224 protein-coding genes, 1 tRNA gene, 1 other RNA gene and 1 pseudogene (2 of these 227 running past the window's edge) are annotated in these 230,686 nt (G+C 25.7%); 94 read left to right on the top strand and 133 right to left on the bottom strand.

Translation table 11 applies throughout. The annotated features are described in order from the left end of the window. Positions 1-1,031, top strand: the 3' portion of a protein-coding gene (locus ALANTH_RS05450; RefSeq protein ID WP_026807666.1) for a tetratricopeptide repeat protein. 1,225 nt of this gene lie to the left of the window's left edge; only the last 1,031 of its 2,256 coding nucleotides appear in the window; its start codon lies off the left edge, out of view; its stop codon occupies positions 1,029-1,031. A 445-nt stretch (positions 1,032-1,476) separates the two neighbouring features. Here the strand turns inward: ALANTH_RS05450 and ALANTH_RS05445 are convergent, their stop codons facing one another. Together ALANTH_RS05445 and ALANTH_RS05440 are read right to left on the bottom strand one after the other, a co-directional pair. Next, the gene (locus tag ALANTH_RS05445; RefSeq protein ID WP_026807665.1) at positions 1,477-1,752 is read right to left on the bottom strand and encodes an HU family DNA-binding protein; all 276 of its coding nucleotides are present in this window, start codon (positions 1,750-1,752) and stop codon (positions 1,477-1,479) included. An 89-nt stretch (positions 1,753-1,841) separates the two neighbouring features. After that, a complete protein-coding gene (locus tag ALANTH_RS05440; protein ID WP_148299445.1) occupies positions 1,842-2,951 on the bottom strand; it encodes a tyrosine-type recombinase/integrase in 1,110 nt (369 codons plus the stop codon). A gap of 154 nt (positions 2,952-3,105) precedes the next feature. Here ALANTH_RS05440 and ALANTH_RS05435 point away from each other — a divergent pair, with 154 nt between their 5' ends. Continuing rightward, a complete protein-coding gene (locus ALANTH_RS05435; protein WP_228133189.1) occupies positions 3,106-3,213 on the top strand; it encodes a hypothetical protein in 108 nt (35 codons plus the stop codon). Positions 3,214-3,221: 8 nt separating this feature from the next. Here ALANTH_RS05435 and ALANTH_RS05430 read toward each other — a convergent pair whose 3' ends face one another. From ALANTH_RS05430 to ALANTH_RS05410, 5 genes are all read right to left on the bottom strand, one after another. Continuing rightward, positions 3,222-3,830: a response regulator transcription factor gene (locus ALANTH_RS05430; RefSeq protein ID WP_172658502.1), complete on the bottom strand. Its 609-nt coding sequence runs from the start codon at positions 3,828-3,830 to the stop codon at positions 3,222-3,224. Positions 3,831-3,909: 79 nt separating this feature from the next. After that, positions 3,910-4,872, bottom strand: coding sequence for an SEL1-like repeat protein (locus ALANTH_RS05425; protein ID WP_051583604.1), 963 nt, complete (start codon positions 4,870-4,872; stop codon positions 3,910-3,912). 25 nt (positions 4,873-4,897) lie between these two features. Beyond that, on the bottom strand, positions 4,898-6,304 hold the full coding sequence (locus ALANTH_RS05420) for an HlyD family type I secretion periplasmic adaptor subunit (protein ID WP_051583602.1): 1,407 nt from the start codon (positions 6,302-6,304) through the stop codon (positions 4,898-4,900). Beyond that, positions 6,301-8,457 (bottom strand): type I secretion system permease/ATPase, encoded by a 2,157-nt coding sequence (locus ALANTH_RS05415; RefSeq protein WP_026804299.1) that lies wholly within the window; start codon positions 8,455-8,457, stop codon positions 6,301-6,303. Before ALANTH_RS05415 ends, ALANTH_RS05420 begins: the two co-directional genes overlap by 4 nt. A 12-nt stretch (positions 8,458-8,469) precedes the next feature. Further along, positions 8,470-11,049, bottom strand: coding sequence for a TolC family outer membrane protein (locus tag ALANTH_RS05410; protein WP_026807662.1), 2,580 nt, complete (start codon positions 11,047-11,049; stop codon positions 8,470-8,472). A gap of 177 nt (positions 11,050-11,226) precedes the next feature. Between ALANTH_RS05410 and ALANTH_RS05405 the strand changes: the two genes are divergently transcribed. Then, on the top strand, positions 11,227-12,558 hold the full coding sequence (locus ALANTH_RS05405) for a DEAD/DEAH box helicase (RefSeq protein WP_322839794.1): 1,332 nt from the start codon (positions 11,227-11,229) through the stop codon (positions 12,556-12,558). Here the strand turns inward: ALANTH_RS05405 and brnQ are convergent, their stop codons facing one another. Continuing rightward, positions 12,559-13,860, bottom strand: coding sequence for a branched-chain amino acid transport system II carrier protein (brnQ, locus tag ALANTH_RS05400; RefSeq protein WP_026807660.1), 1,302 nt, complete (start codon positions 13,858-13,860; stop codon positions 12,559-12,561). It abuts the gene before it with no gap. A gap of 52 nt (positions 13,861-13,912) precedes the next feature. Then, the gene (locus tag ALANTH_RS05395) at positions 13,913-14,767 is read right to left on the bottom strand and encodes a hypothetical protein (RefSeq protein ID WP_026804295.1); all 855 of its coding nucleotides are present in this window, start codon (positions 14,765-14,767) and stop codon (positions 13,913-13,915) included. A gap of 110 nt (positions 14,768-14,877) precedes the next feature. Here ALANTH_RS05395 and ALANTH_RS05390 point away from each other — a divergent pair, with 110 nt between their 5' ends. The 4 genes from ALANTH_RS05390 (at position 14,878) to ALANTH_RS05375 (ending at position 19,259) form a co-directional block, all read left to right on the top strand. Further along, the gene (locus ALANTH_RS05390; RefSeq protein ID WP_026804294.1) at positions 14,878-15,510 is read left to right on the top strand and encodes a UPF0323 family lipoprotein; all 633 of its coding nucleotides are present in this window, start codon (positions 14,878-14,880) and stop codon (positions 15,508-15,510) included. A gap of 2 nt (positions 15,511-15,512) precedes the next feature. Then, complete coding sequence (locus ALANTH_RS05385; protein WP_029888315.1) at positions 15,513-16,691, top strand: glutathionylspermidine synthase family protein; 1,179 nt, start codon at positions 15,513-15,515, stop codon at positions 16,689-16,691. 20 nt (positions 16,692-16,711) lie between these two features. Beyond that, on the top strand, positions 16,712-18,664 hold the full coding sequence (ligA, locus tag ALANTH_RS05380; protein WP_026807658.1) for an NAD-dependent DNA ligase LigA: 1,953 nt from the start codon (positions 16,712-16,714) through the stop codon (positions 18,662-18,664). A gap of 121 nt (positions 18,665-18,785) precedes the next feature. Next, positions 18,786-19,259, top strand: a complete 474-nt coding sequence (locus ALANTH_RS05375; protein WP_026804291.1) for an acyl-CoA thioesterase — start codon at positions 18,786-18,788, stop codon at positions 19,257-19,259. A 21-nt stretch (positions 19,260-19,280) separates the two neighbouring features. Here ALANTH_RS05375 and ALANTH_RS05370 read toward each other — a convergent pair whose 3' ends face one another. From ALANTH_RS05370 to ALANTH_RS05355, 4 genes are all read right to left on the bottom strand, one after another. Further along, on the bottom strand, positions 19,281-20,876 hold the full coding sequence (locus ALANTH_RS05370; RefSeq protein ID WP_026807657.1) for an ABC-F family ATP-binding cassette domain-containing protein: 1,596 nt from the start codon (positions 20,874-20,876) through the stop codon (positions 19,281-19,283). An 89-nt stretch (positions 20,877-20,965) separates the two neighbouring features. Next, positions 20,966-22,459, bottom strand: a complete 1,494-nt coding sequence (locus tag ALANTH_RS05365) for a hypothetical protein (RefSeq protein WP_026807656.1) — start codon at positions 22,457-22,459, stop codon at positions 20,966-20,968. A 102-nt stretch (positions 22,460-22,561) separates the two neighbouring features. After that, positions 22,562-23,197: an NAD(P)H-dependent oxidoreductase gene (locus ALANTH_RS05360; RefSeq protein WP_026807655.1), complete on the bottom strand. Its 636-nt coding sequence runs from the start codon at positions 23,195-23,197 to the stop codon at positions 22,562-22,564. A gap of 18 nt (positions 23,198-23,215) precedes the next feature. Beyond that, positions 23,216-23,794, bottom strand: coding sequence for an NAD(P)H-dependent oxidoreductase (locus ALANTH_RS05355; RefSeq protein ID WP_026804287.1), 579 nt, complete (start codon positions 23,792-23,794; stop codon positions 23,216-23,218). Positions 23,795-23,925: 131 nt separating this feature from the next. Here ALANTH_RS05355 and ALANTH_RS05350 point away from each other — a divergent pair, with 131 nt between their 5' ends. From ALANTH_RS05350 to ALANTH_RS05325, 6 genes are all read left to right on the top strand, one after another. Beyond that, the gene (locus ALANTH_RS05350) at positions 23,926-24,297 is read left to right on the top strand and encodes a winged helix-turn-helix transcriptional regulator (protein ID WP_026804286.1); all 372 of its coding nucleotides are present in this window, start codon (positions 23,926-23,928) and stop codon (positions 24,295-24,297) included. Between the two features lie 106 nt (positions 24,298-24,403). Then, positions 24,404-25,306 (top strand): AEC family transporter, encoded by a 903-nt coding sequence (locus tag ALANTH_RS05345; RefSeq protein ID WP_026807654.1) that lies wholly within the window; start codon positions 24,404-24,406, stop codon positions 25,304-25,306. Between the two features lie 69 nt (positions 25,307-25,375). Then, positions 25,376-26,104, top strand: coding sequence for a DsbC family protein (locus ALANTH_RS05340; protein ID WP_026807653.1), 729 nt, complete (start codon positions 25,376-25,378; stop codon positions 26,102-26,104). 135 nt (positions 26,105-26,239) lie between these two features. Continuing rightward, positions 26,240-27,490, top strand: a complete 1,251-nt coding sequence (locus ALANTH_RS05335; protein ID WP_026807652.1) for a ferritin-like domain-containing protein — start codon at positions 26,240-26,242, stop codon at positions 27,488-27,490. A gap of 12 nt (positions 27,491-27,502) precedes the next feature. Then, complete coding sequence (locus ALANTH_RS05330) at positions 27,503-28,630, top strand: acyl-CoA dehydrogenase family protein (protein ID WP_026807651.1); 1,128 nt, start codon at positions 27,503-27,505, stop codon at positions 28,628-28,630. A 9-nt stretch (positions 28,631-28,639) separates the two neighbouring features. Continuing rightward, positions 28,640-29,473, top strand: a complete 834-nt coding sequence (locus tag ALANTH_RS05325) for a phosphate/phosphite/phosphonate ABC transporter substrate-binding protein (protein ID WP_026807650.1) — start codon at positions 28,640-28,642, stop codon at positions 29,471-29,473. Positions 29,474-29,508: 35 nt separating this feature from the next. Here the strand turns inward: ALANTH_RS05325 and ALANTH_RS05320 are convergent, their stop codons facing one another. Both ALANTH_RS05320 and ALANTH_RS05315 read right to left on the bottom strand, forming a co-directional pair. Further along, on the bottom strand, positions 29,509-30,210 hold the full coding sequence (locus ALANTH_RS05320) for a DUF6796 family protein (protein ID WP_051583598.1): 702 nt from the start codon (positions 30,208-30,210) through the stop codon (positions 29,509-29,511). A 69-nt stretch (positions 30,211-30,279) separates the two neighbouring features. Next, positions 30,280-31,299, bottom strand: a complete 1,020-nt coding sequence (locus ALANTH_RS05315; protein WP_026807649.1) for a YeiH family protein — start codon at positions 31,297-31,299, stop codon at positions 30,280-30,282. A gap of 97 nt (positions 31,300-31,396) precedes the next feature. Here ALANTH_RS05315 and ALANTH_RS05310 point away from each other — a divergent pair, with 97 nt between their 5' ends. Both ALANTH_RS05310 and ALANTH_RS05305 read left to right on the top strand, forming a co-directional pair. Next, entirely contained in the window at positions 31,397-32,266 is an 870-nt protein-coding gene (locus ALANTH_RS05310) for a LysR substrate-binding domain-containing protein (RefSeq protein WP_026804279.1), read from the top strand. An 82-nt stretch (positions 32,267-32,348) separates the two neighbouring features. Continuing rightward, a complete protein-coding gene (locus tag ALANTH_RS05305; RefSeq protein ID WP_026804278.1) occupies positions 32,349-32,765 on the top strand; it encodes a DoxX family protein in 417 nt (138 codons plus the stop codon). Between the two features lie 29 nt (positions 32,766-32,794). On the opposite strand, the gene ALANTH_RS05300 is transcribed toward ALANTH_RS05305, so the two are convergent. Continuing rightward, positions 32,795-33,574, bottom strand: a complete 780-nt coding sequence (locus tag ALANTH_RS05300; protein ID WP_026804277.1) for a TIGR02757 family protein — start codon at positions 33,572-33,574, stop codon at positions 32,795-32,797. Positions 33,575-33,629: 55 nt separating this feature from the next. Between ALANTH_RS05300 and ALANTH_RS05295 the strand changes: the two genes are divergently transcribed. Further along, entirely contained in the window at positions 33,630-34,451 is an 822-nt protein-coding gene (locus tag ALANTH_RS05295; RefSeq protein ID WP_034236759.1) for an SDR family NAD(P)-dependent oxidoreductase, read from the top strand. Positions 34,452-34,463: 12 nt separating this feature from the next. On the opposite strand, the gene ALANTH_RS05290 is transcribed toward ALANTH_RS05295, so the two are convergent. Continuing rightward, positions 34,464-35,441 carry a helix-turn-helix domain-containing protein gene (locus ALANTH_RS05290; RefSeq protein WP_026807648.1) on the bottom strand — a complete coding sequence of 326 codons (978 nt, stop codon included), beginning with the start codon at positions 35,439-35,441 and terminating at the stop codon, positions 34,464-34,466. A gap of 112 nt (positions 35,442-35,553) precedes the next feature. On the opposite strand from ALANTH_RS05290, the gene ALANTH_RS05285 reads away from it, so the two are divergent. Next, positions 35,554-37,650 carry a TonB-dependent receptor gene (locus ALANTH_RS05285; RefSeq protein WP_026807647.1) on the top strand — a complete coding sequence of 699 codons (2,097 nt, stop codon included), beginning with the start codon at positions 35,554-35,556 and terminating at the stop codon, positions 37,648-37,650. 36 nt (positions 37,651-37,686) lie between these two features. On the opposite strand, the gene ALANTH_RS05280 is transcribed toward ALANTH_RS05285, so the two are convergent. Next, positions 37,687-38,508: a LysR family transcriptional regulator gene (locus ALANTH_RS05280; protein ID WP_026807646.1), complete on the bottom strand. Its 822-nt coding sequence runs from the start codon at positions 38,506-38,508 to the stop codon at positions 37,687-37,689. A gap of 91 nt (positions 38,509-38,599) precedes the next feature. On the opposite strand from ALANTH_RS05280, the gene ALANTH_RS05275 reads away from it, so the two are divergent. After that, the gene (locus ALANTH_RS05275) at positions 38,600-38,995 is read left to right on the top strand and encodes a thioesterase family protein (RefSeq protein ID WP_034236757.1); all 396 of its coding nucleotides are present in this window, start codon (positions 38,600-38,602) and stop codon (positions 38,993-38,995) included. Between the two features lie 35 nt (positions 38,996-39,030). Here the strand turns inward: ALANTH_RS05275 and ALANTH_RS05270 are convergent, their stop codons facing one another. Genes ALANTH_RS05270 through ALANTH_RS05255 form a run of 4 tightly spaced genes read right to left on the bottom strand, consistent with a single transcriptional unit; the run spans position 39,031 to position 42,525 of the window. Beyond that, positions 39,031-39,828: an ABC transporter permease gene (locus ALANTH_RS05270; RefSeq protein ID WP_026807644.1), complete on the bottom strand. Its 798-nt coding sequence runs from the start codon at positions 39,826-39,828 to the stop codon at positions 39,031-39,033. A gap of 1 nt (position 39,829) precedes the next feature. Beyond that, complete coding sequence (gene rsmD / locus ALANTH_RS05265; RefSeq protein ID WP_026804270.1) at positions 39,830-40,426, bottom strand: 16S rRNA (guanine(966)-N(2))-methyltransferase RsmD; 597 nt, start codon at positions 40,424-40,426, stop codon at positions 39,830-39,832. Between the two features lie 10 nt (positions 40,427-40,436). Beyond that, positions 40,437-41,981, bottom strand: a complete 1,545-nt coding sequence (gene rny, locus ALANTH_RS05260) for a ribonuclease Y (RefSeq protein ID WP_026804269.1) — start codon at positions 41,979-41,981, stop codon at positions 40,437-40,439. Between the two features lie 7 nt (positions 41,982-41,988). Continuing rightward, a complete protein-coding gene (locus ALANTH_RS05255; protein WP_026807643.1) occupies positions 41,989-42,525 on the bottom strand; it encodes a 5-formyltetrahydrofolate cyclo-ligase in 537 nt (178 codons plus the stop codon). A 59-nt stretch (positions 42,526-42,584) separates the two neighbouring features. Here ALANTH_RS05255 and ALANTH_RS05250 point away from each other — a divergent pair, with 59 nt between their 5' ends. Genes ALANTH_RS05250 through ALANTH_RS05240 form a run of 3 tightly spaced genes read left to right on the top strand, consistent with a single transcriptional unit; the run spans position 42,585 to position 44,955 of the window. Then, entirely contained in the window at positions 42,585-43,133 is a 549-nt protein-coding gene (locus ALANTH_RS05250; RefSeq protein ID WP_026807642.1) for a TlpA family protein disulfide reductase, read from the top strand. An 8-nt stretch (positions 43,134-43,141) separates the two neighbouring features. After that, entirely contained in the window at positions 43,142-44,074 is a 933-nt protein-coding gene (gene ftsY / locus ALANTH_RS05245) for a signal recognition particle-docking protein FtsY (protein WP_026804266.1), read from the top strand. 14 nt (positions 44,075-44,088) lie between these two features. Beyond that, positions 44,089-44,955: a hypothetical protein gene (locus ALANTH_RS05240; RefSeq protein ID WP_026807641.1), complete on the top strand. Its 867-nt coding sequence runs from the start codon at positions 44,089-44,091 to the stop codon at positions 44,953-44,955. A gap of 8 nt (positions 44,956-44,963) precedes the next feature. On the opposite strand, the gene ALANTH_RS05235 is transcribed toward ALANTH_RS05240, so the two are convergent. The 3 genes from ALANTH_RS05235 to ALANTH_RS05225 all read right to left on the bottom strand — a co-directional run bounded on the left by ALANTH_RS05235 (position 44,964) and on the right by ALANTH_RS05225 (position 48,191). Further along, positions 44,964-46,670: a diguanylate cyclase domain-containing protein gene (locus ALANTH_RS05235; protein ID WP_034236782.1), complete on the bottom strand. Its 1,707-nt coding sequence runs from the start codon at positions 46,668-46,670 to the stop codon at positions 44,964-44,966. Beyond that, a complete protein-coding gene (locus ALANTH_RS05230; protein ID WP_026804264.1) occupies positions 46,654-47,568 on the bottom strand; it encodes a cytochrome-c peroxidase in 915 nt (304 codons plus the stop codon). Before ALANTH_RS05230 ends, ALANTH_RS05235 begins: the two co-directional genes overlap by 17 nt. Before the next feature lie 62 nt (positions 47,569-47,630). Then, complete coding sequence (locus ALANTH_RS05225) at positions 47,631-48,191, bottom strand: YqiA/YcfP family alpha/beta fold hydrolase (protein WP_026807640.1); 561 nt, start codon at positions 48,189-48,191, stop codon at positions 47,631-47,633. Between the two features lie 116 nt (positions 48,192-48,307). On the opposite strand from ALANTH_RS05225, the gene radA reads away from it, so the two are divergent. Both radA and ybeY read left to right on the top strand, forming a co-directional pair. Then, positions 48,308-49,657, top strand: a complete 1,350-nt coding sequence (radA, locus tag ALANTH_RS05220) for a DNA repair protein RadA (RefSeq protein WP_026804262.1) — start codon at positions 48,308-48,310, stop codon at positions 49,655-49,657. A gap of 55 nt (positions 49,658-49,712) precedes the next feature. Then, positions 49,713-50,132, top strand: a complete 420-nt coding sequence (gene ybeY / locus ALANTH_RS05215; protein ID WP_026807639.1) for an rRNA maturation RNase YbeY — start codon at positions 49,713-49,715, stop codon at positions 50,130-50,132. A 17-nt stretch (positions 50,133-50,149) separates the two neighbouring features. Here ybeY and ALANTH_RS05210 read toward each other — a convergent pair whose 3' ends face one another. Continuing rightward, complete coding sequence (locus tag ALANTH_RS05210; RefSeq protein WP_026804260.1) at positions 50,150-50,554, bottom strand: Fur family transcriptional regulator; 405 nt, start codon at positions 50,552-50,554, stop codon at positions 50,150-50,152. Positions 50,555-50,744: 190 nt separating this feature from the next. Between ALANTH_RS05210 and ALANTH_RS05205 the strand changes: the two genes are divergently transcribed. The 10 genes from ALANTH_RS05205 (at position 50,745) to ALANTH_RS05160 (ending at position 62,543) form a co-directional block, all read left to right on the top strand. Then, on the top strand, positions 50,745-52,316 hold the full coding sequence (locus ALANTH_RS05205; RefSeq protein WP_026807638.1) for an endonuclease/exonuclease/phosphatase family protein: 1,572 nt from the start codon (positions 50,745-50,747) through the stop codon (positions 52,314-52,316). Next, a complete protein-coding gene (gene murJ, locus ALANTH_RS05200; RefSeq protein WP_029888311.1) occupies positions 52,313-53,635 on the top strand; it encodes a murein biosynthesis integral membrane protein MurJ in 1,323 nt (440 codons plus the stop codon). The genes ALANTH_RS05205 and murJ overlap by 4 nt, the downstream gene beginning before the upstream one ends. Before the next feature lie 56 nt (positions 53,636-53,691). Further along, positions 53,692-55,401, top strand: coding sequence for an ABC transporter ATP-binding protein (locus tag ALANTH_RS05195; RefSeq protein WP_026807636.1), 1,710 nt, complete (start codon positions 53,692-53,694; stop codon positions 55,399-55,401). Between the two features lie 33 nt (positions 55,402-55,434). Then, on the top strand, positions 55,435-56,493 hold the full coding sequence (locus tag ALANTH_RS05190; RefSeq protein WP_026807635.1) for a quinone-dependent dihydroorotate dehydrogenase: 1,059 nt from the start codon (positions 55,435-55,437) through the stop codon (positions 56,491-56,493). A 50-nt stretch (positions 56,494-56,543) separates the two neighbouring features. Beyond that, positions 56,544-57,809, top strand: coding sequence for a M16 family metallopeptidase (locus ALANTH_RS05185; RefSeq protein ID WP_371317626.1), 1,266 nt, complete (start codon positions 56,544-56,546; stop codon positions 57,807-57,809). A gap of 9 nt (positions 57,810-57,818) precedes the next feature. Next, positions 57,819-58,706: a 4-hydroxy-tetrahydrodipicolinate synthase gene (dapA, locus tag ALANTH_RS05180; RefSeq protein ID WP_026804254.1), complete on the top strand. Its 888-nt coding sequence runs from the start codon at positions 57,819-57,821 to the stop codon at positions 58,704-58,706. After that, the gene (locus ALANTH_RS05175) at positions 58,706-59,488 is read left to right on the top strand and encodes an enoyl-ACP reductase (protein WP_034236755.1); all 783 of its coding nucleotides are present in this window, start codon (positions 58,706-58,708) and stop codon (positions 59,486-59,488) included. Before dapA ends, ALANTH_RS05175 begins: the two co-directional genes overlap by 1 nt. Continuing rightward, positions 59,488-60,030, top strand: coding sequence for a CDP-diacylglycerol--glycerol-3-phosphate 3-phosphatidyltransferase (gene pgsA / locus ALANTH_RS05170; RefSeq protein WP_026804252.1), 543 nt, complete (start codon positions 59,488-59,490; stop codon positions 60,028-60,030). Before ALANTH_RS05175 ends, pgsA begins: the two co-directional genes overlap by 1 nt. Positions 60,031-60,039: 9 nt before the next feature. After that, positions 60,040-61,098, top strand: coding sequence for an RIP metalloprotease RseP (gene rseP, locus ALANTH_RS05165; RefSeq protein ID WP_026804251.1), 1,059 nt, complete (start codon positions 60,040-60,042; stop codon positions 61,096-61,098). A 158-nt stretch (positions 61,099-61,256) separates the two neighbouring features. Beyond that, on the top strand, positions 61,257-62,543 hold the full coding sequence (locus ALANTH_RS05160; RefSeq protein WP_026807633.1) for a tyrosine-type recombinase/integrase: 1,287 nt from the start codon (positions 61,257-61,259) through the stop codon (positions 62,541-62,543). Here the strand turns inward: ALANTH_RS05160 and ALANTH_RS05155 are convergent. The 6 genes from ALANTH_RS05155 to ALANTH_RS05130 all read right to left on the bottom strand — a co-directional run bounded on the left by ALANTH_RS05155 (position 62,536) and on the right by ALANTH_RS05130 (position 67,260). Then, the gene (locus tag ALANTH_RS05155; protein WP_026807632.1) at positions 62,536-63,678 is read right to left on the bottom strand and encodes a type II toxin-antitoxin system HipA family toxin; all 1,143 of its coding nucleotides are present in this window, start codon (positions 63,676-63,678) and stop codon (positions 62,536-62,538) included. The two genes, ALANTH_RS05160 and ALANTH_RS05155, sit on opposite strands and share 8 nt — an antisense overlap. Further along, entirely contained in the window at positions 63,671-63,910 is a 240-nt protein-coding gene (locus tag ALANTH_RS05150) for a helix-turn-helix domain-containing protein (RefSeq protein WP_026807631.1), read from the bottom strand. Before ALANTH_RS05150 ends, ALANTH_RS05155 begins: the two co-directional genes overlap by 8 nt. A 426-nt stretch (positions 63,911-64,336) precedes the next feature. Further along, positions 64,337-64,975, bottom strand: coding sequence for a hypothetical protein (locus ALANTH_RS05145; RefSeq protein ID WP_026807630.1), 639 nt, complete (start codon positions 64,973-64,975; stop codon positions 64,337-64,339). Positions 64,976-64,988: 13 nt separating this feature from the next. Then, on the bottom strand, positions 64,989-65,423 hold the full coding sequence (locus ALANTH_RS05140; protein ID WP_026807629.1) for a hypothetical protein: 435 nt from the start codon (positions 65,421-65,423) through the stop codon (positions 64,989-64,991). A 36-nt stretch (positions 65,424-65,459) separates the two neighbouring features. Then, positions 65,460-66,254 carry a hypothetical protein gene (locus tag ALANTH_RS05135; protein WP_026807628.1) on the bottom strand — a complete coding sequence of 265 codons (795 nt, stop codon included), beginning with the start codon at positions 66,252-66,254 and terminating at the stop codon, positions 65,460-65,462. A 16-nt stretch (positions 66,255-66,270) separates the two neighbouring features. Continuing rightward, positions 66,271-67,260 (bottom strand): hypothetical protein, encoded by a 990-nt coding sequence (locus ALANTH_RS05130; RefSeq protein WP_026807627.1) that lies wholly within the window; start codon positions 67,258-67,260, stop codon positions 66,271-66,273. A 102-nt stretch (positions 67,261-67,362) separates the two neighbouring features. Between ALANTH_RS05130 and ALANTH_RS05125 the strand changes: the two genes are divergently transcribed. Beyond that, complete coding sequence (locus ALANTH_RS05125) at positions 67,363-67,620, top strand: helix-turn-helix domain-containing protein (protein ID WP_306458772.1); 258 nt, start codon at positions 67,363-67,365, stop codon at positions 67,618-67,620. A 141-nt stretch (positions 67,621-67,761) separates the two neighbouring features. Here the strand turns inward: ALANTH_RS05125 and ALANTH_RS05120 are convergent, their stop codons facing one another. The 18 genes from ALANTH_RS05120 to ALANTH_RS05035 form a co-directional block, all read right to left on the bottom strand. Then, positions 67,762-68,475, bottom strand: a complete 714-nt coding sequence (locus ALANTH_RS05120; protein WP_026807625.1) for a M48 family metallopeptidase — start codon at positions 68,473-68,475, stop codon at positions 67,762-67,764. Continuing rightward, positions 68,462-71,620: a type I restriction endonuclease subunit R gene (locus tag ALANTH_RS05115; RefSeq protein WP_026807624.1), complete on the bottom strand. Its 3,159-nt coding sequence runs from the start codon at positions 71,618-71,620 to the stop codon at positions 68,462-68,464. The genes ALANTH_RS05120 and ALANTH_RS05115 overlap by 14 nt, the downstream gene beginning before the upstream one ends. Further along, the gene (locus tag ALANTH_RS05110; RefSeq protein ID WP_026807623.1) at positions 71,613-73,517 is read right to left on the bottom strand and encodes a DUF262 domain-containing protein; all 1,905 of its coding nucleotides are present in this window, start codon (positions 73,515-73,517) and stop codon (positions 71,613-71,615) included. The genes ALANTH_RS05115 and ALANTH_RS05110 overlap by 8 nt, the downstream gene beginning before the upstream one ends. Beyond that, positions 73,510-74,985, bottom strand: a complete 1,476-nt coding sequence (locus tag ALANTH_RS05105; protein WP_026807622.1) for a DUF262 domain-containing protein — start codon at positions 74,983-74,985, stop codon at positions 73,510-73,512. Before ALANTH_RS05105 ends, ALANTH_RS05110 begins: the two co-directional genes overlap by 8 nt. Further along, the gene (locus ALANTH_RS05100; protein ID WP_026807621.1) at positions 74,982-75,593 is read right to left on the bottom strand and encodes a Fic/DOC family protein; all 612 of its coding nucleotides are present in this window, start codon (positions 75,591-75,593) and stop codon (positions 74,982-74,984) included. The genes ALANTH_RS05105 and ALANTH_RS05100 overlap by 4 nt, the downstream gene beginning before the upstream one ends. Further along, positions 75,565-75,717: a hypothetical protein gene (locus ALANTH_RS05095; protein ID WP_026807620.1), complete on the bottom strand. Its 153-nt coding sequence runs from the start codon at positions 75,715-75,717 to the stop codon at positions 75,565-75,567. Before ALANTH_RS05095 ends, ALANTH_RS05100 begins: the two co-directional genes overlap by 29 nt. Next, a complete protein-coding gene (locus ALANTH_RS05090; RefSeq protein ID WP_026807619.1) occupies positions 75,710-76,936 on the bottom strand; it encodes a restriction endonuclease subunit S in 1,227 nt (408 codons plus the stop codon). Before ALANTH_RS05090 ends, ALANTH_RS05095 begins: the two co-directional genes overlap by 8 nt. Next, positions 76,930-79,365: a type I restriction-modification system subunit M gene (locus ALANTH_RS05085; RefSeq protein ID WP_026807618.1), complete on the bottom strand. Its 2,436-nt coding sequence runs from the start codon at positions 79,363-79,365 to the stop codon at positions 76,930-76,932. Before ALANTH_RS05085 ends, ALANTH_RS05090 begins: the two co-directional genes overlap by 7 nt. Before the next feature lie 153 nt (positions 79,366-79,518). Continuing rightward, positions 79,519-79,683 (bottom strand): hypothetical protein, encoded by a 165-nt coding sequence (locus ALANTH_RS05080; RefSeq protein WP_157833593.1) that lies wholly within the window; start codon positions 79,681-79,683, stop codon positions 79,519-79,521. A gap of 90 nt (positions 79,684-79,773) precedes the next feature. Beyond that, positions 79,774-80,370, bottom strand: a complete 597-nt coding sequence (locus ALANTH_RS05075; RefSeq protein WP_026807617.1) for a YagK/YfjJ domain-containing protein — start codon at positions 80,368-80,370, stop codon at positions 79,774-79,776. 363 nt (positions 80,371-80,733) lie between these two features. After that, a complete protein-coding gene (locus ALANTH_RS05070) occupies positions 80,734-80,943 on the bottom strand; it encodes a MerR family transcriptional regulator (RefSeq protein ID WP_026807616.1) in 210 nt (69 codons plus the stop codon). 10 nt (positions 80,944-80,953) lie between these two features. Beyond that, positions 80,954-81,115 (bottom strand): hypothetical protein, encoded by a 162-nt coding sequence (locus ALANTH_RS05065; RefSeq protein ID WP_157833592.1) that lies wholly within the window; start codon positions 81,113-81,115, stop codon positions 80,954-80,956. Position 81,116: 1 nt separating this feature from the next. Then, a complete protein-coding gene (locus tag ALANTH_RS05060) occupies positions 81,117-81,446 on the bottom strand; it encodes a DUF2958 domain-containing protein (protein ID WP_026807615.1) in 330 nt (109 codons plus the stop codon). Beyond that, the gene (locus tag ALANTH_RS05055) at positions 81,447-81,674 is read right to left on the bottom strand and encodes a hypothetical protein (RefSeq protein ID WP_026807614.1); all 228 of its coding nucleotides are present in this window, start codon (positions 81,672-81,674) and stop codon (positions 81,447-81,449) included. A gap of 12 nt (positions 81,675-81,686) precedes the next feature. Next, positions 81,687-82,409: a Rad52/Rad22 family DNA repair protein gene (locus ALANTH_RS05050; RefSeq protein WP_026807613.1), complete on the bottom strand. Its 723-nt coding sequence runs from the start codon at positions 82,407-82,409 to the stop codon at positions 81,687-81,689. Positions 82,410-82,507: 98 nt separating this feature from the next. Continuing rightward, complete coding sequence (locus ALANTH_RS05045) at positions 82,508-83,119, bottom strand: siphovirus Gp157 family protein (RefSeq protein ID WP_026807612.1); 612 nt, start codon at positions 83,117-83,119, stop codon at positions 82,508-82,510. A gap of 10 nt (positions 83,120-83,129) precedes the next feature. Beyond that, on the bottom strand, positions 83,130-83,951 hold the full coding sequence (locus ALANTH_RS05040; protein ID WP_026807611.1) for a DUF932 domain-containing protein: 822 nt from the start codon (positions 83,949-83,951) through the stop codon (positions 83,130-83,132). Between the two features lie 186 nt (positions 83,952-84,137). Further along, positions 84,138-84,398 (bottom strand): hypothetical protein, encoded by a 261-nt coding sequence (locus ALANTH_RS05035; protein WP_026807610.1) that lies wholly within the window; start codon positions 84,396-84,398, stop codon positions 84,138-84,140. A gap of 146 nt (positions 84,399-84,544) precedes the next feature. Here ALANTH_RS05035 and ALANTH_RS05030 point away from each other — a divergent pair, with 146 nt between their 5' ends. Beyond that, positions 84,545-84,772 (top strand): hypothetical protein, encoded by a 228-nt coding sequence (locus ALANTH_RS05030; protein ID WP_026807609.1) that lies wholly within the window; start codon positions 84,545-84,547, stop codon positions 84,770-84,772. Between the two features lie 43 nt (positions 84,773-84,815). On the opposite strand, the gene ALANTH_RS05025 is transcribed toward ALANTH_RS05030, so the two are convergent. The 3 genes from ALANTH_RS05025 to ALANTH_RS05015 all read right to left on the bottom strand — a co-directional run bounded on the left by ALANTH_RS05025 (position 84,816) and on the right by ALANTH_RS05015 (position 86,522). After that, positions 84,816-85,460, bottom strand: coding sequence for a hypothetical protein (locus tag ALANTH_RS05025; RefSeq protein WP_026807608.1), 645 nt, complete (start codon positions 85,458-85,460; stop codon positions 84,816-84,818). A 20-nt stretch (positions 85,461-85,480) separates the two neighbouring features. Next, the gene (locus tag ALANTH_RS05020) at positions 85,481-85,702 is read right to left on the bottom strand and encodes a hypothetical protein (protein WP_026807607.1); all 222 of its coding nucleotides are present in this window, start codon (positions 85,700-85,702) and stop codon (positions 85,481-85,483) included. Positions 85,703-86,090: 388 nt separating this feature from the next. Next, the gene (locus ALANTH_RS05015; protein ID WP_257119480.1) at positions 86,091-86,522 is read right to left on the bottom strand and encodes a Fic family protein; all 432 of its coding nucleotides are present in this window, start codon (positions 86,520-86,522) and stop codon (positions 86,091-86,093) included. Positions 86,523-87,065: 543 nt separating this feature from the next. Between ALANTH_RS05015 and ALANTH_RS05010 the strand changes: the two genes are divergently transcribed. The 3 genes from ALANTH_RS05010 (at position 87,066) to ALANTH_RS05000 (ending at position 89,633) form a co-directional block, all read left to right on the top strand. After that, a complete protein-coding gene (locus ALANTH_RS05010) occupies positions 87,066-87,743 on the top strand; it encodes a YggS family pyridoxal phosphate-dependent enzyme (protein ID WP_026807605.1) in 678 nt (225 codons plus the stop codon). A 124-nt stretch (positions 87,744-87,867) separates the two neighbouring features. Further along, positions 87,868-89,226 carry a methyl-accepting chemotaxis protein gene (locus tag ALANTH_RS05005; RefSeq protein WP_306458793.1) on the top strand — a complete coding sequence of 453 codons (1,359 nt, stop codon included), beginning with the start codon at positions 87,868-87,870 and terminating at the stop codon, positions 89,224-89,226. 11 nt (positions 89,227-89,237) lie between these two features. After that, a complete protein-coding gene (locus tag ALANTH_RS05000; RefSeq protein WP_026804248.1) occupies positions 89,238-89,633 on the top strand; it encodes a PAS domain-containing protein in 396 nt (131 codons plus the stop codon). 25 nt (positions 89,634-89,658) lie between these two features. Here the strand turns inward: ALANTH_RS05000 and ALANTH_RS04995 are convergent, their stop codons facing one another. The 4 genes from ALANTH_RS04995 to ALANTH_RS04980 form a co-directional block, all read right to left on the bottom strand. After that, positions 89,659-89,997, bottom strand: a complete 339-nt coding sequence (locus ALANTH_RS04995) for a hypothetical protein (RefSeq protein WP_026807604.1) — start codon at positions 89,995-89,997, stop codon at positions 89,659-89,661. Next, positions 89,991-91,034 carry a sensor histidine kinase gene (locus tag ALANTH_RS04990; RefSeq protein WP_051488747.1) on the bottom strand — a complete coding sequence of 348 codons (1,044 nt, stop codon included), beginning with the start codon at positions 91,032-91,034 and terminating at the stop codon, positions 89,991-89,993. Before ALANTH_RS04990 ends, ALANTH_RS04995 begins: the two co-directional genes overlap by 7 nt. A 100-nt stretch (positions 91,035-91,134) precedes the next feature. Then, positions 91,135-91,803: a response regulator transcription factor gene (locus ALANTH_RS04985; RefSeq protein WP_026804245.1), complete on the bottom strand. Its 669-nt coding sequence runs from the start codon at positions 91,801-91,803 to the stop codon at positions 91,135-91,137. Beyond that, positions 91,793-92,035, bottom strand: coding sequence for a DUF1104 domain-containing protein (locus ALANTH_RS04980; protein WP_026804244.1), 243 nt, complete (start codon positions 92,033-92,035; stop codon positions 91,793-91,795). Before ALANTH_RS04980 ends, ALANTH_RS04985 begins: the two co-directional genes overlap by 11 nt. Positions 92,036-92,120: 85 nt before the next feature. Here ALANTH_RS04980 and ALANTH_RS04975 point away from each other — a divergent pair, with 85 nt between their 5' ends. Then, positions 92,121-93,890 (top strand): ABC transporter ATP-binding protein, encoded by a 1,770-nt coding sequence (locus ALANTH_RS04975; protein WP_026804243.1) that lies wholly within the window; start codon positions 92,121-92,123, stop codon positions 93,888-93,890. A gap of 11 nt (positions 93,891-93,901) precedes the next feature. Here ALANTH_RS04975 and ALANTH_RS04970 read toward each other — a convergent pair whose 3' ends face one another. Both ALANTH_RS04970 and ALANTH_RS04965 read right to left on the bottom strand, forming a co-directional pair. Next, positions 93,902-94,984: a glycoside hydrolase family 3 N-terminal domain-containing protein gene (locus ALANTH_RS04970; protein ID WP_026807602.1), complete on the bottom strand. Its 1,083-nt coding sequence runs from the start codon at positions 94,982-94,984 to the stop codon at positions 93,902-93,904. A gap of 8 nt (positions 94,985-94,992) precedes the next feature. Beyond that, positions 94,993-95,259: a DnaJ domain-containing protein gene (locus tag ALANTH_RS04965; protein WP_026804241.1), complete on the bottom strand. Its 267-nt coding sequence runs from the start codon at positions 95,257-95,259 to the stop codon at positions 94,993-94,995. A gap of 76 nt (positions 95,260-95,335) precedes the next feature. Here ALANTH_RS04965 and ALANTH_RS04960 point away from each other — a divergent pair, with 76 nt between their 5' ends. Together ALANTH_RS04960 and ALANTH_RS04955 are read left to right on the top strand one after the other, a co-directional pair. After that, on the top strand, positions 95,336-95,806 hold the full coding sequence (locus ALANTH_RS04960) for a J domain-containing protein (RefSeq protein ID WP_029888309.1): 471 nt from the start codon (positions 95,336-95,338) through the stop codon (positions 95,804-95,806). A gap of 9 nt (positions 95,807-95,815) precedes the next feature. Then, positions 95,816-96,307, top strand: a complete 492-nt coding sequence (locus ALANTH_RS04955) for a Panacea domain-containing protein (protein WP_029888308.1) — start codon at positions 95,816-95,818, stop codon at positions 96,305-96,307. A 27-nt stretch (positions 96,308-96,334) separates the two neighbouring features. Here the strand turns inward: ALANTH_RS04955 and ALANTH_RS04950 are convergent, their stop codons facing one another. Next, positions 96,335-97,399 carry a GIY-YIG nuclease family protein gene (locus tag ALANTH_RS04950; protein WP_172658500.1) on the bottom strand — a complete coding sequence of 355 codons (1,065 nt, stop codon included), beginning with the start codon at positions 97,397-97,399 and terminating at the stop codon, positions 96,335-96,337. A gap of 169 nt (positions 97,400-97,568) precedes the next feature. Here ALANTH_RS04950 and ALANTH_RS04945 point away from each other — a divergent pair, with 169 nt between their 5' ends. After that, positions 97,569-99,563, top strand: coding sequence for a methyl-accepting chemotaxis protein (locus ALANTH_RS04945; RefSeq protein ID WP_266096392.1), 1,995 nt, complete (start codon positions 97,569-97,571; stop codon positions 99,561-99,563). Between the two features lie 209 nt (positions 99,564-99,772). Continuing rightward, positions 99,773-101,788: a methyl-accepting chemotaxis protein gene (locus ALANTH_RS04940; RefSeq protein ID WP_172658498.1), complete on the top strand. Its 2,016-nt coding sequence runs from the start codon at positions 99,773-99,775 to the stop codon at positions 101,786-101,788. A 62-nt stretch (positions 101,789-101,850) separates the two neighbouring features. On the opposite strand, the gene ALANTH_RS04935 is transcribed toward ALANTH_RS04940, so the two are convergent. From ALANTH_RS04935 to lolA, 3 genes are all read right to left on the bottom strand, one after another. Further along, positions 101,851-104,310, bottom strand: coding sequence for a methyl-accepting chemotaxis protein (locus ALANTH_RS04935; RefSeq protein WP_172658497.1), 2,460 nt, complete (start codon positions 104,308-104,310; stop codon positions 101,851-101,853). A gap of 76 nt (positions 104,311-104,386) precedes the next feature. Then, positions 104,387-104,707: RNase P RNA component class A (gene rnpB, locus ALANTH_RS04930), an RNA gene on the bottom strand. 14 nt (positions 104,708-104,721) lie between these two features. Then, positions 104,722-105,249, bottom strand: a complete 528-nt coding sequence (lolA, locus tag ALANTH_RS04925) for a LolA-like outer membrane lipoprotein chaperone (RefSeq protein ID WP_026807913.1) — start codon at positions 105,247-105,249, stop codon at positions 104,722-104,724. Between the two features lie 57 nt (positions 105,250-105,306). On the opposite strand from lolA, the gene secA reads away from it, so the two are divergent. Together secA and ALANTH_RS04915 are read left to right on the top strand one after the other, a co-directional pair. Further along, the gene (gene secA, locus ALANTH_RS04920) at positions 105,307-107,925 is read left to right on the top strand and encodes a preprotein translocase subunit SecA (protein ID WP_026807914.1); all 2,619 of its coding nucleotides are present in this window, start codon (positions 105,307-105,309) and stop codon (positions 107,923-107,925) included. Between the two features lies 1 nt (position 107,926). Further along, a complete protein-coding gene (locus tag ALANTH_RS04915) occupies positions 107,927-109,132 on the top strand; it encodes an ABC transporter permease (protein WP_026807915.1) in 1,206 nt (401 codons plus the stop codon). Between the two features lie 10 nt (positions 109,133-109,142). Here ALANTH_RS04915 and ALANTH_RS04910 read toward each other — a convergent pair whose 3' ends face one another. Next, positions 109,143-111,890, bottom strand: a complete 2,748-nt coding sequence (locus ALANTH_RS04910) for a YhdP family protein (RefSeq protein ID WP_051583651.1) — start codon at positions 111,888-111,890, stop codon at positions 109,143-109,145. 52 nt (positions 111,891-111,942) lie between these two features. Here ALANTH_RS04910 and mltG point away from each other — a divergent pair, with 52 nt between their 5' ends. From mltG to ALANTH_RS04890, 4 genes are all read left to right on the top strand, one after another. Further along, positions 111,943-113,070, top strand: coding sequence for an endolytic transglycosylase MltG (gene mltG, locus ALANTH_RS04905; protein WP_228133196.1), 1,128 nt, complete (start codon positions 111,943-111,945; stop codon positions 113,068-113,070). Positions 113,071-113,187: 117 nt separating this feature from the next. Next, complete coding sequence (locus ALANTH_RS04900; RefSeq protein WP_026807918.1) at positions 113,188-115,380, top strand: NADP-dependent isocitrate dehydrogenase; 2,193 nt, start codon at positions 113,188-113,190, stop codon at positions 115,378-115,380. A gap of 104 nt (positions 115,381-115,484) precedes the next feature. Further along, positions 115,485-116,411: a malate dehydrogenase gene (locus ALANTH_RS04895; RefSeq protein ID WP_026807919.1), complete on the top strand. Its 927-nt coding sequence runs from the start codon at positions 115,485-115,487 to the stop codon at positions 116,409-116,411. A 74-nt stretch (positions 116,412-116,485) separates the two neighbouring features. Then, a complete protein-coding gene (locus tag ALANTH_RS04890; protein ID WP_026803762.1) occupies positions 116,486-116,764 on the top strand; it encodes a c-type cytochrome in 279 nt (92 codons plus the stop codon). An 18-nt stretch (positions 116,765-116,782) separates the two neighbouring features. Here the strand turns inward: ALANTH_RS04890 and ALANTH_RS04885 are convergent, their stop codons facing one another. Next, positions 116,783-117,172 carry a hypothetical protein gene (locus ALANTH_RS04885; RefSeq protein WP_026803761.1) on the bottom strand — a complete coding sequence of 130 codons (390 nt, stop codon included), beginning with the start codon at positions 117,170-117,172 and terminating at the stop codon, positions 116,783-116,785. An 83-nt stretch (positions 117,173-117,255) separates the two neighbouring features. On the opposite strand from ALANTH_RS04885, the gene ALANTH_RS04880 reads away from it, so the two are divergent. Next, on the top strand, positions 117,256-118,542 hold the full coding sequence (locus ALANTH_RS04880; RefSeq protein ID WP_026807920.1) for a C40 family peptidase: 1,287 nt from the start codon (positions 117,256-117,258) through the stop codon (positions 118,540-118,542). Positions 118,543-118,549: 7 nt separating this feature from the next. Here the strand turns inward: ALANTH_RS04880 and ALANTH_RS04875 are convergent, their stop codons facing one another. Beyond that, positions 118,550-118,810 (bottom strand): hypothetical protein, encoded by a 261-nt coding sequence (locus ALANTH_RS04875; RefSeq protein ID WP_026803759.1) that lies wholly within the window; start codon positions 118,808-118,810, stop codon positions 118,550-118,552. Beyond that, positions 118,803-119,705 carry a 16S rRNA (cytosine(1402)-N(4))-methyltransferase RsmH gene (gene rsmH / locus ALANTH_RS04870; RefSeq protein WP_026807921.1) on the bottom strand — a complete coding sequence of 301 codons (903 nt, stop codon included), beginning with the start codon at positions 119,703-119,705 and terminating at the stop codon, positions 118,803-118,805. The genes ALANTH_RS04875 and rsmH overlap by 8 nt, the downstream gene beginning before the upstream one ends. A 57-nt stretch (positions 119,706-119,762) precedes the next feature. Here rsmH and ALANTH_RS04865 point away from each other — a divergent pair, with 57 nt between their 5' ends. The 3 genes from ALANTH_RS04865 to ALANTH_RS04855 all read left to right on the top strand — a co-directional run bounded on the left by ALANTH_RS04865 (position 119,763) and on the right by ALANTH_RS04855 (position 121,011). Continuing rightward, positions 119,763-120,341 carry a class II aldolase and adducin N-terminal domain-containing protein gene (locus tag ALANTH_RS04865; protein WP_026803757.1) on the top strand — a complete coding sequence of 193 codons (579 nt, stop codon included), beginning with the start codon at positions 119,763-119,765 and terminating at the stop codon, positions 120,339-120,341. A gap of 101 nt (positions 120,342-120,442) precedes the next feature. Continuing rightward, complete coding sequence (locus tag ALANTH_RS04860; protein ID WP_026803756.1) at positions 120,443-120,718, top strand: HU family DNA-binding protein; 276 nt, start codon at positions 120,443-120,445, stop codon at positions 120,716-120,718. Positions 120,719-120,927: 209 nt separating this feature from the next. Beyond that, a tRNA-Leu gene (locus ALANTH_RS04855) sits at positions 120,928-121,011 on the top strand. A 94-nt stretch (positions 121,012-121,105) separates the two neighbouring features. On the opposite strand, the gene ALANTH_RS04850 is transcribed toward ALANTH_RS04855, so the two are convergent. The 22 genes from ALANTH_RS04850 to hypB form a co-directional block, all read right to left on the bottom strand. Beyond that, on the bottom strand, positions 121,106-122,002 hold the full coding sequence (locus tag ALANTH_RS04850; RefSeq protein WP_202961207.1) for a nucleotidyl transferase AbiEii/AbiGii toxin family protein: 897 nt from the start codon (positions 122,000-122,002) through the stop codon (positions 121,106-121,108). Continuing rightward, complete coding sequence (locus tag ALANTH_RS04845) at positions 121,999-122,610, bottom strand: DUF6088 family protein (protein WP_026807922.1); 612 nt, start codon at positions 122,608-122,610, stop codon at positions 121,999-122,001. Before ALANTH_RS04845 ends, ALANTH_RS04850 begins: the two co-directional genes overlap by 4 nt. A gap of 53 nt (positions 122,611-122,663) precedes the next feature. Further along, the gene (locus ALANTH_RS04840) at positions 122,664-124,139 is read right to left on the bottom strand and encodes a DUF2779 domain-containing protein (RefSeq protein ID WP_026807923.1); all 1,476 of its coding nucleotides are present in this window, start codon (positions 124,137-124,139) and stop codon (positions 122,664-122,666) included. Between the two features lie 7 nt (positions 124,140-124,146). Then, positions 124,147-125,346, bottom strand: a complete 1,200-nt coding sequence (locus ALANTH_RS04835; protein WP_026807924.1) for an HNH endonuclease signature motif containing protein — start codon at positions 125,344-125,346, stop codon at positions 124,147-124,149. 16 nt (positions 125,347-125,362) lie between these two features. Further along, the gene (locus tag ALANTH_RS04830) at positions 125,363-126,439 is read right to left on the bottom strand and encodes a hypothetical protein (protein WP_026807925.1); all 1,077 of its coding nucleotides are present in this window, start codon (positions 126,437-126,439) and stop codon (positions 125,363-125,365) included. A 9-nt stretch (positions 126,440-126,448) separates the two neighbouring features. After that, the gene (locus tag ALANTH_RS04825; protein WP_034236831.1) at positions 126,449-128,563 is read right to left on the bottom strand and encodes an ATP-dependent nuclease; all 2,115 of its coding nucleotides are present in this window, start codon (positions 128,561-128,563) and stop codon (positions 126,449-126,451) included. A gap of 10 nt (positions 128,564-128,573) precedes the next feature. Next, complete coding sequence (locus ALANTH_RS04820) at positions 128,574-132,155, bottom strand: AAA family ATPase (protein WP_026807926.1); 3,582 nt, start codon at positions 132,153-132,155, stop codon at positions 128,574-128,576. Then, positions 132,152-133,345: an exonuclease SbcCD subunit D C-terminal domain-containing protein gene (locus ALANTH_RS04815; protein ID WP_026807927.1), complete on the bottom strand. Its 1,194-nt coding sequence runs from the start codon at positions 133,343-133,345 to the stop codon at positions 132,152-132,154. Before ALANTH_RS04815 ends, ALANTH_RS04820 begins: the two co-directional genes overlap by 4 nt. A gap of 556 nt (positions 133,346-133,901) precedes the next feature. Then, positions 133,902-134,552 carry an energy-coupling factor ABC transporter ATP-binding protein gene (locus tag ALANTH_RS04810; protein ID WP_026807928.1) on the bottom strand — a complete coding sequence of 217 codons (651 nt, stop codon included), beginning with the start codon at positions 134,550-134,552 and terminating at the stop codon, positions 133,902-133,904. Beyond that, positions 134,549-135,193: a CbiQ family ECF transporter T component gene (locus ALANTH_RS04805; protein ID WP_034236833.1), complete on the bottom strand. Its 645-nt coding sequence runs from the start codon at positions 135,191-135,193 to the stop codon at positions 134,549-134,551. The genes ALANTH_RS04810 and ALANTH_RS04805 overlap by 4 nt, the downstream gene beginning before the upstream one ends. After that, positions 135,190-135,672: a hypothetical protein gene (locus ALANTH_RS04800; protein ID WP_026807930.1), complete on the bottom strand. Its 483-nt coding sequence runs from the start codon at positions 135,670-135,672 to the stop codon at positions 135,190-135,192. The genes ALANTH_RS04805 and ALANTH_RS04800 overlap by 4 nt, the downstream gene beginning before the upstream one ends. Continuing rightward, on the bottom strand, positions 135,666-136,271 hold the full coding sequence (gene cbiM, locus ALANTH_RS04795; RefSeq protein WP_026807931.1) for a cobalt transporter CbiM: 606 nt from the start codon (positions 136,269-136,271) through the stop codon (positions 135,666-135,668). Before cbiM ends, ALANTH_RS04800 begins: the two co-directional genes overlap by 7 nt. A 7-nt stretch (positions 136,272-136,278) precedes the next feature. Further along, on the bottom strand, positions 136,279-137,001 hold the full coding sequence (locus ALANTH_RS04790) for a DUF4198 domain-containing protein (protein WP_026807932.1): 723 nt from the start codon (positions 136,999-137,001) through the stop codon (positions 136,279-136,281). Between the two features lie 91 nt (positions 137,002-137,092). Continuing rightward, complete coding sequence (hypA, locus tag ALANTH_RS04785; protein ID WP_026803719.1) at positions 137,093-137,434, bottom strand: hydrogenase/urease nickel incorporation protein HypA; 342 nt, start codon at positions 137,432-137,434, stop codon at positions 137,093-137,095. Beyond that, positions 137,434-138,432 (bottom strand): hydrogenase expression/formation protein HypE, encoded by a 999-nt coding sequence (hypE, locus tag ALANTH_RS04780; protein WP_026807933.1) that lies wholly within the window; start codon positions 138,430-138,432, stop codon positions 137,434-137,436. Before hypE ends, hypA begins: the two co-directional genes overlap by 1 nt. Next, positions 138,433-138,789 carry a nucleotide pyrophosphohydrolase gene (locus ALANTH_RS04775; protein ID WP_026807934.1) on the bottom strand — a complete coding sequence of 119 codons (357 nt, stop codon included), beginning with the start codon at positions 138,787-138,789 and terminating at the stop codon, positions 138,433-138,435. Between the two features lie 9 nt (positions 138,790-138,798). Beyond that, positions 138,799-139,647, bottom strand: a complete 849-nt coding sequence (locus ALANTH_RS04770) for an NAD(P)-dependent oxidoreductase (RefSeq protein ID WP_026807935.1) — start codon at positions 139,645-139,647, stop codon at positions 138,799-138,801. Next, complete coding sequence (locus ALANTH_RS04765) at positions 139,644-141,119, bottom strand: McrB family protein (protein WP_026807936.1); 1,476 nt, start codon at positions 141,117-141,119, stop codon at positions 139,644-139,646. Before ALANTH_RS04765 ends, ALANTH_RS04770 begins: the two co-directional genes overlap by 4 nt. Further along, positions 141,116-142,264, bottom strand: coding sequence for an McrC family protein (locus ALANTH_RS04760; protein WP_026807937.1), 1,149 nt, complete (start codon positions 142,262-142,264; stop codon positions 141,116-141,118). Before ALANTH_RS04760 ends, ALANTH_RS04765 begins: the two co-directional genes overlap by 4 nt. A 19-nt stretch (positions 142,265-142,283) precedes the next feature. Beyond that, positions 142,284-143,408: a hydrogenase formation protein HypD gene (hypD, locus tag ALANTH_RS04755; RefSeq protein ID WP_026807938.1), complete on the bottom strand. Its 1,125-nt coding sequence runs from the start codon at positions 143,406-143,408 to the stop codon at positions 142,284-142,286. Further along, positions 143,401-143,661: a HypC/HybG/HupF family hydrogenase formation chaperone gene (locus ALANTH_RS04750; RefSeq protein ID WP_026807939.1), complete on the bottom strand. Its 261-nt coding sequence runs from the start codon at positions 143,659-143,661 to the stop codon at positions 143,401-143,403. Before ALANTH_RS04750 ends, hypD begins: the two co-directional genes overlap by 8 nt. Before the next feature lie 4 nt (positions 143,662-143,665). Beyond that, positions 143,666-144,475 carry a hydrogenase nickel incorporation protein HypB gene (gene hypB, locus ALANTH_RS04745; RefSeq protein ID WP_026807940.1) on the bottom strand — a complete coding sequence of 270 codons (810 nt, stop codon included), beginning with the start codon at positions 144,473-144,475 and terminating at the stop codon, positions 143,666-143,668. A 95-nt stretch (positions 144,476-144,570) separates the two neighbouring features. On the opposite strand from hypB, the gene ALANTH_RS04740 reads away from it, so the two are divergent. Further along, positions 144,571-145,221, top strand: a complete 651-nt coding sequence (locus tag ALANTH_RS04740) for a hypothetical protein (RefSeq protein WP_228131113.1) — start codon at positions 144,571-144,573, stop codon at positions 145,219-145,221. Here the strand turns inward: ALANTH_RS04740 and hypF are convergent. The 8 genes from hypF to ALANTH_RS04700 form a co-directional block, all read right to left on the bottom strand. Continuing rightward, positions 145,204-147,429, bottom strand: coding sequence for a carbamoyltransferase HypF (hypF, locus tag ALANTH_RS04735; protein ID WP_338081395.1), 2,226 nt, complete (start codon positions 147,427-147,429; stop codon positions 145,204-145,206). The genes ALANTH_RS04740 and hypF overlap by 18 nt on opposite strands. A 14-nt stretch (positions 147,430-147,443) precedes the next feature. After that, a complete protein-coding gene (locus ALANTH_RS04730; RefSeq protein WP_026807943.1) occupies positions 147,444-148,946 on the bottom strand; it encodes a Kae1-like domain-containing protein in 1,503 nt (500 codons plus the stop codon). Beyond that, the gene (locus ALANTH_RS04725) at positions 148,930-149,517 is read right to left on the bottom strand and encodes a HyaD/HybD family hydrogenase maturation endopeptidase (RefSeq protein WP_026807944.1); all 588 of its coding nucleotides are present in this window, start codon (positions 149,515-149,517) and stop codon (positions 148,930-148,932) included. The genes ALANTH_RS04730 and ALANTH_RS04725 overlap by 17 nt, the downstream gene beginning before the upstream one ends. A 33-nt stretch (positions 149,518-149,550) precedes the next feature. Continuing rightward, positions 149,551-150,252, bottom strand: coding sequence for a cytochrome b/b6 domain-containing protein (locus ALANTH_RS04720; RefSeq protein ID WP_026803706.1), 702 nt, complete (start codon positions 150,250-150,252; stop codon positions 149,551-149,553). Positions 150,253-150,262: 10 nt separating this feature from the next. Next, positions 150,263-151,987, bottom strand: a complete 1,725-nt coding sequence (locus ALANTH_RS04715; protein ID WP_026803705.1) for a nickel-dependent hydrogenase large subunit — start codon at positions 151,985-151,987, stop codon at positions 150,263-150,265. Then, the gene (locus tag ALANTH_RS04710) at positions 151,987-153,222 is read right to left on the bottom strand and encodes a hydrogenase small subunit (RefSeq protein WP_026807945.1); all 1,236 of its coding nucleotides are present in this window, start codon (positions 153,220-153,222) and stop codon (positions 151,987-151,989) included. The genes ALANTH_RS04715 and ALANTH_RS04710 overlap by 1 nt, the downstream gene beginning before the upstream one ends. A gap of 229 nt (positions 153,223-153,451) precedes the next feature. Beyond that, the gene (locus ALANTH_RS04705; RefSeq protein ID WP_026807946.1) at positions 153,452-154,024 is read right to left on the bottom strand and encodes a hypothetical protein; all 573 of its coding nucleotides are present in this window, start codon (positions 154,022-154,024) and stop codon (positions 153,452-153,454) included. A 1-nt stretch (position 154,025) separates the two neighbouring features. Next, positions 154,026-155,186: an FAD-dependent oxidoreductase gene (locus tag ALANTH_RS04700; protein WP_026807947.1), complete on the bottom strand. Its 1,161-nt coding sequence runs from the start codon at positions 155,184-155,186 to the stop codon at positions 154,026-154,028. Positions 155,187-155,267: 81 nt separating this feature from the next. On the opposite strand from ALANTH_RS04700, the gene ALANTH_RS04695 reads away from it, so the two are divergent. The 5 genes from ALANTH_RS04695 (at position 155,268) to ALANTH_RS04675 (ending at position 159,078) form a co-directional block, all read left to right on the top strand. Further along, a complete protein-coding gene (locus tag ALANTH_RS04695) occupies positions 155,268-155,630 on the top strand; it encodes a response regulator (RefSeq protein ID WP_026803701.1) in 363 nt (120 codons plus the stop codon). A gap of 9 nt (positions 155,631-155,639) precedes the next feature. Further along, entirely contained in the window at positions 155,640-156,257 is a 618-nt protein-coding gene (locus ALANTH_RS04690; protein ID WP_026803700.1) for a chemotaxis protein CheC, read from the top strand. Positions 156,258-156,259: 2 nt separating this feature from the next. Continuing rightward, a complete protein-coding gene (locus ALANTH_RS04685; protein ID WP_172658496.1) occupies positions 156,260-157,750 on the top strand; it encodes a PAS domain-containing sensor histidine kinase in 1,491 nt (496 codons plus the stop codon). Positions 157,751-157,820: 70 nt separating this feature from the next. Beyond that, positions 157,821-158,684, top strand: coding sequence for a DnaJ family protein (locus ALANTH_RS04680; protein ID WP_026807948.1), 864 nt, complete (start codon positions 157,821-157,823; stop codon positions 158,682-158,684). A 13-nt stretch (positions 158,685-158,697) separates the two neighbouring features. Next, on the top strand, positions 158,698-159,078 hold the full coding sequence (locus ALANTH_RS04675) for a heat shock protein transcriptional repressor HspR (protein WP_026803697.1): 381 nt from the start codon (positions 158,698-158,700) through the stop codon (positions 159,076-159,078). Positions 159,079-159,088: 10 nt separating this feature from the next. Here the strand turns inward: ALANTH_RS04675 and ALANTH_RS04670 are convergent, their stop codons facing one another. Further along, positions 159,089-160,162 (bottom strand): DUF475 domain-containing protein, encoded by a 1,074-nt coding sequence (locus tag ALANTH_RS04670; RefSeq protein WP_026803696.1) that lies wholly within the window; start codon positions 160,160-160,162, stop codon positions 159,089-159,091. Positions 160,163-160,350: 188 nt separating this feature from the next. On the opposite strand from ALANTH_RS04670, the gene abc-f reads away from it, so the two are divergent. The 5 genes from abc-f (at position 160,351) to ALANTH_RS04645 (ending at position 165,343) form a co-directional block, all read left to right on the top strand. Continuing rightward, complete coding sequence (gene abc-f, locus ALANTH_RS04665) at positions 160,351-162,297, top strand: ribosomal protection-like ABC-F family protein (protein ID WP_026807949.1); 1,947 nt, start codon at positions 160,351-160,353, stop codon at positions 162,295-162,297. 37 nt (positions 162,298-162,334) lie between these two features. Continuing rightward, positions 162,335-162,778, top strand: a complete 444-nt coding sequence (locus ALANTH_RS04660) for a GatB/YqeY domain-containing protein (protein ID WP_026803694.1) — start codon at positions 162,335-162,337, stop codon at positions 162,776-162,778. Positions 162,779-162,809: 31 nt separating this feature from the next. Next, positions 162,810-163,751 (top strand): M23 family metallopeptidase, encoded by a 942-nt coding sequence (locus ALANTH_RS04655; protein WP_026807950.1) that lies wholly within the window; start codon positions 162,810-162,812, stop codon positions 163,749-163,751. Continuing rightward, positions 163,664-164,119: a bactofilin family protein gene (locus tag ALANTH_RS04650; RefSeq protein ID WP_081801330.1), complete on the top strand. Its 456-nt coding sequence runs from the start codon at positions 163,664-163,666 to the stop codon at positions 164,117-164,119. Before ALANTH_RS04655 ends, ALANTH_RS04650 begins: the two co-directional genes overlap by 88 nt. Before the next feature lie 108 nt (positions 164,120-164,227). Further along, the gene (locus ALANTH_RS04645) at positions 164,228-165,343 is read left to right on the top strand and encodes a GGDEF domain-containing protein (protein WP_026803691.1); all 1,116 of its coding nucleotides are present in this window, start codon (positions 164,228-164,230) and stop codon (positions 165,341-165,343) included. Here the strand turns inward: ALANTH_RS04645 and ALANTH_RS04640 are convergent. Together ALANTH_RS04640 and ALANTH_RS04635 are read right to left on the bottom strand one after the other, a co-directional pair. Beyond that, positions 165,340-165,852 (bottom strand): 3'-5' exonuclease, encoded by a 513-nt coding sequence (locus tag ALANTH_RS04640; protein ID WP_026803690.1) that lies wholly within the window; start codon positions 165,850-165,852, stop codon positions 165,340-165,342. The genes ALANTH_RS04645 and ALANTH_RS04640 overlap by 4 nt on opposite strands. Next, positions 165,849-166,064 (bottom strand): tautomerase family protein, encoded by a 216-nt coding sequence (locus ALANTH_RS04635; RefSeq protein WP_026807951.1) that lies wholly within the window; start codon positions 166,062-166,064, stop codon positions 165,849-165,851. Before ALANTH_RS04635 ends, ALANTH_RS04640 begins: the two co-directional genes overlap by 4 nt. Before the next feature lie 91 nt (positions 166,065-166,155). On the opposite strand from ALANTH_RS04635, the gene ALANTH_RS04630 reads away from it, so the two are divergent. Then, on the top strand, positions 166,156-166,983 hold the full coding sequence (locus tag ALANTH_RS04630; protein WP_026803688.1) for a LysR family transcriptional regulator: 828 nt from the start codon (positions 166,156-166,158) through the stop codon (positions 166,981-166,983). 9 nt (positions 166,984-166,992) lie between these two features. On the opposite strand, the gene trpC is transcribed toward ALANTH_RS04630, so the two are convergent. From trpC to ALANTH_RS04610, 4 genes are read right to left on the bottom strand one after another with little or no spacing between them, the layout of a single operon-like run. Continuing rightward, positions 166,993-167,784, bottom strand: coding sequence for an indole-3-glycerol phosphate synthase TrpC (gene trpC / locus ALANTH_RS04625; protein WP_026803687.1), 792 nt, complete (start codon positions 167,782-167,784; stop codon positions 166,993-166,995). After that, positions 167,784-169,088, bottom strand: coding sequence for a tetratricopeptide repeat protein (locus tag ALANTH_RS04620; protein WP_026807952.1), 1,305 nt, complete (start codon positions 169,086-169,088; stop codon positions 167,784-167,786). The genes trpC and ALANTH_RS04620 overlap by 1 nt, the downstream gene beginning before the upstream one ends. Beyond that, a complete protein-coding gene (locus ALANTH_RS04615; RefSeq protein ID WP_026803771.1) occupies positions 169,064-169,447 on the bottom strand; it encodes a YkgJ family cysteine cluster protein in 384 nt (127 codons plus the stop codon). Before ALANTH_RS04615 ends, ALANTH_RS04620 begins: the two co-directional genes overlap by 25 nt. Beyond that, positions 169,440-170,156, bottom strand: a complete 717-nt coding sequence (locus ALANTH_RS04610) for a tRNA1(Val) (adenine(37)-N6)-methyltransferase (protein WP_026807953.1) — start codon at positions 170,154-170,156, stop codon at positions 169,440-169,442. The genes ALANTH_RS04615 and ALANTH_RS04610 overlap by 8 nt, the downstream gene beginning before the upstream one ends. Positions 170,157-170,297: 141 nt before the next feature. On the opposite strand from ALANTH_RS04610, the gene ALANTH_RS04605 reads away from it, so the two are divergent. From ALANTH_RS04605 to ALANTH_RS04585, 5 genes are all read left to right on the top strand, one after another. Next, entirely contained in the window at positions 170,298-170,627 is a 330-nt protein-coding gene (locus tag ALANTH_RS04605) for a 4Fe-4S binding protein (protein WP_026803684.1), read from the top strand. Between the two features lie 2 nt (positions 170,628-170,629). Beyond that, positions 170,630-171,760, top strand: coding sequence for a 2-oxoglutarate synthase subunit alpha (locus ALANTH_RS04600; protein WP_026803683.1), 1,131 nt, complete (start codon positions 170,630-170,632; stop codon positions 171,758-171,760). A 1-nt stretch (position 171,761) separates the two neighbouring features. Next, positions 171,762-172,595 (top strand): 2-oxoglutarate ferredoxin oxidoreductase subunit beta, encoded by an 834-nt coding sequence (locus ALANTH_RS04595; protein WP_026803682.1) that lies wholly within the window; start codon positions 171,762-171,764, stop codon positions 172,593-172,595. 10 nt (positions 172,596-172,605) lie between these two features. Beyond that, complete coding sequence (locus tag ALANTH_RS04590) at positions 172,606-173,169, top strand: 2-oxoacid:acceptor oxidoreductase family protein (RefSeq protein ID WP_026803681.1); 564 nt, start codon at positions 172,606-172,608, stop codon at positions 173,167-173,169. A 176-nt stretch (positions 173,170-173,345) separates the two neighbouring features. Then, positions 173,346-175,352, top strand: a complete 2,007-nt coding sequence (locus tag ALANTH_RS04585) for a HAMP domain-containing methyl-accepting chemotaxis protein (RefSeq protein WP_172658495.1) — start codon at positions 173,346-173,348, stop codon at positions 175,350-175,352. Between the two features lie 59 nt (positions 175,353-175,411). On the opposite strand, the gene ALANTH_RS04580 is transcribed toward ALANTH_RS04585, so the two are convergent. From ALANTH_RS04580 to rpe, 3 genes are read right to left on the bottom strand one after another with little or no spacing between them, the layout of a single operon-like run. Then, a complete protein-coding gene (locus ALANTH_RS04580) occupies positions 175,412-176,224 on the bottom strand; it encodes a 3'-5' exonuclease (protein WP_026803679.1) in 813 nt (270 codons plus the stop codon). Continuing rightward, positions 176,211-176,804 carry a phosphoribosylanthranilate isomerase gene (locus ALANTH_RS04575; RefSeq protein ID WP_026803678.1) on the bottom strand — a complete coding sequence of 198 codons (594 nt, stop codon included), beginning with the start codon at positions 176,802-176,804 and terminating at the stop codon, positions 176,211-176,213. Before ALANTH_RS04575 ends, ALANTH_RS04580 begins: the two co-directional genes overlap by 14 nt. Further along, positions 176,801-177,442: a ribulose-phosphate 3-epimerase gene (gene rpe, locus ALANTH_RS04570; RefSeq protein ID WP_026807955.1), complete on the bottom strand. Its 642-nt coding sequence runs from the start codon at positions 177,440-177,442 to the stop codon at positions 176,801-176,803. The genes ALANTH_RS04575 and rpe overlap by 4 nt, the downstream gene beginning before the upstream one ends. 104 nt (positions 177,443-177,546) lie before the next feature. Between rpe and ALANTH_RS04565 the strand changes: the two genes are divergently transcribed. Beyond that, entirely contained in the window at positions 177,547-178,533 is a 987-nt protein-coding gene (locus tag ALANTH_RS04565) for a phospholipase A (protein ID WP_026807956.1), read from the top strand. 16 nt (positions 178,534-178,549) lie between these two features. Here the strand turns inward: ALANTH_RS04565 and ALANTH_RS04560 are convergent, their stop codons facing one another. The 6 genes from ALANTH_RS04560 to ALANTH_RS04535 form a co-directional block, all read right to left on the bottom strand. Then, complete coding sequence (locus ALANTH_RS04560) at positions 178,550-178,984, bottom strand: c-type cytochrome (protein ID WP_026807957.1); 435 nt, start codon at positions 178,982-178,984, stop codon at positions 178,550-178,552. Continuing rightward, positions 178,985-179,566, bottom strand: coding sequence for an NUDIX domain-containing protein (locus ALANTH_RS04555; protein ID WP_026803674.1), 582 nt, complete (start codon positions 179,564-179,566; stop codon positions 178,985-178,987). Between the two features lie 7 nt (positions 179,567-179,573). Then, on the bottom strand, positions 179,574-180,074 hold the full coding sequence (locus ALANTH_RS04550) for a YajQ family cyclic di-GMP-binding protein (RefSeq protein WP_026807958.1): 501 nt from the start codon (positions 180,072-180,074) through the stop codon (positions 179,574-179,576). A 30-nt stretch (positions 180,075-180,104) separates the two neighbouring features. Continuing rightward, positions 180,105-180,494, bottom strand: a complete 390-nt coding sequence (locus ALANTH_RS04545) for a DUF423 domain-containing protein (RefSeq protein ID WP_026803672.1) — start codon at positions 180,492-180,494, stop codon at positions 180,105-180,107. Between the two features lie 11 nt (positions 180,495-180,505). Beyond that, positions 180,506-180,952 (bottom strand): phosphoribosyltransferase, encoded by a 447-nt coding sequence (locus ALANTH_RS04540; RefSeq protein ID WP_026803671.1) that lies wholly within the window; start codon positions 180,950-180,952, stop codon positions 180,506-180,508. 103 nt (positions 180,953-181,055) lie between these two features. Next, complete coding sequence (locus ALANTH_RS04535; protein WP_026807959.1) at positions 181,056-183,632, bottom strand: bifunctional aconitate hydratase 2/2-methylisocitrate dehydratase; 2,577 nt, start codon at positions 183,630-183,632, stop codon at positions 181,056-181,058. 309 nt (positions 183,633-183,941) lie between these two features. Here ALANTH_RS04535 and ALANTH_RS11465 point away from each other — a divergent pair, with 309 nt between their 5' ends. Continuing rightward, positions 183,942-184,469 (top strand): M48 family metallopeptidase, encoded by a 528-nt coding sequence (locus ALANTH_RS11465; protein WP_257119469.1) that lies wholly within the window; start codon positions 183,942-183,944, stop codon positions 184,467-184,469. A 35-nt stretch (positions 184,470-184,504) separates the two neighbouring features. Beyond that, the gene (locus ALANTH_RS11460; protein WP_266096391.1) at positions 184,505-184,705 is read left to right on the top strand and encodes a M48 family metalloprotease; all 201 of its coding nucleotides are present in this window, start codon (positions 184,505-184,507) and stop codon (positions 184,703-184,705) included. A 17-nt stretch (positions 184,706-184,722) separates the two neighbouring features. Here ALANTH_RS11460 and ALANTH_RS04525 read toward each other — a convergent pair whose 3' ends face one another. From ALANTH_RS04525 to ALANTH_RS04505, 5 genes are read right to left on the bottom strand one after another with little or no spacing between them, the layout of a single operon-like run. Beyond that, on the bottom strand, positions 184,723-185,925 hold the full coding sequence (locus ALANTH_RS04525) for a GGDEF domain-containing protein (RefSeq protein WP_051583660.1): 1,203 nt from the start codon (positions 185,923-185,925) through the stop codon (positions 184,723-184,725). Beyond that, the gene (locus ALANTH_RS04520) at positions 185,925-186,440 is read right to left on the bottom strand and encodes a Rab family GTPase (protein WP_026803669.1); all 516 of its coding nucleotides are present in this window, start codon (positions 186,438-186,440) and stop codon (positions 185,925-185,927) included. Before ALANTH_RS04520 ends, ALANTH_RS04525 begins: the two co-directional genes overlap by 1 nt. 9 nt (positions 186,441-186,449) lie before the next feature. Further along, positions 186,450-188,219: an OmpA family protein gene (locus ALANTH_RS04515; protein ID WP_026807960.1), complete on the bottom strand. Its 1,770-nt coding sequence runs from the start codon at positions 188,217-188,219 to the stop codon at positions 186,450-186,452. A gap of 11 nt (positions 188,220-188,230) precedes the next feature. Next, positions 188,231-188,806, bottom strand: a complete 576-nt coding sequence (locus ALANTH_RS04510; protein ID WP_026803667.1) for a hypothetical protein — start codon at positions 188,804-188,806, stop codon at positions 188,231-188,233. 20 nt (positions 188,807-188,826) lie between these two features. After that, positions 188,827-189,537: a YebC/PmpR family DNA-binding transcriptional regulator gene (locus ALANTH_RS04505; protein ID WP_026803666.1), complete on the bottom strand. Its 711-nt coding sequence runs from the start codon at positions 189,535-189,537 to the stop codon at positions 188,827-188,829. A gap of 149 nt (positions 189,538-189,686) precedes the next feature. Between ALANTH_RS04505 and ALANTH_RS04500 the strand changes: the two genes are divergently transcribed. From ALANTH_RS04500 to ALANTH_RS04480, 5 genes are all read left to right on the top strand, one after another. Beyond that, entirely contained in the window at positions 189,687-190,430 is a 744-nt protein-coding gene (locus ALANTH_RS04500) for an MlaA family lipoprotein (protein ID WP_026807961.1), read from the top strand. 4 nt (positions 190,431-190,434) lie between these two features. Continuing rightward, a complete protein-coding gene (locus ALANTH_RS04495) occupies positions 190,435-191,013 on the top strand; it encodes a Tgt2/MlaC family protein (protein ID WP_228133197.1) in 579 nt (192 codons plus the stop codon). Positions 191,014-191,018: 5 nt separating this feature from the next. Further along, positions 191,019-193,502 carry an efflux RND transporter permease subunit gene (locus ALANTH_RS04490; protein ID WP_026807963.1) on the top strand — a complete coding sequence of 828 codons (2,484 nt, stop codon included), beginning with the start codon at positions 191,019-191,021 and terminating at the stop codon, positions 193,500-193,502. Next, positions 193,502-194,065: an LOG family protein gene (locus tag ALANTH_RS04485; protein WP_026803662.1), complete on the top strand. Its 564-nt coding sequence runs from the start codon at positions 193,502-193,504 to the stop codon at positions 194,063-194,065. Before ALANTH_RS04490 ends, ALANTH_RS04485 begins: the two co-directional genes overlap by 1 nt. A 173-nt stretch (positions 194,066-194,238) precedes the next feature. Continuing rightward, positions 194,239-194,868, top strand: coding sequence for an HAD family hydrolase (locus tag ALANTH_RS04480; protein ID WP_026807964.1), 630 nt, complete (start codon positions 194,239-194,241; stop codon positions 194,866-194,868). Here ALANTH_RS04480 and ALANTH_RS04475 read toward each other — a convergent pair whose 3' ends face one another. The 5 genes from ALANTH_RS04475 to ALANTH_RS04455 all read right to left on the bottom strand — a co-directional run bounded on the left by ALANTH_RS04475 (position 194,869) and on the right by ALANTH_RS04455 (position 197,563). After that, positions 194,869-195,447, bottom strand: a complete 579-nt coding sequence (locus ALANTH_RS04475) for an NUDIX domain-containing protein (protein WP_026807965.1) — start codon at positions 195,445-195,447, stop codon at positions 194,869-194,871. Between the two features lie 148 nt (positions 195,448-195,595). Then, positions 195,596-196,165, bottom strand: coding sequence for a TlpA family protein disulfide reductase (locus tag ALANTH_RS04470; protein ID WP_026803659.1), 570 nt, complete (start codon positions 196,163-196,165; stop codon positions 195,596-195,598). Next, positions 196,162-196,452: a hypothetical protein gene (locus ALANTH_RS04465; RefSeq protein WP_026803658.1), complete on the bottom strand. Its 291-nt coding sequence runs from the start codon at positions 196,450-196,452 to the stop codon at positions 196,162-196,164. The genes ALANTH_RS04470 and ALANTH_RS04465 overlap by 4 nt, the downstream gene beginning before the upstream one ends. After that, the gene (locus ALANTH_RS04460; RefSeq protein WP_026803657.1) at positions 196,452-197,105 is read right to left on the bottom strand and encodes a DsbA family protein; all 654 of its coding nucleotides are present in this window, start codon (positions 197,103-197,105) and stop codon (positions 196,452-196,454) included. The genes ALANTH_RS04465 and ALANTH_RS04460 overlap by 1 nt, the downstream gene beginning before the upstream one ends. Positions 197,106-197,161: 56 nt before the next feature. Next, positions 197,162-197,563 carry a disulfide oxidoreductase gene (locus ALANTH_RS04455; RefSeq protein ID WP_026807966.1) on the bottom strand — a complete coding sequence of 134 codons (402 nt, stop codon included), beginning with the start codon at positions 197,561-197,563 and terminating at the stop codon, positions 197,162-197,164. An 85-nt stretch (positions 197,564-197,648) separates the two neighbouring features. Here ALANTH_RS04455 and ALANTH_RS04450 point away from each other — a divergent pair, with 85 nt between their 5' ends. The 5 genes from ALANTH_RS04450 to ALANTH_RS04430 all read left to right on the top strand — a co-directional run bounded on the left by ALANTH_RS04450 (position 197,649) and on the right by ALANTH_RS04430 (position 205,072). Continuing rightward, positions 197,649-200,174 (top strand): glycosyltransferase family 2 protein, encoded by a 2,526-nt coding sequence (locus ALANTH_RS04450; protein ID WP_026807967.1) that lies wholly within the window; start codon positions 197,649-197,651, stop codon positions 200,172-200,174. A 24-nt stretch (positions 200,175-200,198) separates the two neighbouring features. Further along, positions 200,199-200,672: an RNA polymerase sigma factor gene (locus ALANTH_RS04445; protein WP_026807968.1), complete on the top strand. Its 474-nt coding sequence runs from the start codon at positions 200,199-200,201 to the stop codon at positions 200,670-200,672. Then, positions 200,672-201,514: a FecR family protein gene (locus ALANTH_RS04440; RefSeq protein WP_026803653.1), complete on the top strand. Its 843-nt coding sequence runs from the start codon at positions 200,672-200,674 to the stop codon at positions 201,512-201,514. Before ALANTH_RS04445 ends, ALANTH_RS04440 begins: the two co-directional genes overlap by 1 nt. A gap of 108 nt (positions 201,515-201,622) precedes the next feature. Beyond that, positions 201,623-203,986, top strand: a complete 2,364-nt coding sequence (locus ALANTH_RS04435) for a TonB-dependent siderophore receptor (protein ID WP_026807969.1) — start codon at positions 201,623-201,625, stop codon at positions 203,984-203,986. A 204-nt stretch (positions 203,987-204,190) separates the two neighbouring features. Beyond that, positions 204,191-205,072, top strand: a complete 882-nt coding sequence (locus ALANTH_RS04430) for a VIT1/CCC1 transporter family protein (protein WP_026803651.1) — start codon at positions 204,191-204,193, stop codon at positions 205,070-205,072. An 18-nt stretch (positions 205,073-205,090) separates the two neighbouring features. On the opposite strand, the gene ALANTH_RS04425 is transcribed toward ALANTH_RS04430, so the two are convergent. From ALANTH_RS04425 to ALANTH_RS04410, 4 genes are all read right to left on the bottom strand, one after another. After that, positions 205,091-207,076 (bottom strand): BCCT family transporter, encoded by a 1,986-nt coding sequence (locus ALANTH_RS04425; protein WP_026807970.1) that lies wholly within the window; start codon positions 207,074-207,076, stop codon positions 205,091-205,093. Positions 207,077-207,227: 151 nt separating this feature from the next. Next, positions 207,228-207,947 (bottom strand): hypothetical protein, encoded by a 720-nt coding sequence (locus tag ALANTH_RS04420; protein ID WP_026803649.1) that lies wholly within the window; start codon positions 207,945-207,947, stop codon positions 207,228-207,230. Positions 207,948-207,966: 19 nt separating this feature from the next. Next, entirely contained in the window at positions 207,967-209,592 is a 1,626-nt protein-coding gene (locus ALANTH_RS04415) for a cation:proton antiporter (protein ID WP_026803648.1), read from the bottom strand. 32 nt (positions 209,593-209,624) lie between these two features. Further along, positions 209,625-210,533: a class I SAM-dependent methyltransferase gene (locus ALANTH_RS04410; RefSeq protein WP_029888355.1), complete on the bottom strand. Its 909-nt coding sequence runs from the start codon at positions 210,531-210,533 to the stop codon at positions 209,625-209,627. Between the two features lie 89 nt (positions 210,534-210,622). On the opposite strand from ALANTH_RS04410, the gene ALANTH_RS04405 reads away from it, so the two are divergent. Together ALANTH_RS04405 and ALANTH_RS04400 are read left to right on the top strand one after the other, a co-directional pair. Further along, on the top strand, positions 210,623-212,005 hold the full coding sequence (locus ALANTH_RS04405) for an MBOAT family O-acyltransferase (RefSeq protein ID WP_026807972.1): 1,383 nt from the start codon (positions 210,623-210,625) through the stop codon (positions 212,003-212,005). Between the two features lie 8 nt (positions 212,006-212,013). Continuing rightward, positions 212,014-213,000 (top strand): hypothetical protein, encoded by a 987-nt coding sequence (locus ALANTH_RS04400; RefSeq protein WP_026807973.1) that lies wholly within the window; start codon positions 212,014-212,016, stop codon positions 212,998-213,000. 20 nt (positions 213,001-213,020) lie between these two features. Here ALANTH_RS04400 and ALANTH_RS04395 read toward each other — a convergent pair whose 3' ends face one another. Next, positions 213,021-214,190 (bottom strand): acyltransferase family protein, encoded by a 1,170-nt coding sequence (locus ALANTH_RS04395; RefSeq protein ID WP_228133199.1) that lies wholly within the window; start codon positions 214,188-214,190, stop codon positions 213,021-213,023. Positions 214,191-214,341: 151 nt separating this feature from the next. Here ALANTH_RS04395 and ALANTH_RS04390 point away from each other — a divergent pair, with 151 nt between their 5' ends. Both ALANTH_RS04390 and ALANTH_RS04385 read left to right on the top strand, forming a co-directional pair. Next, positions 214,342-215,610 (top strand): FecR family protein, encoded by a 1,269-nt coding sequence (locus tag ALANTH_RS04390; RefSeq protein ID WP_051678405.1) that lies wholly within the window; start codon positions 214,342-214,344, stop codon positions 215,608-215,610. A gap of 14 nt (positions 215,611-215,624) precedes the next feature. Then, entirely contained in the window at positions 215,625-216,938 is a 1,314-nt protein-coding gene (locus ALANTH_RS04385; RefSeq protein ID WP_029888357.1) for a tetratricopeptide repeat protein, read from the top strand. Between the two features lie 4 nt (positions 216,939-216,942). Here the strand turns inward: ALANTH_RS04385 and ALANTH_RS04380 are convergent, their stop codons facing one another. Genes ALANTH_RS04380 through ALANTH_RS04370 form a run of 3 tightly spaced genes read right to left on the bottom strand, consistent with a single transcriptional unit; the run spans position 216,943 to position 222,646 of the window. Further along, positions 216,943-219,102, bottom strand: coding sequence for a CHASE2 domain-containing protein (locus tag ALANTH_RS04380; protein WP_029888358.1), 2,160 nt, complete (start codon positions 219,100-219,102; stop codon positions 216,943-216,945). Then, on the bottom strand, positions 219,095-221,422 hold the full coding sequence (locus tag ALANTH_RS04375; RefSeq protein WP_026807977.1) for an HD domain-containing phosphohydrolase: 2,328 nt from the start codon (positions 221,420-221,422) through the stop codon (positions 219,095-219,097). Before ALANTH_RS04375 ends, ALANTH_RS04380 begins: the two co-directional genes overlap by 8 nt. A 57-nt stretch (positions 221,423-221,479) precedes the next feature. Then, a complete protein-coding gene (locus tag ALANTH_RS04370) occupies positions 221,480-222,646 on the bottom strand; it encodes a pyridoxal phosphate-dependent aminotransferase (RefSeq protein WP_026803596.1) in 1,167 nt (388 codons plus the stop codon). Between the two features lie 81 nt (positions 222,647-222,727). Here ALANTH_RS04370 and ALANTH_RS04365 point away from each other — a divergent pair, with 81 nt between their 5' ends. Beyond that, on the top strand, positions 222,728-223,321 hold the full coding sequence (locus ALANTH_RS04365; protein ID WP_026803595.1) for a M48 family metallopeptidase: 594 nt from the start codon (positions 222,728-222,730) through the stop codon (positions 223,319-223,321). Here the strand turns inward: ALANTH_RS04365 and ALANTH_RS04360 are convergent. Beyond that, entirely contained in the window at positions 223,305-223,724 is a 420-nt protein-coding gene (locus ALANTH_RS04360) for a hypothetical protein (RefSeq protein ID WP_026807978.1), read from the bottom strand. The genes ALANTH_RS04365 and ALANTH_RS04360 overlap by 17 nt on opposite strands. Before the next feature lie 98 nt (positions 223,725-223,822). On the opposite strand from ALANTH_RS04360, the gene nadB reads away from it, so the two are divergent. The 5 genes and pseudogenes from nadB to ALANTH_RS04340 all read left to right on the top strand — a co-directional run bounded on the left by nadB (position 223,823) and on the right by ALANTH_RS04340 (position 228,558). Continuing rightward, a complete protein-coding gene (nadB, locus tag ALANTH_RS04355; protein WP_026807979.1) occupies positions 223,823-225,271 on the top strand; it encodes an L-aspartate oxidase in 1,449 nt (482 codons plus the stop codon). Positions 225,272-225,328: 57 nt separating this feature from the next. Continuing rightward, a complete protein-coding gene (gene guaA / locus ALANTH_RS04350; RefSeq protein WP_026807980.1) occupies positions 225,329-226,864 on the top strand; it encodes a glutamine-hydrolyzing GMP synthase in 1,536 nt (511 codons plus the stop codon). Between the two features lie 521 nt (positions 226,865-227,385). After that, positions 227,386-227,649 (top strand): annotated as a pseudogene (locus ALANTH_RS11535) (lysozyme inhibitor LprI family protein); the annotation flags it as partial. Between the two features lie 147 nt (positions 227,650-227,796). Further along, positions 227,797-228,126 (top strand): hypothetical protein, encoded by a 330-nt coding sequence (locus tag ALANTH_RS11415; protein WP_026807982.1) that lies wholly within the window; start codon positions 227,797-227,799, stop codon positions 228,124-228,126. 24 nt (positions 228,127-228,150) lie between these two features. Then, entirely contained in the window at positions 228,151-228,558 is a 408-nt protein-coding gene (locus tag ALANTH_RS04340) for a DUF5412 family protein (RefSeq protein WP_051583665.1), read from the top strand. Between the two features lie 41 nt (positions 228,559-228,599). Here the strand turns inward: ALANTH_RS04340 and ALANTH_RS04335 are convergent, their stop codons facing one another. Further along, positions 228,600-230,300 carry a protein adenylyltransferase SelO gene (locus ALANTH_RS04335; RefSeq protein ID WP_029888360.1) on the bottom strand — a complete coding sequence of 567 codons (1,701 nt, stop codon included), beginning with the start codon at positions 230,298-230,300 and terminating at the stop codon, positions 228,600-228,602. 161 nt (positions 230,301-230,461) lie between these two features. Here ALANTH_RS04335 and ALANTH_RS04330 point away from each other — a divergent pair, with 161 nt between their 5' ends. Beyond that, positions 230,462-230,686 carry the 5' portion of a M99 family carboxypeptidase catalytic domain-containing protein gene (locus ALANTH_RS04330; protein ID WP_026807984.1) on the top strand. It continues 1,074 nt past the right edge of the window, so the window shows 225 of its 1,299 coding nt (coding positions 1-225); the start codon lies at positions 230,462-230,464; its stop codon lies off the right edge, out of view.

The following is a 230,686-nucleotide window of genomic DNA, read 5'->3' as shown; positions in this document are numbered from 1 at the left end:
TTCGATTATCTTTAAAAAGAATACATGTTTTAGAAAATAACATTGATAGTACAGATTTAGAAAACTTATTAATATGGAAATCATCCATTTACAACAACTTATCACAAACTTATTATTATTTAGCTAATTATAAAAAAACACTTGTTTTAGATAAAAAAGTTTTAGTATTAAGAGAACAAATTTTAGGTAAAAATCACATATATACAATTCAATCTTATACTAATTTAGCACAATTATATTTTAGTTGTGGAAATATAGATAATGCAAAAAAACTGTTCATAAAATCTCTATATAATATAACCAAAGTAAATGTTAATGAAAAAAATTCAGAAATAACAATTTTAAATGAGAAGTCAACTTTATACTCTAACTATGGATCATTTTTAATTAAAATAGAATATAAAAATAAAAATAGAGTTTTAAAATATTTAAAAAAAGCGGTTGATTTATATATACAAGATAAGGATTATTCTAATCCAGCCTTTATAACATGCAAATTTAATTTAGCAAAGGGATATGAATATTGCGGAGAATATGATAGAGCAGAAGAACTATATATTGATGTTTTAGAATCTAAAATTAGTACATTTGGAAAATGTCATAATGATGTTGCAACTGCATATATGGGTATTTCTTTATTTTATTCGGAATATAAAAAGGACTGTAAATTAAGTATAGAATATACTAATAAAGCGATAGATATCTACAAAACTGTATATTTAACAGAGTTACATCCTGATATTGCACTTGCTTATGATAATTTAGGAACTATTTATAATAAATGTGGAGACTATAAACAAGCAAATACTTTTACACTAAAAGCCTTAGAACTTCATGAAAAACTATTGGGTGAATCTCACTATAGCACCGTGATGAATTATTACAATGTAGGTGTATCATATTATATGTTAGAAAATTTTAAAGAAGCAAGAAATTATCTACTTAAAGCTATCTATTATAATAAGTCATTTCTTGAAAATGATACTGTAAAGAAAATGCTTATAGATATAGAAAAAAGAAAACAAACCTAGCAATGAACACTACCGTGTCACTGAAGTCAACCGTTCAACAACCTCTAAGTTATGGAACATATGACATATTAATGTATTTACCATGTTCAAAAAAGTGTTCAAAAAATAAGAAATGCAAAGTTCCACAAACATTAAGGGATTATGGAATAAATAAGTAAGCTTATAAATATAATTAAAATAAAAAGTTTGTTTTATCTAATTAAATATTTCTTTAAATCTTCATCTGTTAGTCGAAATATATCTCATAATATTTTTTATATCACTATGTCTGATAAACTTTTTAATAAATTTATGATTAATAGATTTTGGCATGTCACTTTCTTTAACACATATTATCTTTGATTAGATTTCTTGTATCATTTTTAATTGTAAAGTAGCACTTTTAATTATAAATTACACCATTCTTTCTTTGTAAAAAGATTGAATGGTTTAGTTATATGAAAAACTACTTAGCAACAACTTCTTTTAAAGATTTTCCAACTTTAAATTTGGCAACAGTTGTAGCAGGAACATTAACAGTCTTATCTGTACCTGGAACTTTTGCAACTCTAGCAGCTCTTTCAGCTGTAGCAAATGTACCAAACCCTATAAAACTTACAGAATCTTTTTTAACTAAAGCTTCAGTAATAACTTCTAATACAGCATCAACTGCACCTTTTGCATCTTTTTTAGATAAACCTGCTTTTACAGCAACTGCATCGATAAACTCTGTTTTATTCATATATATCCTTCATTTAAAAATTATAATGAATATTAGCATATTTAATATCAAAATAAATATTAGTCACATAGAATATTTAAACTAAAAATTTACATAAAACTATTAATAAAACTATTTACATGATTTTCTCCACTACTCTTACTTAATTTTGCATATCTCATAGTGGCATTTATGTCATTATGGTTCATAAGTTTTTTTATTGTCAGAATTGGTGTTTCATTAATGGCTAATTGACTTGCAAAAGTGTGCCTTAGAGTATGAATTGTTACTTTATTTAATGCTTCAGTTCCATCTGGATTAAATAGTATATTAAAAATTGGTTGTAATTTTCTATAATAATATTGATTTGAATAACTTTGTTTACCAGTATTCTTAAAAATATACCCATCTTTATCTATATTTGAATTTTTTATAAATTGTTCTATTTCATCTTTTAACTTATTATTCAAAAAACCAAAATATTCACTTTCATTTTTAAAGTCATATAGCCTTATTGATCCATTTGATTTAATATCAGATACTTTTATATTACAAATAGTTTGCAATCTTCCACCTGTAGATAAACTAATCATAACAAAATAATACAGTGAAATATCATTTCTAATAGTATCGAGTAATTTTTTTATTTCATCTAATTCCAAATATCTTAGTCTTGAATTATTAACTTTTAAATTTTTAATTGTTTTACAAGGGTTTTTATCTAAAATCTCATTTTCAATAGCCCAATTAAAAACTGAACTAACTTGTTGCATAATAAAATTAACAGTAGCTGGCATTATATCCTTTTGTATTTCTACTTGAAAATTCTCAATATCTGATTTTATTATTGTTTTTATAGATTTAGAACCTATAAAATGTGCTTTTAATCTATTTTCGACTCTTGATCTAGTTTTTTTATTTTGTTTATTATGTAACTCTTTATAATTATAGAATTCTGAAGAAAGTTCTAAAAGTGTCTTAGAAGTTTTTTTAGTAGCAATAAATGGTAAATCTTCACCTAGTCTTTGTTTTGTTACAATTTCACTTCTTTTTTGATGACAATATGCTTCTCTAATTCCTTCACTATGCAAACCAATTTTTAACCATATCTTCTTTTGACTATTATCCTTATATGTAATATAATAAGCACGATCTCCACTAAGGAGAGTGCAATAATAAACTCCGACATATTTATTAGATTTTATATACCTTTTTGCCAAAAAAACCTACCTTATAACTACCCATATAATGTAGATAGTTGTATTTTAATGTAAATAAATGTAATATGATAACTAAAATAAACTTTCTCTAGAGCTTTATTTGTAGCTATTTGAATAAAATTGTAATTATATGTAAATTTGAGATATAAAAGATATGCTTTTGTATCAAGGTGTTTTAGCATTTGAATTATTCACAAATACAAAGACTAATTCATCACTAATTGAAGCGATGAGGAAAGGTTTAAAGAGTAATAAAAACTAGAGACTTTTCTAGTTTTTATTAGTAAATAGATTTATAAAAGATATTCTATCATTAACATCTAATTTTAAATAAATATTTTTAATATGAGTTTTTACTGTATTTATAGAGATATTCAAATCTGTACTAATTTCAGAATTTGAATATCCATCTTTTAATAATAATGCTATTTGATATTCTGATTTTGTCAAATCAATCAAAATTGTATCATCATTATTAACTTCTATTTTAGAGAAATCTTTTATAAGCTGCAGAGTAACTTCAGGAACTATCCAAATCAATCCATTAAATATAGATTCAACAGCTGAATTTAGGTAAACACTACTCATAAAACTATTTCCATAACCATTTACACCAAAAGATAGCCATTTTTGAGCATTTTCTAGTTTAGGAGAACTATCCAAAACCAAAATTTTATTTTTATTTTTTAGTAAGTTTTCTATAACTAGATATTCATTTTTTAATTTAACACACGTACTAAAGACAACTAAACTATCTTTAATATTTAATAAATCATTTTGGTTATTAATAATTGATAAATCATAATTAACAAGATAATTTTCCCATCTATTTAAAATATTTTTTGAACCTGTAAATAGTGCTACTTTTTTCATAAACATACCCTACCTTACACTAGTTTATTTGCATATATTATAAAGTAATTTATGTAAATACTTTATAAAATAGTCACAAATTATTTTATTTTTTACAAACTGTTGGTACTTCTTTACAAAGAATATCTAAATTCTTTTTAGCTGATTCATTTCCTTGATATGATGACTTTGTCCAATATTCAAATGCCTGCTGATTACTCTGATTTACTCCATCACCTTTTAAATACATCAAACCAACATTATATTGAGCATTTGAATTATTTGCTGTATCAGCAACTTCTTTATATAATTTAAAAGCTTCTATTGAATCTTTTTTAACACCTAAACCATTATGATACATACTAGCAAGATTTAAAACTCCTAAACTATTTTTAGAGTTTGCAGACTTTTCAAACCATTTTAAAGCTTTAGTATAATCTTTAGGAACTGTTATACCATTTTTATACATAAGTCCCAAATTAACTTGAGCATATGTATTTCCTTTTTCAGAAGCTATTTCATACCATTTAAAAGCTTCACTATCATTTTTTGTAGTACCTTCACCTAATCTATACATTTTGCCAATTTTATATGCTGAATTTATATGTTCTTGCTTTGCAGCTTTATAAAAATAATTAAAAGCTTCTTTTAAATTTTTTTTTACACCATCACCTTTTTCTAACATTAATCCAACCGTATATAGTGCTTCAGAAAATCCTTGTTTCGCTGATAAATCGTAATATCTAAAAGCTTCTTGCTTATTTTCTTTTACATCTAGACCTTTATAATAAATAACTCCTAAGTTATATAAAGACATAGCATCATTATCTTTAGCAGCCAGTTCAAACCATTTTTTAGCTTGTGAATAGTTTTGATTAACCCCATTTCCACTTAAATAAAGAAGCCCTAAGTTAAACATAGCTTCTGTATTTCCATTATTCGCTAAATTATCAAATATTATTATGGCTTGGCTATAATTTCCTCTATCCATTGCAAGTTTTGCTTCATCTATATTAGAAGCAAAAAGTATTGTACTTGCCATTAATGTTGATAAAAATATTTTTCTCATAAAAAACTCTCCTCTTTTTTATTAATTATCTCTCTGTCATTGCATAAGTTTTTGTTTTTAATATAGGTTTTAAAATATAATCCAGTACAGTTTTTTTACTTGTTAAAATATCTACATCTGCTATCATACCAGGTATTATATGCTTTTGTTTTTCACCTTCACCTATATAGTTTTTATCTGTTTCTATTCTTACAATATAAAATGTTTTTTCATCTTTTTCCACTATTGTATCTGGGCTAATATTTATAACATGTCCATCTAATCCACCAAATATAGAAAAATCAAAAGCTGAAAATTTAACTATAGCTTTTTGACCTTGATAAATAAAAGCAATATCTTTTGGTAAAATTTTTACTTCAACTATTAATTTATGATCAGTTGGAACTATTTCTAATAAATCTTGTGCTGGTTTTATACTTCCACCTATAGTATTCACATGAAGTTTTTGAACAATACCATTTGATGGTGACTTAACAACTGTTCTTGCTACTTGATCACTTGATGCTAATTTATTTGCTTCAACATCTTTTAATTGAGTAAAAGCTTCATTTAATTTGCCTCTAATCTCTGCATCATGAATTTCATTTGTTTCATCAATTTTTTTATTTAATTCAGTAATTTCAGAACTGATTTTATCAACAGATAAAGTAACACTTTGAAGTTTATTTTTAGCATCACTTTCTTCTCTTTGAAGTTTTAAGAAATCTACTTGAGATCTTATCCCTCTATCAACCATAGGTTTAGTCATAGATACTTCTTTTGAAATAGCATTTACTGAAAACTTCATATGTTCAATAGTTTGTTTTGCATCTTTTAAATCATTCTCTTTTTGTTTTATCTGCTCTTTTAAAATAGAAACTTTTGATTCTAATTGCTTTTGATTTGTTAGGTATAATTCATTTTCATTATCTAAAAACTCATTATATTCTTGAATATCACTTTTTTCATACTCAAAAGGAATACGAGCTAACTCTGCACTTAATCTTTGTATTTGAGCTTGTAAATAGTAAGATTTTAACTCATTTGACATAGCTGTTGAAGTACCTTTTTCATTTGAAATTCTAATAAGAATTTGGTCTTTTTCAACAGTATCACCTTCTGTAACTAATATCTCTTGTACTATTCCACCTTCTAAATTTTGTACAATCTGATTCTGACCACTTGGAACTACTTTTCCACTTCCTCTTGCTATTTCATCAATCTCTGCAAATGCAGCCCAAAAGATAAATAAGAAAATAGTTATTAAAAAAGATATTAAAACCCAATGTAATTTTTTTGAAGAGTTAAATACTACAGCAGCACTTAAACTCTTCATATATTCATAATCATTTGGATTTAGTGGAGTTTTTGGAACTTTTATATTATCTTTATCCATAAAAGTATTATAAATTTCTTTATATTTTTGAAGTTGTGGACTATTAAAAAAACTCATCTTTCACCACCTAATTGTTTTATAACCTCTTCTTTTGAACCATCTAATACTTTCTCTCCAAAATTCATTACTATAATTCTATCAACTAAATCTATCATATTCATCTTTTGAGTAACTAAAAGTAATGTCTTACCATTTATTTTTTCACCTAAATTTTTTAGAACAATAGACTCACTTGTTTGATCCATGGCATTTGTTGGTTCATCAAACATCCAAATATCAGCATTATTTATTAAAGCTCTAGCTATCCCAACACTTTGTCTTTGCCCTCCACTTAATCCTTGTCCTCTTTCACCTATTGGCATATCATATCCTGCAGGATGAAGTCTTATAAATTCATCTGTTCCACTTGTTTTTGAACATTCTAACATCCATTGGTCATCAATAAATTTATGAATTCCTAGTATATTTTGTTTTATACTTCCTCTAAATAAATGAATATCTTGAGGAACATAACTTATACCTTTTCTTAAATCGGCAGGATCAATTTGAGCTATATCTATTCCATCAATTAAAATAGAACCTTCATCTGGTTCATAAAGTTTTAATATAAGCTTTGCAATAGTTGACTTTCCACTTCCTATTCTTCCAATAAATGCAACTTTATCCCCTTCTTTTATTTTAAAACTAACATCTTTTAAAGCATAAGCATCACTTTGTGGATATTTAAAACTTACATTTCTAAACTCAATATTTCCACTAATAGATGGCATTTTTACAAATTCTTTTGCAAATGGTCTTTCTTGTGGTTTATTTACAATTTCATCTAACATTTTAAAAGATTGTTTTGTATCCTCATAGTTTGTAATAAGTGAAACAATTTGTCCCATAGGCGCAATAGCTCTACCTGAAAGTATCATAGTTGCTATTAACCCTCCCATTGTAAGTTTAAAATCTTGTATTAAATACACTCCAAAAACTACTATTAAAACTGTATTTAAACCAACTAAAAGTCCAGTTACAGTTGGTATTGAAGCAGAAATAAGTTTAGATTTTAATCCTTTATTTGCTATCTCACCTGTTGATTCTTCCCAAGAATATTGTATATTTCCAGCCATTCCTTGTGCTTTTATAGTTTCAATATTGTGTAAAGATTCAATTAAAATACCATTTTTCTTAGCACTTGCTTCATAAGTTGCTTCTATACTTTGTTTAAGTGGGTCTTTTATCATTTTTGCATAAATTATAATTAAAATAATGATAAAAATAGGGACTATTACTAAAAATCCACCAAGATAAGTAATTACCATTAAAAATAGTATTGCAAAAGGGAAATCTATCAATACACTTAAAGTTGCACTTGTTAAAAAACCTCTAATACTATCAAAGCTTTTTAGATTATTTGCAAAAGAACCAACAGATTTTGGATGTTCACTCATTTGCATATCTAATACTCTTTCAAATATAATAGAAGACATTATAATATCACTTTTTTTAGCAGCCATTTCTAAAAAATATGTTCTAACAAATTTTAAAGTTGCATCAAGTAAAAATACAACTACAATCCCTATAGTAAAAACTAATAAAGTTTCTTGAGCATTATTTGGAATAACTCTATCATAAACATTCATTGTAAAAAGTGGTGTTGCTAAAACAAATAAATTTATTAAAATTGAAGCTATAATACAATCCATATAAATTTTTTTTGAAAAACCTAAAGTACTCCAAAACCAATGTTTTTGATTATCAATTGATAGTGTTTTTTTCCCATTATCATGTTCATATTCATAAACTTTCTTAAGCATAAAAGAATAACCTAAATACTCTTTTTCTAATTCCTCAATATCTACCCATTCTTCTAAAGGATCATTAATACCAGAAAATATAATTTTTGCTTTTGTCCTATCTTCATTAAAAGAGTCTAAAATACAACTATTTTCATTTGATAAAAGTAATATTACAGGAAGTTGAAGATTTAAAATATCTTTAATAGGTTTTTCAATAATTGTTGTTTTAAGCCCTGCTCTAGCAGCCGCTCTACTAAACATTGATTTTGAACTATTTTTGGAAAAAAGAAGCTGGTCTGCTTCATTGTCTCCTAAAGGAAGACCTTGAAGTAAAGACTCAGCTGAAAAAGGTTTGTGAAAAAGTCTTGTATAAAGAACTAATGAATCAAGTAATGTATCATTCTTTCTTAAACTTTTATTTATCATTATGTGTCCTTATTATTTTTTTATAAGAACAGCTTCTATCCTTCTGTTTTTTGCTCTTCCTTCTGCTGTTTCATTACTTACAATCGGTTCAGAAAAACCTTTCCCATCAGTTGTAAGTCTTGAAGCATCCACACCATTATTCACTAAAACATCTTTTATAGAATTTGCTCTTTTTTGAGATAAATCAATATTGTATTCTGCCGAATTTTTGCTTGTATGAGCTTTAACACCACTTGCAGAGTTACTTGCATGTCCAATAATTTTAGCATCAAACTGTGGATTATCTTTTAAATATTGTGCAAATTCCATAACTTTATCTAAACTACCTGATAAAATTTTAGCTGAATCATTTTCAAATAAAACTTCAAGATTAATATTTCTTGAACAACCTTTTTCATCTACCATTTGACCAGCAGGTGTATTTGGACATTCATCTAAATCATTAATTACACCATCATTGTCATCATCTTTTCCTAAAGTTGTAGATTTAGGAACATATAAAGCAACATAAACAACATTATTTAGTGTAGAATCGCTGCTTACAGTTTCTAAAAATGTTTTATCATAATCAACTCTTGATTGAGTAACTAAAATTTTTTCATCAACTCCTCTATCAATTAAAGAAGATTTAATATTATTTGCATACTCTTGAGCTTTATTAAAACTCTCTTCTTTATCTTTTGTTCCTTGAGTATTTCCAATTACAGTTACAACAACATTTGTATTATTATATTCTTTTAAAACTCTAGCCATATCATCTAATTGATTAGTATTAATATTATCCATATTTACATAATCAAATCTTTTAATCATTGCAAAATCATCATACATTAAATGTTTATCTAATGAAGTTGATGCAATATTTTTATTAGCTGCAGCATTAAATTCATAATCATAAAGCCCTAATTTTTCTGATTTTTTTGGACTATTTTCATTATAAGCTAAAATATTATTAATAAATTCACCACTTGTCATATTAAATTTATTTTGACCTTCAATAGGACAACCAAATTCATCAACAATAGCACCAAATGGTGTATCTGGACATCTATCTTTACTATCAGGAATTCCATCAAAATCGCTATCTTTTTCATACTGATTACATCCATAAGGAGTTATATCATCATTTCCAACAACAGAGTTATCACAAATATCTAAATGATCAACAATACCATCTTTATCAACATCAAGCTCTACTGGTAATTCATCTTTTAATACGTCAAATGGGTTTGTAGTTACTTTAATAACATTTGCATAATCTTTTTCATCTAAAACAGAGCTTACTAACATTCCCATTGCATCTAAAATTCTATATTGTGCAAAAAGCTTATCCATTTGTGCATTTATAATTTGTGCTTTAGAGCTTATTAAATCATTTTGAGCTGATAATAAGTCAAGAAGTGTTCTTCTTCCCATTTCATACTCACTTTGATAACTTGAAAGTGTCTCTTCTGAATATTCATAATATTTGTATAAATCTTCTAATTGTTTACCAAGCATTTCATAAGCTGACCAAGAAAGTTCTAAACTCTCAATAGTTTGTCTTTTTAAATCTCTTTGAATTTCTATTTCTTTATTAATAGAACTTCTACTTTTTTGTAAATCAGCAGTATGTGCACCACCTTTAAATAGATTCCAGTTAATTACAGCATAGATTTTTTGTCTATCATCTGGATTATCATATCCATTGTTATTTTTAGAAACATCATTAAATAATTGTTCTGCTTCAATATCTAATGTTGGATAAAATTTACTTTTTTTCTCTCTATATAAAGCTTGTGCACCTTTAATGTTAAAGTTACTTACGATCATAGAAGGATTGTTTGAAATTGCAACCATGCTAGCTCGTTGAATACTCTCAGGCATTGGTAAATTAAGTTTTGGTACTTCTAAAGTTCCAACATTTACACTTCTACCAAATATTCTTTTAAATTTGAACTCTTTATCCATAGTATTATTTTGTTGAACTGTTAAATTTGAGTTTGCTAAAGATAAAGATGCATATATTTTTGTCATTTCAGATTTTGTTGTTAGTCCTTGATCATAAAGTGATTGTACATCTTCATAAATTTTTTTATTTATTGCAACATTATCTTTCGCATTTTGTAATAATTGATAACTTCTTAATAAATCAATATATGATCCAACCATTTGAAAAGCCATATCATTTGCATTTTCTAAATAATGATGAGCGGCAGCTAAAACTCTAGCTTCTTGATAGTTTATTTTTTCTGTTGTACTAAATCCATTAAAAAGATTTTGAGTTATCTTTAGAGAATTTGTATAGTGATTATATGTAGCATCTCTGGCTGTAAAATCATATTTTGAATTACCATTGTCTTTAATATCTCCCCCATTGTTTCTACCAAAACTTCCTCTATAATCAATAGATGGCAACCATTCTGATTTTGCTATTTCTAAATCTTGTTGAGTCTCATTAAAGTTTTTTAGTCTCTCCTGAACAACTGGGTTAGTGTTCATAACTTCAACCAAAGTTTCTTGTAAAGTTAAAGCATTTAAGTTTATACCAAATAAACAAAAACTACTTGCAACTATACTAAGTAAATTTTTTTTAGTTCTTAACTTAGCCATTGTTTTATACCTCGTTTATAATTTTAAGTACAGAATTATAACATAAAAAAACTTTTTTTCATAATATTTATTATTATTTATCTGAAACTATCCATATATAATTATAACATTAACCTAAATAAAGTATTGTTTAAATAATAATAATTTTATAAAATAATTAACTTTATTTAAAAATTTATCTCTAATTTCAATTTAGATACAATATTATATAATATTTTAATATATAAAGGACTTTTTATCAAAACTTTTTCAGATTTAAATTTAAGTGATGAGATATTAAAAGCAATAGTTGATTTAGGATATGAAAATCCTACTTCTATTCAAGAAAAAGCTATTCCAATAGCTTTAAAAAAAAGAGATATAATAGGAATATCTCAAAGTGGAACTGGTAAAAGCTGTGCATTTATTCTACCTATTTTAGAAGAAATACTAAAAGAAAGAAAAAATAATACAAATAATATTTTAAGAGGTTTAATCCTTGTACCAACAAGAGAATTAGCCAAACAAATTATAAAAGCAATTGATGATTATTCAAAATATATCCCTATAAAAAGAGCTGCTATTTTTGGGGGAGTATCAACAAAAGACCAAGAAAAGAAATTTAAAAATGGTATTGATATAGCTGTTTGTACAACAGGAAGATTGCTAGAACACTTAAAAAATGGAACAATAAATTTAAGTAGTGTTACAAATGTAGTAATTGATGAACTTGATACCATGCTTGATATGGGATTTTTAGAAGAGATTGAAAAGATATTACCAAATATTGGTGTAAATAGACAAATCATGATGTTTAGTGCAACAATAAACCCAACAGTTAAAAAATTAGCAAAAGAGTTTTTAAATGATCCTGTTGTAATAGAAGTAACAAATCAAAGAAGTAGTGTAAAATTAATAGAACAACAAATAGTTTTGGTAGATGAAGATAAAAAACATGAACTTTTATCATATCTTATTGGTTCAAAAAATTTTTCTCAAGCATTAGTTTTTGTAAATCAAAAAGCACAAGCAGATAATCTAGTTGAAAATTTAGAACTTGATGGGCTAAAATCAGCTTGTATACATGGAGATATAAGACAAAGTAGTCGTGCTTTAGCTTTACGAAAATTCAAAGAAAAAGAACTTAGAGTTTTAGTTGCTACTGATATTGCAGCTCGTGGGATAGATATAGAAGAATTACCAGTTGTAATTAACTACTCTTTACCTGAAACAATTATTGATTTTACTCATAGAGTTGGAAGAACTGGTCGTGCAGGAAAAGAAGGGCTTGCTATAACACTTTTAAGTGTAAAAGATTATAAGCTTATGGCTGAAATAGAAAAAGAGTTAAAATTAAATATACCAAGATTAACACTTGAAGGTTTTGAAACAACTGAAAAAAAACCAAGAAATAAAAAACCCAAACCTAAACCTCTTTCACAGAAAAAACCAGAAGCAAGAAAAGAAGCTCAAAGACAAGAAAAATCAAAAAAAGTAAGTAAGTTTAGAAAAACAACTAAAAGAGGATAATTAATCCTCTTTTTTAGGTTTTATAAAATATCCAATTATTCCAAATATAGTTGCAGGAATAACCCATGCAAAACCTATTTTATAAAATGGAATAGAATTTAAAAATGAAATTTCAACTATATTCTTAGAGATCACTTCTACAATACAATATGTTATTGCACTAAAGCATGCTAATTTATAAACATTGTCATTTTGAATAAATTTATCAAAAAAAGATATAATAACTAAAATAATAGCAGCTGGATAAACAATAGTTAAAATTGGAAAAGCAATAGAAATTATAAATTCTAAACCAAAATTTGTAACAATTATACTAAAAATAGTAACTACTACAACTAAAGTTGTATAAGATACTCTTCTATGAGATAGTTTTGAAAAATACTCAGCTGTTACACTTACAAGTGCTGCTCCAGTTGTAAAACAAGCCAAAAATACAACAACTCCTAAAAGTAAGTTTCCACTACTTCCAAATAATGAGAAGATAATATTATTTAATAATGTCGCTCTATCTATATCACTTCCATAAACTGTTGAAGTTGTAGCACCTAAATATGTAAGTCCAAAATATATTATAAATATTGAAACTGCTGCAACAATAGATGCAAATGCTACAAGTCTTATTTGTTGACTATGTTCTTTATAAACACCTTTATCTGAAACTGCTTTTAATATAATAATTCCAAAAGCAAGTGCAGCTAAAACATCTAATGTTTGATATCCAGCTAACATTCCATCAAAAATAATAGTATTTGTTTCTGCATTACTTTGTGCAATTTCACCACCAGCAATAGGATAAACTATTCCTTTTATAATTAAAATTAATAAACCAATAAAAAGAGCTGGAGTTAAAAATCTACCTAAGATTTCTATCATCGTTGTTGGTTTTAATGTAAAAATTAAAATTAAACCATAATAAACAATAGAAGTAATTAAAGAGTTTGTAAAAGAAGAACCAAAGAATGGGACAATTAACATTTCATAGGTTGTAGCACCAGTTCTAGGTAATGCAATAAGAGGACCTATACATAGAATAATAGATGAAGTCAAAATAATACCTGCAAATGTACCTAATTTATGAGTTAGATTTTCAACTCTTCCACCAGCTTTAAGTAATGCAAACATAGCTAAAGTTGCAAAACCAATATCTGCTATAAAATATGACACAAATGCCAAGTCCCAATTACTCGAAGAAGTAAGTCCTAAATATGGTGGAAATATAATATTACCTGCACCAAAATACATAGAAAATATTGCAAATCCTAATATAAATATATCTTTTAAAAATTTACTTTGTGATACCATTTCATTCCTATTTTTACTTTTTGTTTACCAAATATTAACCAATATTAACTTTTTAAATTATTTTTAATTGTATAAAAGCCAATAAAACTATACAAGAAATAGCTAATAAAACTCCGAAAACTACTTGTTTTGAAAGAATTTCTTTAAAATAGTATTTTCCAATCATTACTCCTCCTATAATTACCCCTAAATTCATAGTAATAAATACTAAAGTTGGAGTTTGTTCAAATATTTTGTGAGCTTTAATATAAAAATATATATTTGAAAAGTTTAATACGCCTAATAAAAGTCCAAATAAAAAATATTTTGTATTTATTTTTCCTTTAAAAATAAGTATATATATAAAAGAGATTAAAGAGGATAATAAAAAAATTATAAAAAGTAATTCTAAAAAATTTATATTTTTATTCACTGCTATTACTTTAAATAAAGTATCTATAATTCCATATCCTATAAATACAGCTATTAAATAAAAAATATTTGTTGATTCTTGTTCTGATTTTTTACCTAAAATCATAAAAATACTAATAAAAGTTAAAATTATTACAAAACCTTTTATATAGGAAAATTCTTCACTAAATATAATAAAACTAAATATAATTGGAATTATTAAAGATAATCTTTGAAAAATATCTGTTTTTGCAAGTCCAGAAAATTCTAATGATTTGTGTAATAAATAAAAAACGCTTGGTAATAATATAGATATACTAAAAATAAGTTTATAATCAAAGACTTCAAAGTTAATATTAGAAAATGATAAATTAAATAAAAAATACGCAAGAAAACTTGCCATTATATAATTTGCAAAAATAAATACAAAAAGATTTCTTTTTGTACCTATTTTCAAATATTTTATATAAAACCCTACTAATAAAGATGAAATTAGACTAAAAATTAAAGAACTCATTTTTTCCAATATATAAATTTTTGAAAATCATATCCTAATTTTTTTAAAATTATTTAATTTTGATATGTTTGTTGGTATAATCTATGACTTTTTACCTAAAGGATTTAAAATTGAAAAAGAGAAATTATATTAAAAAGATTTCAGACTACTCAATGGTTGGTGGTTTAGGTGCTGTTTTAGTGCTTGGATTAGTTGGGTGTAACGATACAAATCAACAACAAAATCAAACTGGAGATTCTTTTACAAATGCTTCACAACAACAAGGTGCTTTTGTAGTAATAGAACAAGCAAGTGATGGAAGCTACAAAATTGCAGATGAATTTCCTGCTAGTAAAACTACTATTGTTTTAAGAAGTCCAGATGGAAGTGAAAGAATATTATCTCAAGAAGAGATAGATAAGCTTGTAAAAGAAGAAGAAGCTAAAATAGATTCGGGAACATCTCCTCTTACAAATCCAGAAATGAGTAGTGGAGGAATGGGGCTTGGTGGAGTTTTATTATCTTCTATTGCTGGAGCTATGATAGGTTCTTGGCTTGGAAATAAATTATTTAATAATCAAAATTTCAACAATCAAAAAGCAGCTCAATACAAATCTCCACAAACATATAGTAAATCACAAAGTTCATTTAATAAACCAGCAGGATCAACAGGATCAAGTGGAGCTTCAAAACAAAGTGGTTTCTTTGGTAATAAATCTTCAACTACTGGTTCATCAAATACATCAACATCAAAAGGTGGATGATAATGAAATTAGAGAAATTAAGCCCTTTAACAAATGAATATTTAGAAAGTATAGGTTTTATTTGGCATACAGATAGTGATAATAGTTCATATATTAGTGATGAATTAGTTGTAATATCAGAAGAAGAAGCTGAGAATTACTATGAAGCAACTAATGAAATTTATGATATGTTTGCAGAAGCTGGGCAATATGTGATTGATAATGACTTATTTCATGAACTAAATATCCCTTTTAATTTAGTTGAAATTATAAAAGAATCATGGGAAAATGATGTACATTGGCATTTGTATTCAAGATTTGATTTAGCTGGTGGGATTGATGGTAATCCTATAAAATTAATAGAATTTAATGCCGATACTCCAACTTCACTTTTTGAAACAGCTATTATACAATGGGCAATCTTAAAGAAAAATGGCTTAAATGAAGAAAGTCAATTTAACAATCTTTATGAAGCATTAAAAGATAATTTCAAAAGAATTATCACTTTAGATAGTGATATTGAAAAATTTGATGAATATTACTCTAAGCTTGGTTGGAAAATACTATTTTCTAGTATTTCTAGTTCAAATGAAGATATAAATACTACAAAACTTTTACAACATATAGCTAGTGAATCTGGATTTAATACAGATTTTGAATTTATAGAAAATGTACAATTTAGTGATGATGGAATTTTTAAAAATGATGAACTATTTGAGTTTTGGTTTAAACTTATTCCTTGGGAAGATATAGCTATTGAAGAGAGTCAATTAGCACTTATTTTGACTGAAATCATAAAAGAAAAGAAAGCTATTATTTTTAATCCAGCATATACTTTAATGTTCCAATCAAAAGCATTTATGAAAATATTATGGGATTTATATCCAAATCATCCACTTTTACTTGAAACATCTTTTGAACCTTTAGAAGGTAAAAAATATGTAGAAAAAAGAGCTTTTGGAAGAGAAGGAGCAAATACAAAAATAGTAAATGCTGATGGTAGTATAGATGAACAAACAAGTGGAGAGTATGAAGGACATAAAGCTATATATCAAGAATATATAGAGTTTCCAAAAGATGAAAAAGGAAATTTTTATCAAGCTGGAGTTTTTTATGCTTATGAAGCTTGTGCTTTAGGATTTAGAAGAGGTGGAAAGATTTTGAATAATATGTCAAAATTTGTAGGGCATATCATAAAATAATTTTATAAAAGTTGAAAAGTATGACAAAAGAAGAGTATGATAAAGATATAAAAACATTGATAACTTGGGCAAAAGCTTATTATGTTTATGATGAACCAATTGCTAGTGATGAAGAGTATGATTTATTAGCAAGAGAATGTTTAGAATTTGAAAAAAACAATCCTGATTTGGTAAATCCAAATTCCCCAAATAAAAGAGTTGGTGGGATAGTTTTAGAAGGATTTTCAAAAGCAAATCATTTAAGCCGAATGTGGAGTCAAGAAGATATTTTTAATACAAAAGAACTAGAAGATTGGATAAAAAGAGCATCAAAAGTTGGTGATAATTTAGAATTTTTTTGTCAACCAAAATTTGATGGTGTTTCACTAAACCTAATTTATGAAGATGGTATTTTAAAACAAGCAATAACAAGAGGTGATGGGCAAATAGGTGAAGATGTTACTCAAAATGCTTATACAATACAATCTATTCCACTAAAAATTGATGAAAAATCTTTAATCGAAATTCGTGGTGAAGTTGTAATAAAAAAAGTTGACTTTGAATCTATAAATAAAGACCGAATAAAAAACAATGAAGTTCCATTTTCAAATCCAAGAAATGCTAGTGCTGGAAGTTTAAGACAACTTGATTCAAATATCACAGCAAAAAGGAAACTATTTTTTAATGTTTGGGGAGTTGGACAAAATAGTCTACATTTTGCAAAAACTTCAGAAATGATGAAATATATATTTTCCTTAGGATTTATAGAAGCTCCTATGCAAACTTTAGTAAAATCTATTGATGAAATAGAAAATATTTATACAAATATGGTAAATAAAAGAGATGATTTTCCAATGCTTTTAGATGGAATGGTTATAAAAATAGATGATATTCAAACACAAGAAGATTTAGGTTTTACTCAAAAATTTCCAAGATGGTCATGTGCATATAAATTTCCAGCATTAGAAAAAACTACAAAATTAAAAGATATTATATTACAAGTAGGAAGAACAGGAGTTATAACACCAGTTGCAGTTGTTGAACCAGTTTTAATAGAAGGTGCTAATATAGAACGGGCAACTCTACATAATTTTGATGAGATAAATAGACTTGATTTAAAAATCAATGATAGTGTAATCATAATTAGAAGTGGTGATGTAATTCCAAAAATTACTAAAGTTTTATCAGATAGAAGAACTGGTGATGAAAAAGAGATTTTAAAACCAACTTTATGTCCTGATTGCTCTAGTGAACTTTTAGTAGAAGATATTATGATTAAATGTCAAAATCTTGATTGTCCATCAAGGGTTGTAAATTCAATAATTTATTTTGCTAGTAAAAACTGTATGAATATTGATGGACTGGGAGATAAAATAGTTGAGCAACTAGTACGTGAGAAGAAAATTTTTGATATTTTAGATTTATACTCTTTAAAATATGAAGATTTGGAAACTCTTGAAGGTTTTAGAGAAAAAAAGATAACTAATATTTTAAATGCTATCAAAAATACAAAAGGAAGTGATCTTCATAGAGTTATAAATGCTTTAGGTATAGAACATATAGGAGAAGTAGCATCCAAACAAATATGTTTTGAATTTGGATTGAATATTGTGGATGTAACATATGAAGAACTTATAAAACTTGATGGTATTGGTGAACAAATGGCAAATTCAATATTAGAATTTATGAGAGTAAATAAAGATATTGTTTTAAAACTATTTAAAATTATTGAACCTATTGTTGTACAAAAAGTAGAAGCAGAAGATAATATCTTTAAAAATAAAATAGTCGTTATAACTGGGACTATGACTAAAAGTAGAAATGAAATAAAAGAAATTTTAGAAAATCTTGGAGCAAAGATATCTTCAAGTGTATCTAAAAAAACTGATTTTGTAATCTATGGAGAAGATGCAGGAAGTAAATATGATAAGGCTATAGAGCTAAAAATCAAACTTTTAACTGAAGATGAAATGAATGAACTAATCAAAAATTAGTATTATTGTTACCTTTCTTAATTCTTAAGTATTTAATTCTAGAAAAAGTATTTAAAATAAAATACTTTTTTATCAATTTAGATTATAATTGATGCGAATAACTTTAATAAGGTATATAAATATGGAAAATTTAAAAAGAGAAAAATCACTTACTATGACAATGCTTATGACACCTGAAAAAGCAAATTTCTCAGGTAAAAATGTGCATGGTGGTGAAATATTGAAAATGTTAGATCAAGTAGCTTATGCTTGTGCTGCTAGATATACAGGAAATTATGCAGTTACACTATCAGTTGATATGGTTTTATTTAAAAATCCAATTAAAATTGGTTCATTAGTAACTTTTCATGCTTCAGTAAATTATACAGGAAGAACTTCTATGGAAATAGGTATAAAAGTAATTTCTGAAGATATAAAAGATAATTCAATAAAAAATACAAATGTTTGCTATTTTACTATGGTTTCTGTTGATGAGAATGGAACTCCTGTTCCTGTACCAAAACTTGAGCTTATTACTGAAGATGATAAAAGAAGATATAACGATGCTTTACAAAGAAGAGAAATTAGAATGTCATCAAGACATGCAAAACAATAAATAAATAGTTAGGTTTCCTAACTATTTATTTTCTTTAGACTCATTAAACTCTTCATAACTTCCTTTAAAGTCAATTATAGTTCCATCTGGTTGAATTTCTATAATTCTATTTGCATAAGCATCTAATAACTCTCTATCATGTGATACACAAATTATAGAGCCTACATATTCATGTAAACCTTCACCTAAAGCAATAATAGCCTCTAAATCTAAGTGGTTTGTTGGTTCATCTAATACTAAAAAATTACCTTGTTCTAACATAATTTTAGAAAGCATCATTCTATGTTTTTCTCCACCAGAACAAGCATTTACTTTTTTCTCTTGTTCTTGACCATTAAATAACATTCTTCCTAAACAATTTCTAATCTCACCAATATCAGCATCTCTATCAAAACCTCTTAACCAATCATATAAAGTCATATCACCAGTTATAATATCAGTTGTATTTTGTGGGAAATATGAGTTTTGAATAGTTGCACCCCATAAAACTTCTCCATTATCAGGTTGCAAATTACCCATTAAAATTTCACAAAGTGTTGTTTTTCCAATACCATTTTGTCCAATAAGTGCTATTTTATCACCTTTTTCTAAAGTAAATGATATATCATTTAGTACTACTTTATCCCCATAAGATTTTGAAATATTTTTAACACTCAACAACTCTTTTCCAACTTCTCTTTTTTGTCTAAAAATAATAGATGGATCTCTTCTACTTGATACTTCAATAGCTTGAATATCTAATTTATCAAGCTGTTTTTGTCTTGAAGTTGCTTGTTTTGCTTTTGAAGCATTTGCACTAAATCTAGCAATAAACTTTTCAAGCTCTTCTTTCTCTTTTTGTTTTTTATTAACATCAGCTTGTTGTTGTTTTGCTATTAAAGTTGAAGCAATATACCAATCATCATAAGTTCCACTAAACTCTCTAATTTTTTTAAAATCAACATCTAAAATATTTGTACAAACAGCATTTAAAAAGTGTCTATCGTGAGAAATAACAACCATTGTTCCTTCATGGTGTTGAAGTTGATTTTCAAGCCATCCGATAGTTTCGATATCAAGGTTATTCGTAGGTTCATCTAAGAATAAAATATCAGGTTTTGGATATAAAACTTGTGCTAAAAGTATTTTAACTTTATCTCCACCTGTTAAAGTACTCATTAAATTTTGATGAGTTGAAGAAGGAAATCCTAAATCTTCTAAAATTTTTGTAACTTTAATATCATATTCATAAGTTGGATCTTCTTCACAACAAACTATTTCTAATTCAGCAAGTCTATTATTTACTTCATCTGTAAATTCTGGACTCATATACAATTCTTCTTTCTCTTTTACAGCATCATAAAGTCTTTTATTACCCATTAAAACAGTATCAAATAGAGTAAAGTTTTCAAAAGCAAATTGATTTTGAGATAAAACCCCTACTTTTTTACCATTTTGAATTTGTACTTCTCCTTCAGTTGCCTCTTCTTGTCCTGAAAGTATTTTTAAGAAAGTTGTCTTACCAGCACCATTTGCTCCAATAAGTCCATATCTTTTTCCAGTATCAAGTTTTAAATTTATATCCTGAAATAAAACTCTTGCACCAAAAGCTTTTTTTAGATTTACAGTTTGTACCATATTATAAATTTCTCCATTTTTTAAATTATTTATTTTATAAAATTTGCCCGATTATAGCAAAAAATTAAGTTTTATGGCTTAAAAAGAGCCTATAACTCTTTTTCAAAAGCCAATTTCATAATATCATCTTCACTTATGATATCACTATTATCTTCATTTGGTGGATTTTTAATCCATAGAACTTTTGTTTTTAGTTGGTCTAATTGATATTTAGTAAGATTTTTTATAAGTTGATCTGTTATCATCTCTTTTGTTAAAGTATTTGCATTTAACATTTTTTTAATAACTTTCTCTAAATTCTTTTTAGTACTTTCAAATGCTTTTTCTTCATCTGTTAGTGAAATATACTCTTCATCAAGATACTTCATTACAGCATCCCCAGGATATTTATATGTTGTAATACCTTTATAATTATATTTTTGGCATTTCAATCTTGGAACATAAACTCCAGTAAAAACATACCCTAAAACAGTATTTATACCTTCTAACGTTCTTAAAGGATTATGTGAACAGATATAATCATCTTTAACAACTGTAGGAGAGTTTTGAAGAGAAGTTATATTATTATGTAAAATAACAAAACTTCCTTTTACCTCTTTTGGTCCACCTCTAAGAGAGTTTAGTTCATTTTTATAAGCAAAAAAGCTACCACCCACTTTAATAGGACTTCCTTCTAAAGATACAAGTTCATTTTCACTTATATCAAAATCTCCATCAACATAATTAAAATTAATAGGTAATTTTGATAAGTTAGGTAATCTATTTGATAATTTTACATCTCCATGAACATCAACAGAATTATCAGGTAAAATTGTAGCACCTTTAATATCATATTTATCAAGCCATGATTGGATATCTTCAACATTTGTTAAAGCAACAACAGGCCTATAAATATGAGAAACAGCTTCACTTCCTTTATATCTATAGAATTGTCCTTCATCATCATATTTTGAATTAATACTTAATTTGATATCAGTTACTAAATCTCCACCAATTTCATCTGCAACACCATCTAAATCACTCAATCGATTTACACTACAAATATAATCTTCTTTAACTGTAATTGGTCCACCCATTAAAGCTTCTATGATATTATTTGAACAATCGAAATATGTATCAATAGTCTTTGGTCCACCTTCTAATGTTGTAAGACGATTATTGTTACATTTAAAATGACCTTTTACTGTTCTAGGACTTGCTTTAATAGATGTTAACTCGTTGTATGAGCAATCATAAAATCCTTTAACTTCTTTTGGTCCATATGATAAATTTTTTAAATTATTATGTGAACAATCAAAATCACCTACTTCAACAGGACAATCAAATAAAGAAGTTAATTTGTTGTATGAACAATTAAAATCTTTCATAACAATTTTAGGAGATCCTTCTAAAGTTAATAAATCATTATTACTTATATCGAAGTACCCATCAATTCTATCAAATTTAACAGGAAGTTTCTCACCTTTTAACTTCTCATTTAAATTAACATTCCCTTGAACAGAAACATAAAAATCTTCTGATATATGATAATTGTTTATTCCATGATCTCTTAGCCAATTTTCAATATCACTAATATTAAACATCTTACACCTTATATTGTGAAATATTGGCTATTCTACTATATTTTTACTTAGTTTATTGATTGTAAGTTAGAAGAAGAAAATAAAATTTTCTTCTTTTATAAATTATTTTATAAATTCAACTACTTCTTCAAAAGGTAATCTCATTTGAGTTGATTGTGGATTGATTCTATATCCCAAAGGTAGAATAGCACTTACTTGATACTCTTTTGTATCCAAAGATAAAACTTTTTCTACTTCATATTTATCAAATCCTTCAATAGGACAAGAATCTATTCCTTTAACTGCTGCCGCTGTCATCATATTTGCTAAGGCAATATATGTTTGTCTTGCACCCCAAGCGTATAAAGTTCTATCACTATCTAAAACGCCAGTAATTTTCAAATGATTTGCATAAAGTTCTACATAAGCATCTATTTTTTCTTTTGGTAATTCCCTTCTTGAAAATCTTTTTGCTGGAACTTTACTATCTGGTTTTAAATTATCAAGAGCAACTAAAATTACAACTAAATGTGAGCAAGAAGTAATTTGAACTTGGTTCCAACAATATGGTCTTAATTTAGCTTTTAATTCTTCATTTGTAATAACTAAAAATTTCCAACCTTCTTGTCCAAAAGAAGATGGAGATTTTCGCCCTGCTTCAAGAATATATTTTATATTATCATCACTAACTTTCTTTGTTTCATCAAAAGCTTTGCAAGCATGTCTAAAGTTCATAGCTTCCATAAATGCTTTTTCCATATTATCCTCCTTGATTTTTTATAGAAAATTCTCTTTTAGAGTATTTTCAAATTGTACTAACTCTTTGTTTAAATCCATATCTCCTTTAAAAATATCATGAATAGAATATGTTTTAAGTGGAGTTAACCCACAAAATTGGAAAGTTTTATGAGCAGCAATATTTGCTTCATCTAAAGATAAACCATCAAAAAAACCTTCTTTATTATTGAATTCACTCTTTGGACAATTGTAAGTTAGACTTAACATATACTCTCCTTTTAGTAAACCTCCACTTCCATAAGTTTTTGAAATATCATCTCTACTTCGACCATCATTTTTATAATGCTTTCCTTGAGTTAAAACTTCATCAAAATATTTTTTTGCAATCCAAGGAACACCCATCCAATATACAGGATATTGAAATAAAACATAATCTGCCCAAATAAGTTTTTCAATCTCATCTTCTACTTTATATCCTTTATCAATATCTGTATGTTTTACTTCAAAACCATTATTGATAAAAAATTGTGTTGCCTTATCTATTATTTTTTGTGTTAGTTCACCACGAGCAACGATATCATAATACTGATGTCCATTTAAAATTAAAACTTTCTTCATCTATTTCTCCTTATAAAATTATTTAAAATTATATATTCCATAAACTTAATTTTCTCTTACTTTACTTTAGGTAAGTAATGGAAATTTATTTATTTTTTGATATAATGATAATATGAATTTAAAGGTAAAATATGTATTGTATAAATAATAAAGAATATAAATGTAGTGTTGCAGTAACACTTGATATTTTTAATGATAGATGGAAACTAGCCATTATTTGGCACTTACTTGATGGTCAAAAAAGATTTAAAGAGTTACATGAAGACATATGTGAAATAACACAAAAAACTCTAACAATTAAATTAAAAGAGCTAGAAGAAAAAAAGATTATTCATAGAGAGGTGTATGCTGAAGTTCCACCAAAAGTTATATATAGTCTAACTTCTAGTGGAGAAAAATTACGTCCTGTTTTAGAAAATATGTATGAATGGGGAATTGATTATGTAAAAGAGTTTGGAGAAGTAACTTGTGAAAACTCTTGTGCAAATAATTTCTATAAATAATACTATTATAATTTTATACTTTTTTTCGTAAAAAATTTTTTACTTTAATTATTTTAATTAATTTTTTTTATGTTAAAGTTTCGTCATATATATTAAAAGGTTTTTTATGGAAAATATAGTTTTAATCTTAGTAGCACTTTTTTTAGGATATATATTAAATCGTTTTGGAATAATGCAAAGAGATGGTTCTGTTGCTTTAAACCAATTTGTATTATATGTTTCATATCCAGCTATTGTCCTTTTGCAAATTCCCAAAATGCATTTCTCTCTAGATTTAATGATTCCAGCAATTATCGCATGGATTGTAATGACACTAAGTGCCTTTTTAATACTTTTCTTATCAAAAATATTTAACTTTAGTAAAGAGATAACAGGAGCATTAATGCTTGTTGCTGTTTTAACAAACAGCTCATTTTTAGGAATTCCTCTACTACAAACATATTTACCTGGCCAAGAATTTATGCCATATATACTTGTATATGATCAATTAGGAACATTCTTGGCTTTTGCAATATATGGAACTTTTATTGTTTCATTATATACAAGTAAGACAAGAATAACTTTTAAATTAATAACTTTTAAAGTTTTAACGTTCCCACCATTTTTATGTCTTATTATTGCTTTATTTCTAGTAGGAGTTGAATTCCATCCAGCGATTACAAAAGTATTAGAAATTTTTGCAATTACAACTGTACCTTTAGCACTTGTTGCAGCTGGTCTTCAACTACAATTAAAATTACCAAGAGAAGATATAAAACCTTTTAGTGTTGCTTTAGTTATTAAACTTATTATTGCTCCATTAATTGCTATTGTTATCTGTAAAATATTCGGATGGAACAATCTAGCTTCTACAGTATCAATACTTGAAGCAGGAATGGCTCCTATGATAACTGCTGGGGCAATAGCTGCTATGGCTGGACTTGCACCAAGACTAAGTTCAGCAATTGTTGGTTACGGAATAATAATATCTTTTGCCACAACTTATATATTCAATATTCTTATAATGTAAAGTTTATAAAACTTTACATTTTTTAATCTAAAATAGATACAATACGACAAAAATTCAAAAGGATGTTTTATGTATAAAATTTTGGTAGCTTGTTTATTATTATCAAGTTTAATGTTTGCGAATCTAAAAGAGATTTCAAAAACTGAAATATCAAAAATAGAACAACTAGAACTTTTAAAAAGAAATGATATAAAAGTTTTAAAAGCTTTTGATGCTGGAGATTTATATATCTTAAGTATCCAAGTAAAAGGTCAAAAAGATGAAATATTTTTAACAAAAGATAAAAACTACGTAATCTCTGGTGCAGTTATCAATGCTAAAACAGGTTCTCAATTAGCTATTCCTGTAGATTTATCTATTACAAAAGATAAAGAGGCTTTTGTATATGGAAATGGAAAAGAAGAATTTATTTTATTTACAGATCCAGAATGTATGTACTGTAAAAAGTTTGAATCTTATTTACCACAAATAAAAGATAAAATAAAGATAAAAGTATTTTTTTATCCTCTAGACTTTCATGAAAATGCTAAAGATTTATCTTTATACATTTTAAGTCAAAAAACAACTCAAGAAAAAATAGATGCTATGTTTGAGTTTAATATTGGAGATGATTTAAGTAAAGTTAAAAATGCAAAATATTCAAAAAATGAGCTCAAAAAATTAGAGACTAAACTTATAGAACATATAAATATAGGACAAACTTTAAATGTTCAAGGAACTCCAGCATTATTTGATAAAAATGGAAATAGCGTTATTTGGGTTGAACTACTAAATAGATATGGAATTGAAGTAAAATAAATAATATTTAGTTACTTTTTTATCTCTTTGTGTTAGAATATTGACCTAAGATATCAGGTTGATATTCCACACATTAATTTTTTTAAATTTAATGAATGGACAAAATTAATAAAAAAGATAATTTTGGAGATTCATTTGAATAACCTAAAACACTGTATATCTATATTTACAGGCGAATTACCACCATCAAAAGCTTTATTCTTAAAACTTGAAAATACATTTTTACTTGCAAATTCCTATGAAATAATTGAAATTGTTTCACAAAAAGCAAATATTGAAACTGAACTTCGTGGATGGGCAAACTTAAGAGGTCATCTATATTTAGGAAGAGAAAATCTAAAACAACAATACTCGTATAAAATACAAAAAATTAAACCTAATAGTTTCTCTAAAAAAGCTTCTTGGAATAAAAAAATGCAAGGTATAGATACTTCAAATCCAAAATTAAAAGATTTGAATTTAAGTGAAGAGATACTTGATATTGCACCACATAACAATGGACTTCTTACGAGGGGAATTATAGTTGAAGAGAATAGTCCAATTTATGATTTTGAACTTTCATATAAAGAACAAGTGTGGTCAAATCCTGTGTCAATTCTATATGAAGAAGGTAAAAATTTACAATGGAATGCTACAACAGATATTCCTTGGAATGAAATTCCAGAATTAAATCCTATTTTAGAAAAAGCTATTTGTCAGATTATGACTTATTTAGTTGAAAATGAATTTTCTGCTTTATATATTCCTGCAAAATTTATAAGTAAAATAAATCCATATTATATGGAAGTTCCGTTATTCTTATCATCACTAATGAATGATGAAGCAAGACATATAGAAGTTTTTACAAAAAGAGCAAATGCTAATGGTGGAGGTTTTCAATACTCTAGTGAAGTTACACAACGGTCACTTTTTTCACTATTCAAAGAAGATGATTATATAAAAAGTTCTTTTTTACTTCATGTTATGGGAGAAGGAACTTTTGTAGATTTATTAAGCTTTTTAGAAAAATATATGCCAGATGATGCAACAAAAAAAATTATAAGGCTTGCTAAAAGAGATGAAATGAGACATGTTTCTTATGGAATTGAACATGTAAAATCTGCTATAGAACAAAATCCAAAAAGAATTAATGCTCTAAAAAACACTGCATTTAAAAGAAAAGAGTTTATGGATGAAATAAATGGAGAATCATCTATGCTACTTGAAGCTTTAGCAATATTAGCTAGTGGAAGTGATGAACCAAATGCATATAAAAAAGGGTTTGATTTAGTTGAAGAGTTAAAAGAAAAGATGAATGAAAATAGAGTAAAAAGATTGGTAAATATAGGTATAGATGAAGATTTAGCAAATGATATTTCCAAAGCACACACACCAAATTTTATGTAATAGGAATAGATAATGTCAAATTTATATAATGAAATGCTAGAGTTTGCAAAGCAAAATATAGCACCATATACAAAAGAGATTGATGATGAATCAAAATTTCCAGTTGATAGTTTTAAAGCAATAAAAAATAAAAAATTAACTGGTTTATTAGTACCAAAAGAGTTTGGTGGAATGGGACTTGGATTTTACGAACATACGCAAACTATTTTAGCTTTTGCAAACTATTGTGCAACAACTGCTTTATGTTATATGATGCATAATGTTGCTACAAATTGCTTAGCAACTCATGGAAGTGATGAATTAAAAAAAGAGATTTTACCAAAAATTGCAAATGGTGAAGTAATGTTAGCTTTAGCATATAGTGAAAGTGGTACAGGAACTCACTTTTATATTCCAGAAATTAAAGTTACAAAAGATGAACAAACTTTATTTATGAATGGAAGAAAAAGCTTTGTAACTTCAGCAGAATATGCTGATTATTATTTAATTGATGCTAACTCTTTTGATAATATTGGTTTAGATAACTGGATAGTTTCAAAAGAATTAGCAGGAGTTAGTTTTGAACACTCTGCTTGGAATGGACTTGGAATGAAGGGAAATGCTTCTTGTCCAATGATATTAAATAATGTAAAAATAGATGAAAAATATAGAATTGGAACTTCAGGAACTGGATTAGATCAAATTATGAATACAGTTGGTCCATTTTTTATTATAGGATTAGCTGCAGTTTATAGTGGAGTTGCTATAAATGCTTGTAACACAATTATTGAATATTCAATGAATAGAAAATATAGTGATAATTCTGCACTTTGTAATATTCCAACAGTTCAAAATCATTTAGCTGATATTTATACAAAATCAACAAGTGCAAAGTTTTTTACTCTTAGTGCTTCTAAAAGTGTAATTGAAGCAGATCCAGCAGCATTAGCAAATGTAATTGCAGCAAGATTGAATGCTTCTGAAATTGCAGTTGATGTTTGTACAAAAGCTATGAAGATTGGTGGAGGGACAGCTTATGCAAAAAGATTAACTATAGAGCGACTTTTAAGAGATTCTCTAGCAGCACAAGTTATGGCACCAAGCACTGATGTTCTTACTACATGGCTTGGAAAAGCTTTAACAAACCAAGAAATAATTTAAGGAGATAAAATGAGTAAAAAACCAATAGTTGTAGGTTCAGTTGCTTATGACCCAAAAATAGTAACAATTTGGGATATTATAAGAGATTATTTTAATGATAATGGTGTAAGACTTGATTATATGCTTTTTTCAAACTATGAAGCACAAATTGAATATTTATTAAGTGGAAAAATTGATATTGCTTGGAATACAAATGTTGCATGGGTTAGAACCTATAAACTTAGTAATCATAAAGCACAAGCACTTTTAATGAGAGATACAGATATTGATTTTAAATCAGTATTCATTGCAAAGTCAAAAAGTGATATAAAATCTATTCAAGATTTAAAAGGAAAAAAATTTGGACTGGGAAGTGTAGATTCTGCACAAGCAGCAATTTTACCTTTAAAATATTTACAAAATGAATTAGGTGAAAATATTAAAGATATTGAACTAATTAGATATAACTCTGATTTAGGGAAACATGGAGATACAGGAAGAAGTGAATTTGATGTTCTTGAAGATATAAAGAATGGAAAACTTGATGCTGGTGCAATTGGTATTAGCACATGGGTTAGAATACTTGAAGAAGGACTCTTTCCAGCAGGTGAAATAGAGTCTTTTTATACAAGCGAGGGTTATTGCCATTGTAATTTTACAGTATTAGAAAGTTTAGATGAAAATATCAAAAAAACTTTTGTAGATATGCTTTTAAAACAAGATCCAAATGACCAAATAATTAAAAAAATGATGCAGCTTGAAGGTTTAAATAAATGGGTAGTTACAACTCAAGAAGAATTAAAAGGGTACGATATTTTAACTCAAGCTATGAAAGAACAGGATTTAATAAAAAATAATTGGTAAAAAGGTATCTAAAAAGATACCTTTTTTATTCTAACTTAATACCTTTTATTTAGCACTATAAATACAACAAAGAAAAATACTAATTGAGATATATTTAAAGATGCACAACCAAACAGAACAGCAATATTATTTGTAGGAAATAAAGAACAAATAATAGCTATTAAAGGTGCAATTATTATTGGGTTTACTAAAATAATCCATCTATTAAGAATAGTTTGTTTTGACAAAATTTGTATTTGTAATAATAACCATCCCAATGCACTAAAGAATACAGAAATAACCCAATGAACATTTAATAGTTGTTCAAATTGTTCAAATAAATTTATTTGTGCTGATATAACTTCAGTATTATTGGCTTGCATATTTTGTGATAATAATCCAATATATGCAAAACCGGTATGTCCAACAGGTGAAGTTGCATATCCTATAAATAACGATAAAACTACAATTTTACTTAATATATTTTTTACTAATAACTCTTTAATTCCATAAACAGACAATAAATACAAAAATACACTAAATGTTGCAAAATAAACTCCCCACATTAATCTATTTGGAGAACCATCTAACATTAAAATTGCTAAATTTGAGTTAAAATTCTCTGGAAGTTTATCTATAAAAGAACTATATAATTCAATATTTGGAACAAATCCTACTAAAAGTATATCTGCAATTGTCCAACATAAAGCAGCAATAATACCTAAAAATATACTAATCTTAACTTTATTATTTATCATTATCTTTACCTTAATTTTAATCTATTTTTTATTATAACATTATATTAATATCAATATTAGAAATTATATTTAAAATAATAGTTTAATTAAAAAAAATCCAAAAATACTTAACCAAATAAATAATATAAATGATAATATAAAAGGCTTTATTCCAATATTTCTAAATTTATCAAAACTTGTTTCCATTCCTAAAGCACTCATTGCCATAGTCAATGCAAATGTATCTATAAAATTTATAGTTTCTACTATATTTTTATCTAATAAATCTAAAGAGTTAAAACCAATAAGCAAAATAAAAAATATAGCAAACCAAGGAATTACAATTTTTGATTTTTCTTTTTTATTATGAAAATTTATTTTTAAAAGCCATAGAGATAAAAATATTAAAAAAGGAACTAAAAATATAACTCTTATCATCTTTTCAATAATTGCATTATTTGAAACTACATCACCTAAAGTATTACTAGCTCCTACAACATGTGCTACTTCATGTAATATTGCACCAAAATAAATACCAGCTTCACTACTTGTAAAACCAAGAACTCCCATTTTTTGTAAAAATGGATATAAAAACATTCCAATAGTTCCAAAAATTACTACAAAAGATACAGCAATCGCACTTTTATATGCTTCATTTTTCAAAACACTTGAAGTTGCCATTACTGCTGCTGCACCACAAATAGAACTTCCAGCACTACATAAAATAGTAAGTTCTGTATCCATTTTTAATATTTTTGTTCCAATAATATATCCAAAGACAAAAGTAAATAAAACTATAAAAAAAGCTACAAAGATACCATTAAGCCCTACTTCAAATAAATTTTGAAATGTAAGTCTAAATCCATATAAAATAATTCCTAATCGTAAAATATATTTTGTACAAAAAATTATTCCATTATTAATATGATTAAATCTTTTCTTTAAAATATTTGCATATATTATTCCTAAAATTATTCCAATGATTAAAGGACTTATACCTAATTTAATAAATAAATCAATATTAGATATAAATGTTGCAAATAAAGAAATAATTGTTACAAACAATATTCCATAAATAGTATTTATAATTTCTGATTTATTAGTTTTCATAATATATTCCTTTTTTTGAAAGTATAATCCTATTTAATTAATTTGTAAAATATATTATTTTTAATATAATAATATATATTTTTAATAAGGAGAAATATTGACTTTAAAAGAATTAAATTTTTTTTATAAACTCAGTGAAAATCCACAAGTTACACAAGTAGCAAATGAATTAAACATAAGCCAATCAGCAATTTCACTTGCTATAAAATCACTTGAGAATAGTCTAAATGAACAACTTTTTGATAGAGTTGGTAAAAAGTTAATTTTGAATGAGAAAGGTAGATATTTTAAAGAGAAAACATTTTTACATTATCTAGCACTAATTGATGCACAAAATATTTTTCAAAAAAATAAACTTGCAGGAAATATAAAAATTGCTTCAAGTAAAACTATATCAAACTACATAATGCCAAATATTTATTTTGATTTTATATCAAAATATAAAGATGTGAAACTTGATATTTTAAATATAAATTCAACTGAAATTATAGATAAAATATCAAAAGGTACACTAGATATTGGACTTATTGAAGTAGATACGCAAAATAATAGTTTAGTAAAAGAAAAATTAGCAGATGATGAATTAATAGTTGTAACAAGTGATGAACAACAAGCAAAACTAGTCTTTATTGATAATATAAGAAAGAAGTGGATTCTAAGAGAAAGTGGTAGTGGAACAAGAGAAATATTTATTGATAATATAGGAGAAATATCAAAAGAATTAAACATATTTATGGAATTACAAGATTTTGAAGAAATAAAAACTATTATATTAAACAATAAAGATACAGTAACCGCTCTATCAAAAGTCATAGTTCAAAAAGAAATAGAAACCAAAAAGTTATATAAAATTGATTTAAAGAATTTAAAATTTAAAAGAGAATTTTACTTAATATATAACAAAGAAAAAGCTAAAAACTTGTTATTCAATACCTTTAAAGAGTTTATAAAAAATAGATTTAAATAGATAAAATATTATTATAAAAATCTTTTTTATTTTCATTTTGATACAATGCCAAACAAATATATAATTTTATAGGAGTCAATATATGAGAAGTTTAGAAAGTTTTTTAGCTAGAGTTTTAGGTGAAGATATTGGTAAATTAATATTACGATTAACACTTGGTATTTTAATGCTTTTTCATGGTCTAAATAAATTAAATGGAATAGATGGAATTAAATCTTTAGTTGTTAATAATGGATTCCCAGAATTTTTTGCTTATGGTGTTTATCTAGGAGAAATTATTATTCCTATTTTAATCATAGTTGGACTTTATACAAGAATAAGTAGTTTTATATATGCTATGACAATGTTATTTGCTATTTATTTAGCTCACTCAACACAAATATTCGCATTCAATGAAAAAACTGGTGGACTAGCTATTGAATTACAATTATTATTTATGTTTGGAGCAATTGCTTTAATGTTCTTAGGAGCAGGAAGAATAAGTGCAGATAAGAGATAAATCTATTTAAAAGTACTATTTTAGTACTTTTAAATAACTTTCTCTTGTCCTAGCCTATATATAGCAAAATCATATTTTATTGGATCAAGTTCATCGAATTCTTTTAATTTTTGTGTTATTAAAAGTGCAGATTTTAAATCATAAGTTTGTCTATTTAAAAGTCCTAATTTCAAAGATACATTGAAAGTATGAGTATCAAGTGGTAAAATCAAATCTTTTTTATCTATATTTTTCCAAATTCCCAAATCAAGACTATCTTTTCTAACCATCCAACGTAAAAACATATTCCATCTTTTATATGGAGCATTTCCAATCTCTTTTATAAATCCTTTTTTGTCTCTTTTTAATGGATTCCCTACTAAAAAATCAAAACCTTGAGAAGAATAATTTGATTTTTCTTTTATCTTCTGTATCACAAAATCAATACCTTCTAAAATATTATTTTCATTCTTATAACCTTTATAAAATAAATCTTCTAAAGAATTTTCTTGTTTTAATCTTATAAAGGTTTTAAAAACTGTTATAATATCAGTACTATTTTGAAATCTATAATAGTGATTTTTAAGTACTTTTTCAATTTTTTCTTCACTCTCATTTAAAAGGGAGAAATCCAAACTATCTAAGAATTTAACTATTTGTTTTGCATTTCCATAAGCAAATAAAGCACATAAAAGTATTGCAAATTCATCACTTTGTCTTTTTGCAATAAGTAATGGGTCTGGTTTTTCATAACTTAATTCGAAACTATTATTTCTATTATTTACTTCTATATCCAAAAGTTCTTTTAACTCTTTATCATTTTGCATAATTATTAGCCTAATTTTTATTTTTAGATATAATAGCCAAAATTTTATTAGGATTATTATGCAAAATATATTAATTACTGGATGCTCAAGTGGAATTGGACTTGAAACAGCACTTTTTTTAAAAGATAAAAATATAAAAGTTTATGCAAGTGCAAGAGATGAAAAAGATGTGAAAATGCTTAAAAATTTAGGTTTAATTACTTTTAAAATAGATGTTAGAAACAAAGATGATATAAGTTTTGCTTTAAATGAAATTTTGAAACAAGATAAAAAATTAGATTGTGTTTTCAATAATGCTGGATTTGGACAACCAGGAGCAGTTGAAGATATAAGTGTAGAAGCTTTAAAAGAGCAATTTGATACAAACTTCTTTGGACTTCATGAAGTAACTATCCAAGCAATGAAAATATTTAGAACTCAAGGATATGGTAAACTAATACAACATAGCTCTGTTTTAGGAATAATCTCTTTAAGATTTCGTGGAGCTTATAATGCAAGTAAATATGCTATTGAAGGAATTTGTGATACTTTAAGACTAGAAACTATGAATAGTAATATTTTTATAAGTACGATTAACACAGGTCCTGTTACTTCAAAATTTAGAGAAAATTCATTAAATAATTTTATAAAAAATATAAATATAAGAAATAGTTTTTGGAAAGATACTTATGAAAAAGAGTTAAAAACAAGACTTGAGAGTAAAGATGATAGAGGAACTTTTACACTTCCACCAAAAAGTGTTGCACAGATTGTATTAAAAATAATAAATAGTAAAAAACCTAAACCAAGATATTATGTAACAAAAGCAACACATATTTTAGGTTTTGCAAAAAGAGTTTTATCTCAAAGTTGGCTTGACAAACTTCTTGTAAAAATATAAGGCGAGTTTACTTTAATAGTAATACTTTCTTTGAACCATAATATCTTTTGGTCGTATATTAAAAAATCTAACAAATGCATTTGTAAAGCTTTGTTGATGTTTATATCCAACAAGATTTGAAATTTCTGATATAGAATATTCACTTGTTTCAAGTAGATTTTTAGCACATAACATTCTTTGTTCTAATATCATTTGTCCTGGAGTTGTATTAAAAAGTTGTTTAAATCCATATTTTAGTTTAAATTCATTAAGTGCTACTTTTCTTGATAAAGTTGATATATCTGGAAATTCTTGAGATAATATAATATCTCTTGCTTTATGTAAAGCATCTAAATCTTCACTTGAAAGTTTTATTCTATCATTGAATAATAATAATTTATTTTTATCATTTAATAAAGCACTAAATTGATTATAAATTAGTTCTAAAACCTTACTTTGGATATAAATATTATGTAAATCACTATAAAATGGAGAATTAAAAAGTTCATTTGCAAGTTTTATATTTATTTGACTATCTTTTTTATGAATAATTGTAGTTAAATTTGAATTTTTTTTATGATTTTGTAACTCTTCTAACAAATATTTATTTGAAGACAAATGTTTTTCTAAAAAACTATTTTTTATAGATATTGCTAAGCCTTTTGAAAAACTATTTTTATCAACAATAGTTGTTGATTTATAATCATCTATATATTTTATATATGTTTCATTTTTATTAAGTGTTTCTATTTTATCAAGATTATTATCTATATATGAAATTTTACCATCTAATACAATATTTATAATTAAACTATCAACTTTAGAATCAGATGAAATTGATAATTCTTCATTAGCTTTAACTTCAGTTTTATAAATAAGGATATCATCATTTACTATATTTTTTTCACACATCATTATTCCACTATTTTTAGGAAAAGTTATAGAATAATCTTTTATAAAATTAGTGTCATAAAAACTATTCATATCATTTAACATAAAATTACTTGACATTTTTATCCTTTTATACTTAAAGAAAATACTAAATTACTAAAATAGTACTTGAATTCAATAATACTTATTATTATAATTCAAATTTAATTAAATTATATTAAAAGGAATATAAATGGAAAAAAAGTTAATTTTGGCTTCTTTATTTGTAAGTTCAATACTTCTTTCAAATGAAACTCAAACAACAAAATTAGATGAAATAAAAGTTAGTGCAAATAAAATAGAGGAAAATATACAAGATGTTCCTCAAAGTATATCTGTAATAACGCAAGAAGATATAGAACAAAAAGGAATTAAAACTATTCAAGATGTTATAAAAGAGATTCCAAATATGTACAATCAAAATACAATAGGAAGTAATACTTCTTTTAGAGGTTTAAATACTTCTCAATTTACACATAGCAATCCAGTTGTTATTTATGTTGATGGAGTTCCTTATTATGATAAATTTGATTACAATCCAAGTTTTGGTGATATAGAACAAATAGAAGTTTTAAGAGGTCCACAAGGAACACTTTATGGAAAAGATGCAATTGGTGCTGTTATAAATATAGTTACTAAAACTCCAGAAAATAAATGGAAAGGGACTATTGGAACAGAATATGGCAATGATAATACTTTTGATACAAAAGTAAATGCAAGTGGTGCAATCATTGATAATAAGTTATTTGCTGGTATAAATAACACATATTATCATACTGATGGATGGATAGAAAATCATTATCCTAGTATGGATAAACATGCGAATAAAGAAAATGATAGAAAAACAAGTGGATTTTTACTATGGAAGCCAACAGATAATTTATCTACAAAATTAACTATTACAAATAATTATGAAAATAAATATGGAATCAATGGTATAGTTAAAAATGCTTCAACTCTAATAAATGATTTTAAAAGAAAAGATGCAAAAAATGTAAGCTTTGAAATGCCTACATGGGAAAAAACCAAATTAAATTCTCAAGCTTTAAATGTATCTTATGAACTAGATAAAGTTAAATTTGAATCTACAACAACTCATAAAAAAGTAAAAGTTAATGGAGATTATGATGTAGATAATATGTCTGGAAACTCTTTTGATGGATTAAGACAATGGAATGTTACAGATTTTGAAACAACAACTCAAGAATTTAAACTTTCAAGTAAAAATCAAGATATTAAGTGGCTAACTGGATTATATTTAGATAAAGAAGATAGAGATCAAGGACCATACGGTTACGAAAGTGATTATTATGGACAAGTATATCAAGCAAACTATAAATCTTCTGCAACAAGTAAAACTCAAGCTATTTTTGGACAAGTTATTATTCCTATTATAGATAAAGTTGATTTAACATTAGGAGGAAGATATCAAAGAATTAAAAAAGAAGTTGATGCTGATGTAAAAAGGATTTGGGGTGGTAATCCAATAGGAGAATTTACATATAAAGATGAGAAAACTTGGAACTCATTTTTACCAAAAATTGCACTTTCTTATAAAGTTAATGACAATCTAACAACTTATGTTTCAGTTTCAAAAGGTTACTTACCTGGTGGATTAAACTATACTCCTTCAAATGCTACATCAAATTTAAGTCAAGAGAATACTTTTGAACCACAAAAATCATTAAATTATGAAATAGGAGCAAAATATATAGGAGACAATTTTGCTTTAAATACAGCTATTTTTAGAATGGATATAAAAGATGTTCATGTTTACTATGTTGATAATATAGGGAATTTTTTTGTTGATAATGCAAAAAAAGGACATTCTCAAGGTATAGAAATAGATGGAACTTATTTCTTAACTGATAATTGGAGTATTTCAGGTGCTTTAGGATTAATACAAGCAAAATATGATGATTTTAATAATGGAAAAAGAAGTTTTGATGGAGAAAGGATACAAGAAACTCCAAGATATACAGCAAATTTAGGTATATCATATTTAGCTAATAGTGGAATATATGGAAGAGTAGATCTATATGCACAAGGTTCAAATAATTTCTTCAACTCTTCATATAATGGTGGAGAAGGGAAAATACTAAAAACAGATGGTGGAATAACAGCTAATGCAAAAATTGGTTATAAAATAAATACTTGGGATATTTATGCTTATATTAAAAATATTACAAATGAAGACTATGTAACTTCTTATATGGAAAGAGATGGTAATGCTTGGGTTGGTTTTAATGAACCTAGAAAATTTGGGATTGGAGCAATTTATAAATTTTAATTTTCTTGTAAAATAGAGTAAAATCCCTACTCTATTTTATAAAAAACTAATATTTTTTAAGTAATCACTAATAATAGGTATATAATCTTTTCTACAAACTAAATGTGTAAATAAACCACAATCTAACTTCGTCATTTTTAAATCATTTTCAAAACCAAATTTTTTAATAATTGATATAGGAACTAAAGATTTTCCTAAACCCAATTTTACACAACCTAAAATCGTTTCATAGTTTTCAAAAGTACTAGTTTTTACTATTTGATTACTATTAATTCTCATTTGTGAATAAAAATATGTAAAATAGGCACAACTATCTTTATAACCTAAAATACAATTTTCACTTTGTTTCTCTTTTGCTTCAACTATATAAATATCTTCCTCAAAAACTTGTAAAACCATAATATCTTTATGATTTGGATTTCCACTAACAAAAGCTATATCAATTTTATAATCAAGTAAAGCTTCAACAACATAAGGAGTGGTATTTGTATAAATCTCTATTTTCATATTGGAATAATCTTCATTTAATTTTGAGATAAAGGGGAATAACCTAATTGGGGCATTTGTTTGAGTTGAACCAACTCTTAAAATTTCTTGCTGATTTATATTTTTCATAAAAGAAAAAGCTTCATCAATTTTTTTTACTATCTCAACAGCAAAAGGATATAGTTTTTCTCCTTCATGAGTTAATTTTACACCTTTTGGAACTCTATGAAATAACAAATGACCAATACCATTTTCTAGTTGTTTAATTCTTGTTGTAATATTTGATTGAGCAAAACCCAATTCAAGTGCTGCTAATGAAATACTTCTATTGTTTGCTACACTGAGAAATATTCTTAATAAAGTTGAATCCATATCTCTTTTCCTTATATCTAATATCTTGATTTAGTATTTGACTTCATATTTAAAAAAATGATACCATTAAAAAAATAAATAAAGGATAAATATGAATATTAACGATACTTGTGAATTTGACTATATAGTTGAAGATAAAGATTTGGCATCACTTTTACCACTTAAAGATGGTGATGCTTTCCCTACTGTTTTAGCTACATATAGAATGATTTCTTTGATGGAAATTGCAGCTTCAAGATTGATGATACCTTTATTAAAAGAAGGTGAACTTTCAGTTGGAGTAAATGTAAATGTTATACACTCTGCACCAACATTAGAGGGAGCTACAATAAAAGTAAAAGCTACTTTTATACATATGGAAGGTAAACTTTTTGCTTTTGATGTAGAGATTTTTGATAAAACTGGAAGTGCAGGAAAAGGAACTCATACAAGAGCAATTATTAATAATGAAAAATTATTAGAAGTTGCTAAGAAAAAATGGTTATAAAAGATATTTAACTGGGGGGATAATACCCCAGTATTTTAGGTTACTACTTCTTTTTTATTTGCAAGATTTTGCAAATAATCACTTATTTGAATCAAGCAAAAAGTTATTATAAATATCATAAGACCAGGGAAAAAACTAACCCACCAAGCTATATCAATCACTGTCTTTCCATCACTTAGTAAACTTCCCCAACTCATATTAGGTGGATTTACTCCAAGTCCTAAAAAAGACAACCCAGATTCAGCTAGAATTGCTCCTGCAACTCCAAATGAAAATGATATTAAAAAAATAGGAGCTAAAAGTGGTGCAAAATATTTTAAAATAATTTTTATTTTACTAACATTTGCTAGTTTTAAAACCTTTATAAAGGGTCTATTCCCTATAGCAAAACTCTCACTTCTTATCATTCTTGATATTCCCATCCAACCAGTTATAGAAATAACTACTATTAAGATAACTGTATTTGCTTCAATATATGAAACAAGCGCTAGAAGTAAGAAAAATGTAGGAAAAGTTAAAAATAGGTCAATTATAATAGTTATAGCTTTATCAATATTTCCTTTTAAGAATCCAGCTGTTATTCCTACAATAAGCCCTAGAAGTGAAGAAAAACTAGCTGCTAAAAATCCTATAATTAATGAAGTTTGACCACCTTCTAGAACTCTTGCTAATATATCTCGTCCCAATCTATCAGTACCCATGATATGTTCTAATGATGGAGGTAACAGTATTTTTTGAGGATCCAATGTATATGGTGAAACTGTATAAAAAATTGGTAATAAAAATACTAATAAAACTGTAACTATAAGTAAATATAGGGCAAATTTAAACATTTTAGTTCTGTGTGTAACTATAATATGATAACGAACTTTTACCAAACTTTCTAGTTTTTTCTAAACTAAATTTTCCTAAAACTTGTGGTACTTCTGTACTTGAAAGATGTTCTACAATAACTTTAAAAATATTATCAACTTCAATATTTGCAATCATTCTAAAAGATTTTTCATAAATATCTTCCATTCCATCTCTAAAATCAAAAGGTGGATCAACATACAAAATAACTTCATCTTTAGAATTTTTCATAAAATCCAAAATAAGTGGAGTTTGAACAAATGCATTCCCTTGTATAGTTTGACACTTTTCAATATCAACTTTTTTACAATTTCTAAGGAGTATTGAATATGAGTTTTTATCAAGTTCTATAAAATAAGCTCTTTTTGCTCCTCTACTTATTGCTTCAAGTCCTATAGAACCACTTCCAGCAAATGATTCTATAAAAATTTTATCAATTATATCAAACTGTAAAACATTAAAAACTGACTCTTTAAGCATAGCCTTAGAGCTCCTTGTAACATCAAGGGATGGTAACTCTAAAACTTTTCCTTTGTAAGCACCTGCTATGATTTTTGTTGTTGGTTTGTCATTTTTCATATTAAGCCCCTTATCTTGCATAACTTTCAGCTCTTAATTCTCTTATAACATTTACTTTAATTTCTCCAGGATATTGAACTTTTTCTTCAATATCTTTTGCTATTTCTGTTGCTAGAAGTATAGCTTCATCGTCGTTTATAAGCTCCGCACTTACAATTACTCTTACTTCACGTCCTGCATTTATTGCATATGCATTTGTAACACCAACTTTACTTGTAGAGATATTTTCAACCTCCTCTACTCTTTTTAGAAAACTTTCTAAAACTTCTCTTCTAGCTCCTGGTCTTGCAGCACTTAGAGCATCAGCAGCACAAACAGCAGCACTCTCTACATTTATAGGCTCTTCATGTCCATGATGAGCATATATTGCATTTATTACTGTTTCACATTCTCCATATCTTTTACAGATTTCAGCACCTAAATCTACATGGCTTCCTGGTGCTTCATGAGTTAGAGCTTTACCAATATCATGCATAATTCCTGCTCTTCTTGCTAATATTGTATCTCCTCCCATTTGAGAAGCAATCAAACCAGATAAATGTGCAACTTCAAGAGTATGAGCAAGTGCATTTTGCCCATAACTTGCTCTATATCTGAGTCTTCCAACAAGTTTAATTAATTCTGGATGCATAGATTTTATTCCAAGTTCCATAATCACATCTTCACCCTCTTTTTGAATGTTTTTATCGAATTCTGATTTTACTTTCTTATAAATTTCTTCAATTCTTGCAGGTTGAATTCTTCCATCTTCAAGCAATTCTTGAATTGTTTTTGTAGCTATTGCTCTTCTATATAGATTAAAAGAAGAAACAGTAATAGTATTTGGAGTATCATCTATTATAATATCCACTCCTAAAAGCATCTCTAATGCTTTTATATTTCTCCCTTCTTTTCCTATAATTTTTCCTTTTGTTTCTTCATCATTTAAAGGAATATTATTTATAAGCCTTTCAGCTGCAAATTCTCCTGCATATCTTGTAACTGCTTGTGATAAAATATTATTTACTTCTTGTTTTGAGTTTTGCTCAGCAAGTTTATATTTTTTTCTAAAAATTGAAGCTATTTGAGCTCTTGAATCTTCTTTAATTTTTTCAAGCATAAGTTCTTTTGCTTCAATTTGAGTTAATCCACTAGCATTTTCAAGTATCTTTATAGCTTCTAGAGTTTTTTGTTCGTAAGTCCTTTTTTGTTCTTCAATCCCATCTTTTAATATAGTAATTCTTCTATTATTTTCCTCTATTTGCTCTTTTTCTTTATTTATATGTTTTAGTTCATTTTCTAGATGCTCATTTAGATCTTTTTCTTTTTTCTCTATTTTAAAAAGCATTGTTTCATACTCTTTTCTAGCACTTTTAAATTCCCTATCACACTCCATTTTTGCTCTTAATTGAGCATCTTTTAAAGCCACTTCAGCTTCATGCTCTATTATCTTTGCTTTTGCTTTTGCTTGTTCAATAAAGACTTCAAATTTTGCTTTGTTTATCTTCTTTGTAACAAGAATAGTAATTACTGAACTAAGAGCAGCAGCAATTAAAGCTATTATTATATTTTCCATTTATTTCCTATCCCGTAATTATAAAATCTGCTTTAATATCGTAATTATCACTTAAAATCTCTTTACTTTTACAAAGTTCTAATTGTGTAAAAACTATAATTGGTTTATATTTTAACCTATAAAAAAATCTATCATACATCCCTTTTCCATAACCAATCCTCTTATTTAAAGCATCAATCCCAACAATTGGAACGATAGCAACATCAATTTTATTTGGCTTGAGAAAAGAATTATTTGGCTCAAATATACCAAACTTCTTCTTTTTTAGTGGTAGCCTATATTTTACTATTTTAAAACTATCACCATACATATAAGGAACATAGACATTTTTTTTTATTTTTCTTAAACTATTAATTAACGGCTTTATATCTACTTCAATATCTAAAGGTAAGTATAGAAGTATATTTTCAAACTCATTTTTTAAAATAAACTTTTCTAAATTTTTAACAACAATCTTATTTTTATAATACTTTGAAAAAAGCGTAATTGATTTTAATCTTTTAATACACAATTTTCGAAAATCACTTTTGTGATTTGTGTTCATTTAAGCCTCACTTAGGTAAAATCTCTACCTAGTTAATAATTTTACCTAAAGGAATTAAAATGAAGTTTAAAACTTTAGTGATTTTCTCAATTTTTTCAATTTTATTTTTTGCTGGTTGTGATTCAAAAGGCGAAAAAAAAGAAGATAGTTCATCTTTAAATGATAATCAAACAATATTTACTTTAAATACTATAGATAATAGCACTATCGAAATTGATTTAAAAGATAATAAATTATTTTTAAAAGATTCAGATAATAAATTAATTTTGGTTAATTTTTTTGCAACTTGGTGCCCTGCTTGTAAAGTCAAAATACCAAATTTAGTAGATCTTCAAAATGACTACCAAAATGATATTATAGTTGTAGGTATATTATTAGAAGATTTTAAATCAAATGAAGAAATTTCAAAAATTTTAAGTGAATTTAATATAAATTATACAATAACAAACTCTCCAGAAGGTTTTGATTTAGCAAAAGCATTAGGTGGACTCAAAGCAATTCCAACTATATTTTTAGTTGATAAAGATGGAACTATTTTTCAAAAATATGTAGGAATCGTTCCAAATGAAATGTTAGAAATAGATATAAAAAAGCTTTTAGAAAAATAGGATAATAGATGTTTAGCTTCTTAAAAAAAGATAAAACTGAAGAAAATAATAATTTACAAGAACAAGAAAATAAAAATTTTCTTTCAAAAGCACTTAGTAAAACATTTTCATCAATAAAAAATGTAGTTCCTCAAAAAAAAGAGAAAATATCTTTTGATGAGATTGAAGAGCTTTTAATAGAAGCTGATGTTGAGTATGAAATAATAGAAAAAGCTATGAATGGTTTACCAGATATGATTACAAGGAAGCAATTAAGACATAGACTTGTAATGCTTTTTGAACATGCTCCAGAAGTAAATTTACAAAAAATCAAACCATTTGTAAGACTTATCATTGGAGTAAATGGTGCTGGTAAAACAACAACAATTGCAAAATTAGCTGCTAAATTAAAAAAAGAAAATCAATCAGTTATATTAGGTGCAGGAGATACATTTAGAGCCGCTGCAATAGAACAACTTTCTACATGGGCAAATAAACTTGATATTCCAATTATTAAAACAAAACAAGGTCATGATGCAAGTGCTGTTGCATATGATACAATAAGTGCTGCAATAGCTAGAAATATAGATAATGTAATAATTGATACAGCTGGAAGACTACAAACTCAAACAAACTTAAATAATGAATTAAAAAAAATTGTAAAAGTCTGTTCTAAAGCATTAAATGATGCTCCACATCAAAAACTTATGATTTTAGATGGAACTCAAGGAAATAGTGCTATTTCTCAAGCAAAAGCTTTTAATGAAATTGTTGGAATAGATGGTATAATAGTAACAAAACTTGATGGAACAGCAAAAGGTGGAGCATTATTTTCTATATCGAATCAACTTGAATTACCTATCTTTTACATTGGTATAGGCGAAAAAGAAGATGATTTAATAGAGTTTAGTCCTGATAACTTTGTTGATAGTTTATTAGATGAAATTTATATAAAAGATTAATTTAAGGGAAAAATATGAAAAGAAGAACAAAGAATTTTATTGAAGATACAATTATAGTTATTATTGTATTATTTATTATGTATTTAATATATTTTTTCTTATTTTCACAAAACTCTGATGTTGAAGAAATAAATACTTCAACTACACAAACACTATCAACAAATACAATAGAGAATGAAAAAAGTTTTTTAATTACTGTTTATGAAGAAATCAAAGAAAAATTATTTGAAGATGATAAACAAGAGTTAAACTCAAATGAATTAAAAGTAGAAGATGCAGAAAAACCTGTTCAAAATAGTATTCATATGCAAAGATCAGAAAATAGATTACAAAATACTACAAATCAAACTGAAGATACAAATAATTCTGAATCACAAAGTATCATTAATGAAGAAAATATTAACTCTTTAGATAAACAAAGAGAAGAGCAAAGAAAAGAACAATTAGAAAGTAAAACATCACACGAAGATATTCCTGAAAAAATCATTACAGAAGAGGAAAATCATGAAAATATTAAAAAAGAAGAAGTTTCAAATACAAAACCTCTAATTGAAATAAAAACAGATGAAAATAGTGATAATGATCAAGAACATACTTCTTCAATTACAAATATAGATGATTTTTTCCATAATTTTGAAAAAAAAGTACTCTCAAATATAGATAAAAATGTTGATAAATCAAATTTTATAAAAGGTGAATCACTAAGCATTAGAATTACTATTTTAAAAGATGGAAGATATGAACAATTAACTTTAATTAGTGGTAATTCTAATTACTTTAATTTAATAAAAAATTCAATTGAGCAAGTTTTTCCTTTAAAAATTGAAGATAATTTAAAAATTAATTTCCCTAGATATTACAGAATGAAAATAGACTTCTAAAGAAAGGTTCAACTCTCTTTAGAATAAAATATAAATCTATTTTTACCTTGTTCTTTTGCTTGATACATAGCAAGATCAGAACATCTTAATAAATCATCTAAATTATTTGCATCATCTGGAAACTTTGATATACCAATACTACAGCCAATATTTACTATTTTTTCTTTAATTTTAAATTCTAAGTTTATAGCATCAATAATTTTTCTTGAAACTATATCTATGTCATTATCATTTTTATAGTTAATAATCATAACAAACTCATCTCCTGCAACTCTAAAAACATAATCTGTATCTCTTAATAATAACTTAAATCTATTTGAAACCTCTTTTAATAATATATCACCATAATCATGTCCTAAAGAATCATTTACAATTTTAAAACCATCTAAATCAAGAAAAAGAATAGCAAATTTTTTATTTTCTCTTCTAGAAGATTTTATAAATTCATCCATTTTTATCTCTAAATATCTTCTATTTGGTAAATGAGTTAAACTATCATGATAAGCTAAGAATCTAGCTTTTTCTTTCTCTTTTATATAATCAGTAACATCAAGTTTTATAGCTAGAAACCCTATTATCTCACCATCATTCTTTATTGGTGTTATTGAAGCAGTTTCATAATATACCTCTTTAAATTTATTTATATTAATAAACTCTCCAGTCCATTTTTTGCCACTATTAATAGTATTATTTATATTTTTATAATATTCTGCTGACATTTTCCCAGATTTTAATATATTTGGATTTTTACCTAAAACTTCATCTTTTGTATATCCTGTTATTTTTTCAAAAGCTTCATTAACATAGGTAATCTCTTTATTTTCATTTGTAATAACTATTAAGTTATCACTATTTTCAACAGCATATTTAAAAGATTTCAACTCTTTTCTTATTTTTAAAAAATTATTATAAACTACAAATAAAATTATTAAAATAAGTATAGATAATAAGAATAAAACTATAGCAAGATTTTGTTGTTCTTTCATATCTAAATCTTTCATTATATACAGTTTATTTGTAACTAAATTAATATTCTCTTCTAAACTAAAAGATTTAATCTCTAATCTTAAACTATTTAATAAACTAAAAGATTTTACTAATAAATCTAATCTTTTATATAAAAATTCAAAGTCTTTATTATCATATTTTATATATAGATTATATATTTTTTTTAGACTTTCATCAACCATAATATTATTAAAATTATCTTTATTTATAAAAATAGTAAAAATATTGATTAATGATTTGTCTAACAATAAAATATCTTCAATATTATTTTGCATATAATTACTTTTAATTTTTTTACTAAGCTCAATAATATAACTTGAAAGGCTAATTATTAAAGAATTTGTTGATTTATATCTTTCAACTCTTTCAATTTTCAATTTCCATTGTCTATCAATATCATCTATTATATTTTTAAAATTTGTATATAGTTCTTCATTCTTCAGTTCTTCTATTAGTTGATTATTTAGCTCAATTTTTGTAACAATTTCATCATAATTCATAAAACTTGCACTATTTCTAATAAATGCTTCTACTTCATTATGTAACATTTGTATTCTATAAATAAGATTAATAGAATGATTATATTGTTTTACTTTTGTATCTATATCATTTTGATTAAATATAAATGAACCTATAGTAATAATAAATAAAAAAAGAACAATAAAAAGTGGATCTAAAAAATATTTTATTTTATTTTTTAACTTCATATAATTCACCAGTTAAAGATAGTAGAAATGCTACAATATTATTTATTTCATCTTGTGTTAAAGATTGTCCTAATTGATAATTTGCCATAAATTTTACAGTGTCTTCCAAATTATCAATACTTCCATTATGTAAATATGGAAATGTAAGTTCAATATTTCTTAAAGTTGGTACTTTAAAGTAATATTTATCTATTTCATTATTTGTCACTTCAAATCTTCCTTTTGAATCACTTTCTATATCAATTAAAGTACCAAATTTTGAATATAAATTACCACCAATATTTACTCCATGATGACATGCAATACAACCTTGTTCTTTAAAAAGTTTATAACCATTTTTTGCTTTATTTGATATAGCATTTTCATCTCCCCTTAAATATTTATCAAAAGGTGAATTTGGTGTTATTAAACTCTTTTCATATTCAGCTATTGCATCTGAAATATTATCTTTCGTAATTCCATCTTGATATATTTCTTTAAATTTATTTTCATATTTAGTAGTTCTTATTTTTTCTATTAACTCTTCAAAGCTAATATCCATTTCAACAGGATTAGTTATAGGACCATGAACTTGTTCTTTTAAATTTTTAGCTCTTCCATTCCAAAATTGAACAAAATTAAAAGTAGAATTAAAAACTGTTGGGGTATTTATATTACCTATTTTACCATCAACTCCAAAAGAAAACTGTAAATTATCAACTCCACCTTGTTCTAAATTATGGCAACTATGGCAAGATATGGTATTTGTTCTTGATAAAGATGTATCAAAAAAAAGTTCTTTTCCTAAATTTACTTTTTTTACGTCAAGATTAATTTCTAATGGAATTGGTTTGATTGGTTCATTTGAATATAAATATATACTAAAAAAAATTACCAATTTAAAAAAGTTTTTCAACAAATGGTCCTAAAACATAATAATATAAATTATATCATATATTGTTTTATGAATACTTAACAAATTTATATATAAAAATCTTCTATTATATGAAAATATCTATTTATATTTATAAATGAATGATTTCCACCATCTTCAATAATAATATTTGTATCTTTTAATATATTTCTTGAAATTTTATAATCTAAAATTTCATCTCCTTTTTGTAACAAAGTCATAATATTCTTAGGATTTTTTAAATTAGTTACTTCATATTTTTTTAAAGATTCTATATGTTCTTTTGTAAACTCAAATTTTGAATTATCATAGTAATTTTTTATATATTTAACTCCTTCATAATGACTTAATGTATTTAAAGGTTTAATAGCTGGATTTATTAAAACTGCTTTTAAATTATACTTATTTGCTAAATATAAAGCATAATAGCCACCTAAAGATGAACCTACTAGATATACTTTTTCATTTAGGCTTAAAAAAGTTTCAATAATTTGTTCAAGATTATTTATAGCTAAAAAAGGAATTGTAGGTAAAGAGATATGAATAAGTTTATCTTGAAAATATTCCTTAAACTCTAAAGCTTTTTTTCCAAAACCTGAACTTGAAAATCCATGAATATATATAATCATATTTAATCCTTGAAAGTTTTTTATAATTTTAGTCAAAAAAAGATTACAAATTGAAATATTTTAATAGATATAAAAAAAAATTTGATACAATCAATTAAATTTTAAAAGGTTTTTAAATGGCAAAAAAGAAAATTACACTTTTTGAGTGTCAACATTGTGGAGAACAATCTACAAAATGGCTTGGTAAATGTCCAAATTGTGGTTCTTGGGATAGCTTTATAGAATTAAATCAAGAGCAGCAAGAAATTCTAAAACAATCTATAAAAGTTTCTAGTTCTACTTCAAAAGCAAAACCAATTACAGAAATTTTACAAGATGATGTTACAAGATTTTCATCTTTCAACTATGAATTTGATTTAGTTTTAGGTGGAGGGATAGTTCCAGGAAGCCTTACTTTAATAGGAGGAAGTCCAGGAGTTGGTAAATCTACACTTTTATTGAAAGTTGCAGGAAGCATTGCAAATAGTGGTAAAAAAGTTCTTTATGTTTCAGGAGAAGAAAGTGCAGGACAGATAAAATTAAGAGCAAATAGACTTGAAGCAAATAGTGAAAATCTATTTTTATTAAGCGAAATAAAACTTGAAGAAATTTTAGATGAACTTCTTAGAATTGATTATGAAGTTTGTATTATTGATTCTATTCAAACAATATATTCTTCAAATCTTACATCAGCACCAGGAAGTGTATCTCAAGTTAGAGAAATAACATTTGAACTTATGAGAAAAGCAAAAGAATCAAATCTTGCTATGTTTATTATTGGGCATATTACAAAAGATGGAAGTATTGCAGGACCTAGAGTTTTAGAACATATGGTTGATACAGTTTTATATTTTGAAGGAGAAGCAAGTCGTGAATTAAGAATGCTTCGTGGATTTAAAAATAGATTTGGAAGTACAAGTGAAATTGGTATTTTTGAAATGACATCAGAAGGCTTAATAAGTGCAAAAGATATCGCTTCAAAATTTTTTGATAAAAATAAATCTCAAAGTGGATCAAGTTTAACTGTAAGTATGGAAGGAAGTCGTGCGATAATACTGGAAGTTCAAGCATTAGTTTGTGAAACAACATTTCCAAATCCAAAAAGAAGTGCAACAGGATTTGATACAAACCGTTTAACTATGCTTTTAGCACTTTTAGAAAAAAAATTGGATTTACCTTTTAATCACTACGATGTTTTTATAAATATTAGTGGAGGTATAAAAATAAAAGAAAGTAGTGCTGATTTAGCTGTAATTGCTGCAATAATATCTAGTTTTAGAGATAGGCCAATTTCAAAAGAATCTGTTTTTATAGGTGAAGTGAGTCTAACAGGAGAAATAAAAGAAGTTTATTCTATTGATTTAAGACTAAAAGAGGCTCAAGCACAAGGTATAAAAAAAGCAATAATTGCTCAAAAAATCAATTTAAAACTAGATTTAAAAACTTTTGCAGTAGATGAAGTCTCAAAGATGATTGAACTATTTTAATTTATGTATAAAAACTATATACTACCAATAAAATTAATTTAAAACTAGGATAGAAATGATAGATTTAGATAATCAAACAAATTTTGATATAAATTTAAGTAAATTAGAAGAAATAAGTTCATTATTAACAAAAAGAGAGATTGAGTTATTAATTGTATATAATCCTACAATACAAGAAATAAATAAAGAATATAGACAAAAAGACAAACCAACAGATGTTTTAAGTTTCCCTTTTGAAGGAGATTTTGAACATCTTCCTTTAGGAACAATAGTAATCTCAATAGATTTTGTAAAAGAAAAAGCAACAGAATATAATCACAAAGATGAAGATGAGTTAAGTTTACTATTTATTCACGGACTTTTACATCTTTTAGGGTATGACCATGAAATTGATATGGGAGAACACAGACAAAAAGAAGAAGAATTAATAAAAAAATTTAATCTTCCAAATAGTTTAATAGTTAGAAATTCATAAATAGTCTAAATTTTAGACTATTTAGAACAATTAGAACAAATACCATTTAAAACAATATTTGTGTAGTCAACTTTAAAAGAACTTATTTTTGAAACTTGTTCTATAACATCACTAGTATCAAGCATAATATCTTCAATAAATCCACATTGAGAACAAACAAGATGAGCATGTTCAGCTTTTACTAATTCATAAACTGTTCTTGCATTTGGAATTTTTACTTCACTTAAAAATACTTTTTCAACCATTGAATTAATGTTTTTATAAATTGTTGCTAAAGAAACCGATGGAAATCTTTCTAACAATTTTTTATATAAATCGTCAATATTCATATGCCCATTTTTATAGAGTTCTTCTACAATAGCAACTCTTTGTGGTGTTACTTTTAGATCATACTCTTTGAGCAAATTTGCAAAATTTGTCATAATTTTCCTTTGTAATTTTAATAAATTATATCAATTAATTAATTTTGAATTTAGTATACCATTTTTTACCTTTTTTTGTAAATAAATAAAATTTATTAAAAAAATATTTAATAAATAGTGAATTTCCCACTATTTTTAACTCTTAAAAAACTTTATTTGGATAATATTTCAAAAAATTCAGGAATAAAATTTGTATAAATATTTGATTATTTTTATTTTTAGTCTATTTTTAAATGCTCAAAATTTAAAAATTGCTTCATATAATGTTGAAAACTTTTTTGATTTAAAATATGATAAAACAGAATATAATGAATTTATACCAAATAACAGTTTTTTATGGAATCAAAAAAATTTTAACATAAAATTAAATAATATAGTTAAAGTAATAGAAGATATAGATGCAGATATTATAGCATTACAAGAAATTGAGAATGAAAGTTTGATGAAACTTCTAAAACAAAAACTTACAAAGTATAATTATTATAGTTTCATTAAATACCAAAATTCAGCTGTTGGTTTAGGTTTTTTGTCAAAGATAGAGATAAAAAATTCAGCTTCTATTGATGTAAAGTTTACAAATGCTATATATCGACCTATTTTAGAAACAACTTTTATAAAAGATGGAATTGAATTTAAGATATTTAATAATCACTGGCCATCTAAAAGAGCAAGTGAAACGTATAGAGTAAAATATGCAAAAACTTTGCAAGATAGATTAAAAAAACTACCTAATGACTATGACTATATTTTACTTGGAGATTTTAACTCTGATTATAATGAATTTGAAACATTTAAAAAAAATATAAAGTTAAATCATACAAATGGTATTACAGGGATAAACCATATTTTAAATACAACTATTGATAATGAATTTATAACTTTAGAAAATATTTTAGGAAATAATAAAAGAATTCACTATAATTTATGGTTAGATCTAAAAGGTTTTGAAAGATTTTCAACAAAATTTAAAAATCAAAATAATACTCCTGATAATATTATAATTCCAGCTTCTCTTTTTGATAATAAAAAACTATCATATACTCCAAATAGTTTTTCAGTTTTTAAACCAGATTATCTTTATAAAAATGGTGAAATCAATAGATGGAAAATGAGTGAAGGAATAAAAAATAAAATACATAAAGGAGAAGGTTTTTCTGATCATTTACCAATATTTGCAGAATTCTCACTTAAAATTGATGATATAAATCCTATAAATAAAATAAATATAAATCAACAAATAACTGATATTAAAACCTTATATGATAAGAATAAGCTTGTTTTACCTGCTTTTTTAAATAATGTCATAGTAATTTATAAAAATGAAAATCAAGCAATAATCAAAATAAACAATGATAGAGCTATATATATTTTTAAAGATGCAAAAGACTTAAAATTAGGATATTCTTATAATATTCAAGTAAATGAAATATATGATTTTTATGGATTAAAAGAGATAAAAGAATTTATAATTTTAAAAGAAAATGATGAAATCAAAAATTATAAATCATTATTTTTAGATGCTTCAAAAATTAATATTTTTGACTTTAAATATGAGAATGAAATTATCACTAATCTAAGTGGAGAAATAAGAAAAGGAAAGCTATTTTTTAATAATAAAACTATTAAACTTTTTGCAAAGGATAAATCAATACTTCCAAAAGATGGTGAAAAAATAACTATTATAGAAGCACAACTTGCTTCTTTTAAAGGAAATATACAAATAGTTTTCCATAAAAAAACAGATTATAAAGTAGAAAAATGAAAATAGGAAATATAAAATTAATAAAATCAATTTTTACAAATAGCACTGGTATTTTAGTATCTAGAATCACTGGATTTGTAAGAGATTTAATGACTGCGTCAATATTAGGAGCAAATATATATTCAGATATATTTTTTATTGCTTTTAAATTTCCAAATTTATTTAGAAGTATATTTGCAGATGGTGCTTTTACACAAGCTTTTATCCCCTCTTATGCAAAATCAAAATACAAAATTCGTTTTTCATCTATTATATTTTTACAATTAATAGGTTTTTTAATTGTTTTATCTTTATTTGTTACACTCTTCTCTCATATTGTAGCAAAAGCTTTTGCTATTGGGTTTACAAAAGAAACAGTTGATCTAGCAGCACCACTTTTTGCTATAAATTTTTATTATCTTCCTTTAATATTTATTGTTACTTTTATGGGAGCATTACTTCAATATAAAAACCATTTTGCAACAACTGCTTACTCAACTGCACTTTTAAATCTTTCAATGATTGCTAGTTTAATAATTGCAAAAGGCTTAGATAATTATACAATTACTTTTTATCTATCTTTTGGAGTTATTGCTGGCGGAATTTTACAAGTAATAGTACATTTAATAGCTATAAAAAAAGCAAATCTATGTAAAATATTTACTTTTAGAAAACATAAAAAAAAGGAAGAAAATAAATTTTATAAGAATTTTCTAGCGGCAACCTTTGGTTCTTCAACTTTACATATTTCTGCTTTTATAGATACATGGTTAGCATCATTTTTAGTAAGTGGGTCAATATCATACTTATATTATGCAAATAGAGTTTTTCAGCTACCATTAGCAATTTTTGCAATAGCAACTTCAATAGCCCTATTTCCTATGGTAGCACGTGCAATAAAAAATAAAGATGAAAATCAAGCTTTAAAATTGATGAAAAAATCATCTCTTATTTTACTAGCTGTTCTAAGTATTTCTATGATTATAGGTATAATTTTTGATAATTTTATTATAAAACTTCTATTTGAAAGAGGAGCTTTTACAAACGAAGATACTAAAAATACAGCTTTAATTTTAACTATGTATTTAATAGGTTTAATTCCATTTGGTTTAGCAAAAATTTTTTCATTATGGCTTTATGCAAAAGAACAACAAATGCTTACTGCTAAAATATCAATGAAAAGTTTACTTTGGAATATAGTTTTTTCATTAGCTTTAATATATCCTTTTCAAGCAGCAGGACTTGCTTTTGCTAGTACTATTAGTGGATTTATACTATTCTACCTTACTATCAAAGCCTTTGGATTTAATAATTTTATTAAAATGTTTAAAAAGTCTTAATTTAGGTATTTTTTGATAAAATCCATAACTTTTTATGCAATTTATCTAGGATTTATATGAAAGATTTTTTTAAACAATACTCACCATTTTATAAAAATTATAAATTAGAAATATTTTATGCCTTTATAGGAATACTAATGGTTGCTTCAGCAACAGCTGGAACAGCTTATGCAATTCAACCACTTTTAGATGATATTTTTATAAATAAAGATGTAAATATGCTTTATATTATGCCTTTTATTGTTGTAGGTTTATATGCCATTAAAGGTTTTGGTGGTTATATTCAAGCATATTTCATTTCTTATATTGGTCAAGATATTACAAGAATTGTAAGGGATAAACTATTTTCACATGTATTAAAATTAGATATTTCATTTTTTCAAAAAACTCATGGTGGTGAACTTGTTAGTAGAATAATAAATGATATAAATAGAATTCAAAGTGCCGTTTCAAACAATTTAGCAGAAATCATTAGAGAAAGTTTAACTATTGTTGCTTTAGTCGCTTTAGTTATTTATCGTTCTCCTGAACTTGCTTTTTATGGTTTAGTTATACTTCCTCTTGCTATTTATCCATTAACAAGATTAGCAAAAAGGATGAAAAAACTATCTTTTAAATCCCAAGAAAGCAACTCTGATATTACTTCATCTTTAACTGAATCATTTAATAATATTGAAATCATAAAAGCAAATTCTACAGAAAATATAGAAACAAAAAAATTCTCAGTTTTTAATATGATATTCTTTAAATATAATATGAAAGCGGTTAAAACAAATGAACTAACTTCACCTTTAATGGAAACATTAGGAGCAATTGCATTTGGTACTGTTATTTTAGTAGGTGGAAGTAAAGTTGTAAGTGGAGAACTTACTACTGGTGAATTTAGCTCATTTATTGCTGCACTTTTTATGCTTTATACTCCAATTAAAAGAATTTCATCTTTATACAATAAAATGCAAGATGCTTTTGCTGCAAATGAGAGAATAAATAATATTTTTGCTATAAAACCTAATATTGTTTCAGGACAAATTACTCAAATTGAAGATATAAAAAATATAAGATTTTCAAATGTTAGTCTAAAATATGATGATTTAGAAGCACTTAAGAATATAAATCTTGAAGCAAATAAAGGTGAAATTATCGCTTTAGTTGGTGATAGTGGTGGAGGTAAATCTTCACTTATAAATCTTCTTGTAAGATTTTATGATGTAAATAGTGGTCAAATATCAATAGACAATCAAAATATAAAAGATTTTGATTTAAAAACTCTAAGAGATAGCATTTCAATTGTTACTCAAAGAGTATATATTTTTAATGATACAATAGCTTCAAATGTTGCTTATGGACAAGAAGTTGATGAAATTAAAGTTATAGAATCATTAAAAAAAGCTCATGCTTATGAGTTTGTATCAAAAATGAAAAAAGGTATTCATACAACTTTAGATGAATTTGGAACAAACTTAAGTGGTGGTCAAAGACAAAGAATTGCAATTGCAAGAGCTTTATATAAAGAACCAAAAATTTTAATATTAGATGAAGCTACTTCAGCCTTAGATAATAAAAGTGAATCAATTATTAGTGAGGTTATAAATGAAGTAAGCCCAAATAGAATAACTATTGTTATTGCACATAGGCTAAGTACTATAAAAAATGCTTCAAAAATTGCTGTATTTAAAAGTGGTGAGATTGTAGATATTGGCACTCAAGAAGAACTTTTGAAGAATAGTAAAGAGTACCAAAGGCTATATAATTCAGCAAATTTTTGATAATATAATTTAATTTTTTAAAAAGGAAAAATTTTGTTTAACTATGAAACATTAAAGAAAATACTATTTTTATTTGATCCAGAAAGAGCACATCACATTGCTGAATTTAGCTTAAAAACAGTTGGTGGATGCAAAATTTTAAGTTCATATATGGAAAAAAGAAATTATATAAATAATGAAAAATTACATCAAGAAATTTTTGGATTAAAATTTGAAAATCCAGTTGGACTTGCCGCTGGTTTTGATAAGAATGCAACTATGATAAAATCTATGAAAAGCATGGGATTTGGTTTTACTGAAATTGGTACTATGACACCTATGCCACAAGATGGAAATCCAAAACCTAGAATGTTTAGATATCCAGAACAAAAAAGTGTTCAAAATGCAATGGGATTTAATAATTTAGGTTCTCATACTGTTTTAAAAAACTTAAAAAAAATTTATCCTTTTTCTATACCGATTGGTGCAAATATTGGAAAAAACAAAACTACTCCTGAAGAATTTGCACTAAATGATTATAAAAGTTTAATCAAAAAGTTTAGAGAGCATAGTGATTATTTAGTAATAAATATCTCTAGTCCAAATACTCCAAATTTAAGAGATTTACAAAATGAGAAATTTATTAGTGAACTTTTTACTATGGCAAAAAATTTAACACAAAAACCAATTTTATTAAAAATTGCTCCTGATATGGAAGAAAATCAAGCAATAGAATTATGTAAAACTGCTATTTCTAATGGAGCAGATGGAATAATAGCAACAAATACAACTATTGATTATAGTTTAGTACATAATTGTAAAGATTTTGGTGGATTAAGTGGGGCTTGTTTAACTAAAAAATCTGCTCAACTTTTTAAAGCAATAGGAAAAGAGTTATATGGTAAAACAATTTTAATAAGTGTTGGTGGAATTTCAAATGGTAAAGAAGCATATGAAAGAATAAAAGATGGAGCTTCTCTAGTTCAAGCTTATTCTGGACTTATTTTTGAAGGACCATCAATGGTGAGAAAAATCAATGAAGAAATTTTAGAACTTCTAAAAGAAGATGGATTTAACTCAATTAGTGAAGCAATTGGAGCAAATTTAAGATAATGAATTTTGTTTTTAAATTTTTTATATTTTTTATATTTATGGGAGAATTAATGAGTGCAAATAGCTTGCCAAAATATTATACAAAAACTTTAGATAATGGTCTACAAATAGTAGCAATTCCTATGGAAAATAATTCAAATGTAATTTCTACTGATATTTTTTACAAAGTTGGAAGTAGAAACGAAGTGATGGGTAAAAGTGGAATTGCTCATATGTTAGAGCATTTAAATTTTAAATCTACAAAAAATTTAGATGCTGGTGAGTTTGATGAAATTGTAAAAGGTTTTGGTGGAATAAATAATGCAGGTACTAGCTTTGACTATACACACTATTTTATAAAATCATCTTCGAAAAATGCTGATAAATCTTTGGAATTATTTGCAGAACTTATGCAAAACTTAACTCTAAAAGATGAAGAATTTCAACCAGAACGTGATGTTGTAGCAGAAGAAAGAAGATGGAGAACAGACAATAATCCTATGGGATATTTACAGTTTAGATTATTTAATACAGCATATATTTATCATCCATATCATTGGACTCCTATTGGATTTATGGATGATATTCAAAACTGGACTATTGAAGATATAAAAGATTTTCACTCAACTTATTATCAGCCACAAAATGCAATTGTTGTAGTTGCTGGTGATATTTCAAAAGATGAAGTATTTAAATTAGCTGAAAATCATTTTAAAAAAATAAAAAATAAAAAAGATATACAAACAAACATTCATACAATTGAACCAAAGCAAGATGGAGAAAGAAGAGCAATTATTAACAAAGAATCTGCAGTTGAAATGTTAGCAATCACTTATCATATTCCAAATTTTGAACATAAAGATCAAATTGCTTTAAGTACTTTATCTCAACTACTAAGCAGTGGTAAAAGTTCTATTTTACAAAAAGTCTTAGTTGATGAAAAAAGATTAGCTAATTCAGTTTACGCTTATAATATGGAGTTAAAAGATCCTGGAGTATTTATGTTTTTAGCTGTTGCGAATGAAAATATTGATGCTTTAAAAATAGAAAAAGAGATTTTAGATATAATTGCGAAAATTCAAAAGGGTGAAGTTTCACAAAAAGATTTAGATAAAATCAAAATCAATACAAAAGCTGATTTTATTTTTTCACTAGAAAGCTCAAGTGAAGTTGCATCTTTATATGGAACATATCTTGTAAGAGATAACATAAAACCTCTTTTAGATTATGAAAAAAATCTTGAGAATTTAAAGATTGAAGATATTGTTGAAGTTGTAAAAAAATACTTAATAAAATCAAATTCAACAACTCTGATTTTAAAAGAAGACAAAAAATAAAGGAAAAGTATGGAAACCGTTATTGGCTCAATGACTGCACTTGTTACCCCATTTAAAAATGGAAAAGTAGATTTAGTAAAATATGAACAACTTATTAAAAGACAAATAGCACAAGGTATAAATGCTGTTTCTCCAGTTGGAACAACTGGAGAAAGTGCAACTTTATCTCATAAAGAGCATAAAGAATGTATTGAAGTTGCTGTTGCAACTTGTAAAAACAGTGGAGTTAGAGTTATTGCTGGTGCTGGTTCAAATGCAACTCATGAAGCATGTGATATTGCAAAATTTGCTCAAGATATTGGAGCAGATGGGATTTTATCAATTGCTCCATATTATAATAAACCAACTCAAGAAGGACTTTATCAACACTATAAAGCAATAGCACAATCTGTAGATATCCCTTTTGTTTTATATAATGTTCCAGGAAGAACTGGAGTTGATTTATTACCTGAAACTGCAATTAGGCTATTTGATGATATAGAAAATATTAAAGGTATAAAAGAAGCAACTGGTTCACTAGAACGTGCAACTTCAATAATATCTCAAAGAGAAAATTTTGTTGTAATTTCTGGTGATGATAGTGTAGATTTTCCAATGCTTGCTAGTGGTGCAAAAGGTATAATATCTGTAACTTCAAATTTACTTCCAAATTTAAAGTCAAAACTTGTAAGTAGTGCTTTACAAGGAGATTTTAAAACTGCTTTAAATATCCATAATGAGCTTTATCCTTTAAATAAAGTTCTATTTTGTGAGAGCAATCCAATTCCAATAAAAGCTGCGATGTATTTATCTGGATTATTGGATAGCTTAGAATTTAGGCTTCCATTAACAGAGCCAAGTATAGAAACTATAAAAAAACTAGAAGAAATTTTAATAAAATATGAGGTAATAAAATAATGAGTTGTTGTAATATGAAAGGGAAAACATTAGTAATTTCTGGTGGTACAAAAGGTATTGGTAAAGAGTGTGTTTATAAATTTGCAAGTAATGGTGTAAATGTAGCATTTACATATAATTCAAATGGTGAAATAGCACAAGAAATATGCAAAGATGTTGAAACAAAGTTTGGAGTAAAATGTTGTGCATATCCTTTTAATATCTTAGAACCAGAAAAATACGTTGAACTTTTTGAAGAAATTGATAAAGACTTTGATAGAGTTGATTTCTTTATTTCAAATGCAATGATTTATGGAAGAGCAGTTGTTGGTGGATATGGTAAATTTATGAAATTAAAGCCTAGAGGATTAAATAATATTTATACAGCAACAGTAAATGCTTTTGTATGTGGATCTCAACAAGCAGCAAAAAGAATGCAAAAAATTGGTGGAGGAGCAATAGTTTCATTGTCTTCAACTGGAAATTTAGTATATATTGAAAACTACGCAGGTCATGGAACAAATAAAGCTGCTGTTGAAGCAATGGTTAGATATGCAGCAAATGAACTAGGTGAATTTAATATTAGAGTAAATGCAGTTTCTGGTGGTCCTATTGATACTGATGCCTTAAAAGCATTTACAAATTATGAAGAAGTAAAAGCAAAAACTGCTGAATATTCTCCATTAAATAGAATAGGACAACCTGAAGATTTAGCTCAATCTTGTTATTTCTTATGTACAAATGATGCTTCTTGGATAACTGGGCATACATTGATAGTTGACGGTGGGACAACATTTAGATAATGCCAAAATCACTAAACCTTCCAAATACTTTAGCTCTATTTAGAATAGCATTAGCTCCACTAATGCTATGGTTTTTTATTGATAGAGAAAATCCTATATTTTCATCTTGGCATATATCTTGGTTTGACTATTTTGCTGGACTTATTTTTGTGATAGCTTCAGTTACAGATTTTTTTGATGGCTTTATTGCGAGAAGTTGGGATCAAATGACAAAATTAGGTGGGATTTTAGATCCTCTTGCTGATAAGATGCTTGTTCTTGCTGGTTTTTTAGGACTTATTGCAATAGATAGAGCAAGTGTTTGGGCTGTATTTTTGATACTTTCAAGAGAATTTTTTATAACAGGACTTAGAGTTGTTGCCGTAGCAGAAGGGAAAGATGTAGCTGCAACAATGGCTGGAAAAGTAAAAACAGTTGTACAAATGTTTGCTATTGGATTTTTAATTATGAACTGGCCTTATGCAACAGCTATATTGTGGCTTGCTGTTTTTTTAACTTTATATTCTGGATATGAATATACAAGAGATTATTTTAAAAATTAAAGGCTTTTCTTGGGTACTATTACTTTTATATTAGTTTTATCTTTTTTAGTTTTTTTCCATGAATTAGGACACTTCTTAGCAGCAAAATATTTTGGAGTGAAAGTTGAAAAGTTTTCAATAGGATTTGGTAAAGCTATATATTCAAAATATTGGGCAGGTACAACTTGGCAATTTGCTATGATACCACTTGGTGGATATGTTCAAATGAAAGGACAAGATGATTCAAAACCAACTTTAGTTGAAAATGGAGAGGATTCATATAATACTAAAAAACCTTGGCAAAGAATAATTATACTTTTTGCTGGACCTTTTGCAAACTTTATTTTAGCTGCCATTCTTTATTTTACAATTGCATTAATGGGAGCAAATACTTGGGCTGCACAAATAGGAACTGTTCAAGAAAATTCTCCTGCTTTTTATGCTGGACTTATGAAAAATGATGAAATAATAAGAATAAATGATAAAGATATAAAATCTTGGGATGAAATAGGAAAAATTATCACAACAACACAAGGTTCATTACAATTTTTTGTAAAAAGAGATAATCAAATATTAGTAAAAACTATAGCACCTCATATTAGTGATAGTCAGAACATGTTTAATGAAAAAATTCAAAAAAGGATGATAGGAATATCTCCTTCTGGAAAGATAATAACATTACAATTAAATATTTCTCAAGCTTTAGTTTATGCTTATGAAAAAACTATATTTGCTTCAACTATGATTTTTCAAGGTGTTCAGAAATTAATTTCTGGAATTATACCATCTAGTGAGATTGGAGGAGTTATAACTATTGGAAAAGTTATATCAGATGCTAGTGAAAATTCTTTTATAGCACTTCTTACAATAACTGCATTAATTTCAGTTAATCTAGGAGTTTTAAATCTTTTACCAATTCCAGCTCTTGATGGTGGTCATATAATGTTTAATTTATACGAAATGATTACTAGAAGAAAACCAAGTGAACAAGTTTTTATGTTTTTAACAATTATGGGATGGTTAATTTTAGGATGCTTAATGCTTCTTGGAATTTACAATGATATTAATAGATTATTTTTAAATGGATAATATAAATAATTACAACTAACTATAAAGCCTTATTTAAGGCTTTTATTACTAAATTAAAACTAATATTCAGCTATAATAAAATACAATTTCCTACAATTATCCCTACTTTTTTACGATTTTTTATAAAAAAGTAGGGATTGAACTCCAAAGGTGTAAATATGGATACTTTAGAAGAAAAAACCTTACCATTTAAAATTAAGTTAGAAGCTGGTGATAAAAGAGCTCAAGGGATGTATATTCTTTTAAAACCAAGTGAAGAAAAATATACTGCTAAAGGTGTAACAGCTACACCAAATCAAAATTATAAAATTGAAATAGCGGTTGAAGCTATATATAAAAATAAAAGATGTAGGGGTAAAAAAGTTTTTAATATTACAAAAGGAACATCTATTATTAGAGCTGTTGAAAGTATGATTTCAAAACGAAATGAAATGATTGCAATATTAAAAGAAAAAGGTACTTTAAAAACAGAGAATATAAAATTACCTAAAATAGATCCAAAAGATAGAAGTTTTAAAAATGTGTATCAAGCTTGGATAAATGTTAAAAAAATTGATAAAAGGGCTAACACCATAAGAGTTTATGAAGTTTGTTATAAAAACTATTTATCTAAAACTTTTGACAAAATGCTTATTGATGATATAACAGAAACTCATATACAAAATTTAATAAATGAAGCTATAGAAAAAAAGAAAAAGCCAACAACAATTAAAACTATTAAAGTAGTTATGCAACCTATTCTTGAAGTTAATGATATAATGCTTAATTGGAAAAAAATTGTATTTCCTAAACATACGGGAGAAAGAAAGTTTAAAGGTAGTGATGAAGATGCACTTAAAATAGCTAAAGCCCTATTAACATATGAACATCCAATCATGAGAGGAATATTCTCTTTTTTACTTACAGGAAGAAGAGTTAATGAAGTTCTACAGCTAAAACACGAACATATTAACTATAAAGATAATACTTTTACAATAGTTGCTGAAAATTCAAAAAATAAAAAAGAACATACATTTAAGTTATTACCCATTTTATATAAAGCAATTAAAGAGCAAAAAACAACAACTGGAAGAATTTTTCCTATGGGTAGAGATAATACAATTTATCATTTTAAAAAATGTATGAGAAGTATTGATATACATAATATGGTTATGCATGATTTAAGAAGTATGGTAGGAGTAGTTTCACTAAGAAATGGTGCAGATATATTTTCAGTTTCAAAGATGCTGTCTCATACTAATCTAAGTACAACTCAGCGTTCTTATCTTACTGATGGCTCAGAATTAGCATTAAAAGCTCAATCAACCATTGAAATGCTAATTAATGATGAAAAAATAATAAATGTTGAAATTGAAGATGATAAATTTTTAGCTATAAAAAATCTTTATCCAAATGCAACAGAAGAACAAATAAAAAAAGCAATAAGTATTTTAGAAATTAATTGATAACTTCTATTAATTTCTGTAAAACTTCTATTTTATTTTTATTTTTTTCTACTTTCAATCTTTCTAAAAGTTCATCTCTGACTATATTTATAGTATTTTCACATTGAGAAATCGCATTTTCTACTTCTTTTTGAGTCAAAGAACAAGTTTGAATACCAAATTTCTCAAGATATTTTCTATCCCACCATTTTTTACTACCAAGTAATAAAAGAGCTGGAATATCATTTTTTATGTAAACTACAGTTGATACAACATCATAGGCAGGAGCTAATTTTATATCATCTATACCATTATAAATTAATCCAAAATTTTTTAAATGAGCATCACCATTTTTTAATCTATAATTTAAATAAGTCATTTTAAAAAATTGTACCAAAGAAGATTTTTTATGTTGTGAAGAAACAAATGTTTTTATAGTTTTTACTATTTGTTCAAGAGAACCTTCATATTTATCGTCTCTTTGTTTACCCATTAGCACACACATATCTTCAAATCCAATATACCTATCTTCAATTTTATCAAATCGTTTCATAATAAAAAGTTTTTCATCATCAGAAATAAAAAATTCTGGAACTTCAATATTCGCAAGTTTTACTATTTTCATACAGTAATATTCATTCAAAGCTAATTCTTGATAATCCTCTCCCCAAGATTTAACAATATAATCATCAATTTTTAAAGTAGCCTTATTTTCAATAGTTGCTAATACCTTTGGTTGAACTCCACTAAGAGCTGAATTTAATGCAAATTTGTTTACAAGTTCATCAAATAAAGTATCACTTTTAGGATGAAGTAAATCATCTAAAGTCAGATTATTTGCAACTTTTATAAAATCTGTTTCATAAGATATTCTTCCATTTATAGAGCTTGACATTATATTTAAAAGCCCAAAATCATCAGTTTTTTGAAGCTTTGAAAAATGTTTTTTAATAATAGATAATAAATATCCTTCTGGTAAATGCATTTCAAAAATTGGGTGAAGTTTATTATGAATATATGGCTTTTGACGAACAGGCATAATCAAAGAGATAAAATCTTTTATATTCTCACTTGTATATAAAAATATAAACTCATCATTCTCTTTTACTAATTTTCCTATATTACTTAAATCTACTTTTATATTTAATTTATCCATTTACAACATCCTCAAAAACAGGAAAAGGTGATTTTTCCTTTAGATTTATTTCATATCCTAAGTAATCAATTATCTGTAAAACTTTTTTTAATCCTATATCAGAACTTGTACCTAATTCAAAATTACTAATAGTTGCTCTTGAGATATTCAAATCTTTTGAAATAGCTTGTTGAGATATATTCTTACTTTTTCGTAAAGTTGCTAACTCTTTTCCTAATTCATAAAAATCCATGAAAAACCTTTTGTATATTATATTAGTCAATAATACTGTTTATATTAATTTTTGTCAAATATTTTATACATATAAACTTAAGAAAATAGAATAACCATACAATTATAAACTTTAATCGGCTCATTCTATGAGACTATTATATTAATTATTCGATTCAAAGATTTAAATATAGAAAAAATATTATAAATTTGAACATCAATTAAATATCAAAAAACATATTTCTTTAACAAAAGTTAGTAAAGCTACAGCAGTTAGGGATATAGCTGCTTTTTTAAAATTTGGATGTATAAAACATAAGGTACTGCTGAGAGAAATGTTAGGTATGAGATTAATAAGGAATGTTAGTAATTCAGTGTCAATCCTTGATATTATTTTATCTGATAATACTAATTTATTATAATTACTCCCAAAATATATAAATGTTTGTTAAGAGCTATTTTTACAACTATTTACTAAATCCAATAGAATTTTTGACATCTCTTTATCAGACAATTTCTCAAAATCTCTTATTTCTCGTAAAGAATATCTTTTTATTATTTCATCAAAAACACATTGGCATAATTCATATTTACAAACTTCGAAAAATCCAATTTTATACTCTAACATATACTTATAAAACTGATAATCTCCTTTGTGTTTTATAATATCCTTCATCTCCTTTATTGAAAACTTTTTACTATAAATATATCCTTGTTTTGGTGCAGATATTACTCCATATTCTGAAAAATCTAAATAAGAATCTTTTTTATTATTATTTTGTAGATACTCAATATATTTATTTAAAAACTTAATATTGTTATTAGCAATATTACGTTTAATTTTTATTGCTTCATTTCTTATCTCATCTACATTGAAACCATCTAATTCAAATTCTTTTCTATAATAATTAGCTAAAACTAAATCAAAATTATTAATAAATTCTGTCTTTTGGCTTAGAGGAACTAATTTCAACATTCTTTCTATAGATTTATCTGTACCATCGTATGTAAAAAATGTATATTTAAAATATTCAAATCCTATCCAACCTATAGAAATAAAAATAATAACCTTAAATAATCTTTTCATATATTAACCTCTTTTATCGCATTAAATCTTTATACATAGTAATAAGTATTTCTCCAATTATCCCTAAATCCATTAAATAATAATATCTAGTTTGTTGCTTAATTTGTGTAGAAGCCCAATCATCCATAAAATTCTCATATTCATCAACTAAACACTCTTTTGTTTTACATTTATCCATATTATTTCCTGATTTATATACAGCTTTTCTAAATTTTAATAACTTTCTTGAATCGCTAGAGTATTCAAGAGATGAATAAGATATATTTTTCAATACGACTTCTTCGATTTTATTTGAAATTACATCATAAGGTAAAGTTTTATCAATTTTTGGATATGTTGGAACTATATAAAATACATATATAAAAGACAATATCAATAATAAAGGGATGATCTTTTGTCCAAGATTTAATATAGAATCAATAATATTGGTTTGTTCATTTTTAATCATATCTTACTCCTTAAATAATAAATGATATTAAATAAATTAATAACCACAATTTTGAATAATTTCACTATTTATATTATTCACTCCAACATTGAAACTAGCACTATTACCATTAAATTTGATAGTTATATTACCCTCTTTGCTAATCTCGTGTAGAAAATAATTTAAAGCTGCATCTTTATTAATTGCAGTTAATTTATTTTCAATTAATGTTTTAGTTTCAAATTTAAAATTATTCTCATTAATGGCTATAATAATGTTTTTATTTCCACCTTCATTGTTAAATAAAATTACAGTGTGGTTACTATTACAAGCTAAACTTAGACTATCTGCATTATCATTAAGTAATACATAAGAATTAATACCATTTTCTATAAAACTTTGCCAATTGCTAATATTAGAAGAATTATCTTTCTCATAAAATCTTTCATATCCACAACTTGGAATAATTTCAGCATTAATATTATTCTTAAAAATATCAAATTCAGCTATTTCGTTTCCTAATATAACTTTCAGCTTTCCAGTTTGACTAAGCTCATAAAGTAAATTATCAAAAGCTAATTCCGTAGATATTCCTTCACTTCCATTACTCAAATGAGATATTGCTACAACTTTTCTGTTATCATTTGTAATAATTGTTATATCATCTTCTAAAGTAGCTTTGTCATTTAAAGAAAAACTACTAAAATTATCAGAACAAAATATTTTTAAAGTATCACCTTTAAAATTTGATACTTCATAAGTATTAATACCACCTATTTCCCAACCACTAATCCAACTATCTGCAATAATTTGATTAACTAATAAAAATATCATTAAAAATATTTTTCTCATTTATATACCTTTATTTTTACTTATAACAATATTCACTAGGAGCATTTTCTATAGAATTATATGGTATAGAATCACTCTTATAAATATAAAAGTTATCTCTTGATGTTGAAGGATTTCCTACAAGAAAAGTATTTTTCTCTACATTATAAATTTGAAATTCTTTACCTATTTGACCATTTCTTACACTTAAGATCAATTCTCCAACACCAAGAGAATAAACTTCCTTATGAGATTTTTCTAACCAATCAGCACAAACTTTTTGAACTTTTTTTCTTTCTAGTTCAATTTTTTTATTTTTATTTTCAAGCTCAATTTGTTTTTGTATTTTTTCTTCTTCAGCTTTTTTCTTTTGTTCTTCTGCTAATTTTTGATATTTAATTTTTGATTTCTCTTTTTCGATTAATCTTAATTCTTCCTCTTTTCTTATTTTATCTCTATAATCAAAAGTTTCATATTGCTCTTTTAGATACTCTTGGTAGTAAATAGTAGTAAATACATCTATATTAAGGTTATGAATAAAATTCATAGGAAGACCTACTATATAATCATTTAAAGCTTCATATAACTCTCTATTTTTAGTACTATTTCTGTCTTGTTGGCTATAATGCTTACCAATATTATATTTATTTGCCTTTTCTATTAATTTTGCATAGTTTTGTTTTATTTCATTAACAATCTTTTCACTATTTTGATATTTTTTATCAATAGATTCTTTAGATTCATTTTTTTTAACAAGAAATGATTTAAAAAAATCAATTCTATCTTTGTAGTATTGATTAATTTCTTTTTTTGTTTCTTCAATTATCGAGTTAGATTCTTGAGCTTTAAGTTTTTCTCTTTCTTTTTCTTGTTTATTGTAGGCTTCCTCTTCAGCTAAACTATTAAATTTTGGCTTATTTTCACTTATTTTATCAATAACAGTTATATTAGGATAACCATTAGCTCCTAAATTACTATAAATAATAATACAAAACATAAAAATAAGTAATACTTTAAATCTCTTCATAAAAATTCTCCCTTTAAAATTTCTCTTGCTATCACAAGTTGTAAAAATAATTTTATCTTATTAAACTTAAAACTTGCTATTACAATGTAAAAAAGGTGAAAATTGAAACATATCGACGATATAAGTGAAACTTATATAAATGATTTTCATAAAATAATTGGTCAAAATGTCAAAAGATTAAGAAAAGAAAAAGGTATTAGCCAATTAGACTTATCCCATAGAATTGGGCATAAGTCAGTAAGTATCATATCTTGTGCAGAGATAAATCATAAAAATAACCATTTTAATATAGAACACCTACTAAAAATAGCTTATGTTCTTGAAGTTGATGTTTGTGAGTTTTTTAGGGAAGAGAAATAAATTTGTTTTATTAATTCAACTCAAATGTATTCATAGTTTTATTTTATTATAAACAAATGTTAAAATTATACACAATTAAATAAAGTTATTTTTTATAATTAGGTTTATATTATATGCCACAGATTCTTTTTTATTTATTATTTAATAACCTATAGGACACTGTTTTAAACGCTCTTTTCTACTTTCCCAATCAATTATGTATTTATCCATTAAAGCTTTAAAATTATCATTGTGATGTCTTTCTTGTAAATGTATCATTTCATGTACTACAATATATTCTATACACTCTACTGGTACTTTTGCCAATTCAAGATTAAAAAGTAATCGTTTATCCTCAATATTACAACTTCCCCACTTTGTTTTCATTTTTTGAATTTTCCATGAGTCTATATTAACACCTATTATATTTTTCCATTTTTCTATAAACTTTTCAAGTTCAATAGTTAAATGTTCTCTATAATATTTTTCAAGTACCTTAAGTCTATTTTCTCTTGTTGTATTCTCTTTTACAGATATTAATAATTTAGAATGTTTTTTTATTATTGAATGCTTTGTATTTTCATATTTAACATCTAATAAATATCTTTTTCCAAAAAGATAATGACTCTCTCCCGATACCATTTCTCTTTTTGTTTGTCTTGGTTGTTTTAAAAAACTTTGTTGTTGTTTTTTAATCCAAGATAATCTTGATATAACAGCAAGTCTTACAGCTTCATCATTTAGTTTTATAGGAGTTGCTACTCTAATTTTCCCATTTGGAGGATATACTCCAATATGAAGATTTTTTATATCTTTTCGTTCAATGACTATTTCTAATCCACTAACAACGATATTACTAAAACTATTTATACTCATCTTGCTCTTTTATAATATTCATAATTTTATCTATTTGTTCTTCGTTATCAATTATAAGTGCTATTGATTTTCGAACCTTTTTCTCTTTTATTTTATTACCAATCCAGTTATCTGTAATACTTATTTCTAAAACTGTATCTAATCTCAATACTAAATCCTCATTTTGCTCTAAATTATCATACAATGCTCTTTTACCACTTGTATTTATATCTTTTGGATAATTTCCCGAAGTATGATTTCCTTTTGGTTTAGATTGTTTTGCTAAATCTTTTATTTTTTCTAAATATTTTTTATATTCGATTGCATTTTCTTTTCTCTCTTTAATAAGTGCATCAAGAAGTTCAGACATTTTTTCATAATATTTTGGATTTGTTGGTGATTCATCAATAATAAGTTTTCTAACATTATTTTCTATACTTTCAGCCATTGATTCTTTTGTTTGATTCATACCTTTTGGAATCTTTTTCTCAAAATCATCACTACTATTATTTACAAGTAATTCGATAATCCCCATATCTTCAAATGTTGCAACAACTTCACTATCATCAGCTTTTATATAAGTATCAATCAATCTTCTCATATCAGCTTCATATTTTTTCAAATCAATATAATCACCACTTGAATTTTTGATTAAATCTCTAATATTTGTATAGTATATTACTTCTTTTTTTATAGTTTCAAACTCATTTTTAGAATATCCAGCTTCACTAAATTCATTTGCTAAATTTGCATAAGCCCTGATTAGACTAACTGTAAATTTATAAAGTGCTATTCTTTTTTGTTCATTCTCTTTTAAAGCATCTTTATTACTTGTATCACCACAAAAATATCGTTGATAGTCCAATTCATTTTTTGGTTCATTTACAGCTTCACATAAAGCTTTTATACTTTCTCTTGCTTCTTCTAATCTCTCTTTAGATTTTTTAAGTCTATCTGTAAGTAAACCTTGAATATCTTCTTTCTCATATCCATCTAATGCACCACTTGTATAATCTTCAACTGCACCTTCTAATTTATGAAATAAATCTTTATAATCTATAATATATCCATACTCTTTATCTTCACCATCAAGTCTATTTACTCTACAAATAGCTTGAAATAATCCATGGTCTTTTAATTGTTTATCTATATAAAGATATGTAGCACTTGGAGCATCAAATCCAGTTAGAAGTTTATCAACAACTATCAATAATCTCATTTGCCCAGGTTCTTTGCTAAATTTCTCTTTTACTTGTTTTTCAAATTCATCTACTTTTTTAGATGCTTCATTTTCATCTATTTCAAAATAGTTAGCTAACATTTTTCGATATATTTCATATTTTCTTATAGCTTCTGTTTTCCCCTCACCACTTTCTTCGCCTTTTATATCTGCTTCCGATGGAACATAACTTGTAACTATTGCTGTTTTACCTTTTAGGTCTGTTTGTTCAAACAATTCATAAAATTGGCAAGCATTGTAAATACTATCAGATACAAGCATTGCATTACCTCTACCATCAATAAGTCTAGGTTTTCTTTCCATATCTAATAATATATCTTGAACAATTAAATCAAGTCTTTGTTTTGAAGAGAGAACTTTTTGCATAGTTCCCCACTTTTGTTTTAATTGTGCTTTTGCGACATCTGATAAATCTTTAGTTTTTAAATCAAACCATTCATCAATTTTCTTTTGATTACCAATATATTGGTCTATATCTCTTGCTTCATATTGCAAATCAAGAACAACTCCATCTTTTACAGCTTCATCAAATTTATAAGTATGAATATATCCACCAAATACTTCTATACTTTTTTGTTTATCATCTTTTAAAAGTGGTGTTCCTGTAAAACCTATAAACATGGCATTAGGTAAGATTTTTTTCATAGCATCATGTAATTGTCCTGATTGTGTTCTATGACACTCATCTACAAATACAAAAAGTTCGCCTTTAGCACTAAAATCTTTTGGAAGCATACTTTGAAGCTCTTTTATATATTCATCTGTTGCTTCACTTGACTTTTTCTCATCTGTTCCAAATTTATGAACAAGTGAACACATCAACCACTCTTTTGAGTCATTTAAAACACCAATTAAATCTCTTCCACTTTTTGTTCTATAAATTTGTTCTTCAACTCCTGTAAATACTTTTTCTATTTGTTGGTCTAATTCTGTTCTATCTGTGATGATTAAAACTCTTGATTTTTGTACATTTTCTCTAATCCATTTAGCTAACCACACCATAGTAAGTGATTTACCACTTCCTTGAGTATGCCAAATAATTCCACCTTCTCTTTTAGCTATATGTTCTTGAGCTTTTTTTATTCCAAAATATTGATTTTGTCTGCAAGTTTTTTTAGTTCCACTATCATAAACTATAAAATCATGAATTAGTTCTAAAAATCTTTTTTTATTCAGTAATCTTATGATGTCAAAATCTAAAATTCCACTTACTGCTTCTCCATCACATCCAAACTCTAAAGCACTTAAATATTTTTTATCTTTAGAGTCTATTTTTGAGTTATAGTAAGGATTTTCTTCTTTCCAACTAAGATAATATTTTTCAGTAGTTTCAATAGTTCCATATCTTAAACCTTGAGAGGCATTACCTGCCATTATAAGTTGAATAGTAGCAAAAAAATCTCTAATAAAAGTAGCTTTTTGATTATCAAGATTTTGTCTAATACCTTCAGTTACCCCTACTTTTGAGCGTTTTAATTCAAGTACTCCTAATGCTATTCCATTTACATAAAGTACAATATCAGGTCTTTTTGTATTTTGCCCTTTAATTGTTACTTCTTCAGCAATTGCAAATTCATTATGATCAATATTTTTCCAATCAATTAGCCATACTGTTTCATTTTTATCATTTTGATTTTCTTTATCTTTTACACCATATCTTAAAAGTGAGTAGAACTCTTTATTTGCTTCATATAATTTTCTTCCACCACCTAAAGCAATAGATTGTTCTATTTGTCGCTCAACTTTTGTATATAAAGCTTCACTAACTCCACGACTTAAAAGCCACTTTTTTAGTATCTCTTTTTCTATATTTTGATTATTTGCTCTATCTTGAAAATCTCCAAGATATTTATAACCTAGTTTTTTAGAAATAAGTTTTACTACACGATTTTGGGTTGCTCTTTCATTTTGTCCTACATCACTCATATATTATCTCACTTTCAAAATATTCTTCTAGATACTCAAACATCTTTTTTTGATGTTCTATTGCTAAGTTATCATTCCATTCTTTATTTTGGTATATCAAGTCCATTTTTAAAGAATCTAGTTTTTCTTTATTTTTATTAAAAAATCTTTGTCTCTTCTCATTATATGGTAAGTTACTGTATTCAGAATTTATACTTCTTGATACAAGAGATGTATTACCAAAAGTATCTAAAATATCTTTTGATACTTTATTTGTATCTTCCTCTTTAGGATGCTGTGGAGAAATATGTTCAACTGAGTTTTTTGCAGTAAATCTAAATTTTTCCCATTTTTTATCTTTTTTATCTTTTAATAAATACCACAAAACAAATTCTAATTTGTAAAACCAATAATGAGAAAATCTAACACCTTTTGCTTCTCTAAGTTCAGTATAATCATAATTTTCGCTGTAACTAAAATCTTTTGTAAACTTATATGTTCGTTGCATTAAGGTCTCTTCGCTTCTATTAGATAATAAATTATTATCCAAATATCTTAAATACTCATAATGTTTTTTATTGTTTCCACCGTTTAAATATAAATAATACAAATATGGAGTTAACCAATAATGTGTTGTAAGTTGTTGTGAATGATATATCATACTTTGAAGCAATGCTACACCTTCATTTGATTCAGGTTCTCCTCTTACTAGACTTTTTGACTTTTTAATTTTATTATGATTTAAATAAAGCTGATTAATCAGATGTGTTTCACCATCTTCAGTTTCTACCCATTTGATAATATATTTATCAAACATGTACCTAACTCTCCATAACAATTCTATAAAGTATTTTACATCTTCTTTATTATTAGAATCAAAAAAGAAATAACTATCAAAAATATTTAGTAATTCTTTATCCAATATCTTTTGAATATCTTTAGATTCTTTTTTTATTAAATAAATTCTTAAAGTATGTTGTAATAGCATTGAAAATGTAATGATACTTCTTACATTACTATTGGATTTATATTCATCTAGATTATCTTCTACTGTTTCAGATATATTTTTATTGTCTTTTAAAATCTGTTCTAATGATAATGGCTCAAACTTTGTTAATTTAGTATTATTAATTAATTTTAAAACTTCTTCAGCAATAGCTAGAGGTTCAACATCTTTTTTTGATTTTTTATTAGAAAAAATTTGAGATATTTTTACTTTTGCAATATCTCTAAGATTTTTTTCCACGTAATTATCCATATAGGAACAAGAATCCCATAAATTACTATATTTTAATTTTTCATTATCATCAATTTTCTTTAAAATCTTTGCTTTTAGAATTTCATGATGTTGTAGTTGCACTCCTCGATTATTAATAAGTTCAAAAAGCTTATTTAAATCAGTTTCTTTAGGCACAATAGTAAATAACAATTGTACTTTTTGCATTAAAAACTTTGTAAACTCAAATATATCTTTATTCTTATTTTGAAAATAGTTTTTAATCTCTACTAATGCTTTTGATATATTTTCATCAATTCTCAAATTAGTATCTTTATCCATCAAAAATGAATTAAAAAAGTTTTTTACTTCATCACGAATAGAGAAATTTAGTCTAAAATTTCCATTCTTATAAATAAAGGATTCCATTGCTTCTTTAAAAACAATAGAAAACATCCATAAAGTTGTAAATCTTTGCTGTCCATCTATTAAATCAAAATGTTTGTTATTACTATTTTCTACAACCAAAACATTTCCAAGATAAAAAATATCCTTATTTGATTTAAATGCTTCATACAAATCATCCAAAAGTATTTTTACTTGCTCATCTTTCCAAACATAAAGTCTTTGATAAATAGGAATTTCAAAGCTAAAATCTTTTTCTACAATATCATTTATAGTAAATAATTTTGATTTAACCATTTAATCCCTTTATCTTATAGTCATTCCAATATTCTCTATCTTTTAAATAATTCAATTTTTCTTCTTTAAATTCTTTTTCAAAATATTTTAATACTGATGCTTTATATCTACCTTGAACACCTTCATTTGGTTTAATGTTTTCTTTTTCATATACACTAATTCTTTTTCCTTCAGATTTTAAATAATTTATTACTTCTTCAGATCTAAAGCTAAAACTTATTAAATCAAATAAATTAAGAGAACTCTCTTTTAAAAATTTAATAGGTGCTTGTTCAAAAACATATGTTTTTTCAAGTCTAATTGCACCTAAATTATAATCAAGACATAAAGCAAACTCTAAAAGCTTATTACTTTTGAATTTATCATAAAAAATTAAAATAGAAATAATAAATAATTCTTTTAGATAAATTGATAAATGCTTATAAACTATATTATAAAATTTTCTAAACTCTAAGATATTTGTATCCAAAATATCTTTGTTATTTTGCATAAAAATATAATCTAAAATTTGAGCATATTTCTTTGTAAATAGAAAAAAGCCTACTCCTTTATCAATAGGCTGTCTTAATGTAAAAGGTAAATCTATACTATTTTTATTATAAAGTTCTTTTGTAAAATTCTGAACCATCTTGTTATCTTCAAATCTAATATTTAAATACTTTTGATTATTTATATTGTTATAAAGATTTACTAAATTATCTTTAGTTGAGAGTGTATCTGTTTGAAATTCTTTTATTATTTGTTCTCTATTTTCTTTAATTATATTTTTTTGTCCTGTCCAGTTTCTTACTCTATAAATAAATTTTTCATAAAGTTGAGATACAAAATCGTAACTTGTAGGTAAAATACTTTCTTGTCTTTGGATAGTTTCCCATTCTTTTGCGTATTTTATTTGTAATTCTTCTTTTGAATTACCATCGATTGCTCTTAAATGATATGCTTTAAGTAAATCAGTAGTACTTAATTTTACACCTCTATTATTTTGTGTATCAAAAAAAGTAAAAGCTAAATCTTCTGAATTAGTAATTACAAAAGTAAATGAAATTTTATTGAATAAATCATTCATATGATTTTTAAAAATGGTTTGATTATTTATAAACTTACTTTTCACTTCCTGAATGTATTTAACAGAAACAGGCGAATTATAACTTAAAGAAGTATTTTTAGGTAAGTTATTGAAATGAACAAAATACAAAATCATCAAGGTTGTTAGTCGCTGTTGACCATCAATAATATAGTATTTTGTTTGATTTTTATCATCTGTCTTTTTATGTAAAAGTATAGTTCCCATATAGTAACTAAGACTTTTAGGATTATACAAATACTCTTTTAAATCATCTATTAGCTCATTTACTTTTCCTTCACCCCATACATATGGTCTTTGGTAGCTGTCAATCGCTAATTGAAATGGCAAATTACTTATAAACTCATCAAAACTATTTACAAATACTTTAACATCTTTTGTCACTTTTCAAGTCCATTTAATATAATTTTTTCTAAGTTGTCACAATCTGCAAGTTGTACGCAATCTATTGATGCTTGAATATATTTTTTAGGTGTAAAGTTTGAATAGTTTATAAATTTATATCCATTATATGCAACTATCATATCAAAGAACATACGAGTGATTCTTCCATTTAGTTCATAAAAGGGATGTAATGCTATCAGTTCACATTGAAAATATGCCAATCTATTTGCAAACTCTTCTTTGGGTCTATTTTCAAAATCTTTTAGATAATTTTCTTTTTTCAAAGCTTCAAATATTTTTTTTGATTCATTTTGTACATACGCACCTTGACAAAATCTACTATCACCTTTTGCCATATTAAAGTCTCTAAAAACTCCAGCCCATTCATAAAGTGATTCAAATGTTCTTTTATGTAATTCTTTTAGATAGTTTTCATGAAAAACTGTACTCTCATCTAACTCATCAAAAAAAATAAGATAAGCTTCTTCAAGAAGCTCTTTTTCGATTTCATGTAATGTTTCACTATCATCAATATTATATTTATTGATAGGAATATCAGTGTCTTTTATATAAAAAGAGTTATCTTTTAGCTGATACTTTGATACCATACTTTTCCCTTAGACTTTGAGCTTTTTGGATAGTTTGTTTATTTGCTTCTTTATATCCCTCTATTGCTTGAGTTGTTTTTATAGTTTGGCTTAGTAGTGTTTTATTTATAGGATTTTTACTCATCTTTTACCTTTAATCTAGTTTTTCCAGTAAGAAGTTCACTTATTATACCATCTTTGATGGCTTTTGTTTTTGAGAGTTTTGATTTTAAAATTTCTATTTCATTGTCCATATCTGATAGAATTTGAGCTATTGCTTGTTGTTCTAAAAATCTTGGAATCATTACACTAAAACTAGATAATTCTTCTTTTGTTATTGTCTTAATTGTTCCACCTGCAGCTTTCTCTTTTTCAATTCTGAATAACTCTTGAACAACATAAGAAAAGAAAATTTTATCCATTTGAACTAAAAAATCAGTAAAAATCAACAATGTTCTATCAATATATGCATCATATTGAGTTATTGCTATTCTTCCTATACTTCCTTGAATAGTAAGAATTACAGTACCTTTTTTAACAAAAACACTTAATTTTTTTGCTATATCACTTATATGCTGTTTTGTATCATTTTTGAGCTTCATATTTTTATCAACATCATAAACTTGTATAAAAGGTAATCCATTGGATTCATCATACCATTTAGATAACCCATATGGTTGAGGGAAACTCCCTCTTCTAAAAATAGCAATTTCTCCAAGCCCTTTTTCTTCCCACTCATCACTAAATCCACTTAATCTTTTTTTACCAGTTAGTAGTTGTTGCATAGTGCCTTGTTTGATAGCTTCTTTTTTTGATATTAGTTTTTCTAGTGTTGTAATAAGTTCATCTGTATCACTTAAAGCTTTTGCTATTGCTTTTTGTTCTTCAATATTTGGAGCTTTAAAAGTAAAGTGTATAAAGTCTTTTTGATACAAGTGATTGATTGTAGAACCTGCTGTTAATCTATTCAAAAATTCAACAAAAATTTCAGATGTAAAAATATAATACAGATACTTTTGGTCTAATTTATTACTATTTGTTCTTATTACAAACACCCCACTATTTAAAGTTGTTGGCAACTTAATAGTATCAATAAAACCAGCTTTACCAATAGTTCCATCTTTTGTGATAAGTACATCATTAACTTTTAATTGAATATTTTTATCTTGGTCAAATCTCCATTTATTTACAAAATGACAAGTATCCCAATTTACTAAACCATTTTCAAAATCAGTTCCAGTTACAAGATAATATTCTCCACTATCTTTGTATTCACCAGTTGTTAAACCTTGCCAACCAATCCTAGCTTTTAAAGTAGTGTCACTCCCAATATTTATCTCTTGCCAATCTTTTAGATTTACCATGAAAGCGCCATAGCTTTTAGATGTTCTTCCACTTTTTTACTTAAAATATTTACGTCATTTTCGATAGTTTTTAGTGGTTCTTTATATCTATCTTCTAAAATTTTGATTCTATTTGCCAAACTTGTAGTTACTCGATTTATCTCTTCTTTTATTTGGTTACTGATATGTTTTAACCATTTATCCTCTATTACTATCTCTTTTATATCTTCTATTTTTAATGTTGGATATTTTTTAAATACTGCAAGAGTTAGTTTATCAACTGCAATTCTTAATTCTATTTTTGCTTTTGCTTCAAGTTCAATTAGTTTTTTACACTCTTTTAAAGCTTTAATTTCATCTTTATCTTTTGTGTTTTTTAGTCTATCATCAATAGATTTTTTACTGATATTTCCTTTATCATTTTTAGCCTCTTCAAGAAGCCCCTCTTCTCCACTATTTTCTTCTATGTAGTTTTCAAGTTCACTTGAAGCACTATCTAGTTTTGATTGAAGTTCATCAATAGCTTTTTGTTCTTCTTGGAAATATCTATTTATCAAAAGTTTTGGAGGTATTAAATCTGCTACATATCTAATTTTATTAAACTCAAAATCGTGAGCCTCTTTATATACATTTTTATCATTTTTGTCTTTTGAAGGGATTAGTTCTCTTAAGTTTGAGCCAATATCCCAACCACCTTGAGAAATCAAATAACAATCATCTTGCATAGTTTCAGCCCAATAATCCATAAGTATTTGGTAAATATCATATTTACTTATAAGTTTTACATCTTTAAATTTTTCAAGCATTGATTCACTTATTTCATAGATTAACTCTTTTGGTTTAAAACCAATATCTAAATTACAAAATCTTTCAGAATAATCCCATTTTTTATATAAATCAAATACATCATTACTAAACTTTTTAAATTCATCATGATTTAAAATAAAGCTTTTTATTTCATTTGATTCTATCTTTGCATTTGAATATCCATCTTTAACACTTGGTTCAAATAGTTCTGATTTTAAAGTTTTAAATACATCCCAATACTCTTTTAGATTTTCAATATCAACATTTGGTATTCCACCGTTTAAGTGGGCATATAAATCTTGTATATCTTCACTTTCACTACTATCTATATATCTTGGAATATTTAGGTTATATTCATTTAGTTCAATATCTCTTAGAGTTACCATTTTAGAGTATTTTTTTATTTCAAGAGTTTTATTAAACGTATCTACGATTTTATGTACATCTTGACTTCTAAGTCTATTTTTATTTCCATCTTTTTTAAAGCCTTTTGAGGCATCTATCATAAAAATTCCCGTTCTATTTTGAGCATTTTCTTTATCAAGAACTATAATACAAGCAGGAATTCCTGTACCATAAAAAAGGTTTGCAGGTAGTCCAATGATTCCTTTTATCCAACCTTTTCTAATAAGCTTTTCTCTAATAACTCCTTCTGCATTTCCTCTAAATAAAACACCATGAGGAAGAATAACAGCACCCTTTCCATCTGATTTCATAGATTTACAAATATGAAGTAAAAAAGCATAGTCACCATTTTTTTCAGGAGGTGTTACAAAACCTTCAAATCTTGAGTATTTATCAGGACTTTCCACTCCATTTGTCCAAGCTTTTAGTGAAAAAGGAGGATTAGCTACTACAAAGTCAAAAGTTGTAAGTTTTACATTTGGTTCATCTTCAAAAAATGGATTTGCAAGAGTACTTTGACCACCAGGAGCAATAACTGCACTAGCATTATTATGTAAAATCATATTCATTTTACAAAGTGCAGTTGTAGATACCTCTTTTTCTTGTCCATAGATACTAAGACCATTTGGAGCTAATGATGAAGCTTTTAAAAGTAGTGAACCACTTCCACAAGTTGGGTCATAGATAGTTTGTCTTGGAGTTGTATTTTCATCTATACCTATAATTTGAGGTAGGATTGTAGAAACTTCTGATGGAGTATAAAACTGACCTTTACTTTTTCCTGATTCTGTCGCAAAGTGTCGCATAAGATATTCATAAGCATCGCCAAGTAAATCATCTCCCTCTGCTGTGTTTGATGTAAGATTAAGATTATCAAAAATCTTGATAAGTTTTGATAATGTATCAACCATTTGTTTACCACTACCAAGTTTTGTGCTATCATTGAAATCTGCGGTATCAATCACACCTTTTAAGTCATTTTCTTCTGCAAGTTTAGCGATAATCTTATTTATTTTATCACCAATTTCTTTATCACCATCTAAGGCTATCATATCTTCAAAACTAACACCTTTAGGAACATCAATAAGACTATTAGCATCATCTTTTTTATCTGATACATATTTCATAAATAACAAAGTAAGTACATAGTTTTTATACTCACTTGCATCCATTCCACCTCTTAGTTCATCTGCACTTGCCCATAATGAGCTATATAGTTCTGTTTTTTTGATTGCCATAAAAATCCCGTTAATTATTAATTATAATATTTTACCTTTTTTGTTGTTATACTCTTGTAAAATTAAGATTAAAAATTATCAGAAATACTTTATATAATAATCTTCTTATACTTAATAAATTTCATAAACTACTCTTGTAAACTTTTGAAATACTTAGTTATAACTCTTTTTAATAAGTACTGTTGATTCACTTTGTTTTTTAAGTATTTCTTTTTGGAGTTTTTGTTTAAACTCATTTTCTAGTTGATGATAAAGTATTTCATTAACATCTATTAATTCACCACAATTTGGACACTTAATGCTTGATTCTTGCGACATAATGATAATACATCCCTATTAAAATATAATTTTTATCTATTTTACTTAAATTTATTTAATATATAGTAATTAAAATAAAAAAATATTTAATTATTTATTTCTAGGTCTTCCTGCATTACTTTTTGTCTTTTTTACTATACCTCTTGTAAATATTCTATCTTTACTATTGGTTTTTAAAGTATTTTCATTTTGTTCATCTTTGCATAAGTAAGGTAAAACATTCTCATCAAGTGTATTCCTCTTTTCTTTATCTCTATGGTCTAAAATACCTACACCTTTATTTTTATATTCATTTTTACTACAGTTATGAAATAATCCTTTACCTTTTGTAATATTATTTTTCCAATACTCTCCTATTTGTTCTGCTTTTGTGATATCTTCTCTTACTTTATTACCATCGTAAATAATTGCAGCATGAATATGAACTCCTTTATCTTCTCCTACTTCTTTTTTTGCTATATACCCAACCATTTCACCAAATACAGATGATTTACCTCTTCTATTATTTAACATTTTATTTAAATCTTTACTTGCATCTTCAAAAGTTACTTTTTTACTATCTTTTTTTGTATAGCTTAAATCTACTCTTACGATATTTAACTTAGAGTAATTTTTAGATAAATCATCTATATATTTTTTTGTGCTATCTAACCTATTATTAGTTTTTTTGTTGTTACTGTTAAGCATTTTCTATCCTTTATATTTTTATTTCATATAAAGGTATGTATACAAATCTTTTTATAACATCAATAATCTATTCTTATATTTTAACTATCTATATAATCTAGATCTATAGTCTAATCATCTTACTAAGACTATCTATCTTCTACTTCTATAGTAGCTTTATACTCTTCTTCTATTATCTTTATCTTATATATAATATAATTAATTTATAACATTAAAACCTAAATTATTGTTTTATAAAATCCTTATATAACTGTATATACAGATTATTAGATTTAGAGGTTTTGTGAATATTTTTGATTTATATGTGATATACAAAGTTATGGAAAAAATAAAAGAATTCAATATAGCCTAAAACAAATAGGTCTAGGCTATATTTTTTGATGTATTTGTTTCTAAATACTTAATTAATTCATCTCTTGAAATATGAATTTTATTTCCAATTTTAACTACTTCTAAAACTCCATTATAGACAAGCTTTTTTGCCATATCTATTTTTATAACCCCTAAATCTTCTATATCTTTGAGATTAAAAAGTACTTTATTTGGAAGTAGCAAATTATAATTTGTATTCATTTTAGATCCTTTATTTTCTATTTAAACCCTCTAAAATCTTTTTGATTCGTTTTCTCTCTTTTTCATCTTGGAGTTTTTTATACTCTTTTTGCAAGTATTCTAATCCTGCTTTTGTCCAATCTTTGAACCTGTTTTTGCTCTCTTTGATTATGTAGTAGTCAAATGCCAACATTTTAAGATCCTTTACTATATTTTAGTTCTTGTTTGATTTTTGATAATTTTGTAGGTTTAAAGCTACTATCAAGTTCAACACCTAATCCAAAGCTATCCTTTATACTTTCAAGTTCACCCAATGAAAAATATCCAAGTTCTGTTTCAAAGCCATCTACTAAACCATAACAAGTGTTATTATCTGATTTATCAATTTCTATTATGTACCAAGTCCAGTTTGAGTTTGGTAAAAATATTTTAAATCTACATATTGGGTCTTTTAGAGTTATTGAAGCATATAATTCTGGAATTGTTTGAAGTTGTTCTTCTGTTAGTAATTTACTATTATGCATCTATATTCCTTTTAATCTTAAATTCATTATTGAACTAGAAACTATTTGTACAGCTATTACTTTGTCATAATCTTGATGTAATAAATAAGATTGTTCATCTTTGAAATTCTTAAATGCTTCTTCAATAGCATTTCCTTTTCCAGTTCCTAACAGTTGCATATTATGTGTAAACTTATGGGACTTATCGTATGTAAATCCCTCTTGAGTGTAAAATATATAGTTTTTCATAGAAGCTCCACTTTAAGCAACATTTTCTATGGTTTTATACCAACTCTTTGATTTACTATCAAATCTAAATCCACAAGCTTTAATTGAATCTTTCTTAGAGTATATATCATCACCTGTTACAATTAAAAATCCATTTTGTTCAACAAGATTTAATCCAAGATTATAAAGTGATTGATACTCATATTGATTAAATGAAGTTGATTGATTTTGTTTTATATTTGGATGAGAGTATTGATTATTTCTTTGTTGGTTTTGATTATGGTTTGATTCTTGTTGATAAGTAGATGATGTATCAATTTGATTTAAATTTCTACTTTTATCGTACAAAGAGTTCCCAAACTGATTACCAAAGCTTCTAAAAGCTCTTTTAATTGCATCTGTTACAGCTTCTTTTGAGGCTGATTCATTTGCATCTGCTAAAGTTTTAGAAATTCCTGTACCAAAGCCTACATCTTCTTTTTCTATAAAAGTTGTATGAGTTTGGTTATAAACTTTTAAATTTACTATTGCCTTATAGCATAAAACAACATTTTCATTTTGATTATACTCTTGGCTTACTTGTTCTAATTTAGTAATTGTATAACTCCAATTACCAAACCCAAATATAGAGTTTGCAGTTTCAAATATATCAAACCCTTCTAAATATGAAAGATTGATATTTCCTTTACTTCTATTTTTAACTCTTTTACTATCGAGTTCTTTATTTAAAGACTCTATTTGTTCTTTTGTGAACATTTTATTCTCCTTTATATATTTTTTTTATTGATTTTTATTTATGTATTTTTGAAAATAATTAAAGTTTTTAGTTATTGCTTATTTGATGGGAATATTACTTAAGCAACATCTTTTAAAGAGTCATCATCTATATCATTACTTAGAAGCTCAATAGTTATAGCTTCATTAGATAAACTCTTCTTTTTAGCATTTACTTTAACTTTTGCTTTATTTATTGAAGTTTCTGTAATAAGAGTTACAATATCTTTTAACTCTTTTTTACCTTTTGGGGTTTCTAGTGCTACTTTTATTGCTTCAATATCTGGTTCAAACTTTACATATCCCAAAGTCATAACAGCATTTTCATCAAGAACAACAATCTCTTTTTTAGTAGTTATTGATTCGGATAATAAAGTTATTGAAGATATTACATTTCCATCAACTCTATCTACACCATTTTGAATTAAAACATCTGCAACTAACTCTTTTGCTAGAGTTAGTGCAGTTTGAAGTCTCTTTTTATAAGCTTGTAGCTCTTTTATATCATTAGCTATATACTCTACTTTTGAATTTATCTCTTGTAAGCATAATCCAATATAATCAGCTTTTTGAAAGTAAGGGGTATTAGGATCTTCTAAAATAGATTTTAAATACTCTTTAAAGTATTTATTATCACTATTTTCATTTAAATTTTCCATTTGTGTTTGAAGTTTATAATTTACTAATCTCATACACGATCCTTTAAGCTACTAAATAACCATCACATTTAAGTTGTGCAACTTGTTCAACTGCACTAAAGAGTTCTTTATTAAATTTAATAGTTGCATCAATTCCATTGATAGCTTTTGAAGTGAAGTTTTTATTAGTTACTAGATTCTTCATTTTAACACCACCTCTAATCATTGATTCTTGGATTCTATTATAAGTACTCCAAAGAGTATTTACTTCATCTTCTTCATAGTTTACTTTTAAAAGTTCATCAGCTTTAATATAGTGTGTATTTGTATCAAATCTAATATCTATTGCAGCATTAGCTAACATTTGCATCTCTGCATTTGTTAGATATATTGATTTAAAGATTGACACTTGCTCTTTTATTTTTGGAATATAAGAAGTTACTTCTTCAATTGCATATTTTACTTTTTCTTGAGTAAAGCCCACATGAACAATAGAGGTATGAACAAAGCTTTTAGATGGAACAACAAGCATATTAGAGCAAACTATTCTAAAGATTGCCAAATCAACAATAAAGCTAGATGTTCTATTATGAGAGTTTGTTAAAACAATATCTTCATATTCATCTTTTGCATTTGGTCTAAGAAGATTTTCTAAACTTCTAAATTGGATTATATGTTTTTGATAACCTTGGTTTTCTTCATCTCTTACTTTACTCTCACTTGCCATTATTGGATAGTATCCAGCATCTCTAAAAGTATCAAGAAGTTTATATGTTGGAACAAAAGCATATTTATCACTTACACCTTCAATTGGATTTTCACTAAAGATTGATGGAGCAACACTAATTAACTCTTCATTTGTTAGGGGTTTTATATTTTTTGACATGGTTTTTCCTTATTTATTTTTTGATTTTTAAATTGTTAGGTTTATCTTTTAATTACTCTTTGTAGTTAAATTAACCAACTTAAATACATAACATTTTGAACTTATTTTTCATCTTCATCTTTTAAGGCTTCTTTTATTGCAGTTGCAACAGCAATTACAACAGATAGTATTGTCATAGGAGACATTTTAAGCTCCTAAAATTGGAGTATAAAAACTATTATTTATGGATAGTTTTTTTATATCTATAATAGTTTTATCTTTTATCCACTCTTTAAACTCTAATTCTTCTTTTTCCAAAGATAGTTTTTTCTTGTCCAAACTATCTTTTATTTTTACGAATAGTTTAACTCTATAGCCATCAATTACTTTTTGGTTTAAATTTGAAGGAATATTTAATACCAAACTATTTTTTTCTTTACTTTTTTTTAGATTTCTTCCTATTTGCATTTCATCTCCTAAGATTTTTATTTACAAGGACTTATTTTTATCCTTGTCTACTCTTATGATATGTGATTGAAAAAAATTGAAATTAAAAAATTTATAAAAAATATTTATAGACCCCTTTAGTGAAAAAATATTCATAGGAGTTTAAAATGTTTGAAAAATACGATATGTTAATACCTCAAGGAGTTATCTTTAATCTTAAAGAAATAGAAGAGATGAAGATTATAAAAAGTGATATGGCAAAGAAGTTAATTTACAATAATGAATTAGAAGTTGTAAAAATAGGTAGTAAAATCCACATAAGTAGAACTGAACTTATTAGATTTTTAGTAGAAAATACTATTAAATCTCATGAGAGTAAAGAAGATTTAGACTAATTACTATTTTAAAATGTGTTTATATTTACGGATATAGATAACTTTACAAAATATTTGGGATTTTATTAGAATAATTTCCATAAATAATATTTTTAAGTTCTTCCTCTTTTATATCAACAGCATCTGCAACTATGTTTATTTTAACATTATTACTTAAAAGTTTTTTTGCAATTCTAATTTTTAAATCATATATAGAATATGGTATTTCAAATTTAATATCTTTTATTCTATATCCCTTAAAAATTTTATTATTCAAATCTGTGAAAAACAAACCACCAGTATTTCTATTCAAATTTATTTTAAAAGATTCACTTTTCCCAAAGAGATTAGTAAAAAACCTACCAATAGAAGCTTTTGAAGCATCCATATCAAAATAGGTTAAGCGATAAAAAACTATACACAATCTTGAAGTAATTATCTGTTTAAAATCTATTAACATTAAGTCTTCATTTATTAAAGTTATCAATTCATTTTTGCTATTAACTTTATATGCTGTATCTTTTACTAGTCTTTTTATATCTATTTTAAAAATACTTCCATAATTATTTAATACTTGTTCAATATTAAATATAAAAATATTTTTTATATTAAAAATATCTTTATTTAAATTATCTAAATTCTTATTTAAGTTGATATTAATCGGATGAATATTTTCAAAAAATTCTTCAAAACTATATTCTATTGACATGTATTATTCCTAATTTATTATTATATTTTGTACAAGATAATAGTCCTATTAAAAGATTCAAATAAATCTTCTTTATTTGTTATCAAATAAACAGTTTCATTTTGACTTTTATTTATATCAATAACAATCTTTTTTAATTCATTTAAATCAGACTTATTTTTGTCAAATTTATAGATTTCTAAATTCTTACTATTATCACAATCTATATTGGAATATGATAGTATTATTTTAATATATCTCATATTATGCCTTAAATAACGTATTTATAATAATTATATAATTTTACATACTAATATTATACTAATTATTTATTAAATAAATACTAAATATATCTAATAATTATATTATTTATAATAAAAAAATACTATTTATAATTTATTATTATTTATTTAATATTAATTTTATACTAATAATTTTAAGATACATAATTTAAATTTTAATAATAAAGTCTATATAACAGCTATATTTTAAAAAGATATGGAATAAAAATTTGTATAAAAAGAAGAAATGAGTTTTATTGAAGATTTAAAACATAAAATATGGTTCAAAACTTTTTTCAATAACTTTTTTCAATAACTTTTTTCAATAACTTTTTTCAATAACTTTTTTCAATAACTTTTTTCATAAGTTCTAAAAAAGGTTTATAATCTTTTTTGTAGTGAGTGTAATATCTAAAGTTTTATAGTATTCTAGTCTATCTTCTAACTCAATTACAATAGGTGGGAAACCAGCTTTAATAAGTTCTAAATTCATCAAAAGTCTTGAAGTTCTACCATTTCCATCTATAAAAGGATGAATATTTACAAATTCAATATGTACAAAACTAGCAAGTTCTATTGGATGTAATTTAGTTATATTTTCATTGTACTTTTTTATAAACTCTTGCATTTGGCTTTGTACTTCAAAAATTTGTGGTGGTTTATGTTCTGCTCCACTTATAATTACATTAGTTGTTCTATACTTACCCTTATTTTCGTCATCAATATTTTTTAGAATTAAAGAATGAATTTGTTTAATAGAATATTCAGATAATCTGTCATCTTTTTGAGCTAAATCTTCTATAAAATAAATTTCATCTTTATGATTAATTGCTTCTAAATGTTCTCTTAAAGTTTTACCTCCAATAGTTATACCTTCAAGTGTAACTTTTGTTTCTTTAGTGTTAAAGTATTTCCTTCAATGGCATTTGAATGGTAAGTCCATCTAAGAACTAAATCTTCATGTAGATTTTTTATAATAGATGAATTTAATGGTTGATAAGAATCTAATTTTAACTTTAACTGATCTATTTTTTTATAATCTTGCTTTATAACTATATCTTCACTCTTATAAATTTTATTAGTTTAAATTGTATTTAAATATTCCTTACAATCAATTGCAGTGAAGATTATATCCTATTCATGTAATACAAATCTAGTATTTTATATAATTATGGACATTTAATTGTATGTTAGATAATATTCTATAATACACAATATTATCCCTACTTTTTATCTAAAATATTTAATTTAGTAGGGATTAATTAATATAAATAAATACGATTACACAAGGTATACAAAGCATTTATTTACAATATTAATAGATTATTTTTAAATGGATAAAAAAATGGATAAAAAACGAGCAACAAAAAATTTAGATAGTTTGATAACAAAAGTTGAAGCAGCAAGACTTAGAGTATCAGAGCATCACATTGTAAAAATAATTGGAATTTCAAAATATTCAACTATTGACGATATTAAAACTCTTTATGAAGCTGGTCAAAGAGCTTTTGGAGAAAATAAAGTTCAAGACTTAAAGATAAAAAGTGAAGCACTAGAAGAATTTCCTATTGAGTGGCATTTTGTAGGTACTTTACAAAAAAATAAAATCAATAATCTTATAGATTTAAACCCTACTTTAGTTCACTCTTTAGATTCTTTAGAATTAGCCGAAGAACTAAATAAAAAGTTGAGTATAAAAAATAAAAAAATGTCTTGTCTTCTTCAAATAAATTCTGCCTATGAAGATACAAAATCTGGAGTTGATCCAAAAGATGCTTTAGATATATATAAAAAAATTATTAAATTTTATCCAAATATTATTCTTAAAGGGATTATGAGTATTGGTGCAAATACTGAAGATAGAGAAACTATAAAAAAATCTTTTTTAGTAACCAAAAAGATATTCGATGATGTTAAAATCTTAGGGGGAATTTATTGTTCTATGGGGATGAGCAATGATTTTGATTTAGCAATAGAATGTGGATCAAACATGATTAGAGTTGGTTCAACTCTATTTAAATAGTAAAAGAAAAAAATTATCATAAACTTAAGAATTATTATCTTATAATTTCAGCAATATTAAAGACTAAAATAAGGACTTCGTAGTGTTCGTAAATCTACCAACAAGAAAAAGATTTTTGCTAAATATGATTATTAGCCAAATTGGGTTTGCTGTTATTAGCATTGTTGCTATTTTAAGTGACCATCAAGTTATCTCAATATTAACTGTAAATATAGTGTTTGCAATTATTGTTGGATATATAAATTATAACTCTATGAAAAGAGTTGTAGGTGGTATAACTAGAGTAAAAGAGTATATAGATGATCTAATGGACTTTGTATTTTATAGAACAAACCACATTAGAAAAGCTGAATATATAAAAGATGATGATATTGGTGATATGCTAAGAGAGCTTAACTGTTATTTTGATAAATATGACAAAATGAGAAAAGATGATATGCATGTACTTGGAGAAATGGTTATTGCTTTAGATAAAGTTGCCCAAGGTATATATCAAACTCAAATTCATTCTAATACAAATAATTTTATGGTACATACTTTAAAAAATATTGTAAATAATATGTTATCAAGAGCAAATAAAAATATGGAAGATTTAGTCGAAATTGTTGGTTTATATGCTGAACATGATTATAGTAAGCAAGTAAATATTAATCCTATTTTAAAAGGTAAAATGAAACTTACTATGGAAAGAATAAATCAACTTGGTAGTGAACTAAATAGTAATGCAAAACAAAATCTTAAAAATGGTAATCTTTTAGAAAGAAATTCTTTAGTTATGAATAAAAGTGTTGAAAACTTAGCATCAAAAGCAAACTCTCAAGCAGCTTCTTTAGAAGAAACAGCTGCTGCACTTGAAGAAATCACATCTATTACAAAAAACAATACTGAAAATGCTTTCAAAATGTCAAATTTAAGCAAAGATGTAAAAGAGTCTGTAATTTTAGGTGAAACATTAGCAAATAGAACAGCATTGTCGATGGATGAAATAAATTCTAAAGTTGAATCTATAAATGAAGCTATAGAAGTAATTGATCAAATAGCATTCCAAACAAATATCCTAAGTTTAAATGCAGCAGTAGAAGCAGCAACAGCAGGAGAAGCCGGAAAAGGATTTGCAGTAGTAGCTCAAGAAGTAAGAAATCTTGCAAATAGAAGTGCAGAAGCTGCTAAGGAGATAAAAGAGTTAGTAGAAAATGCTACATCAAAAACAAATGAAGGAAAAAAGATATCTGATGAAATGAGAGATGGATATAATAATCTTAATAGACTCATAGGTGAGACTATAACTATTATTCAAGATGTTAGCCAAGCTTCAAGTGAGCAGTTAAAAGGAATTGAACAAATAAATGATGCAGTTTCTATGCTTGATAGAGTAACTCAAGAAAATGCTGCAGAAGCAAATAATGTTGCAAATATTGCTAATGAAACTCTTCAAATGGCTCAACTGCTAGTAGAAGATGCAAAAACAAAAAAAGTAAACTAAGGAGTTAGTTAATGTCAAAAGAGATTTTATTAGATGATTATGCTTTTTTAGTAAGTGAAACAGATGAAAAAGGTCATATTATATTTGCAAATGATGATTTTTGTACAATAGCAGAATATAGTGTAGATGAACTTATTGGACAACCTCATAATATTGTAAGACATAAAGATATGCCAAAGGCAGCTTTTAAAGATTTATGGGCAACAATAAAAAGAGGTGAGATTTGGACTGGATATGTAAAAAATGCTACAAAAGGTGGAGACTACTATTGGGTATATGCAACAATTTTTCCAACAATAACAAGTGAAGGAACAAAAGGGTTTTTATCGTGTAGAAGAAAAGCTAGTGTAGAAGAGATCCAAGTTCATGATAAACTTTACAAAGAGTTAAAATCAAAAGAGAAATAGATTTGAGATTTAAAAAATCTCAAATCTATTTTAGTTTACCAAATAGATTATAATGTTCCCAATATATATCCAAAGCCTCTTTTAGTTCTTCATCACTTAGTTTTGTCTTTTTCTTTAAACCAAACCTTTTTATAAGTGCTTCTGACATCAAACTTTTCTCTTTAGTAGGATTTTTCAAGAATTCAAACATAGCTTTTTTTACTTCTTCTTCACTACTATGTTCAAGTAAATATCGATAAAAGTATTTATCTATTGTTACAGATATTCTGTTGTGGCAAGTTACACAATTTCGTTCATATATGTTTTTTGGGCTTGAAAAAGAAAAATTAAAAATAAAAAATAAAATAAATATAATTCTTACCATCTTATTTTTATCCTTGTTCCAACTTCAAGTTTAGAGATAACATCAATTTTTAAATCATACTCTTTTGCTATCATAGATACAATATTTAGCCCTATTCCAAAACCACCTACACTTGTATCAAATCTTTTATATCTAACAAATAAATTTTTTATATTATCTTTACTCATTCCTTTTCCACTGTCTTCAATAATTAAAAGTTTCTCTTTTAAATTTACTTTTATAAACCCTTGATATTTATTATATTTTATAGCATTTGATAAAAGATTATCTATTAGTTTTGATATTTTCTTATGATCACTAACTATCAATATATTATCTTTTATATCTAATTTAAAACTAAGCTTTTTAGAACTTGCAATACTTGAAAAGAAATCAACTCTTTGTTTTAAGAGTTCACTTAAATTTATTTCTATATTATTTGAGATAATTTGATTATTTAATGATATAAAAGTTAAATCCTCATAAATATTTGAAATTGTTTTAGCTCCTATTTCTATTCTATTTATCTTTTTAGCTAGTTTTTCATCTAAACTATTTTTATCTATCATTTGAATATTTGAAATTATTGCAGTAACAGGAGTATTTAATTCATGAGTTGTATCTTTTATAAATCTATCAAGTAAATGTAAAGCATCTCTCATTGGTTTTAAAAACATTTTTGCTATAAGATATCCAATAAATAACATAAATAAAAAAGCTATTAGAAAAGATATTATCATTTTATATTTAATGCTTTCAAACCAAATTTTATCATCAGATATTTCAACAATCACATATTTACTTCCTAAATAATAAGATTCAGGTTCTTTAATAAAATGTATATAATTATCTTTTAAATATATAACTTCATTTAAATTAACATTTCTTAAATCTAAGGTAGAAAAAATCTCTTTTTTTGAACTATCAAATATAGCTGAGTTAAATCTATCATCTCGTGGATAAATTTTTGATTTATCTATATTTATATGAAGTTCTTTTAAATTTGAAATAAGATTATTTGAATAATTTTGCAGAATTTGTCTTTTTTCTTGTAGCATTAAATCTTTTTGGAATTTATAATATAAAAATGTTACTACACCTAAGATAACAAGAACTAAAAAAGAGTATAAAAGACTAAACCCTAAAAGGGTTCTAGTCTCACTCTTGGTTAAATCTATACCCGAGCTTTTTAAGGCTAACAATTTTATCTTTTCCTAAAACTTTTCTAATATTTTTAATATAAGTTCTTAAAGAGTTATCACTATACTCTTCATCATAATCCCAAACAAAATCATAAATTCTATCATGAGATAAAAGTTCATTTGGATTTTGTAAAAATAGTTTTAAAAGTTTTAATTCTTTTAAATTTAATTTTATTTCTTCATTATCACATTTTAATTCATTTGAAATAGAATTAAAAGTTATATTTGGTGTAATTTGTATAATCTCATTTTTCTTTGAGAACTCCTTTTTAATTAGAGTTTGCACTCTTAAAAGTAGTTCTTTTAATTCAAATGGTTTTCTTATATAATCATCACAACCGCTTAAAAATCCCTCTTCAAGTGAATCCATAGAGTTCAAAGATGTTATAAAAATAGCTGGAGTTGTTTTACCTTCATCTCTCAGTTCTTTTAAAACTTCAAAACCTCTTTTCTTAGGAACATTTACATCAAATAAATATAAATCAAAGTTTTCTTCATAAGCTTTAAAAGCTGCATCTTCTCCATCAAATACACAAACTACTTCAAAGCCCTGTTCTTCAAAATATTCAGCAACAGTTTCACTAAGATTATAATCATCTTCTAGTAATAAAATTTTACTCTTCATCTTCTATAGGTTTACTTTCTGGTATTTCTTGTAATCTCTTTTCATATTGAATCTTCTCGTTCACATTCATTTTTGGAACTCTTATTTCTAACTCTTTTAGAAAAGATGCCTTATCTTTTTCACTAACAAAGCCAATAATTTCTATTAGCTCTTGAGTACTCATCTGACTATAGTTCTCTTTTGCAAATAAAAAGCTTGTCAATAAAACAATTAAAATAAAAAGCCTTTTCATAAATCCCCAATTTTTATTTTTATTGTAAATAAGAACTGTATAATAATTGTATATAGATTATATCTAAAAATAGTATAATAAGCCTATGAATGAAAAAATATCTTTAAAATATATATACAAACTTCTTATTAAAAATAAAAAATCATTGTTATTTGGACAGTTTTTTACAATAATTGCAATTTTAATTAGTGTTCCTATTCCTCTACTTTTACCTTTATTAGTAGATGAAGTTTTACTTAATAAACCTGACTTTTTTATAAATAATATAGATAGATTTTTCGGTAGTGGTGATGCATTTTATTATATTGCAATTGTTACAGCAATAGTAATAATTTTAAGATTTCTACACTTTATTTTTAGTGTCATTACAACAAAAATATTTACAAAAGTGTCAAAGATTGTTATTTTTGATATAAGAAAAAGATTATTAAATCATTTAGAAAAAGTAACTATGAATGAGTATGAATCATTAGGTAGTGGAAAAATAGCTGCAAATTTAATAACAGATGTAAATACTTTAGATAATTTTATAGTTTCAGTAGCTAGTAAACTTATAACTTCTATTTTAACCCTTATTGCAGTTGCTATTGTAATTATAAAAATAAACCTAATTTTAGGCTTAATGATACTTTTAATACAACCAACATTAGCAATAATTTCTAAACAAATTGCAAGAAAAACTGGTGAATTAAAAAAAGAAGAAAATGCTTCTATTGAAGTATTTCAAAATAATATAAATGAAACTTTAGATCTATTCTCACAAATAAAAGCAAGTAATAAAGAAAAAGATTTTTTTAAAGAATCAATTTTAAAAGCGAATGACATAAAAATAGCTTCAAATGAATTTAACTATAAAAGTGTAGCTTATGAAAAATTTTCATATACAATATTCCTTTTTGCTTTCGAAATTTTTAGAGCAACTGGACTTTTATTAGTAGCTTATAGTGATTTGTCAATTGGACTTATGTTTGCTATGTTTGGATATATTTGGTTTGTTATGACTCCAGTTCAAGATATTTTATCTATTCAATACTCATTAGCAAGTGCAAAAGCAGCAATAGGAAGAATAAATAAAGTACTAGATTTAAAATGTGAAAAAAACGGAAATATAAAATTAGATAACTCAAAAAAAGTTGATATTTCTATAAAAAACTTACATTTTTCATATACAAAAGATAAAGAAACTCTAAAAAATATAAGTTTTAATATAAAAGCAGGTGAAAAAATAGCAATTATTGGAGCTAGTGGAAGTGGAAAAACTACAATTTCTCAAATCATTGCTGGTTTTTATGCAAAAGATAGTGGAGATATTTTATATAACAATATAAGTATTGATAATATTGATAAACAAAGCCTAAGAGAGAATATATTTCTAGTCTTACAAATGCCAATTTTATTTAATAATACATTACGATTTAACATAACAATGGGTGATAAAAATATAAGTGATGAAAATATATATAAAGCACTAAAAATAGCTCAACTTTTAGAAACAGTAGAAAATATGCCAAATAAACTTGATACTATAGTAGGTAAACTTGGTGTTAGGCTTAGTGGAGGACAAAGACAAAGATTATCTATTGCAAGAATGATAATAGCAAATCCTAGTGTAGTAATATTTGATGAATCAACATCAGCACTTGACGTACAAACAGAAACAAGACTTTTCAATGATTTAGAAGAATTTTTAAAATCAAAAACTGTTATCACAATAGCACATAGATTAAGTACAGTTAAAAATGCTTCTTTTGTATATATGTTAGATGATGGAAAACTTGTTCAAAGTGGAACGCACGAAGAATTAGAAAAAATAAATGGTCATTATATGGAATTTGTAAAACAGCAATTAATTTAAAACTTTTAGGATTATATTTTTCCTAAAAGTTTATCTATCTTTTTATTTGATTCAATAATTTTTTCTAAACTTATATTTTCACTTAAAATATCACTATAAACTGTATCAATAATCTCTTTTAATGTTATTGGTTTTGCTAATTGATTTGCAAAAAGCAATAAATTCACACCACTATTTATAGCTAATCTTAATGTAGTTCTTAAATCATAATGTTTACTAATAGCACTCATTTGTAAATCATCAGTTATTAAAACTCCATCATATTTTAACTCTTCTCTTAAAAGTTTTGTATTTACATTATATGATAAAGTTGCAGGATAGTTTTTATCTAAGTTCTCATTAAAAACATGAGCAGTCATTATCACATCTACTTTTTTATTATTTATAAAATATTTATATGGTTCAAGTTCTTTTTTATTCCAAGTTTTTGTAATATCTACAAAACCTAAATGTGAATCAGCTAAAGAAGAACCATGCCCTGGAAAATGTTTTAAAACAGAAATTATATTTTCTTTTTTTAATTCATCAACAAAAATAGAAGAATATTTTATAACTTCACTTGAGTTTTCTCCAAAACTTCTCCCTCTTGTTACAATAACTTTATTATTTTTGTTTAAAGCTAAATCAACAACTGGTGCAAAATCAAGATTTATTCCTACATCATTTAAATCTTTTGCTAAAGCTTTATAACTATTTTTAGCAAATTCTTCACCTTCTTGTGCAACTTCACTAGCTTTTAGAGTATCTACAAATCCCATATCAGTTTTAAGCCTTTGTACGACTCCTCCTTCTTGATCAATAGAGATAAGTAATTTCTGTTTTGATATAGATTGAAGTTCATTATTTAGTTTTTTTAATTGTTCTTTATTTCGTATATTTTTAACTTTTGTTTTATCATTAGGATCTTTATCAAATAATATAACTCCCCCTAATCCAAACTCTATATCTTTATATATTTGACTATTTTTACTTAAAATCTCACCATTAAATCCTAAAATAACCATTTTAGCTATCATTTTTTCAATATCACTTTTTGAATAGTTTTGTCCAAAACTTGATACTACAAATAATATTAATAAAATAAATACTTTCACTTTCTCTCCTATTTAACCCAATTTTTATAACTTGTAAATGATGGAAACTGATGTTTAAACTCTTCAATTTCAAAAGAGTAACTATAATTATCCATATATTGACATAATAAATCATAACTCTTTTTTAATTCTGTAAATTTTTCATGACTTCCATCTGGCATATCAGGATGATATTTTTTGGATAATTTTAAATATTTATTTTTCAAATCTTTTTTTGATATTCTTGTTAAAATTCCAAACATTTCAACAGCTTTTTCAAACTCACTATAATCCACAAAAATCCTTTATTTTATAAATATACGATTAATTTTCTTTTTGTATAATACCGAAATTTATTTAAAGGTAATTTTTATGGACTTTTTAGCCTCATTAATAAGACTAATAATATTTTTTGGAATTTTATACTTAATATTCACAAACTTTGGAACATTTTTAATGATTATAGGTGGATTTATACTTGTAATTGCTATTTTAGTATATTACATAAAAAAACAATTACTAAAAAAAGCTCAACATTATGAGTTTAAATTTGATAGCTCATCTTTTTCTAATCAAGGTTTTAACTACAATGAATTTAAAAATTTTGATTTTAATAGCTTTAATAATAGTAACTTTCAAGGCAATTTTTATACACAAAGTTCAAAACTAGACGAAGCAAAAGATTTTTTTGGTTTTTCTTCAACTCCAACAAAAGAAGAGATAAAAAAAAGATATAAGGAATTAGCAAAGAAATATCACCCAGATGTAAATGGTGGTAATGATGAAAATATGAAAAAACTAAATGAATATAGAGATATTTTAATACAAGCTTATGGTAATTAAGGATTTTAAATGATAGATATGACAAAAGTTGCAAATATAATTTTATATATGTTACACAAACAAACCAAAACATTAAATAATAAAAAAATAGAACTTATGCTATTTTTTATGGAAAATAACCACTTAAATTTCTGTAATGAGAAAATCATAAATGAAACATTTATTAAAGATAAAAGAGGTGTAAAATCTGTAGTTTTAAGTGAACTTTTTGAAATTATTATAAATGAAGATATTCTAGATGAGGAAGATGATAGAGTATATTTTATTCAAGAACTCATGGACTTTTTAGATATTGAAATAGTTGAAAAAGAAAATTTTAAAGAATTAAAATTTTCAAAGTTAGATGAAGATTTTGATGAAGGAATTTTCTCAAAAGATGAGTTAAGAACTATTCATAAAATAGTAACTTTATATAAAGATACTAGTGTTAGAAATTTAAGTAATGAATGTTTTTCAATAGATAAAGTAAGACAAACAGAAAATCAAGAAGTTATATTATAAAAACTTCTTAATAATATCAATATTTTATTATTTTAGAAGAACTCTTTGAGTATTAAATTTTGGTAGTTCACCATGTAAATATATAAAATATTCAATAAATCTTTTTTCAAAAACTCTATAATCTTTACTCTTTACTACTCTAAAATAAACATTATCACAACTTTTAATAAATTCTTTTATCTCTTTTGTATGAGCATATTTTTCTGTATAAGCTCTCAATCTTCTTTTTATATTTTTTGAAGAACCAATATAGATAACTTTATTTGTTAAAAAAGGATACATCTCTAATTTACTTGAAGAAAGTTCATAAACTCCTTGTAAATCATTAGGTAATTGTGCAATATTTTCTTTATTTAAAACTCTTTTCTGAGAAAAAGAGTTTGTAAATAACATTTTTTGATTAAATCTTTGAACTTTTGTAATTTTTGGAATTGAATATTTTTTTCTAATATCACAAATTACTCTTCGTGATAATTTTGTATCATACTTTTCATATATTAATTTTGATATTTGTGTATCATTTTTTAAAATATTTAAATTCGTATTTATAATGTCTTTTATGTAAATTGAATATATAAATCTTTTTTTAGGAACTAAATAATCCAATTTGTATACAGTTTTATTAAAAAAGAAATACGTATGATTTAATATTTTTGATAATATAGAAATATCTAAATATCTATTATATTCTTTGAAAAAATTATCAACAAACTCTTTTCTATCTATTAATTTCATATATAGACAATGATTTGTTTCTAAAAATCTTTTTTGCATAGATAGTAAAAATTCAATAACTTTAAATCTAGTTTCATTTACTATATTTATATTCAATAATTTTAAGTGATTATTATCTTCTAGCTCTTCTTTATATTCAAATTTAATTAATAATAATTTATAAAAACAACTTTTAAAATTTTCATATTTAAAATAAATATTAGATGATATTTCTGTAAAAAAATCTTTTGATAGATATTTAATAACCACCTTTTTATCTTTGCAAGCTTTCTCAAACCATTTAGTATTTAATATTTGCTCTTTTAGATATTTAACATATCTATTAAAACTCATAACATATAATTTATTTATAATCATATAAAAAGGGATATTTTTCATAAAATATATTTTACCAAAATGAACTTATAAATTACAAAATCGTTTCTAAAATACTCACAAATAAAAAATAATAAAAAAATAAATTGGTTCCATTATAGAAAGATAATATAAGATAAGATCTTAACATTTACAAGGGAGAGAACGAAAAATGGGGAATATTAGTATAAAAAATAAGTTATTGGTAATATTATACTTAGTCTGTGGAGGTTTTATTCTATTAAGTACTATATTTTTATTTAGTGAAAAAAAAACAATGCTGGAAGAAAAGAGACTAAAGTTAAAAAATATAGTTGAATTAGCTTATAGTATAGTCGAAGCTGAATACCAAGCTTTTAATAATGGAATTTTAGATGAAGAAACTGCAAAAAGCAATGCTTTGATTGCTATAAATAAGCTTAGATATAACTCAGCTGGTCATCAAGAGTATATATTTATAATAGATGATACAAATCCATATCCAAAGATGATTCAACATCCAATAAATCCAGCTTTAAATAAAACTACATTAGATTCAGATAATTATAATGTAGCTACAAAATTTATTTATGGAGATAAAAAAGATGAGATACAACTATCTTCAAAACAAAATTTGTTTAAAACGATGGTAGAAGTTACAACTAAAGAAAACTCTGGATTTGTAACTTATTTATGGAATAAGAATAGTCAATCAGAAGATTTATATGAGAAAGTATCTTATGTTAAAAAATTTAAAGAGTGGGGTTTTATATTAGGTAGCGGTATTTATATTGATGATATAAATGAACAATTTTATTCTAATATAATAAAATCAACTATTATAACTTTACTTATATTGACTATTATTGGTGTAATTTTAATGATTATCTCAAATAATATATTAAACAGTATCAAAAGCTTTAAATATGGATTATTAGGATTTTTTGCATACTTAAATAGAGAAGTATATAATATAGAGCTTTTAAAAGATTCTTCAAAAGATGAGTTTGGAGAGATGGCAAAAGTAGTAAATGAGAATATCAAGAAGACACAAAAAGGGATAGAAGAAGATAGAAGATTGATAGATGAGACAATAACAGTATTAAGTGAATTTGAACAAGGGGATTTGTGTCAAAGGTTGAATATAGAAGTAACAAATCCAGCCTTAATGCAATTAAAACAGATGTTGAATAATATGGGAGAGAATCTTGAATCAAATATAAATAATATATTAAATATATTAGAACAATATGCAAATTATAACTACTTGAATAAGATAGATCAAAAAGGGTTAAAAGAGCATTTGTTAAAACTAGCAAGAGGAGTGAACCATTTAGGAGATTCAATAACAACAATGCTAGTAGAGAATAAATCAAATGGATTAACTTTAGAGAATAGCTCAAAAATACTTCTATCAAATGTAGATATATTAAATGTAAGCTCAAATGAAGCAGCAACATCTTTAGAAGAGACAGCAGCAGCCTTAGAAGAGATAACAAGTAATATAAGGAATACAACACATAATATAGCAAAGATGTCAAATCTTTCAACAGATGTTACTAAGTCAGTAAATGAAGGAGAAGAATTGGCGAATAAAACAACAACAGCAATGGATGAGATAAATGCACAAGTTAATGCAATAAGTGAAGCAATAGGAGTAATAGATAATATAGCATTTCAAACAAATATCTTAAGTTTAAATGCAGCAGTAGAAGCAGCAACAGCAGGAGAGTCAGGGAAAGGGTTCGCTGTAGTAGCACAAGAAGTACGAAATTTAGCATCTCGTTCAGCAGAAGCAGCAAAAGAGATAAAAGATATAGTGGAAAGAGCAACAGTAAAAGCAGATGAAGGGAAACAAATAGCAACAAATATGATAAATGGATATGTTGGATTAAGTAAGAATATAGAAGAGACAATAACATTAATATCAGATATAGAGATGTCAAGTAAAGAGCAGCTAATGGGAATAGAACAAATTAATGATGCAGTAAATCAGTTGGATCAACAAACACAACAAAATGCTATGGTTGCTAGTCAAACTAACGATATTGCTATACAAACAAACAATATTGCAAAATTAGTAGTAAGTAATGCAAACGAAAAAGAGTTTATAGGGAAAAATGATGTTTGTGCTAAAACTTTTGATTCAAATGAAAATGATACTTTACCCATAAAAGAAATAGCTTAAATCAAATTCAATATTTAAGATAATTAAAGAGTTTAGTTTATTCTAGGCTCTTTTAGTTATATTTCTACAAAAAAATAATAATTAAAACCTTTAAATATATCAAAATAATACTTTTTTAATATTTTCATATAGTATAAATCTAAAACAATATTAGTATCTATATTCAAAAATAGAATACTATCAATTTTTATAAAAAAGGGGTTAAATATATGAGGATTACTAAAAAATTATATTCAAGTTTTGGTTTGATGATTTTTTTAATTATATTACTGACAGTTATAGGGATAAATAGAGTATCTATCATAGATAATACTTTAAAAAATGATGTAGAACTTACTTCTGCAAAACAAAGATATGCAATCAATTTTCGTGGAAGTGTTCACGATAGAGCAATTTCTATAAGAGATGTTGTATTATCTGATAGTAAAGATAGTTCTTTATTTAAAAAATCTATTGATGATATTAAAAAACTAGAAGATTTTTATAGTACTTCTGCTCAATCAATGGATAAAATATTTACAAATAGAGACAATTTTGTAGAAGAAGAGTTAATAATATTAAATAAAATAAGAAATGTAGAGAGTAATACATTACCATTAGTAGAAAATATTATCAAACTAAAATTAGAAGATAATAATGAAGAAGCATTAAATATACTTTTAGATAAAGCTAGTCCATTATTTACTCAATGGTTAAAAGTTATAAATGAATTTATTGATTATCAAGAAGCAAATAATCATACATTCTTCTCTCAAATAAGAGAAGTTGCAACTGGTTTTTCTACTATTATGATTATTTTATTATTCATAGCGATTATTTTAGCAACAATAATATCATATCTAATTTCTAGATATATAGTAGACATGATCAATAAAATACAAATTGGTTTACAAGGATTTTTTAATTTTTTAAATAAAGATACATCTACAATTACTCTTTTAGCAATCAATACAAAAGATGAATTTGGAGAAATGGCAAATTTACTAAATCACAATATTTTAAAAGCTCAAAAAAATATAGATGAAGATAGAAAATTAATAGATGAAACAATAACAGTTTTAAGTGAGTTTGAACAAGGAGATTTATGTAAAAGATTAAATTTAAATGTTAATAACCCATCATTAATGGAATTAAAATCTGTATTAAATAAGATGGCAGATAATTTAGAAAATAATATCAATAATGTACTAAAAATTCTAGAACAATATGCAAATTATAACTATTTAAATAAAATAGATTCTAAAGGATTAAAAGAGCATCTTTTAAAATTAGCAGATGGTATTAATATATTAGGGAATTCTATAACTTATATTTTATCTGAAAATAAATCAAATGGATTAACATTAGATGAGAGTTCAAATATCTTACTTGATAATGTAGATAAATTAAATATAAGTTCAAATGAAGCTGCATCTTCTTTAGAAGAAACAGCTGCTGCGCTTGAAGAGATAACAAGTAATATTAGAAATACAACAGGTAATGTTGCAAAAATGTCACAACTATCAAATAGTGTTACAAAATCTGTAAAAGAAGGAGAAAAACTAGCAAATAAGACAACAATAGCAATGGATGAAATAAATACTCAAGTAAATTTAGTAAATGAAGCTATTTCAATAATCGATCAAATAGCATTCCAAACAAATATCTTAAGTTTAAATGCAGCTGTAGAAGCAGCAACAGCAGGAGAAGCTGGATTAGGTTTTTCTGTTGTTGCACAAGAAGTAAGAAATCTAGCAAGTAGAAGTGCAGAAGCAGCTAAAGAGATAAAAGATATAGTTGAAAATGCAACAATAAAAGCAAACGAAGGGAAAGAAATAGCAAATAGCATGATAGAAGGATATAAAGAGTTAAATACAAATGTATCTCAAACTATAGATTTAATATCAGATATTCAAAATTCAAGTAAAGAGCAATTATTAGGGATAGAACAGATAAATGATGCTGTAAATACTTTAGACCAACAAACTCAACAAAATGCAAATATAGCTGCACAGGCTCATGATATTGCAATAGTAACAGATAATATTGCTAAATTAATAGTTAAAGATGCAAATGAAAAAGAGTTTATAGGAAAGAATGAAGTAAAAGGAAAAAATATAGAGAACCAATCAAATAATATAAATCATACACAAACAGTAAATAAAAAAATATCTAAATCAAAATATAAAAAGCAAGAAATTATAAAAAACAATAATATTAAAAATGAAGAATGGGAAAGCTTTTAATTTTAAAATAAGCAACACTTTAGAATAGGGATAAATCACCCTATTCTATATTTATTATAATTTTAGAAATTTTCCCATTCATCTTCATTAGATGAATTATCTTCAATTGTTTTTTTATCTTCCTTTTTTGATTTATTAGGAATTACATTTGTTGTATTTATATTTTTAATCTCAAACTTTTTAGCTTTAGCACTATCTTTTCCTAAAAATTCTTTTGAATCAGCTTCTTTTACTACATCTTTAGCTATGTTATCTGTTTCCATAGCAATATCATGAGTTTGAGAAGAGATCATAGCATTTTGTTGAGTTTGTCTATCTAATTGATTTACAGCATCATTAATTTGTTCTATTCCAGAAAGTTGTTCTTTACTTGACATTTCAATATCAGAAATAAGATTTGTTGTTTGAGTTATTGAATCATTTAAACCTTTATAACCTTCAATCATTGTAGTAGCAATATTTTTACCTTCATTAGCTTTTATTGTTGCTTTTTCAACTATATCTTTTATCTCTTTAGCTGCTTCTGCACTTCTTGCTGCTAGATTTCTTACTTCTTGTGCTACAACTGCAAAACCTTTTCCTGCTTCTCCTGCTGTTGCTGCTTCCACTGCTGCATTTAAACTTAAGATATTTGTTTGGAATGCTATATTATCTATAACTCCTATTGCTTCATTTACTAGATTTACTTGAGTATTTATTTCATCCATTGCTAATGTTGTTTTATTTGCTAATTCTTCACCAAGTCTCGAAGATCTTGTAACTTCAGTTGAAAGATTTGACATTTTTGCAATATTTTGAGTGTTATTTCTTATATTACTTGTTATCTCTTCAAGTGCAGCTGCCGTTTCTTCTAAAGAAGCTGCTGCTTCATTTGAACTAATATTTAAGTTGTTTACATTTTCTAAAAGAATTTTAGAACTATCTTCTAAAGTAAGTCCATTTATCTTATTTTCCAAAAGAAGATGATTTATAGTTTCTGCTAACTCATTTATCTCTTTTGCAACTTCTCCAACAGGATTTTCAATTCTAGCTCTAAAATCCATTTGTTCATATTTTTTCAGAACTTGATCTATTACAACTAAATCATTATTCACTTTATTAGATATAAGTTCTAACATTTCATTTAATATATTTTTAAGTTCTTCTAAACTTTCATTTCCAGTGCTATTTTCTATTCTATTTCGTAAATTTCCTTTATTTATTTCATTTACAACTTCTTTAACATTATCAATTAAAGATTCATCTTCTTTTAATAGTTTAGCTGTTTTTATGATATTTTCATTTACAACTTTTGCCATTGAGCCAATTTCATCTTCTGATTTTATATCTATTGTTTCAACATTTTTAGTTTCTTTATTTAGATATTTAAAAAATCCTAAAAGTCCACTCTCAAATTTTTCTAATGGAGAAATAATATTTTTTGAAATAAGATATGATATAACTGCTATTAAAATAATAGAAACAATAACAGATATGATCAATATTCCAAAAATTATAGAAGAAATTTTTTGATTTGCATTATCTTGCATAATTGAAATATTTTTTTCAATATTATCAATATATATTCCTGTTCCTATCATCCATTGCCATTCTTGTAAACCTTCTGCATATCCAATTTTATCATATTGTTTTGGATCATCATTACTTTTAGGGAAGTCATAAGTTACAGTTCCTCCTCCTTTTTTGGCAACTTCAATCAAATCTTTTACATAGTAAATTCCATTTTTACTTTTATTATTTATTAAATTCTTACCAACTAAATTATGATTGATTGGATGCATCAAATTTGTACCATCATACGAATACACAAAAAAATACCCATCTGTTCCAAATTTAATTTGTGAAATTTCTTTTAAAACTTCTTTTTTTAGCTCTTGTTCTTCATTATCTATATAAACCCCTGTACCGACAACCCATCCATAAGGTTCAAATAATCTTATATTTGATAATTTAGCTCTTGGTTCTTTACCTGGAATTACTTGTTCATAAGGTACAAATCCTTCACCATCTTCAAAAGCAGTTCTAATAAATTCTGGAATATGTTTACCATTATTTTTTGTTCCTTCTCTTTCTGGCGTTAAAGGAAGTTTTAATATTGTTGAGTATTTATCATATACAAAGAAATAGTCATTGTCTTCTCCATATCTTACGGCTCCAATAGTATCTAAAAGTAATTTTTTTAGCTCTGCTTCAGATAATTTATTTTTTTCTTTCTCATACATTTCTGTAATCATTGTAAATAAAAAATCTGTTTGAGATTTTAGATAAGCCCCTTTTCTATTTTTAACATTATCTATTTTCCCTTTTTCATAACCATCTTTTGCAATATCCATTACAAAAGATGTATAGTTTTTCATTTCATCTATTGCTTCTGCAAATGCCCTTTGTTTATACTCTTCAATATTATGAGAAGTTAAGTTCTTGAGTTCATATATAGATTTTGTAGCTATAATAGCCGAAACTAAAATAATTGTAATTATTAGTATAGCTAAAAGCTTAAATCTAATTGATAAATTTTTCATGTTGACTCCTATTAGTTTTGGTAATATTTATTTTACAAAAAATTTATATATTATAAGGTTAAGTAGAAAAGTATATAAAAAAGGTAGACTATAAGCCGTGTTCTGTATTTAACAATAATTTATCTAGGTATTAAATCACTTTAATACTCTTGCGAAGACGAAGATTGTGAAGCTTATACCATGTCTTCTTGCTACAAGTTGGGTTTACAAAGCCAAAAAGATTACTCAGTTTGCTGGTAGGCTCTTACTCTACCGTTTCACCATCACCAAATATTTGGCTGTTTACTTTCTGTTGCACTATCCCTTAGATTACTCTAGCCATCCGTTAGATGGAACTCTGCTTCACTGTAGCACGGACTTTCCTCTTGAAAAATCAAGCTATTGTTTAATCTACCTTTAGAGAGATTGTATCTATTTTCTTATTAAATCATAATTACTTGGAATACTAAAAATAAAAAGAGAATCAGGGATATCTTCATCTTGAATAATTTTTAGAAAATTTATCTCTACACTATTTTCTAAATTATCTTTATAACTAATTTTTTCTATTTTGTTATCTTTTGTAAAAATAAGATAATTAATTCCATCAATTGATGCAGAATATTTATTATTATCTATTTTTTTAGAATCTTTTAGTAGTTGTATAATATTTATTTCATTTTCAAGCTGTGTAAAGATAGCTTGTTCTAACTCTGGTTCATCAACTATTGCTGAATTATTATCAATATAAACATTTTTCTCAACAGGTGTTTTATATTTCCATAAAATTTTGCCACTACTTTTTATAAAAACTTCACCTTTATACTCAATAATATCATTTGAGTTTGAAGTAATAGTTTGAGTAAACTGGGCTTGAAAGCTTTTTAAATTTTTTATATCACTAGTTGCAAAAGCAAAAATTGATAGCATAACCATAGCAAATGTAATTTTATAAAACATTTTTTAACCTTTTTTTCTATATAATCTTTCTCATTATAACGAAAAGGAACTAATTTTATGTTAAATGTTTTTTCAAAAGTTTTTGGTACAAAAAATGATAGAGTTGTAAAAAAATATAGAAAACGAGCAAGTGAAATAACTGCATTAGAGAAAAACTATGAAAATCTAAGTGATGAAGATCTAAAAAATGAATTTAATAAGTTAAGACAACTTGTACAAAATGAAGAAAAATCATTAAATGATGTTTTAAAAGAGTCTTTTGCAATAACTAGAGAAGCTAGTAAAAGAGTTTTAGGTATGAGACCTTATGATGTTCAGCTAATAGGAGCTATGGTTCTAAATGAAGGAAAAATAGCAGAGATGAAAACAGGTGAAGGAAAAACTTTAGTTGGAAGTATTGCTGTTTGTTTAAATGCTCTAACAGGCAAGGGTGTTCATGTTGTAACTGTAAATGACTATTTAGCAAGCCGTGATGCAAATGAATTAAAACCACTTTATGAATTTTTAGGATTTAGTGTTGGTGCATTAACTGATAGTATAAAAGATGATGAACAAAGAAGAGAACAATATAACTGCGATATTACTTATGCCACAAATAGTTCTTTAGGATTTGACTTCTTAAGAGATAATATGGTTTATGACATAAAAGATAAAGTTCAAAGAGGACATAATTTTGTAATAGTTGATGAAGTGGATTCTATCTTAATTGATGAAGCTAGAACTCCTTTAATTATTTCTGGACCAACAAATCACATAAACTCAAATTATGTAAAAGCAAATGAAATTGCATTAAAACTGGAACTAGGTAAATTGATAGAGCCAAAAAGTGCTGCTGAAAAACCTATAACAACTGGTGATTTCACAGTTGATGAAAAAAACAGAACTGTAAGTTTAACTGAACAAGGACATATAAGAGCAGAAGAACTTTTTGGAGTTGAGAATTTGTACTCTATTGAAAATGCTATGCTTTCTCATTCACTTGATCAAGCATTAAAAGCAAATTATATTTTTCAAAAAGATGTTGATTATGTTGTAAAAGATGAACAAATTATTATTGTTGATGAATTTACAGGAAGACTAAGTGAAGGTAGAAGATTTAGTGAAGGTTTACACCAAGCACTTGAAGCAAAAGAAAAAGTTACTATACAAGATGAAAGTCAAACTCTAGCAGATACAACTTATCAAAACTATTTTAGGATGTATAAAAAACTTGCAGGTATGACAGGAACTGCACAAACAGAAGCAACAGAATTTGCACAAATTTATAATCTTGATGTTGTGTCTATTCCTACAAATTTACCTATCAAAAGAATAGATAAAAGTGATTTAATTTATAAAAGTGAAAAAGAAAAATTTGAAGCAGTTTGTTTAAAAATTAAAGAATATCATGAAAAAGGACAACCAGTACTTGTAGGAACAGCAAGTATTGAAAAAAGTGAGAAACTTCATAAAATATTAGTTGATAAAAAAATACCTCATACTGTTTTAAATGCAAAACAACACGAGAAAGAAGGTAAAATTATTGCTGATGCTGGACAAAAAGGTGCTGTAACAATTGCTACAAATATGGCAGGACGTGGAGTTGATATTAAATTGACTCCTGAAATTTTAGCTCTTGGTGGGTTAGCAATAATTGGTACAGAAAGACACGAAAGTAGAAGAATAGATAATCAGCTTAGAGGAAGAAGTGGAAGACAAGGAGATGTTGGAGAATCACAATTTTATCTAAGTTTAGAAGATAACCTTTTAAGAATTTTTGGAAGTGATAGAATAAAAAATATCATGGAAAGACTTGGTATCCAAGAAGGTGAATTTATTGAATCAAAAATGGTAACTAGAGCTGTTGAAAATGCTCAGAAAAAAGTTGAATCAATGCACTTTGAAAGTAGAAAACATTTACTTGAATATGATGATGTTGCAAATGAACAAAGAAAAGTTATCTATAACTTTAGAAATGACTTGTTAAGCGAAGATTTCGATATTGGTTCAAAAATAGATGAGAATAGAATTGAATATATCCAAAATCTTTTAGCTGATGCAAATATCTCTCAAACAACTCCAGTTGAAGATTTTGATTATACATTTATAGTAGCTAAATTGAAAGAAGATTTACATTTTATAATTGATGAAAAAGAGATAGAAAGTACAGATTACGAAGTATTAGAAAATCGACTAATATCTATTTTAAAAGATACTTATGAAAATAAAATGAGTGTTGTTGATCATAAACAAAAAAGTGAAATTGAAAGAGTTTTATATCTTCAAATTTTAGATAATGCTTATAGAGAACATTTATATGCTATGGATACACTAAAAACTGGTATTGGACTCAGAGGTTATAATCAAAAAGATCCTCTTGTTGAGTATAAAAAAGAGTCATATAATATGTTTATAGAATTAATCTCAAACATCAAATTAGAGATTATAAAAATTTTATTTGCAGTACAACTTCAAAGTAAAGAAGATAGACAAAAAGAGCAAGAAGCATTACAAAGAATGAAAGAGTCTATGGAAAAAGCAAATGCAAATATAACAACAAATATAGCACAAGAAGCTGTAAAAAATAGCGAAAAAAAAATAGCAAGAAATGAATCTTGCCCTTGTGGTAGCGGTCTAAAATATAAACAATGTTGTGGAAAGAGTGGACCTAAAAAAGGTTTAGTTGCAGGAAACTAATTTGAATAAGCAGTTAGTTAATTTTATTGTAAAAAAATATCTAAGATTTGATAAAAAAAATCCATTTATCTCAATAAGTGCTATTTTAGCATTTATTGGAGTTGCTATAGGTGTTATGGTACTTATTTTATCTATGGCAATTATGAATGGTACTGCAAAAGAGTTTGAAAGAAAACTTTTTACCATGAACTATCCACTAACAATCTATGCAAAAACAGCAAATAGTGTAAATGAAGATCTTTTAACTGAATTACAAAATGAATTTAAAGATTTAAAATTTTCTGCATTTATATCTACTCAAGCAATTATTCAAAATGGAAATAATATGAGTGGTGGTATGATTTTTGGTGTAAATGCACAAAATGAAGCAGCCATTAATCCTATTTTTAAAGAAGCATTAAATGATTTTGAATTAAATAAATTTGACTTGATAACTGGAATGGGAATAAGTGATAAACTACTCTTATCAAATGATAGTAAAGTAACTTTATACTTTACAGAATTAAATCCAGCTGGTTTTTCTTTAATGCCAAAAATGAAAAGATTTAACTATCTTACCTCTTTCTCTTCTGGACTTAGTGCTTATGATAAAGCTTATATGTATACTTCATTAGAAGCTTTACAAACTCTACTTCAAAAAGATGCAAATATTTATGATGGAATACATATTCATTCAAATAATGCTTTTAGTGATATAGAAAAACTAAGAATTTTTTTACAAGATAAAAATGTTGGTGTTGTAGGTTGGTGGCAACAAAATGGAAACTTTTTTGCAGCTATGAAAATGGAAAAAACAGCTCTTTTCATAGTTTTAATGCTTATTATATTAGTTGCATCTTTAAATATAATATCATCTTTACTTATGACAGTTATGAGTAGAAGAAAAGAAATAGCCCTACTTTTATCTATGGGAGCAACAACAAAAGAGATTAAATCAATATTCTTAAGAGTTGGTACTATCATTGGATTTAGTGGAATTATTACGGGTATTATATTAGGATTTATTGGTTATTTTTTACTTGATACTTTTGATATTGTATCTTTGCCTGCAGATGTTTACGGAAGTGCAAAATTACCACTTGATTTAGCAATGAGTGATTTTATATCTATTGTTATTGGTGCTGTTGTGATAGTACTTTTATCATCTTTTTATCCAGCTAGCCGTGCTACAAAAATAGATGTTATTGATGTATTAAGAAATGAGTAAGTTTTAATACTTACTCTTTTTTATTATTAAAGTTATTAATTAAATTTGATGGGCTTGTAAATATTCTTTTAAAAATATTTACTGGAGCATTAAAACCATCTTTTAACAAATTAGTATTTATTGTAGGACTATTCAAATCTCCACTAATATTTATTTGTGTTTCAACTCTATTATCATTTCCTAATAAAATATAATTTAAAAGTGGTATATATTCAACAATTGAACTATAACCTTTCATAAATATAAGTTTTAATTTTGAATTAATCTGATTTGTAGATAAATTTACAACTCCTTCACCTTCAAAATCTATACCATTTCCAGATGTATGTAAATTTTTAATATCAAGTATTTTTGCTGCATGGTTATATTCAAATTCAACAACACCATCTTTTACTTGATAAATACCTAATTGATTTAAACCAAAAACAGAAGGTATTGCTAAAAATGGATTAATAAGAGCAGGAGAACTTTCTAAGAAAAACATAATATTACTTAAAATTGATAAATTTTTTATATTACTCTCTCTTATTAACATTTTCCCTTTTAAATTATCTATTATTCCATTTGCATAAAAATCTAGTTTTCCTCCACTCATAATATCTTTATTAAATAATGAATTTATAAACTTTTCATTTGCTTTAGCAATATAAATATCTATATATTTATCTTTATTTTGAGTAAAACTCATTTTGCTATCTTCATATTCTAAATAGAAGAATTTTCTATATTTATCTAAATCTATTTCATAAAAATCAGCTAAAATTTTATTTTCATTATTTATAACTATTTTAGAGTTTACTCCAATAATATTCATTTTTTCAATAGTACTAAATTCTTCACTATCTTTTGTATCAAAATAGATATCATAACCATCAAGTTTTAAACTATATTTTTTATCTTTAATTGTCAAAAACAGATTCATATTATCAGCATACAAATCAACTATTCCATTTTGATATTTTCCAATTATTGTAAGATTTTCTACTTCTTTATCATCTTTTTTTATTGGAAGAGTTAATTCTTTCATTACTGCTTCAAAATTTATTAAATTCTTTTGTATGTCAATGTTTGCATCTTTAATCTTATAAATATCATTATTGATATTTAAATTTGTATCTTTTAAGTAAATATGTAAACTTTGAGAGATATCTACATTTTGATCATTATTTGTATCATAAAATATATCATATCCATCTAAATATAAAGAAATTTCATCTTCTATCTTAAGCTTTATAGAATCATCTTTAGAAGTAATATAAACCTTATTATTCTCAATATTTCCTATAATATCTAAAGCATTTATATTTTGATTATATTTTTTAATTGGTAGATCAAATCCGCTAATTGTACCATCTAAACTAATTTTATTGTTATCTTCTATTTTTATAGATAAATTACCATTTTTTATAGAATTATTTTTTAAAATATCTGAATATTTATAAATCTTTGATATATCAATAAAATCTATTTTTATAAACTTATCATAATTTATATTTGTCTTTAAATCTACTAAAAATATATCTATTTTTTTACTAAAATCCATAGTAATTTCACTTGTCTTATCTTTAATATTTAAGATTTGTTCATCTTTATTGTTTTTTATAAAGATTTTATTTATATCTACAATTCCATTGGCTTTTAAAGTATCTAAATTTAAATTTATATTTACATTCGCATTAATCATATCTTCATATAAAAAACTAGCTTCATCTATATAGAGTTGACTATTATCCAAATAAACATTTGCACTATTTGTTTTAAAATGAAAGCCTTCAATAAATATATCTGACTTTTCTACAACAAATTCACCATTTGTAGTCATAGACAAATTTTCAGAATAAGGAATATCTAAAAATAGTTTTGCCTTTGTTTCACCATTTTTTTGTAAAACTGGTAAAGAAATATCATAAGCTTTTAAAATGTCTAAAATATCTTTATCTAAGGTTGTTTTTGTTTCTATATTTACTAAAACTTTACCTTCTTCTTCATTAGTTAAATTTTTTATTTGTACAAAACTATTATCTAATTTTTTATTTTTATATTTTGGTGAAATTAAATCAAAATTTAAAATATCATTTTTATAATTTACTTTAATATTACTAGTAATAATCTCTTCTAAATTTTGTTCAAATTTTATTTTTGCATTTTTGATATGAGCATCACCTTGAATAGATTTTAAAATCAACTCTTGGCTTTCCAAATCAAATTCTCCATATAACCAATCAATTTTAAACTCACCTACTACATTATCATACATCCACTCATTTGCAATATTATCTAAATTTAAAAAAGGCTTTAAAAAATGTAAATTTTCAAAATAATCACTTCTTGTAAAAAAAGAAAGTTTTGATTTTGTAATATCAATATTAGTTTTTGTAGAAATATTTTTATAAAAAATATCACCAAAATATTTTAGCTCTTCATCAAAATAATTAATTACAGCTTTACCTTTTAACAATACTTCATAATCTTTTAAATATAACGAAGAGATATCAAAAGTAACTTGCTTTGATGAAACATCAATCTTTGAATTTAAAGTTATAAGTTTATTGTCTATTATAAAATTATCATTGTCAAATAAAATTTTAAATTTATTTCCATCAATATCTAAATTACTTATATCTATAATTTGAAAATATTTTAATATTTTTGGAAGCATTTCAATATTGTTTTTTATATCTTCTAAAGATGATTTTACTTTACTCTTTTTTGATTTATATTCAATGTCTTCAACAGTAACAATCAGTTTTTTATCCAATTTTATATAAAATTGCGAAACTTTAAAATTAAAAATATGAAAAGAGCTTATTTTGACACCAAATAATAATATGGAATACAATAAAAACATTAAAAGAAAAGATGATAATAATATTAAGATTTTAATGTTTTTTAACACTATTTATTTATTCCTTATTGCTTGTATTATGGTACTTTATTATCTTACTTTACCTGTTGTATCTAAAAAGATTTTATATATACCAAAAGGCAGTACAAGTAATATTATATCACACTTAAATAAAAATGGTTACGAAATGAATATAATTGATGAAGTTATTTTAAAAGCTAGTGGATATATACAAAGTGGCTGGATAGATATTGAACAAACTAGATTAACAAAAATAGATTTTTTAATAAAACTTCTTACTTCAAAAGCTGCTTTAAAAACTGTTACTTTAATTCCAGGTGAAACTTCATATTTTTTCTTAAAAAAATTAGCAGATGAATTTAATTTAGATGAAGAAAAACTAACAAAAATTTATAATGAGCATGCTTATAAACTAGATGGAAATATTCTTGCTGATACATATTCATTACCAGTTGGAATGAGTGAAGAGTATTTAATCTTTTATTTATTCTCACAAACAAATAGAAAATATGAAGAGTTTTCTAAAAAAATATTTGGTATTTATGATAAAAACAAATGGTTTAATTATATAACTTTAGCTTCAGTTATACAAAAAGAAGCTGCAACAAGAAATGAAATGCCAATAGTTGCTAGCGTAATTCACAATAGATTAAAAAAAGGAATGCATTTACAAATGGATGGAACACTAAATTATGGTAAATATTCAAATAGTGTTGTAACAGCAGATAGAATAAGAAATGATGATAGTTCATATAATACTTACAAGAATAAAGGTTTACCTAAAAATCCTATTTGTGCAGTTAGCCTTGACTCAATAAAAGCTGCTATTTTCCCTGTAAAAAGCAACTATTTATATTTTGTAAGAGATAATAAAACAGGTCTTCATAAATTTGCAAAAACTTTTGAAGAACATCAAATTAATATTCAAGCAAATATTGGTGTATCAAAAACTTACACAAAAGTTAATGAAACTCCTAATGATATAGATAATGAAGCAATAGATATTATGAAAAATGATATAACAAATCAAAAAGCACCTTCAATAAAAGATTTATTTAATAGTGTAAATTAGATGTGAATATTTGAAACAATCAAATATTCACTCCAATAAATATAAGCAAATTCAATACTTTCAAATATAAATATAGTTAAAATCAGCCATATCAAAATTTACAATTTAGGATGAGACATGGCACAAATTATTTACACAAAAGTTGATGAAGCTCCAGCTTTAGCAACATACTCTTTTTTACCTATAATTCAGGCTTTTACAAAAAGCTCTGGTATAGAAATGGTACAAAAAGACATATCTTTAGCAGGAAGAATTATTGCAGCTTTCCCTGAGAATTTAAAACCTGAACAAAGAATTGGTGATGCATTATCAGAACTTGGAGATATGACACAAGATCCAAATGCGAATATTATTAAATTACCAAATATTTCTGCTTCTATTCCACAATTAAAAGCAGCAATTTCTGAATTACAATCAAAAGGTTATAATGTTCCAAATTATGATTCTAGTGAAGAGGTAAGTGCAAGATATGCAAAAATTCTAGGAAGTGCAGTTAACCCTGTATTAAGAGAAGGAAACTCTGATAGAAGAGCTCCTGGTGCTGTTAAAAATTATGCTAAAAACAACCCACATAAAATGGGAGAATGGAAAAAAGATTCTAAAACTGATGTTATTCACATGAATGAAAATGACTTTTTTGGTACAGAAGTTTCTACAACTTTAAATAAAGAAGATAACTTTAAAATTTCATTTATAGGAAAAGATGGACAAGAAACAGTTTTAAAAGCATCTTTACCTTTAGAAAATGGTGAAGTTATTGATGCAACTAAAATGTCTGCAAAAGCTTTACAAGAATTTTATCAAAAAGGAATTGATGAAGCTAAAAAAAGAGATATTCTACTTTCACTACACCTAAAAGCTACGATGATGAAAGTTTCTGACCCAATTATGTTTGGATTTGCTGTAAAAGTATATTTCAAAGATTTAATTGCAAAACATGGGGCGACTTTTAATAAAATCGGAGTTAATTTCAATAATGGTTTAGGTGATTTATACTCTAAATTAGACCAAGTTGATGAAGCTTTAAGAGCTGAAATTTTAGCTGATATTGATGCTGTTTACTCAAAACAACCAAAATTAGCTATGGTAAACTCTGCAAAAGGTATCACAAACTTACATGTTCCTTCTGATGTTATTATCGATGCTTCTATGCCTGCTATGATTAAAGGTGGGGGGAAAATGTGGAATAAAGAGGATAAAGAAGAAGATACTTTAGCTATGATTCCAGATAGATGTTATGCTACAACATACCAAGTTGTTATTGAAGATTGTAAGAAAAATGGTGCTTTAGATCCAAGAACTATGGGTTCTGTTCCGAATGTTGGTTTAATGGCTAAAAAAGCTGAAGAGTATGGAAGCCATGATAAAACTTTCCAAGCAAAAGCTGATGGTAAAATAGTAGTTACAAATAATGCTGGAGAAACTGTATTTAGTTTTGATGTAGATAATGGTGATATTTTCAGAATGTGCCAAACTAAAGATGAACCAATTAAAGATTGGGTAAAACTTGCAGTTAATAGAGCAAGATTATCAAATACTCCAGCAGTATTCTGGTTAGACAAAGCTAGAGGTCATGATGCACAAATGATAGCTAAAGTTGAGAAATATTTAAAAGATTATGATTTAAGTGGTCTTGAAATATCTATTAAAGCTCCAGATGATGCTATTCAATACTCACTAGATAGAATGAGAAAAGGTCTTGATACAATTTCTGTAACTGGAAATGTATTTAGAGATTATAATACTGACTTATTCCCAATTTTAGAGCTTGGAACATCTGCAAAAATGCTTTCTATTGTTCCATTAATGAATGGTGGTGGATTATTTGAAACTGGTGCTGGTGGATCTGCTCCTAAACACGTACAACAATTACAAGAAGAGAACTACTTAAGATGGGATAGTTTAGGTGAATTTATGGCACTTGCTGCTTCATTCGACCATTTAGCAAATACTCAAAATAATAAAAAAGCAGCTGTTTTAGCTAAAACTTTAGATAAAGCTACTGAATCTTTCTTATTAAATGACAAATCTCCAGCAAGAAAAGTTGGAAGTATTGATAATAGAGGAAGCCACTTCTATTTAGCTATGTATTGGGCAGATGAATTAGCAAAACAAAATGATGATGCAGAGCTTAAAGCTGAATTTACTCCAATTGCAAAAGCTATGAATGAAAATGAAGCACAAATTTTAAAAGAGTTAACAGAATGCCAAGGGAAAGCTGTTGATACTGGTGGATATTATATGTTTGATGATATTAAAACATCAAATATAATGAGACCATCTACAACTTTAAATAAAATTATTGGATAATTTACATAAATATGAGAAGTAAAACTTCTCATATTTTCTTCTTTAAAAACCTATCTAAATCTATAAACTGCTATAATCTTTAAAAATTTTAAAGGTAATATATTTTGAATAAAAAAGTTATTGGAATTGTCGGTGTTGGAAATGTTGGTTCAAATTTAGCTTTCAATATTGCTACAAATAACCTTTGTGATGAAGTTTTATTAAAAGACATAAGAGAAGAATTTACAGAAGCAATGGCTTTAGATATTACTCAAGCAAGCCTTTCTTCAAATAATAAAACTATTGTAAAAGCTTGTAACAATAAAGAGTTTAAAAATTGTAATATAATAGTAATAACAGCTGGAATTGCTAGAAAACCAAATATGAGCAGAGAAGATTTACTTTTTACAAATGCAAAAATTATGAATTCTATTTTAGATGATATCTTACCTTTAAATCCAAATGCAATTTTTATAATAGTTTCAAACCCTTTAGATGCTATGGTTTATAGTGCTTTAAAAAAATCAAATCTTTCTAGAAATAAAGTTTTTGGTATGGCAGGAGTATTAGATAGTGCAAGATTTAAATATTACATATCTAAAAAAATAAATTTTTATTATAAAAAAATAGATGCAATAGTTATTGGCTCTCATTCAAATAGTATGGTTCCGTTAATATCTCAAGCAAGAATTGATGATAAAAGAGTAATAGATATTTTAAATAAAGAGGATATTCAAGAGATTTTAGAAAATACTAAAAATGGTGGAGCAAAAATAGTAGAACTTTTAAAAACTGGTTCAGCATATTTTGCACCAGCATTTAGTACATATTTAATGTGTAAATCTATATTAAATGATGAAAAAAATATTTTTTCTTGTAGTGTAAAACTTGAAGGGGAATATGGTTATAACGATATTCCACTTGGAACACCAGTTATTTTAGGTAAAGAAGGTATTGAAAAAATAATAGAATTAGATTTAAATAAAAAAGAAAAAGAAGAACTAAATAAATCTATTGAAACAATACAATCAAGTATAAATATTTTAAAATAAAATTTTGATTGAAGTCAATTTAAATTAATAAAACTTATAATAGAATAAGAGCACTTCAACAAAAAGGGAAAATTATGAAAAAAATAGTTTTAGCAACAACAATTCTAACAGCCTGTTTTACTTTTGCAAATCCTTATGCAAATTGTGTAGTTTGTCATGGTGCAAATGGAGAAAAAGTTGCTTTAGGAAAATCTAAAATCATTAAAGACATGACTAAAGAAGAGTTTGTAGCATCACTTAAAGGTTATCAAGATGGAACTTATGGAGGAGCACAAAAAGCTTTAATGATCCCTCAAGTAAAAGGAATGGATGAAGCGACTATGAAAGAACTTGCAGATTTAATTATAAAATAATAAAGTAGCAATTTTTTGCTACTTTATACTCTTTTTCAAATTTTCTAATATTTTCATTAATTCATCTTTTTCATTTAGTAACTCTTTTATTAAGATATCTTTTTCATCTTGAAAATCATTAATATTTTTTTGTTCTAAAATTTTTCCTAAATAAAATCTAAAAATTGCTCTATCTTTTATATATTCAGTTTTTAAACATTCAATTATAATCTTTGGTTTATCTTCACCCAAACCATTTACTAAAATCAATTTTTCATTATTTTTTATTTCAAAAAGAATTGACTCATCAATAATTTTTGGAACTAAAATCTCTTTTTTCCAGTAATTTGTTGCTTTTTTTTCTAATATATTTACTTTTTTTAACATAATATCTTCAAATAACTCTTTTTTTATTGAAAATTTATACATAAAACAAACCTCTCATTTCAAATAATTTACTACTTCCAGAAATTCAATAATAAAATGTTACAATCAAATAAAAAGGGAGTATTATGACTAATTATTTTAAAAATATTATTATAATTTTAGCAGTATCTTTTTTATTTATTGCTTGTAATACAAAAGAAGTAATCCAGCCAACAATCATAGAAGCAAAACAAGATGAAATATTACAATTATCAAATCTTGTAGATGATAATACTTTTAATCAAGAACTAAACACTAATGAATTTTTTACAAAATTCTTTAAGCCTTGGAAACAAACAAAGCTATCATATCCAAAAAATGAAGCTATGTGGGGATTATCTTATAAAAATAAAAAAGTATATTTAGAAAACCATAATCTAGCAACAAAAGAATGGTTTGACAAACATATAGAAAATACAAATTTTGAACAATACAATCAAGAAGTAAAAAAAGCTATAACTTTAAAGAATACAAATGTAAGAGTTATACCTACAAATTCTCCAATGTTTTATAATCCACAACTTCCAGGAGAAGGTTTTCCATTTGATTACAATCAAAATTCTCTTTTAAAAATAAATACTCCTATAATAGTTTCTCATTTATCAAAAGATAAAGCCTGGGCTTATATAGAATCACATTTTGTAGGTGGTTGGGTTGAAATAAATAATATTGCATTTGTTGATACAAATTTTATGCAAGAATTTGAAAAAGCAAATTTCTTTGTAAGTGTAAAAGAAAAATTTCCTATCTATAATAATACATTTAGAGAATACATAAAAGTTGGTACTATATTTCCTAAAAAAGATAATTTATTTATAATTGCAAAAGCTGATGACAAACAAAATGCAGTAATCTCTTATGTATCTTTAAATGAAAATGAAGTAGAAGAAATGCCTTTAAAATACACTTCAGAAAATAGAACTAGAATTTTAAAAGAGTTTTTAAATGAACCTTATGGTTGGGGTGGATTACTAAATAATAGAGATTGCTCTAGTTTTACTCAAGATTATTTTAGTGTATTTGGAAAATATCTTCATAGAAATTCGAAAGCACAAACAATAAATGGAAAATATCTTGATATATCAAACCTTACTTTAGAAGAAAAAAAAGACTTTATAAAACAAAATGGTGTTCCTTTTTCAACTTTAGTTTATCTAAAAGGACATATTATGTTATATATTGGAATAAAAAACAATGAACCTTTAGTTGTACATAATATTTGGAGTGTAAAAATGAAAGACAATAACAATAAAGAATTTAGGCACATTATAGGAAAAGCAATTATTACAACACTAGAACCAGCAAAAGAAATTGAAGGTTTTACAGAAGATAGTAATATTTTAAAAAGAGTTTTAGGTATAACTATACTTTAATTAGAGCTTATTTTTGCTCTAATTGTATCAACGGATTGAAAAGTAAAGAATCTATAACTTGGTTTTTAAATTTCATATCCTCTAACTGTTTTGAAAGAAAAGTATTCTCTTCATTTAATGAAATATAATGAGAATACAATCTATTTATATCTTTACTTGTATAATAAATATTATTACTTACATAAATTTTTGGAATATACATAAAAAGTGCTAAAAATAGTAATATTAATACAAATCTTAATGAATTTCCTGAGTTTAAACTAAACAAATTTAAATATCCTTAATTTTGAACTTCTACTTCTTGGATTTTGTTTTATCTCAAAATCAGTTGCAATTATAGGTTTTTTTGTAATAATTTTTCCTAAAGCATGATTATTTCCACATTCACATCTAAATACATTCGGTGGACAAATACAACTTTGACTCCATTTTTTAAAATAATTTTTCACAATTCTATCTTCAAGTGAGTGAAAAGATATAATAGCAACTATGCAATCTTTTAATTTTGCCTCTTCAAGTGATTTAAAAAGTCTATCTAAAACTCCTAATTCATCATTTACTTCTATTCTAATTGCTTGAAAAATAAGAGTAGCAGGATGTATTTTCCCTTTTGGTAATTTTTTATAGAAAAACTCTGCAAACTCTTTAGAAGTATAAAATGGGCGATTCTCAACTATCAAAGAAGCCACTTTTTTATATTCACGTACTTCTCCATACTCTTTAAAAATTTTTTCTAACTCATGCTGAGAATAACTATTTATAACTGTTGCAGCATCTAAACTTTTAGTTTGATCCATTCTCATATCTAAAGTTTGACTATTAAATCCAAAACCTCGTTCTTCTTTATCAAGTTGTAAAGAAGATACTCCAATATCTGCCAAAATACCTTTTATAGAATAATCTTTAAACTTTTCAATAACATTTTCAAAATTTCCTTTATTAAATACTACCCTATTTTCAAACTCTTTTAATCTATTTGTACTAAAAGCTAAAGCTTCATAATCTTGGTCATTACAAATTAGCCTAATATCATTATTTTGTTTTAATAAGCCACTACTATGTCCAGCAAATCCTGTTGTACAATCAATAATATATCCAGATTTTATATCTTTAAAACTATCTAAAACTTCATCATATAAAACTGGAATATGAGGAATTTGCATAAACTATCCTTTTATTTAAAGTGGGTTATAATAGCGAAAATTCAATTAAGGCTTAAAATGATAAATCAAGATACAGTGAAACTACTTTCTGAACTATCTTTATCTATGTTTACAAAAAACTTTTTTGGAATTTATCAAGGAGCAATATCAGCTAAACTTGATTTCGAACACTTTATGATAAATACAAGAGATGCTGTATTTGATAGAATAGATGAACAATCTTTTTCTACATTGAATATGAATAACCAAGATTATAGATGGAATATTGCTAGTGTAGATGCTCATATTCATTCATCAATATATACAAATATCCATGAAGCAAAATATATAGCTTTTGGAATGCCAATATACACAACAGCATACACTTTGGTCCATGAAAAAATTGTATTTGAAGATTATTTAGGAAAAACTAAATTTGGTGAAATACCAATATATGATCCTGGAGATTTTTCTACTTGGAGTAAAAGAAGTTCTTTAGAAATAACAAAACATATAAAAAATACTGAACACAATCTTCTAATTATTAAGGGAATTGGAACTTATATTTATGATAGAGATATTCATCAACTTGTAAAGAAAATAGCAATTTTGGAGAATTCTTGTAGGCTTTTAAGCATAAAATCTACCTTTAAATAGAAAAAATATCATAATTTTTACTTGAAACTCATTTTTTTTAGCTAAATTAAAGTTTAATTAGATTAAAGTTTTCTCAATTTATTTTATATGAGGAGTTATCCATGAACAAGGCTGAATTTATTGATGCAGTTGCTGCAAAAGCAGGTTTATCTAAAAAAGATGCAAAAGGTGCAGTTGATGCTGTATTAGAAACTATTACTGAGGCTTTAGTAAAAAAAGATTCTGTAAGTTTTATAGGATTTGGTACATTTACTACAGCTGAAAGAGCTGCTAGAACTGCAAAAGTTCCAGGTACAACAAAAACTGTTAATGTTCCTGCTACAACTGTTGCTAAATTCAAAGTTGGAAAAGCTTTAAAAGAAGCTGTTGCTAAGTAATTATAGCTTATAAAAGGAGTTTGTCAATTTATTGATAAACTCCTTTTTTATTTTCAAATTATATGCCGCTGTGGTGAAATTGGTAGACACAAGGGATTCAAAATCTGATGTCTAAACCCTTTCAAAGTTCGTTAGTAATGGACTTTAAAAAAGTTAAGTACATATTTTAGGTACATAACTTAATTTTTATATTTTGTTAAAAAACAAATGGCTCTGTGGCGGAATTGGTAGACGCGTACGATTCAAAATCGTATTCCACTGGAGTGTCGGTTCGATTCCGACCAGGGCTACCACTTTTATAAAACTTTTCTTAAATTATATTTATCTCTTTTTCCAAGTTTTCTAAAATATAAATTATCTCGTTAAATGTAAGTTTTTTATCAAAAATCATATAGCCTTATAATCTTTTTCCAAAGTATCAAGTCTAAATTTTGGAGGTAAAAGTTTAAATGTTCCTTTTTTTGCTTCTTCATATTTCGCCCAATTTCTTGGATAAAATTTTTGTTTAAACTCAACAACATTTGTTAACAAATCTAAATCATTTAATGCTTCATCTTTAACTTTATTTTGAGCCATCATTGCTAAATCATAATAGTGTCTTGAATATCTTATAGGTATTGTAGAATCAACTGGTCTATTAGCTTCATGATGTAATATAGTTGCTTTTTCCCAAAATGTTCTTTTAGCAACTATTGTATTTATATTACAAGTTGGCTTTTCAAAAACTTGTGGAAATTTAATCGCAGCAAAAGATGATATTTCAAAACTATCACTTGGTAACCAAGAAGCTAAAGGTCCAATTTCAAGCAAGATTTCAGGCCTTAAATAAGTATCATCAAAAGCATTTGGGTAATTAACATTTATTGAGAATTCATCTTCAGATATATTACAACTGCATAATGGAGATAAATTTTGTGAAATTATTGGTAACAATATATCTTTTATGTAAATTTTTGCATTTTCATTTATTTGTTCATTAAACCTAGTTTGTTTATTCTTTGATTCTTGTTCATCTAATGGATTTTCTTTTGATACTAATCTCCAATCTAAAATTAAATCTATATCTTCTGAAAATCTTCCTATAAGATTAAATACTTTTGAAAGGCTTGTTCCACCTTTGAACATTAATATTTTATTTAATCTATCATCACTAAATATTTTATCTAAAGTCCAAACAACCCAAAAATCTTTTTCAACAATAGCATTTGTTGTTTTCATCAAAGTTGCTGTTTCACTAAAAAGTTCAGCTCTTTTTTGTTTAGTTAAATTTGCTATATTATTCATTTTTTATTATCTTTACATATTTGTTTTATTGCTTCATATATCCAAACCGTTGAAGTTTTTGTATCATTTAAAATTTTATCATACATTTTAAAATCAATTTGATTTCTTATTTTTTCTATTATTTCATTTGTAATATGCTCTTTGCCTAAAGTTTTTAAAGATTGAACAATCAAAGAACTCTCTTTATATTTAAAACCTATATCTTTTAAAGGAGCTTTTTTAAACTCTATTTCCATATTATTAAACAATTTGTAACTTCTATTTACCCCATTACTAAGATATATATATTTTGCTTGAATTTGAGTAGATAAATCTAATATATTTAAAGCAGTATCTCCTGAAACTTCTATTTTCCAATTAAATTTTCTAGCATATGCACGAGCTACTTCATCTATATCAGGATTTAACTCTTTTTTTAAAAACTCACTATATTTTGGATAATCATATATTCCTCTTGCTACTCTTCTAATTTTTTTATCTTTTGTTAAATCTGATAAAATATTGTCTATTTGTTGTCTATCAAATTTTTTTATTAAATCAACAGATGAAAAAGCCCACCCCTTTCCATGTCCAGATATAAAATAAAATACCATATTATAGAGTTTCATTAAATCAAACCTTTTAAATATTTTCTAGAAAAAAGTATATCTTTTTCTAGATTTTAATTAGCTTTTAATTTTTCTAAGATCTTTACCATAGCCAAAGTATCAAGTTTACAATACTCCAAAAGTGAGTTTCTAAGTTTTTGTTTTTCTTCATTATCAAGTAAACTAAGTTTTGCAAATGCATTCATAGCTTGGCTTCCATTTTGAACTCCATCTAGTTCTTTATAAGCTTTTTCAAATTCTGGAACAAGTGCTGGTAAAACGTACTTTATAGAATAACTTCCATTCATAGATGGTCTTACATACCATTTCTTTTGAAAAGGTATCATCAAATCTTGCATATTTTCATTTATACTTAAAAGATGTTCACTAAACTCTTCAAATAGTGTTACTAATCTTTTTATTACACCTTTTTCAAAACTCATGTTATATGCTAATACTGTAACATTACTTGGGATATCTTCACAAAGTCTAAGAGCAAGTTCATATCTACTATCAACACTATCTTGAGCTAAATACTCTTTGTGTTCAAGTCTTCCATCTTCATGCTCAATATGAAGTGAGTATTGAAATGGTATTTGTTCAAATGGTTTTAAACCTTTGTATTTTGGAATTGCTTGTTGATATGTTTCAAAGTCTAAATGATATATCGGATAAGTTAGGTTTTGTAAAAATGATTTGATATTTTCTATATCTATATATGTAATTTTTGATTTATAGTTTTCAACAGCTTGTGCTTGAATAGAAGTCATATCAAAATTGTGTGGAATATCATCTATATTTATAATACCTCTATTATATAGTTCTATTTGTTTTTTACTTCCAAGATTGAAAATATTAAATATAGAATAATCAGGTATTTGTCTTTGAACTTTCCAACAGTACTCTTTTGCATCACATTCATAGGGATTATTACAATGTTTACCTATATCAATATTTGGTTCATTCTCTTTATCTTCTAAATATATTTCAAACTCTTTTAAAATATTTGGAATATTTGATTGCATTGATATAACTTCATTTGTAACATCAACTATTTTAAAAAGTTGATGTATATCTAGCTCATCACCTCTTATGTATTCATTATTTATATGAATTACATTTGCACTTTTTACTTTAAAACCCAAGTTTTTAAGTACATAATACTGGATAGATACATCATGCAAATATATATCTTTTACCTCTGTAGAACTTTTAACTTCATAAATAGATACTTCATCATTTTGAATAGTTAAAATATCTACCATAATTAAAATGCCTGAAAAGTTAAATGTAGCTTCATAGATATTTTCCACTCCATCATCAAGCCACTGTTTTGTAGTAGCTATCATCTCATCATAGTTTTTTGAATATGGCACTTCTTTTCCATGAGGGAAAAGTTGACAAGCAAAATCTCCTACTATATTTCCAGTTTCAAATACTACAAGAGCCGATTCATCTGGTGGTGTTAGTACACTTGGCTTATACTTTTTAAGCCAAAGTGCTTTTGGGCATTGGATGCCTTTTGTGTAGAGGGATTTAGAGAGGTTCATAATTAACTTAAGAATTTTCTTTAATTTCTTGAAGCCATTCATCAATATCAAAACTTGAGTTTTCTAATACAATATCTTCAAAAAATGGTTCTTCATCAAATTCATAATTAGAATAAAATGGACTTATACGAGAATATTCTTCAGGAAATCCAATTATATAAGGACTGATAGATATTACCCAAATATTATCTTTATCTTTAAATGTATTTTTGACTACACCATAAATAGAATAAACTGTTTTTACCCCCAATCTTCCCAACGCTGATTGAGATAGAGCATATTGTGAATCAATTTTACATTCAATTCTAATATTTTGCTTTTTATAATGAAAAACAACTAATGGTTCATTGCCTTTTAAAGGTAATCCTACAGAACGGCTATAAAAACCTCCTGTAAAAAAAACATATTGACCATTTATCTGTTTTTTATTTATTGAACGTATTTTAAAAAAACTTCTTATATCAATAAAATTCTTTTTCTTCACTATTTTCCTTAATAACTCTAAATAATGAATACCTTCCCCTGCGTTGATATAACTAAATAACATAGGAGAAGATGAAAGATTTTTTCTTACATATTCTTCATCAAAAAAACCATCATTATTCAAAATTTTTTTATTTTTTAAAGAAGGAGTTACATAAGTATCTGGTATTCTTTTAAAAGTTAATAAAACTAATTCTTCTAACCTTTGAATATTAACAAAATCTACTACTTCATCTCTGATATTAATATTCTCACTTGCTTTTATTTCGTTCTTTTTTCTAACTTCTTCTTCCCACTCAGTTTTTAGTTTTCTTAATTGTGATTTTGAAATCTTATTTGTTAAAGAAACACCTTGTTTATGAGCAAGATCATGATCAGAAGGACATAGTACTATTAAATTATTATATGAGTTATCTTGTGATTTTTCATACTCCTCAATATGATGAATTATAAAGCTATGACTTTTTTCACCTTTACATACATTACATATATAATTGCTATTTTTTAATAGTGTATCAACAACTTTTTTATCAATTGGTTGTCTTTTTGTAGAAGTTTTTACTATAGATATTTCATTTTCATTTAGTTTGTACTTATTTTTTAAATCATTTTGGGATAACGCTTTACATTTAGAAACTGTCAAATCCAAATCTACTAATTTTTTTGATAAATCTTCATCAATACCATATTTAATAAAATTTTCAAATAATATATTATTACTCATATATGTCCTTAGATAATTATCTTACATTATTATGCATAACTGTTTCAAGATTAACATTTAATTTTATTATTCTTGTCAAACCATTTACTTCTTTAATTATTGAAAGTTCAGAGAAATATTCTAATTTTCTTTCCATTCTATCCTTTAAAGACAATTGTGGAAAATCTTTACTCAATAAAGCATTATTTGCTTGAAAATAAAATTTTCTTTGAGAGGGGTCTCTATTTAAAGTAATATAAAATACCCTTTCTCCATTTTCATCACTATTCTCATCATCAAAATATATCATACAATCTTCTGAATTTGTTTCAAAAAAATCTACGTCAAAATCATCATCTTTATTTGGGAATGTATCTTCACTAATTAAATTAATTAAAATTCCTTTCTCATTCGTTGCAAATAAAAATGTATTGATTCTGCTATCCTGTAACCTACTTAATGAATCTACAAAATCCTCAACATCAAAGATAGTCAAATTATTATTTAAATATTCAATAAATCTAGTTATAAAATCTAAATAAGTTTCACTAATTTCAATATCTTCTTCATTAAGAAATCTTTCTACAAATCTTTTTATTGGTTGATAATCATAATGATCATATAAAGTTTCTACAATTATCTTAATTACTTCGATTATATTTTTTAATATTGGTAACCTAGAATGAGAAACTAAATTAATACCTTGTGCCCAAGCTAAATTTACTGCTTCTTTATCAAAGTCACTTGCTGAAAAAATAACAGGTATATCTAAAAACCTATTTGTTGTCCCTCTCATAGAAGAGATATAGTTTTCTGAAATATCCTTATGTATACCAATATACTGTCTTATAAATGATTTATCGACTTTTTTTTCCCAAAACTTACATTCTCCTAGTAATCTAATAGGAAATACAAAAGGAATATTTCTAGTATATAAACCTATAAAATCAATTTGATGTTGAGTACCACGACCTACAATTTCACCATCATTAGATATTATTCCCATATCAATAAATTGTTGAGATCCTTGAGTACATTTTAGGAAACCATTTTTTTGCAAAAGGTGTGAAACAAAAATTTCATATAAATAACCTCTCATTTGACTTTTTTTCATTTTAGTATCCTATGCAAATATTTGTTCAAATATTAATTCAAATTCAATTTTATCTTCATCTATTATAGAGTATTCTTTGAAAAGTTTTTCTTTTGAATCAATTAGTTCACAATAATTTTGTCCTTGAGTAGGCTTATCATCACGAGCTATTTCTTTGGGATAGTAAGACTCTATATCTCCTGCTTCTAACACAAAGATATTGTTTTTTCTGAGAAGCTTTAACAGTTCTCTTTTTTTTGAAACTACATCTTGGAATTCATTTTTTTTATCTTGTAAAACTAATAGCTCAGCTTTTTTTTGTTCAAAAGAAAATAATTCATCAAGTAATTCCAAAACTTTTTCTTTATCATCTATACTTCTAGCATCTTTTATTTGTTCATAAATACTTTTACTAATACTCTTTGATAATTTATCTTTATATTTTCTTGTGGCTAAAGGTTGAATCTCTACATTAGAAACTTTTTCATTTATAAGAGATAATAAATCACTATGAATTTTTTTTATTTCTTCACTTGGTTCTAATTTCTCAAAACCATCTAGTAACACGTCAAGATCTGCTACAAAATAAATATTTAAGTCAAATTTTTTGAAGAAATCTTTATATCTCTTAAAACTACCTTTTCCATTTATTTTTACCAAACTTATTGAATTGTTTTTAAAATCATACTTACTGTTAAGTGTTTTTGAAATATGAGGTAAAACAATTAATTCAGTATCTCCTTCAACTAAAACTACTTTATCAGAAAAGAAGGCATGATTACTTGTTTCAAAAGAAATTAATTGAAACTGATCTTTCTTACTCATATCAGTTAAATCAATATGAGAAACTTTTGAATATGATTTAACTGCATCATCTATCTTTTTTATCTTTATAAATGTTTTTGTTTCGTCAGAAGAAAAGAAAAGTGGAGAATGTGTTGAAACAATCATCTGATGGTCATTTGAAATTTTAGATAATGCTTCAAAAAGGATATTCTGAGCCTTAGGATGTAAATATAATTCTGGTTCTTCAAATAAAAATAAGAACCTATCTTTTTCTTTAAAATTATCTTTATCCTTTTGCCAATCTTCAGAATTAGCTAGTTCTACATAACTTCTTAATATACTAAATGTAATTGCTCTTTTAAACCCATCACCTTTATTCTGAATAGGTCCTATTACTCCATCATTTGCAATAATATTTGCATTAGATAAAATTGATTTAATTTCTGGTGGTGGAACTTCTAAATCTATAGAAACATTTTTAAATGTTTGATTTAAATTCTTTTGTATAGTCTCTTCAATTTGTTTAACTTTTTCTAATCTATTATCAGGGTTTAAATTTCCTTCTTTATCATATGTTTTACTAAGTTTTTTTCTCAGTTCATCAAATACTCCTTTTGCTTCACTTAAATCATCTTCAATAACATCTAAAAGAATATTTAATAATTTTCCAAATGATGCACTATCTTTAGTTTTCATATCATCTGATAAATCTTTTACAGCTGGAATGTAAATAGGTTCAGGAAAAAATGAAGTGATAGAATTATTAATTCCAGTATCTAAAGAGATATCTTTTTCTTCCATTTCATCATCATTGAGAGTTGATATATAGTTATTTATCAATTCTTTAGCTTTTGTTAATGTTTTAACATTTAAAATTTTTTCTTCATCTAATTCTGGATAGTTTTTAGCGAGAACTATAGGTATCTCATTACCTTTTTTACCTTTTAATAATTCATCAATATCACTTTTATTAAACCGTTTGTCTTTAGGAATAAACTTTATATTCCTTAATTTAGAACTATAATCAGTTTTTGAGTATCTTCTAGCTAATTTAATAGAACCTTTTCCATCTGCATCAAATAAAATATTGCTTTTAAATTTTTCTCTATGAGTTTCATCAATTAGCTCTAAGTCTTTTTCTCTAATATTATCAATTTCTACAGAGATAAGGATATCTTTTGAAGTATCAAAAAAATCTTCTTTTGTTAATTTAGTTCCTTTTATAAAAAGTAAAAGAGCTTGAATAAAAGTTGATTTTCCAGCATTATTCTCTCCAATTATACAAGTAAATTTAGATAATGGAGAAGATATATCTTTTAATCCTTTAAAATTTTCAACCTTAATATTTTTAAATATCATAAAAACCTTTCTAATTTAAATTTAAAACACTCGTCCCATCACCCTTAGGCATCACCCTAATTTGCAATGGAATTCTCTCTTTTAGTGCTTCCACATGGGAAATCACACCTACGATTTTCCCTGAACTTTGTAACTGATTTAGTGCATTTAGTGCTAACTCTAAACTATCACTATCAAGTGTTCCAAATCCTTCATCTAAAAAAAGTGAATCTATACTTATTTTTTGACTTGCAAGTGCTGAAAGTCCAAGTGCAAGAGAAAGACTTACTATGAAGCTTTCACCACCTGAAAGCGTACTTACAGGTCTTACTACATCGCCTTGAAAACCATCAATTATTTCTATTTCTAATAGCTTACTTGAATCACTACTTCTTTGAAGTTCATATCTTGGACTTAATATTTGTAGATGTTTATTTGCTAGATAGATAAGTTGGTCTAGTGTAATACCTTGGGCAAATTTGGCAAATTTATCTCCACTTGCTGAACCTATCATTTCATTTAGTTTTATCCATACTTTAAAGGCTTCTTTTTTCTTTTCTAACTCTTTGATTTTATCTTCATGTTTTTTATTGTTTATTGCATTAATTTCAAGCTCTTTTTCTAAACTTCCTATTGATTTTTGAAGTTCATCAATAATAGTTTGTAACTCTTTTAATTCATCATTTAAAGTTTGAAGTTCTTTATCTGTTAGGTTTAACTCTTTTTGTTCAGATAGTTTTTTTGCTGTGTCTATTTTTAGAGTTTGGATTTGAGTATATTTTTCTTCAAGAGCTTTACACACAAAAGATAACTCTTCTCTTAACTCTTTTGGTAAAAGTGCTTTTTCAAACTCTTCTTTTGAAGTAAAACTATTTTCTACAAGAGCTTTATTAAATTTTTGTTTTGTTTCTTCTAGTTTTGTATTATCATTGATTTGTTTTTGATTTAACTCATTTATTTGAGTATTTAGTGATTCATCTTTTGAATTTAGATTTACTAACTCTTTTAATAAAGAGTTATATTTTTCATTGATAGTGTTAAATTTACTTGTTATCTCTTTTTCAAAAATATTTAAATCAGATACATCTAAAATAGCTTTACTTTGAATTTGTAATTCTTTTGTTTCATTAGAAATTTTAGAGAGTTGTTCAATATCTGTTTTTAGACTTGACTCTATTGATATGATTTTTGTATCAAACTCCTTTAGTTGTACTATTAAGCCTTGAAGTTTTATATCAAGCTCTTTTTTCGATGTTTCATTTTTAATAAAACTATCTTTTCTTACAACTAAAATTCTAAAATTTTCTTCAAACTTTTCATCAAATATGAGTTCATATTTACTATATACTTTTGAAAGTTCTTCCTCTAAAGTTTGCTTTTTAGATATGTTTTGAGTTTGTTCATTTTGTAATTGATCTATTGAACTTTTTAGTTTATAAAGTTCTTGTTCATTTTGAGAAACAAAAGTTTGTTTAGTATTTAACTCTTTTTGAAGATTATCCCTTTGAGTTAGAACTTTTTCTTTTTTATCTCTAATTTTTATTATGTTTTGTAACTCTTCTTCTAAAAGTTGCTTTTCTTCTTCTAAGTTTGTTTTAGAATCATCTGTTAAAATGAAATTCAATGAACTAAATACTTGTTCTATATCTTCTTTATTTTTTAATAATTTATTTAGTTCTAAAGTAGATGTATCTATTTTAGTTTCAAGTTTTGATAAGTTTAATTCAATAGTTCGTAAAGCTTTATTTTCTTCATCAAATATTTGCTTCTTTTGAGCGATTATTGAAGTTGTTTCATCAGCATTTACACTTATTTTATGATCTACAAATGGATGTTCTTTTGAACCACATAAGAAACACTCTTCGCCTTCTTTTAGATTTACTCTGTCACTTTCATATTTTGCTATTAAAAGTTCTACTTCTCTTTTGTCATTTAGAGTTTGTATATGTGTTTGTATTTCATTTATTAGTTTTGATTTTTCTTCTATATTTGTTTTTATAGTTTTTGATTCATCTTTTGAAGAAGATATGATATTTTTTTCTTTTGAAATACTGTTTATCAATCTTTTATATTCATCTATCGAAGTGATTAATTTTTCAATACTCTTTAATCTATCCCTATTATTTACTTCTATTTGATTGAAATTTGAAGTTTGAAGGTCTAACTCTTTATACTCTTTATCTTTAGAATCAAACAGTACTTTTATTTCATGAAACTCTTTTTTTGCCTTACTAAAACTATCTTGTAAAATCTTTTCATCTAAACTGTTATTTTGAAGTTTTTCTTCTATTTGTTTTAAAAGTTTTATTACATCTTTATAATCATTTACATTTTTTGAGATTAAAGATATCTCTTCTTTTAATGATTCATAATTTTTATTTTTAATTAGATAATCATTTATAATTTTTAACTCATTATCAATCTTCTCTTGATTTGTTTTTAGTACATTTAAGTCTTCAGTTAGTTTTATTTTTTGTTCATTTTGAGAGCTTATTTTATTTTCTAACTCTTTAATATTTTGAAGTTTTGATTCAATTTTAGTTTGTAGTGTTCTTACTTCTTTAAGTTTTTTAGAGTTCATATCAAATGAGATTTTTTCTTTATCTAATTCATCTTTTACTTTTAATGATTCATTAGTTGTTGATTGTAAGAGTTGTTTTAAATTTTCTAACTCTTTTTGAAGTTTTTCTAGCTTTTCTTTATCTTGATTTATTATTTGAGTTAAAGAATTTTTTTCTTGATAAATTGTCTGAACATTTAAAGCTTTATTTGCTAAATCTAATCTGATAAAATCTTCTTTTTTATTCTCTTTTTCAATAGTAATTTGTTCAAACTCTTGTATATACTTAGTATTATCAGCTTCTACCTTTTGTAAATTTTCAAGCCAATTAATTACTTTCTTTAGCTCATTTCCTTTAGAATCAAATTCAAGTTTTTGAACTTTTGAATTATTTAAAATTGAAGTCTTTTCTTCAATTATTTCACTTGATAATAATTCAATATTTCCTAATAAATTTTCATCTAATTTTATCTCATCATTTTTTCTAATATAAGTTTGATATATTTCTTGTGATATTTGCTTATATATTTGTGTTCCAGTAATCTTTTCTAGTAAACTTGAACGCTCATTTTCACGTGCCTTTAAAAAAGCATCAAAACTTCCTTGAGCCAACATCATAGATTGAATAAACCTATCAAAATCAAGTCCAGATAACTCTTCTATATATTTTGGAACTTTTGAAAGATATGATTCTAAAACTTTTCCAGATTCTAATTCACTAACTTCCATTTTAGCACTTTGGAATGCTCCATCAGGACTTTTTCTAGCTCTTTTTTGACTCCAAGAACTTCTGTAAACTTTTCCTTTTACTTCAAATTCTACTTCACATAGACATTCCCCTGTGTGTCTACTCATAAGTTCATTTGGATTTGATAATCTTGCAGTTCTTCCATATAAAGCACAAGTAATTACATCTAAAATTGTACTTTTCCCAGCACCCGTTGGTCCAGTAATAGCAAATAATGATTCATCTTTTAAAAACTTTTCAAAGTCAACTTCAAACTCACCTTTTAATGAGTTAATATTTAATGATTTTATTTTTAGGATTTTCATAGGCTTTGCACCTTAGAAACTACTTCTTTAAAGTTTAAAAGTAGTTCTTTTTCAAACTCTTTATATTCTAACTTTTCAAGTTCTAATCTCTTTTCAAATACTTGTTCAACTGACAATTCATCTAAACTTATTACCTTTAATTCATTAGCTTTTAATTGCTTTTCACTTTTGTCTATTTTTACAGCAAGCAGTATTAGTTCAAGTTTTGAAGCAAGTTGTCTGATTTCATTATTTGCATACATCGCATTATCATCAGATATATGAACTTCTATCCAAGAGTTTTTATCTTCAATTTTAGTAAGTTCATTTTTTATAGTTTCATAATTACCTTTAATGACAAGTAGTTTTCTATAAAGCGGAACTTCTATTTCTTCTATACTCATTTCATTTTGAGTAAAAGATACAAGATTTACTTTTTGACTGTTTTTTGATTCAGAAAAACTAAGAGGTATTGGAGAACCTGAATATCTAACATGTTCATTATTTCCAACAACTTGATTTATATGAAGATGTCCTAAAACAACATAATCAAACATAGAAGCTAAGTAATCTCCACCAATATCAATAGTTCCACCAATATAAATATCTCTTTCACTTTGAGAACTTCTACTTCCAACTGTTGTTAAGTGTCCCATTCCAATTATTGGTATATTCTTATCTTGTTTTAATTCAAGTGCTTTTTTGTAGCAGTTTTCATAATAAGCTTTAATTCCACTATTTGCTAGTTTCTCTTTTTCTCTTATTGTTATTCCACTAAGAGATTGTCTAATAACACTATCTCTTAAAAATGGAACAGCACAAACAATAGATATTAAATCATTATTTTTATATATAGGAATAATTACATTTTCATCTTCATCACCAGTTGTTATAACATGAACATTTAAAACTTCTAAAAGTTGTTTTGGTGCTTTTAGAGTTGATACTGAATCATGATTTCCAGCAGTTATAATAGTAGTGATTAATGATTTGATATTTGATAGTTCTTTTAAAAAATTATAATAAAGTTCTAAAGCATAATTTGGTGGAGTTCCAGTATCAAAAATATCTCCAGACACTAGCAATATTTCAATTTGTTTTTCTTCTATTATTTTTAAAAGCCAAGAGAGAAAAGCTTCATGCTCATCTACCCTACTTTTTCCCATAAAGTTTTGACCAAGATGCCAGTCTGATGTATGTAAAATCTTCATATTTAAATTCTTGTGTAATTAATTATTTAATTATTGTACATAAATATAGTCACATTCTTGACACATTTCGTTATTTTTTATTTATATTTACATATAAAGGAGTTAAATTTACACAATAAAAATTTAATAATATTATTTACTAATTAAATTTGCATATTTACCATTTCTCATTTTTTCACACATATTTTATTAAATTAAATATGAATTATCAATTATTCTGATGAGACACAATTAGGTACACAATTAACTATATTATCTTGTATATAGCTATATACATTTATATCTTAAATTTCATAATAAATATAATAAAATTGCTACAGATACATCTTTTATGTACTTTTATATCGTTTTACATGTTAAATTCAAAATCTTTATTTTTGTTACTCAAAACACTATTTTATGGGCTTTTTATGATGTTGAGTATGCAAAAAAGTAAACAACTTACTTTTAAAATATTTTATTAAAAATAAATGGCTCTGTGACGGAATTGGTAGACGCGTATGATTCAAAATCGTATTCCACTGGAGTGTCGGTTCGAGTCCGACCAACGGTACCATTAAATTTTTATTAATGATTTATTATCTAGTTTATAAATAGTATTTGTTAAATTTCCAATAAAAGTTTTATGATGTGATACAATAATCATAGATTTATTCAAAGAGTTTAATATATTTAAAATCTTTTTTTCACTCTCTTCATCTAAGGCATTAGTGGGTTCATCTAATAGAAGAATTTTAGGCTCAGTTACCAAAAGGGAAGATAATGCTACAAGTTTTTGCTCTCCTCCACTTAATTCAAATATTACTCTATTTTCTAAATGTAAAATATCTAATTTTTTTAATATTTCAATACTCTTTGCATAAGCTTCATCTTTATTTAAACCTTTTACTCTAAGAGAAAACATAATATCTTCAATAACTGTAATAGATAAGAAAAAGCTACTTACATCTTGTGGTAAATAGCCTATATCACTTCTATATCTTTCATAGTCTTTCTTGTTTTTTACTAAATTATGAAAAAGATATATTTCTCCAATATTTGGTTTTTCTAATCCCACAATCAATTTTAAAAGAGTAGATTTACCACAACCATTTGTACCAATTATTGCTATTTTTTCTTCATGTCCTAAATTAAATGTTATATCTTCAAATAAAACTTTATCATCTTTTTTATATGAAATATTTTTTAAATTTAATGTACAACTCATATAAATGCCTTTAGAATTAAAGTTATAGAAATAAAAAAGATTAAAATAATATCATATTTACAAACTATAAAATCATCACTTAGAAAAATATCTCCTTGAAAATGTCGTAATTCAAAAGTTGATTTCAAATTCATAGCTCTAGAAATACTTTTTACAAATAAAAGTCCAAAAATATTTCCAAAAGTTTTATAAGTAAACATATTGGTTTTAGCTTTAAAATTTCTTGTTATTAAAGAATTTTTTATATTCTGTATATCTAAACTTAATTCAAAAATCATCTTGATAGTAAAATACAAAGTTGATACAAATTTATTCGGGAATTTTAAAATATAAAATCCTCTTACAATATCAAATCCATTTGAATTGGAAAATAGCAAAAGATTAAATAAAATTATCAAATTTACTCTAACAAATAGATTTATAGCTTCATAAAAGTTTGATTCTATATATAAAAATAACGATAAAACAAATATGAAAATATTTAAAAAGAATAGTTTCTTTAATATTTTAAAAAGATTATTAAAATTTATAATAAACAAAAAAACAATTGGAATTAAAAAATATATTTCAACATTTGAGAAACTTAAAAGTAAACTATATAAAAAAGCTAAAATTAAAGATATTGCAGGATTAAGATTCAAGATTTTATTCTTTTTACAAATAAAAAAATTAAAAATATAAGTAATAAACCAAAAATTACTTTAAAAATTTCAAAATAGTTTAATTGTTCTTCTAAAACTATAATTTTATGTTTTAAAGCAGTATTTTCTTCTTTTAATATATTTAGCTCTAAATTTACATTACTATTTGATAATAAACTATTTTTTGAACTATTATCATTTTTTATCTCTTTTGATACAATATGACCTGCTCCGGCATCAATTGTAACTTTTAAATCTTTTATATCTGTTTTAAAATTATATTCTCCTTGTCTATCTAAAGTTCCATCAAAAATAATATTATTTTGATTATTTTCTATTTTAAATTGACAATTTATACAAGGCTTTGCATTTGCGAAATATGAATTTATATAAAGATTATCATCTTGTAAATCTAAATAAAGATTTATTTTATGAGCGAATAAAATAATAGGAAATAAAAGTATAAAAAATCTTAACATATATTTGTACCTTTTAATAAATTTGGCATAACTTTTTTAATATATATAAGTAAAAATAGTGTAATTACACCTTCTAATATCATTGTTGGAATATTTATAAGAAGTATAGAATATGCTACTTTTTCATATTCTTGTTTTGAAAATATAAGAAGTAAGAAAAGACTCAATGAAGCTATAAAAACTCCTAAAAATCCAACTAAAAAAAATCTTATTTTTTCATTTAATCTTTTAAAAATCTCTAATTTAAAAAGTAAATATACAACATACGAAGATACACCCATAATCAAAATATTTGCTCCAAGTGAACTAATACCTCCGTATCCTAAAAGAAGTGCTTGCAAAATTAAAGCCAATGATATTGAAAATATTGCTAAGTTACCTAAGAAAATCCCAATAAATCCTATAAGCATTAAGTGTATTTGAGTAAATCCAAAAGGAATATGTATAAAAGAGGCAATAAAAAATAACGCACTAAAAGCTGCGCTTAAAGATATTTTTTCATTTGTAAGATTTTTAAAAGAATAAATTAAAAAGCCAAAAGAAACAATAGTAGAAACTATTGTTACTTCTAGACTTAAAACACCATCACTTATATGCATATATATCCTAATATGCTTTTAACCAAAGTAAAGCACCATTTTCAATTGGATATTTTTTACCTTTATATTCTTTTTCACCTTCTTCAATTAAAGCTGCAAATCCCCACCAACCTTTATGATTCATAACAAAAGAAAAAACACCATTATCATCAGTCTTTACACTTTGAGTAATATGATTTTCAGTTGGAGCTTTTAATCCAAACTCATTATATAACTCAACTTCTACTTGTACATTTGGGATAGTTTTTCCATTCTTTACAACTTTTCCTTGAAAAATATTTCCAGAATATAAAGCAAAAGGTTTTGTAAGAGGAACAATTTCATACTCTAAACCAATTGGTTCATCCCAACCATCTTCAACTCCAAAAGCACTTACAATTACTTTTGGAACATGACTTATGAATACTTCTTCAGCTTGTTCAAAATATGGTTCTGGTTGTACAAAAAACTGATAAAGTCCTGGCTTTTTTATATCAAAATTTGTAGTCCAAGCCTTCTCTCCAAATTTTTTTATTTCAGTAATATTCAAAGAATTTTTTGTATCATTTACATAAAAACCTTTTGGCTTTTCCATATTCATTCCACTTTGTTCAAAAGGATGAATAAACATAGTTTCAATTTTTAAATTTGCATCTTTCTTGTCAACAACATTATCTGTAGCTGGAATTAATGCTAAAAAATGAGCATTGGCATACATTGCAAAACATAGAGCTAATAAGCTTTTCTTCATAGGTATCCTTTTGTTTTTTTTTGAAAATTATATCTTCCAATTATTTATGTAAAGTAAATTTTAGTATTTCTTATATATCTTTAGAACAAAGTTAATCTAGTTCTAAACTCATAAGATACATATCTTCACCATCAGTTACTTTTAAATTTGTGCTTTGGCATTTTGGACAGGAAAACTCATGCTTTTCTAAAGTTGACTTTGTTTGGCAATCATGACATAAAATCTCAATTTTCTGGATATTTATCAAAAATTGTGCATCATGACAAATGGTTTGTTCTTTAAAAGTATCAAAAGCAGTTTGCAGAAGCTCTGGTTCAACTCCACTTAAAACTCCAATTTTCACAACTACTTTTATAACTTTTTTTGCTTCATTTTGTCTTGCGTGTTCTTCACAACTTTCTAATAATGATTGAACGATTGAATACTCGTGCATTAGCAAATCCTTGGAAGTAATTCACCAGTTGGAGTATCTAAAAATCTTTTTGTTTCCCAAGAAGAGTTTAATATAACTTTTTGTGGATATTGACTTGTTACTTTTCCTATAATACAAGCATTTTTTGCCTCTTCAAAATTATGTAAAATATCTATTGCTTTTTGTGCATACTTTTTTGGAATTGCTAAAACAAAAGTTCCTTCATTTGCTAAATTTGTTGCTTCAAAACCTAACATTTCACAAATACCTTTTACCTCATCACTTACTGGAAGAGCATCTTCTTCTACTTCTATACAGATATTTGATTGTTTCGACCACTCATTTAAAACAGCACTTACGCCACCTCTTGTTGCATCTCTTAAAGCAGTTATTTTAATACCACCATCAATCAATGCTTTTACTTGTGGATATAATGAGTTGCAATCACTTTTTAAATTTGAGTTTAATTCTATTCCCTCACGTGCTGTAAATATAGTAGCCCCATGAGAGCCAATATCACGGCTTACAAGTATCAAGTCATCTTGTGTTATATTGTTTGAGCTAATTCCACTATAAAGAACTTCTCCTATTCCAGTTGTGTTTATAAAGATCTTATCAACAGCACCTCGTGGCACTACTTTTGTATCACCACTTACAATAATTGCTTCATTTTTTACTAACTCTTCTTTCATCGAGTTTACTATGATTTCAAGTTGCTCTACTTCAAAACCTTCTTCAATTATAACTGAGCAAGTAAGATATTTTGGCTTTGCTCCCATCATTGCTAAATCATTGCAAGTTCCACAAATAGCAAGTTTTCCAATATTTGCTCCATTAAAAAAAAGTGGACTAACTGTAAAACTATCTGTACTAAAAGCTAGTTTTCCATTTTCTATTATTGCTGCATCTTCACAATTTTGCAAAATATCATTTTTAAAAGCCTTATAAAATACCTTAGATATAAGTTCATTATTTTCTAATCCACCATTTCCATGTGCTAAAGTAATTGTTTTCGTCATCTATTTATCTTCTCTACTTTTACTATATTTTTTACTTCCACCTTGCGAAGTTTCAGCTGGGTATTTAGCTTCATTTTTTGTCATTTTATTTAATATAGCATCTTCTAAATCTATATTTAGTTTCATACAAATTCGTATAAGATAAATAGCAATATCTGCAACTTCTTCTTTTGTATGAGTTAAAACATCATCAGGTAGATTTAAAGACTCTTCAAAATTTAGCCATTGGAAAATTTCATTTAGCTCTCCTACTTCACCATTTAATGCCATAACTAAATTTTTTGGATTATGAAAACTTTCCCAATTTCTATCATCACTAAATTTTTGAATTCTTGCTTTTATTTTTTCTATGTCCATAAAAATCCTTTATTCATAATATTTACAAATAGCTTGAGTTCCCAAATCGCCATAACCATTTTTTTCTAAAGTTTCGTACATCTCTAAAACATCATTTAATACTTTTAGATTTGGAACTTCACTTGTGGCAATTTTTAAATCTTTTACCATATGTTTTATATAAAATCCTGGTTCAAACTCTTTATTTAACATCTTAGGAGCATTATTTGTAAGATGAAAACTCTGAGCTGCTCCATTGCTTATACTTTTTAGCATTGTTGGTAAATCAAGCCCTACTTTTTGACCATAAACTATGGCTTCACTAACTCCTGCCATAACTCCCGCTATTGCTATTTGATTTGCCATTTTTGTATGTTGTCCACTTCCTGCAACTCCTTCGTAAACGATAGTTGTTCCTAAACTTTCAAAAATTTTTTTGCATGATTCAAAATCTTTTTGCTCTCCACCAACCATTATAGATAAAGTTGCATTTTTTGCTCCAATATCACCTCCTGAAACTGGTGCATCTAAAGCTTTTAAACCTTTTTGTTTTGCTTTTTTCTGGATTTTTATAGATAGACTTGGAGTTGTAGTTGTCATATCTATCAAATATGTACCTTCTGAAGCACTATTTATAATACCATCTGACGATAAATATACCTCTTCCACATCTTTTGGATAACCAACTATTGTGATAACTGCATCTTTATTTCCTACGCACTCTTTTATACTTTCACAAAAAATAGCACCCTCTTTTATAACATCTTCTACTTTTTGTCTGTTTCGTGCATAAATACTTACCTCAAAACCTTTTTTTAGCAAATTTGAAACCATAAATTTTCCCATAACACCAACACCAATAAATGCTACTCTTTTCATAAGTTATCCTTTCTATTTAAAATATCTAAAGCTTTTTTATGATTTTCATCATCACCATAAAAATACTCTTCAAGTAATGGTTTTATTTTGTACTCTTTTACAAATTCTAAATCTAAACCTTGCATAAAATAACTATGCCCAAGTTTGTAATCTTCTCCTAAAGTTTTTTCTATATACTTATTTAACTTTTCAAATAAATCTTGTGCATTTTCTGGAACTAAATCTATATTTGGTTTCATTTTTAAGAATGTAAATCTTCTTCTTAAGGCTATATCAATAGTAGCAATAGATTTATCTGTTGAGTTCATAGTAGCTATAATATAAAGGTTTGAAGGTATTTTAAACTTCTCTTTTGAATAAGGAAGTGTTACTTCATAATCATTTCTTTTGTCTTCTTCAATAAGAGTTATTAACTCTCCAAAAATTTTAGAGATATTTCCTCTATTTATCTCATCTATTACAATATAGAAATTTTTTTCTTTTCCTTCTATATTTTTTTTATTATCATTAATTATTTCAACTATCTTTTTAGCAATTGGATAATATAATCCACCTAAAGAAATAGTATCTTTTTTAACAGCTAAATTTTTTATATCACTTGGTTTTTGAACTTCATCGTTAAGTATTGATTGAACAACTGTTTCTAAATCTGATTTTTTAACATATTGTGTATCTTTTGCATTAGAAGATTGAACTTTTATAGTTTTTTCTTTAAATTCATGAATAACTATTTCAACATTAGAAACACTATATATTTTATCTATTTCATTTTCTATGTATTGAGTTCTTAATATATCGAAAGCTTCATCAAAAGAAATATGTTGAAACTTTGTTTCTTTTACTTGATTTTTTGCTTTATTACAAATCAATTTAAATATACCATCTTCTAATTCTACATGAGTATTTTCACTAGGTCTAAATCCCTCAATAAAATCTTCATAAGAGTAACTTTGATGAAAAGTTACAAATTCAAGTCTATTATCTTTTTTTATATTTTCAAAAGTTTCATCAACATCTATATCTAATTTTTGATTTTCTATAATTGACTTAAAAATATCATTTTCACTATATTTTCCACTTTCAATTAAAGAAACTAATTTTTTATAGTTATAAGTTTTCCCAACACCTGGAGCACCATAAAGCATTATATTTTTTATTTTTAAATGTTTAATTTTAGAATTTATATTTAATGATTTAAGAAATTCTATATATTGTTTAATTGCAGCACTTGATACTCTATTTTGAGTTTCTGCATTAAATTTATGTAAATCCCCACCATTAGATAATCTTTTATATAATTCATTAAGATATTCAATATCTAAACAATCAAATAAATCATTATATAAATTTTCATTTATACTAATTAATTTATTAGGTATTAATTTAGCTAAAGCATTCGGATATGAACTTAAAGGAACTAATGTATCTACTCTTGTTCTTAACCAATCTTTAAAATCTTCTTTTATACTCATAATCTATCCTTTGTCCTATTTTTAATTTTTTCAATATAATCTTCAAAATTATTACCACTAAAACCTAAATCAATAGTTTTTATACTTAAATTAACAATACTTTCTTTTCCTAAAATTATCTTATCATCTATATCATCTTTATACGTTGGATATAAAAGCATCACATTTTTAACATTATAATTTATTCCATAAGCAAAAGCTTGAAGTTTATCACTTTGTTTTATATCATCAATATTATTTAATTTTTTATATTTTGTATCTATTATTTGATTATTTAAAATAATATCTGGTTTTAAAGTTAAATCACCAAAACTATTTTTATTTTGGATTTTAGCTGAATTATTCAACTCTTTAAAAATTCTAGCTATAAACTTCTCAAACAACACATTCATATCAAATAAAAAAGCAAAAGATTTTTTATCTTTTGAGAAATTTGGAATAAGTTGTTTCAAAAGTAAAATAGCTATTTCAAAACTTTTTTTAAATCTTTGATTTTGTCTATTAAAATGAATATTTTCAAGTTTATTTATATCAAATTGTCTATACTCAACTTCATCGAAAATTAGTTCACACTGTTTTAAAAGTTTTTTGTCTTTTACAAATTTTTGAAGATATTTTAGACCATACAAAAAAAACTGATTTAGGCTGTTATTTGGAGTAAAGTCATCATATTCACAATAAATTCTATTTCTTATAAAGTTATATTTTAGATTTTCATTTATTAAATACTTACCTTTTAAAACTGGAAGATTATCTTGTTCTAAAATATACTCTTTATACAATCCTTTTTTTAGTTCACTCAAAAGATTTGAAGCAAACATCTGAACAAAAACTTCTAAAATAGAGTGTTTTTGATTAGCACAACTTGCTAGTTGTTCGTTTGATAATCTTACATCATAAGCATACATTAGCATATAGATAAAAATATTTAGATTTTGTTCTGCATCTTTTTCATTATTATGATTTGATATTTTGGGCAAGATATAAAAATCTTGACTTTCAAAATTTAAAATACCACAATATTTTGAAGCCTTTAAATCTTTCCAATCAAGTGTAAAGTATTTATGTAACTCTTTTGTATCAATAATATGATTTTTTAATTCTTCGTTTGTTATAAATTCATATTCATAAATTATATTTTGCATTATAGATTATACTTAAAATTTACAACAAATTCCCATATTTATAGTAAGCACTACAAGCACCCTCACTACTCACCATACAAGAGCCTATTGGATTTGCTGGAGTACATACATTTCCAAATATTTTACAATCAGTTGGTTTTGCTACACCTTTTAGTATTTGTGGACATTTGCAAGCTCTATTTTCTTTTACTTCAATAGTAGGCAAAATCTCTTTATAAACTATTTTTGCATTATATTTATCAAACTCATCTTTTAGTTCATATCCACTATTTTCTACCTCTCCAATTCCTCTAAATTTAAAAGGAACTTTTTTGAAGTATTTATTTATAAGTTCTTGAGCTTTGATATTTCCATCATAAGAAACAAGTCTTTTATACTCTATTTCTAAATCACTTCTATTTTCAATAAACTGTTTTACTATCATAGAGATACTTTGCATAACATCAACAGGTTCAAACCCACTTACAACTACTGGTTTATTATAAGTTAAAGGAAATTCTTCATATATTTTACTTCCACTTATAACACTAACATGTGATGGTCCTAAAAAAGCATCTATTTTACAGTTTTCATCTTGTACTAAAACTCTCATTACTTCTGGAACTGTTATATGATTTATATGAAATAAAATATTTTTAATATCATTTTTTATAACTTGCTCTATCAAAGTACAAGTCATGGGAGTTGTTGTTTCAAAACCTATTGCAAAAAATATGATAGTTTTATCTTTGTTTTCATCTGCTATTTTTATACAATCAAGTGGAGAATAAACAAATCTTACATCAGCACCTTCGCTTCTTGCTTTTTGTAAACTTCCCTTACTTCCTGGAACTTTTATCATATCTCCAAGTGTTACCAAAATTACATCTTTTTGTAAACTTAACTCATAAGCACTATCAATTCTATCTTTTGGCATAACACAAACTGGACAACCAGGTCCGTGAATAAAGTTTATTTTTTTATTTAGTAATTGTGGTATTCCATACTTCATAATCGTATGAGTATGTCCACCACAAACTTCCATAATATTTATAGTTTTAGGGTAATCTTTTAAATCTTCATCAATTATTTTTTTATAAGCTTTTATAACTTTTGCATCTCTAAAACCATCATATAAATCTTTTAGTTCTAGTTTTTTAGGCATTCTGAGATTCTAGCCTCTCTTTTTCTTCCATCTTATCTATAATTTCTTGATAAACTTTTAGTGATTCAAGAGCATCAAATTCATCTATTTTATTCATAGCAAAACCAATATGAATTAAAACATAATCTCCAATTTGAACTTCTTGATCTATTAAATCTAAACTTGCACTTCTTTCAACTCCCATAGTATCAACTATACAGGAATTCATCTCTTTATCTATACTTTTTATTTTAGAAGGAATTGATAAACACATTCTTTTATCTCATCTTTCTTTTAAAATTTATCCAATCAACAACAGCTTGAAGTGACTTTTTATCTTTTATAGAAACTTCTAAGATATCAACATTTGGTTTTAGCTTTCTAGCTATTGCTTTTTCTTTTTCTAAATCATATTCAAAATATGGCAAAAGGTCAGTTTTTGTAAAAAGTATCAAATCTGCACATCTAAACATAACTGGATATTTTGAGATTTTGTCTTCACCTTCAGGAATTGAAACCAATACAATATTTAAGTGAGTTCCAACATCATAAGAAGCTGGACAAACTAAATTTCCTACATTTTCCACAAAACAAACGTCAATATCATCTAAAGATAAATCATGTAAACCTTTATGAACCATAAATGCATCAAGATGACATGCACTTCCTGTTTGTATCTGAACAGCTGGAATTCCTTTTGCTTTTAGCCTATCTGCATCTTTTGAAGTTTCCAAATCACCTTCAACAACACCAAATTTAAAATCTGCAATTTGGCTTAAATGCTCTAAAAGTGTAGTTTTCCCACTTCCTGGACTTGACATAAGATTTATTCCTAAAACTTTATGATTATCAAAATGTGCTCTATTATGTGCTGCTTCATGATCATTTTTATCTAAAATCTTTTGAATTACTGAAATTGTTTTTGAATCATTTAATTGTGGATTATGATGCAGTGTTTCATGAGCTGCTTGATGAGATGTACTATTTCCATGAGGATGAGTATGAAAATGTCCTATTTTATGATCATGTTCATGGTGATGATGGTGTTCTTCTTGTCCTGCTATTGTACAACCGCAATCTTTACACATATATTTTCCTTATTATTATTTTTATTGGAGTTTAACCCAAAAACTATAAATATTATATAATAACTTTTAAGCACTTATATATTTTTAGAACTAAAATGATAAAATATTTTATGATTTGTCCAAACTGTAAACATGAAGAGTTTTATACTCTTGCAAATAATTATATAAAATGTAAAAAATGTGCTAAGAAACTATCTTTAAAAAAAATAGCAAAAGAAAAATTTATAATAGAAAAATTTTGTGAGGATAAAAATGCTCTTCAAACAGCAAAAGAGTTAGATTTAAACTATAAGACTGTAAAAGATAGATTTGATTTCTTTAGAAAAAAAATAGCAATATTTTTAGAAGATATTTATCATTCATCAATAAAAGACAATACAGAATATGAAGAATTTTATTATATAAAAAATAGAGAAAAAAAGAAAAAAAGAAAATCTTTAAGTGAAGCTATAAATATAATTGGTTTTTACTCTAACCAAAGAGTTTATACTTTACTTATGCCAAAAATTGGAAATCGTGCTTTTGATATAGAAGATGGTTTTATTCAATATTTAAATTGGTATAAAATTCATTCGCAAAATGCTCATCAAACAAAATTAAATGAATTTTGGAAATTCTTAGAATCAAATTTACGAAAATACAAAGGGATAGATGAAGACAATTTTTTCTACTACTTAAAAGAATATGAGTTTAAGTTTAACTATATTAAGAGTGAACAAATAGAGATTTTAAATAGTATTGTTTAAATAATATAGTTGCCCAAGACTTATACATTCATCATTTGGACTATATTTTTCATTTATATAAAACTCTATTTTTTCATATTTAAATCTTTTTATAATCAGCTCCAATAAAGTTTTATTTTGAAAAACTCCTCCACTTAGTACAACTGGCAAAGAGTAAATTTTTGTAATATCAAATATAATATTTACTAAAGTATTTATAAATTTTGAAGAGATTCTTACTTTATCATTATCAACTAAAATTTCCTTTATCATAGCCTTTATATCGATGTTGTCTTCTAAAATTTCATAAGAATAAGATTCTTTTATATTCTTATCATATAAACTCTCAATTAAAAGACCCGTTTCTCCTTCATATTCTTGAATATGTATTATATTCGCTAAAGATGCAATAGCATCAAAAAGTCTTCCAATAGAACTACAAAATGGTGAATTTAAATTCTTTTGCCACATTGTATATAATACTTTTATATCATTACTATTATACAATTTTACTATTGGAATATCTAAATTTAAGATTTCATCTAAAGAATATATTTCAAAAAGTAAAGATAGAGCAATTCTTTTAGGTTCTTTTATAGCTATTTCTCCACCTAAAAGTTTAAAATATTTTAAATATTTTACTCTTTTATACTTTTTTTTATTTGCTATAAAAACTTCTCCACCCCAAATGTTTCCATCATCTCCATATCCAGTTCCATCAAAAACAAATCCTAAAACATCTTTTGTTAGTGAATATTCAGCCATTACGGATAAAATATGAGCATAGTGATGCTGAACTTGTACTAACTTTATATCTTTATTTTTTTGCTTTAATTTCATAGCATATTTTGTACTTTCATAATTTGGATGTTTATCACAAACTATAATTTCTGGATTAAAATCATAAAATTTATCAAAAGTTTTAATTGTTTTTTTATAATTTTCAAGTGTAGAAATTGAGTTTAAATCTCCTAGATAAGGTGAAGTTATGATATTATGTCCAAAAGCTATACTAATAGTAGATTTTTGATTTGCTCCTAAAGCTAAAATATGTTTATTAAAACCTTTCTTTACACTATTTAAAATTGGAGTATATCCTCTTGAATTACGTAATTTAACTACTCTTTTATCAATAACTTGAAGAATAGAGTCATCACAACTATTTACTATATCTCTATTATAATCTAGTACAAAATCTACTAAATCATATAGTTTTATAAAAATATCTTCTTTATCTATTATTATTGGTTCACTTTTTAAATTTGCACTAGTTGCAATTATTGGATTTTTAAGCTCTTTCACTAATAGATATTGCAAAGCTGTATTTGGCAAGAAACAACCAATTTTTTTAATATTTGGAGCAATAAATTCTGATAAATTTATATTTTCTTTTTTACTTAAAAGAACAATTGGTTTTTCATTTGATGTTAAAAGTTCTTCCTCTTTTTGAGAAATATTTGTATATAATTTTACTACTTCTATATTTTTAAACATAACTGCAAATGGTTTTCTAGCTCTTTTTTTAAACTCTCTTAATCTTTTTATTACTTTACTATTTGTTGCATCACAAACAATATGAAATCCTCCCATTCCTTTTATAGCTAAAATATTTCCATCTTCTATTAATTTTATAGATTGGCTTATAGATTCCATTTTATTTGATACTATTTTTTTATCTTTTGTATATAAAGTTGTTATTGGTCCACACTCTTCACATGATATTGCTTGTGCATGATATCGTCTATTAATTGGTTCAATAAACTCTCTTTCACAGTTTGTACAAAGTTTAAAATCTTTTAATGATGTATTCATTCTATCATAAGGAATTGAATCTATTATCGAATATCTAGGTCCACAATTCGTACAATTAGTTAAACTATAATTATGTCTAAAATTATCAATATCTTCTATATCTTTTATACAATCATTACAAATAGCAATATCAGGAGAGATAATAGTAGTTTTATTTTGAGAACTTGAACTTTGTATGATATTAAAACATTTATACTCTTTTAGTTCTATATTTATTATTTTTATATCAGTTATTTTTGATAAGATTGGTGGATTCTGTTTTATCTCACAGATAAATTTTTCAAAATCATTTTCTTTAGAAAAGACTTCAATCTCTACTCCATTTTCATCATTTTTAACCCAGCCTTGTATATCATATTTTATAGCTAAATTATATATTAATGGGCGAAAACCAACACCTTGTACAATTCCAGAAATAAATATTTTTTTACTTATATATAGTCCAAAGGATACTCTTTTGGTAAAATTAAATTATGATTTTTACTTAACTCTTTTATAACCTTATTCAAGATTAATCTATTTGTAAAAATATCTCCACATAATACAATATTTTTTGTTTTTATTTGTCTTGCTATCTCTTTTGAATATTTAATAATAAACTCTGCTAGAAATTCATAAAATGAATAAGCTAATGTTTCATTATCAACATCAGCAATTTTATATGACATTATTGATTGAATAATTTTTCTATAATCTAAATAATTTTTATCTTCAACTTTATTGATTTTCATATCAATTTGAACACCATTTGAATAGCTACTATTTAAAGCTAACTCTTCAAACTCAATAATGTTATTTAAACCCAAAACTTTTGCACAAATTTCAATTATTGAACCAAATGAATTTAAGTTTGATAACTTTTGGTTTAGAATATCAGGATATTTTTTTATAAAATTATCTATCAATCTTTTAGAATTTTCATCAATAGATGAAATATCTTCAAAAATTTTATCAATAGAATTATCTATTTCTGGAACATAAATAACTCTTTTTTCTTTACCATTTGAAGTGTTTATATCTACAAAACTATTTTTTGAGCTTTGTGAAAAATATACTCCAATAGTTGAAATATTTTCTTTTGATTCATAAGAAATAATTGACTTATATATATTTGGAAAAAAGTTAAAATATTCTTCTTTTGTATTAAAAACTTTTTTTAAAATAAAATCATATTTAGGAAAAAGTGTCTTTTCATCACTTATAACAATATTTTTATCATTATTACTTATAGCTTTTAACTCTTTTTCGTTACTTGTATATAAAATATAATCTATATTTTGTTTAGATAAAGCTTGAGAGAGAAGTAACATATCTTTACTATTAGGTAATCTTGTATAAATATATTTTGAGTTTGAAATATTTAAATATTCATCTTGAAGCTTTAATCTTACAAGAGGTCTTTCAATAGAACATAATAAAGCTAAATCAGAATTATCAACTTTTACAATATTACTTATTTTATTACTATTACATATTAAAAGTTTAATTTCTTCATTATTTATTTTAAATTTTTCTAAAATTTCTTTATTTGGTAAAAATATTTTTATATTTTTATATTCAATAACTTCATTTTTAGATAACTTTATTATATTATCTAAAAAATCAAAGTAGTTATCTTCTAAAATTTCATTTACTTTTTTTGGTGTTAAAATCTCAAAATTTGCTTTTAGATTAAAATCTTTTATCTCTTCCAAATTTTCATCAAAAGTATCAATAACATAAGATTTTGATATAAACATAGAAATAGGAAGTTTTTTTTCTAAAGTAGTAAAAAATTCTTCTATTTTCTCACTATCATCTTCAAAAATTATAAGAATAAATCCAAAATATTGTTTAGTCAATGCTTTTATATTATCTTCAACTATTAACTCATCAATTAATTTTTTAAAATATAAAGCTGTTGAATTAAACTCAATTTTATAGATTAATTTCATGAGTGAAATCCTCTTCATTTGGAATTCTACTTAAATGTGTACCATTATAACTTCCAATCATACTTTTTACTATATCACTAACACTTATCTCATCTTTTTTTGAATATAAAAAACCTAGTTCTTCAATTTCTTTTAATGCAGTTTTAATAAAAAGAGGAAAAATCTCTTCCATCTTTTGTGTAAGTCCTATTTCAACACTTTGAATATCTTCTGGAATAATACCTATGATTGTTACATTTGCATGTGAATCCAATACTGAAACAATCTCTAACATTTCAATAATCTCTACTTCATGAGCAGTTTTTCTATATTTTCCTAGTCCTAATAAAACATCACTAGGAAGTCTAAAAATAGATCCAACTTCATCTTCAATAGACACAGTATCTAAAATAATGACATTATCATAATCTTGAAAATATGCCATTAGCTTAAATCCTAATGTTCCACCATCAATTATCTCTAAATCACCACTAATATTATAGTTTTGTTTTATATATTCACTTGCATAAATACCTATACCCTCATCTTTAAAGAGCATATTCCCAACACCAATTACAATAGATTTTTTCATATAAAGTTTAAGAGTTAAGCCATAGCTTAACTCTTATTTCTCCTCTTCTTTTACAAATTTGCTTCCACCAAAAACAATAGCAATATCGCCTTCTTTCCAAAATATTGTTCTCCAAACTTGATAGTAAATATGAAACATAACCCATATTAAAATTAAATACATAGTATAATGATGAGCTATTCTAACTCCCATATTTCCACCAAAAACATATAAAGTCCAATCTGTAACTAAGTGAAGCATTGCTGGCCACCAAGAACCAATAGAGCTATTTCCAGAAGCTAAACCATGAACATATAATTGAAGTCCAGTAAATAACATAAACCCTAATAATAGATGAAATATTGTAAAAAATACAATATTAAAACTATCACTATGAGCTGAATTAAATTTCTTTCTTCTATTTAGTGTCATTAAATTTAAAAATACTTCAAAGAATTCAACAATGTTTGTTTTTGTTGGAATTAATTTTTTATATGGTTTCTCAAATCTTGAAAAAAAGTATAAATATCCAACTAAAACAGCCGTTACATCAAAAATAATAGCTACAATAAAATGTGCCCATCTATTCCAAGCCATTACATATTTATCTACAGCTGGGTCTGCTATGAATGTTTGATAATAAGGATGTCCAATATAAAGTCCAGTAACTACTGCAACTATCATACTAAAGAATGTTACCCAATGAATTATTCTCATAGTTTTAGTCATTCTTTTTATTTCTATATTTTTTGCCATAAGTTACTCCTTAAATTGGATTTACTTTATATACACCAAGTTCTTTACCATTTGTATCTATGATATGAACAGCACAAGCAATACATGGATCAAAACTATGAATAGTTCTTAATATTTCTAAAGGTTGATCTGGATTTGCTACCTTTGTACCAATTAATGATGATTCGTAAGCACCTAATCTTCCTTTATAATCTCTAGGAGCTGCATTCCAAGTTGAAGGAACAACAGCTTGATAGTTTTCTACTTTTCCATCTTTAATTTTTACCCAATGTCCTAAAGCACCTCTTGGAGCTTCTTCAAGACCTATTCCTTTTGTATTTTTTGCAACAGTATTAAAATCAAATTCTGTCCATGTTGATAAATCTCCATGTGCAACGTTTGAAGCTAATTCATCTATCCATTCCATCATAATATCAGCCATAAGTTCAGTCTCTATTGCACGAGCTGCTGTTCTTCCGACTGTTGAGAACAATACACTTGCAGGAAGATTTGCATTTGTTAAAAAGTTTGTAACATATTTTTTAATTCTTTCATTATTACTTGCATATCCTACAATCATTCTAGCAAGTGGTCCAACTTCCATTCTTTCATCATTATAAAGTGGTGATTTAATCCAAGAATATTTATTTTTTGTATCTAAATAAGCAATATTATCTTCTTTTTTACCAAAACCTGTATAATTTGGTTTTGTAACACCATCATAAGGATGTAGGTTTGTACTACCTTCATACCAAGCATGAGTTACATCTTCGGTAATTTTTGTTTGATCTATCTCATAAACTTTTGATAAATCTCTATTTTTTACAATTCCAGCAGGGAAAAGTTTTGCAGAGTTATAAAATGGTAAATCATCTAATCTAAATCCACCATAAGACATATAGTTTCCTACACCTCCACCTATTCCTTCTAAAGCCTCATCTGCATACATTGTTCCAGCCATATAAACATCACTTAAATAAGCTTCTTTAGTAAATTTTCTAGCTTTTTTAAGAATTTGTTTAAATTCAGCAATCCTTGCAGGATTCTTAATATCCTGAACACAAGTAACTCCACCTACAACAAAAGATTGTGGATGTGGATTTTTACCACCAAAAATAGCCATCATTTTTGCTAATTCTCTTTGCAATTCAAGAGCATCAAGATAATGAGAAAGCCCTATTAGATTTTGTTCAGGAGTAAGTTTAAAACCTTTAGAACCCCAATAAGCATTTCCAAAAATCCCTAATCTCCCTTGTTTTACATATTTTGTAACTCTTTCTTGAACTTGTACATAAACATCTTCATTAGCATTCCATGGTCTTTGTCCAGAAATATTTGCCCATTTTTGAGCTTCTAAAACTGTTGCTTTTGGATCAGCTTTAAGAGCTTCTGTTATATCAACCCAATCAAGAGCATGTAAATGATAAAAGTGTACAATATGATCATGAAGATATAAAGCACCTTGAATAAGATTTCTAACCAATCTTGCATTTTTTGGAATAGTTACATCAAAAGCATGTTCAACTGCTTCAATACTTCTTTGATAGTGAGTTCCTGTACAAACTCCACAAATTCTCATAGCTAAAAGCCCACAATCTCTTGGATCTCTTCCTTTTAATATTTCTTCAATTCCTCTAAACATTGTAGAAGAAGAGTAAGCATCTGTTACAACATTGTTTTCATCTATAATTGCTTCAATTCTAAGATGTCCTTCAATTCTTGTAATTGGATCTATTACTAAATGTTTTGTTGCCATTATTTTTCCTCTTCTTCATTTGATTTTTTACCAGCAATAATTGAAGCTACAGCATGAACTCCTATACCAACAGCAGTTGCTGTTAATAATCCTAATCCAAATTCATCAACAGTTTTTTCAACTCCACCAGTTGGAGCTTTTATTCTTGCAGTTGCCATTGGTCGTTCATAAGCATATTTATCCCAAAAGTCTGGTTCACTACAACCAATACAACCTCTACCAACACCGATAGGCCAGTTCGTACCTTCGTTATATCTAATAATAGAACAGTTATTAAATGTCATTGGTCCTTTACAGCCAACTTTATATAAACACCAATTATTTTTAGCACCTTCATCTCCCCATTCTTCAACAAATTCTCCTGCATCAAAGTGTGCTCTTCTTTCACAGTTGTCATGAATTCTATATCCAAATGCAAATTTAGGTCTAAGTAAAGAATCTAGTTCTGGAATTTGTCCAGTTAAAACATAATGAAGTATAACACCAACCATATTTGCTGGATTTGCGGGACAGGCAGGAATATTAATAATAGGTTTACCCTTTACTAAGTCCATAACACCAACTGCTCCAGTTGGATTTGGAGCTGCTGCTGGAACTCCACCAAAAGTAGCACATGTACCAACAGCAACAATAGCTGCTGCATCTTTTGACATTCTCATTAAATGTTCATGAAAAGTCTCACCACTAGCACCAATAGTTCCATACTGACCACTATTTGCCATAGGAATTGCACCTTCTACAAATAGAAGATATTTTCCTTTAAAGTGTTCAACTGCTTCTTCTAATTGTTTATCAGCATCATGCCCAGCACATGCTTGTAAAGCTTCATGAAATTCTAAACTCAATACATCAAATAATAAATCATCAACCGTTGGAGCAGAACTTCTTAAAAGTGCTTCAGAATTTCCTGCACAGTCTTGTAACTCTATCCAAATAACAGGTACTCTATTCATAAGTTCAGTAGCTTCAGCTACAAGTGGAGCAAACATATGAGGAAGCATAAGTGTAGCAGTTGTTGCACTAACCCACTTCATAAAATCTCTTCTATTTATACCTTCACTTTCAATAACATCCATCATATCAATATCTTTAAGTGGCTGTTCCTCTCTTAAAGATTTTAATCTATTTTTTGCTTTTTCAAATAATAAGTTGTAATACTCATCACCTTTATTTGTATTTACTCTTACTGATTTCTGAGTAAAAACTTCCCTTACTCTATCCAATGAATCAACCATACTTCCTCCTCAAATGAATCCATTTTTAGAAAAATAACTACTTAATACTTATGTGATACTTAATTATTTTTTTGGGAAAAGGTTAAAATTTAAGATATTAAACAAAGTTTTATTTTTAAGTAAATAAAAATTAGCGATTATATAGTAATATTTATTTTAGTTGTTCTAAATATACACAAGAAATCTTTTATTTAAGTATTTTTTAAACTTTGTTACAATTTGATACAAATTATTTTAATTTATTTAAAAATTCTTCTAAGCTATTATCTATATCCTCTTGATTTATACCATCTTGTAAAGCACCTTTTTTTACACTATTCTTAAAAAGTTTTTCGATACTTCCATCTTCTAACAAAGCATATACAAAATAATTACTTTGAGAATTATCGTTTAAACCTAGAGATTTTACAAATGATCCATCTGAATCATTTATTAAAGGAATTCTTGAATTTTGATACATGTTTTCTAACTCACCATTGATTGCTATTTGTTTAATTAACCAAGGAGTATTTGAAATATTTGCTATTAACACTATATTCTTATCTGTTTTTTTATATAAATCTTTAAAAATAGCTAAAGAATCATGATTTAAAACAACAAGATATGTTTTTTCAGCATTTTTAAAAAATTCATCTTTTTTAGTATACGGATTTTTCCCGACAACATCAAAAAACTTTGGAAGAAAAGAAAATGATAGCTCTTGTTTTGTATCCTTTTCAATGCTAAAATCTGGCATTGTTAAATATACTAATAATGCAAATCCAACTAATCCTAAAAAAACTACTTTTATTGTATTTTTCATTCTAATCCTTTTGTTTTCTAGCCCATCTTGAAAACAGTCTATAGTTTGTAATATTATCATCTAATATCTTATTATTTATAACTGAATCTACTAAATTTGAAGCTAAGTATAAAGATAATACAAATCCTCGTCCACCTACGCCATTAATAGTATAAAGATTCTCATATAAAATCAAGTTTTCATTTTTTATATGTGTCCCATTTTTTATATGAGGATACTTAATAAAACTATTTTTACTATCAACTAATTTCCCAACCATAGGAAAATAATCAATACTAGAAGCTCTTGAACCTATTTTTATATCAATAATCTCTACATCTTCTAGTTTTTTTATATTATTTGCTTTTTCTAATAAATCATTTGTATCTTTATTAATTATCTCTAAAGTTTTTTCATTATGCTTTATCTTATTAATATTTTTTAATTTTAAATTATATGAAGAATCTTGCATATTATCTTTAAATCTATTATGAGTTGCTCCTATAGATATAAGATTTTTACCTTTTTGTTCTATACTTTTTGACAAAGAACATTCTTGATGATAATTTATATCAACTTTTGTAGAACTTAAAATATCTATTTTTTGTCCCCAAACAGCTCGAATATCAAAATATGGTTCATTTATCAATGTTATATCTGCACCTGTACATAAAAATAGCTTTTTTGCTTCAATTTCATTATTTATTTTCCAAATATTATTTTGTTGTTCTATTTTTAAAACTTCATAATCAAATAGTTTTTCTACATTTTTAGATAATTCTTTACAAATTTGATAAGAGTTTACAACGCTTCCGATAGGAAAAAAATAACCTTTTTCAAAAGCTTTAAATTCAAAATCCATAAAAGGAATATAACTCTTAAATTTTTGAGCATCTTCTTCATTTTTAGGAATTCTACAAGTTCCAACATTTTGAATAAAATCAGGAAAATCTTTTTTATATATTTCTAAAGAAAAATTTAAAGCTTTTGTAACTAAATTTTTAAAATCATTTGGTTTTCCTAAAAGTGGAGATAAAAAAGCTCCAGCTGCACCACTTGCACCAAATGCTACATCAGAATTTTTATCTATTAATAAAATATTATTTGAATGCTTATTTAAAAAATAAGCTAATGAACAGCCACAAATACCTGCTCCGATAATTATATAATCATATTTTTTCATAAAAAAGAGTATAGCAAAATTTTATAAAGTAAGTTTTAAATATTAATTGATAGAATACAAGATTATTTTAAAAGGTAGTTTATGAAGATTTTAGTTACTGATGATTCAAAGATGGCAAGAAAGATGGTAATAAGAACTATTGAAGAAGCCTTAAAGCAAGAATATGAAATTTTTGAAGCACAAAATGGTCAAGAGGCATTAGATTTGTATAAGGAACATAATCCAAATATTACTTTTATGGATTTAACTATGCCTATCATGGATGGTTTTGATGCTTTAAAATATATAAAAGAATTTGATAACAGTGCTAAAGTTGTTGTAATTTCAGCAGATATCCAAAAGCAAGCAGTAGATAGAGCTATAGAATTAGGTGCTTTTAATTTTATAAAAAAGCCTATTGACATTAATAAAATGCAACAAATTTTACATAAATTAGTATCATAGGTTAAGTTTATGGAATCAAATATTATACTAACTGAAGATGAACAAGATTGCCTTCAAGAATTGATGAATGTTGCTTATGGTAGTGCAACAGCTGCAATCACTGAGATTTTAGATGCTTTTGCAAAACTTAGTATTCCTAAAATTAAAATAATTGACGCTTCAAATTTAAAAGCTTATTTATCAAAAGAATTAAACCTTGAAAATGAACATTATATAGCTCTTCAACAAATCAATGGTCATTTAAGTGGTGAAAATATGTTTTTAATTGATAAAATATCTGCAACTAATATGGCAAATAAATTTGGATTAAATGAAAATGAATTAAATGATGAAGATATTTGTGATATAACGTTAGAAATAACAAATATTTTATCATCTTCAACTATAAGTAAATTAGCTGAAGATATAGAAACAAATGTATCTTTTTCTGCTCCAACAATAAAAGTTATAAATTCAATAACTCAATTAAATAACCTTTTTATAAGTAACTATGAAAAAGTTATTATTATATCTACAAAGTTAGAATTTGAAGATTTAAATATTCATGGTGAATTATTTATTTTGACAACTGATAACTCTATTTTATTCATAAAAGAAAAATTAAATAAAATTTTGGAAGAATTTTGAAGTTGAGAAAAAATAAATTTGACATAATAAGTAATACTGTTGATAATGGAATTATTGTACTAAATAAAGATTTGAAAGTTTTATTTTGGAATAAATGGCTTGAATTAAGAACTGGAATTTTTAGTTCATCTATTTTGAATAAAAGTATTTTAGACTTTTACTCAAATATTGATGAAAAAAGATTAAAAAGAAAAATTATAACTTCTTTAAAACTAAATTCTCCTACTTTTTATACTCCACAAACAAATGATTATTTAATTAATATTGAATTAAAAAATGTTGCGGACAAGGTATTTAATCAAATGCAACAAAGTATAACAATCTCTCCTTTGGATATAGAAGATGAGCTAGTTATTTTATATATTTATGATGTAACTTTATTAAGTGAAATTAATTTTAAGCTAAAAGCTGCAAAAGAAGAACTAAACGAAAAAAATGAAGAGTTAAGACTTATTTTAGATACAACAATGGAAGCAATCATTATCTTTAAAGATAACAAGATAGTTGATTGCAATAAAATTGCCTTAGAACTTTTAAGTAAAGAAAATCGCTCTGATTTAATAAATAAAAATTTTAATGATATAATTTTTGACCAAAATATAGTAAAAAGTATAAATAAGGATAGTATAGAAACAGTTATAATAAGAGAGGACAATACAAAATTTAGTGCTGTTATAAATATAAAAGATGCATTTATAAATAATCAAACATTTAAAATTTTAACTATTATTGATATAGAAGATATAAAAAGAAAAGAAAATCTTATGGCTGAACAACAAAAACTAGCAGCTATGGGAGAAATGATAGCAAATATAGCTCATCAATGGAGACAACCTTTAAATATTATTTCAATAACAGCATCAAATCTAAAACTAAAAAATGATTTAAATGCTTTAAATAGTACAAATCTAGAAGATTCACTAAAACTAATTTTAAAAACAACAGAACATCTTTCAAATACAATAGATACTTTTAATGATTTTTTAAAGATAGATAAACATAAATCTATGTTTAATGTAAATGAAAATATCAAAAGTAGTATATCTTTAATAGAAGATTTTTTTAAGAAATTTAATATAGAAATAGTTTTGGATTTAGAAGATGATATTTTTATTTATAATGTAGATAATGAATTTTCTCAAGCTGTAATCAATATTTTAAATAATGCTAAAGATGCTCTTAACTTAAATTTAAAAGAAAATGATATGAGAATTATCAAGATTAGTACAAAAAAACTTGATGAATTTGTTGAAATTTCTATTTGTGATAATGCTTTTGGAATAGATAATGATATTGTAGATAAAATATTTGAACCTTATTTCACAACAAAACATCAATATCAAGGTACAGGACTTGGTTTATATATGACAAGAAAAATTATAAATCAAAGTATGGGTGGAGATATAAGTGTAAAAAATATTAAATTTTTACATAACAATATTGTATGTAAAGGTGCTATGTTTAGAATTCAACTTCCTTATAAAGTTGATTGACATTGACTCAACCTTTGTGATATAATCCTATTTTAAATATTTAAATATTTTATTAATATAGGATTAGGAAATGGCAAAAAGTTTATATGAAACATTAGAAGTTAGTGAAAATGCAACTGCTGAAGAGATAAAAAAAGCTTATAGAAAACTTGCAAGAAAATATCACCCTGATGTAAATAAGGATCCAAAAGCTGAAGAAAAATTCAAAGAGATAAACGCAGCTTATGAAGTCCTAAGTAATCCAGAGAAAAAACAACAATATGACCAATATGGTGATTCTATGTTTGGTGGACAAAACTTTAGTGATTTTGCAAGAAGCCAAGGTAATGGAGTTGATTTAGATGAAATTCTAAGACAAATGTTTGGAGGAGCTGGTGGTTTTGGTGGTGGCTTTAGTCGTGGTGGTTTTGGAAATTTTGGTTTTGATGAACCAGATTTAGATACAAATGCACAAGTTACAATTCCTTTTGAAGTAGCAATTCTTGGTGGAAAACAACACATATCTTTAAATAATGACTCATTTGATGTAAAAATTCCAGAAGGAATAGAAAGTGGACAAAAGATACGAGCAAAAGGTAAAGGGAAATCATATCAAGGACAAAAAGGTGATTTAATACTAAAAATAAATGTAGCCTCAAGTTCAGAGTATACGAGAGAAGGAGATACTCTAACAAAATATTTTGACATACCTCTAAAAACTGCACTTTTTGGTGGAAAAGTTGATATAAAAACAATTCATAAAGATATAACATTAAAAGTTCCACAAAATACAAAACAAAATCAAAAATTTAGAGTAAAAGAACTTGGAGTTCTAAATAGAAAAAGTGGGATTAAAGGTGATTTATATTTAAAAGCAAATATTGTTTTACCAAAACTTGAAGATTTAGATGAAAATTTAGTAAAAATGATGGAAGATAAACTTCCAATTAATTAAAGGAGTTTTATCTATGGAAAAAAACAGTTATATAGAACCTGTATATTTAATTTCTGCTGTTGCAGAAATTTTAAATATTCATCCACAAACTCTAAGACAATATGAACGAGAAGGTTTGATAAAACCAAGTCGTACAAATGGTAAAATAAGACTTTATTCACAAAAAGATATTAATCACATAAAATATGTATTAACTTTAACTAGAGATTTAGGGGTAAATCTTGCTGGCGTTGATATTATTTTACAATTAAATAAAAAAATTGAAGAATTAGAAAATGAAGTAGAACTCTATAAAAGTAAAATTCAAAATATAAATTCTTTAAGTGTAGTACCTGATAAGAAAGCTTTGGTTGTACAAAAATCAACTTTTGAAATGGTAATTGTAAGAAAATAGTAAGTATTAATTACTTACTATTTTCTTCATCTAGAATAAAATTTTTATTTTTATATATAGAATGAACAAAAGCTAATGTTATAGGAACTATTGCAAAAGTTGTTATGAGCATTGGAGGTAAATGATAAAAAATCTGCACCATCATAGATAAAGCCAAAAGACCAATACTCCACATAGCACCATGTTCTAAATAAATATATTTTGACACAACTTCTTTTTCAACCATATAAATTGTAAGACTTCTTACAGCCATTGCTCCAACACCAAGACCAAGCATAATTATTACAATATTTTGTGTAATAGCAAATGCTCCTAAAACTCCATCTAATGAAAAACTCATATCAATAAGTTCAAGATACATAAAAGAGATAAATCCTCCACTTAATTTTGTAATATCAGACCCTTGCTCTTCATTTTTATTTTCTATAACACCTTTTAAAAGTTCAAGTAAATAAAAAGCAATAACACCAATAATCATAGGAACTAAAATCTCTATTTTATTTACTACTACCATTTTATCACCCATTACCACTTCATTTGGTGCTATATATGTAATACCTAGCATTAAGAACATTACAAACAATGCTTTTATATCACCAACTTTTGAAAGTTTTACTGCAATATTTTCAATACTTTTTATCCAATGTATATCTTTATTTTCATCAAATAAAAACTTTAGAAATAACATTAAAAGAAACATTCCACCAAAAGACATAATAATATGATGAGAACTCTCTATTATTTTTTCATATTCAGCTGGATTATTAATCGCAAGATTAAAGGAATCAACAAAGCCCATAGAAGTTGAAAAATAGACTATTAGAATAGGAAATACAAATCGTACTCCAAAAACAGCTATTATCATACCCCAAAGAAGAAATCTTTTTCTCCAAATTAAAGCCATTGTTGCTAGAATCGTTGCATTTACAACAGCATTGTCAAATGATAAACTTAGTTCTAAAACAGAAAGTATTGTTCCTTGATAAACGGCAAAGAATCCACCATATAAAAATAGTAAAACAGTTGCAACAAACCAAACAACAAAAAAACCATAAAAATACGAAATAATTGATTTTTGTTTCAAATTAATCCCTTAAAAAATTTTCGCTATTGTATCAAAAATTTTTAAATTTAAGCTATTTACTTTAAATTTTATTATATATCTATGTAAATAAATTTACCAATAATTCTACTTATAAATAACTATAATTAGTTATTAACATATTTTTAGATAGCATATAAACTTTAACTTTATAGGAAAACAATATAAATATGGCATTAATCGACCTTCAAAATATTTCAAAACAATACGATACAAAAGTTATTTTAAAAAATGCAAATTTTACTTTAAATAGTAGTCAAAGAGTTGCAGTTATTGGACAAAATGGACAAGGAAAATCAACTTTATTTAAAATAATTATGAGAAATTTAGAACCTGATAGTGGTGAAATGGCTATTGATAAATCAATAAAAATAGAGATGCTTGATCAACAACCAAAATTTGAAGCAAATTTAAGTGTAAGAGATGCAATAGAAAATCAGCTAGCAGAACTAAAAAATGCTAAAACTGAGTATGAAAAAATAACAAATCTTCTTATGACAGATTATGAAAATGAAGAACTTTTAAGAAAACAAAGTGAACTAGCAACATTCATAGATTTTCATAATGCATGGGATTTAGATAATATGATTGAACGAGTTTTAATAGAATTTCAATTAAAACAGTATGAATATAAAGATGTAAATATGCTAAGTGGTGGGGAACAACGTCGTGTTAGTTTAGCTGGATTAATTTTAAAGAAGCCTGATGTTCTACTACTTGATGAGCCTACAAACCATCTTGATGTTTATATGGTTGAGTTTTTAGAAGAGTTACTTTTAAAAAATAATTTTACCCTACTTTTTATTTCGCATGATAGATATTTTATAGATAACATAGCAACAAGTGTAGTTGAAATAGATGGTGGAGAACTTAGAAGATTTAACGGAGGATACTCATCATATTTAGAACAAAAAGCACAAATTTTATCAAATATGCAAAAAGAACATGAAAATCTTTTAAGAATGGTAAAACAAGAAGCTCATTGGATGCAACATGGAGTTACTGCAAGAAGAAAAAGAAATGAAAGAAGAAAATCAGAATATTTTGAATTAAAGAAAAAAGCAAAAACAAATCCAGCTGCTATTAGAAAAATGAGTTTAGAGCTTCAAAGAGAGCAAAAAAGCTTTAATAGTGAAGAGAAGCAACAAAATAGAAAAAAAATGCTTTATGAATTAGATAATATTTATAAAACTTTAGGAGAAAAAGAACTAATAAAAGACTTTACAACTAGAATTTTGCAAAAAGACACTATTGCAATAGTTGGCCCAAATGGGAGTGGAAAATCAACACTTCTTAAAATATTTATGGAAAAATTAGAAATTGATAATGGAAAATTTAAAAAAGGAGATTTTGAAATAGGATATTTTGACCAACAACGAGAGATGCTAGATGATAATAAAACTATTATGGAAGTTTTCTGTCCAAATGGTGGAGATAGAGTTGTACTCGATGACGGAAGAAATATGCATGTTTTTGGCTACTTAAAAAATTTTCTATTTCCCAAAGAGTATCTAGATAAAAAAGTTGGAGTTTTAAGTGGTGGAGAAAAAAACAGAGTTGCTTTAGCCTTACTTTTTACTAAAAGAGTTGATTGTTTAATACTAGATGAGCCTACAAATGATTTAGATATCCCTACAATAAATATACTTGAGGAGTATTTACAAAATTTCCAAGGAGCTTTAATATTTGTTTCTCATGATAGATATTTTGTTGATAAAATAGCGAAAAAACTATTTGTATTTAAAGGAAATGGTCATATTATGGAAAGTTTTCAACCATATAGTGAATATTTAGAAATTGAAAAAGAGTTAGAAGAATTAGACTCTTTAGAGTTTGAAATTCAAAAAGAAAAAAACACTCAAGCTTCATTTAAAGAGCCTAAGAAACAAACAAAGTTATCATATAAAGACCAAAGAGAATATGATAATTTACCAAATGAAATAGAAGATTTAGAAAAAATAATAAAAGAATTAAATGATTGTTTAGCGAATCCAAAATGTTATGAAGAAAAAGGAATTGTATCTTTATCCACTGAATTAGATAAAAATAAGGAAATCTATGAACAAAAAGTAGATAGATTTTTAGAGCTTGAAGAATTAGTAGAAAGTTTTAACTAAAAAAATAATATAATCAAAAGTTAAAAAAGGAGAATAAATGAGTTTAAAAGAACAATTAAATGAAGATTTAAAAAATGCTATGAGAGAAAAAGAAATTGTAAAAAGAGATTCAATACGTGCAATTAATACTATGATAAAACAAATAGAAGTTGATGAAAGAAGAGTTTTAGAAGATGATGAAATCATCAAACTTATTCAAAAAGGGATAAAACAAAGAGAAGAGGCAATTTCTCAATATAGTGCTGCTTCAAGAGATGATTTAGTACAAAAAGAAAAAGAGCAAGTTGATATTTTCATGCAATACTTACCAAAGCAATTAAGTGATGATGAACTTGAAATTGGCATGAAAGAAGTAATAAATCAAGTTGGAGCCACAACTATCAAAGATATGGGTAAAGTTATGGGAGCTGCTTCAAAAAAATTTGCTGGTGTTGCTGATGGTAAAAGAATAAATGAGATGGTTAAAAAACTTTTAGCTTAAGGTTATTTATCTGAAGTTTAAAGAGAAAACAATGGATAAATACGCAAATCAATATATAACATTTACAATAAATGATGATAATGGTATAAAACAATTAAGAATAAAAAAGAAACCTTTAATTTATACTATTTACACTATTTTAACAAGTTTAGTTATATTAATTTGTGCTTTTATTTTTGTAAATATTACACTTATTCAATTAGATAAAGATAGGCTTGAAATAGAATTAGAATTAGTTGAATTTAAAAGAATTAATGAAGAGTTAAATAATCTGATAAGTCAAACACAAATGGAACTTCATGAGAAAAAAGAAGAGATTAGTGAAGCAACAGATTATCTTACTAAAATTGAGTCAATTATTGGAATATCAACAGAAAATGAACTTCCATTAAAACAAAGAGTTGATATCGCAAGACTAGATTCAGAACAAAAAATGACACTTTTACAACTAATTCCTAGTGGTTCACCTATGGAAAAAGTAGATATATCTAGCTATTTTGGATATAGACACCATCCTATTTTAAATAAAAAAGCATTACATTTAGGAATTGATTTAAGAGCACCAATAGGAACACCTGTATTTGCTACAGCAGATGGAATAGTAGAAAATGCTGCATTTGATAAATTTAATGGAAATTTAATCACTATACAGCATATTTATGGATTTAAATCATATTATGCTCATTTAAATAAAACTGTAGTAAAATCAGGATCTTTTGTTAAAAAAGGTGATCTAATAGCATACTCTGGGAATACTGGTATGAGTAGTGGTCCTCATCTACACTATGAGGTACGTTTTTTATCCAAATCACTTAATCCTCTTACTTTTGTAAAATGGGATTTAACAAATTATACAGAAATTTTTGAAAAGGAAACAGAAATATCATGGGAATCTTTAGTAACAGCAATCAATCACATCAAAATACAAGATCCGACTCCTCAACTACAATTATCACTGCAGGAACTGAAATAAGAGGTGATATCAAATTATCTTGTAACTTATATATAGATGGATATTTTGAAGGTAATATTGTATCTGAACAAGAGATAAATATAGGAAAAGAAGGAAAGATAAAAGGTGAAATTATAGCTTTAAGAGTTATAGTTCAAGGTTTAGCAGAAGGTTCTATAAATGCAGATAGAGTAGATATAAAACCTGATGGAAAAGTAACTGGTTCAGTAATATCAGAAGAGTTTGTAATAGAAGCAAAAGGAATTTTTGAAGGAAATAGTTTAGTAAAAAGATCAGAAGAAAATACTATTAAAAATACTACTCCTAAAATAAAAAAAGAAGAAAAAGAAAAGAATACTTCTGATACTCAAATAGATAAAGTTCTATAAAAAATTTAATATAAAATTATATTAATTCTTATTTTTTAGATATAATTTAAATCTTAGCCTAAATCCAGCCTAAGATTTAAATAACTTTTAGTTTTAAGGTAAAAATATATGAAAAATTTTTTAAGCCAATTAAATGATATAGAATATAATGAAGCTATTGAAAATAAGATTGATTCTTTAGAAAAAATTATACAGCTTTTACTAAAAAGAGTTCATCCTCATAATGTAGAAGTTATAGTTGATATTTTAAAACAATCTATTACTCCATCAATTAGCCAAGACAATGATAATAATATAGATATTTTATTTGATGAATTAAAAAACAATCCAAATCTTATTTTTGAAAAAAATATTCAAATTAAAATTGAAAAATTAATTATACAACGATTTGAAAAAGATAAAAAACTTGTTATTCAAAAAACAGAAGATATATCAAAACTTGTTTTACTTATGGAAGAATATTTCAATGAAGCTATTTTTAGTAGTGGTAATGGAACTAAAAAGGTTTTAAATATAAAAGAAAAAATCCAAGCTATAGATTTAAGAAATGGTGGAGTTGGAGTTCTAGAAAAATTACAAAATGAATTAGTTTTAGCTGCTACTTCTATAGAACAAGAGATGACTAATGTAACAAATAAACTTGAAAGTGGAAAATCTAAAATAGAAGAGTTAGAAGAAAAGATTAATAGTTTAGAAAATGAACTAAGTAGAACAAAAGCAGAAAACAGAAAAGATTTTTTAACTCAAATTCTTACAAGAAAAGCTTTTAATGAAGAAGTTACTAAAATTGAAAGTTCATATAGTAGATTACAAACTCAATATGCTGTAGTATTTTTCGATATTGACCATTTTAAAAATATAAATGATACTTATGGACATGAAGGTGGCGATGTAGTACTTTCCACATTTGGAAAAATTTTAGATAAAAGTATAAGAGATCATGATTTAGTTGGGCGTTATGGTGGTGAAGAATTTATAGCAGTTGTTCATTTTAATCTTGATAGAGAACTTTTAATGTTTTTAAAAAGGATTAAAAGTGTTGTTACAGAAAATAGCTTTATCTATAAAGATAAAAAAATAAAACTTACATTTTCAGCTGGAGTAGCTATACGAAATAAATATCCAACTTATGAAAATACTGTTCAAAAAGCTGATTCTTTACTTTATAGAGCAAAACAAAGTGGTAGAAATAAAATTTTATTAGATAATGGAATTGAGATTTAAAAAAATCTCATTTTCTTTAATATTTCATAAGTTTTTGTCACATCATAAGTTGCACTGTGATATTTTGAAGGATCAAATTCTATTCCATAATATCTACAAACTTCATCTAACTTTGGATTTTTAAGTCTTCCTATTTTATCATAAACTTTTACTATATGTTTATTTTCTTTCATAGTACAAATATGTTTATCAAATTTTACTCTTTTATCAATATGTCTTAACTCAAAATCAATATTATGTGCTATTAGAATATTACTATTTTTACAAAAATCTTCAAAATCCAAATCCTGTGCAAAATATGAACTATAATTTTTATCTTTTCTATAATCTAATATAAGTTCTGGGGTTAATCTATGAACAGCGTAAGAGTATATATTTAATGGATATCTTGAAAGATAATATCTATGAAACTTGTCTAAAATATTAAAATTCTCATCTATCCTTACTGCTGCAACTTCAAAAATATCACCAATATTTTGAGTATTCGTTTCAAAATCTAAAATTATCATTTTAATTTTTGTTCTTCTCTTATTTTAGTGATAGATTTTCCACCAATATAGTAATTATCTGTATTAAATTCTTCTATTAATACAACTGCATTTGAAGCTGAACGATTAAAAATTTTACTAAAAAGTTCAGTTATACCTTTAGATAATTCCTCCTTCTGTTCTATAGTAGCTCCTCCATCTTCTTTTGTCATTTTTACATTTATAACTGGCATTTTATTTCCTTTTTAATTTTAGTTATAATATCATTAAAAATGATGTTAAGTCAAATATAAAATTATGATTAGTGATATAAGGAAAAATGATATGGATTCAAATTTATTAAAAGTTTTTGTTGAAGTTGCAAATGAAAAAAGTATATCAAAGGCCGCTATAAATCTAGGTTTTGCTCAATCAAATGTAACTTCAAGGATAAAACAACTTGAAAAATCAATAGGAATCTATTTATTTCACAGAGTTCCAAAAGGTGTAATTTTGACAAACGAAGGAGAAAAACTATATTCTCATGCACTAGAAATTGTAAAAAAAATAGAACTTATTAACTATGAAATGAAAAATATTAAACAACAAGAGCATTTAATTATTGGTTCAACAGAATCAAATGCAAGTACAAGATTAATCTCATTTTTATTACAATTAAATAAAGATTTTCCAAATATGAGTTTAGAACTTATAACAAATACAACTAAAGAAACTATAAAAAATATATTAGAATATAAAGTTGATATTGCTTTTATTAGTGGAGAACCAAAAACTGATGAGATAATTATTTTAAATAAAATAGATGAAAATATAGTTTTAGTTGAACCAAAAGATAAAATATGTCCAAATACTTTTTTATCGTTTAAGAATGGTTGTTCTTATAATGAATTTGGAAAAAACTATATAAAAGATTTTTTAAATGAAGATTTTAAGCATTTAGAATTTGGAAATTATGAAACCATCTTAGGTTGTATAAAAGCTGGTATGGGTAAAAGTATTTTACCATTTAGTATAGTAGAAAAACTAAATTATACAAAAGATTTAAAGGTTACTAAAATACCTAAAAGTATAGTAGATATCCCTACTTTTATGGTATGTAGAAAAAACTATACTCCTAGAATTCAAAAATATTTAGAAGAATTTAAATTCTAGGATTTTTATTTATTTCAATGCGTTTTTAAAACTTCTAAGTTCATCTTTGATTGAAGGAACTCTCATAAAATGTTCTCCAATCAAAAAAGCATCTGCTCCAACTTTATGAAGTCTTTTTATTACTTCTATATCACTAACTCCAGATTCTGCAACAACTATTTTATCTTTTGGAATAAGAGGAATTAACTTATCACATAAAGTCATATCCATCTCAAAAGTTTTAAGATTTCTATGATTTATTCCTATGATCTCTGCTCCACATTTTAATGATTTTTCTAAATCTTCTAAATCATGAATTTCAACTAAAACTTCTAAATCTAAACTTCTAGAATACTTATATAAATAGTTTAATTCATCTTGATTTAAAGCTTTTGCTATAAGTAATATAAAATCTGCTCCATATATTAAAGCTTCAGCTATTTGGTACTTATCAATTATAAAATCTTTTCTTAAAAGTGGAATGTTTGTAATATTTTTAATCTCTTTTAAATATTGCAAATTTCCTTGAAAAAAGTGAGGTTCAGTCAATACAGAAATTGCATTTGCACCATTATCGTTGTACTCTTTTGCTATTTCTAAAGGATTAAAATCATCTTTTATCACACCTTTACTTGGACTTGCTTTTTTAACTTCAGATATTATTCTAATAGGTTCATTTTTTGAAGACTTTAAAAAACTTTTAGTATCTTTTGTTTTATAACTATTTTCTTTAATTATATTTTCAAGTTCTTCTAATGAAATACTCTTTTTTCTAAGTTCTAAATCTTCTTTTGTTTTATTTATAATTTTTTCTAAAATCACTATTTACACTCCTTTATTTTTTCCCAATGAAGTTTTATTTCTTCATCTTCTAAACCTATTTCATCAACTATACGTTTCATATTTTTAAAAGCTTCTTTACAATTCTTATTTTTATATTCACCCCAAGCTAAAGTATCTATAAAAGCAATATTAGTTGGATCTTGTTCTAATGCTTTTTTTACTAAAACTAAACCTTTTTTTACATCAATATCATAATCAATTAGCAAATATGCTAAATAATTTTGGTAAATAGGATTTGTTGAAGTTTCCAAAGTCATATTAAATTTTTCTATTACACTTTTTAATGAATTTTTCTTATCTTCTGATAATTCAAACTCTATAATAGCTTGTTGCCCTAAATATTCAGAATTAGAACTATGTTGATATAACTTATTTAAAAGAGAATAAGCCTTTTTAGGTTGATTTGTTCTTTTATAAAGTTCTAAAAGTAGATCATCTTCTATACTATTTTGTTCTAAAAACAATATTAACTCTTCAAATTCGAAGTTTTGAAACATAAAACGGATAGTTTTATTTAATTGCATTTCATCTTCACTATGTTTATAGTATAAAAACATATCTTTTAAAAGATTTTTTATCTCTTCTTTTTGTCCTAAAGTATCATAAAAAGCTAGTAATTGTAAAGATAAATTAAAGTTATAATCACTTTTTGGAAGATACGCTTTTAAACTTTTAATAGCTTCTTCTTTTTTTTCTAAATTAAAAAATTCTAAATTTGTAATAGTTTGCATTATAGTATCAGAAACTTGATATTTTAATGCTTTTTGCAATGTTAAATATGATTGCTCAAATTCTCCTTTTGAAGCATAAACAGCACCTAAAAGTTCATAATTTATACTATTTTTATAAAGATTAGTTAATTTTAAAGCATTCTCTAAAGCTTTGTCAAAATCTTCTAATTTTAATAAAGAAAAACTATAAAGTCTTATTAAAATTTCTTCTTCTTTTATATTTGGTATAAAATATTTCTCTATACTTTGTTTTACTGCTTCATAGTCTTGAAACTGTGTTGCAATAGTAATATGTTGTACTAAATACTCATATTTATTTGTATTTTCAAATAGTTTAAGATATATATCTTTTGCTGCTTCATACATTCTAATATTTTCCATTTCTAAAGCATACATGATATAATAATCTTCTAACTCAAATGGTTTTGATTCTACCTTTGTAAAATCTCTTTGTTTATCATCTTTCTCTACGATAGATTGTTCTTTTAAACTGCAAGAAGCAAGAAAACCTATTATAAAAAAGGCTATTAAATATTTCTTATAGCTGGGCACTCTTTATATACCTCTTCAATATTATTTTTAAAATAGTCCCAAAATGGAAAAGTCCTACATTGGGTAGGTCTATATTCATAAATAGAACACTGTTTTTTATTTAAATCAAAAAAACAACAAGCAAAACTATTTTTACCTAATTTTACCTCTTTTATACTATATTTATACCCTACTTTAAAAAGATATTTTTCTTTTAATTCTTCAATACCTAGTTTAAAGTAGTTTGATAAATTTTCAATCTCATTTTTATTTATCCAAATATAACCACTATCTCCAATACAACAATTCCCTTGGCAAATATTACAAACAGATGGTTTAAAAGCAAAATTATATCCATCTTTTTTTATTAAATCACTCAAATTCTACCTTTATACTATGTGTTCCTAGTTCTTTATAAATATCTTCAACTTGTTTTGTAAAGTTTGAGTTATCATCAAATACTATCAATGGATTCATAACCTTCAATAATGATTTTGAATTCTTTTTTGCATAAACTAAAACTAAACTAGCCTCTTTTATTGATTTTGGGTGAACAAATTGTAAAGATTCTAAATTGAAATTAAACTCATTTAAAAATAAAATAATATCATTTAACTGCTTGCTATCATAACAAAAAAATAGTTTTCCATTATTTTTTAATATACATGAACTTTTTTTTATGAACTCTCTCAATGGCATAGAAGTATTATATCTTGCAATTTTTAGTGATAAATTTTCACTCTTTATTACATTTTCATGGTAAAAAGGAGGATTTGATACACAAAAATCAAACTTCTTAGAAAAATCTAAATCTAAAAAAGAACCTTTATGTAAAATTGCATTGATTTTATTTGTCTTTGCATTTTGTTGTGAAAAAAATTGAAAACTACTTTGAATTTCAGATTGATTCAAATTTAATTTTTCATACTTTTTAGCCAACAAAAGTCCTAATATACCACTTCCACTACCAATATCTAAAACATCACCTTTTATATTTTTATATTTTTCTAAGCATTTACATATAAAATTAAATAGAAAGTGTGTATCACTATTATAACAATATCCATTTTTAGGCTGATATAAAACCAAAAATATTCCTTTTTTAAAATCTTTAGATTATATCTAAAATATTTAAATATTATCTTTTAGTAAAATAAGGAAAGTTATAGTATCATACACGCTAAATTATATATTTTATAAAATTTAATTATATTTTAAATAAGGAAAATTATGTCAAATATTGAAGCTCCTTTAAATATCCCTGTATGGGTAGATGAAAGTAGATGTAAGGCCTGTGATAGATGTGTATCTGTTTGCCCTGCTGGAGTTTTAGGAATGCGACAAGATATTCACTCAACACTTGGTTCTATGGCAACTGTTGTTCATCCAGAAGCATGTATTGGCTGCAATGATTGTGAATTATCTTGCCCAGATTTTGCAATTTTTGTATCAGATAAAAAAGAGTTTAAATTTGCAAAATTATCTTCTGAAGCAAAAGAAAGACAAGAAAAAATAATAAATAATAGTTATAAAATTTTAGATGAAGATAAAAAGGTTTAATAATGTCAAGAGAGCTAATATCAACTGGAAATGAGTTAGCAGCATTAGCTGCTGTAGACTCAAAATGTGAATTTTTTGGTGGGTATCCTATTACTCCATCAAGTGAGATAATGCATGAGTTATCATCAGCTTTACCAGCAAATGGTGGAGTATCTATACAAATGGAAGATGAAATATCTGGAATTTGTACAGCATTAGGTGCATCAATGTCTGGAAAAAGAGCTATGACAGCAAGTTCTGGACCTGGAATATCACTTAAAGCTGAGAACTTAGGACTAGGATATATAGCAGAAGTTCCACTTGTAATCGTAAATGTAATGAGAGGTGGTCCGTCAACTGGACTTCCAACAAGAGTTGCTCAAGGAGATATTTTACAAGCAAAAAATCCAACTCATGGAGATGTAAAATCTATTACATTAGTTCCTGGTAATTTATCTGAATGTTATACTGAAGTTGCAAGAGCTTTTAACTTAGCAGATAGATTTATGCAACCTGTTTTTGTACTACTTGATGAAACTATAGGGCATATGGCAGGAAAAGCTACGATTCCAGATTTAGAAGAAATACAAAAAAATATAGTTTTTAGAAAAAGATTTGATGGTGATAAAAAGGACTATAAACCTTATGGTGTTGGAGAAGATGAACCAGCAATTTTAAATCCTATGTTTGAAGGGTATAGATATCACTTTACAGGACTTCATCATGGACCAACAGGACATCCAACTGAAGATGGAGCAATGTGTGATGCATTAATGAAAAGACTATTTAAAAAAGTAGAAGCACATCTTGATGAAGTAGAATCGAATGAAGAATATATGTTAGATGATGCAGATATTATGATTATTGCTTATGGTTCTGTTTCTTTAGCAGTAAAAGAGGCTATAAATAGACTTAGAAGAGATGGTATAAAAGTTGGTATGTTTAGACCAAAAACAATTTGGCCAAGCCCAGCAAAAAGGTTAGATGAACTTGTAAATAAATTTGAAAAAGTTTTAGTGGCTGAACTTAATATGGGTCAATATACTCAAGAGATACAAAGAGTTTCTGGAAGAAGAGAATTTGATACACTTTTAAAAGCGAATGGAAGACCTCTATCTCCACTAGAGATTATTGAAAAAGTAAAAGGAATGTAATATGGCGTTTAATTATGATGAATATTTAAGAACTGATAAAATGCCAACTTTATGGTGTTGGGGCTGTGGGGATGGAGTTATTCTAAAATCCCTAATTAGAGCTATTGATAAACTTGGTTGGAATATGGATGATGTTTGTGTTGTTTCTGGAATTGGTTGCTCTGGAAGATTTAGTTCATATATCAACTGTAATACTGTTCATACAACACATGGAAGAACTTTAGCTTATGCAACTGGAATAAAATTAGCAAATCCAGATAAAAAAGTAATTGTTGTTGGTGGAGATGGAGATGGTTTAGCTATTGGTGGAAACCATACTATCCATGCAAGTAGAAGGAATATTGATTTAACATATTTAGTTATAAATAACTTTATTTATGGTCTTACAAATTCTCAAACAAGTCCAACAACTCCTAAAGGTATGTGGACAGTAACTATGAATAAAGGAAATATAGATCCAACTTTTGATGCTTGTAAATTAGTTGAAGCTGCTGGAGCTAGTTTTGTAGCAAGAGAAACTATGATAGATCCAAAAAAACTAGAAAGAACTTTAGTAAAAGCTATGGAACATAAAGGTTTCTCTTTTGTTGAAGTATTTTCAAATTGTCATGTTAATTTAGGTAGAAAAAATAAAATGGCAAGTGCTATGGCAAATTTAGAGTGGATTGATTCAATATCACTAGCAAAAACAAAATTTGATATGTTAGAAGAAGATCAAAAAGTTGGTAAATTCCCAACAGGAGTTCTAAAACAAGATACTGAAGCCTTAGAATATTGTGAAGCCTATGAGAAAGTAAAAGAGGCTCAAAGAACAAAAACTATGGTAAAACTATAAGGATAATGTTATGACAAGAACTTTAATGAGATTTACAGGAGTTGGAGGACAAGGAGTTTTACTTGCAGGAGAAATCTTTGCTGCAGCTAAGATAAATAATGGTGGATTTGGACTTAAAACTGCAACATATACTTCACAAGTACGTGGTGGGCCAACAGTTGTTGACATAACACTTCAAGATGAAGAAATTATTTATCCTTATGCAAATGATGGGGAAATAGACTTTATGCTTTCTGTTGCACAAATATCTTTTGATTTATTTAAAAATGGTGTAAAAAATGGTGCAACTATAGTAATAGAACCAAATTTAGTTCGTCCAAATGAAGAAGATAAAAAAAGATGGAATATTATAGAAATTCCTATCATTACTATTGCAAAAGAAGAAGTTGGTAATGTAATTACACAATCAATTTTAGCATTAGCAATAGCAAACTATTTTACAGGAGAAAGTATTCCAAAAGAAGTTTTAAGAAAAACTATGCTTTCTAAAATCCCTGAAAAACTTCATGATATAAATAATAAAGCTTATGATTTAGGTTATAAGTATGCAAAAGAAGCAGATAATAGAGTATAAACACTCTATTATCTTATAATAAAATATATTTTGTAAAAAATATTTTACTTTTCAAATAATATCAATACAAATAAATGTTACAAATTTACCTATAAATTCTTCCTATAATTTTTATATTTAATAAAATAGAGTATATAATAACAGATACCTACTAATCCACTTGAAGGAAATACAAAATGATTAAAAATTTAAAAATTAGAACAAAGCTCATTGTTTTATCTTTATTCTCACTAGTAATAGTTTTATTTTTAGGTATTAACAGCTTAATAGAATTAGATAAAACAAATCAAGGATTAACTAACGTTTATAATGATAGATTAGTACCTTTAGTACAATTAAAAAATATTGCAGAAGCTTATGCGGTAAATGTTGTTGATACTGCAATTAAACTAAGTAATAAAAAAATAACATTTGAACAATGTTCTACAAATATAAAAGATGCAAAAATTCTTATAGATAAAAATTGGAATGGTTATTTAGCAACTAACTTAGATAAAAAGGAAGAAGCTTTAGTAAAAGAGATAAAGAATAGTCTATTTATAGCAGATAATGTTGTAAATGATATTGGAAAAGCTTGTGAGAATAAAGATTTAGAAAAAATAGATTCAATCATTATAAATAATTTGTATGAAGATTTAGATCCTATTGATAGTAGAGTATCTAAACTTATGGAGTATCAATTAGAAGTTGCTGCACTAGTAAATGAACAAGCACATAACGATTATAATACTACAATATTTACAACTATTATAACAATTGTTATATCATTCCTAATACTTCTTATATTATCTTATTTGATAATTTCAGATATGACAAGTAAAATCAATAACTTTAAAGAAGGTTTATTAGGATTCTTTGCTTATTTAAATAGAGAATCAAATGATAGCAATCTTTTAGAAGACTCTTCAGAAGATGAATTTGGTGAAATGGCAAAAGTTGTAAATAAAAATATTACAAAAACAAAAACTGGAGTTGATGAAGATAGAAAACTAATAGATGAAACAATATCAGTTTTAAGTGAATTCGAACAAGGAGATTTATGTCAAAGATTAAATTTAAATGTTGAAAATCCAGCTTTAATGCAACTAAAAAATGTAATAAATAATATGGGAAGTATTTTAGAAACAAATATTGATAATATATTAAATGTTTTAGAACAATACTCAAGCTATAACTATTTAAATAAAATAGATCAAAAGGGTTTAAAAGAACATTTACTTAAACTTGCAAATGGGGTAAATAATCTTGGAGATTCAATCACTCAAATGTTAAGAGAAAATAAATCAAATGGATTAAATTTAGATAGAAGTTCTAAAATTCTTTTAGAAAATGTTGATAAATTAAATATTAGTTCAAATGAAGCAGCAGCTTCTTTAGAAGAAACAGCTGCTGCACTTGAAGAGATAACAAGTAATATAAGAAATAATACTGAAAGTATTGCTCAAATGTCTAAACTTTCATCTAATGTTAGAAACTCTGCTCAACAAGGAGAAGAGTTAGCAAATAAAACAACATTAGCAATGGATGAAATAAATAGTCAAGTAAATCTAGTAAATGAAGCAATAAGTGTAATAGATAATATAGCATTCCAAACAAATATATTAAGTTTAAATGCAGCAGTGGAAGCAGCAACAGCAGGAGAAGCAGGAAAAGGTTTCGCAGTTGTAGCACAAGAAGTAAGAAATCTAGCAGCAAGAAGTGCAGAAGCAGCTAAAGAGATAAAAGATATAGTTGAAAAAGCAACAATAAAAGCTAATGAAGGTAAAAATATTGCTACTACAATGATTGAAGGTTATAAAGGTTTAAATGATTCAATAACTCAAACAACAAATCTTATTTCTGATATTGAAATGTCAAGTAAAGAACAACTTTCTGGAATAGAACAAATTAATGATGCTGTAAATCAATTAGATAGACAAACTCAACAAAATGCTATGATCTCTTCTCAAACTCATGATATTGCTATGGAAACAGATAACATAGCTAAAGATGTAGTAAAAGAAGCTGATTCAAAAGATTTTATTGGTAAAAATGAAATTAAAGCAAGAGATACAAAAAATATAAATAATTATGATGAAATATCTGGAAAATCAAATAAAGAGCAAAAAGAAGGAACAAATATTAAATCAACATCTACATTAATACAAGACAATACTACAGACGATGAGTGGGAAAACTTTTAAGTAGCATAAGAAAGGAATATTCCTTTCTTATTTATAAGTTCTAAAATATAGTTTTTAGTTTATCTATTTTTTATTATATTATCACTTTTTGAAAATTTTATTAGATCTTCTACACTTTTTATATTATCTAAATCTATATTTTCTAAACATTTCTCAAAAATTATTTTTGTTGTAAGAGCATCAAAATATGCTCTATGATGATTTTCTACATCTATTTGTAAAAGTTCTTTTAAAGTACTTAAACCATATTTTTCAGATTTTATACTTCTTTTAGATAAATCAATAGTACAAATTTTTCTATTTAAAAGTTTACCTAAACTATATTTTTCAAAACTATCAGATATAAAAGTATAGTCAAATTTTATATCATGAGCTACAAAAACATCATCACCTAAGAACTCTTTAAACTCTTTTAAAACTTTTTCAATTCTTGGGGCATTTTCAAGCATTAAAGGTGTTATTTTAGTAACTTCTTGAACATAAGGAGGAATCTCTTTTGCAAAAACTAAAGAGTTAAATTTATCTAGAATCTTTCCATTTTTATATTTTACTGCTCCAAGTTCAATTATCTGAAATCCTTTTTTAGGAGTTCCTCCATTTGTTTCAATATCTACGAAACAAAAAGTTTGTTCAGTTATAGAAGTTTGTGTAGTTTTCAAAAATACAAATTCATCTTTTATATCAAGAGGAAAGCCATTAATAAGTAATAATTCAAATTCTAACTCACTATTTTCATAAAATCTATCATTTGAATTTTCTAAAAGTTTCAAAAACTCTTCATATTGTATTGGTTCTTTTTTTAATCTTCTTGTAATATCCAAGAATGTTGGTTTTGAAGGTTTAAGAACATATTTCTTTTTAGGAGATTTCATAAGCTACTTTTACAAAGTTTATCATTTTTTGTTTATCTTTTTTACCTTTTTCCTTTTCTACTGCACTACTTACATCAACTCCAAAAAAACCATAATTATCTAATTCTCTCAAGTTTTCACTATTTAATCCACCTGCAAGAATAAACTTAGAACAATCTAAATTTTTAAAAAAATCTAAACAAAGTCTTTGACCTTTTCCACCAAAACCATCTACAAAAGTATCAACTAAATAATAATCATTTTTTAGATTTTCTAAATCTATATTCGATTTTACTCTTATAACTTTTATATATTTCACTTTTAATTTTGAGTAATCTAATAAATTATCATCATCTATAATTTGAGCTAATTGCATTTTTGAAGATTCACAAACTTTATTTATAAATTCTACACTTTCATTTACAAAAAGTCCTACAGTTTGCACAAATGGTGGTATTTTATCTACTATTTTTAATACTTCAGAAGGTTCTACATATCTTGGAGATGGTTTATAAAATACAAAACCTAAAGCATTTGCACCTGCATCTACCGCATCAATAGCATCATTTAAATTTGTAATTCCACAAATTTTAACTCTCATACTTTAAGACTCTTTATAGCTTTTTCATAGTTATCACTTCCAAAAACATAGCTACCTGCAACAACTATATCAACTCCAGCATTTTTTAACTCATGAATATTTTTATCACTTACTCCGCCATCAACTTCTATTAAACAATTTGGATTTCTTTTATTAATTAATTCTTTTAATTTTTTTGCTTTTTCAAGCACTGTTGGAATAAATTTTTGTCCACCAAAACCTGGATTAACTGACATTAGTAAAACCATATCTAAATCTTCAATTAAGTACTCTATATCCTCAACTCTGGTATGAGGGTTTAAAGTTATTGCTGGACTTATTCCTAGACTTCTTATCTTTTGTATAAGTCTATGAGGATGTTTTTCACTTTCAATATGAAAAGATAAATATTTTGGTTTCAAAGGAGCAAATAAATCTACAAAAAAATTGTTATTCTCAACCATCAAATGAATATCAAGTGGTTTAGTTGCAACTTTTGAAACTGATTCTACTACAACTGGTCCAATAGTTAAATTTGGCACATAATGCCCATCCATAACATCAACATGAACTAAATCACAACCAGCATCACAAATAGCTTTTATATCTCTTGCTAAATTACCAAAATCAGCCGATAAAATTGATGGAGCGACAAGCATTTATAACCTTTTTTTTCTAAATTTTGGTGATTATATCATTTAATCTCTTTTATAAAGTATAAACCAAATTTTAAGTAAAATCTAAAAAAACTTTAAGAAGAAATATGAAAAAACTAATTTTTACCATAATTTTTACTATTTGTTATGCGGATAATTTGGAGCTTTTAAAACAAGCTCAAGATCTAGAAAATGCAAAAGATTATAAAGCTGCAATGCTCATCTATAAAAAAATTGCTAATAAAAATATAGATCAATCTTTAGAACAAAATATAGTAAATGAAGCTAATCATTTAGAAAATTTTAAAAAAGAAATTTTTGTTGAAAATATTATAAAATCTGAAGATAAAGAAACAAATGAAAATTTAGAACAATTAGTTACTAAAAATTTTGGTATCTATCCATATAAAAAGAACTACTTTTTACCTGCTACTTATACTTTTAATGATATTGATGGAAGAGATAGTTTTGAAACTGTATTTCAATTAAGTTTTGAAAAACCTATATCATATAATTTTTTTGGATTTGGTGAAACTTTAAGTTTAGCTTATACACAAAAATCTTTTTGGCAAACAGCAAAAGACTCTGCTCCATTTAGAGAAACTAACTATGAACCAGAATTATTTGTACAAATTCCACATAATAATGAACATTTAAAATTATCTAAAGTATCACTTATGCATTTTTCTAATGGTAAAGATGGTGAAGAATCTCGTTCAGTAAATAGGATATATATGCAAGGATTCTTCCAATTTGATAATTTATTTGTAGTACCAAGAGTATGGTATAGAATTCCAGAAAGTTCAAAAAATGATGACAATGAAGACTTTTATAAATATTATGGTTATGGTGATTTAAGTCTATTATATGCTTATAAAAAACATACTTTTGAATTACTTTTAAGAGACAATCTAAGATTAAATAGCTCAAATAAAGGAGCTGTAGAATTTAATTGGAGTTTCCCATTACCTGAATTTGTAGCTTCAAAAAACACATATGGACTCTTTCAAGTTTTCCATGGGTATGGTTCTAGCTTAATAGATTATGATAGAGAAATTACAAATGTTGGAATTGGTCTAGTATTTTCAAGATAAAAAGATTAAAACCTTTTTATCTCATATTTTGAATATAATAATAAATAGCTTCTATTTCTTCTTCAACCATAAAATATGTAGGCATAACATTTGCTTTATATATTAATTTATCACAAACTTGATCTTTTTCAAACTTTAAATTCTCATTCTTCTTAGAATTTACTTTTTTTGAAAAACTATTATATTCTATATACTTAATATCAGGAGCAACTAAAGAACAGATATACTCTTCATCATTTTGAGTATGTCTAAAATCTACAATTTTTTTGCCTCTTGCATCATCTCCATGACAATTATTACAGCCTATTCCTCGTGGATTCATATATAACATTTTTCCATACTCATATTTTGTAATAAATGAGTTATTGATATCTAAATCATCTTTAGTAATAAGATCATCATCACCAAATAGATTTAAGATTAACAAAGTAAATATAATTAAAAGTCTCATCTAAAAACCTAAGTTATTTCTATTTTTTATAAACCAATAAATACTAAAAATCAACCCTGGTGTTTTTGCTTTACTCTCATCAAAAATAAACTCATCACATTGCGAAGTTGGAAGAAAAAACAACTCTATTTGTTCATCATTTACTCCACCACCATTATGAATCTTTTGTTTTTCACTAATAGTTGTAAAAAATAGATGTTGCTTTGCTCCACTTATTCCTACATTTGTAAAAAAAGATGTGATTTTTTGAATAGAATTTAAATCTACTTCATATCCACACTCTTCATCAATTTCTTCAATTGCAATTTCTTCAATAGTTTTATCTTTATCAATAAGTCCAGCACAAAGTTCATAAGTGTATTTAATTTTACTATCATTAAGATATACAGGCATTCTAAATTGTTTTACAAGTAAAAAAGAATCCTTTTCTTTATGATACAACAAAATAGAAACACTATCATGGCTTCTTACAACTTCCCAAGTTTTTTTAACACCATTTAAAACAAACTCAACACTTAATGGTTTTATATACTTTGTCTCTTTTAATGACTCAATTTTCAAATTTTCTATATTATTTATCATATATTCCCTATTTGAAATTATCAAATACAAGAGGAGCTTTTAAATCAAGACTTCTTAAGTGTTTCATAACTATTTGCAAATCATCTATATTTTTACTAGTTACTCTTATAGTATCACCTTGATTTACTGCTGTTACTTTCAATTTTAAGTTTTTTATCTCTGTTTGAATTCTTTTTGCTTCATCTTTTTCAATGCTATCAATAATTTTATAAATATATTTTCTATTTCCACCACTGCTATCTTCTTTTTTTAGCTCTTCAAGTGAATTTATTGAGATTCCTCTTTTATTCATCTTTGAAATCATAATATCAAGCATAGCATCTATTTTATTATCACTTGAAGAGACCAAAGTAAGACTTTTAGCTCCAATATTTAAATCCATTTCCTTACTAATACCTTTAAAATCATATCTATTATCTATCTCTTTTTGTGCTTGAATAACTGCATTTTTCATCTCTTGCATATCAAGTTTTGCTGAAATATCTAATGAGTGTTCTTTTACTGCCATTTTTTATCCTTATATACTTATTTGAATTACTTATTCTGATTTTAATATACCATAAGCTAAAGTTAAATACCCAATTATTAATAATGTTCCACCAATAGGTGTAATTGCTCCAAGTACTGGAATATTTAAAGTTGTTAAAAGATATAAAGATATACTAAAAATCAATGCTCCAATAGTAATTAAATACATTGATAATAAAATCTTTCTTGCATATGGTCGTAACATATATAAAAATGTTGCTATAAACAATCCAAAAGTATTATAAAACTGATATGTAACTCCAGTATTATAAACCTTTAGCATATTTTCATCTAATATAGATTTCAATCCATGAGCACCAAAAGCTCCTAAAGCTACTGCACTTGCTAATAATAAACTAGCAAATACTAAAAAACTTCTTGCTTTTCTATCCATTACCATTTTAAACTCCTTTATTTAATATCAACTTCCCAAAAAAATTCAATCCAACAATCTGCTTTTTTGATATAAAAATCAGGTTTTACTAAAGCAGTATTTTTATAGAATAAAGTTGCTAACTTGAATTCAATATTTGGATACATCTTTTCTAAAAGTTCTACAATTAGTTTCATAGTTTTTCCACTATCTACAATATCATCTATAATTAATACCTTTTTTGCACCATCTAAATTTGGAATATTAAAAAGGTCATGTGTATCTTTTTGAGTTTTTCTATCATATGAAACAGAATTTATTATATATAAATTTCTTTGATTAAGTGCTTGAGCCATTAAATGAGAAAGAGTTAAACCACCTCTTGCAATACTCAAAAAAGTATCAGCTTCAAAATCTCTACATAAATTTACTAGATTTTGAGTATCTTCTTTAAACATTTCATAACTGTAATATAGTTTTTCCAAAAATATCCTTTATTTTAAAAAAGGTATATTAACAAGTTATAGCTTATTTTGTTTTTTAAGGAGATAATTTGTAAGAAGTTTTATCTTCTTACAAACTATTTTATTATCTTGAAGTTAAAAGTATAGATAAATCTTCAGCACTTACTTGGTGGAAATTTAAGTATTTATAAACTCCATCTTTATTACTTTCATTGATTTTTTTAGCAACAATATCTAAATACTCTGCAACTGATGGTAATCTTCCTAAAAGTGCAGCAACAGCAGCAACTTCAGCAGAACCTAAATAAACTTTAGAATTTTTACCAAGTCTATTATCAAAGTTTCTTGTACTTGTACTAAATACTGTTGAACCTTCACTAACTTGAGCTTGGTTCCCCATACATAATGAACACCCTGGTATTTCTATTCTAGCACCTGCTGCTGCAAATGTAGAATAATATCCTTCTTGTGTTAATTGTGCTTCATCCATTTTAGTTGGAGGAGCAACCCATAGTTTTGCTTTAGCAACACCTTCACCTTTTAATACTTCTCCTAAAGCTCTAAATAGACCGATATTTGTCATACAAGATCCAACAAATACTTCATCAATATTTTTTGGTCTGTTATCATCAGCTAAAATTTCACTTAATGTAGCAACATCATCTGGATCATTTGGACAAGCTAAAATTGGCTCTTTAATATCATCAAGGTTAATTTCTATTGTTGCTAAATACTCAGCATCAGCATCTGGCTCTAATAATTGAGGATTTTTAATCCACTCTTTCATTTTATCCGCTCTTCTTTGAAGAGTTTTAGCATCTTCATAACCTTCTTCAATCATTTTTTCAATTAAAGCAATATTTGAAGATAAGTATTCAATGATTGGTTCTTTATTTAATTGAACAGAACAAGCAGCAGCACTTCTTTCAGCTGAAGCATCAGATAATTCGAATGCTTGTTCAACTTTTAAGTCTGGTAAACCTTGAATTTCAACGATTGTTCCAGCAAAAATATTTTTCTTATTTTTCTTAGGAACAGTTAAAAGTCCTTGTTTAATTGCATAATATGGAATAGCATTTACTAAATCTCTTAATGTAATTCCTGGTTGCATTGTTCCAGAGAATTTAACTAAAACTGATTCTGGCATCGTTAAAGGCATCATACCTGTAACACCTGCAAATGCGATTAATCCTGATCCAGCTGGGAATGAAATACCAATTGGGAATCTTGTATGTGAATCACCACCAGTTCCTACAGTATCAGGTAAGCATAGTCTATTTAACCATGAGTGAATAACACCATCACCTGGCTTAAGTGTAACTCCACCTCTTGAGTTAATGAAATCTGGTAAAGTATGTCTTAATTTAATATCTGCTGGTTTTGGATAAGCAGCAGTATGGCAGAATGATTGCATAACCATATCAGCTCCAAAAGACAGAGCTGCTAGTTCTTTTATCTCATCTCTTGTCATAGGACCTGTTGTATCTTGACTTCCTACAGTTGTAGCAATTGGCTCAACATACATACCAGGTTTTACACCTTCAACACCACAAGCTCTTCCAACCATTTTTTGAGCTTGAGTATAACCTTTTCCATTATTTACAGGTTGTTCAGGAGCAATAAATATAGTTGAAGCACCTAATCCTATAGCTTCTCTAGCTTTTGCAGTTAAACCTTTTCCAATAATTAATGGAATTCTTCCACCTGCTCTCATCTCATCTGTTAAAGTATTTGGTGCAAGTTTAAATTCAGAAACAACTTTTCCATCTTTCTCAATAACACCAGCATATGGTTTTAATACAATTACATCACCAGTATCAATAGCATCAACATTTGCTTGAATTGGTAAACATCCAGAATCTTCTGCTGTATTAAAGAAAATTGGTGCAATAATTGAACCTATTACAACTCCACCTGTTCTTTTATTTGGAACACCTGGAATATCTCTTCCCATATGCCATTGAACAGAGTTAATACCAGATTTTCTTGAACTTCCAGTTCCAACAACATCACCAACATAAGCTAATGGATGACCTTTTTGTTTTAACTCAACCATTTTTTCTAAAGGTTTTTCCATTCTTGATTGTAACATTGCAGTTGCATGTAAAGGGATATCAGCTCTTGTAAATGCAACAGTAGCAGGAGATAAATCATCAGTATTTGTTTCACCAGGAATTTTATATACAGTTAAAGTAATCTCTTCTTCTAAAGCTGGTTTATTTGTAAACCACTCAGCATTTGCCCAAGATTCAATAACTTCTTTAGCTTTTGCATTTCCAGCATCCATTAAAGATTTAACATCATTAAATGAATTATAAACTAATATTGTATTTTTTAATTGCTCTGCTGCTGCATCTGCAACTTCAGAAATTTTTAAAGCTTCAACTAATGGTGGTACGTTATATCCACCCATCATAGTTCCTAAAATTTCAATAGCTTCAACTTTTGAAATCACAGAACATGCCACTTTACCTTGAACAACATCATTTAAAAATGCAGCTTTAACATATGCAGCATCATCAACACCTGGGTTAATTTTGTTTTTAAATAGATTTAACGCATATTCTGCATCTTCAACTTTACTTGATTTTAATAACTCTACTAAATCAGCAGTTTGTTGAGCTGTCAAAGCTAATGGAGGTAATCCACCTTGTGAAGCTCTCTCTTTCTCATGTGATTTATATTCTTCTAATAAACTCATATTATCTCCTATTAAATTTTAAGAATTTGGCTAAATTATATCACAAAGCTTTAAATAAATATGTACAATTATTGTTTATATATGTACAAATTTATTTTTTGTAAATAAAAGTTACACTATTTTTTGAATTTATAACTTATTATTTGCTCTATGATATAAATATTAATTACTTTCAAAGTAAACTTTAAAACAAAAATGAAAGATAAAGAATATCAATGTACATTTTTTGTACAAAACAACTTTACTTTATACTTTTTTATATATAGATTTTGTTAGAATTTGAATAATCAAATTTATAAAAGGATTACAATGACTATAATAAAAAATACTTTTCTCATAGTTTTAACAGCTTTTATATTTTCAGCTTGTACCCATAAAACTCCATATACAAATCGTTCACAAATGATATTTATGTCATCTCATGAAGAGATGGCTTTAGGTGAAAAATCTTATAAGGAAGCTTTAACTAATGCAAAAATTGTACATAATACAAAAGAAGCTCAAAGAGTTAAAATTATAGGACAAAGAATAGCTCAAGTAGCTCAAAGAAGCGATTTTAAATGGGAATTTAATTTAGTAGATGATAAACAAGCAAATGCTTTTTGTCTACCAGGTGGAAAAGTTGTAGTCTATACTGGAATTTTAAAATATGCTAAAAATGATGATCAATTAGCAACTGTGATATCTCATGAAATTGCACATGCACTTGCACGACATGGAGCTGAAAGAGTAAGCCAAAATATGATGCAACAAGGTATTGGAATGGTTGGAAATGTTGTTTTAGGAGCATCCGCACCTCAATATCAAAATGCTTTTAATCAAGCATATGGGGTGTAGGAACAAATTTAGGAGTTATGTTACCTTATGGAAGAATGCAAGAAACTGAAGCTGATGAAATAGGAATTTATTTAATGCATAAAGCTGGGTACAATATATATGAAGCTGTAAAATTTTGGCAAAATATGAGTGAAGGGAAACAAAGTGGTAGTGACTTTTTTTCAACACATCCAAGTTCATCTAAAAGAGTCGAAGATATAAGAAAAACTATTGAAAAAATAAACTCTCAAAAGTAAATTAGATAGATTTTTATCTACCTAATTTTATTTAAGTACATCTCTTTATCAGCACTATCAATTAGTGTTTTAGCATCCTTACCATCTCTTGGATAAATACTAATTCCAAAACTAAATGATAGCTCAATAACTATATCTTCATTATAATGAAATGGCATTTTTTTAGAAACTTCTTTAATTCTTAAAACCGTTTTTTCTAAGTAATCTATAGATTCTAAACTATCTAATAATACGACAAATTCATCTCCACCTAGTCGTGAAACTGTATCTTCTTCTCTTACAATGTGTTTTAAAACTTCCCCTACATGTTTTAATAGCATATCACCAACATGATGACCATAATTATCATTTACTGCTTTAAACTTATTTAAATCAATAAAACATAAAGCAAAAAAAAGTTTATTATTTTTTGACTTTTCTATATTTTCTTCTATCTTTTTAATTAAATATAATCTATTTGGTAGTCCAGTTAAACTATCATGATTTACAGCATATTCAAGTTCAATCTCTATTTTCTTCAAATATGTTATATCTTGACAAACTATAATCTTATCTGATGATACATCATTATTTATACTTATAGATTCAGCATGAAAAAACACTTCAATACCATCTTTACTTTCAGCTCTTAGAATATTACTATGATTATTTAACTCTATTTTTTTATTTCTTGAAAAAAAGTATAAAGAAAAGTGTTTACCAATGAGATCCTTTTCTTCTAAACCTAAAAAACAAGTACAAGCACTATTTGCTTTTTTAATAATTCCATCTTTATCAATATGAAAACTAATTAACTTTTCATTGATTTTATTATTTGTTTTATTTTCTATATAGTTTTTAAAATTTGTTTCATTGATTTTTTGAATAGTTTGAAAATATTCAATTGAATTTTTTTGTTGCTTTGTATACATTGCAATAAAATATTTTTGACCTTTAATAAAACAAATTTCTATATTTACATCATAATATATATTATTTCTAAAAATCATTGGAATAAGTAAATACTCTTTTTTTGATAAATATAATTCATCTAAAGAATCTTCAAATCCTACAAATTCCCAAAAGAAATCTCTAATATCAGAGTTATTCTCTATTTTTAGATCAATTTCAACAAAATCTTGCATATTTTTTGCAAAATCAACAATTTTTAAATCTTTATCAAAAATAATATAAGAAATATTATATTTACTACATACTATTGGTAAAATCAAATCTTTCATTACTTCACCATACTTTTTATAATAGTTAAATTTAAAAGTTCAAATATATCTCTTACACAAGTTTCATCTTTTGCTGAAGTTTTAAAAATATCTATAATATTTGAAGACAATGCTTTTAAATTATTAATATCTATCTCATCATAAGGTAAATCACTTTTATTTAAAGCAATAAAGATAGGAGCATTTGCAACACTTTTCTGACAAACTATAATATGCTCTTTTATTGATTCAATACTCTCTTTTCTTGTTAAGTCTGCAACGATTATAAAGGCTTTTGACCCCATAAGATGATGTGCAAATATTGGTTGAAAATCTGTTTTTCCTTCAATATCCCAAATCATCATCATTGATTTATGTTCTACATTATCAATAATAGAATTTAGCTCTTTTTTAGAGATACTTACACCAATACTACTTTTGTACTCATCACTAAAGCTATTATCAATATATCTTCTAATTAAACTTGTTTTACCTGTAGCATAATCTCCAACTAAAACTATTTTATAACTAAACATAAAAAACCTTTATTTTTCTTTCCATTTAAAAATAACTCTTCGCCCTTGTTCAAAATACTCTTCTTCTATACCTTCAGGAATTTCATTACGACCTAAATTAACTAATTTTTGAGATACATTCCCTTTTACTTTTAAGTATTTCATAACATTTGTGGCTCGTTGATTAACTAAAATTTCATTTCTTGCAACTGAACCTGTATAATCTCTAAATCCATAAACTTCTAAAACTAAATCATCATCTAATTTATGTAATAAATTAATTATATTTATAAGTTTATACTCTTGATTTGGTAAAATTTCAGCTGAATTCAAATCAAAATGTATCACATCAGTAATCTCTGGTGGTACTATTTTTATATCAAACTCTAGTTTTTCTAAGCCTTCTACCAATGCGAATTGACTTTCAACATACTTTTTTTCATTTTTACTAATAACAGAACCTGTAACTTTAAGAGTTGGATAATCATATGTGTACTCTATTTTATTTCCATCTTTTTGATTTAATGCCATTCTTAAATATGTTATTTTATCATAAATATCTTTTGGATTGTTTATATAATCGATAACTTGAATATTATTTTCTAAATTACTTATATTTTCTAAGTTTTTCAAAGAATTATATGCAATATCTTTATAAAAAGAGTTAGGAACAACTCCATTTATAAAAATATCCCTATTCTTGACATTAGCTTCTAACCTATAAATAGTTAATTCTGGATTTTTATATAAAATTTCATTTGCTTTTTTTTCAATGTTACTATCAATTATAGAATTATAAATTAAATATCCAATCCAAGAAAAAAATAAAATTGGTACAATATATAAAAGAGGATGAATACTCTCTTTTTCTTTTTTAATATTGGTATTATTGTTTATTAAAGTTTTAATAATATCTTCAAATTTGTTAATAGGTAAGTTAGATAAATTACCATCAAAATCTCTTATTTTATTTCCATATTTTGATACTAATTTTCCTAAAATATTTTGTATAGTTTTTATTGTTTCTTTTGATACAACACCATCTACAATAACTGCTAAATAACTATGACCAGTTGTTTCTAAAACTATTTTGCTTCCACCATATTCTATTGTATTCACTTCATGATGTTTATCATTTTTATCAACCCAATCATTTATAAAACTTCTAATAGCTGTAAGCATAGAGGCTACCATTTCAGGCTCATTTATCTTATTTTCATCTCTTTGAACATTTGCTAAAACTATACCTGTTTCTTTATGTATGAAAAAAACTGCTTTTATATTTGCAATAGCACTATCTTTTAATAAAAGTTCTGCTTCACTAACACCTTGAAATTTAGCTTTGATTTTTCTTGTTATTGATTTAAAAGTAAGAGCTTGTTTTACTTGATAATTTATAGATTCTATCATCTCTTCAAAAGTTTTTGATACATATTTACTTATCATATTACCTACAACTGGATATAAAGTATCAACAACTTCATTTTTATGAGATTTTATACTTTTACCAATAGCAGTTGTAATAATAGGAGCCATCTGACTTACAACTTTATCTTTTGATTGTTCAAAATTTCTATCAATAAGAGATTCTACTAATGGTGAAAGAGCCTTATCTAATAAATTTTTATCACTTGTATAATTTTTTTCTAAAATTTGTGAAATTAATGGAGAGATCTTTTCTACTATAATATCTTGATTATTTACTTCATAATTCAAATCTTGTATTTGAATATTAATCTTTTGTAATGTTTCTAGTTCTTCTTTTAAAAGAAGAGCTTTAAGTTTATTTAGATCATCCATTAAAATACATCTTAATCTTTATTTTCGTCTGTAACTAAATTTAATTGCTTTTCTACACTATTACCTTTTATTCTCATAGCAGCTTCTAGCATAATTTCTGCTGCATCATCTCTTGAAAGTTTAATAGTGTTCATTTCAGACAATTTCAACTCTAAGAACTCAAATAATTCAAGTTTTAATAGATTCATATCATCAATTAAACTATTTTTATTATCTAATTGCTCTTTATATAATTGTTCATGTTTAGAACTTAGTTCTTCATTTAATAAATCAATACTATTTTGAATTCTTTTTTCTTGTTTTAACTCATTTTCTTTAATATCAGAAAGTTCTTCTTGTTGTTGAATAGTTAAATTCTTAATTTTTTTAGATATAAGTTCTATCTCATTTTCTAATCTATTATTAAAATCTTTTTGACTTTGTTCAATTTTTGATTTTAATTCATCAAAAGATCTTTTAATATCACTTTCTAACTTTTCAAATCTTTTATTTAGTTCTCTTGTTTGCGAACCAAATAAAATTTCTCTTATTTGATCTACATTTCCAAGTTCACTTGTCTCAGTTAAATTTTTTTGATTATCATTCATATTATATCTCCTAATAAGCTTTAAGCTATATTTGTATAAACAGCTTGAACATCATCATCATCTTCAAGCTTTTCTATTAATTTTCCTATATCTTCTTGTTGTTCTTCTGTAAATTCTTGTGGATTATTTGGAATTCTTTTTAATTCAGCTTTTGTCAAAGCTATTCCTAACTCTTCAAATTTACTATTCATATTTCCAAAATCAGTATAATTTGCATAAGCTAAACATAAACCTTCTTCTTCCTCAAGTTCTTCAAGCCCAGCATCAATAAGTTCTAGTTCTAACTCTTCAAGTTCATAATTTTCTGGTTTATTAAACTCAAAAATAGCTTTTCTATCAAAGAAAAATTCTAAAGAGCCAGTTGGTACTACTTGTCCACTAGTTTTATTAAAATACATTTTTATATTTGCTACTGTTCTTGTATTATTATCTGTTGCTGTTTCAACAAAAATCAAAACTCCATGAGGACCTTTTCCTTCAAAGTTTACTTCACTAAAGTTTGCCGCATCTTTACCTGTTGCTCTTTTTATAGCCGCATCAATATTTGCTTTTGGCATATTTTCAGCTTTTGCATTTAAAATAGCTGTTCTTAAAGCTGAATTCATTTCTGGATCTGGAACTCCTGATTTTGCTGCTACTTCTATTGCTCTTGCTAATTTAGGGAATATTCTTGACATATTTCCCCATCTTTTCATTTTAGCTGCTTTTCTATATTCAAAGGCTCTACCCATAAATTACTCCAAATTTATATTTTTTTAAAATCTAATATTATTATATCTTTTTTAAAATTATTTATCACTAAATGGAAGTATAAAAATATTATTAAAGTTATATTCTATTAAATTTCTATATAATATCGCTTTGTTTTAAAGGATGTAGTATGAAAAAACTAATTTTTATAATGTTTTTTGCACTGTTATGTTTTGCAAATGAGCCTCAAGAGAATGACTCTTTTGATGATTTTGATTCAGAATTTTCTTCAAAAACTGAAGAAGTTTTTGATCCATTAAGTGCTTATAATAGAGCTATGACATCATTTAATGATGGATTTTATTCTTATGTATTGGCTCCTGTTTCAAAAGGTTACGCAACAGTTATGCCCAAAACAGCAAGAACAGGAATAAATAATTTTTTTACAAACTTAATGTTTCCTGTAAGATTTTTAAATAATATTTTACAATTTAAGTTTCAAAATGCTTCTGAGGAAGTTGGAAGATTTTTTATAAATACTATTTGGGGGATTGCTGGTTTTATGGATCCTGCTACAGATGTTATTGGTATGAAGCTTCATAGAGCAGATTTTGGACAAACATTAGGGAAATGGGGAATTGGAGATGGCTTTCCAGTAGTTCTACCATTATTAGGACCTTCTAATTTAAGAGATATGGTTGGATTAACTGGAGATTTAATTGTATTACCTACTAGCCAATTAGGACATAATACTTTTGATTACAAAATTCCACAAAATAGTCTCCAAGAATTTGCGATTGATAGTTTATATAAAGTAAATGAATACTCTTTCCATCCAGATTTTTATGAAACAATCAAAAAAGATGCTTTAGATTTATATCCATATTTAAGAGATATTTATAAGCAAAAAAGAACTAAAGAGATAGAGGAGTAGAATTATGAGAAGGTATTTTTTTAAAATTACATTTCTAATTGCTATTATTGCATCAAATGCTTTTGCTTTAAAAGAAGATGAAATAGAAGAAGAGATGACAAAAAGAATAAATAGTGTTTTAGTGGTATTAAAAAATAAAGATATAAACTTTGAAGAAAAGAAAAAAGAGATTATAAATATAGTTGATGATGCTTTTGATTTTGAACTTATGGCAAAAATAGCTTTAGGTAAAGATGCTTGGGAAAGTATAAATGAAGTTCAACAAGATGAATTTGTAGAAGTTTTTGAAGATAAATTAAAAAAATCTTATAGTGAAAAATTAGAACTTTATAATGATCAACAAGTAAAAATATTGTCTTTAGAGCCTTATAATAAAACTCGTCTTCAATTAAAAACTCAACTTTTAGGAAAAGAAGGAAATTATGATGTAAATTATAATTTCTATAAAAAAAATGGAGAATGGTATATCTATGATATTGATTTAGTTGGTGTAAGTATTATTCAAACATATAGGCAACAGTTTGCAGGATTATTAAAAGAGAAATCTTTTAATGATATGTTCGAACAGTTTAAAAATCAATAATAGATATGGTTAAAAAAATATATGATACCTTTATTTTTAGGTATCCTTTTTTAGTTTTACTACTAGTAGCTTCATTTATTTGTACTTTAGGATACTATTCTACAAAAGTACAAATAGATGCAAGTGCAGAAACATTATTACTTGAAGATGACGAAGATTTAAAGTTTTTTAGAGAAGTTTATAAAAAATATGAAAATTCAAATTTTTTAATAGTAACTTTTTCTCCAAAAGAGTATCTTTTAAGTGAAAAATCTTTAGAAGTAATTAAAAATATATCAGATGATTTTTCTAAAGTTGAAAATATAACAAAAGTTGATTCAATCTTAACTGTCCCTCTTTTACAATCTCCAATTCGCCCTATTTCAGATTTAGTTGCAGGTGTAGATAATATGCAAACAGGAGATTTCGATAAAGAACTTGTAAGAAATGAATTTTTAACTTCTCCATTATATAAGAATGCACTTGTAAGTGATGATTTTAAAACAACAGCTATTATTTTAAATTTAAAAGAGAATACTGAATATTTTGATTTTTTGGATAAAAGAAATACTCTTTTAGAAAAACAAAAAAATGGAAGTATTACTAAAATTGAAGAAAAAGAGCTTGAAAAAACTATCATTGAATTTAAAAAATATAGAGATATATTAAGATACAGTGATAAAAAAAATATTGAAGAGATAAGAGAAATTATAAAAAATTATGAAGATGAAGCTAATATTTTCCTTGGTGGAGTAAATATGATAGCTTCTGATGCTATAGGTTTTGTAAAAAATGATTTATTGATTTATGGTTTAAGTCTTATCATTATCTTTATTTTTATTCTTTGGTATATTTTTAGAAGAATAAGATGGGTATTTATTCCAATTTTAATATGTTTTATCTCTATTATATCAACTGGAGGAGTTTTAGGTTTTTTTGATTGGGAAGTTACTGTAATATCTTCAAACTTTGTAGCACTTCAATTAATAATTACTATGTCAATAGTTATTCACTTAATAGAAAGATATAGAGAGCTATTTTTTAAGTATAAAAAAGCAAATCAATATAAACTTGTAATAAACACTGTTTTATCAAAGTTAATGCCTTGTTTTTTAGCTATTATAACAACTGTTGTAGGATTTGGTTCTCTGGTCTTATCAAACATTGAACCAGTCATAAATCTTGGGCTTATGATGAGCTTAGGAATAATTATATCTTTAATTATTTCATTTATTTTATTTCCAATTATTTTAATACTAATTGGAAAAAAAGATGAATTTGATAAATCTGATAGAAAATTCTCATTTATAAATAAATGTTCAAAAATAGTTGAAAACAATGGAAAAACTATAATAGTTGTAAGTGTTATAACAGTTATTTTTTCTGTATTTGGAGCTTCAAAACTTTTTGTTGAAAATAGTTTTATAAATTACTTTAAAAAATCAACAGAAATTTATCAAGGGATGATAGTAATAGATGAAAATCTAGGAGGAACTACTCCTCTTGACGTTATTATAAAATTTAAAGATGATGAAATAAAACAAATTACAGTAACTAAAGAAAACGACGATTTTGATGACTTTGAAAATGAATTTGTTTTATCAAAAGATGATAAACAATATTGGTTCTCACAAGATAAAATGCAAACTATTATGGCTATTCATGACTATTTAGAAACAATCCCAGAAATAGGAAAAGTACAATCTTTAGCAACATTACTAAAAATAGGTAAAACTCTTAATCACAATCAAGATTTAGATGGTATAACTCTAGCTTTAATTTATAATCAACTTCCAGAAGAATATAAACAACTAATCTTATCTCCTTATGTAAATATAGATGCAAATGAAGCAAGAATTACAATGAGAGTTATAGATTCAAACCCAAATTTAAGAAGAGATGATTTATTAAAAAAAATAGATCATGATTTACAAGAGATTATTACAAATAAAGATACAACATATAGATTATCAAATCTTATGGTGTTATACAACAATATGCTACAATCTCTTTTTGAATCACAAGCATCTACTTTTGGAGCCTCATTACTTGTTTTATCAATTATGTTCTTTTTAATATTTAGATCATCAAAAGTTGTTTTTATAGCAATAGTTTCAAATTTAATACCAATATCTTTAGTTTTTGGAATTATGGGTTGGCTTGGAATTCCACTTGATATTATGACTATTACAATTGCAGCAATTGCTTTAGGAATTGCTGTTGACGATACTATACATTTTATTCATAGATTTGAAGTTGAATATAAATTTGATCACAATTATATGAATGCAATAAAAAGAGCTCATGAAGGGATAGGACATGCTATGTACTATACAACAATTGTTATAGTAATAGGTTTTTCGATTTTAATGCTTTCAAATCTTATTCCTACAATATACTTTGGACTTTTAACAGGAGTTGTAATGATAAGCGTTTTAATAGCTGATTTACTACTTTTACCAAAGATGTTATTAATGTTAAAACCATATACTAAAAAGGAGAAAAAATAATGAATTTAGCAATTTATTGTGGTTCTGCATTTGGAAATAGCGATATCTATGAAGAAGAAGCTATAAACCTTGCAAGAAAACTAGCCAAGAATAATATTAATATTGTTTATGGTGGAAGTAAACAAGGAATTATGGGAATAATTTCAAATGAATCTTTAAGACTAAATAATCAAGTTATTGGAGTCATAACTTTTGATTTAGCATCAAAAGAGTTAGAAAATGAAAAATTATCAACTATCTATAAAGTTGAAACAATAAATCAAAGAAAAGCAAAAATGGAAGAATTAAGCGATGGCTTTATAGCTCTTCCAGGTGGATATGGAACATTTGATGAAATATTTGATGTAATATCATCAGCACAAATTGGTTACCATACAAAACCATGTGCATTTTATAATATAAATGGTTACTATGATAAATTATTAGAATTTTTACAAAATTGTGCAACTGAAGGATTTATAAAACAAGAACATGTTGATATGTTAATAGTTAGTGATAATATAGATGATTTATTAGAAAAGATTTTAAATTATAAAGCTCCAAAGGCTAAATGGGAAAAATAAGATATATTTTATCGTATTTACTTTTTATTAATATTTTATTTAGGAAGGGTTAATTAGATAAGATTATAATTCTTTCATAAGTTAATATATTTAACTTTTTTTCTCCTCCTATAATAAAGAAAGGAAGCTCTTGGAAGCTTCCTTTTTTTATACCTAAAATTTATGGAAATTCAATGAAAAAATATATACTTTTTGATAATGATGGTGTTTTAGTAGAAACAGAAAAATGGTACTTTGAAGCAAATAAAAAAGCTCTTGCTCTTTTAGGTTTAAATCTTGAAATGGATTTTTATCAAAATATTATGATAAAGGGTGGAAGTGCTTTTGAATTAGCACAACTTCACAATATTGATGCAAGTATTATAGAAAAACATAGAAGGTTAAGAGATAGTTTTTATCAAGAGTTTTTACAAACAAAAGATATATCAATACCAAATGTAAAAAATATTTTAAAAGATTTATCAAAAAAATATCAAATGGCAATAGTTACAACTTCAAGAAGAGTTGATTTTGAGTTAATTCATAATAATAGAGGAATAGTTGATTTTATGGATTTTGTTCTTTGTGTAGAAGATTATACTAAAGCAAAACCAAATCCAGAACCATATTTAAAAGGCTTAGAAAAATTTGTTGCAAAAGATTATGAATGTTTTGTAGTTGAAGATTCACAAAGAGGATTAACATCAGCTTTTAATGCAAATATAGATTGCATTGTTGTAAAAAATGAATTTACAGTATCACAAGATTTTTCAAAAGCAAAATATTTTATAAATAGTTTAGAAGAATTAAGAGATATATTATAATTACATTGTTCCAAAAATACGTTCTGTAAAACCTTTTTTAAATTGAATCTTTTTATCCATATCTTCTTCAGCTTTCTCTTTTGTTAGATAATATAAAAAATTTCCTTTTGTAACTTTCCCTATTACCATTAAAGATGATACTAGAAAAAGTACAATAACTAATGTAGATATAAATATTTTCTTAATTTTATTATTCTTTTCTTCAACTTTAAAAAATACTTTATTTAATTGTTCTTTAAAATCTTTTATTATATTTCTTGGTAGTTTATCTATATTAAAGATTTCTAATCTTTCATCAGTTAAACTTTTAGCTTTTTTTATCTGTTCTTCATCTACAAGTGATAATAAATATGTTAATTCTATTCCATTATCTAGAATGATAGTTTCTAATTCATTCCAATTTAAAATATCTAATCCAATTTCTTCTTTAGAAATTTTAATTATAGTATCAATAGGAGTTGAATCTATATCTATTTTTCCACCAATACCATTATATAATCCTCTTTGCCAATCTGGATTATTTTTTCTCAACAATAATATTTTTTTACCATCAGTTATTATACCTAGAACACATCTCATTATATAGTCATTTCATCTTATATTACGTATTTTGTAACATAAAAATAATTTTTGAAGATTATGCCATAATATACTTTAATTAATAAAATAACTAAATTTTATAATTTAATAGATTTTTTACTGGGAGATTTTTTATTGAGAACTAAAATTAGTTCTCAATAGCAAATTTTATATATTTTTCAAGTTCTTCTTTTGGAGCATTACCTATAAATTTATGTATAAATTTTCCATCTTTTGAAAATAAAAACATTTCTGGAATTTTTCTTACATTTAACTCTTGTGCAAGTTTATCATTTTCTTCACCCATAGTAATAGGATAATTTATTTGATACTCTTTTATAAATTCTTTTATCTCTTCAACTGTTTTTTCATCTTGAAATAAAACAGAAACAATTTCTAAATCATCTTTATATTTCTCTTTTATTTCTCTAAGTTTAGGAATAGATTCTATACAAGGAGGACACCAAGTTGCAAAAACATCTATTATTACAGCTTTATTTCCTTTAAACTCATCAAAATCCAATCCACTTTCCGTACTTTTAAAACTAATAAATTTTTCATCTGTTGTTAATAAAACAAAAGATTGAGATATAAACTCTTTATTATCTTCTTCAATTTTCTTTTTTGCTAATGCTTTTGAATCTATACTAGAGCTACTATCACAACCAATAAATAAAAGTGATAAAATAGCTAAAGCACTAATAATTACTTTTTTCATTTATACTCCATTTTTGATAATTCTTCTAAAACAATATGTACTTCATGTCTTTCAAAAAATATATTCATAGATAATTCTTGATTAACTTTTTTTAAAAACTCAATTTTATTTTTTGTTTGTAAATCTTTATCATCTTTATGCTCTTCTAAAACTTTTAAAAGAGCATTTTTATATTGATTGATTATATTTAATTTAGATTGAGTTTTTCTTACTATATTCTTGCTATTAAAATATATAAATAAAATAATTAAAATAGCAGTTAATATTAAAGTAGCTATAACTTCCATTATTTATAAATCTCTTTTTCAACTAAATCAAAAAGTGCTTTATCAGATAATTTTTCTAATAAAACTCCATTTACATAAAGTGTAGGTGTTCCTCTAACACCCAAAGATTCTGCATCTTTTCTATCTTGAGCTATAATTTCATCAATTTTAGGATTTTTCATATCTTCTTTTAGTTTTTCAATATCTAAAGATGGTATCTCTTTTAAAAATTGCCATAATAGTTCTGGTTTATCTACACTTGAATAATGAGAAGCCCATAATGGATGCTTTTCAAACATCATATTTAAAACATCTTCATATTTTCCTTGAACTCTTGCAGCTTCAAGCATTTGTATAGTTAATCTTGAATTTTTATGGTTATCCAAATATTTTACAACAATTTGAATATCTTTATAGTATTCTCTATAAAGTTTTTTTACTACTTGACTATAAATAGCACAAGACTCACACTCTGGATCTAAAAATTCAACAACACTTATATTTTTTGCATTATCTCCCATTTTAAAAGAGTAATCTCTTAAAAGTACTTCATTTATATCACCAGTAGTTGCTATTTGCTCACTTTTTTGCTCATTTTGATAAAAAAATGTAAACCCTACAAAAAGCACTATAATAGCTAACAAAGAACCAAAGACCAATTTTTTATTTTGCATTCAAATTTCCTTTTCAAATTTTTCCGAAACTCTAACGAAAAAAAGATAACAAACGATTAAGAAACCCTTTTTTTATAGGCAACTAAAAGAATAAAGATTATAAAAAATGCAACAAAAGATAATAATGGAATAGTTATAAATCCAAAATAATTTAGATAATCGACACTACAAGGAACTCCACTCACACATGGAGATAATGTTTCAGGAATTATTCCAACAACAAGTAGATTATGATAAATTGCTATTGTAATACCAATAAATACTAGAGGAAAACTATATTTAAACACATTTTTATCAGGATATAAAAGGTTTATTAAAAAAATAAAAACTAAAGGATACATAAAAATTCTTTGATACCAACACAAACTACAAGGTACAAAATGCATAATTTCTGAAAAAAATAAACTCCCTAAAGTTGCAACTAAAGAAGTTAAAAATGCTAAAAAAATAAAATTCAAAATAAATCCTTATTAAAATTCTAATAAGTTTTATTGTAACAAAATAATGTTAATATTCCCATCATATTTTGTAGAAGGATTTTTTTTGAGATATATTATCTTAGGTCTTATAATGGCTGGACTTTTTCAAGTCTTTTTTTGGTTGTCAAGAGACAATTTAGTAACACTAAATGAAAGCTCATTTGAAAAGATTGAATCTTTATCTTACTCACCTTTTGAAGGGTATGATAAAAAACTATTATCTAGCGAACAGATTAATTATGATGTAAATATGCTAGCAAATTTTACAAATAAATTAAGAACTTATGGAACTTTAGAAGCTTATAAAATTTTAGAATCTAGTAAAGATTCAAACCTACCAATTGATTTAGGGCTTTGGATAGGAAAAGATTTTCAAGAAAATAATCTTGAAATACAAAGAGCACTACAAATTTTACAAGAGTATCCAAATAGAATAGATTCTGTAATAGTAGGAAACGAGGTACTTTTAAGAAAAGATATAGAACCTTTAGAATTATATGCTTATATAGATTTTATGAAAAGTTTAACACAAAAACCTATAACAACGGCAGAGACTTGGGATCAATGGGAAAAACATCCTGAATTGGCTTCTCATGTTGATTTTTTAACTATTCACATTTTACCTTATTGGGAAAAAGTTCCAATAGATAGATATAATGAATTTATAGTTGAAAAATATACTATTGTTGAACAATTATTTCCAAATAGAAAAATAGTTATTGGGGAAACTGGTTGGCCAAGTCATGGATACAATAATAATAGTGCTGTTCCAAGTATAAAAAATCAAGCACAAGCTATTCGTGGGTTTGTAAACCTTGCACATGAAAAAGCTTGGCATTATAATATTATCGAAGCATTTGACCAACCATGGAAAGGTTATGATGAAGGAAATGTAGGTCAATATTGGGGAATATTTACTACTAATCGTGCATTAAAATTCCAATTAGCTGGTGAAGTTGAGTTAAATCAATATTGGTTATATCAAATGATTGCTGCTATTATGATTGGAGCATTATTAACTATTTTTGGACTAAAAAATCAAAGAGTAAATATTAGCCATGCTTTTGCCTATGCTATTGCTGCACAAGGTATGGCATTTGGTATAGTTATGGCTGCCATTTATCCATTTGTAAATTATATGAATTTTGGTATGTGGGTTATGTGGGGTATGGGAACATTTTTGATGATTCCTCTTGTAATTATAACTTTAGCAAAAGCAAATGAACTATTTAGAAGTTCTCTTGGTGTTCCTCCCTCAAGACTTATACCATTGGATTTAAAATCACAAAATGCACCTTTAGTATCTATACATGTTCCAGCATACAAAGAAGAGCCACATGTTTTAGCTGAAACTCTGGAAAGTCTTTCAAAACTAACATATCCAAACTATGAAGTTTTAGTTATCATAAATAATACTCCAGAAGATTATTATAAAGCTCCAATAAAAGAATTATGTGCAAGATTAGGAGAAAAATTCAAATATCTAGATATTACTTGTACAGGATTTAAAGCAGGAGCTTTAAATACTGCTTTAGAATATACAGATAAAAATGCTGAGATTGTAGCTGTAATTGATGCTGATTACAAGATAGAACCTTCATGGCTTATTGATTTAGTTCCACTTTTTGATGATCCAAAAGTTGCTATTGTTCAAGCACCACAAGATCATAGAGATGGTGATGAAAGTGTGATAAAAGCTGCTATGAACGCTGAATATGCAGGTTTCTTTGATATTGGTATGGTTGATAGAAATGAAGAAAATGCGATAGTTGTCCATGGTACAATGGTTATGGTAAGACTTAATGCCATGATGGAAGTTGGAGGTTGGGGAACTGATACAATAGTTGAAGATAGTGAACTAGGTCTTAGACTTTTTGAAGCTGGATATATAGCTCACTATACAAATAGAAGATATGGTTATGGATTACTTCCTGATACAGTTGAAGCTTTTAAAACACAAAGACATAGATGGGCTTATGGAGCTATACAAATTCTTAAAAAACACTGGAGAGAATTTAAACCTAGTTCAAAAAAACTAACTCCTGCTCAAAAAAACAAATTTGTTGCTGGTTGGTTTTTCTGGTTAAGTGATGCTATGGGACCAATTATGGCAATTATGAATATAATCTGGGTTCCAGTTATAATTTTTGTAGGAGTTACAATACCTACTATTCCATTGACTATTCCTATAATTACAGCATTTATAGTAAATATTCTACATACATTTATCTTATATAGAACAAAAGTAAAAGCACGGTTTAAAGATATTTTCTTAAGTTCTATTGCTTCTATGAGTTTACAATTAATAATATTTAAAGCCGTATTTGATGGGTTTATAAAAGATGGGTTACCATTTAAAAGAACACAAAAAGGTGGAAAAGCTAAAAAAGGATCAAGTCCTATTAAATATGAGATGATTTTAGCAATTTTACTTACAACAGCATTTGTATCTTTAATATATACAAATAATACTGGGATTATAGAAATTTATGTTTTTGCTGCAACTATATTTATACAAACTATTCCTTATATTTCAGCAATCATTATGAGAATTTTAGAGTTATATTCAATAAAAAATCAGAAATCTTAAAAGATTTCTGACAAAAGAAGGCTTATGTTAGAACACTATAAGGAACTACATCTTTACATAAAAAATAAAATATCAAATAAAGATTATGCACAAGATATTTTACAAGAAACTTATACAAAAGCAATAGCTATGCAAAATACTCAAAAAATAGAAAATTCTAGAGCTTTATTATACAAAGTAGCTAAAAATGTTATTATAGATATGGCAAGAAAGAATAAAGACTTATCAGAAATTGAATTTAATGAAAACTATATAATTACCCCTGCTTTAACACCTGAAGATTTAGTAATAGAACAAGATAACCAAAAAATATTGATGAATGAGTTAAAAAAGCTTCCACCAAAGATGAAAGAAGCTTTCGTCCTTTATGCTTTAGAAGACTATACAAAAGAAGAAATAGCAGAAACTATGGGTATCTCAGTTCAAGCAGTAGAAAAACATATATCAAGAGCAAAGATTGAATTAAAAGAAAAACTAAAAAGAAAAGAGGAATACTAATGTCAAACAGAAGTATCCAAGATGAAGAATTAATAAATCAAATCAAAGCTTTACCAAAAGATTTTTTAGATGAACTAAAAAATGAAGTAAAACAAAATAGACTAAAAATAAATAAAAGAAAAAGATTTTTAAAAGTATTTTCACCACTAGCAGCTGCATGTATTTTAGTAGCATTATATGTATCAATTTTTATAGAGTTTCCAAACTATTCTCAAAAATACCAAACTTTAACTAAAATACAAAATAACATCATACTTCCTGATAACTCTAAGATATCATTAGATTCAAATACATCTATAGAAGTAAAATATTATAAAAGTAAAAGAGTTGTTGATTTATCAAATGGAAAAGCAATATTTGATGTAACTTCAAATAAAGAACAACCTTTTATAATACATACAAATAAAATAAATATTGAAGTTGTAGGTACAAAATTTGAAGTTGTAAATAATCAAAATGAACTTCAAGTAAATGTTTTAGAGGGGAGTGTAAAAGTTTTAAGAGCTGAAGGATATGATATACAATTAGCCCTTGTTACAAAAGGACAATCTCTAAAATTTGACCAAAATACAAATAAAATAAGTCAAAAATATGAGAATATAAATCAGATGTTACAATGGAGTGAAGGAAAAGTAAGTTTTAATCAAACAAATCTAAATGATGTTTTCTATGAATTTTCAAAATATCTAGATTTACAAATAACTTTTGAAAAAGAAAGAGCAAAAAGATATCAAATAAGTGGAACTTTTGATGTAAAACATTTTGATGATTTTCTAAAAGTTTTACCTGTAATACACCCTATTAAAGTTGTTAAAGAAAACAATACTATTGTTATAAAATAATATATTTAACAAATTTCAAAATTTAATGTCAGAGATAGTAAACTTTTTCGTCTTCTTTTAGTAGAGAGTAATTCTCACAATTAAACTTAGAAAAAACGAGGAGAAAAAATGCGACTATTAAAGAAATCATTAATAGCACCTAGTTTGGCACTACTTTTAGCTACAAATCTATATTCTGCTTCTTTTACAGTAAATACAAATGATGCAGTAAAGGCTATTGAAAAGATATCAGAGATTTCTAAAGTACCTTTTATAGTAGATAAAAATATTTTAAAAGGTATAACTACAAATACAATAGAAAATATTGATAATCTAGAAGAAGCTTTAAGATTAATATTTGAAGGCACAGACATAGAAGCAACTATACAAAATAACACTATAGTTATAAAAAAATTATCTTCTGTAAAAGTAATAAATGGAACTTATATACTAGATGAAGTTTCAGTTTCTGGAAATTCTTTTAAAAGTGGAAGTGCTGAAGCTGGATATTTAACTGATAATATAACAGGTGTTGGGCTTTGGGGTAAAAGAAGTTTACAAGATACACCTTACTCTATGAGTGTAATACCTCAAGAACTTATAGAAAATGTTCAAGCAAAAGATATGAATCAAATATTTAAAATGAATCCAACTACTCAAGAAACAGGACAATCTCTTACTGGATTAGGAGATGCACAATGGGTAACTATTCGTGGATTTGAAGTAAATAATCCAATTATTAATGGTATTTCATATGCAACTAAATGGGCAAGTGTACCAATGATGCAAGATATAGAAAGAGTAGAAATTATAAATGGTGCAACTGGGTTCTTATATGGTGGAGGAAGAGTAGGAGGAGCAATAAACTATATAACTAAAAAGCCAACAACAGAAGATTTAAGAAATATTACTATTGGAAGTTATGGAAATGAATCATACTATACTCACTTAGATTTAGGTGGACAATTTGATGAAAATAATACTTTTGGATATAGAGTAAATGCTTTATATCAAAATGGAAAACTACCTTCTAAAACTGATACTGAACAAAAAGCAATTAGCTTAGTATTTGATTGGAAACCAACAGATAATTTTTATACTGATATAAAATATTCTTATAAAAATTCTTTAGAAAAAGGTGGAAATTTTTATTTTAGAAGTGTATCAGACCGTAAAGCTATAGATAAAAATAAAAGTTTTAGTCCTGATTGGATACAAGATGAATTAAAATTAAATAAAGTAGAAAATAATACAAAATGGAATATTAATGATACTTTTACTTTAAGAACTAATTTAATGTATGAAAAAACAAAATCAAGAGGAAGTGATATTAATGCTAGTATTGTAGATAAAACTGTTATATCTAGCCTATCGAGTTGGGATACTTATATTTGGAAAGGAGCTTGGCAAGAAACAGAAAATTATGGAGGAAATATATATTTAGATTCAAATTTTGATACTTTAAATATAAATCATAATTTAACTTTAGGTTATTCTATGAATACAAGAAAACATCTAAAAAGAGAAGATGAAGGATTTTTTTATAGATTTGATGGAAATATCTCTTTAAATAATATGAAAAATTTATCAGAGCCTGATTGGAGTACTTTTGGTACAATAGGAACAAAATCATTAAAACCTTCTACTAAATCTGAATATAAAAATATTTTAATTGGAGATGATATAACTTTTAATGAGCAATGGAGTGCTTTGGTTGGAGGAAATTATGCAACAGTTATAAGTAAGACTTATTCTAATAATAAAAAATATGATGAGTCAAAATTGACTCCAACTTTATCTTTAATTTATAAACCTTTTGAAAATTTAACAACTTATGCTACATATATAGAGAGTTTAGAAGAGGGAACAATTGTTGGAAGTTATTACAAAAATGAAGGTGAAATTTTAAATCCATATAAAAGTAAACAATATGAGATTGGAGCAAAATATAAATTAAATGAAAATATTCTACTAAATGGTTCAATATTTCGAATAGAAAGAGCAAATGAATATGAAAAAGATACAACTCCAAAATTAACTTTAACTCAAGATGGAGAAGAAATACATCAAGGAATTGAACTTGGAGTAACTGGAAAAATTACAAATGATTTGACAATTATTGCAGGTGGAACTTTAATGGATTTAAGTTTAGAAAAAGTTGATGATAAATCATTAGAAGGTAAAAAACCAATCAATTCAGCTTCTAAAATGGCAAAATTATATGCAGAATATAATATATCTCAAATAAAAGGTTTATCAATATCTGCTGGAGCATATTATACAGGTAAGAGCTATGGAGATAGAACAAATATAGATGTAATTCCAAGTTATACTTTATATGATGCTGGATTTAGATATAAAACAAAGTTAGATAAATATCCAACAACATTTAATCTAAATGTACAAAATTTAACTGATAAAGTTTATTGGACAAGAAATAATATGATTGGTGACCCAAGAGCAGTTGCTTTTTCTATGAAAATGGAGTTTTAATACAGATATATAAAGAGAAGCTTCTCTCTTTATATCTTAAAAAACAATATAACTCTTATTTTAATTTTACTTTATAATATATAATTTTTAATTACTATACATTCATAAAACAATTCCATCTTTTGAAACAATAAAGTATCTTTTAAAGTTATAAGTAAAGATTTTTTGTAGTAAAATTTAAAACCAAACTTAAAAGGAAATATTATGGATATTTTATCAGATAAAGTCAAGTTAAAAAAAGCATTACGACAACAACAAAATGAGATAAATGACTATACAATATACAAAGCTTTAGCTCTTCAGCAAAAAGATGAAAAAAACAAAAAGGTATTTGAAAAAATAGCAAAAGAAGAAAAAACTCACTATGATTTCTGGGTAAATATCACAAAAAGACAATTAAAACCTCAATCTTTGATTATTTTATTTTATATATTTTTAGTAAAAATACTTGGAACTTCATTTACTCTAAAATTTTTAGAAAAAAGAGAAGCCGGAGCAGAAGAATTTTACAAAGAACTTTTTGAAATATATCCTGAATCAAAAATAATTTATCAACAAGAAACAGAACATGAATTTGCACTCATTGATATGTTACATGATAAAAAACTTGTTTATGCAGGAGCAATAGTTTTAGGAATGAATGATGCTTTAGTTGAATTAACAGGAACATTAAGTGGTATAGCACTTGCTTTTGATAGAAGTATTGTTGTTGGACTTACTGGACTTATTATGGGTATAGCAGCTTCTTTATCGATGGCAGGATCAGCATATCTTGAAGCAAAAGAAAATCCAAATGAACTTATAAAACCTTTGACTTATTCACTTTATACTGGTGTTTCATATATTTTGACAACAGCTATTTTAGTAGCACCATTTTTTATATTTGACTCAATTATGGAATCAATTATTTTAATGTTTATTTGTGCTTTTTTAGCAATAGTTTTATACAACTTTTATATAAGTGTTGCAAAAGATTTGAGTTTTACAAAAAGAGTTTTACAAATGTCAGCAATTACTTTTGGTGTTGCTATTATCTCATTTTTGATTGGATATTTAGTAAAACACTACTTTGGAATAGATATTTAAAAGAGAGTTAACTCTCTTTTAATCCACAGGCACAACAGGATTTAAACTTGAAGTGTTATTTAAAAAGTGTCTATGTTTTTCAAATTGATCTATAATATCTGTAATTATAGCATCTACATCATATCCATAAATATCATAAGCCTTATTTCCATCTTGTAAGAATACTTCTGCTCTTGCATATTTTTTCTGTTCTTTTGTAGGATTTACACTTTCTGGATAAGCATAACTAGGAGTATCATAATTTCTTGCTCGAACTTCATATATAAAATCAAAGTCATTTGAGTGTTCAACTCTTAATCTTGAAATAGCTTTTTCTTTATCATTTGAAACTTCAACTATCCAAGAGTGTTTTTCTAGTTCTGTTTCAACTGTATTCATAGCTTCTATTACATCTTCATTTATAAATCTTCTTGTTTCAGAAACCTTTGGGAATTCTATAATTCTACTAAGCCTTGAACTCCATGTTCCACTTATTTTTCCATGCCTTCCAGCATTCATATGATGTTTTAAGCTTTCACTCCTAATAAGTTCTAAATGCAATGCTTTATAAACTCCCCAACAAGCAATTAGCATTACTAAAGCAAAAGGTAAAGCAACTACAATAGCAGCTGATTGTAAAGCTTCAAGCCCACCAGCAACAAGCATAGCAATAGCTACAACTCCTTGTGAAATTGCCCAAAATACTCTTTGCCAAACTGGATTATTTATTTTTCCTCCACTAGATATTGTATCAACTACAAGTGACCCACTATCTGAAGATGTAACAAAAAATATTGCTACTAAAACTATTGCAAAAATTGATGTTATCGTTGAGAAAGGATAATGCTCTAAGAATTTAAAAAGTGCTATAGAAACATCACTTGAAACAGCTGTTACTAAAGTACTATATCCTTCATTTAAAATAGAATATAAAGCACTATTTCCAAAAACAGTCATCCATAAAAAAGTAAATCCAGCTGGTAAAAATAAAACTCCTACAATAAACTCTCTTATTGTTCTTCCTCTTGAAACTCTAGCTATAAACATTCCTACAAATGGCGCCCAAGATATCCACCAAGCCCAATAAAAAAGTGTCCAAGAACTCATCCAAGATGCTTTTTCTTCATATGTATATAAATTAAAAGTTTTTTGTACAACTTCAGATAAATATGTTCCAATATTTTGAACAAACGCATTTAAAAGATAAAATGTTGGTCCAGCAATAAATACAAATAAAAGTAAAAATCCAGCTAAATATACATTTAAAATTGATAATTTCTTTATTCCACTATCAAGTCCAGATACAACTGAAGCTAAAGCTATTGCACAAATAAGAACAATTAAAATAATTTGAGTATTTATCCCAACTTCTATACCAAAAACATAGTTTAATCCAGAATTTATTTGTAAAACTCCAAATCCTAAAGTTGTAGCAACACCAAATATTGTACCTAAAACTGCAATAGTATCAACACTATGACCTATTTTTCCATATATTTTATCCCCAATTAATGGATAAAGTGCAGAACGAATAGTTAAAGGAAGACCATGCCTAAATGAAAAATATGCTAGAACCAAACCAACTATTGCATATATTGCCCAAGCATTTAAACCCCAGTGAAAAAATACTATTCCCATAGCATCTTTGGCAGATTGAATACTTTGTTCCCCAACGGGTGGATTTGCATAATGAACAATAGGTTCAGCAACTCCCCAGAACATTATTCCAATACCCATTCCAGCAGAAAAAAGCATAGAAAACCAAGAGAAATCAGAATAAGAAGGTTTTGATTGATCAGGACCTAATTTAAATTTACCAAAAGGTGAAAAAGCTAAAAAAAGAGCAAAAATAGTAAAAATAGCAACACTTAACATATAAAGCCAACCAAATTTATCAGCTATAAAGCTTTTGGTGGTACTAAAAATATCCTTGGATAAGCTAGGATTGATAAAAGTAAATACAACTAATAATGTAATAAAGACGACAGCAGGTATAAAAACAGGTTTTAAAACTGTTGATTTCATAGTTCTCCTTTTCATAAAGTGAGTTCTAAAATAACAAAGCTTGTCTTAATGTTTATTTACAAGAGCCAATAAGGAGTTCTTATTTCTATATAAGCACTCTATTTCATCGACTGTTTACAAAATATAAAAATTTTATGAAGTTATATATTATTTATTCAACAATAGTATATAAATTTACTATGAGGCTATCAAAATCTGTAATTTCTGATAATTTTTTAAGCCTTTCTTTTTTAATATTTTTCCAACTCTCTTTAAATATTTCTTCAGCATATTTATCTTCATCTTTATTTATATTTTTTAAGGATTTTAACTTTCTAGTTAAAAAATTTACACTTGTAATCTCATTTACAATTGGTCCATTATTGTTGCTACTATCATAACCTATTAATTCAAAATTAGAATTTTTATATCTAAATATATAGCTCCAATAACCATATCTACCATGTCCATAATCTATAAATAAATTTCCTTTGTCAATATATATACATAAATCTGGAGGGAAATATACTCCTCCATCTTCATTTTCAGAAGAAAAACAATCATAATTACTTATAACAACTTCATAATAATCTTTTTTATTTAAAGCAATAATAATCCCTCTTCTATTTCTATCAACTACTCCAACATGATCAACTTCTATCATATTATTTTCATCTGTTCCTTTTATTATAAGGACAATATCTTCCAAACCATCTTTATTTAAGTCACCTACTAATTTATCATATAAGACATATCCTTTAGGAATAAATTCAAATGGGTCTTTTGATTTAGTTGGTGTTATTACAATAGTATCTGAACTTATAACTTCTTTTTCTATACTATTTGCATATAAAAATATAACTGGTAGAAATAGTAAAAATATCTTTTTCATAGTTTAATATAAAGCCTTTTCAATCATATTTATAATGTTTTATATCACAACTATTTGTAGCTTCTTCAACTAATAATTTTCCTATCTCAGCATAGGCATGTACAAATTTTTTTATTTTTAAATCCGCCAATAAATGTTTTTCATCTAAAGATTCATATTTTAAAATAATATTTGCATCTGGATAATATTTTAATAAAGCATCACAAATAAGTATTTTATCATATGTTTCATTTATAGTCATAATAATACTAGAAGTTTTTTCAACTCTCAAAGCTTCTAAAACTGACTCTTTTTCTAAATTACCAAAATAAGCTCTATATCCAAGTTTTGTAGCTAATTGTACTTGTCGTAAATCATTTGAAACAATCACAAAATTCATATTTCTATCTTCTAAATCTTTTGCTACAACTCTTCCTAAAATAGAAAACCCACAAACTATAATATGATTTCTAGCTTCTATAGGTTCAATATTATCTGATTCATATAAATCTGTTGCTAATGCACCAGATATTTTATATATATTATTTAAGAAAAATGGTGTAAGAATCATTGACATTACAGAAATCAATACTAAAAAGTTTGCTGTTTCATATGGCATTACTCCTTGATTTGAAGCTAAAGTAAAAATAGCAAATGAGAACTCTCCTACTTGACATAGAGCAATAGCAGTTTTAATAGCTGTATTTTTATCTGATTTTCTTCTTATAATTATATATACAGCTAGTGCTTTTAATAGCATTACAAGTAGAAATAGCCCTATTACAATATGTATATTTTGTAAAAAATATATTATATCTATCTTTACTCCAACTGTAAAAAAGAATGTTCCTAAAAGTAAATCTTTTAAATTTACAATATCTGATTCAACTTTTATTTTAAATTTTGTATCAGCTATTATCATTCCAGCTAAAAAAGCTCCTAATGAATATGTAAATCCTAAATATTCAGCTAAAAGAGATGCCCCTATAACTATTGATAAAACTGCACCTATAAAAAGCTCTTCTAATCTAGTATCTGCTGAAAATCTAAGTAACCAAGTAATGATTTTTTTACCAAAAATAAACATAAAAAATAAGATTACAGCTGCACTAATAGCCGTTTTTAATAAAACTTCTGAAATTGATAAAGTATCATTTGTTAAAAATGATATTAAAAGTAAGATTGGTATTACTGCTAAATCTTGAAAAATCAATATTGCTGTACTTCTTTCACCATATGGTGTATAAATATCTTTGGACTGTTTTAAATATGGTAAAACAATAGCTGTTGATGATAATGAAAAAGCCAATGAAACTATTAAAGATACTTCTGTACTTAAATGAAAAACAAAATATGCTACTACAAATATTAAAATTGCACTTATTGCTACTTGTAAGAAACCATTTAAAAGTAATATTTCTTTCATCTTTTTTATTTTATCAATACTTATTTCAAGTCCAATAGTAAACATCAAAAATACAATACCAAACTCTGATATCGTATCAAGAGAGTCCATATTTGCACCCTTAAAATGAAAACCATAAGATAAAATAATTCCAGTTAAAATATACCCAATAATTTGAGATATCCCGAATCTTTTTAATATAATATTTAAAACTGTAGCTAAAAAAATAGCTAAAAACAGAGTCATTAAGAAGTGGTCCATGATAATTCTTTATATAAGATTGTGGGATTATATCAATATTTTTTTAAAAAAATTAAATTTTTTAAAGAATTTTCCTCATTATTTGTTACAAATTCTAAAGAGTTGTCTAATTTTTCTAAAAACTCAAAATTTGTAGCATATTTTTTAAATATATCTATTAAAAAATCACTACTCAAAAATGGATCATTTAAACAAGCAAGTACAATAGAACCTTCTTTTGTAAGTAAATCTAGTTTTTTTATAATCTTTTCATAATCTTTTGAAGCTACAAAAGAGTTTTTTTGAAAAGATGGTGGATCAATAATTACTATATCAAAAGGAGCATCTTTTTTTATTGTTGATATAGATTTTAGTATATTATATGGTAAAAACTTTACTATTTTTGTATCAAGATTGTTTATTCTATGATTTTCTCTTCCTATACTTAAACTTGGTTTTGACATATCTACATTTACAACTTTTAAAGCATCACCATATATTGCTGAAACACTAAAAGCACAAGTATATGAAAAAAGATTTAATACACTTTTACCTTTTGATATAGATTTTATATACTCTCTTCCTCTTTTCATATCAAAGAATAATCCAATATTTCTATTTTTGAAATTTATGTTATATTTTAAACCATTTTCAATAGCAATAAAGTTATCTGGAACTTCACCAAAAATCACTTCATAAAAATCATCATCTTTATATCTTCTTTGTACTACAAAATTTGAAAAATTACAAGTATTTGCGATATCTTCTAAAATTAAGATAAGACTATTCTCTTTTTGACTACTTTCAAAAAAAATGGCAAAAAGAGTATCATTTAAACTATCAACTGTTAGATAAGAAAAATCTTTATAAAAATTCCCTCTTCCATGAAAAACTCTTTTTATCTCTTGATTTTTATTTTTTAAATTATCTAAAATTATATTTTTTAACTCTATTTCATTCATAAGGCGAATTATACACAATTTTTTTACAATCATTACACGATTATTATATAAATTTCCACGATTTTTTCACATTTAAAAAAGGTTTAGCAGTGCTTTTTAATTCATATGAATTTTTATTGATATTTTTACCATTAACTTTAATTTTATATTTTTATTTAAATTCTCTAAAATTAATAACTTTAAGTAAAACAATACTTGTATTTGCAAGTTTATTTTTCTACTCATGGTGGAATCCTATTTATCTTCCTTTAATATTAGGAAGTATGATTTTCAATTTTTATGTAGGAAAATCTTTAGGTAGAAAATCCAATAAATCTATGCTAACTTTTGGAATAATAGGTAATGTTGCTCTTTTAGGATATTTTAAATACGCTGATTTCTTTATAGTAAATTTTAACTGGGCTTTTAATAAAGATGTTCCTTTACTTCATTTAGCATTACCTTTAGCAATTAGTTACTTTACTTTTCAACAAATTGCATTTTTAGTTGATAATTATAGAGGTGAAGTAAAAGAGTTTAGTTTTTTAAATTACTCACTTTTTATTACATTTTTTCCACAACTTTTAATGGGACCAATAGTTCATCATAAAGAGATGATGCCTCAATTTGCTCTAAAATGGCGAAGTTATATAAAATGGGAAAACATATCTTTAGGACTTTTTATATTTGCAATAGGATTAGCAAAAAAAACTTTAATTGGAGATCCTCTTACAGATTATGCACAATATGGTTTTGATAATGCTCAAAAACTAACAATGATAGAAGCTTGGTATGCTTCAACTTCTTATGTTCTATCATACTATTTTGACCTTTCTGGATATGCTGATATGGCAATAGGAATTGCAAAAATGTTTAATATTGACTTACCAAAAAACTTCAATAGCCCATATAAAGCAAGAAATTTTGCTGATTACTGGAGAAGATGGCATATAACTTTGAGTAGATTTTTAGGAGATTATATATATAAAAGTTTAGGTGGGAATAAAAATGTAATTTGGATTATCTACTTAAATATTATGATTACATTTTTTGTATCTGGATTTTGGCATGGAGCTGGCTGGACTTTTATAGTTTGGGGATTATTAAATGGTCTTTTTGTAGTTTTTGCACATATGATGAAAAAAGCAAATTTACAGATGAATTTCTATGTAGCTTGGTTTTTAATGTTTGTAGGACTTATAGTTACAAGAACTCTATTTGTAGCAAAAGATTTTAATGATGCTTGGTATGTAACAAAAACTCTCTTTGATTTTACAAATTTAAAATTTAGTGAACTCTATCATATCGATGTAACATTTCAAGGTTTCTATATACTTTTAGGGCTTATTTTAGCTTTAGGATTTAAAAATAGTGCACAAATTGCAGAAAATTTTAAACCAAATTTAAAATATACTTTATATACAGCAATTCTAATATCTGCTTCTCTTTTTACTTTTTCAAGTGCAAAAGAATTTTTATATTTTCAATTTTAAGGCTAAAGATGAAAAAACATCAAAGATTTATATTTTTAACAATTTTATTTACTTTTATTCTATTTTCAATTGGCTTATTTATCAGATACATAATTGATCCAGTGGGAATAAATAATAAATTTGATATAGGTTTAAGAAAAGATACAGCCTTAGCATATAGAACACAAAAATATGTAGAATTGAATGAATTAAAACCAAATACAATTCTTTTAGGTGGAAGTAGAGTTCACTATTTAAATCCAAAAGATATAGAAAAATATACTCAAGACAAAGTATATAATTTAGGTTTACAATTTGCAACTTTAGAAGAGCAATACTATTTTTTAAAACATTCTTTAGAAAATTTACCTATACATAATGTTATTATTGGACTAAATTTTTATACTTTTAATGATGATTTAAAAGAAAATGGAAGCGATTTTAATAAAGATATTTTTGACCATGGATTTAACTTTTTTTACCAAGTAAAACACTATTTAGAAGTACCTGTATTCAAATATCTAAAATATGTTATTCCAAATAATGATAGAAATTTATTTTATGAAAATGGTGCTATAACTTTATATCATCAAGAAAAAGTTATAAAAAACAATAATAAAGAACATATGTGGAAAGGAACTCTAAATTACTATAAAAAAGTATATAAAGATTTTCACGTTTTAGGAGAAAAAAACTTTGATTATTACAAAAAAATGGTTGAATTATGTAATCAATATAATGTAAAACTAAAAGTATTTACTACAGCGATTCATACTTCTCAATTAAAACTTATAGAAGAAGAAAATAAACTTGATATCTTTGATAAATGGAAAAATGAAATAGCACAAATATTCCCTTATTGGGATTTTATGACAGATAATAGTATAACAGAAGATGATGATAATTTTATAGATTCATCTCATATTAAACAAGAATTTGGAAGCTTATATTTTGCAAAGATTTTTGAAGATTTTGATATAGATATTCCAGAAGATTTTGGAATATTTATAGAATAAATTAGGGCAAAGCCCTAATTTTATTTTGCAATTTTATCTACAAATTTACTAACTGGTGTTACAAGTCTTTGTAATAACATACTTACTAATATAAATGTTACTAACCAAGCAAGAACTGCAGCCCAAGCAGGTAAATATACAAAGAAGATATCATATTTTGCCATAAGTGGCCAGTGAATCAAATATACTTCATAAGAATAAACACCATACATTGTTAAGAATTTACTATCAACTTTTTTAAGTACAAATATAACAATAAATGCCATCATTATAACTATTGACATTATTTGTTCTACAAAGAAACCTTGTCCTAAAATTGATTTTAGAGCTGGCCAAGAGTTTGCACCTGTTCTTTGTGATACATAAAATACTATTACAAACATAATTGCCATAATGATATATCTCATATCAATTGAGTTATCTCTAAAGTTTTTTACAAAATTTACAAATTTATTCTCTTGTCCTTCTTTTACTTGTAAAAGCCAAGCCGCAACAATACCCATAGAAAATGCTACTGTATGAAGTCTATGTAACCAATTACTTCCTAAATCAAAAATATTAAATGTACCAATAATTGTTGCAATAACAGCTAATATAAGTGCTGTTAACCATGGTCTATCTTTGAAAAAGAATAATGGATATAAAAGATAAAACATTATCATCCAAGTAATATACCAAAATGGAGAGTTTACATCACCAAATCCATCAGCAGTAGGGAAAAAACCAAGCATTGATTTTATTACATATCCAATAGAATAAGTTTTATCCATAAAAATAGCATCAGCAATAAACATAATAATTAAAGCTATCCAGAAAGGAATAAATATTTTTATAACTCTTTTTTTATAAAAATCAATAGCTTTCATTGGTCTTTTTAACATACCAACTGTTAGCCCAAATCCAGACATAAATAAAAATAAATCAACTCCAACACCAGCAATAATTGAAAGTGGGAATAAAAACTCACTATTTGTAACTTTCATATATGCAAAGTGTGCAAAAACAACAGTTAAAATACCTAAACCTTTTAACTCATTTGTAACAGATATTGGAAAAACATCATTATGGTTTGATTCTTTTAATGTTGTAAATAAAACTAAAATTATTGCAGCAATAACAACATAAGTAGATAACTGAACACCTGTTAGAGCAACAACATCATTTGTTAGTGTAATAGGACCTATACTCAATAAACACCCCTAATATTTAAATTTAAACTATTTAAGTTTGGGGCGATTTTATCTAAAATTTAATTAATAGAAAGTAAATAAATTTTTATACATTTATCTAAAAAGAAGCATAGTTATGTTATTTTTCCATAAAAATACCGCTAGGAAAATTATGAAAAAATTATTTATTGTTTTATTTTTATTTTCTAATATACTATTTGCAAATATAGGAAATATTACTTTATTAGAAGGTGAAGCTTTTGTAAAAAGAGATAATAACTCTATTAAATTAAATTTTGGAGATATTATAAAAAATAAAGATATTATAGAGGCAAAAGTCAACTCAAAAGTTAAAATAACTTTTATTGATAATACTATTGTAACTATAGGAAAAGAGTCTATTTTAAAAATAGATGATTATTATTATTCAGATGCTGATAAAGATGGTGCAAAAACTGAATTTAGTATTCCAAAAGGTGCTTTTCATACTATAACTGGGCAAATTGGAAAAGTAAATCCTACAAAATTTAAATTAAAAACAAAAAATGCAACTATTGGAATTAGAGGTACAGAATTTTATGGTGATGAAAATAGAATCATATGTACACAAGGTGCTATAACAGTATTCTCAAATGGTATTTTAGTTGATGTTTTAGCAGGAAAATATACAAATGTTTTTGATAATCAACAGCCAAGTAATGCTCAAACACTTCAAAATAATATCTTAGATGAGATAGAAGAAAAGTTAAATACTAATAATCCAAATAAAATAAATCTTGATAATTTTAATAATAATCCAAGTTCACCTTTAGCTTTAAATGAACAAACAGATATTCAAGAGCATTTTGATGACCAAAACTCTTGGGGAGATTGGGATACAAATTTATTAGCATTAAATGATGAAAAGAATAATGCAAAAACAAATAAAGTGTTACAAAATAAAATTAATGATATTAGAGTTGATCCAAATCCAATTGATCCAAATCCAATTGATCCAAATCCAATTGATCCAAATCCAATTGATCCAAATCCAATTGATCCAAATCCAATTGATCCAAATCCAATTGATCCAAATTCTATAATGACAGATTCAAATTATATTCAAGGATTAATAGAAAATAGTGATATTACTAATTTAAATTTTAGTGGAGGAGTATATGGATTAAATACAACAGGTAATATAAGTTTTAATTTATCTATAGGAGGAGGAATTAGTAGCATAGAAGGGAATTTTAATATTGGTCAATATACAGCTAATTTTGGAGGAGAAGTAACACCATATGGTTTTAGTACTACTGGTGATGGATATGGTTATTCTGGTGGTATTAGTGCTATTGTAAATGGGAACTTCTATGGAAGTGAAATGAATAAAGTATTAGGAACAATAGATATAGATGATAATGGCAATATAATCAATAGTTCATTTGATGCATCAAAGTAATAATAAGAAAAAATATGAAAAATAAATTATTAAAAAAACTCCCTTATCTTTTTATCTTAAGTAATATTCTTTTAGCAAATGAAAATTATTCAAATGAACATTTCCAAAAAGCTATTGAAAGTTATCAAAATAGGCTATTTCAAGATAGTTATATATTACTTCAACAATATACAAAAGAAAATAAGCTTTCATCTGATACAACTTTTATACTTGCAAGAAGTGCTTATGAAATAGGTAAATTTTCAGAAGCTTTATCTTTATATAAAAATATGCTAAAAGAAAACCCAAAGAATAATAGAATAAAACTAGAACTTGCTCAAACATATTTTCAACTAAAACAATATGAAGAAGCAAGAATTTTATATGAAGAAGTTTTAAAAGAGCCAACTTTACCTGAAAATGTTAAAAAAAATATAGAATTAACTCTAAATTCACTTAATAACAAATCTCAGAAAAACTTTATAAAAACAACTTTAAGCTTTGGATATGGGTTTGATTCTAATGTAAATAATAATTCAAATGATGATCTTGTATATTGGGGGAATATCCCTTTAAGTATTGAAGATAAAAAAAGTGATCAGGTTAGTGAATATATTTTATCTTTAAATCACACTTATAAAATAAAAGATAATTTAACATTAAACAATAAGTTTTCTGGTTATATGCAAAAATATAATCATGAAAAATACAATGATTTAAGTTTAGTAGTTTTTGGAACAGCACTTTCATATTATTCACAAAAATCAAAATTATCTTTAGCTTTTGATTATAACTATGTTTGGTTGGATAATAGCTCATATTTAAGTAATTATATTTTAACTCCATCTTTTGATTATCAAATTGATGCAAATTTATTATATAAATCAAAAATAAAAATTATAAAAAAAGATTTTAAACAAAATCAGTATGAATTTAGAGATTCTACTTACTATGAGTTACAAAATACACTTGTATTACTTACACAAAATTTTGGTATGAATAGCTTTAGCTTAAATTTTGGAACAGATGATAAAGATGATGGAAAACACTATAATGTAGATAAGGACTTCATAAGTCTAAAATATGATAATATGTATCCACTTACAAAAAATACTATTTTAATAAATGGTATTGAACTATACAAAGATATTTATAAAGAGAATGAGCCACTTCTCTATAAAGACAAAAGACAAAATGATAAGATAATTTATGACTTAGGAATTCTTCACTCTATAAATAAAAACTTATCTATTGGAGCAAATTTTAGATATATAAATAACCAATCAAATCAAAATATTTATGAATATGATAAATATGTAGTAAAATCAAATATTTACTACTCATTTTAATTTTTTAAGATTTTGTACTATGTTCATAAACTCCATCAAAGTTTTTTGGTGGAGTTTTAATAAATTCTTCACATCTTTGAATATATATTTTATATATTTTTTTACTTATTTTACTATTTATATTCTCTAATTTTTTGAAAATTTCCAAAGCTTCTACGAAATCTGAATTTTTATATAAATCTATAGCTCTATGATAAAGTTCTAATTCATCTTTTAAATCATAATTTATATCTTTATATCCTAAAACTTGCCAAATTTCAACTGGCTCATTTTTCCCTTTTACCATTACAAAATCTAAAAACCTAAGTGTATATTCTTCTTTTAATTTATCTTTTGTAAAGTTTGTAATATTTAACTTTGAACCATAATATTTACATAAACTTTCAACCCTACTTCCTAAATTTATACTGTCTCCAATAACAGTATAATCACTTCGTAAACTACTTCCCATTTCACCTACAATTACTTCTCCAGTATTTAGTCCTATTCCTATATCAATTTGTGGTAAATTCTCTTTTTTTAGTTCAAGATTTAGTTTTTCTAATTCTTTTAGTTGTTCTAGTGAAGCTTTTAGAGCCATATCAGCATGATTTTTTATATCTATTGGAGCATTCCAATATGCCATAATAGCATCTCCGATAAATTTATCTATTGTTCCTTGATATTTAATAATAATCTCACTCATAGGCTCCATATATCTATTTAAAAACTTTATTAAATCTTTTGCATTAAGTTGTTCTGAAATATTTGTAAAACCTCTAATATCACTAAAAAATATAGTAACTTCTTTATTTTTAGCACTAAACTCATCTTTATTACTATTTTTTAAAATATCTTCCATAACACTTTTTGAAACTTTTGAAGCAAACTTTGCTTTTACAGCTTTTTCACTTCTTATATTGTAAAAATAGTCAAAAATCAAAGATAAAATAGCACCAAAAACTATGGCTAGAAAAGGAAATACTATATTTATAGCAACTCCAAAATTAAAAAGAAGCTTGTAACTTGCTACTAAAAAAGAAAATATAAATATAAAAAATACAATAGGTTTTAGATAAAAATGACTATAGGTTATAAAAATAACAATAAGAAAAGATAATAAAAATATTAAAACAATATTTACACCATCTAAATATGAAGCTTTATGTATAAAATCACCTTCCAAAATATTATCTATAATATTTGCATGTACCTCAACACCAGGAAAAACAGACTCAAAAGGTGTTGCTCTCAAATCAAACAATCCAGCTGCGCTCGTTCCAAAAAGTGCTATTTTATTCTCTATATCTTCAATATTAAAGTTATTTTCATATATATCTTTTGCACTAAAATATTTAAAACTCTTCTCAGCCCCACGATAGTTTATAAACATTCTTCCAAATCTATCTGTTGGTATTACAATATCATCTAGAACTATATTAGAAACACCATTTTCATCATAATTTATAAAAACTCTTTGAGTATCATTTAAAACTCTAATCATCTCTAAGGCTAAAGATGGATACAAAATATCATCAAAAGATATAAAAAGTGGCACACTTCGTATAACTCCACTCTCATCTGGAATAATATTAAAAAAGCCACTTGAATATGCACTATTTTGTAAGATTGGAAGATTTAAAACGGTACCCTTTGCTTCTATTATAAAATTTTCATCATTTTGTCTATTCTTTTCAACAAAAACTGCTGGAATTGATGGCTCTTGTTTACTACTATTATTTAATAAATCAAAACTATATCCTAAAATAACAGGTGAATTTTCTATAGTTTTTGAAAACTCTAAATCATAATCTTCTAAAGTAGCATTAATATTTAGTTTTTTAGCTATTTTTATTGGGGAAGTTCTATCCTCTTCTGCAAAAACAATATCCATTCCAACAACAGAAATATTTGATAAAGTTAGATTTTCTATAATCTTTGATAATTTATCTCTACTCCAAGGCCATTGACCAAAAGCTTTTATAGAAGCTTCATCTATATCTATTATTACTACATTTTGGCTAGTAGGTATCTCTCCTCTAAATAAAAAGTATGAATCTCTTATCCTATTATCAAAAGAGTCCAGTAAATTTGGAAAAAAAATATATATAAAAGTTAAGAAAACTGATACAAAAAGAGATAAAGAAGAGTAAATAAAGAATTTTATAAAATTTATTTTAAACATCTAACTGCTCTTGTAAAAGTTCTGTTTTACAATACTCTTTTAAAGCATTACTATTTTTAAAGAACTCTAGTAAATCCCCATCTATTTCACCATCTTTTACCATAAAATCTAATATTTTAAATACTTCACTTAATTTTTTTATTCCTTTATATGGTCTATCAATAGAAGTTAATGCTTCAAAAATATCTGCTAAGATTAGAATCCTATCTTCTAATACCAAATCTTCTGAACTTAAACCTCTTGGATAACCTTTTCCATTTAATTTTTCATGGTGATTTATAGCTATGTGTGTAATATTTGAGTATTTTTTAGGAAAAGGCAAAGCACTTAACATATCATAAGATAGTTTTGCATGAGAGTTCATAATATCTTTCTCTTCTAAAGTTAAAGTTCCTTTTCTAATAGATAAGTTATATATCTCATCTGCATTTAAAAGTTTTTCTTCTTGATTGTTTAAAATATAGATATATGAAGATAATTTTTCAACTCTTTTTATACTTTCATCACTCATAAACTCTCCACCTTTATTTGATGTATTTATAAAATCTAAATCATCTTCAATAGCCTTTAGTTTAGTTTGATACTCTTCTTTACTTATTTTGTCTTCTAAGAACTCTATTTTTAAATCTCTTTTTATTACTTCAACTCTTAATTTAATTAATTCAAAACCATCTAGTAATTTTTGAAGTTTTGTTGATTTGTCAATTACCCATTCAGGAATAGAGATTTTTCCAACATCATGAAGCTTGGCAGCTAGTTCTATCTCTTTTAAATCATTTTTTGAATAAACAGTATTTTTATATATTGTATCATCAGCACTTATTGATTTTGCAATTAATGGAGCTAACTTTGACATCTTTGTAATATGAGTAGAAGTATGTCTTGATTTTGCATCAATAGCATTTGCAATAGCACTTACAAATGCTTCTAAAAACTCTTCCAAACTAGCAATCAATCTTGTATTTGTTAAAGCCATTGCTGCTTGAAAAGATAAAGCTTTTAAGATTTTTTCGTCATCAGAAGTGAAAAAGCTATTTTTCTCTTTTATATTTTTATTTATTAATTGAATTACACCTATTACATCATTTTCATGATTTACTAAAGGAATAACCAACATAGATTTTGAACAGTAGTTTGTAGTGTTATCAAACTTTTTTGTACCTTCAAAATTATACTCTGTTGAGTTGTAAACATCTTGAATATTTATTATCTTATTATCCAAAGCACTAACAACAGCAACCATTTCTCTATTTTGTTTACCATTTTCTAAATATAAAGGTAGAGAGTTCCAAGATATTTTTTGTTCTTTTGTTCCTAAAAAGACATTTAGACTATTATTTTGAACTACTTTAAAATCAAGATATTTTTTATCTTCACTTATTAAATATAGTGTTCCTGCATCACTTTTTGTAAGATCTCTAATCAAAGTTAAAATCATCTCATATAATTGCTCTTTATCTTGTTCACTTGCTAGTTTTAAATTTATATCCATAAATCTATCAAATATTTCAATATCCTGAATAGTAGAAGTAACTTTTAAACTATTTATATCTACTATATCCCCATCTTCTAAAACTTTACCACCATTTTTTAAAATACCTAACTCTTGGATTTGCTCTTTTATCTCTGTAATGTATTCATATTTTAAGTGATATAAATATATTTGAATATCATCTCTTTTCAAATTTATAAGAGTGCTATTTAAACTATTTGGTGTTAAATGTCTGCTAATATCTGATAATTTTTGTAATCTATTTGGAAAAGAACATTCAATAAAAAGTGCTTTTATACTTAAATCATTATTTAGGTACTCAACTATATTATCATTGATAAAAGTATCTCCACTTATTAAATAGCTTTTTTTAGCCCTTGTAACAATAAATCCAAAAGCACCATCTATATGGTTTGCATTAATTGGCTTAATTGTATGTTTATCAATAATAATTTCTTCATCTTCTTTTATCTCTTTAAAAATAAGGCTATTTTGATTACTATTTAATAGTTTTATATTTGAAAAATCTGGCCAAATTTGATTATTAAATATACTATTTTTTAAAACTTCCAAAGTTTTAGCTGAACCATATATTGTAAGAGGAGTAACTCTATCTTCGAAATAATTATCTAACATAAAAGGAATATCAGAAATATGATCTAAATGAGAATGAGTTAAAAAAATATGATTTATTTGAAATGAGTTTTTTTCTAATGAGTTGATTATATTTCCAGCATCAATAACTATATGTTTAGAGATTTGAAATGAAGTAGTTCCACTATTTTTTGATTTACTTCCACTACTTCCTAATACTTTAATACAATTCATAAAACTTTCCTTATTTTGTTATATTATATTATAACAAAACAAGGCTATAGTTTTAAATTATTTTTCTACAAACTCTTTAATTCTATTGATTCCATCAACTATTGCTTCCATAGATGTAGCAAAAGATAATCTTACATATCCTTCCATACCAAAAGCAAGTCCAGGCACAAGTGCAACTCCAGTTTGTTCCATCAAATCAGCACAAAACTTCATAGAGTCATTACTAAATTTTTTAATATTGATAAATAGATAAAAAGCACCATCAGGATCATAACAAGATAGATTTTTTATATCATTTATAGCTTTTACTGCATAATCTTTTCTTTTTTCAAATTCAACTCTCATCATCTCAATATCTTTATCTGCATCACCTTCTAAAGCTGGTATTGCCGCATATTGAGTTATAGAGTTAATATTTGAAGTAGCTTGTCCTTGAAGTTTTGACATAGCCTTTGCAAGTTTTGGATCAGGACAAGCGACATAACCAAATCTCCATCCTGTCATAGCTACAGATTTACTTAATCCATTTATTGTTACAGTTCTATTGTACATATCTTCACTAACTTGAGCTGTTGCTGTGAATTTTTTACCTTTATAAATTAGTTTTTCATACATTTCATCAGATAAAATTATGATATTAGTACCTTTTAAAACTTCACCAATCTCTAATAATTCTTCTTTTGAGTAAATTGAACCAGTTGGATTTGATGGAGAATTTAGCATTAAAATTTTTGTTTTTGGTGTAATTGCAGCTTTTAATTGATCAGCCGTTATTTTAAATTCAGTTGATTCATCTGTTTCTATAAAAATAGGTTTACCACCTGAATATATAACTAATTCTGGATAAGTAACCCAATAAGGAGATGGTATAATAACCTCATCACCATCATCAATTAAAGCTTGACAAAGATTAAAAAGTGAATGCTTTGCCCCATTACTTATAACAATCCCTTCTAACTTATAATCTAAATTGTGGTCTTTTTTTAACTTATTAATAATTGCTTGTTTAGTAGGTTTTATACCTTCAACAGCGGTATATTTTGTTTTTCCTTCATTTATTGCCTTAATAGCTGCATCTTTTACAACTTGTGGCGTATCAAAATCAGGTTCACCTGCACTAAAACTTAAGATATCTTTACCTTGTGCTTTTAACTCATTTGCTAAAGCTGTTATTGACAAAGTAAGTGAAGGAGATAATTTCTCCATTCTATTTGCAATTTTCATAATAGTTTTCCTCAATTAAATTATCATTACACTTGTGGTATAATCATTGGATTTTATCGAATTTTTACTTAAAGGTTTTGAATGGATTTTGAAATAGAGATAAATAACACTATAGTAAAAGTCGAACTAGAAAATAGAAATAATATTAAGCACTGTTATTTAAGAATTTTAAAACAAAATCTTATACAAATTAAAGCAAATAGATATTTTACTTTAAATGATGCAAAAATCCTAGTACAAAATAGAAAAAAATGGTTAGAAGAAAATCTACAAAAAGTAAAAGAAAAATCCTTAAGTGAAGATGAATTTTTATTGTTTGGTAAAAAAGAAAAAATAGACAATTTCAATATAAAGAATCTTGATATTTTCTATAAAAATGAGATACAAAAACATATTCCTAGCTTAGTTGAAAAGTATTCAAATATTATGCAACTATATCCTACAAAAATATCTTACAGAAAAAATAAACGAACTTGGGGTTCTTGTAATTATAAAAATGAATTAAATTTTAATATTTTACTTATGAAGTATCCACTTTTTATAGCTGAATATATAGTCGTTCATGAGTTAGCGCATATAAAACATAAAAATCATTCTAGAGATTTTTGGAATTTAGTAGAAAAATATTCTCCAAATTACAAAGAGATAGAAAAGATATTTAAGACTCTTTTATAATAATTCTTATATCTTCAAATTTTTTAAAAAGTTTTTCATCTAAAGCTTTATTTTCAAATATTCCAAAAGCTCTTTCATCATATTTTTCACTACTTTCATTAACACTTTTTTTTGTTCTTTCTACACTATTTGATACAAAAAATGATATCTGAGTAATATTATTCAAATTTGAAGATTTTAAAAGTGATAAGATATCTCTTTTTGCATATTCAAATTCTACTTTAAATACCTGATGAGTTAATACAAAAATAAGTGTATCATTTTTTACATATGCAAATTTTATTCCACTTTTTAATTTTAAAGGTAGTATATTTACAAATCTTTTTATTTCTAAAAAGGTGTTAATTTTATCAAAACTAGGAGTATTCTGGATATGAGTAAGTATTTCATTAATTTTTTTCATTCGCTAATTATAGCAGGAGTTTTATTTAGTTTTAGTGGTTGTGGTTATAAAGCTGATCCAGTTTATTCTCCAAATGATAAACAAGAAACAAAACAACAATGATTTATGATTATATAATTATTGGAGCAGGAATTGCTGGTTTAAATGCTGCACGATTAATCCCAAAAGATAAAAGAGTTTTAATTCTTTGTAAAATGTCAACTTGGAATTCAAATACATTTTGGGCTCAAGGTGGAATAGCTAGTGCTGTTGATGAAAGTGATATTCCTATGCACATAAAAGATACACTTGAAGCTGGTGCAAATTACAATGATAAAAATGCAGTTGAACTTCTAAGTAGTGCATCAATACCAGCAATAAAAGAGCTTATAAATGCTGGAATGAAATTTGATTTAAATACAGATGGTTCTTTAGCATATACAAAAGAAGCTGCTCATAGTAGAAATAGAATTTTACATGCTTGTGGAGATGCAACAGGAAGAGAGATACATCTTTTCTTACTTGAACACTGTCCTCATGAAATTATAACTTCTGCTGTAGCTTGTGATTTATTAATAAAAGATGATATTTGTTATGGAGTTCAATACTTTATAAAAAATGAACAAAAAGTATTATTTGCACATAATACTATAATAGCAAGTGGTGGGTTTGGTTCAATTTATAAATACCATACAAATTCAACTGCAAATGCAGGAGAAATGCAAGGATTAGCTGTCTTAAAAAATCTTCCATTAAAAGATATGGAGATGACACAGTTTCATCCAACAGTTTTAAAAGGTACAACATTTGCACGAAAACCTCTTTTAAGTGAAGCTTTAAGAGGAGAAGGTGCTTTTATAGTTGATGAAAATAATAAAAGATTTCTATTTAATTATCATAAAGATGGAGAACTAGCACCACGAGATATAGTAAGTCGTTCAATATTTGATTATCATAAAAAAACAGGTTTAAAAGTATATTTATCATTTGAAAAATTTGAAAAAAGAGCATTTAAACAAAGATTCCCCAATATATATGAAAATATAAAAGATTTAGGATATGACTTACCTTTTGAAAAAGTTCCAATAAGTCCAGCTTTCCATTATGCTATGGGAGGAATACAAACAGAACAAAATGGCTTAATAAAAGGCTTTAAAAATCTTTATGCAATAGGTGAAGTTGCTTGTACTGGAGTTCATGGAGCAAATAGATTAGCTTCAAATTCTCTATTAGAAGGATTGGTTTTTTCAAAACTAGCAGTTGAAAATTCTTTAAAAGAAAACTTTAAAATAGATATAAAAAATTTTGATAAAGAAATTCTAAATTATACAAGAACTACTGAAATTGATAAAGAAATCAAAGATGGTTTAAGAAAAATCATGTGGAATTGTGCTGGAATTGTAAGAGAAAAATCTGAGTTAAAACAAGGCTTAGAGCAAATTGAAGAATTCTTGAAAAAAGATATTGGTAGACTTGTATATTTAAGACTTTTATGTGCAAAAGAGGTTTTAAAATCTGCAATAAAAAGAGAAAAATCATTAGGTGCACATTTTATAAAAGAAGATTAAAAAGAGTTTTTAGATAAAATACACGATTAAAAAGTGTAAAAGAAAGGTTAAATTTATATGAAACATGTACCAATAGTAGTGTTAGATTTCGGTAGTCAATACACACAAATTATTGCTAGGAAGCTAAGAGAAAGTGGAGTTTACTCTGAAATTGTTCCTTATAGTGAGCCAATTGGTGAAATTATGGCAAGAACTCCAAAAGGAATTATCCTTTCAGGTGGTCCAGCTTCAGTTTATGCTGTTGATTCTTATCATCCTGATACTACAATTTTTGATTTAGGTTTACCTATTTTAGGAATTTGTTATGGTATGCAACTAATTGCTCAACATTTTGGAGGAAGTGTAGTTCCAGCATCAAGCCACGAATATGGAAAAGCTAAATTAGATTTTGTTGGAGAAAATCCAATATTTAAAGATACTCCAAATGGGCAAACAGTTTGGATGAGTCATGGAGATAGAGTTGAATCAATTCCACAAGGTTTTGAAAAAATAGCAACAAGTGAAAACTCTCCTTATGCAGCAATAGCAGATACAAATAGAAATATTTATGCTTTCCAGTTTCATCCAGAAGTTTATCACTCTGAAGAAGGAAGCAAACTTCTAAAAAACTTTGCAAAATATATTTGTGGTTGCGAAAGTACTTGGAATATGGGAAGTTTTGCAAAAGAGCAAATAAAACAAATCCAAGATAAAGTTGGAAATAAAAAAGTTTTATGTGCTGTTTCAGGTGGAGTTGATAGTTCTGTTGTAGCAACACTTTTATTTGAAGCTATTGGAAATCAAGTAATTCCAGTATTTGTTGATAATGGTCTTTTAAGAGCAAATGAAAGAGAACAAGTTGAAACTATCTTCAAATCAAGAGGAATAGATTTAATAACAGTTGATGCAAGTGAGCAATTTTTAACAAAACTTACAGGTGTTACTGATCCTGAAAGAAAAAGAAAAATTATTGGAGAAACATTTATTGAAGTATTTGATAAAGAAGCTAAAAAGCACTCTGGAGTTGAGTTCTTAGCACAAGGAACTTTATATACAGACGTTATAGAATCTGTTTCAGTTAAAGGTCCAAGTAAGACTATAAAATCTCACCACAATGTTGGTGGGCTTCCAGATTGGATGAAATTTGAACTTGTTGAACCTTTAAGAGAGATTTTTAAAGATGAAGTTAGAGAACTTGGTCTTGAGCTTGGACTTCCAAGAAATATGATAAACAGACATCCATTCCCTGGTCCTGGACTTGCTATAAGAGTTATGGGAGATGTAAATAAACCTGATTTAGATTTACTAAGACGTGCTGATGTTATATTACTAGATGTTTTACATTCAACTGGTTACTATGAAAAAACTTGGCAAGCATTTACAGTTTTACTAAATGTAAAATCTGTTGGTGTTATGGGAGACAATAGAACTTATGATAATACAGTTTGTGTAAGAATAGTAGATGCAACAGATGGTATGACAGCAACTTTTGCACATATTCCGCATGATATACTTGAAACTATTTCAAGAAGAATAATAAATGAAGTTGATGGAATCAATAGAGTAGTTTATGATATTTCATCAAAACCGCCAGCAACTATTGAGTGGGAATAAAATAGAGCATTATCTTTTTGCTTGATACTTCATCGTTTTATAAAAATTAGCTTCAGTCGTTTACAAAAAGTAAACTTCCTTGCTAATTTTTAAACTCTTCGCCTAAAACAAAAATCTAAAGCTCTATTGGAGAATTTAATGAATTTTATAAAAGTCTTCTTTCTTTGTTTTTTTACAATTTTAATTCCAATATCTCTGTATTATGCTATTTTGTTTTTTATTTTTGGAAAGTGTGATCCAAAATTTGGTTGTATTGGTACATTTATGCTTTCACTAATGATTAATGCAATAGGTTCTTTAATTTCTGCAATATCAATATCATTTGCATATTTTATAATAAATAAAAATTATAATTTAACAAAAAACAATATTAAAAGTTTAATAATAATTTCCCTTTTAATTAGTTTTATTTGCTATTTTATTGTGTACTTTATTGAATTATCAAAGAGTTTAACATTATTTATTATTTTATGGATTTTATTCTCTTTTTTATCTTCATTTATTATGTTAAAATTTTATAAATAAATCAAAAAATAGAGGGATATGCTATAAAAAAATTTATATTAATTAAATTATTTATCCTTTTTAATATTTTAATTGCAAATGAACAATTTAATCCAAGTTTTGATTGCTCAGATATAAAAAAAGAAACAGTAAAAAGCTATATATGTGCTGATGAAAAATTATCTTTACTTGATAACACTCTTGCAAAACTCTATAAAAAAGCTTATGAATTAAATCTAAATAATCATTTAAAACAAAGTCAAAAAAAGTGGTTAAAAAAAAGAGATGATTGTAAAACAATAGGTTGTATCGAAAAAAATTATTTAGAAAGGATAGATTATTTAGGCAATTTATTAATTAAAGAAGATAAATTCTACGATTATGCCCTATTTTATAAGGAAAAACCTTTTTTTAAAGAGAAAAGTCATTTGGAATTTATAAAAGGGTTTAATGAAAGTTTTGAAAGTTATTTAGATTATGCAAAAAAATTTAGCTATGTACGAGAAACAGAAAGTTTTAAAGAAATATTTAAGAGTACTTCCCAATATGATTTAAAAGAGTGTAATGTTAAGTGGTGGACAAAAGCTGGAACAATAAATGTTGGATATGGTGCTATATGCACTGCAAAAAAAGAAGAAAAAGAGGTAAAAGTATTTGCTTGTTATAATATGGCAAGTGTATTTGGAATTGAAGAGCCGATTATAGAAAATGAATTTGAGCTTATAAAATTTTTAGAACAAAATTGTTATGGTGGCTAAATTTACTTAAATTGAAAGTACAAAATGATAAAAAAAATATTTAAAATAATAGTAATTATATTTGGATTTATAATTGTTGCATTTTTTGGTATTGTATATTTGGTTTTAAATAATATACCTGATTTATGTGCAAATTCCATTTTTAAAGAATATTTTTCTCCTGATAAAACTAAAAAAGTAGTCATATATGAAAGAGATTGTGGAGCAACAACAACTTGGAGTACACATATTTCTATCTTAGATTATGATAAACAACTTGATAATAAAGATGAAAGTATTCTTTCTATAAGAGGACGCCCTGCTGAAGTCGCACCTAATATAACTTGGATAGACAATAAAAATATAATAATTCATCATAAAATAAATGGAAAAGAAATTAAAACAAAAAATGAATTTGGTTGGCTAAATCCGATAAAAATAATTTATGAATAAATCTTAATTTTTTTCGTTCCCAAGCTCTAGATTGGGAATACCTACGACGAACAACTAACATGTGAAATACCAGCTATTCCAAAAAAATCTGTTGGTTTTTTTGTATAATATTTCTCTTCTATCTCTTTAGTTTGTTCTTCGTATGGTTTTGTCATTATCTCTTGTAGTTCATTTACTGGTTGATAATTTCCATTTTGTGCTTCTTGGTATGCCAAAACTAGATGCCATTCTCTTAAAGTATATTTTGGATTTATAAGTTTCATTTGCTTTGAAAGTTTTTGTTTTGATTCTTCATCATTTACATTTATTTGTGATTTCCACTTTTCTAACCAACTATTCCATCTTATTTTGATATTTTCATCTTTCAAATTTTCATAAAAGCTTTTTTCAAGGTTACTAATATCATCAGGAATATTTGTTAACTCTCTAAAAAATATAGTATAGTCAACTTTAGTATCTATCATAAGATTTATAAGTTCTTCAAACAACTCAATATCAAACTTATTAAGTCCAAGTTTACTAGCCCACATATTTTGTATTTTTTCTTGCATAACTTTGCTAAAGTTATTTTCTATTTTTTCAAGTTCTTCTAAAGCTTCTTTATTTGAACTAAGTAGTGGTTTTAAAGCACTACAAAATGATTTAAAGTTTTTTTGTGCAGCAACTGGCTGATTGAAAAATGAAAAGTGCATTCCTCCACCAGTCCAAGATTGATATTTTGGCTCAAACATCTCTATAAATCCAAATGGTCCATAATCAAGAGTAAAACCACCAGATGCACAATTATCACTGTTAAAATTTCCTTGACAATATCCAACTCTTATCCAGTTAGCTACTAGTGAAGTAAGACGATTTTGAAACTCTTTTGCAAGCAATATTATCTTTTCTTCCAAGCTTAAATCTTGATTGATTTCTTCAGCATATTCTCTTTCAATCAAATACAAAACAATCATTTCTAACTCTTTTAAAGCATTTCTATGTTCATTTTTTCTAGCTCGTCTTCCAAAAAGTTCTATTTGTCCAACACGCAAAAATGAAGATGCAACTCTTGTTGTAATTGCAACATCTTCTTCTATCATAACTTCAGGGTCTTTTGAATACGAATTATCCATAAACCAAGGTCTAGTTACTTGCTCTTTTTTAGATGTAAATAAAGTTAAAGACCTTGATGTTGGAACTCCAAGTGCGTGCATGTGTTCTTGAGCTAAAAACTCTCTTACACTTGATCTTAAAACTGCTCTTCCATCAGCACCTCTACAGTATGGTGTTCTTCCTGCACCTTTTAGTTGAAATTCCCATCTTTTTTCATTTATAACTGCTTCAAAAACTGAAATAGCTCTACCATCACCATATCCATTTCCTGTTTTAAAAGGGCATTGTGCATAGTATTCTGTTCCATAAATAGAAAGAGCATATCCAGTTGCCCACCCCTTATTTTGCTTTAAATTAGAAATATTTTCCATATCACCTGAAAATAGTTTGATAAAATCATCAGAATTTATTAATTCTTCACTAAAACCTAATTCTTTAAAAAAATTAATGCTGTGAGAAATATATATTGGGTCTTTTATAGCAGTTGGACTTACAGGAACATAATGTCCACTAAAAACTTCTCTTGGAAATTTATTATCTTCATTATATTTTGCATCAGGATCACTATTTAGTTTATTTACAAAAGAGTAATCACTTAAATTACTAAGTTCATCAAATGTTTCTATAGTTTTTTTATTATTTTTATTCATTATTATATTTATCCATATTTTTTATTTATTAAGATTTTAATATAGTGAATTTGTACTTAAATATAGAAACTAAATATACTATAATCTTAATTCATATCTAAAAACTATTTTGATATTATACAAACCATTTTTAAATAACTCTATAAACGTTTAGGAGGAATATGAGATTTCTTTTTATTATTCTATTTTTAATATCAAATATTTATGCTGTAAGTAATAAAGATTTTACTCTTTATAAAAAAGAAGGAACTGATAAAAATCACACTCTTTTAATAATTGGGGGAATTCATGGTGATGAACCAGGTGGTTACTTTGCACCTGCATTTTTAGAAAAATATTACAATATAAAAAAAGGTAGTCTTTGGATAGCACCTAGTGTAAACATA

This window comes from Aliarcobacter lanthieri (assembly GCF_013201625.1).
Classification (GTDB): Bacteria; Campylobacterota; Campylobacteria; order Campylobacterales; family Arcobacteraceae; genus Aliarcobacter; species Aliarcobacter lanthieri.
This window is presented reverse-complemented; position numbering and strand designations above follow the sequence as displayed.

Excerpts from the sequence above, each read along its gene's own strand:
- ALANTH_RS04935 (WP_172658497.1), bottom strand. The coding sequence starts at position 104,310 with ATGAAAAATTTATCAATTAGATTTAAGCTTTTAGCTATACTAATAATT.
- ALANTH_RS05305 (WP_026804278.1), top strand. The coding sequence starts at position 32,349 with ATGAGAAGTTTAGAAAGTTTTTTAGCTAGAGTTTTAGGTGAAGATATT.
- ALANTH_RS05330 (WP_026807651.1), top strand. The coding sequence starts at position 27,503 with ATGTCAAATTTATATAATGAAATGCTAGAGTTTGCAAAGCAAAATATA.
- ALANTH_RS04705 (WP_026807946.1), bottom strand. The coding sequence starts at position 154,024 with ATGAAAAATACAATAAAAGTAGTTTTTTTAGGATTAGTTGGATTTGCA.
- ALANTH_RS04690 (WP_026803700.1), top strand. The coding sequence starts at position 155,640 with ATGGAATCAAATATTATACTAACTGAAGATGAACAAGATTGCCTTCAA.
- ALANTH_RS04730 (WP_026807943.1), bottom strand. The coding sequence starts at position 148,946 with ATGAAATTAATCTATAAAATTGAGTTTAATTCAACAGCTTTATATTTT.
- ALANTH_RS04600 (WP_026803683.1), top strand. The coding sequence starts at position 170,630 with ATGTCAAGAGAGCTAATATCAACTGGAAATGAGTTAGCAGCATTAGCT.
- ALANTH_RS04490 (WP_026807963.1), top strand. The coding sequence starts at position 191,019 with ATGGTTAAAAAAATATATGATACCTTTATTTTTAGGTATCCTTTTTTA.
- ALANTH_RS04720 (WP_026803706.1), bottom strand. The coding sequence starts at position 150,252 with ATGGCAAAAAATATAGAAATAAAAAGAATGACTAAAACTATGAGAATA.
- ALANTH_RS05425 (WP_051583604.1), bottom strand. The coding sequence starts at position 4,872 with ATGAGAAAAATATTTTTATCAACATTAATGGCAAGTACAATACTTTTT.
- ALANTH_RS04725 (WP_026807944.1), bottom strand. The coding sequence starts at position 149,517 with ATGAAAAAATCTATTGTAATTGGTGTTGGGAATATGCTCTTTAAAGAT.
- ALANTH_RS04360 (WP_026807978.1), bottom strand. The coding sequence starts at position 223,724 with ATGAAAAAAATTAATGAAATACTTACTCATATCCAGAATACTCCTAGT.
- ALANTH_RS04500 (WP_026807961.1), top strand. The coding sequence starts at position 189,687 with ATGAAAAAACTAATTTTTATAATGTTTTTTGCACTGTTATGTTTTGCA.
- pgsA (WP_026804252.1), top strand. The coding sequence starts at position 59,488 with ATGCCAAAATCACTAAACCTTCCAAATACTTTAGCTCTATTTAGAATA.
- ALANTH_RS04640 (WP_026803690.1), bottom strand. The coding sequence starts at position 165,852 with ATGATAATTTTAGATTTTGAAACGAATACTCAAAATATTGGTGATATT.
- ALANTH_RS04375 (WP_026807977.1), bottom strand. The coding sequence starts at position 221,422 with ATGAATTGTATTAAAGTATTAGGAAGTAGTGGAAGTAAATCAAAAAAT.
- nadB (WP_026807979.1), top strand. The coding sequence starts at position 223,823 with ATGATTTATGATTATATAATTATTGGAGCAGGAATTGCTGGTTTAAAT.
- ALANTH_RS04535 (WP_026807959.1), bottom strand. The coding sequence starts at position 183,632 with ATGAGTTTATTAGAAGAATATAAATCACATGAGAAAGAGAGAGCTTCA.
- ALANTH_RS05155 (WP_026807632.1), bottom strand. The coding sequence starts at position 63,678 with ATGGATAAATTAAATATAAAAGTAGATTTAAGTAATATAGGAAAATTA.
- ALANTH_RS05055 (WP_026807614.1), bottom strand. The coding sequence starts at position 81,674 with ATGAAAAACTATATATTTTACACTCAAGAGGGATTTACATACGATAAG.
- ybeY (WP_026807639.1), top strand. The coding sequence starts at position 49,713 with ATGATAGATTTAGATAATCAAACAAATTTTGATATAAATTTAAGTAAA.
- ALANTH_RS05365 (WP_026807656.1), bottom strand. The coding sequence starts at position 22,459 with ATGTTTAATATTAGTGATATTGAAAATTGGCTAAGAGATCATGGAATA.
- ALANTH_RS04950 (WP_172658500.1), bottom strand. The coding sequence starts at position 97,399 with ATGATTATAAATAAATTATATGTTATGAGTTTTAATAGATATGTTAAA.
- ALANTH_RS04340 (WP_051583665.1), top strand. The coding sequence starts at position 228,151 with ATGATAAAAAAAATATTTAAAATAATAGTAATTATATTTGGATTTATA.
- ALANTH_RS05070 (WP_026807616.1), bottom strand. The coding sequence starts at position 80,943 with ATGAATACAAATTATAATTTGCTACTTCCAAATAAAGTACTTTTTAAT.
- ftsY (WP_026804266.1), top strand. The coding sequence starts at position 43,142 with ATGTTTAGCTTCTTAAAAAAAGATAAAACTGAAGAAAATAATAATTTA.
- brnQ (WP_026807660.1), bottom strand. The coding sequence starts at position 13,860 with ATGGTATCACAAAGTAAATTTTTAAAAGATATATTTATATTAGGATTT.
- ALANTH_RS04985 (WP_026804245.1), bottom strand. The coding sequence starts at position 91,803 with ATGAAGAGTAAAATTTTATTACTAGAAGATGATTATAATCTTAGTGAA.
- ALANTH_RS05395 (WP_026804295.1), bottom strand. The coding sequence starts at position 14,767 with ATGAGTTCTTTAATTTTTAGTCTAATTTCATCTTTATTAGTAGGGTTT.
- ALANTH_RS05195 (WP_026807636.1), top strand. The coding sequence starts at position 53,692 with ATGAAAGATTTTTTTAAACAATACTCACCATTTTATAAAAATTATAAA.
- ALANTH_RS05060 (WP_026807615.1), bottom strand. The coding sequence starts at position 81,446 with ATGCATAATAGTAAATTACTAACAGAAGAACAACTTCAAACAATTCCA.
- ALANTH_RS05065 (WP_157833592.1), bottom strand. The coding sequence starts at position 81,115 with ATGTTGGCATTTGACTACTACATAATCAAAGAGAGCAAAAACAGGTTC.
- ALANTH_RS05350 (WP_026804286.1), top strand. The coding sequence starts at position 23,926 with ATGTATTGTATAAATAATAAAGAATATAAATGTAGTGTTGCAGTAACA.
- ALANTH_RS05290 (WP_026807648.1), bottom strand. The coding sequence starts at position 35,441 with ATGTCAAGTAATTTTATGTTAAATGATATGAATAGTTTTTATGACACT.
- ALANTH_RS05075 (WP_026807617.1), bottom strand. The coding sequence starts at position 80,370 with ATGCTTAACAGTAACAACAAAAAAACTAATAATAGGTTAGATAGCACA.
- ALANTH_RS04510 (WP_026803667.1), bottom strand. The coding sequence starts at position 188,806 with ATGAATGATAATCAAAAAAATTTAACTGAGACAAGTGAACTTGGAAAT.
- ALANTH_RS04385 (WP_029888357.1), top strand. The coding sequence starts at position 215,625 with ATGAAAAATAAATTATTAAAAAAACTCCCTTATCTTTTTATCTTAAGT.
- ALANTH_RS04820 (WP_026807926.1), bottom strand. The coding sequence starts at position 132,155 with ATGAAAATCCTAAAAATAAAATCATTAAATATTAACTCATTAAAAGGT.
- ALANTH_RS04835 (WP_026807924.1), bottom strand. The coding sequence starts at position 125,346 with ATGAGTAATAATATATTATTTGAAAATTTTATTAAATATGGTATTGAT.
- ALANTH_RS05040 (WP_026807611.1), bottom strand. The coding sequence starts at position 83,951 with ATGTCAAAAAATATAAAACCCCTAACAAATGAAGAGTTAATTAGTGTT.
- ALANTH_RS05005 (WP_306458793.1), top strand. The coding sequence starts at position 87,868 with ATGATTATTAGCCAAATTGGGTTTGCTGTTATTAGCATTGTTGCTATT.
- ALANTH_RS05285 (WP_026807647.1), top strand. The coding sequence starts at position 35,554 with ATGGAAAAAAAGTTAATTTTGGCTTCTTTATTTGTAAGTTCAATACTT.
- ALANTH_RS04700 (WP_026807947.1), bottom strand. The coding sequence starts at position 155,186 with ATGAAAAAATATGATTATATAATTATCGGAGCAGGTATTTGTGGCTGT.
- ALANTH_RS04505 (WP_026803666.1), bottom strand. The coding sequence starts at position 189,537 with ATGGGTAGAGCCTTTGAATATAGAAAAGCAGCTAAAATGAAAAGATGG.
- ALANTH_RS04480 (WP_026807964.1), top strand. The coding sequence starts at position 194,239 with ATGAAAAAATATATACTTTTTGATAATGATGGTGTTTTAGTAGAAACA.
- ALANTH_RS04400 (WP_026807973.1), top strand. The coding sequence starts at position 212,014 with ATGAAAAAACATCAAAGATTTATATTTTTAACAATTTTATTTACTTTT.
- ALANTH_RS05415 (WP_026804299.1), bottom strand. The coding sequence starts at position 8,457 with ATGATAAATAAAAGTTTAAGAAAGAATGATACATTACTTGATTCATTA.
- ALANTH_RS04550 (WP_026807958.1), bottom strand. The coding sequence starts at position 180,074 with ATGGCAGTAAAAGAACACTCATTAGATATTTCAGCAAAACTTGATATG.
- ALANTH_RS04475 (WP_026807965.1), bottom strand. The coding sequence starts at position 195,447 with ATGAGATGTGTTCTAGGTATAATAACTGATGGTAAAAAAATATTATTG.
- hypE (WP_026807933.1), bottom strand. The coding sequence starts at position 138,432 with ATGACGAAAACAATTACTTTAGCACATGGAAATGGTGGATTAGAAAAT.
- ALANTH_RS05340 (WP_026807653.1), top strand. The coding sequence starts at position 25,376 with ATGTATAAAATTTTGGTAGCTTGTTTATTATTATCAAGTTTAATGTTT.
- ALANTH_RS05080 (WP_157833593.1), bottom strand. The coding sequence starts at position 79,683 with ATGTCGCAAGAATCAAGCATTAAGTGTCCAAATTGTGGTGAATTAATA.
- ALANTH_RS05030 (WP_026807609.1), top strand. The coding sequence starts at position 84,545 with ATGTTTGAAAAATACGATATGTTAATACCTCAAGGAGTTATCTTTAAT.
- ALANTH_RS05135 (WP_026807628.1), bottom strand. The coding sequence starts at position 66,254 with ATGAGAAAAATATTTTTAATGATATTTTTATTAGTTAATCAAATTATT.
- ALANTH_RS05235 (WP_034236782.1), bottom strand. The coding sequence starts at position 46,670 with ATGAAGTTAAAAAATAAAATAAAATATTTTTTAGATCCACTTTTTATT.
- rsmD (WP_026804270.1), bottom strand. The coding sequence starts at position 40,426 with ATGAAAAATGACAAACCAACAACAAAAATCATAGCAGGTGCTTACAAA.
- ALANTH_RS04420 (WP_026803649.1), bottom strand. The coding sequence starts at position 207,947 with ATGAAAAAGATATTTTTACTATTTCTACCAGTTATATTTTTATATGCA.
- ALANTH_RS04955 (WP_029888308.1), top strand. The coding sequence starts at position 95,816 with ATGATAGATATGACAAAAGTTGCAAATATAATTTTATATATGTTACAC.
- ALANTH_RS04660 (WP_026803694.1), top strand. The coding sequence starts at position 162,335 with ATGAGTTTAAAAGAACAATTAAATGAAGATTTAAAAAATGCTATGAGA.
- ALANTH_RS04715 (WP_026803705.1), bottom strand. The coding sequence starts at position 151,987 with ATGGCAACAAAACATTTAGTAATAGATCCAATTACAAGAATTGAAGGA.
- ALANTH_RS04810 (WP_026807928.1), bottom strand. The coding sequence starts at position 134,552 with ATGAGTTGTACATTAAATTTAAAAAATATTTCATATAAAAAAGATGAT.
- ALANTH_RS04415 (WP_026803648.1), bottom strand. The coding sequence starts at position 209,592 with ATGGACCACTTCTTAATGACTCTGTTTTTAGCTATTTTTTTAGCTACA.
- ALANTH_RS05000 (WP_026804248.1), top strand. The coding sequence starts at position 89,238 with ATGTCAAAAGAGATTTTATTAGATGATTATGCTTTTTTAGTAAGTGAA.
- ALANTH_RS04470 (WP_026803659.1), bottom strand. The coding sequence starts at position 196,165 with ATGAAAAAAGTAATTATTAGTGCTTTAGCTATTTTATCACTTTTATTT.
- ALANTH_RS04430 (WP_026803651.1), top strand. The coding sequence starts at position 204,191 with ATGGATATTTTATCAGATAAAGTCAAGTTAAAAAAAGCATTACGACAA.
- ALANTH_RS11460 (WP_266096391.1), top strand. The coding sequence starts at position 184,505 with ATGCAAGAAACTGAAGCTGATGAAATAGGAATTTATTTAATGCATAAA.
- ALANTH_RS05025 (WP_026807608.1), bottom strand. The coding sequence starts at position 85,460 with ATGTCAATAGAATATAGTTTTGAAGAATTTTTTGAAAATATTCATCCG.
- ALANTH_RS04515 (WP_026807960.1), bottom strand. The coding sequence starts at position 188,219 with ATGGATGATCTAAATAAACTTAAAGCTCTTCTTTTAAAAGAAGAACTA.
- ALANTH_RS05100 (WP_026807621.1), bottom strand. The coding sequence starts at position 75,593 with ATGGTATCAAAGTATCAGCTAAAAGATAACTCTTTTTATATAAAAGAC.
- ALANTH_RS05445 (WP_026807665.1), bottom strand. The coding sequence starts at position 1,752 with ATGAATAAAACAGAGTTTATCGATGCAGTTGCTGTAAAAGCAGGTTTA.
- ALANTH_RS04555 (WP_026803674.1), bottom strand. The coding sequence starts at position 179,566 with ATGATAAATAATATAGAAAATTTGAAAATTGAGTCATTAAAAGAGACA.
- ALANTH_RS04575 (WP_026803678.1), bottom strand. The coding sequence starts at position 176,804 with ATGAGAGTTAAAATTTGTGGAATTACAAATTTAAATGATGCTATTGAT.
- ALANTH_RS04560 (WP_026807957.1), bottom strand. The coding sequence starts at position 178,984 with ATGAGACTTTTAATTATATTTACTTTGTTAATCTTAAATCTATTTGGT.
- ALANTH_RS04440 (WP_026803653.1), top strand. The coding sequence starts at position 200,672 with ATGTCAAACAGAAGTATCCAAGATGAAGAATTAATAAATCAAATCAAA.
- secA (WP_026807914.1), top strand. The coding sequence starts at position 105,307 with ATGTTAAATGTTTTTTCAAAAGTTTTTGGTACAAAAAATGATAGAGTT.
- ALANTH_RS04650 (WP_081801330.1), top strand. The coding sequence starts at position 163,664 with ATGGGAATCTTTAGTAACAGCAATCAATCACATCAAAATACAAGATCC.
- ALANTH_RS05130 (WP_026807627.1), bottom strand. The coding sequence starts at position 67,260 with ATGAAGAGATTTAAAGTATTACTTATTTTTATGTTTTGTATTATTATT.
- ALANTH_RS05145 (WP_026807630.1), bottom strand. The coding sequence starts at position 64,975 with ATGAAAAGATTATTTAAGGTTATTATTTTTATTTCTATAGGTTGGATA.
- ALANTH_RS05115 (WP_026807624.1), bottom strand. The coding sequence starts at position 71,620 with ATGAGTGATGTAGGACAAAATGAAAGAGCAACCCAAAATCGTGTAGTA.
- ALANTH_RS04460 (WP_026803657.1), bottom strand. The coding sequence starts at position 197,105 with ATGCAAAATAAAAAATTGGTCTTTGGTTCTTTGTTAGCTATTATAGTG.
- ALANTH_RS11465 (WP_257119469.1), top strand. The coding sequence starts at position 183,942 with ATGACTATAATAAAAAATACTTTTCTCATAGTTTTAACAGCTTTTATA.
- ALANTH_RS04900 (WP_026807918.1), top strand. The coding sequence starts at position 113,188 with ATGGCACAAATTATTTACACAAAAGTTGATGAAGCTCCAGCTTTAGCA.
- rny (WP_026804269.1), bottom strand. The coding sequence starts at position 41,981 with ATGGAAAATATAATAATAGCTTTAATTGCTGCTGCTCTTAGTTCAGTA.
- ALANTH_RS05375 (WP_026804291.1), top strand. The coding sequence starts at position 18,786 with ATGGAAAATTTAAAAAGAGAAAAATCACTTACTATGACAATGCTTATG.
- ALANTH_RS04445 (WP_026807968.1), top strand. The coding sequence starts at position 200,199 with ATGTTAGAACACTATAAGGAACTACATCTTTACATAAAAAATAAAATA.
- ALANTH_RS04960 (WP_029888309.1), top strand. The coding sequence starts at position 95,336 with ATGGACTTTTTAGCCTCATTAATAAGACTAATAATATTTTTTGGAATT.
- ALANTH_RS04775 (WP_026807934.1), bottom strand. The coding sequence starts at position 138,789 with ATGGACATAGAAAAAATAAAAGCAAGAATTCAAAAATTTAGTGATGAT.
- ALANTH_RS04465 (WP_026803658.1), bottom strand. The coding sequence starts at position 196,452 with ATGGAAGTTATAGCTACTTTAATATTAACTGCTATTTTAATTATTTTA.
- ALANTH_RS05370 (WP_026807657.1), bottom strand. The coding sequence starts at position 20,876 with ATGGTACAAACTGTAAATCTAAAAAAAGCTTTTGGTGCAAGAGTTTTA.
- ALANTH_RS05085 (WP_026807618.1), bottom strand. The coding sequence starts at position 79,365 with ATGGCAATCAAAAAAACAGAACTATATAGCTCATTATGGGCAAGTGCA.
- ALANTH_RS05420 (WP_051583602.1), bottom strand. The coding sequence starts at position 6,304 with ATGAGTTTTTTTAATAGTCCACAACTTCAAAAATATAAAGAAATTTAT.
- ALANTH_RS04940 (WP_172658498.1), top strand. The coding sequence starts at position 99,773 with ATGAGGATTACTAAAAAATTATATTCAAGTTTTGGTTTGATGATTTTT.
- abc-f (WP_026807949.1), top strand. The coding sequence starts at position 160,351 with ATGGCATTAATCGACCTTCAAAATATTTCAAAACAATACGATACAAAA.
- ALANTH_RS04605 (WP_026803684.1), top strand. The coding sequence starts at position 170,298 with ATGTCAAATATTGAAGCTCCTTTAAATATCCCTGTATGGGTAGATGAA.
- ALANTH_RS04990 (WP_051488747.1), bottom strand. The coding sequence starts at position 91,034 with ATGCTACAAGAAAAAAGACAAATTCTGCAAAATTATTCAAATAATCTT.
- ALANTH_RS05385 (WP_029888315.1), top strand. The coding sequence starts at position 15,513 with ATGAAATTAGAGAAATTAAGCCCTTTAACAAATGAATATTTAGAAAGT.
- ALANTH_RS05435 (WP_228133189.1), top strand. The coding sequence starts at position 3,106 with ATGCTTTTGTATCAAGGTGTTTTAGCATTTGAATTATTCACAAATACA.
- guaA (WP_026807980.1), top strand. The coding sequence starts at position 225,329 with ATGAAACATGTACCAATAGTAGTGTTAGATTTCGGTAGTCAATACACA.
- ALANTH_RS04390 (WP_051678405.1), top strand. The coding sequence starts at position 214,342 with ATGAAAAAATTATTTATTGTTTTATTTTTATTTTCTAATATACTATTT.
- murJ (WP_029888311.1), top strand. The coding sequence starts at position 52,313 with ATGAAAATAGGAAATATAAAATTAATAAAATCAATTTTTACAAATAGC.
- rpe (WP_026807955.1), bottom strand. The coding sequence starts at position 177,442 with ATGCTTGTCGCTCCATCAATTTTATCGGCTGATTTTGGTAATTTAGCA.
- ALANTH_RS05275 (WP_034236757.1), top strand. The coding sequence starts at position 38,600 with ATGAATATTAACGATACTTGTGAATTTGACTATATAGTTGAAGATAAA.
- ALANTH_RS04485 (WP_026803662.1), top strand. The coding sequence starts at position 193,502 with ATGAATTTAGCAATTTATTGTGGTTCTGCATTTGGAAATAGCGATATC.
- ALANTH_RS04790 (WP_026807932.1), bottom strand. The coding sequence starts at position 137,001 with ATGAAGAAAAGCTTATTAGCTCTATGTTTTGCAATGTATGCCAATGCT.
- ALANTH_RS05120 (WP_026807625.1), bottom strand. The coding sequence starts at position 68,475 with ATGAGTATAAATAGTTTTAGTAATATCGTTGTTAGTGGATTAGAAATA.
- ALANTH_RS04800 (WP_026807930.1), bottom strand. The coding sequence starts at position 135,672 with ATGTTAAGATTTTTTATACTTTTATTTCCTATTATTTTATTCGCTCAT.
- ALANTH_RS04655 (WP_026807950.1), top strand. The coding sequence starts at position 162,810 with ATGGATAAATACGCAAATCAATATATAACATTTACAATAAATGATGAT.
- ALANTH_RS04590 (WP_026803681.1), top strand. The coding sequence starts at position 172,606 with ATGACAAGAACTTTAATGAGATTTACAGGAGTTGGAGGACAAGGAGTT.
- dapA (WP_026804254.1), top strand. The coding sequence starts at position 57,819 with ATGGAAACCGTTATTGGCTCAATGACTGCACTTGTTACCCCATTTAAA.
- ALANTH_RS04980 (WP_026804244.1), bottom strand. The coding sequence starts at position 92,035 with ATGAAAAGGCTTTTTATTTTAATTGTTTTATTGACAAGCTTTTTATTT.
- ALANTH_RS04675 (WP_026803697.1), top strand. The coding sequence starts at position 158,698 with ATGGAAAAAAACAGTTATATAGAACCTGTATATTTAATTTCTGCTGTT.
- ALANTH_RS04370 (WP_026803596.1), bottom strand. The coding sequence starts at position 222,646 with ATGAAAATTGCAAATAGAATGGAGAAATTATCTCCTTCACTTACTTTG.
- ALANTH_RS04750 (WP_026807939.1), bottom strand. The coding sequence starts at position 143,661 with ATGTGTTTATCAATTCCTTCTAAAATAAAAAGTATAGATAAAGAGATG.
- ALANTH_RS05020 (WP_026807607.1), bottom strand. The coding sequence starts at position 85,702 with ATGAGATATATTAAAATAATACTATCATATTCCAATATAGATTGTGAT.
- ligA (WP_026807658.1), top strand. The coding sequence starts at position 16,712 with ATGACAAAAGAAGAGTATGATAAAGATATAAAAACATTGATAACTTGG.
- ALANTH_RS04975 (WP_026804243.1), top strand. The coding sequence starts at position 92,121 with ATGAATGAAAAAATATCTTTAAAATATATATACAAACTTCTTATTAAA.
- ALANTH_RS04710 (WP_026807945.1), bottom strand. The coding sequence starts at position 153,222 with ATGGTTGATTCATTGGATAGAGTAAGGGAAGTTTTTACTCAGAAATCA.
- ALANTH_RS04815 (WP_026807927.1), bottom strand. The coding sequence starts at position 133,345 with ATGAAGATTTTACATACATCAGACTGGCATCTTGGTCAAAACTTTATG.
- ALANTH_RS04580 (WP_026803679.1), bottom strand. The coding sequence starts at position 176,224 with ATGAAATCTCCTAAAAAGAAATATGTTCTTAAACCTTCAAAACCAACA.
- ALANTH_RS04945 (WP_266096392.1), top strand. The coding sequence starts at position 97,569 with ATGGGGAATATTAGTATAAAAAATAAGTTATTGGTAATATTATACTTA.
- ALANTH_RS04365 (WP_026803595.1), top strand. The coding sequence starts at position 222,728 with ATGGATTTTGAAATAGAGATAAATAACACTATAGTAAAAGTCGAACTA.
- ALANTH_RS05295 (WP_034236759.1), top strand. The coding sequence starts at position 33,630 with ATGCAAAATATATTAATTACTGGATGCTCAAGTGGAATTGGACTTGAA.
- ALANTH_RS05160 (WP_026807633.1), top strand. The coding sequence starts at position 61,257 with ATGGATACTTTAGAAGAAAAAACCTTACCATTTAAAATTAAGTTAGAA.
- ALANTH_RS04645 (WP_026803691.1), top strand. The coding sequence starts at position 164,228 with ATGAAAAATTTTTTAAGCCAATTAAATGATATAGAATATAATGAAGCT.
- ALANTH_RS04520 (WP_026803669.1), bottom strand. The coding sequence starts at position 186,440 with ATGTTTAGTTATAAAATAGTTTTAGTTGGAGATTATGCTACAGGTAAA.
- ALANTH_RS04860 (WP_026803756.1), top strand. The coding sequence starts at position 120,443 with ATGAACAAGGCTGAATTTATTGATGCAGTTGCTGCAAAAGCAGGTTTA.
- ALANTH_RS05095 (WP_026807620.1), bottom strand. The coding sequence starts at position 75,717 with ATGAGTAAAAATCCTATAAATAAAACACTACTAAGCCAAACTATAAAA.
- ALANTH_RS04495 (WP_228133197.1), top strand. The coding sequence starts at position 190,435 with ATGAGAAGGTATTTTTTTAAAATTACATTTCTAATTGCTATTATTGCA.
- ALANTH_RS04840 (WP_026807923.1), bottom strand. The coding sequence starts at position 124,139 with ATGAACCTCTCTAAATCCCTCTACACAAAAGGCATCCAATGCCCAAAA.
- ALANTH_RS05090 (WP_026807619.1), bottom strand. The coding sequence starts at position 76,936 with ATGGTAAATCTAAAAGATTGGCAAGAGATAAATATTGGGAGTGACACT.
- ALANTH_RS04865 (WP_026803757.1), top strand. The coding sequence starts at position 119,763 with ATGATAAATCAAGATACAGTGAAACTACTTTCTGAACTATCTTTATCT.
- cbiM (WP_026807931.1), bottom strand. The coding sequence starts at position 136,271 with ATGCATATAAGTGATGGTGTTTTAAGTCTAGAAGTAACAATAGTTTCT.
- ALANTH_RS05250 (WP_026807642.1), top strand. The coding sequence starts at position 42,585 with ATGAAGTTTAAAACTTTAGTGATTTTCTCAATTTTTTCAATTTTATTT.
- lolA (WP_026807913.1), bottom strand. The coding sequence starts at position 105,249 with ATGTTTTATAAAATTACATTTGCTATGGTTATGCTATCAATTTTTGCT.
- ALANTH_RS04995 (WP_026807604.1), bottom strand. The coding sequence starts at position 89,997 with ATGGTAAGAATTATATTTATTTTATTTTTTATTTTTAATTTTTCTTTT.
- ALANTH_RS05110 (WP_026807623.1), bottom strand. The coding sequence starts at position 73,517 with ATGGTTAAATCAAAATTATTTACTATAAATGATATTGTAGAAAAAGAT.
- ALANTH_RS04830 (WP_026807925.1), bottom strand. The coding sequence starts at position 126,439 with ATGAAAAAAAGTCAAATGAGAGGTTATTTATATGAAATTTTTGTTTCA.
- rsmH (WP_026807921.1), bottom strand. The coding sequence starts at position 119,705 with ATGCAAATTCCTCATATTCCAGTTTTATATGATGAAGTTTTAGATAGT.
- ALANTH_RS04845 (WP_026807922.1), bottom strand. The coding sequence starts at position 122,610 with ATGAAACTCTATAATATGGTATTTTATTTTATATCTGGACATGGAAAG.
- hypB (WP_026807940.1), bottom strand. The coding sequence starts at position 144,475 with ATGTGTAAAGATTGCGGTTGTACAATAGCAGGACAAGAAGAACACCAT.
- ALANTH_RS04740 (WP_228131113.1), top strand. The coding sequence starts at position 144,571 with ATGATAAAATATTTTATGATTTGTCCAAACTGTAAACATGAAGAGTTT.
- ALANTH_RS05345 (WP_026807654.1), top strand. The coding sequence starts at position 24,404 with ATGGAAAATATAGTTTTAATCTTAGTAGCACTTTTTTTAGGATATATA.
- ALANTH_RS04765 (WP_026807936.1), bottom strand. The coding sequence starts at position 141,119 with ATGAGTATAAAAGAAGATTTTAAAGATTGGTTAAGAACAAGAGTAGAT.
- ALANTH_RS04595 (WP_026803682.1), top strand. The coding sequence starts at position 171,762 with ATGGCGTTTAATTATGATGAATATTTAAGAACTGATAAAATGCCAACT.
- ALANTH_RS04410 (WP_029888355.1), bottom strand. The coding sequence starts at position 210,533 with ATGAATGAAATAGAGTTAAAAAATATAATTTTAGATAATTTAAAAAAT.
- hypA (WP_026803719.1), bottom strand. The coding sequence starts at position 137,434 with ATGCACGAGTATTCAATCGTTCAATCATTATTAGAAAGTTGTGAAGAA.
- ALANTH_RS05320 (WP_051583598.1), bottom strand. The coding sequence starts at position 30,210 with ATGATAAATAATAAAGTTAAGATTAGTATATTTTTAGGTATTATTGCT.
- ALANTH_RS04425 (WP_026807970.1), bottom strand. The coding sequence starts at position 207,076 with ATGAAATCAACAGTTTTAAAACCTGTTTTTATACCTGCTGTCGTCTTT.
- ALANTH_RS05210 (WP_026804260.1), bottom strand. The coding sequence starts at position 50,554 with ATGACAAATTTTGCAAATTTGCTCAAAGAGTATGATCTAAAAGTAACA.
- ALANTH_RS04880 (WP_026807920.1), top strand. The coding sequence starts at position 117,256 with ATGACTAATTATTTTAAAAATATTATTATAATTTTAGCAGTATCTTTT.
- ALANTH_RS05225 (WP_026807640.1), bottom strand. The coding sequence starts at position 48,191 with ATGATTATATATATTCATGGATTTTCAAGTTCAGGTTTTGGAAAAAAA.
- ALANTH_RS04545 (WP_026803672.1), bottom strand. The coding sequence starts at position 180,494 with ATGGTAATGGATAGAAAAGCAAGAAGTTTTTTAGTATTTGCTAGTTTA.
- ALANTH_RS04890 (WP_026803762.1), top strand. The coding sequence starts at position 116,486 with ATGAAAAAAATAGTTTTAGCAACAACAATTCTAACAGCCTGTTTTACT.
- ALANTH_RS05280 (WP_026807646.1), bottom strand. The coding sequence starts at position 38,508 with ATGGATTCAACTTTATTAAGAATATTTCTCAGTGTAGCAAACAATAGA.
- ALANTH_RS05035 (WP_026807610.1), bottom strand. The coding sequence starts at position 84,398 with ATGCAAATAGGAAGAAATCTAAAAAAAAGTAAAGAAAAAAATAGTTTG.
- ALANTH_RS04525 (WP_051583660.1), bottom strand. The coding sequence starts at position 185,925 with ATGAAAGATTTGATTTTACCAATAGTATGTAGTAAATATAATATTTCT.
- ALANTH_RS05430 (WP_172658502.1), bottom strand. The coding sequence starts at position 3,830 with ATGTTTATGAAAAAAGTAGCACTATTTACAGGTTCAAAAAATATTTTA.
- ALANTH_RS04760 (WP_026807937.1), bottom strand. The coding sequence starts at position 142,264 with ATGCAAAATATAATTTATGAATATGAATTTATAACAAACGAAGAATTA.
- radA (WP_026804262.1), top strand. The coding sequence starts at position 48,308 with ATGGCAAAAAAGAAAATTACACTTTTTGAGTGTCAACATTGTGGAGAA.
- ALANTH_RS05270 (WP_026807644.1), bottom strand. The coding sequence starts at position 39,828 with ATGTTTAAATTTGCCCTATATTTACTTATAGTTACAGTTTTATTAGTA.
- ALANTH_RS05240 (WP_026807641.1), top strand. The coding sequence starts at position 44,089 with ATGAAAAGAAGAACAAAGAATTTTATTGAAGATACAATTATAGTTATT.
- ALANTH_RS05175 (WP_034236755.1), top strand. The coding sequence starts at position 58,706 with ATGAGTTGTTGTAATATGAAAGGGAAAACATTAGTAATTTCTGGTGGT.
- ALANTH_RS04565 (WP_026807956.1), top strand. The coding sequence starts at position 177,547 with ATGAAAAAACTAATTTTTACCATAATTTTTACTATTTGTTATGCGGAT.
- ALANTH_RS05010 (WP_026807605.1), top strand. The coding sequence starts at position 87,066 with ATGGATAAAAAACGAGCAACAAAAAATTTAGATAGTTTGATAACAAAA.
- ALANTH_RS05360 (WP_026807655.1), bottom strand. The coding sequence starts at position 23,197 with ATGGAAAAAGCATTTATGGAAGCTATGAACTTTAGACATGCTTGCAAA.
- ALANTH_RS05325 (WP_026807650.1), top strand. The coding sequence starts at position 28,640 with ATGAGTAAAAAACCAATAGTTGTAGGTTCAGTTGCTTATGACCCAAAA.
- ALANTH_RS04680 (WP_026807948.1), top strand. The coding sequence starts at position 157,821 with ATGGCAAAAAGTTTATATGAAACATTAGAAGTTAGTGAAAATGCAACT.
- ALANTH_RS05045 (WP_026807612.1), bottom strand. The coding sequence starts at position 83,119 with ATGAGATTAGTAAATTATAAACTTCAAACACAAATGGAAAATTTAAAT.
- ALANTH_RS04695 (WP_026803701.1), top strand. The coding sequence starts at position 155,268 with ATGAAGATTTTAGTTACTGATGATTCAAAGATGGCAAGAAAGATGGTA.
- ALANTH_RS05355 (WP_026804287.1), bottom strand. The coding sequence starts at position 23,794 with ATGAAGAAAGTTTTAATTTTAAATGGACATCAGTATTATGATATCGTT.
- ALANTH_RS04885 (WP_026803761.1), bottom strand. The coding sequence starts at position 117,172 with ATGTATAAATTTTCAATAAAAAAAGAGTTATTTGAAGATATTATGTTA.
- ALANTH_RS05050 (WP_026807613.1), bottom strand. The coding sequence starts at position 82,409 with ATGTTCACAAAAGAACAAATAGAGTCTTTAAATAAAGAACTCGATAGT.
- ALANTH_RS05255 (WP_026807643.1), bottom strand. The coding sequence starts at position 42,525 with ATGAACACAAATCACAAAAGTGATTTTCGAAAATTGTGTATTAAAAGA.
- ALANTH_RS05140 (WP_026807629.1), bottom strand. The coding sequence starts at position 65,423 with ATGATTAAAAATGAACAAACCAATATTATTGATTCTATATTAAATCTT.
- ALANTH_RS05410 (WP_026807662.1), bottom strand. The coding sequence starts at position 11,049 with ATGGCTAAGTTAAGAACTAAAAAAAATTTACTTAGTATAGTTGCAAGT.
- ALANTH_RS04335 (WP_029888360.1), bottom strand. The coding sequence starts at position 230,300 with ATGAATAAAAATAATAAAAAAACTATAGAAACATTTGATGAACTTAGT.
- ALANTH_RS04850 (WP_202961207.1), bottom strand. The coding sequence starts at position 122,002 with ATGAATAATATAGCAAATTTAACTAAACAAAAAAGAGCTGAACTTTTT.
- ALANTH_RS04435 (WP_026807969.1), top strand. The coding sequence starts at position 201,623 with ATGCGACTATTAAAGAAATCATTAATAGCACCTAGTTTGGCACTACTT.
- ALANTH_RS05185 (WP_371317626.1), top strand. The coding sequence starts at position 56,544 with ATGAGTGCAAATAGCTTGCCAAAATATTATACAAAAACTTTAGATAAT.
- ALANTH_RS04630 (WP_026803688.1), top strand. The coding sequence starts at position 166,156 with ATGGATTCAAATTTATTAAAAGTTTTTGTTGAAGTTGCAAATGAAAAA.
- hypD (WP_026807938.1), bottom strand. The coding sequence starts at position 143,408 with ATGCCTAAAAAACTAGAACTAAAAGATTTATATGATGGTTTTAGAGAT.
- ALANTH_RS04770 (WP_026807935.1), bottom strand. The coding sequence starts at position 139,647 with ATGAAAAGAGTAGCATTTATTGGTGTTGGTGTTATGGGAAAATTTATG.
- ALANTH_RS04585 (WP_172658495.1), top strand. The coding sequence starts at position 173,346 with ATGATTAAAAATTTAAAAATTAGAACAAAGCTCATTGTTTTATCTTTA.
- ALANTH_RS05150 (WP_026807631.1), bottom strand. The coding sequence starts at position 63,910 with ATGGATTTTTATGAATTAGGAAAAGAGTTAGCAACTTTACGAAAAAGT.
- ALANTH_RS04635 (WP_026807951.1), bottom strand. The coding sequence starts at position 166,064 with ATGCCAGTTATAAATGTAAAAATGACAAAAGAAGATGGAGGAGCTACT.
- ALANTH_RS04380 (WP_029888358.1), bottom strand. The coding sequence starts at position 219,102 with ATGTTTAAAATAAATTTTATAAAATTCTTTATTTACTCTTCTTTATCT.
- ALANTH_RS05315 (WP_026807649.1), bottom strand. The coding sequence starts at position 31,299 with ATGAAAACTAATAAATCAGAAATTATAAATACTATTTATGGAATATTG.
- ALANTH_RS04825 (WP_034236831.1), bottom strand. The coding sequence starts at position 128,563 with ATGATATTTAAAAATATTAAGGTTGAAAATTTTAAAGGATTAAAAGAT.